This window comes from Bilifractor porci, assembly GCF_009696005.1.
GTDB lineage: Bacteria > Bacillota > Clostridia > Lachnospirales > Lachnospiraceae > Bilifractor > Bilifractor porci.
In genome coordinates this window covers 1-230,686 of the sequence record NZ_VUMV01000004.1, presented here as the reverse complement: position 1 = coordinate 230,686, position 230,686 = coordinate 1, and the positions used below count along the sequence as shown (strand labels likewise).

General features: G+C 53.2%; 207 protein-coding genes, 3 tRNA genes, 1 pseudogene and 1 riboswitch (1 of these 212 cut by a window edge). Of the genes and pseudogenes, 190 read left to right on the top strand and 21 right to left on the bottom strand.

What is annotated here, in order from left to right:
• The 12 genes from priA to FYJ60_RS07495 all read left to right on the top strand — a co-directional run.
• A protein-coding gene (gene priA / locus FYJ60_RS07550) for a replication restart helicase PriA (RefSeq protein ID WP_154458054.1) crosses the window boundary here: on the top strand, window positions 1-418 show its final stretch. The gene continues 1,847 nt to the left of window position 1, outside the view; the window shows 418 of its 2,265 coding nt (coding positions 1,848-2,265); its start codon lies off the left edge, out of view; its stop codon occupies window positions 416-418.
• Window positions 419-534: 116 nt separating this feature from the next.
• Window positions 535-1,044, top strand: a complete 510-nt coding sequence (gene def, locus FYJ60_RS07545; protein ID WP_154458053.1) for a peptide deformylase — start codon at window positions 535-537, stop codon at window positions 1,042-1,044.
• A 1-nt stretch (window position 1,045) separates the two neighbouring features.
• Window positions 1,046-1,987, top strand: coding sequence for a methionyl-tRNA formyltransferase (gene fmt, locus FYJ60_RS07540; protein WP_154458052.1), 942 nt, complete (start codon window positions 1,046-1,048; stop codon window positions 1,985-1,987).
• 33 nt (window positions 1,988-2,020) lie between these two features.
• The gene (locus FYJ60_RS07535; protein ID WP_154458051.1) at window positions 2,021-2,728 is read left to right on the top strand and encodes a zinc metallopeptidase; all 708 of its coding nucleotides are present in this window, start codon (window positions 2,021-2,023) and stop codon (window positions 2,726-2,728) included.
• On the top strand, window positions 2,721-4,052 hold the full coding sequence (gene rsmB / locus FYJ60_RS07530; RefSeq protein ID WP_154458050.1) for a 16S rRNA (cytosine(967)-C(5))-methyltransferase RsmB: 1,332 nt from the start codon (window positions 2,721-2,723) through the stop codon (window positions 4,050-4,052). Before FYJ60_RS07535 ends, rsmB begins: the two co-directional genes overlap by 8 nt.
• Window positions 4,053-4,185: 133 nt before the next feature.
• Entirely contained in the window at window positions 4,186-5,223 is a 1,038-nt protein-coding gene (gene rlmN, locus FYJ60_RS07525) for a 23S rRNA (adenine(2503)-C(2))-methyltransferase RlmN (protein WP_154458049.1), read from the top strand.
• Between the two features lie 9 nt (window positions 5,224-5,232).
• Window positions 5,233-5,955, top strand: a complete 723-nt coding sequence (locus FYJ60_RS07520) for a Stp1/IreP family PP2C-type Ser/Thr phosphatase (protein WP_154458048.1) — start codon at window positions 5,233-5,235, stop codon at window positions 5,953-5,955.
• A gap of 17 nt (window positions 5,956-5,972) precedes the next feature.
• A complete protein-coding gene (gene pknB / locus FYJ60_RS07515) occupies window positions 5,973-8,036 on the top strand; it encodes a Stk1 family PASTA domain-containing Ser/Thr kinase (protein WP_154458047.1) in 2,064 nt (687 codons plus the stop codon).
• A gap of 66 nt (window positions 8,037-8,102) precedes the next feature.
• Window positions 8,103-9,149, top strand: coding sequence for a ribosome small subunit-dependent GTPase A (gene rsgA / locus FYJ60_RS07510; RefSeq protein WP_154458046.1), 1,047 nt, complete (start codon window positions 8,103-8,105; stop codon window positions 9,147-9,149).
• Between the two features lie 78 nt (window positions 9,150-9,227).
• Window positions 9,228-9,899, top strand: coding sequence for a ribulose-phosphate 3-epimerase (rpe, locus tag FYJ60_RS07505; RefSeq protein ID WP_154458045.1), 672 nt, complete (start codon window positions 9,228-9,230; stop codon window positions 9,897-9,899).
• Entirely contained in the window at window positions 9,896-10,555 is a 660-nt protein-coding gene (locus FYJ60_RS07500) for a thiamine diphosphokinase (protein WP_154458044.1), read from the top strand. Before rpe ends, FYJ60_RS07500 begins: the two co-directional genes overlap by 4 nt.
• Window positions 10,556-10,649: 94 nt before the next feature.
• Window positions 10,650-12,242, top strand: coding sequence for an AAA family ATPase (locus tag FYJ60_RS07495; RefSeq protein WP_235903360.1), 1,593 nt, complete (start codon window positions 10,650-10,652; stop codon window positions 12,240-12,242).
• A gap of 74 nt (window positions 12,243-12,316) precedes the next feature.
• On the opposite strand, the gene FYJ60_RS07490 is transcribed toward FYJ60_RS07495, so the two are convergent.
• From FYJ60_RS07490 to FYJ60_RS07480, 3 genes are all read right to left on the bottom strand, one after another.
• Window positions 12,317-12,511: a ribbon-helix-helix domain-containing protein gene (locus tag FYJ60_RS07490; protein WP_154458043.1), complete on the bottom strand. Its 195-nt coding sequence runs from the start codon at window positions 12,509-12,511 to the stop codon at window positions 12,317-12,319.
• Window positions 12,511-13,533 (bottom strand): SPFH domain-containing protein, encoded by a 1,023-nt coding sequence (locus FYJ60_RS07485; protein WP_154458042.1) that lies wholly within the window; start codon window positions 13,531-13,533, stop codon window positions 12,511-12,513. Before FYJ60_RS07485 ends, FYJ60_RS07490 begins: the two co-directional genes overlap by 1 nt.
• A 68-nt stretch (window positions 13,534-13,601) precedes the next feature.
• Window positions 13,602-14,348, bottom strand: a complete 747-nt coding sequence (locus tag FYJ60_RS07480; RefSeq protein WP_154458041.1) for a YdcF family protein — start codon at window positions 14,346-14,348, stop codon at window positions 13,602-13,604.
• Window positions 14,349-14,701: 353 nt separating this feature from the next.
• Here FYJ60_RS07480 and FYJ60_RS07475 point away from each other — a divergent pair, with 353 nt between their 5' ends.
• Together FYJ60_RS07475 and FYJ60_RS07470 are read left to right on the top strand one after the other, a co-directional pair.
• Window positions 14,702-15,691, top strand: a complete 990-nt coding sequence (locus tag FYJ60_RS07475; protein WP_154458040.1) for a uroporphyrinogen decarboxylase family protein — start codon at window positions 14,702-14,704, stop codon at window positions 15,689-15,691.
• Between the two features lie 94 nt (window positions 15,692-15,785).
• Window positions 15,786-16,796, top strand: a complete 1,011-nt coding sequence (locus FYJ60_RS07470) for a uroporphyrinogen decarboxylase family protein (protein WP_154458039.1) — start codon at window positions 15,786-15,788, stop codon at window positions 16,794-16,796.
• A gap of 25 nt (window positions 16,797-16,821) precedes the next feature.
• On the opposite strand, the gene FYJ60_RS07465 is transcribed toward FYJ60_RS07470, so the two are convergent.
• Window positions 16,822-17,628, bottom strand: a complete 807-nt coding sequence (locus FYJ60_RS07465) for an arylamine N-acetyltransferase family protein (RefSeq protein WP_154458038.1) — start codon at window positions 17,626-17,628, stop codon at window positions 16,822-16,824.
• Between the two features lie 25 nt (window positions 17,629-17,653).
• On the bottom strand, window positions 17,654-18,688 hold the full coding sequence (locus tag FYJ60_RS07460; RefSeq protein WP_154458037.1) for a DUF308 domain-containing protein: 1,035 nt from the start codon (window positions 18,686-18,688) through the stop codon (window positions 17,654-17,656).
• A gap of 319 nt (window positions 18,689-19,007) precedes the next feature.
• Here FYJ60_RS07460 and FYJ60_RS07455 point away from each other — a divergent pair, with 319 nt between their 5' ends.
• From FYJ60_RS07455 to FYJ60_RS07440, 4 genes are all read left to right on the top strand, one after another.
• Window positions 19,008-20,417, top strand: a complete 1,410-nt coding sequence (locus tag FYJ60_RS07455; RefSeq protein ID WP_154458036.1) for an MFS transporter — start codon at window positions 19,008-19,010, stop codon at window positions 20,415-20,417.
• A 225-nt stretch (window positions 20,418-20,642) separates the two neighbouring features.
• Entirely contained in the window at window positions 20,643-22,277 is a 1,635-nt protein-coding gene (locus tag FYJ60_RS07450; RefSeq protein WP_154458035.1) for a PucR family transcriptional regulator, read from the top strand.
• A gap of 270 nt (window positions 22,278-22,547) precedes the next feature.
• The gene (locus FYJ60_RS07445) at window positions 22,548-23,615 is read left to right on the top strand and encodes a uroporphyrinogen decarboxylase family protein (RefSeq protein WP_154458034.1); all 1,068 of its coding nucleotides are present in this window, start codon (window positions 22,548-22,550) and stop codon (window positions 23,613-23,615) included.
• A gap of 38 nt (window positions 23,616-23,653) precedes the next feature.
• Window positions 23,654-25,102 (top strand): SLC13 family permease, encoded by a 1,449-nt coding sequence (locus FYJ60_RS07440; protein ID WP_154458033.1) that lies wholly within the window; start codon window positions 23,654-23,656, stop codon window positions 25,100-25,102.
• Here FYJ60_RS07440 and FYJ60_RS07435 read toward each other — a convergent pair.
• Together FYJ60_RS07435 and FYJ60_RS07430 are read right to left on the bottom strand one after the other, a co-directional pair.
• Window positions 25,020-25,340 (bottom strand): glycerate kinase, encoded by a 321-nt coding sequence (locus tag FYJ60_RS07435; RefSeq protein ID WP_154458032.1) that lies wholly within the window; start codon window positions 25,338-25,340, stop codon window positions 25,020-25,022. The genes FYJ60_RS07440 and FYJ60_RS07435 overlap by 83 nt on opposite strands.
• A 317-nt stretch (window positions 25,341-25,657) precedes the next feature.
• Window positions 25,658-26,911: a uroporphyrinogen decarboxylase family protein gene (locus FYJ60_RS07430; RefSeq protein ID WP_154458031.1), complete on the bottom strand. Its 1,254-nt coding sequence runs from the start codon at window positions 26,909-26,911 to the stop codon at window positions 25,658-25,660.
• Between the two features lie 191 nt (window positions 26,912-27,102).
• On the opposite strand from FYJ60_RS07430, the gene FYJ60_RS07425 reads away from it, so the two are divergent.
• The 24 genes from FYJ60_RS07425 (at window position 27,103) to FYJ60_RS07315 (ending at window position 58,102) form a co-directional block, all read left to right on the top strand.
• Window positions 27,103-28,749, top strand: coding sequence for a PucR family transcriptional regulator (locus tag FYJ60_RS07425; RefSeq protein ID WP_154458030.1), 1,647 nt, complete (start codon window positions 27,103-27,105; stop codon window positions 28,747-28,749).
• A gap of 25 nt (window positions 28,750-28,774) precedes the next feature.
• Window positions 28,775-29,737 (top strand): AEC family transporter, encoded by a 963-nt coding sequence (locus tag FYJ60_RS07420; RefSeq protein WP_154458029.1) that lies wholly within the window; start codon window positions 28,775-28,777, stop codon window positions 29,735-29,737.
• A gap of 242 nt (window positions 29,738-29,979) precedes the next feature.
• A complete protein-coding gene (locus FYJ60_RS07415; protein ID WP_154458028.1) occupies window positions 29,980-30,540 on the top strand; it encodes a TetR/AcrR family transcriptional regulator in 561 nt (186 codons plus the stop codon).
• 34 nt (window positions 30,541-30,574) lie between these two features.
• Window positions 30,575-31,915 (top strand): citrate/2-methylcitrate synthase, encoded by a 1,341-nt coding sequence (locus FYJ60_RS07410; RefSeq protein ID WP_154458100.1) that lies wholly within the window; start codon window positions 30,575-30,577, stop codon window positions 31,913-31,915.
• A 55-nt stretch (window positions 31,916-31,970) separates the two neighbouring features.
• Window positions 31,971-32,106, top strand: a riboswitch (FMN riboswitch).
• A gap of 104 nt (window positions 32,107-32,210) precedes the next feature.
• Window positions 32,211-32,849 (top strand): ECF transporter S component, encoded by a 639-nt coding sequence (locus FYJ60_RS07405; protein ID WP_154458027.1) that lies wholly within the window; start codon window positions 32,211-32,213, stop codon window positions 32,847-32,849.
• A gap of 29 nt (window positions 32,850-32,878) precedes the next feature.
• Window positions 32,879-33,493: an NUDIX hydrolase gene (locus FYJ60_RS07400; RefSeq protein WP_154458026.1), complete on the top strand. Its 615-nt coding sequence runs from the start codon at window positions 32,879-32,881 to the stop codon at window positions 33,491-33,493.
• Window positions 33,494-33,573: 80 nt separating this feature from the next.
• Window positions 33,574-33,717, top strand: a complete 144-nt coding sequence (gene scfA / locus FYJ60_RS07395) for a six-cysteine ranthipeptide SCIFF (RefSeq protein WP_154458025.1) — start codon at window positions 33,574-33,576, stop codon at window positions 33,715-33,717.
• A gap of 196 nt (window positions 33,718-33,913) precedes the next feature.
• Window positions 33,914-35,320, top strand: a complete 1,407-nt coding sequence (scfB, locus tag FYJ60_RS07390) for a thioether cross-link-forming SCIFF peptide maturase (protein ID WP_154458024.1) — start codon at window positions 33,914-33,916, stop codon at window positions 35,318-35,320.
• 110 nt (window positions 35,321-35,430) lie between these two features.
• Window positions 35,431-37,743, top strand: coding sequence for a protein translocase subunit SecD (secD, locus tag FYJ60_RS07385; protein WP_154458099.1), 2,313 nt, complete (start codon window positions 35,431-35,433; stop codon window positions 37,741-37,743).
• A 155-nt stretch (window positions 37,744-37,898) separates the two neighbouring features.
• Entirely contained in the window at window positions 37,899-39,620 is a 1,722-nt protein-coding gene (gene recJ, locus FYJ60_RS07380; RefSeq protein WP_154458023.1) for a single-stranded-DNA-specific exonuclease RecJ, read from the top strand.
• Window positions 39,621-39,741: 121 nt separating this feature from the next.
• The gene (locus FYJ60_RS07375; RefSeq protein WP_154458022.1) at window positions 39,742-40,266 is read left to right on the top strand and encodes an adenine phosphoribosyltransferase; all 525 of its coding nucleotides are present in this window, start codon (window positions 39,742-39,744) and stop codon (window positions 40,264-40,266) included.
• A 20-nt stretch (window positions 40,267-40,286) separates the two neighbouring features.
• Window positions 40,287-42,614 carry a RelA/SpoT family protein gene (locus FYJ60_RS07370; protein WP_154458021.1) on the top strand — a complete coding sequence of 776 codons (2,328 nt, stop codon included), beginning with the start codon at window positions 40,287-40,289 and terminating at the stop codon, window positions 42,612-42,614.
• Between the two features lie 6 nt (window positions 42,615-42,620).
• A complete protein-coding gene (locus FYJ60_RS07365; protein ID WP_154458020.1) occupies window positions 42,621-43,250 on the top strand; it encodes an MBL fold metallo-hydrolase in 630 nt (209 codons plus the stop codon).
• Complete coding sequence (gene hemZ, locus FYJ60_RS07360) at window positions 43,240-44,763, top strand: coproporphyrinogen dehydrogenase HemZ (RefSeq protein ID WP_330579144.1); 1,524 nt, start codon at window positions 43,240-43,242, stop codon at window positions 44,761-44,763. Before FYJ60_RS07365 ends, hemZ begins: the two co-directional genes overlap by 11 nt.
• The gene (locus tag FYJ60_RS07355) at window positions 44,760-45,464 is read left to right on the top strand and encodes an HD-GYP domain-containing protein (protein WP_154458018.1); all 705 of its coding nucleotides are present in this window, start codon (window positions 44,760-44,762) and stop codon (window positions 45,462-45,464) included. Before hemZ ends, FYJ60_RS07355 begins: the two co-directional genes overlap by 4 nt.
• Window positions 45,461-46,711, top strand: a complete 1,251-nt coding sequence (gene hisS, locus FYJ60_RS07350; protein ID WP_154458017.1) for a histidine--tRNA ligase — start codon at window positions 45,461-45,463, stop codon at window positions 46,709-46,711. Before FYJ60_RS07355 ends, hisS begins: the two co-directional genes overlap by 4 nt.
• Window positions 46,712-46,778: 67 nt before the next feature.
• Window positions 46,779-48,569 carry an aspartate--tRNA ligase gene (gene aspS / locus FYJ60_RS07345; RefSeq protein ID WP_154458016.1) on the top strand — a complete coding sequence of 597 codons (1,791 nt, stop codon included), beginning with the start codon at window positions 46,779-46,781 and terminating at the stop codon, window positions 48,567-48,569.
• 300 nt (window positions 48,570-48,869) lie between these two features.
• Window positions 48,870-49,265 carry a GntR family transcriptional regulator gene (locus FYJ60_RS07340; RefSeq protein WP_330579143.1) on the top strand — a complete coding sequence of 132 codons (396 nt, stop codon included), beginning with the start codon at window positions 48,870-48,872 and terminating at the stop codon, window positions 49,263-49,265.
• On the top strand, window positions 49,262-50,164 hold the full coding sequence (locus FYJ60_RS07335; RefSeq protein ID WP_154458015.1) for an ABC transporter ATP-binding protein: 903 nt from the start codon (window positions 49,262-49,264) through the stop codon (window positions 50,162-50,164). The genes FYJ60_RS07340 and FYJ60_RS07335 overlap by 4 nt, the downstream gene beginning before the upstream one ends.
• Window positions 50,139-52,253 carry a DUF6449 domain-containing protein gene (locus FYJ60_RS12480; RefSeq protein WP_205839021.1) on the top strand — a complete coding sequence of 705 codons (2,115 nt, stop codon included), beginning with the start codon at window positions 50,139-50,141 and terminating at the stop codon, window positions 52,251-52,253. The genes FYJ60_RS07335 and FYJ60_RS12480 overlap by 26 nt, the downstream gene beginning before the upstream one ends.
• Complete coding sequence (locus FYJ60_RS07330) at window positions 52,240-53,652, top strand: efflux RND transporter periplasmic adaptor subunit (RefSeq protein WP_205839019.1); 1,413 nt, start codon at window positions 52,240-52,242, stop codon at window positions 53,650-53,652. Before FYJ60_RS12480 ends, FYJ60_RS07330 begins: the two co-directional genes overlap by 14 nt.
• A gap of 13 nt (window positions 53,653-53,665) precedes the next feature.
• A complete protein-coding gene (locus FYJ60_RS07325) occupies window positions 53,666-54,385 on the top strand; it encodes an ABC transporter ATP-binding protein (protein WP_154458013.1) in 720 nt (239 codons plus the stop codon).
• A complete protein-coding gene (locus FYJ60_RS07320) occupies window positions 54,369-56,735 on the top strand; it encodes an efflux RND transporter periplasmic adaptor subunit (protein WP_205839017.1) in 2,367 nt (788 codons plus the stop codon). The genes FYJ60_RS07325 and FYJ60_RS07320 overlap by 17 nt, the downstream gene beginning before the upstream one ends.
• 14 nt (window positions 56,736-56,749) lie before the next feature.
• A complete protein-coding gene (locus tag FYJ60_RS07315; RefSeq protein ID WP_154458011.1) occupies window positions 56,750-58,102 on the top strand; it encodes an ABC transporter permease in 1,353 nt (450 codons plus the stop codon).
• Window positions 58,103-58,262: 160 nt separating this feature from the next.
• Here the strand turns inward: FYJ60_RS07315 and FYJ60_RS07310 are convergent, their stop codons facing one another.
• Window positions 58,263-58,895 carry a lactate utilization protein gene (locus FYJ60_RS07310; protein WP_154458010.1) on the bottom strand — a complete coding sequence of 211 codons (633 nt, stop codon included), beginning with the start codon at window positions 58,893-58,895 and terminating at the stop codon, window positions 58,263-58,265.
• Between the two features lie 104 nt (window positions 58,896-58,999).
• On the opposite strand from FYJ60_RS07310, the gene FYJ60_RS07305 reads away from it, so the two are divergent.
• From FYJ60_RS07305 to guaA, 30 genes are all read left to right on the top strand, one after another.
• Window positions 59,000-59,431 carry a CBS domain-containing protein gene (locus tag FYJ60_RS07305; RefSeq protein WP_154458009.1) on the top strand — a complete coding sequence of 144 codons (432 nt, stop codon included), beginning with the start codon at window positions 59,000-59,002 and terminating at the stop codon, window positions 59,429-59,431.
• Window positions 59,428-61,194 (top strand): arginine--tRNA ligase, encoded by a 1,767-nt coding sequence (argS, locus tag FYJ60_RS07300; protein ID WP_154458008.1) that lies wholly within the window; start codon window positions 59,428-59,430, stop codon window positions 61,192-61,194. The genes FYJ60_RS07305 and argS overlap by 4 nt, the downstream gene beginning before the upstream one ends.
• A 34-nt stretch (window positions 61,195-61,228) precedes the next feature.
• Entirely contained in the window at window positions 61,229-61,894 is a 666-nt protein-coding gene (locus FYJ60_RS07295; RefSeq protein ID WP_154458007.1) for an HAD hydrolase-like protein, read from the top strand.
• Window positions 61,884-62,558, top strand: coding sequence for a CPBP family intramembrane glutamic endopeptidase (locus FYJ60_RS07290; RefSeq protein ID WP_205839015.1), 675 nt, complete (start codon window positions 61,884-61,886; stop codon window positions 62,556-62,558). The genes FYJ60_RS07295 and FYJ60_RS07290 overlap by 11 nt, the downstream gene beginning before the upstream one ends.
• Window positions 62,559-62,736: 178 nt before the next feature.
• A tRNA-Gln gene (locus FYJ60_RS07285) sits at window positions 62,737-62,808 on the top strand.
• Window positions 62,809-62,884: 76 nt separating this feature from the next.
• Window positions 62,885-63,604 (top strand): acyl-[acyl-carrier-protein] thioesterase, encoded by a 720-nt coding sequence (locus FYJ60_RS07280; protein WP_154458005.1) that lies wholly within the window; start codon window positions 62,885-62,887, stop codon window positions 63,602-63,604.
• Window positions 63,605-63,711: 107 nt separating this feature from the next.
• Entirely contained in the window at window positions 63,712-64,563 is an 852-nt protein-coding gene (locus tag FYJ60_RS07275; RefSeq protein WP_154458004.1) for a CvfB family protein, read from the top strand.
• Between the two features lie 91 nt (window positions 64,564-64,654).
• Window positions 64,655-68,104, top strand: coding sequence for a DNA polymerase III subunit alpha (locus FYJ60_RS07270; RefSeq protein WP_154458003.1), 3,450 nt, complete (start codon window positions 64,655-64,657; stop codon window positions 68,102-68,104).
• A 75-nt stretch (window positions 68,105-68,179) separates the two neighbouring features.
• Window positions 68,180-69,178 (top strand): 6-phosphofructokinase, encoded by a 999-nt coding sequence (gene pfkA, locus FYJ60_RS07265; protein ID WP_154458002.1) that lies wholly within the window; start codon window positions 68,180-68,182, stop codon window positions 69,176-69,178.
• Between the two features lie 273 nt (window positions 69,179-69,451).
• Window positions 69,452-70,249 carry a TrmH family RNA methyltransferase gene (locus FYJ60_RS07260; protein ID WP_330579142.1) on the top strand — a complete coding sequence of 266 codons (798 nt, stop codon included), beginning with the start codon at window positions 69,452-69,454 and terminating at the stop codon, window positions 70,247-70,249.
• 205 nt (window positions 70,250-70,454) lie between these two features.
• Window positions 70,455-71,447, top strand: a complete 993-nt coding sequence (gene argF / locus FYJ60_RS07255; protein WP_154458001.1) for an ornithine carbamoyltransferase — start codon at window positions 70,455-70,457, stop codon at window positions 71,445-71,447.
• Window positions 71,447-72,250, top strand: a complete 804-nt coding sequence (locus FYJ60_RS07250) for a biotin--[acetyl-CoA-carboxylase] ligase (RefSeq protein ID WP_154458000.1) — start codon at window positions 71,447-71,449, stop codon at window positions 72,248-72,250. The genes argF and FYJ60_RS07250 overlap by 1 nt, the downstream gene beginning before the upstream one ends.
• A gap of 298 nt (window positions 72,251-72,548) precedes the next feature.
• Window positions 72,549-72,884: a DUF6145 family protein gene (locus FYJ60_RS07245; RefSeq protein ID WP_154457999.1), complete on the top strand. Its 336-nt coding sequence runs from the start codon at window positions 72,549-72,551 to the stop codon at window positions 72,882-72,884.
• Between the two features lie 119 nt (window positions 72,885-73,003).
• On the top strand, window positions 73,004-73,990 hold the full coding sequence (gene dusB / locus FYJ60_RS07240; RefSeq protein ID WP_154457998.1) for a tRNA dihydrouridine synthase DusB: 987 nt from the start codon (window positions 73,004-73,006) through the stop codon (window positions 73,988-73,990).
• An 81-nt stretch (window positions 73,991-74,071) separates the two neighbouring features.
• Window positions 74,072-75,220 (top strand): exonuclease SbcCD subunit D, encoded by a 1,149-nt coding sequence (locus FYJ60_RS07235; RefSeq protein WP_154457997.1) that lies wholly within the window; start codon window positions 74,072-74,074, stop codon window positions 75,218-75,220.
• Window positions 75,221-78,427: an AAA family ATPase gene (locus tag FYJ60_RS07230; RefSeq protein ID WP_154457996.1), complete on the top strand. Its 3,207-nt coding sequence runs from the start codon at window positions 75,221-75,223 to the stop codon at window positions 78,425-78,427. It begins immediately after the preceding gene.
• A 120-nt stretch (window positions 78,428-78,547) separates the two neighbouring features.
• Window positions 78,548-79,975 carry a pyruvate kinase gene (pyk, locus tag FYJ60_RS07225; protein WP_154457995.1) on the top strand — a complete coding sequence of 476 codons (1,428 nt, stop codon included), beginning with the start codon at window positions 78,548-78,550 and terminating at the stop codon, window positions 79,973-79,975.
• A 113-nt stretch (window positions 79,976-80,088) separates the two neighbouring features.
• Window positions 80,089-80,553 carry an RrF2 family transcriptional regulator gene (locus tag FYJ60_RS07220; RefSeq protein ID WP_154457994.1) on the top strand — a complete coding sequence of 155 codons (465 nt, stop codon included), beginning with the start codon at window positions 80,089-80,091 and terminating at the stop codon, window positions 80,551-80,553.
• Window positions 80,554-80,608: 55 nt separating this feature from the next.
• A complete protein-coding gene (locus tag FYJ60_RS07215; RefSeq protein ID WP_154457993.1) occupies window positions 80,609-81,406 on the top strand; it encodes a histidinol-phosphatase HisJ family protein in 798 nt (265 codons plus the stop codon).
• A gap of 143 nt (window positions 81,407-81,549) precedes the next feature.
• Window positions 81,550-82,569 carry a type I glyceraldehyde-3-phosphate dehydrogenase gene (gene gap / locus FYJ60_RS07210; protein ID WP_154457992.1) on the top strand — a complete coding sequence of 340 codons (1,020 nt, stop codon included), beginning with the start codon at window positions 81,550-81,552 and terminating at the stop codon, window positions 82,567-82,569.
• Between the two features lie 100 nt (window positions 82,570-82,669).
• Window positions 82,670-83,884 (top strand): phosphoglycerate kinase, encoded by a 1,215-nt coding sequence (locus FYJ60_RS07205; protein WP_154457991.1) that lies wholly within the window; start codon window positions 82,670-82,672, stop codon window positions 83,882-83,884.
• Between the two features lie 132 nt (window positions 83,885-84,016).
• A complete protein-coding gene (tpiA, locus tag FYJ60_RS07200; protein ID WP_154457990.1) occupies window positions 84,017-84,769 on the top strand; it encodes a triose-phosphate isomerase in 753 nt (250 codons plus the stop codon).
• Between the two features lie 214 nt (window positions 84,770-84,983).
• A complete protein-coding gene (ppdK, locus tag FYJ60_RS07195; RefSeq protein WP_154457989.1) occupies window positions 84,984-87,620 on the top strand; it encodes a pyruvate, phosphate dikinase in 2,637 nt (878 codons plus the stop codon).
• 569 nt (window positions 87,621-88,189) lie between these two features.
• The gene (locus FYJ60_RS07190) at window positions 88,190-88,822 is read left to right on the top strand and encodes a YkoF family thiamine/hydroxymethylpyrimidine-binding protein (RefSeq protein WP_154457988.1); all 633 of its coding nucleotides are present in this window, start codon (window positions 88,190-88,192) and stop codon (window positions 88,820-88,822) included.
• 244 nt (window positions 88,823-89,066) lie between these two features.
• Window positions 89,067-89,780, top strand: a complete 714-nt coding sequence (locus FYJ60_RS07185) for an ECF transporter S component (protein WP_235903359.1) — start codon at window positions 89,067-89,069, stop codon at window positions 89,778-89,780.
• A complete protein-coding gene (locus tag FYJ60_RS07180) occupies window positions 89,746-91,479 on the top strand; it encodes an ABC transporter ATP-binding protein (RefSeq protein WP_205839012.1) in 1,734 nt (577 codons plus the stop codon). The genes FYJ60_RS07185 and FYJ60_RS07180 overlap by 35 nt, the downstream gene beginning before the upstream one ends.
• Window positions 91,479-92,228, top strand: a complete 750-nt coding sequence (locus FYJ60_RS07175) for an energy-coupling factor transporter transmembrane component T family protein (RefSeq protein ID WP_154457986.1) — start codon at window positions 91,479-91,481, stop codon at window positions 92,226-92,228. Before FYJ60_RS07180 ends, FYJ60_RS07175 begins: the two co-directional genes overlap by 1 nt.
• Window positions 92,229-92,566: 338 nt before the next feature.
• On the top strand, window positions 92,567-93,457 hold the full coding sequence (locus tag FYJ60_RS07170) for an ABC transporter ATP-binding protein (RefSeq protein ID WP_154457985.1): 891 nt from the start codon (window positions 92,567-92,569) through the stop codon (window positions 93,455-93,457).
• 12 nt (window positions 93,458-93,469) lie between these two features.
• The gene (locus FYJ60_RS07165) at window positions 93,470-94,702 is read left to right on the top strand and encodes an ABC transporter permease (protein ID WP_154457984.1); all 1,233 of its coding nucleotides are present in this window, start codon (window positions 93,470-93,472) and stop codon (window positions 94,700-94,702) included.
• A gap of 138 nt (window positions 94,703-94,840) precedes the next feature.
• A complete protein-coding gene (gene guaA, locus FYJ60_RS07160; protein ID WP_154457983.1) occupies window positions 94,841-96,397 on the top strand; it encodes a glutamine-hydrolyzing GMP synthase in 1,557 nt (518 codons plus the stop codon).
• A gap of 88 nt (window positions 96,398-96,485) precedes the next feature.
• Here the strand turns inward: guaA and FYJ60_RS07155 are convergent, their stop codons facing one another.
• The gene (locus FYJ60_RS07155) at window positions 96,486-97,127 is read right to left on the bottom strand and encodes a helix-turn-helix domain-containing protein (protein ID WP_154457982.1); all 642 of its coding nucleotides are present in this window, start codon (window positions 97,125-97,127) and stop codon (window positions 96,486-96,488) included.
• Window positions 97,128-97,329: 202 nt separating this feature from the next.
• On the opposite strand from FYJ60_RS07155, the gene FYJ60_RS07150 reads away from it, so the two are divergent.
• From FYJ60_RS07150 to FYJ60_RS12925, 17 genes and pseudogenes are all read left to right on the top strand, one after another.
• Entirely contained in the window at window positions 97,330-97,524 is a 195-nt protein-coding gene (locus FYJ60_RS07150; protein WP_154457981.1) for an ICEBs1 excisionase, read from the top strand.
• A complete protein-coding gene (locus FYJ60_RS07145) occupies window positions 97,524-98,588 on the top strand; it encodes a site-specific integrase (protein WP_154457980.1) in 1,065 nt (354 codons plus the stop codon). Before FYJ60_RS07150 ends, FYJ60_RS07145 begins: the two co-directional genes overlap by 1 nt.
• 2 nt (window positions 98,589-98,590) lie before the next feature.
• A complete protein-coding gene (locus FYJ60_RS07140; protein ID WP_154457979.1) occupies window positions 98,591-98,932 on the top strand; it encodes a plasmid mobilization protein in 342 nt (113 codons plus the stop codon).
• The gene (locus tag FYJ60_RS07135; protein WP_154457978.1) at window positions 98,919-99,653 is read left to right on the top strand and encodes a CHC2 zinc finger domain-containing protein; all 735 of its coding nucleotides are present in this window, start codon (window positions 98,919-98,921) and stop codon (window positions 99,651-99,653) included. Before FYJ60_RS07140 ends, FYJ60_RS07135 begins: the two co-directional genes overlap by 14 nt.
• Window positions 99,654-99,660: 7 nt before the next feature.
• On the top strand, window positions 99,661-100,962 hold the full coding sequence (locus FYJ60_RS07130) for a virulence-associated E family protein (RefSeq protein WP_334296180.1): 1,302 nt from the start codon (window positions 99,661-99,663) through the stop codon (window positions 100,960-100,962).
• A 369-nt stretch (window positions 100,963-101,331) separates the two neighbouring features.
• Entirely contained in the window at window positions 101,332-102,858 is a 1,527-nt protein-coding gene (locus FYJ60_RS07125) for a MobA/MobL family protein (RefSeq protein WP_154457977.1), read from the top strand.
• A 387-nt stretch (window positions 102,859-103,245) separates the two neighbouring features.
• Window positions 103,246-104,007, top strand: coding sequence for a nuclear transport factor 2 family protein (locus tag FYJ60_RS07120; RefSeq protein WP_154457976.1), 762 nt, complete (start codon window positions 103,246-103,248; stop codon window positions 104,005-104,007).
• Between the two features lie 38 nt (window positions 104,008-104,045).
• Window positions 104,046-104,705 carry a 4Fe-4S binding protein gene (locus tag FYJ60_RS07115; protein ID WP_154457975.1) on the top strand — a complete coding sequence of 220 codons (660 nt, stop codon included), beginning with the start codon at window positions 104,046-104,048 and terminating at the stop codon, window positions 104,703-104,705.
• A gap of 1 nt (window position 104,706) precedes the next feature.
• Entirely contained in the window at window positions 104,707-106,245 is a 1,539-nt protein-coding gene (locus FYJ60_RS07110; RefSeq protein ID WP_154457974.1) for an ABC transporter permease/substrate-binding protein, read from the top strand.
• Window positions 106,242-107,057, top strand: coding sequence for an ABC transporter ATP-binding protein (locus FYJ60_RS07105; protein ID WP_154457973.1), 816 nt, complete (start codon window positions 106,242-106,244; stop codon window positions 107,055-107,057). Before FYJ60_RS07110 ends, FYJ60_RS07105 begins: the two co-directional genes overlap by 4 nt.
• A gap of 20 nt (window positions 107,058-107,077) precedes the next feature.
• A pseudogene (locus FYJ60_RS12835) lies at window positions 107,078-107,215 on the top strand (MATE family efflux transporter); the annotation flags it as partial.
• Window positions 107,215-108,159, top strand: coding sequence for an SIR2 family NAD-dependent protein deacylase (locus FYJ60_RS07100; protein WP_205839011.1), 945 nt, complete (start codon window positions 107,215-107,217; stop codon window positions 108,157-108,159). The pseudogene FYJ60_RS12835 and the gene FYJ60_RS07100, both read left to right, overlap by 1 nt.
• A 125-nt stretch (window positions 108,160-108,284) precedes the next feature.
• Window positions 108,285-109,097, top strand: a complete 813-nt coding sequence (locus tag FYJ60_RS07095) for a protein-ADP-ribose hydrolase (RefSeq protein ID WP_154457972.1) — start codon at window positions 108,285-108,287, stop codon at window positions 109,095-109,097.
• A gap of 184 nt (window positions 109,098-109,281) precedes the next feature.
• Complete coding sequence (locus FYJ60_RS07090; protein WP_154457971.1) at window positions 109,282-109,914, top strand: NAD(P)-dependent oxidoreductase; 633 nt, start codon at window positions 109,282-109,284, stop codon at window positions 109,912-109,914.
• Window positions 109,915-110,000: 86 nt separating this feature from the next.
• Entirely contained in the window at window positions 110,001-110,657 is a 657-nt protein-coding gene (locus FYJ60_RS07085; protein WP_154457970.1) for a 4Fe-4S binding protein, read from the top strand.
• 2 nt (window positions 110,658-110,659) lie between these two features.
• Window positions 110,660-111,097, top strand: coding sequence for an Rrf2 family transcriptional regulator (locus FYJ60_RS07080; RefSeq protein WP_154457969.1), 438 nt, complete (start codon window positions 110,660-110,662; stop codon window positions 111,095-111,097).
• Between the two features lie 165 nt (window positions 111,098-111,262).
• On the top strand, window positions 111,263-111,430 hold the full coding sequence (locus tag FYJ60_RS12925; protein WP_408609144.1) for a winged helix-turn-helix transcriptional regulator: 168 nt from the start codon (window positions 111,263-111,265) through the stop codon (window positions 111,428-111,430).
• A 562-nt stretch (window positions 111,431-111,992) separates the two neighbouring features.
• Here FYJ60_RS12925 and FYJ60_RS07070 read toward each other — a convergent pair.
• Together FYJ60_RS07070 and FYJ60_RS07065 are read right to left on the bottom strand one after the other, a co-directional pair.
• On the bottom strand, window positions 111,993-112,202 hold the full coding sequence (locus tag FYJ60_RS07070) for a helix-turn-helix transcriptional regulator (protein ID WP_330579139.1): 210 nt from the start codon (window positions 112,200-112,202) through the stop codon (window positions 111,993-111,995).
• Between the two features lies 1 nt (window position 112,203).
• Complete coding sequence (locus tag FYJ60_RS07065; RefSeq protein ID WP_154457968.1) at window positions 112,204-112,617, bottom strand: hypothetical protein; 414 nt, start codon at window positions 112,615-112,617, stop codon at window positions 112,204-112,206.
• Window positions 112,618-112,955: 338 nt separating this feature from the next.
• Here FYJ60_RS07065 and FYJ60_RS07060 point away from each other — a divergent pair, with 338 nt between their 5' ends.
• The 8 genes from FYJ60_RS07060 (at window position 112,956) to FYJ60_RS07025 (ending at window position 122,227) form a co-directional block, all read left to right on the top strand.
• Window positions 112,956-114,281, top strand: coding sequence for an MATE family efflux transporter (locus FYJ60_RS07060; RefSeq protein ID WP_154457967.1), 1,326 nt, complete (start codon window positions 112,956-112,958; stop codon window positions 114,279-114,281).
• A 12-nt stretch (window positions 114,282-114,293) separates the two neighbouring features.
• Window positions 114,294-115,304, top strand: coding sequence for a LacI family DNA-binding transcriptional regulator (locus FYJ60_RS07055; RefSeq protein ID WP_205839010.1), 1,011 nt, complete (start codon window positions 114,294-114,296; stop codon window positions 115,302-115,304).
• A 647-nt stretch (window positions 115,305-115,951) separates the two neighbouring features.
• A complete protein-coding gene (locus FYJ60_RS07050; RefSeq protein WP_154457965.1) occupies window positions 115,952-116,212 on the top strand; it encodes a type II toxin-antitoxin system Phd/YefM family antitoxin in 261 nt (86 codons plus the stop codon).
• A complete protein-coding gene (locus FYJ60_RS07045) occupies window positions 116,202-116,513 on the top strand; it encodes a type II toxin-antitoxin system RelE/ParE family toxin (protein WP_154457964.1) in 312 nt (103 codons plus the stop codon). Before FYJ60_RS07050 ends, FYJ60_RS07045 begins: the two co-directional genes overlap by 11 nt.
• A gap of 435 nt (window positions 116,514-116,948) precedes the next feature.
• Complete coding sequence (locus FYJ60_RS07040; RefSeq protein WP_154457963.1) at window positions 116,949-119,456, top strand: excinuclease ABC subunit UvrA; 2,508 nt, start codon at window positions 116,949-116,951, stop codon at window positions 119,454-119,456.
• Between the two features lie 143 nt (window positions 119,457-119,599).
• Window positions 119,600-120,025 carry a winged helix-turn-helix transcriptional regulator gene (locus FYJ60_RS07035; protein WP_235903358.1) on the top strand — a complete coding sequence of 142 codons (426 nt, stop codon included), beginning with the start codon at window positions 119,600-119,602 and terminating at the stop codon, window positions 120,023-120,025.
• Complete coding sequence (locus tag FYJ60_RS07030; protein WP_154457962.1) at window positions 120,026-121,405, top strand: replication-associated recombination protein A; 1,380 nt, start codon at window positions 120,026-120,028, stop codon at window positions 121,403-121,405.
• Window positions 121,406-121,444: 39 nt separating this feature from the next.
• Window positions 121,445-122,227 carry an MmcQ/YjbR family DNA-binding protein gene (locus tag FYJ60_RS07025; protein WP_154457961.1) on the top strand — a complete coding sequence of 261 codons (783 nt, stop codon included), beginning with the start codon at window positions 121,445-121,447 and terminating at the stop codon, window positions 122,225-122,227.
• Window positions 122,228-122,383: 156 nt separating this feature from the next.
• On the opposite strand, the gene FYJ60_RS07020 is transcribed toward FYJ60_RS07025, so the two are convergent.
• Together FYJ60_RS07020 and FYJ60_RS07015 are read right to left on the bottom strand one after the other, a co-directional pair.
• Complete coding sequence (locus FYJ60_RS07020; RefSeq protein ID WP_408609143.1) at window positions 122,384-123,634, bottom strand: MATE family efflux transporter; 1,251 nt, start codon at window positions 123,632-123,634, stop codon at window positions 122,384-122,386.
• A 307-nt stretch (window positions 123,635-123,941) separates the two neighbouring features.
• The gene (locus FYJ60_RS07015; RefSeq protein WP_154457959.1) at window positions 123,942-124,799 is read right to left on the bottom strand and encodes an EamA family transporter; all 858 of its coding nucleotides are present in this window, start codon (window positions 124,797-124,799) and stop codon (window positions 123,942-123,944) included.
• Between the two features lie 606 nt (window positions 124,800-125,405).
• On the opposite strand from FYJ60_RS07015, the gene FYJ60_RS12830 reads away from it, so the two are divergent.
• The 5 genes from FYJ60_RS12830 (at window position 125,406) to FYJ60_RS06990 (ending at window position 129,746) form a co-directional block, all read left to right on the top strand.
• The gene (locus FYJ60_RS12830) at window positions 125,406-125,546 is read left to right on the top strand and encodes a class I SAM-dependent methyltransferase (RefSeq protein WP_205839009.1); all 141 of its coding nucleotides are present in this window, start codon (window positions 125,406-125,408) and stop codon (window positions 125,544-125,546) included.
• A 265-nt stretch (window positions 125,547-125,811) separates the two neighbouring features.
• Entirely contained in the window at window positions 125,812-126,435 is a 624-nt protein-coding gene (locus FYJ60_RS07005) for a class I SAM-dependent DNA methyltransferase (protein ID WP_154457958.1), read from the top strand.
• Between the two features lie 331 nt (window positions 126,436-126,766).
• Entirely contained in the window at window positions 126,767-127,495 is a 729-nt protein-coding gene (locus FYJ60_RS07000; RefSeq protein WP_154458092.1) for a NifB/NifX family molybdenum-iron cluster-binding protein, read from the top strand.
• A gap of 121 nt (window positions 127,496-127,616) precedes the next feature.
• A complete protein-coding gene (locus FYJ60_RS06995; RefSeq protein WP_154457957.1) occupies window positions 127,617-128,213 on the top strand; it encodes a uracil-DNA glycosylase family protein in 597 nt (198 codons plus the stop codon).
• 282 nt (window positions 128,214-128,495) lie between these two features.
• Window positions 128,496-129,746 carry a glycosyltransferase family 2 protein gene (locus FYJ60_RS06990; protein WP_205839007.1) on the top strand — a complete coding sequence of 417 codons (1,251 nt, stop codon included), beginning with the start codon at window positions 128,496-128,498 and terminating at the stop codon, window positions 129,744-129,746.
• A gap of 39 nt (window positions 129,747-129,785) precedes the next feature.
• Here FYJ60_RS06990 and FYJ60_RS06985 read toward each other — a convergent pair whose 3' ends face one another.
• Window positions 129,786-132,113, bottom strand: coding sequence for a glycosyltransferase family protein (locus FYJ60_RS06985; protein WP_154457955.1), 2,328 nt, complete (start codon window positions 132,111-132,113; stop codon window positions 129,786-129,788).
• 884 nt (window positions 132,114-132,997) lie between these two features.
• Between FYJ60_RS06985 and ychF the strand changes: the two genes are divergently transcribed.
• From ychF to ftsZ, 15 genes are all read left to right on the top strand, one after another.
• Complete coding sequence (ychF, locus tag FYJ60_RS06980) at window positions 132,998-134,110, top strand: redox-regulated ATPase YchF (RefSeq protein WP_154457954.1); 1,113 nt, start codon at window positions 132,998-133,000, stop codon at window positions 134,108-134,110.
• 218 nt (window positions 134,111-134,328) lie between these two features.
• Window positions 134,329-138,840, top strand: a complete 4,512-nt coding sequence (gene gltB, locus FYJ60_RS06975) for a glutamate synthase large subunit (RefSeq protein ID WP_154457953.1) — start codon at window positions 134,329-134,331, stop codon at window positions 138,838-138,840.
• Between the two features lie 116 nt (window positions 138,841-138,956).
• Entirely contained in the window at window positions 138,957-140,519 is a 1,563-nt protein-coding gene (locus FYJ60_RS06970) for a glutamate synthase subunit beta (protein ID WP_154457952.1), read from the top strand.
• A gap of 194 nt (window positions 140,520-140,713) precedes the next feature.
• Window positions 140,714-141,229: a CYTH domain-containing protein gene (locus tag FYJ60_RS06965; protein WP_154457951.1), complete on the top strand. Its 516-nt coding sequence runs from the start codon at window positions 140,714-140,716 to the stop codon at window positions 141,227-141,229.
• A 14-nt stretch (window positions 141,230-141,243) separates the two neighbouring features.
• Complete coding sequence (locus FYJ60_RS06960; RefSeq protein WP_154457950.1) at window positions 141,244-142,620, top strand: MurT ligase domain-containing protein; 1,377 nt, start codon at window positions 141,244-141,246, stop codon at window positions 142,618-142,620.
• A 5-nt stretch (window positions 142,621-142,625) separates the two neighbouring features.
• Window positions 142,626-143,381, top strand: coding sequence for a type 1 glutamine amidotransferase (locus FYJ60_RS06955; RefSeq protein ID WP_205839028.1), 756 nt, complete (start codon window positions 142,626-142,628; stop codon window positions 143,379-143,381).
• Window positions 143,382-143,526: 145 nt separating this feature from the next.
• Window positions 143,527-144,960: a C39 family peptidase gene (locus FYJ60_RS06950; protein ID WP_205839005.1), complete on the top strand. Its 1,434-nt coding sequence runs from the start codon at window positions 143,527-143,529 to the stop codon at window positions 144,958-144,960.
• Between the two features lie 173 nt (window positions 144,961-145,133).
• Entirely contained in the window at window positions 145,134-145,565 is a 432-nt protein-coding gene (mraZ, locus tag FYJ60_RS06945; RefSeq protein ID WP_154458091.1) for a division/cell wall cluster transcriptional repressor MraZ, read from the top strand.
• A 29-nt stretch (window positions 145,566-145,594) separates the two neighbouring features.
• Window positions 145,595-146,539: a 16S rRNA (cytosine(1402)-N(4))-methyltransferase RsmH gene (rsmH, locus tag FYJ60_RS06940; protein WP_154457947.1), complete on the top strand. Its 945-nt coding sequence runs from the start codon at window positions 145,595-145,597 to the stop codon at window positions 146,537-146,539.
• 177 nt (window positions 146,540-146,716) lie between these two features.
• Window positions 146,717-147,175, top strand: coding sequence for a hypothetical protein (locus FYJ60_RS06935; RefSeq protein ID WP_154457946.1), 459 nt, complete (start codon window positions 146,717-146,719; stop codon window positions 147,173-147,175).
• Between the two features lie 104 nt (window positions 147,176-147,279).
• Window positions 147,280-149,598, top strand: a complete 2,319-nt coding sequence (locus FYJ60_RS06930) for a peptidoglycan D,D-transpeptidase FtsI family protein (protein ID WP_235903357.1) — start codon at window positions 147,280-147,282, stop codon at window positions 149,596-149,598.
• A gap of 5 nt (window positions 149,599-149,603) precedes the next feature.
• The gene (mraY, locus tag FYJ60_RS06925) at window positions 149,604-150,560 is read left to right on the top strand and encodes a phospho-N-acetylmuramoyl-pentapeptide-transferase (RefSeq protein WP_154457945.1); all 957 of its coding nucleotides are present in this window, start codon (window positions 149,604-149,606) and stop codon (window positions 150,558-150,560) included.
• Window positions 150,561-150,634: 74 nt separating this feature from the next.
• Entirely contained in the window at window positions 150,635-152,074 is a 1,440-nt protein-coding gene (gene murD, locus FYJ60_RS06920) for a UDP-N-acetylmuramoyl-L-alanine--D-glutamate ligase (protein WP_154457944.1), read from the top strand.
• Window positions 152,075-152,144: 70 nt separating this feature from the next.
• Complete coding sequence (locus FYJ60_RS06915; protein WP_154457943.1) at window positions 152,145-153,368, top strand: cell division protein FtsQ/DivIB; 1,224 nt, start codon at window positions 152,145-152,147, stop codon at window positions 153,366-153,368.
• Between the two features lie 334 nt (window positions 153,369-153,702).
• Window positions 153,703-154,827: a cell division protein FtsZ gene (ftsZ, locus tag FYJ60_RS06910; RefSeq protein ID WP_154458089.1), complete on the top strand. Its 1,125-nt coding sequence runs from the start codon at window positions 153,703-153,705 to the stop codon at window positions 154,825-154,827.
• Window positions 154,828-155,007: 180 nt separating this feature from the next.
• Here the strand turns inward: ftsZ and aroE are convergent, their stop codons facing one another.
• Complete coding sequence (gene aroE, locus FYJ60_RS06905; protein ID WP_154457942.1) at window positions 155,008-155,874, bottom strand: shikimate dehydrogenase; 867 nt, start codon at window positions 155,872-155,874, stop codon at window positions 155,008-155,010.
• 197 nt (window positions 155,875-156,071) lie between these two features.
• Between aroE and aroD the strand changes: the two genes are divergently transcribed.
• The 4 genes from aroD to FYJ60_RS06885 are packed head-to-tail and all read left to right on the top strand — an operon-like array spanning window position 156,072 to window position 160,420.
• A complete protein-coding gene (gene aroD, locus FYJ60_RS06900; protein WP_154457941.1) occupies window positions 156,072-157,553 on the top strand; it encodes a type I 3-dehydroquinate dehydratase in 1,482 nt (493 codons plus the stop codon).
• 35 nt (window positions 157,554-157,588) lie between these two features.
• Window positions 157,589-158,410, top strand: coding sequence for an FHA domain-containing protein (locus tag FYJ60_RS12775; RefSeq protein WP_154457940.1), 822 nt, complete (start codon window positions 157,589-157,591; stop codon window positions 158,408-158,410).
• Between the two features lie 25 nt (window positions 158,411-158,435).
• Window positions 158,436-159,470 (top strand): AAA family ATPase, encoded by a 1,035-nt coding sequence (locus tag FYJ60_RS06890; RefSeq protein ID WP_154457939.1) that lies wholly within the window; start codon window positions 158,436-158,438, stop codon window positions 159,468-159,470.
• An 11-nt stretch (window positions 159,471-159,481) separates the two neighbouring features.
• Window positions 159,482-160,420 carry a cation transporter gene (locus FYJ60_RS06885; protein WP_205839004.1) on the top strand — a complete coding sequence of 313 codons (939 nt, stop codon included), beginning with the start codon at window positions 159,482-159,484 and terminating at the stop codon, window positions 160,418-160,420.
• Between the two features lie 208 nt (window positions 160,421-160,628).
• On the opposite strand, the gene FYJ60_RS06880 is transcribed toward FYJ60_RS06885, so the two are convergent.
• Window positions 160,629-160,702: transfer RNA gene (locus FYJ60_RS06880), tRNA-Arg, on the bottom strand.
• 252 nt (window positions 160,703-160,954) lie between these two features.
• Between FYJ60_RS06880 and FYJ60_RS06875 the strand changes: the two genes are divergently transcribed.
• The 11 genes from FYJ60_RS06875 (at window position 160,955) to FYJ60_RS12730 (ending at window position 172,724) form a co-directional block, all read left to right on the top strand.
• Window positions 160,955-161,872 (top strand): AAA family ATPase, encoded by a 918-nt coding sequence (locus FYJ60_RS06875; protein WP_154457937.1) that lies wholly within the window; start codon window positions 160,955-160,957, stop codon window positions 161,870-161,872.
• Window positions 161,873-161,938: 66 nt separating this feature from the next.
• Entirely contained in the window at window positions 161,939-163,732 is a 1,794-nt protein-coding gene (locus FYJ60_RS06870; protein ID WP_154457936.1) for a cobaltochelatase CobT-related protein, read from the top strand.
• Window positions 163,733-163,859: 127 nt separating this feature from the next.
• Window positions 163,860-164,078: a cation transporter gene (locus FYJ60_RS06865; protein ID WP_154457935.1), complete on the top strand. Its 219-nt coding sequence runs from the start codon at window positions 163,860-163,862 to the stop codon at window positions 164,076-164,078.
• 36 nt (window positions 164,079-164,114) lie between these two features.
• Entirely contained in the window at window positions 164,115-166,028 is a 1,914-nt protein-coding gene (locus FYJ60_RS06860) for a heavy metal translocating P-type ATPase (RefSeq protein WP_154457934.1), read from the top strand.
• A gap of 317 nt (window positions 166,029-166,345) precedes the next feature.
• Complete coding sequence (locus FYJ60_RS06855) at window positions 166,346-167,968, top strand: ABC transporter substrate-binding protein (RefSeq protein WP_154457933.1); 1,623 nt, start codon at window positions 166,346-166,348, stop codon at window positions 167,966-167,968.
• Between the two features lie 30 nt (window positions 167,969-167,998).
• Window positions 167,999-168,943 (top strand): nickel ABC transporter permease, encoded by a 945-nt coding sequence (gene nikB / locus FYJ60_RS06850; protein ID WP_154457932.1) that lies wholly within the window; start codon window positions 167,999-168,001, stop codon window positions 168,941-168,943.
• Window positions 168,940-169,767 carry a nickel transporter permease gene (nikC, locus tag FYJ60_RS06845; protein WP_154457931.1) on the top strand — a complete coding sequence of 276 codons (828 nt, stop codon included), beginning with the start codon at window positions 168,940-168,942 and terminating at the stop codon, window positions 169,765-169,767. Before nikB ends, nikC begins: the two co-directional genes overlap by 4 nt.
• Window position 169,768: 1 nt before the next feature.
• Window positions 169,769-170,554 (top strand): ABC transporter ATP-binding protein, encoded by a 786-nt coding sequence (locus tag FYJ60_RS06840; protein WP_154457930.1) that lies wholly within the window; start codon window positions 169,769-169,771, stop codon window positions 170,552-170,554.
• Entirely contained in the window at window positions 170,547-171,509 is a 963-nt protein-coding gene (locus tag FYJ60_RS06835; protein WP_154457929.1) for an oligopeptide/dipeptide ABC transporter ATP-binding protein, read from the top strand. Before FYJ60_RS06840 ends, FYJ60_RS06835 begins: the two co-directional genes overlap by 8 nt.
• Window positions 171,510-171,706: 197 nt before the next feature.
• Complete coding sequence (locus tag FYJ60_RS06830) at window positions 171,707-172,537, top strand: glycerophosphodiester phosphodiesterase family protein (protein ID WP_154457928.1); 831 nt, start codon at window positions 171,707-171,709, stop codon at window positions 172,535-172,537.
• Window positions 172,538-172,595: 58 nt separating this feature from the next.
• Entirely contained in the window at window positions 172,596-172,724 is a 129-nt protein-coding gene (locus FYJ60_RS12730) for a hypothetical protein (RefSeq protein WP_272818878.1), read from the top strand.
• A gap of 279 nt (window positions 172,725-173,003) precedes the next feature.
• On the opposite strand, the gene FYJ60_RS06825 is transcribed toward FYJ60_RS12730, so the two are convergent.
• Window positions 173,004-173,777, bottom strand: a complete 774-nt coding sequence (locus tag FYJ60_RS06825) for a lysophospholipid acyltransferase family protein (protein WP_154457927.1) — start codon at window positions 173,775-173,777, stop codon at window positions 173,004-173,006.
• 167 nt (window positions 173,778-173,944) lie between these two features.
• Between FYJ60_RS06825 and ispE the strand changes: the two genes are divergently transcribed.
• The 3 genes from ispE (at window position 173,945) to FYJ60_RS06810 (ending at window position 175,711) form a co-directional block, all read left to right on the top strand.
• On the top strand, window positions 173,945-174,826 hold the full coding sequence (gene ispE, locus FYJ60_RS06820) for a 4-(cytidine 5'-diphospho)-2-C-methyl-D-erythritol kinase (RefSeq protein WP_154457926.1): 882 nt from the start codon (window positions 173,945-173,947) through the stop codon (window positions 174,824-174,826).
• Window positions 174,823-175,503, top strand: a complete 681-nt coding sequence (locus FYJ60_RS06815; protein WP_154457925.1) for a GntR family transcriptional regulator — start codon at window positions 174,823-174,825, stop codon at window positions 175,501-175,503. Before ispE ends, FYJ60_RS06815 begins: the two co-directional genes overlap by 4 nt.
• A gap of 135 nt (window positions 175,504-175,638) precedes the next feature.
• A tRNA-Ala gene (locus tag FYJ60_RS06810) sits at window positions 175,639-175,711 on the top strand.
• On the opposite strand, the gene FYJ60_RS06805 is transcribed toward FYJ60_RS06810, so the two are convergent.
• The 3 genes from FYJ60_RS06805 to FYJ60_RS06795 all read right to left on the bottom strand — a co-directional run bounded on the left by FYJ60_RS06805 (window position 175,700) and on the right by FYJ60_RS06795 (window position 177,858).
• Entirely contained in the window at window positions 175,700-177,169 is a 1,470-nt protein-coding gene (locus FYJ60_RS06805; RefSeq protein WP_154457924.1) for a recombinase family protein, read from the bottom strand. The two genes, FYJ60_RS06810 and FYJ60_RS06805, sit on opposite strands and share 12 nt — an antisense overlap.
• Before the next feature lie 13 nt (window positions 177,170-177,182).
• A complete protein-coding gene (locus tag FYJ60_RS06800; protein WP_154457923.1) occupies window positions 177,183-177,449 on the bottom strand; it encodes a hypothetical protein in 267 nt (88 codons plus the stop codon).
• Between the two features lie 61 nt (window positions 177,450-177,510).
• A complete protein-coding gene (locus tag FYJ60_RS06795; protein WP_154457922.1) occupies window positions 177,511-177,858 on the bottom strand; it encodes a helix-turn-helix transcriptional regulator in 348 nt (115 codons plus the stop codon).
• Between the two features lie 203 nt (window positions 177,859-178,061).
• Here FYJ60_RS06795 and FYJ60_RS06790 point away from each other — a divergent pair, with 203 nt between their 5' ends.
• The 55 genes from FYJ60_RS06790 (at window position 178,062) to FYJ60_RS06510 (ending at window position 230,138) form a co-directional block, all read left to right on the top strand.
• On the top strand, window positions 178,062-178,349 hold the full coding sequence (locus FYJ60_RS06790) for a helix-turn-helix domain-containing protein (protein WP_154457921.1): 288 nt from the start codon (window positions 178,062-178,064) through the stop codon (window positions 178,347-178,349).
• Window positions 178,350-178,632: 283 nt separating this feature from the next.
• A complete protein-coding gene (locus FYJ60_RS06780; protein ID WP_154457919.1) occupies window positions 178,633-179,214 on the top strand; it encodes a hypothetical protein in 582 nt (193 codons plus the stop codon).
• Window positions 179,207-180,415, top strand: a complete 1,209-nt coding sequence (locus FYJ60_RS06775; protein WP_154457918.1) for a DUF2800 domain-containing protein — start codon at window positions 179,207-179,209, stop codon at window positions 180,413-180,415. The genes FYJ60_RS06780 and FYJ60_RS06775 overlap by 8 nt, the downstream gene beginning before the upstream one ends.
• 23 nt (window positions 180,416-180,438) lie before the next feature.
• Complete coding sequence (locus tag FYJ60_RS06770; RefSeq protein WP_154457917.1) at window positions 180,439-180,999, top strand: DUF2815 family protein; 561 nt, start codon at window positions 180,439-180,441, stop codon at window positions 180,997-180,999.
• Window positions 180,974-183,133, top strand: coding sequence for a DNA polymerase (locus FYJ60_RS06765; protein ID WP_154457916.1), 2,160 nt, complete (start codon window positions 180,974-180,976; stop codon window positions 183,131-183,133). The genes FYJ60_RS06770 and FYJ60_RS06765 overlap by 26 nt, the downstream gene beginning before the upstream one ends.
• Window positions 183,134-183,143: 10 nt before the next feature.
• Window positions 183,144-183,686, top strand: coding sequence for a hypothetical protein (locus tag FYJ60_RS06760; protein WP_154457915.1), 543 nt, complete (start codon window positions 183,144-183,146; stop codon window positions 183,684-183,686).
• 37 nt (window positions 183,687-183,723) lie between these two features.
• Window positions 183,724-184,059 carry a DUF4406 domain-containing protein gene (locus FYJ60_RS06755; protein WP_154457914.1) on the top strand — a complete coding sequence of 112 codons (336 nt, stop codon included), beginning with the start codon at window positions 183,724-183,726 and terminating at the stop codon, window positions 184,057-184,059.
• Between the two features lie 13 nt (window positions 184,060-184,072).
• Window positions 184,073-186,541 (top strand): virulence-associated E family protein, encoded by a 2,469-nt coding sequence (locus tag FYJ60_RS06750; RefSeq protein WP_205839003.1) that lies wholly within the window; start codon window positions 184,073-184,075, stop codon window positions 186,539-186,541.
• A 10-nt stretch (window positions 186,542-186,551) separates the two neighbouring features.
• Window positions 186,552-186,908: a hypothetical protein gene (locus tag FYJ60_RS06745; protein ID WP_154457912.1), complete on the top strand. Its 357-nt coding sequence runs from the start codon at window positions 186,552-186,554 to the stop codon at window positions 186,906-186,908.
• Window positions 186,909-186,920: 12 nt separating this feature from the next.
• Window positions 186,921-187,544: a hypothetical protein gene (locus tag FYJ60_RS12630; protein WP_235903356.1), complete on the top strand. Its 624-nt coding sequence runs from the start codon at window positions 186,921-186,923 to the stop codon at window positions 187,542-187,544.
• A 134-nt stretch (window positions 187,545-187,678) separates the two neighbouring features.
• Complete coding sequence (locus FYJ60_RS06735; RefSeq protein ID WP_154457911.1) at window positions 187,679-187,993, top strand: hypothetical protein; 315 nt, start codon at window positions 187,679-187,681, stop codon at window positions 187,991-187,993.
• A 292-nt stretch (window positions 187,994-188,285) separates the two neighbouring features.
• Window positions 188,286-188,618, top strand: coding sequence for a VRR-NUC domain-containing protein (locus FYJ60_RS06730; protein ID WP_330579134.1), 333 nt, complete (start codon window positions 188,286-188,288; stop codon window positions 188,616-188,618).
• Entirely contained in the window at window positions 188,615-189,979 is a 1,365-nt protein-coding gene (locus tag FYJ60_RS06725; RefSeq protein ID WP_154457910.1) for an SNF2-related protein, read from the top strand. Before FYJ60_RS06730 ends, FYJ60_RS06725 begins: the two co-directional genes overlap by 4 nt.
• The gene (locus FYJ60_RS06720; RefSeq protein ID WP_154457909.1) at window positions 189,976-190,521 is read left to right on the top strand and encodes a hypothetical protein; all 546 of its coding nucleotides are present in this window, start codon (window positions 189,976-189,978) and stop codon (window positions 190,519-190,521) included. Before FYJ60_RS06725 ends, FYJ60_RS06720 begins: the two co-directional genes overlap by 4 nt.
• An 88-nt stretch (window positions 190,522-190,609) precedes the next feature.
• The gene (locus tag FYJ60_RS06715; protein WP_154457908.1) at window positions 190,610-190,963 is read left to right on the top strand and encodes an HNH endonuclease; all 354 of its coding nucleotides are present in this window, start codon (window positions 190,610-190,612) and stop codon (window positions 190,961-190,963) included.
• Between the two features lie 144 nt (window positions 190,964-191,107).
• On the top strand, window positions 191,108-192,373 hold the full coding sequence (locus FYJ60_RS06710) for a ParB N-terminal domain-containing protein (protein ID WP_154457907.1): 1,266 nt from the start codon (window positions 191,108-191,110) through the stop codon (window positions 192,371-192,373).
• The gene (locus FYJ60_RS06705) at window positions 192,336-192,707 is read left to right on the top strand and encodes a hypothetical protein (protein WP_154457906.1); all 372 of its coding nucleotides are present in this window, start codon (window positions 192,336-192,338) and stop codon (window positions 192,705-192,707) included. The genes FYJ60_RS06710 and FYJ60_RS06705 overlap by 38 nt, the downstream gene beginning before the upstream one ends.
• Window positions 192,685-194,379 carry a terminase TerL endonuclease subunit gene (locus tag FYJ60_RS06700; protein ID WP_154457905.1) on the top strand — a complete coding sequence of 565 codons (1,695 nt, stop codon included), beginning with the start codon at window positions 192,685-192,687 and terminating at the stop codon, window positions 194,377-194,379. Before FYJ60_RS06705 ends, FYJ60_RS06700 begins: the two co-directional genes overlap by 23 nt.
• Window positions 194,380-194,391: 12 nt before the next feature.
• The gene (locus FYJ60_RS06695) at window positions 194,392-195,711 is read left to right on the top strand and encodes a phage portal protein (RefSeq protein ID WP_154457904.1); all 1,320 of its coding nucleotides are present in this window, start codon (window positions 194,392-194,394) and stop codon (window positions 195,709-195,711) included.
• Window positions 195,674-196,684, top strand: a complete 1,011-nt coding sequence (locus FYJ60_RS06690; protein WP_154457903.1) for a head maturation protease, ClpP-related — start codon at window positions 195,674-195,676, stop codon at window positions 196,682-196,684. The genes FYJ60_RS06695 and FYJ60_RS06690 overlap by 38 nt, the downstream gene beginning before the upstream one ends.
• A 6-nt stretch (window positions 196,685-196,690) precedes the next feature.
• Entirely contained in the window at window positions 196,691-197,941 is a 1,251-nt protein-coding gene (locus FYJ60_RS06685) for a phage major capsid protein (protein ID WP_154457902.1), read from the top strand.
• Between the two features lie 22 nt (window positions 197,942-197,963).
• On the top strand, window positions 197,964-198,290 hold the full coding sequence (locus tag FYJ60_RS06680) for a hypothetical protein (protein ID WP_154457901.1): 327 nt from the start codon (window positions 197,964-197,966) through the stop codon (window positions 198,288-198,290).
• Window positions 198,271-198,606: a hypothetical protein gene (locus FYJ60_RS06675; RefSeq protein WP_154457900.1), complete on the top strand. Its 336-nt coding sequence runs from the start codon at window positions 198,271-198,273 to the stop codon at window positions 198,604-198,606. Before FYJ60_RS06680 ends, FYJ60_RS06675 begins: the two co-directional genes overlap by 20 nt.
• Complete coding sequence (locus FYJ60_RS06670) at window positions 198,603-198,770, top strand: hypothetical protein (RefSeq protein ID WP_154457899.1); 168 nt, start codon at window positions 198,603-198,605, stop codon at window positions 198,768-198,770. The genes FYJ60_RS06675 and FYJ60_RS06670 overlap by 4 nt, the downstream gene beginning before the upstream one ends.
• A complete protein-coding gene (locus FYJ60_RS06665) occupies window positions 198,767-199,162 on the top strand; it encodes an HK97 gp10 family phage protein (protein ID WP_154457898.1) in 396 nt (131 codons plus the stop codon). Before FYJ60_RS06670 ends, FYJ60_RS06665 begins: the two co-directional genes overlap by 4 nt.
• On the top strand, window positions 199,143-199,487 hold the full coding sequence (locus FYJ60_RS06660) for a hypothetical protein (RefSeq protein ID WP_154457897.1): 345 nt from the start codon (window positions 199,143-199,145) through the stop codon (window positions 199,485-199,487). The genes FYJ60_RS06665 and FYJ60_RS06660 overlap by 20 nt, the downstream gene beginning before the upstream one ends.
• Window positions 199,488-199,501: 14 nt before the next feature.
• On the top strand, window positions 199,502-200,092 hold the full coding sequence (locus FYJ60_RS06655; RefSeq protein WP_154457896.1) for a major tail protein: 591 nt from the start codon (window positions 199,502-199,504) through the stop codon (window positions 200,090-200,092).
• A gap of 82 nt (window positions 200,093-200,174) precedes the next feature.
• Window positions 200,175-200,582: a hypothetical protein gene (locus tag FYJ60_RS06650; protein ID WP_154457895.1), complete on the top strand. Its 408-nt coding sequence runs from the start codon at window positions 200,175-200,177 to the stop codon at window positions 200,580-200,582.
• 62 nt (window positions 200,583-200,644) lie between these two features.
• Entirely contained in the window at window positions 200,645-200,800 is a 156-nt protein-coding gene (locus FYJ60_RS06645) for a hypothetical protein (protein WP_154457894.1), read from the top strand.
• 17 nt (window positions 200,801-200,817) lie between these two features.
• Window positions 200,818-203,784 (top strand): phage tail tape measure protein, encoded by a 2,967-nt coding sequence (locus FYJ60_RS06640; protein WP_154457893.1) that lies wholly within the window; start codon window positions 200,818-200,820, stop codon window positions 203,782-203,784.
• Window positions 203,781-204,668 carry a phage tail family protein gene (locus tag FYJ60_RS06635; RefSeq protein ID WP_154457892.1) on the top strand — a complete coding sequence of 296 codons (888 nt, stop codon included), beginning with the start codon at window positions 203,781-203,783 and terminating at the stop codon, window positions 204,666-204,668. The genes FYJ60_RS06640 and FYJ60_RS06635 overlap by 4 nt, the downstream gene beginning before the upstream one ends.
• Window positions 204,669-204,672: 4 nt before the next feature.
• On the top strand, window positions 204,673-205,830 hold the full coding sequence (locus FYJ60_RS06630; protein WP_154457891.1) for a siphovirus ReqiPepy6 Gp37-like family protein: 1,158 nt from the start codon (window positions 204,673-204,675) through the stop codon (window positions 205,828-205,830).
• Window positions 205,831-205,833: 3 nt separating this feature from the next.
• A complete protein-coding gene (locus FYJ60_RS06625) occupies window positions 205,834-206,733 on the top strand; it encodes a hypothetical protein (RefSeq protein ID WP_154457890.1) in 900 nt (299 codons plus the stop codon).
• Between the two features lie 74 nt (window positions 206,734-206,807).
• On the top strand, window positions 206,808-207,770 hold the full coding sequence (locus FYJ60_RS06620; protein ID WP_154457889.1) for a hypothetical protein: 963 nt from the start codon (window positions 206,808-206,810) through the stop codon (window positions 207,768-207,770).
• A gap of 33 nt (window positions 207,771-207,803) precedes the next feature.
• A complete protein-coding gene (locus tag FYJ60_RS06615; protein ID WP_154457888.1) occupies window positions 207,804-208,328 on the top strand; it encodes a hypothetical protein in 525 nt (174 codons plus the stop codon).
• Window positions 208,329-208,580: 252 nt separating this feature from the next.
• On the top strand, window positions 208,581-209,831 hold the full coding sequence (locus FYJ60_RS06610) for a reverse transcriptase family protein (RefSeq protein ID WP_154457887.1): 1,251 nt from the start codon (window positions 208,581-208,583) through the stop codon (window positions 209,829-209,831).
• Window positions 209,750-210,085, top strand: coding sequence for a hypothetical protein (locus FYJ60_RS06605; RefSeq protein WP_154457886.1), 336 nt, complete (start codon window positions 209,750-209,752; stop codon window positions 210,083-210,085). The genes FYJ60_RS06610 and FYJ60_RS06605 overlap by 82 nt, the downstream gene beginning before the upstream one ends.
• A 142-nt stretch (window positions 210,086-210,227) precedes the next feature.
• A complete protein-coding gene (locus FYJ60_RS06600; RefSeq protein WP_154457885.1) occupies window positions 210,228-210,410 on the top strand; it encodes a hypothetical protein in 183 nt (60 codons plus the stop codon).
• Complete coding sequence (locus FYJ60_RS06595; RefSeq protein WP_154457884.1) at window positions 210,407-210,790, top strand: hypothetical protein; 384 nt, start codon at window positions 210,407-210,409, stop codon at window positions 210,788-210,790. Before FYJ60_RS06600 ends, FYJ60_RS06595 begins: the two co-directional genes overlap by 4 nt.
• Entirely contained in the window at window positions 210,787-210,993 is a 207-nt protein-coding gene (locus tag FYJ60_RS06590) for a phage holin (RefSeq protein WP_154457883.1), read from the top strand. The genes FYJ60_RS06595 and FYJ60_RS06590 overlap by 4 nt, the downstream gene beginning before the upstream one ends.
• Window position 210,994: 1 nt before the next feature.
• Window positions 210,995-212,032 carry a GH25 family lysozyme gene (locus FYJ60_RS12625; protein WP_235903355.1) on the top strand — a complete coding sequence of 346 codons (1,038 nt, stop codon included), beginning with the start codon at window positions 210,995-210,997 and terminating at the stop codon, window positions 212,030-212,032.
• A 668-nt stretch (window positions 212,033-212,700) separates the two neighbouring features.
• Window positions 212,701-214,080 carry a uracil-xanthine permease family protein gene (locus FYJ60_RS06575; protein WP_154457882.1) on the top strand — a complete coding sequence of 460 codons (1,380 nt, stop codon included), beginning with the start codon at window positions 212,701-212,703 and terminating at the stop codon, window positions 214,078-214,080.
• Window positions 214,081-214,384: 304 nt separating this feature from the next.
• Window positions 214,385-215,779 carry an aminopeptidase gene (locus FYJ60_RS06570; protein WP_154457881.1) on the top strand — a complete coding sequence of 465 codons (1,395 nt, stop codon included), beginning with the start codon at window positions 214,385-214,387 and terminating at the stop codon, window positions 215,777-215,779.
• A 157-nt stretch (window positions 215,780-215,936) separates the two neighbouring features.
• On the top strand, window positions 215,937-216,437 hold the full coding sequence (locus FYJ60_RS06565; protein WP_154457880.1) for a GreA/GreB family elongation factor: 501 nt from the start codon (window positions 215,937-215,939) through the stop codon (window positions 216,435-216,437).
• 89 nt (window positions 216,438-216,526) lie between these two features.
• The gene (ftsH, locus tag FYJ60_RS06560) at window positions 216,527-218,449 is read left to right on the top strand and encodes an ATP-dependent zinc metalloprotease FtsH (RefSeq protein WP_154457879.1); all 1,923 of its coding nucleotides are present in this window, start codon (window positions 216,527-216,529) and stop codon (window positions 218,447-218,449) included.
• A gap of 160 nt (window positions 218,450-218,609) precedes the next feature.
• Entirely contained in the window at window positions 218,610-220,829 is a 2,220-nt protein-coding gene (glgB, locus tag FYJ60_RS06555; protein ID WP_205839002.1) for a 1,4-alpha-glucan branching protein GlgB, read from the top strand.
• A gap of 248 nt (window positions 220,830-221,077) precedes the next feature.
• Window positions 221,078-221,545 (top strand): ribosome maturation factor RimP, encoded by a 468-nt coding sequence (locus FYJ60_RS06550; protein ID WP_154457877.1) that lies wholly within the window; start codon window positions 221,078-221,080, stop codon window positions 221,543-221,545.
• Between the two features lie 68 nt (window positions 221,546-221,613).
• Entirely contained in the window at window positions 221,614-222,918 is a 1,305-nt protein-coding gene (nusA, locus tag FYJ60_RS06545; protein ID WP_154457876.1) for a transcription termination factor NusA, read from the top strand.
• A gap of 15 nt (window positions 222,919-222,933) precedes the next feature.
• A complete protein-coding gene (rnpM, locus tag FYJ60_RS06540) occupies window positions 222,934-223,206 on the top strand; it encodes an RNase P modulator RnpM (RefSeq protein ID WP_154457875.1) in 273 nt (90 codons plus the stop codon).
• Window positions 223,199-223,516 (top strand): L7Ae/L30e/S12e/Gadd45 family ribosomal protein, encoded by a 318-nt coding sequence (locus tag FYJ60_RS06535; protein WP_205839000.1) that lies wholly within the window; start codon window positions 223,199-223,201, stop codon window positions 223,514-223,516. The genes rnpM and FYJ60_RS06535 overlap by 8 nt, the downstream gene beginning before the upstream one ends.
• Before the next feature lie 19 nt (window positions 223,517-223,535).
• A complete protein-coding gene (infB, locus tag FYJ60_RS06530) occupies window positions 223,536-226,634 on the top strand; it encodes a translation initiation factor IF-2 (protein WP_154457874.1) in 3,099 nt (1,032 codons plus the stop codon).
• 45 nt (window positions 226,635-226,679) lie between these two features.
• Window positions 226,680-227,069: a 30S ribosome-binding factor RbfA gene (gene rbfA / locus FYJ60_RS06525; protein WP_154457873.1), complete on the top strand. Its 390-nt coding sequence runs from the start codon at window positions 226,680-226,682 to the stop codon at window positions 227,067-227,069.
• A gap of 4 nt (window positions 227,070-227,073) precedes the next feature.
• Complete coding sequence (locus FYJ60_RS06520) at window positions 227,074-228,042, top strand: DHH family phosphoesterase (protein WP_154457872.1); 969 nt, start codon at window positions 227,074-227,076, stop codon at window positions 228,040-228,042.
• A gap of 17 nt (window positions 228,043-228,059) precedes the next feature.
• On the top strand, window positions 228,060-229,190 hold the full coding sequence (gene truB, locus FYJ60_RS12725) for a tRNA pseudouridine(55) synthase TruB (RefSeq protein ID WP_330579133.1): 1,131 nt from the start codon (window positions 228,060-228,062) through the stop codon (window positions 229,188-229,190).
• A gap of 3 nt (window positions 229,191-229,193) precedes the next feature.
• A complete protein-coding gene (locus FYJ60_RS06510) occupies window positions 229,194-230,138 on the top strand; it encodes a bifunctional riboflavin kinase/FAD synthetase (RefSeq protein ID WP_154457871.1) in 945 nt (314 codons plus the stop codon).
• Here the strand turns inward: FYJ60_RS06510 and FYJ60_RS06505 are convergent.
• Window positions 230,099-230,392: a YerC/YecD family TrpR-related protein gene (locus FYJ60_RS06505; protein ID WP_154457870.1), complete on the bottom strand. Its 294-nt coding sequence runs from the start codon at window positions 230,390-230,392 to the stop codon at window positions 230,099-230,101. The two genes, FYJ60_RS06510 and FYJ60_RS06505, sit on opposite strands and share 40 nt — an antisense overlap.
• Window positions 230,393-230,686 lie beyond the last annotated feature (294 nt).

Here is a 230,686-nt window from a genome sequence, read left to right as displayed (position 1 = left end):
GCCCGGTCTTGCCGTCATTCAGACCTATCAGCCGGATCACTACAGCATACGTGCCGCGGCCAGCCAGGATTACGACGCTTTTTACTCCGAAGAAATTGCCGGGAGAGAGTTCCTGAATTATCCTCCGGTCTGGCAGATGCTTGCCGTGAGGGGAAGCTGTACGGACGGGCAGAGACTGCAGCGGGCGTTTCTGGCGCTCCGCGAGTTCCTCCGGAAATATCGGAGGTCCGAACAGACGGTCCTGCTGGGGCCGACGCCGGAGACGGTGGCCAGGATTAAGGATAACTGGCGGGAGGTGCTGTACGTTCGGGAGCCGGACCGGCAGGAGATTATCCGCCTGCGCAGCATGGCGGAGCGCTACATTGAAATTAATTCCGGATTCCGGGATATTTATTTTACGTTTGAACTGAATTCCTAGAGTCAGGGGAAAACGGAACGGCAGCCCGTATCCGTTTTCCCGCGAGGGAGTTTCAGAAAAATTTCTGCGGCGCGCAAAGAGAGCGCCCGCATCTTTGAAAGAAAGAGGGAATAGAGATGGCACTGCGTACAATTCGTCTGGAGGGAGACAAGGTTCTGGAAAAGGTCTGCAGGCCGGTCACAAAAATGACGCCCAGGATTAAGACCCTGATCGAGGATATGTTTGAAACCATGTATGACGCCTACGGCGTGGGTCTGGCCGCGCCGCAGGTGGGAATCCTGAAAAGGATCTGCGTGATTGATGTGGACGGGGAACATCCCTTTGTTTTTATCAATCCGGAAATTGTGGAAAAGGATGGGGAACAGACCGGGGAGGAAGGCTGCCTCTCCATTCCCGGCATGGTCGGGCTGGTGACAAGGCCGGAGCATATCATCGTAAAGGCTTTTGATGAGAACATGGAGCCCTTCGAGCTGGAAGCGGATGGGCTGCTGGCCAGAGCCTGCTGCCATGAATTTGACCATCTGGACGGGCATCTGTACCGGAAGCTGGCAAAAGGGCCTCTCCACCGGGCGGGAGAGACAGAGGAGCAGGAGAGCCCGGAAGAGGAAGAAACAGAGGAGCTTTGAGATGAGAATCGTGTTTATGGGAACCCCCGACTTTGCGGTCGGGACACTGGAAGCGCTCGCTGCCTCCGGACAAGAGGTGGAGGCCGTTTTCACCCAGCCGGACAAGCCGGTCGGAAGGAAGCAGGAGCTTCGGCCGACGGCCGTAAAAGCGGCTGCGGAGAAGCTCGGACTGCCGGTTTACCAGCCTGCGCGTATCCGGGAACCGGAGAATCTGGAAATCCTGAAGAAGCTGAACCCGGAGGTGATTGTTGTCGTCGCCTACGGACAGATAGTCCCCCAGAGTATTCTGAAGCTTCCGGAATACGGATGCCTGAATGTCCACGCGTCGCTCCTTCCGGCCTACCGGGGGGCCGCCCCGATTCAGTGGGCGGTGCTGAACGGCGAAAAAACATCCGGCGTGACTATCATGCAGATGGACGAAGGCCTGGACACCGGAGATATGCTCGCCCAGACGGAAATCACACTGGATCCGCAGGAGACAGGAGGATCCCTGTTTGAGCGCCTGAGCCGCGCCGGGGCTGATCTTCTGGCGGAGACTCTTCCTAAGCTCCAGGCCGGAGAAATTCATCCCCGGAAACAGCCCGGGGAGAGCACAACGGCTTATGCCAGGATGATTGAAAAAAAGGACGGCATCATTGACTGGGGCAGGACGGCGCACCAGATTGACTGCCAGATCCGGGGACTGAACCCCTGGCCGTCCGCCTATACCGGCCTGGAGGGCAGGCAGCTGAAGATATGGAAGGCCTCTGTATCCGGAGAATCGGACAGCCGGAAGCCCTGCGGCACGGTGCTGGGGGCGGAAGCCGGGGGAATCCGGGTGCAGACCGGGGAGGGAATCCTGATCCTGGAGGAACTCCAGCTGGAGGGAAGAAAACGGATGACTGCCGCAGATTTCCTGCGGGGACGCCGGTTTGCCGCCGGAGAGACGCGGCTGGGCTTCTAAAAGGAAACAGGACAGACAGGAGGCTGATCGGTTATGTACGGAAATTATTATTATTACGGCATTGACTGGACGTATCTGTTAATTCTGGCGGCATTTGTGTTTACACTGATTGTGCAGAGCGTCATGCGGGGAACGTTCCGGAAATACAGCAGAATCCGGAGCGGAAGCGGCATGACCGGGGCGCAGGTGGCGCAGCAGATTCTTGCCAGCGAAGGGCTGTACGGCGTCCAGGTCCTGCAGGTATCCGGCGATCTGACGGATCACTATGATCCCCGGAATAAAACAGTTTCCCTTTCGCAGACGGTGTACGGAAGCTCCTCCCTGGCGGCACAGGGAGTGGCGGCACACGAGTGCGGGCATGCCATTCAGGACGCGAAGGGCTACGCGCCCCTGGGAATCCGGTCGGCGCTTGTCCCGGTGGCTAATTTCGGCTCCTCTGCCGCCTGGCCGCTGTTCTTTATCGGATTGCTCTTCCAGCTGCCGGTGATCATGAAAATCGGTATTTTTCTTTTCCTTTTTGCCCTTCTCTTTCAGCTTGTGACCCTCCCGGTTGAATTTAACGCCTCTCACCGGGCCATGAAGAAGCTGAAAGGCATGAACCTGATGAGCAGGGAAGAACTCGGCGGGGCCAGAAGCGTGCTTTCCGCGGCGGCCATGACTTATGTCGCGGCGGCGGCGACTTCGCTGATGTATCTTCTTCGTATGCTGATTCTCTCCGGAGCGGGAAGAAGAGATGACTGAGCAGGACCGGAAGAAAAAATCCGTGCGGGCGCTTGCCCTGGAGCTGCTTCTGGAGGCGCAGAAGGAGAACCGGCAGAGTCACCTGGTGCTGCGGGACGCGCTGGAAAAAAGGGCGTGGCTGACTGCGCAGGACCGCGCATTTCTGGTGCGTCTGTTTGAAGGGACGATCGAGTATCGAATCCAGATGGATTATATCCTGAACCAGTATGCCAGGATTCCGACCGGGCGGATGCGCCCGGCCATCCGCGAAATCCTGCGGATGAGCGTCTACCAGATCCGCTATATGGACAGTGTGCCGGATTCCGCGGCTGTCAACGAAGCGGTGCGGCTGGCGTCAGCGAAGGGCTTCGGGAATCTCCGGGGATTTGTCAACGGGATTCTGCGGAGCATTATCCGGGAGCCGGACCGGCTCCGCTGGCCGTCTGAACAGGACGACAACCCGTGTTTCCGGATCCAGATCCTGTATTCCATGCCGGAGTTCCTTGTGCGGAAGTGGATGGATGCCTACGGACCGGAGACGGCGGAGAAAATCTGCCGGAGCTTTTTGGAAGAGAGGCCTCTGACGGTCCGGGTAAGAGGACAGGCAGCCGGGGAAGACAATTTCCAGAGCCGTCTTCCGCAGGGCTGCACAGCGGAAAAGAGCAGCCTGGTTCCGGATGCCTGGTACCTGAAGGGAGTGAACCATCTGGCGTCCCTTCCGGATTTTCAGAGCGGGACCCTGTATGCCCAGGATGTCAGTTCCATGCTGGCCGTCAGGGCCGCGGGAATCCGTCCAGGCAGCCGTGTCCTGGATATGTGCGCCGCCCCCGGCGGAAAGAGCATCCTTGCCGCAGACCTGATGCGGGAAGCGGACCCCGGAGGGAAGAGGGCGGGTGTTGTGATCTCCAGGGATGTGACCGGGCGGAAGCTCGCGCTGCTGCGTGAAAACCGCGAGAGATGCCAGGTTCCGGAAATGCAGCCCTGTCTGTGGGACGCCACGCAGTTCCGCCCGGAGGATCGTGAGGCTTTTGATGTGGTGATCGCGGATGTTCCCTGCTCCGGCTACGGAGTCATCGGCAGAAAGCCGGATATCCGCTATCACGCTTCCGCGGAAAAGGAAGCCTCTCTGGCAGAACTGCAGAAAAAAATTCTTGCCAACGCGGTCCGCTGTGTCCGTCCGGGGGGAACGCTACTGTTCTCCACCTGCACCGTCAACCGGGCGGAAAATGAAGACAACACCGCATGGCTCCTGGAACATTTTCCACTGGTAAAGAAAGAAGAAAGACAGCTCCTTCCGGGCAGCTATCCGGGAGACGGCTTCTACTACGCTGTGTTCCGTGTGTAAGCCCGGTTCCGGGCTTATCCCTTCTTAACACCCCTTGTGAGGGGAAAGGATCAAATTATTTCTACGGCGGGGATTCCGCAGCGCAACGAACACCACACCCCATGCGTCGGGGATGAAAAGAGGTCGGGAAAGTATGGCGGCAGATATCAAATCAATGGATCTTCCGGAGCTGCAGGAGCTCTGCGTTTCTCTGGGAGAGAAGGCTTTCCGGGGAAAACAGCTGTTTTCCTGGCTGCACCGGCAGCGTGTCGAGAGCTACGCGGAGATGACTAATCTTCCGGGAGAGCTGCGGGAAAAGCTGGAGGCGGAGTATCCGATTGTCAGGCTGCAGGCTGTCCGGGAGCAGGTCTCAAAGATTGACGGGACCAGAAAATATCTGTTCGCCCTGCCGGACGGGAATGTGATCGAGAGCGTCCGCATGGAATATCACCACGGCGCTTCTGTCTGCCTGTCCTCCCAGGTCGGCTGCCGGATGGGCTGCCGGTTCTGCGCCTCGACGCTGGACGGAAAGGTGAGGGATCTGACCGCCTCGGAGATGCTGGAGCAGGTATATCAGATTCAGAGGATGACCGGGGAGAGGGTCTCCAGCCTGGTTGTCATGGGAAGCGGAGAGCCTTTCGACAATTACGATAATCTGGTCCGTTTTCTCCGTCTTGCGTCCGATAAGGACGGGCTGAATCTCAGCCAGCGCGCAGTCACGGTGTCTACCTGCGGAATCGTGCCGAAAATCCGGGCATTTGCGGAAGAACACCTGCAGACAGGCCTGGCGATTTCCCTGCACGCGTCCAATGACGAAAAGAGAAAAAAACTGATGCCGGTGGCCAATGCCTACAGCATCCGGGAGATTCTGGATGCCTGCCGGTATTATTTTGACCAGACAGGACGGAGGGTCACCTTTGAGTACGCGCTTGCGGCCGGCGAAAATGATTCGGAGACCGACGCGGCGGAGCTGGCCGACCTTTTAAGGGGGCTGAACTGCCATGTCAACTTGATCCCCATCAATCCGGTGAGGGAGAGGAAATACAGGCGCTCCGGGCATGAGGCGGTTCTGCGCTTCCAAAATAAACTTGAAAATTACGGAATAAATGTTACTATTAGAAGGGAAATGGGCTCTGATATCGACGGAGCCTGTGGACAGCTCCGCAAGAGCTATATTGAAACCCGGGGGTAATTGGTACATATGAAGGTATTTTCTGCCACTGATATCGGTCAGAAAAGAAAAATGAATCAGGACTATATCTTCACATCCCAAGAACCGATTGGAAATCTGCCGAACCTTTTTATTGTGGCAGATGGCATGGGCGGGCACAATGCAGGAGATTTCGCATCCCGGTACGGGGTATCCGTGATGGTGGAAACCGTGCGCAGGGATAAGAATTTTAATCCGGTCAAGATCATGCGGAATGCCATGGAAGCTGCGAACCGCGAGGTTCTGGAGCAGTCCCGTGAGGATCCTGCCATGGCGGGAATGGGGACGACCATGGTTGCGTGTACGCTGGTCGGAGGTTACGCCTACGTGGCAAATGTAGGAGATTCCAGGCTATATCTTGCCAATGATACCATGACTCAAATTTCACAGGATCATTCGCTGATCGCGGAAATGGTCCGCCTGGGAGAGCTTACGCCGGAAGAGGGGAGAAATCATCCGGATAAGAACATTATAACCAGGGCAATCGGCACGGCGGATACGGTTCAGGTGGATTTTTTCGATTTCCGTCTGAATCAGGATGATCAGATTTTAATGTGTTCGGACGGCCTCAGCAATATGGTGGAAGACGCCAGGATGTTTGAAATCCTGAAGGACGACAGCATTGAGGACAAGTCAGAGGCACTGATTCAGGAGGCAAATGCCAACGGCGGTAAGGATAATATCGCTGTTATTGTCATTCGTCCGTATGCCTGACAGGAGAGAAAGAAAGTATGCTGAAAGAGGGAGTAATCTTAAGCGAGCGGTATGAGATCATCGCAAGGATCGGATCCGGCGGTATGGCGGATGTGTATAAGGCACAGGATCACAAGCTGAACCGTCTGGTAGCGGTCAAGGTGATGAAGGCGGAGTTCCGCGAGGATACCGGTTTCGTTCAGAGATTCCAGAAAGAGGCCCAGGCGGCGGCCAAGCTGTCCCATCCGAATGTGGTCAATGTCTATGATGTCGGAGAGGACCGCGGGCTCTACTATATCGTCATGGAGCTGGTCGAGGGAATCACTCTTAAAAATTATATACAGAAGAAGGGGAAATTAAGCGTCAAGGAAGCTACCAGCATTGCCATCCAGGTTTCGCTCGGGCTGGAGGCGGCTCATAACAGGGGAATTATCCACCGGGATGTCAAGCCGCAGAATATCATGATCTCCACCGACGGAAAGGTAAAGCTTTCGGATTTCGGCATTGCCAAGGCAATGAATTCCAATACGATCACGGCAAACGTCATGGGATCGGTTCATTACAGCTCGCCGGAGCAGGTGCGTGGCGGGATTTCCGATGCCAAGAGCGATATTTATTCGCTGGGAATAACCATGTACGAGATGGTTACTGGCAGAGTTCCTTTTGACGGGGATTCTACGGTTTCCATCGCGATCAAGCATCTGCAGGAGGAGATGGTGTCCCCGTCACGGTACACGCCGGATCTTCCTTACTCACTGGAACAGATTATTCTGAAATGTACGCAGAAAAATCCGGAGCGGCGCTATCACAACGTCGGGGAGCTGATCGAGGATCTGAAGCATTCCCTGATCGACCCGCAGGGAAATTTTGTTCAGATCGCGCCCCGCGCGGGAGCGGCGGCAGCCGCCGTCCGGACACCGCAGAACCAGCAGGCTCCGCGCAGACTCTCAAGGGAAGAGGAGGAGCGCAGGGAGCGGGCCAGAAGGCGCCGGGAAGAAGAGTATGACGATGATGACGACGAGGATGATGACGATGACGACGACGGGAAAACCGGTCTGGAAAAGGCCATCACCATCGGCGGATTCCTGGTGGGGGCGGTCATTGTTATTATCCTGATCGTGGTGATCGGAAACATGACCGGGCTGTTTCATTTTGGGAAGTCCGCGTCCTCTTCGTCCGCGGCAAGCACCAGCACCTCGGCAGAGGCGACGCCGACAGCCGAGGCGTCCAGCAGCTCGGAGCAGGTAGCGGTTCCGAACCTTCTGGGCATGACAGTTGACGAGGCGACCGCCGCCTGCAATAAGCTGGGCATCGGCGTCAGACAGACAAGCACCGCGGCTTCCGAGGATTATGACAGCGGCCAGATTATCAATCAGACCATTTCGGAGGGCACCATGGTGGACAAGGGAACCACCATTGATGTAATCGTGTCAAGCGGAAAGGCGGATGTCACAGTGCCGACAGGCCTCACAGGATCCACCCAGGCGGACGCGGAGGCGGCGCTGGAGAGCGCGGGCCTGGTTCCGGATATCCAGCTGCAGTATGATGACACGGTGGATGTCGGAAATGTTATTTCAACAAGTCCGGCAGAGGGAACCTCGGTACCGTCGGGGGCAACTGTCACGCTTTATGTCAGCAAGGGACGGGATACCTCCAATGATGTAAAGGTTCCGGACATAGTGGGACAGAGTAAGGACAGTGCGCTGGCGACGCTGGATACCATGGGAATCAAGTACACCACCCAGACGGGATCGGATTCCTCGCAGTCCAACGGGGTAGTCCTTTCGGTATCCCCGGATGTAGGGGAAACCGTCGACAAGACCACCGATACGGTTACGGTTACCATTAACAAGACGGCCACAAAATATGTGTTCAACACACCGCTGTCGGAGCCGGACGGCTACAACGGGGGCACGGTAAAGCTGGAACTCGTGCAGGGAGACAAGACGACAACGATATACGAGGGAGAGGATCCCTGGACAGACGGGCCGTTTACCACGAAGGTGGAGAGCGATTCCGGCGAAACGGCAGTCATCAATATCTACGAGGACGGTACCCTGATTGCAAGATATCCCAATGTAACCTTTACCGAGGAAAGCTGATTGTACAGGCACCTGACTGAATCTTCTGCGGAAGAAGGCCAGGTGCTTTTTCCGTTGTGAGGCATTATGAGCAAAGAAAGGGAACAAAATTTAAGCAGCGGCGGGTCTGGACAGAAGAAAAAAGAGTGGGCCGAGGGAACCATTATAAAGGGAATCTCCGGATTTTATTATGTCGCGGTGGAGGAGGCGTCGGATGCCGCGCCGCGGATCGGACTGCCTGCCAATCTCGTTCCCAGGGAGGGAATGCGGATTTACCAGTGCAGGGCCAGGGGGATCTTCCGAAAAGAGAAAAAGAAGCCGCTGGTGGGCGACCGGGTCAGGATAGAGATTCTGGATGAGGAAAAGGCAGAGGCGAATCTGACGGAAATTCTTCCGAGGAAGAATGAGCTGATCCGTCCGGCTGCGGCGAATGTCGACCAGGCGGTTGTGTTTTTTGCCCTGAAGGAGCCGGATCCGGACGCGGCACTTCTGGATCGTTTTCTGATCCTGATGCACAGGCAGGAGGTACCGGTTATTATCTGCCTGAATAAAAAGGATCTGGCGGATTCCGCAGAATCGCAGCGCTGGAAAACGATCTATGAGAGCTGCGGTTACCGGGTTCTCCTGACCAGCGCGGGAATCTGGGAAAAAGAAAAAAAGAGTTCTCCGGAAACGAGAGAGGATCCGGAGCTGGAAGAGCTCCGCGGTATTCTGGCGGGAAAAACCACGGTCATCGCGGGGCCATCGGGAGTCGGCAAATCGACCCTCACCAATGTGCTCCAGGACACGGTGATCATGGAGACCGGAGAAATCAGCAGAAAACTGCACAAGGGGAAGAACACAACCCGCCACGCGGAGCTGGTTCCGCTGGGGAGCGGCACGTATTTCTGCGATACACCGGGGTTTGCCTCCCTGGATCTTCCGGACATGGAAAAGGAAGAGCTGCAGGCCTGTTTTCCGGAATTCGGTTCTTTTGAGGAATTGTGCAGATTTCAGGGCTGCTCCCATGTGACGGAGCCGGACTGCGGCGTCCGGGAGGCGGTCCGGACGGGAAAAATCGCTCCGGAGAGGTATGAGAACTACTGCCGGTTTTACCGGGAACTGCAGGACAGGGAAAAACACAAATACTCCTGAAGCAACGCGGAATATCCGCGCTGTGCGGAGGCACTGCAGACCGCGGGATTTTGGGGATTTTAAGGGAGGACAGGAAAGATGCATACAGAGGAAAGAGAGATTATTCTGAATCCGTCTATTCTTTCAGCGGATTTTACGGTTCTGGGGGAGCAGCTGAAGGCGCTGGAGGCGTGCGGATGCAGATGGGTTCATATCGATGTCATGGACGGCACGTTTGTTCCCCCGGTTTCCTTTGGAGAGCCGGTCATTACGTCGATCCGGAAAAAAAGCGGACTCTTTTTCGACGTTCATATGATGACGGAACACCCGGACACGCACATTGACGCGCTGAAGAAAGCCGGGGCGGACCTGGTCTGCGTACATGCCGAGGCCTGCACACACTTGGACCGGGTGCTGGGAGCCATCCGCGAGGCGGGAATGCGCACGGGAGTGGCATTAAATCCGGCCACGCCGCTTTCTGTTCTGGACTATGTGCTGGATAAGACGGATATGGTGCTGGTCATGACTGTGAATCCGGGCTTCGGGGGACAGAGCTATCTTCCTGCCATGACGGGAAAAATACGCGCTCTCCGGAACATGCTGGAGAAGGCAGGACATCCGGATATCAGGATAGAGGTGGACGGAGGCATCAATGCCGGTACCCTGCAGACGGTTCTGGATGCCGGGGCGGACGTCCTTGTCATGGGGTCAGCTGTCTTTCAGGGGGATCCGGCGGAAAATTTCCGGAAGATGCAGGCGCTGGTAAGATGAATGCCGTCATTTTTACAGGGGGAACGATCGACCGGGAGGCGGTCAGGGAATATTTCCGAAAGGAACCCCCGGATCTTGTTGTAGCTGCGGACAGGGGACTTGAGTTCTGCTTCCATTCCGGCATTCATCCGGATTACATCGTCGGAGATTTTGACAGCATCCGTCCGGAGATTATCGCGTACTACAGGGGACAAAAGGAGATCCCGATTGATACCTACCGCCCGGAAAAGGACATGACGGACACAGATATTGCGCTGGAAAAAGCGGTTCAGCTGGGAGCAGACAGCATTGTTTTTTTCGGGGCGACCGGAACAAGGCTGGATCATACGCTGAGCAATATCTTTAATCTTGTCCTGCTGAAAGAAAGAGGCATCCGCGCCTGGATTCTGGATGCCCACAACCGCATCTGTCTTCCGCCGGGCCACGAGCTGATCCTTCGGAGAGAGGACATGTACGGGAAGTATCTCTCTCTCTTCCCCGTCCGGGGAGAGGTCAGGGGACTGACGATCGAGGGCTTCTGCTATCCGCTGGAGGACCGGACGCTGATCCAGGGTGACGGGGGGCTGTGCGTCAGCAACCAGCTTTCCCCGGAGGCAGACGAGGGAAGAATCCGCTGGGAAAGCGGCGACCTGCTGGTCATGGAAACGCGGGACTGAAGAGCCTGCGTTTCCCGGGCAGAACAGTGGAAGTAAAAAACGGTGGCGGCAGCTCCGGAAAAATAAGAAACAGCAGAATACGAACAGGAGATGCATGGAAAAGCTGAGAGAAGCATTGGAGAAATTCGGGATGCAGTTTGGTTCCGATGTAACAGAATCCCAGAAAAAAGAGCTGGAGGACTTCTGGAATTCCACCTTTGAAAAAGAGGGGGATGCCGTCGGGGATGCCGAAAAACAGGCGGTTTTAAGCGGATTCCGGAATTTTAATTTTGTGATTGACAAGCCGGATATTCCGCGGTTCAAGCCTGTTTACGGCGAGCCGGTCTTTACCCTGTCCGACGGGCGGGAGAGAAATCATGTATTTATCGGAAAGTTTACCAATCCGGACGGGAGACTGATGTTTGAGTGCCGGACAGGGGAGAAACCGGAGCTGTGCCCGGTTTATAAGGTGGACGTCCGTTTTCAGAAACTCCTTCTGTCGCTGATGGAGGAGCACGCGTTTCTGCGTCTGGACGGCTATTACCAGGGGGAGACTTTTGCGGTGACAGGAATCCACAGGCAGAAAGAGCCGGAGGACCGGGAGGAGCCGGACGACAGCTTTCTGCAGACGCTGATCCACCGTCTCCAGAGCTCCCAGGTATTTCCGCAGGAGGAGGCACCGGAAGAGGAGCGGTTTGAGACGCTGGAAGGCATTAAAAGCTTTGTAAAGATCGGCGGTATTACGCTTCCCGGCCAGATCCGCCACTGGGCAGAGCGGACGCTGAAGGAACTGGAAGACCCGTCGGTCAGCGCGGAAGAGAAAAACCATGCCAAGCGCGCCCTGATGCTCATGCTGAATGTGCGGTGGGAGAGTACGGATTTTCCGCCGATTGATCCCTGGGAGGCGCGGAAAATACTGGATGAGGAGCTCTACGGGCTGGAAAATGTCAAACAGAGAGTCATAGAGACCATCATACAGATCAACCGGACACATACGCTTCCGGCCTACGGGCTTCTGCTGATCGGCCCTCCCGGCACGGGAAAATCCAGGATTGCGTATGCGGTCGGAAAAATATTGAAACTTCCCTGCACCGTGCTGGATATGAGTACCATCCGTGATCCGGAAGCGCTGACCGGCAGCCCCCGCGTCTATGTGAACGCGAAGCCGGGGAAGATTATGGAGGCTTTTTCCAGGGCAGGAACCTCCAACATTGTTTTTGTCATCAACGAGCTGGATAAGGCGGACGGGGAGCATACCAACGGAAACCCGGGAGACGTCCTGCTGACGCTTCTGGATAACCTGGGCTTTACCGACGTCTACATGGAGTGCGCCATCCCCACCGGGGGCGTTTATCCGATCGGGACAGCCAATGACAAAAGCAAAATCAGCGGACCGCTTCTTTCCCGCTTTTCGGTGATCGAGATCCCGGATTACACACCGGAGGAAAAGAAAATCATCTTTACCCAGTATGCCCTTCCCAGGGTGCTGAAAAAGGTAGGTATGAGCAAAAAGGAGTGCGTGCTCACCGAAGGGGCAGTGGACTGCGTAATCAGACGCTTCCAGGGATATACGGGCTGCCGGGAGCTGGAACAGGCGGCGGAGCATATCGCGGGAAACGCGCTGTACAGGATCGAGACAGAGCGGGTAGCGCAGGTCATCTACGACGAGAAGGCGGTGGAACGGCTGCTGACCGGGAAGAACACATAAATAAATGCTCCGTTCTTCACGGAGCATGATTAGGCTGTTGCAGTTAGAAAAGAACAGGGATTGCAAACAAACGGTCAGGAAATGTCAAGATCAGGCGGTTCGTCCAGGTGGTCTGAAACATAACCGCCGTTTTTTTTGCGCTGTCGGACGCATTCAGTAAGAAGGTATTCGATCTGTCCGTTTACAGAACGGAAATCATCCTCTGCCCAGGCTGCGATTTCATTGTACAGCTTTTCGCTGAGCCGCAGAGGGATCTGCTTTTTGGCCATCAGTAGAGACTTCCGGAATTGATGACCGGCTGCGGGTCATGGTTTCCGCACAGGACAACCATCAGGTTGGAGACCATGGTAGCCTTTCTCTCTTCGTCCAGATCGACAACACCGTTTTTATTCAGCCTTTCCAGGGCCATTTCCACCATGCCGACAGCACCCTCTACAATCATCTTCCTGGCCTCTACCACAGCGGAAGCCTGCTGGCGCTGCAGCATGACAGCGGCGATTTCCGGCGCGTAGGCCAGATAGGTAATCCTCGCCTCCAGAATTTCCAGACCGGAGTTTTCCACCTTGGACTGGATCATCTGCCTGATCCGTTCCGCCACAACTGTTGTGGAACCGCGGAGACTGCCGTCATCTGCCTTTCCGTCTCCTGTTGTATCTATATTCGGCGCCACATCGTAGGGGTAGATTTTAACAATATCCCGGACCGCCGTATCCGCCTGCAGGGAGAGGTACTCCTTGTAATTGTCCACATTGAATACGGCCTTTGCCGTATCGGTCACCCGCCAGATGACGGCTACGCCGATCTCCACAGGATTCCCGAGAACATCATTGACCTTCTGCTTGGCGTTGCTTAAGGTCATGACCTTCAGGGAAATCTTTTTGGTTGCCGTCTCTGCCGTATTGTTGGAGGAAGAGGCAATCAGAATCTTCCGCCCTGCCGCTCCATCATCCACGTCCCCGCTCTGGCCAAGCCGTGTTTTATTCGCCGGATTGACCGAGACGCAGCAGGGATTTACATAGTAGAAGCCCGCTCCCTTCAGAGTCCCGATGTACTGTCCGAATAAGGTAAGAACCAGAGCCTCCTGAGGCTTCAGAACCTTCAGTCCGAGAAACGGAAACCAGCCGATAAACAGCCAGATCAGCCCCGGCAGAAAGACGGGAAGCCAGGGATCCTCTTCCGTTCCCATGGAGATTCCCATTACCATCAGCAGGACAGCCGCGGCGTATAAAACAATCAGCAGAAGCATGACGGCCATTCCGTTTTTCTTCCCGGCAATCACTTTTTCTTCCATAACATCACCTTTCTGCACAGAAGTGCGAGTAAAAAGAAATGAATCTGATATCAAAATAATATCATATTTTAGACACGTGTCAAGAAGGAATGAATCAGTGCCAGAATCTCCCGCAGCATGTTATTGGGAAGGTACAGGGGCAGAGAGGGGGCGGCGATGCCGCAGATATGGCTTCCGCCCAGCCTCTTTGCGAGGAGGAGGGAACGGTACAGATGAAAATTGCTGGTGACAATCCCGATGCGGTCAGCAGACGGACGGCAGAGGCGGAAGCTGTTCCGGAGATTTTCCTCCGTCGTGGAGGAGAGAGATTCCTGCCGGATGCGTCCGCCGTCAATGCCGCAGGACTCCAGATAGGCTGCCATAGTTTCCGCTTCGGCACAGGGCTCGTTGCTGCCCTGTCCGCCGGAGACGATCACAGCCGTGTCGGGATTTTTCTTCAGATAGGCGGCTGCTGTGTCCAGGCGGCTGCGGAGCGACCGGGACGGCTCCCCGTCGGGGCGCACCTGGCATCCCAGGACGATCACACAGTCCAGTCCCTCCTCACCCCGGTTCGGAAAGGCCGTCAGAATCAGAATGCTGCAAAGAGCCAGGACTGCGGCGCCGGCTCCCACAGCCAGCAGGAAACACAGGCGGAAGACGCCCGGTGTGTGGCTCCATCTGTGTTGGGAAGAGAGAAAGGAACAGAGAACAAAAAAGCCGGAAATCAGAAACCATACCAAATAGAAGGAAGATCCGCTTCCTGCGCTGAAAATAAGAAGCCCGTACAGGAGGGAAAGGATGGCCGAAAGCAGCCAGATGACAGTCAGAATATTCATTCATTCTCCTTCGGGGCGGAGAATGACCCGCCCCGTTAAAAAGTCTGCGGTACGGGATTATTGTAGCATATGGCGCGGAGATTCTTCCACAGGCACTTCCTCTGCAGGCCGGGTGCCGCCTCTGCGCCGCCCTCCGGTTTCTTTGCTGTAACGGAAACGATAGGACGGCTGCGCTTTCTGCACCGTATCGGGTAGAAGATTCCCGCATGGCAGCATATCCGCAATACTGCGGATTGCCGCGGATTGTTTTCAAACGTTGTGCGAATTGAATAGATTTTTCCGGGATGCTATGTTTTTTACAGGTAAAATACACAGAATAGCAGGGCGTATGCCCGGATAAGGAGGAAAGCGGAATGCTTACAAAAAGAGAAAACCTGCTGGAGACAATACACGGAGGCCATCCGGACCGTTTTGTCAATCAGTTTGAATTTCTTGCCATTATTATGAACGATCCGATCCGCGCCACTTACAAGGCACCGAAATACGGGGAGCTGAATGTCACGAATGACTGGGGAGTTACCAGATCCTGGCCGGTCGGCACACCGGGTCCGTTCCCGGTTCACGATGACGCGCACCGTCTGCTGAAGGACATCACACAATGGAGGGATATCGTTCATGCCCCGTCTCCCAAAATGCCGGAGGCGGCATGGGAGCCTGCCATCGCGGCGGCAGAGGCGGTAGACCGCAGGGATCGTTTTGTCGCTAATTTTCAGGCACCCGGACTGTTTGAGTCCCTGCATTACTTCATGGGCATGGAAGATACCATGATGAATTTTTACGAAGAGCCGGAAGAGATGCACGACCTGATCAAGTATCTGACAGAGTGGGAGCTGGAATCCGCAAGGGAAACCTGTGACCATCTGCATATAGATGCCGTTTTTCACCATGATGACTGGGGAAGCCAGAGATCAACCTTTATGTCTCCGGCGATGTTCGAGGAGTTTTTCGTACCGGCCTACAAGGAGATTTACGGCTACTACAGGGAGCGTGGCGTTCAGCTGATTGTTCATCATTCCGACTCCTATGCCGCCACACTGATACCGGATATGATTGATATGGGAATTGACATCTGGCAGGGAATTATGACCGGCAATGATGTCAGGAAATGCATTGACACCTATGGAGGAAGGATATCCTTTATGGGTGGTATTGATTCCGCTGCCGTGGATCATCCGGACTGGACCAGGCAGGAGGTTGCCGACCAGGTCCGCAGGGCATGCACGGAGTACGGAAAACTGTACTATATCCCAAGCGCTTCCCAGGGCGGGCCGATGAGTACCTTTGAGGGTGTCTATCAGGCTCTGACCGAGGAAATTGATAAAATGAGCAAAGAGCTATTTTAAGCTGCATTTCTTATTCGGATTCTGCATCTATCACACAGAGAGGTCGGGCGGCAGGGCGGAAAATGCCGCCTGAACCGGAAAAGGAGGAACTGCCATGCTGACACCAAAAGAAAATTTGCTGGAATCCCTGAAATTCAAACAGGGAAAACCAGTCTGTCTGAACAACAGCTTCACGATGTTTCGTGGGATTGCCGGGGATCCGGTTTTCCGCCTTGTCAGGGGAAACCGGATCCGGGGCACGGAATCCTACGACCAGTGGGGAACCAAAATTCTCTTCCCGGAGGATGCCCCGGCGGCAGTACCTCTGGTAACTCCGGAGAACCAGGTAATCAAAGATATCACCGAGTGGAGAAAATACGTGAAGGTTCCCGATCTGGCCGGCAAGTGTTCGGAGGGATGGGAGACGGCCATAGAAAACGAGAAGGCGATCGACCACGAAAAATACCTGACGATGGTGGTGATGGGAACCGGTATTTTCGAGCAGCTGCATATGCTGATGACCTTTGAGGATACGCTGATGAATATGCTGCTGGAACCGGAAGCAATGAAGGAGTTGATTGATGTCATCTGCGATTACCGTCTGACCTATATGAAGCTGATTGTCGAGCATCTGCATCCGGACTGCATTGTGTCGCACGATGACTGGGGATCCAGAACCAGCCTGTTTTTCTCGGTGGATACCTGGCGAGAATTGTTCCGGGAGCCTTACAGGAAGCTGTACAGCTATCTGCACTCCCAGAATGTGATCGTCATGCACCACGGAGATTCCTACATGGAGCCTCTGGTACACGATATGGCGGAGATCGGGGTGGATATCTGGCAGGGAGTCCTGAATACCAACAACATCCCGAAGATCTGCGAAGAGGTTGGAGACAGAATGCTCCTGATGGGAGGCGTGGATTCCGTCATTGACCGCGCGGACGCGACGGAAGAAGAAATCCGGAAGGAAACCAGGCGCGCCTGTGTGGAGTACGGGGATCTGCCCGGATTCTGGCCGGGCATTACCTACGGTGGGCCGGGAACCATCTATCCGGAAGTGGAGAAGATCGTCATTGACGAAATACGCAGGTACAATATCGAGAAGTACGGGGTGTCAGTCGTCTGACTGAAGGAAAAACTGCCGCGGGTGTTCAGGCGTCCTGCCCTCCGCCCGCGGCAATACCGAATTCTTCCTGCAGGATTCTGCGGAATTCCCGAACGGATGGAAGAACTGCCGAACGCACCTCTCCGCCGCAGTGCTCGGTAAAGGTGCCGTCGGTGATATTTTTAGATCCGTTTTCTGTGCGGAGGCTGACCAGCCTTGTCCGGACAAAAAGAGAGTCCGGATGTGTGGAACAGTAGAAGCAGACAGGGATAAATTCCGCCGGATTCTGCGGATGAAGGGTGAACTGCAGAATTTTTTCCCAACGTCCGTTTTTGTCCGCGCGGGACAGCGTCCACCAGTCCGCATCTGCCGGATCTGTCCGAAAAAGTTCCCCGGCGTACCGGGCAGCGGCTCCGCCGCCGACAGGAACCGGACCCGCAGGCTGGGGACCTCCGAAACCCACATCACAGTAATAGGAATTTCCGTTCAGGATGACAATGACGCCGCGGTGCGTGCAGGGAGGAACAAAATCCCTGCCGCGAATAATCCGGCAGAATACGGAATAACAATCATATCCGAGATCCTTCAGGAAACGTTCCAAAAAGCCGTTCAGCTCAAAACAGAAGCCGCCCCGCTTCCGGACAATCAGCTTTTCATACAGGGTGGGGATGTCCAGGCGAAGCGGCTGCTTCAGCCAGGAGCTGTCCAGATCCTCAAAAGGAATATGGGTCTGGAAGGCGTAAATCAGTTTTTCCAGATGTGCCAGATCCGGAGGAAAGGCTGTCTCATCAAACTGAATGCGGGAGAGAACTGCCTGTATATCCGGGACGGGTGTGTTATAATCTTCGTACATTTTTATATCTCCGGTCGTGGTGTTTTCAGTCTTGGTTTGTCTGCGTTCCGGTTTCTTCCCGGATGACAACGTTTTTCCTGTCTGTGTACTGTTTCCGGATCAGGATATCAGAAAATTCCCGGTTCCGGATCTCACAGCTCTCATATTTCTTTTCCGGCGGAGGCGCCGGTTTTTTCATTTTTTCGTACCGGTCGGATACGACATGATTGGCGGCTATGAGGCCGGCAAATAAGCCGATCAGGAGAAAGGTATTGTTGACAAATGCGGAAACCGGCATCTGTGCGAAAAAGAACAGGAGACGGAGGATGCCCCAGACGGCGGCTGCGCCCCCGACAAAAAGTCCCATGAACAGCGCTGTCAGATGCGGGTAGCTTATAGGCAGATCTCCGTATACTTTTCCAGTCTGTCCGTTCATGCCGAAATGAAAATACCGGTTCCCGTATTTTGTGGTCAGGAGGTAGACAGGGAAAAGAACACACTGCTCTTTCTCATTCTGATAGTCAGCGCTGATCCGCTCTTCCTTCACATAGCTGTGATGGACGGAGCCCTTCAGGATTCCGGACATGATCTCGGAAACCCGCTTCTGTTCGGCTTCCGGATCCTTTTGAATGTCGATAGTCAGAAAATCCTGTATATGCTCTTTTTCCGGAGAATCCTCCGCCGGAATCAGCTCCTTCAGGCGGAACGGCTCCAGATTTTTCATAAAGGATTCCGGTATCTGCCCGGACGCGTTGACCGGGAGGTGGTAGTAATCGACAGTGGCTTTGCGGACAGCCTGGTATTCGGACACGATTTTGCGGATTTTTCCGGGACCCTCTGCGGGAGAGGTGTCCTGCGCCTCATAGACGGCATCAACGTCAGCCGTACCGCTGATCAGAAAATAGGGGACATAGCCTCCCTGCATTTCCTGAATGTGGGATTCTTTCAGGAAAATCCCCGGAAGAAGAGGACGGCCGCGGTAAAATTCCTGATAGGCCTGAACGGCATCTTCCTGTGTCTTATGGAAAGGAAGAACTTTCATTCCGCCCGGGTTTTCCATTTTATCTTTTCCCTTTTCCATAAAGTTCGCTGCTCCTTATGATAGTTCCCGGCTGCTTTGCCGCCGGGTCTATACAGTAGTGTAGCAGATGACGTGAAGAAGTGGCAGTAAAAATACTGTACAAAAAAGCGGAAAGCTGTAAGGTATCGTTCACATTTGTGCGGATTTACCTAAAAATTAAATTATTCTATACTTTATGCTATAAAATTACACAAGAGTTTACGGCTACAGTGTCAAAATCCTGACGCCACGCATGCCTGCATGCAGGTGGTGGAGAGACTGATTGATGGCAAAAGCGTAAATTCTGCGCTGTAAAAAGAAAAAATGAGGAGGAATAGAAATGAGTGAAGCAAGTAAAACTGCCGAAAACCAGGGCGGCAAGCCTCTCAGCAAAGCGCTGAAGGTGTTCTATGGCGTCGGTGACTGCGGATTTTCGCTCATGACGAATGTTGAAAGCTACTATTTCAACTTCTTTCTGACGAATCTGGCAGCCTTCAGCCTTCCGATGGTAACGCTGATCACCACGATTGCCAGTACCGTGGACGCATGCCTTTCGTGGATTTATGGGGCGATCCTGAACAGTATCAAACCGAAGAAATGGGGACGATACCGTTCCTGGCTGATTCTCCTGCCGTGGCTGGTCCCGTTCCTTTACGCCTTCCAGTTTATCAAGATCGGCAGTACGGCGGTATCTGCAGTCATTATTATCGTGGCCACCATTGTAAGCCACGTGGCATGGAATTTTCCGTATGTTGCCAACGTTTCCATGATTGCGGTCGCCGGAAAAACGCCTGAGGATCGCGCCCAGTTGGCATCCACCAGGGCGGCATGGGCAAACCTGTCCAAAGTCCTGTTCTCCTATGTAGGACCGCCTCTCGCAGCTTTCTTTGCCGCTCATTTGAGCGAGGTAAACCAGTACGGGGCAACGGCGTTCACTCTCGGTATTTTTATGGCAGTCCTGTATTTTGCCCATTTTAAGATGTTTGAGGGCTATGAGGAAGTAGAAACCTCACAGACTGCTGCAAAGAAAGACACAACCAGGACAAGCGGCGGGGACCTGCTGAAGTCTCTGGTCCAGAATCCTCCGCTCCTTGTGCTTCTGCTTGCGGATCTGGCCAAGTGGATGTTCAATTTTGTGTGCATGGGCGCGGCGATCTACTACTTTACCTATGTCGCGCAGAACAAGGGCTTGATGGCCACCTATATTCTTGTGGCAAATATCTTGTGCGTGATCGGATCCTACCTGTCCAAATTTGTGGCCAACAAGCTCACAACAAGGACCACTACAATCATCACCTTCTTTGCCATGGCGGTGGTGATGTTTGTCGCGAACGCCGCTTACAGCAATGTTATGCTGGTTATCATTCTGATGTCCGTCGCGCAGTTCGGGTACGGCATCGGATATGCCTGTACACCGGCGCTCTATGCGGATACCATTATTTATTCCGAGTGGAAAACCGGGAAAAACGCGACCGGATGGATCAGCGGCCTGCAGAACGTCCCGCTGAAGGTTTCCATTATGACCCGCGGCATTATTATTAATGCCTGCCTGGCAGCGGCAAACTTCAGCACAAAAATTGATCCCGCATCTGCGACAGAGGAACTGAAAAAGGGAATCTGCGTTGCGTTTATTGTGGTTCCGGCCATTGCCCTGATCATTGCAGGCGTCCTTCTTCTGGCCGGTTTCCATCTCACAAAGGACAAAGTCGTTCAGTACCAGAATGAAATAGCGGCCAGAAAAGCGGCCTGATTGGAAAAACGCTTTTGTTGCAGCTGATGTTAACGTATACTGATGGGAAGGGGTGCCGCGCACCCCTTCTTACTGTATTAGTCCGGCTTCAAAGCAGAGGCTTGTGACCCGTTTGTAAACCGGGAAGTATTCGGTTCGGAAACGGCAACAGGTATCAGCGCGTGCCTTGTAAAACTTGCCATCCGCCTGCGAACCGGCAGAACAGTCAGCCCGAGGGGGTAGAGAATGAAGAAAAAGGTGTTTCAGCCCGGATTTCGTCTGAACCTCCGCATCATTGCGGATGCCCTGGATCAGTACGGGAAGAAAATAGAGTATTACGGGAGCGGAGACAGCCAGATCCTGACGGGCGTAAGGCTCTATGCGCTTGGCATTATGCTGAAGCCGGAATATGTGTATTTTATTTCCGCAGGCGATCTGGTAAGCCGGGCGCAGATGTTCCGGGGGATCCCGATGGTGGTTTCGGGGAAAGTCAACCCGGATGTATTGCCGGAGAATACGCCGGCCATTGTCGTGCTGGATACGAATAATCCCCTGGAAATCTTCAGCATGGTGCAGGACGTGTTTGACCGGTTGCGCCGGTGGGATATCAGGCTTCAGGCCTCTCTCAGCCAGCGCCGTCCTCTGCAGGAAATTCTGGACGCAAGCAGGGATATTTTTAACAATCCCCTGTTTATTCATAATAAGGAGTTCGTTATTCTGGCGGAAACCGGCTACCGTGCGGGCATGGCGCAGAGAGACCGGGATAAAAGAACCGGACAGACGATGGTGGCGCTGTCTACAATCAATGATTTTAAGACGGATATTGTTTATCAGAATGGGCTGCGGGAAAAGCGGGCGGATATGTTTCCGTCGGAGCAGACAGGCTATCGGATTTTGTTCCGCAATCTCTGGAATGAGGATATTTATCTGGGAAGAATCCTGGTGAATGAAATAGACAGCAGTATCATTCCCGGTGATTACCTGGCGCTGGATTATCTGGGAGACCTGCTGGAATACTATCTGCAGGGCGGACTTTTGGAGCAGTTCAGTATAGATAATGACACGGATCACCTTCTGATCTCCATGTGCAATGGGGAACAGGTGGATGAACGGCAGATTATGGATCACCTACAGTTTCAGAGATGGAACAGGACAGATCGCTATATCTGCATGCGGATTGTGACGGAACAAAAGGATTTCAACCTCATTTCCTCCTATGCGGTCCTGAACCAGATCGAATATCAGATCTCAACCGGGCACGCTTTTTTCCATGAAAACGGGATTACCGTAGTGGTGAATCTTTCCTATAACCATGACAAACCTGCGGATGCCGTGAGCCGGATTGCCGTCCTGATGAGGGAGGGGCTGCTGAAAATCGGCGTCAGCTCGGAAATCCGGGATTTTTATCAGATTTCCAAGGCCTATAAAATGGCAAAAATAGCGCTGGAATTCGGGCGCATCAGCAGCAGTATGTACTGGTATTACTATTTTGATGACTTTATGCTGGACTATATGGCGGAATGTGCCGGCCGGGACATTCCCGGGGACTTGCTCTGTTCCTCGGCGCTGCGGAAGCTCCGTGAATATGATCAGAAAAATAATTCTGAGCTGTACGAAACCCTTCTTGTCTATCTGGAGCATGAAAGAAACGTGCTCCGCACGGCGAATGAATTGTTTATTCACAGAAGTACGCTCACTTACCGGCTGGAACGGATTCAGAAGCTGATCGGGGTGGATCTGAATAAACCGGAGGAGAGGCTGAAGCTGCTGGTGTCCTATTATATTGTGGAACCAAAGGCAAGGAGGAGGGAGCAGCTGGCTGTAAGTAAAAAAACGGGGACAGAGGATCAGACATCTCCATCCTGCCAACAGAAAAAGTAAAACGGAAGAAGCAAAGCAGAGAAAGCAAAACAGAATAAGCATCCGATTCGCGGTGTCTGAGGGAGAAACCTCAGACACCGTTTCTTCGGCAGGAAAAGCGGAAAATCCGGTGGCTTTTCCCTGAAAAATGCGGATTATCATCAGGAAATTCAGATTATATACTGGCTGTATCAATTTTATCAATGCGATGCAGTCCTTGATGTGCGGAGGGGAGAAACAGGAACCGGTTTTCCTGCAAAGGTGCGGCATCGGGAAGACAGGAGGAGAAAAATGACGGACAAATATGATGAGATGATCGATCAGGAACTGAAACAGGTGGGAGAATATACGGTCATGAGTATTTACGGCTCTCCGGAAGGAAAGGCACCAAAGTACAATTATCCGATCACCCCGAAGGAAAATATGCTCCGTATGCTGCGCGGAGAGAAACACCTGTGGGTTCCCAATCAGCAGATTGAAAATAACCAGATTCAGCCAGTCGTGATGCCGGACGCCAGGGCAAGAAATTTCGGCGGGACGGACTGGTTCGGGATTCAGTGGACCTACGAGCCGCTGTCACACGCGGCGATGGTGACGCCTGGAACCCGTGCGCTGTCGGATATTGAGAACTGGGAAAAGGAAATTCAGTGGCCGGATCTGAATGCGATAGACTGGGCGGCAGACTATGAGAAGAACTATAAGGATAAGGTGACAGAGGACAGGCTGAGCTATTTTATCATCGTCAACGGCTTTTTCGAGAGGACCGCGGATCTGACGAGTTTTGAAGATGCCTTCGTGGCGCTGCTGGAATGCCCGGAGGAGCTGACTGCTTTCTATGACAGGCTTGCCGAGTGGCACATCGAACTGATAAAAATCGCGAAAAAATATTACCACGCGGATATGATCCTGTTCCATGACGATATGGGGACAGAAAAAAGCACCTTCTTTTCACCAAAAATTTTCCGCGAGCTGTTTCTTCCCCAGTATCAGAAGGTCACAAAGGCAGCTCATGACCTGGGGATGTTCATTACACTGCATTCCTGCGGAAACATCGGCACACTGATGCCGCTGATCATAGAAGCCGGATTCGATGCCTGGGAAGGACAGGACAGGGCAAACGACAAGAAAGCGATCATGGAACAGTACGGAAAAAACCTGGCACAATGCACCCTGTATGTAATACCGGAGGATATGAGTGATGAGGAAGCAGTTGCGGATATCCACCGACGCGTGGATGATCTGGCTTTCTCAGGACGCTTTGCCTGCCGCCTGAAAGATATGAAACCGGACCGCAAGGTAAATCTGGCGGAGGAGCTCTACCGGTACAGCCGTAAGAAATATCTGGAGATGAACGGGTAACAGTTGATCGAATAGAAACAGTGACAGGGAGCCGGTCTATGGGAACGGAAGAAGAGAAGTTTGAAATAATCGAAAACGGAAAAGCCGGAAAGCTCCAGATAATAGGAGTTGCGGCGGCCATTGGTATTCTTGCCGGGATATTTCTGGTTCCTGTGGGAGAAAACTTCCCGGTTCCGGCACGGAATACATTAGGCGTCCTGCTGGCGGTCATTGTGCTTCTGGTGACAGAGGCACTTCCGCTGGGCATTGTCTGCCTAATGTCCGCGGCATTCCTTTATTTTTTTCGCTGCACGGATTCTGTACAGGGAGCGTTCAGCGGTTATACAAACCCGACGTTGTTTTTTGTTCTGGCATCCTATGGGATCTCTTCCGCCTTGACAAAGGTGTCTGTGACAAGGAGATTTCTGCTGGCGCTGATGCGGAGGTTCGGGCAGAACACAAGGAGGCTCATGTTTGCCATTATGCTTGTCACCTGCCTTCTTTCTTCTGTCATCTCTAATGTTGCCGCCGCGGCAGTATTTATCCCGATGATCCTTGAATTTCTCGACGCGTACGACAGTCCGGAGGAACGGCACCGGACGGCCAGGGCTTATATGATTTCCCTGCCGGTGGCCAGTATGATCGGAGGGATGATGACCCCGGCCGGGTCGGCTCTTAATGTGCTTGCCGTAAGTCTTCTGGAAAAAAACACGGGACAGACAATTCCCTTTGTGCATTGGATGCTGTTTGGAATCCCTCTTGCCTGTGCGGCGCTGCCGTTTGCATGGGCTGTGTGCGTCAGAATTTTTCAGCCGGCTCCCCTCTCGGAAGAAAAAATTCAGGCGTACATCCGCAGAGAAACCAGACGTATGCCTGAAAAAATGAGCCGGAAGGAGAAGTATGTACTGACGGTTCTGCTAGCAATGATGGTTCTGTGGATTTTAAGTTCCTGGGTGCCGTTCCTACAGATTGCCGCAGTGACGCTGCTGGGACTTTCCCTGTTTTTCCTTCCGGGAAAACTCCGAATCATGAGCTGGAGAGACTACACAAAAAGCATCAGTTTTGAAGCCTTTGTCCTGATGGGCTCCATGATCTCTATTGGTAACTGTATCAGCAGCAGCGGATTAAGCGACTGGATGTCCGGTATTTTATTCCCGTCATCTTTTCCGGCATCGCCCGTACTTGGCATCGGTTTTCTCTGCATCCTGATCTTCCTTATGCTGATTCCGATTCCCGTAGCGCCTGCGCTGATTTCCATGCTGGCGGCTCCGGTCATCGGATTTGCCGCCAGGATCGGCCTGCCTCCGGCGCTGGCAGTGGCCGCCCTGGGACTCTGCGCAAATAACTGCTATCTGCTGCCGCTTGATACCGTACCTCTTATGACATTCACCACCGGGTCTTATAAAATGTTTGATATGCCAAAAGCTACCGTATGGATTCAGCTGCTGATCGTGGCGCTTGCATCCCTGTGGCTTCCGGCAATGGGGAAACTGCTCGGGTATTTTTAACAAGGAATAAAGGTGTGCCGGAAGGTACAGCATTAAAGCATTCACCGGTATGGATCTGCAAGGTACCGCCCATGCCGAGGGTCAGGGCTTCAACGGTGCCTTCGCCGCCGTCGGATACAGGCCGGACGATGATCTGCGCATTGGGATCAGCTTTGCGTACGCCGGCGCGGATGGCGTCGCCGGCTTCGAGGGAAGTAAGGCTTCCCTTCAGAGAAACGATGGCAATAACAACTTTCAAAAAATTATCCTCCTGGTGGTACGCGCATGCGTAAGTAACACTCATGGAACAAGCTTGTTATAGCCATCTCATATCAGGCTGCATGAGAAAGGTACATGTTACAGGCAATGGAAAGTGCTGGATATAAATCGCGAGGAAAACAGGGTATAACCCGCGGAGATTCCGGGACGCGTCGACTCTTTATATGGGGCTGAAGCTGGGCGAGATGCGGGGATCAGATCCGGAATCATGTGAGAACTCCGGAATCAGAAGAGCCGGAGGCATACACGCCCATCCGGCTCCGAAGATGATTCCAGTTGATTGAATAAAATAAATGCTCAGTACTTTCCGTATTTATCCAGCGTTTCGAACATGGCGTCCAGATTTTCCTCCTTAGCGTTTTCCAGACAGCCGTCAAAATCGAAAATATAGCCGCCTCCGGGCATGCAGTCTTCCAGAAGCTGACGGGTCATGCGGATCACGGTTTCTTTTTTGCCAAACTCCAGCTGGGAGATCGGGAGATTGCCGCTGATGCATGCGGTTCCGCCCAGAATACGTTTGGCTTCCTTCATGTCCACGTTTTCAAAATGGTACAGGACCTTCCCCTTCGGAACATCCGTCAGATGTTCCAGACGGGAATTGTATTTGCCTTCACAGTAAATAAAGGGCGTAACATCCATATCAATTAAGGCAAGCATAATCTTTTTCAGCGGTTTCCAGTACAGACGCTCAAACTGTTCATCGTTCATAAAGCCGTCCATTGCCTTGTGTAGCGGGAAAAAGACTCTCTTTACCGGGAGATCCGCATAGCGGAAATACTGCAGCGCCTGAATCTGCTGATCTGCAAACATGTCACAAGCCTGCTCCATGTATTCCTGCATATCCTCGTCAATCAGATCTTCAAATATTCCCATGGTGCCTCGGAAGTAGTCGCCGAGAATGTCATACGGTGCTTCGGATGCACCGGTAAACATGACCGGGAGGCCGATCTCCGCAAGCATAGGGGCAAATTTCGCGGATGCAGCCGCCGCCTCGCCGTCAGCAGCGGCTATTTTTCCCAGAAGCTGATAGGCCTCCAGCGCAGCTGGGCTGTAGAAGGGGGCGAGAATGCTGGTCGAGAGGACAATGGTGGGAATGGCCTGCAGGCCGGACAGCCCCTGCAGCTTAGGAAATGCCCTGGGAATGTATTTCCGGATCATGAAGCCGGTAAAGTCCCCCAGCATTTCCGGGTATTCTTCCTGCGCCATAAATTCCCGCTCAATCACCTGGTGCGAACTGTAATCCGAAACCTTTGTTCCGGGCTTTCCGGGCCAGTCAATCATCTGGGAGTCCGCCAGCTCGTTGGCCTTTCCGCTGGTAAAAGAAATTCCGGTACAGGCATCCAGCATCGGGTGCTTCTGATAAAAGCGGATGGCAGCCTGGCCGGCCTTGTCGAAGTCATAGTACAGATCCCGGTAGCTGGAGCCCTCTGCCCGCTGCGCGTAGGACGAGAAAAAAGGCGCGAGAGGAACCCGGTCGGTAGGCTTCAGAGCGATTGCGCTGTTGATGCGGTCTATCTTTTCCTGATAGGTTTTTCTGATTTGTTCATCCATTTTCTTTACCTCCTTGGGAATGCTACAGGATGACGCGTTCTGAATAAAATGATTTCATGCTTCTCCCACTCAAAATTATTGTATAATCAGTATCATAATCGAAATAGAAAAGGTTTGACAGCCACCTTTGCGTGATAAATAGAGTGCGAATTGCTTCAAAGTGTAGCACGTCGGGGAAAAAGGAGAAAATCTTGAAAATTACCATGGAAATGCTTCTTGCGGCATGGAAAAGGCGGGAAGCGGAAGGAACAGCGGAGACGAAGATACTGCGGGAAAACTGTGCCGTTCCGGGCATGGAAATCCGGCATCTGCGTCTGTTCCGGGCGGAGAATAGGAAAAACGGGCAGCCTTCGCTGCATACCCTGTTTCTGGTCCGGGAAGAGGATCTGCCCTGCTTTTTGGACAAAACGGACGGAAAAGACCATGCATTCTTTATCCTGACCGGAGGACGCGGAGGGGCAGAAAGCGGAAAGGCAGACCCAGAGGAGACAGGTCTGCCAGATGCAGGGCAGAATTACGCGGTGCTTCAGAACTCCCGGGATCTTGCAGGACTCCTGGAGGAAGCGCAGGAGATTTTTATCCAGCTTCTGTCCTGGGACAGAAAAATGGCGGAAGGAATCTACCGGGCGGAAAACGAGACGTCTTTTCTTGCCCTCGGCAGGGAGTTCCTCTTTGAGAATTATGCGATTATTGATTTTGATATGAATGTCATGTACGCGACGGAGGCATACAGCCGGGCACATCCGTTGAAGAACGGCAGGCTGGATACGGAGACCTTTCAGATGCTGATCACGCACAGGAAATTTCATGAGGTGGCTTCTCTTACAGCCCCGTTTTACTATCTGATTGATGAAGTGGATGTCCTTTGTTACTGCGTCAATATCTTTGTGGATCAGCAGTACATCGCCCGGCTGGTCATGGAGCTTCCGGCGGGCATGGAAAAATTGTCTCCGGGTACGGAAGAACTGTTTTCCGCGTACGCCGGCTACGTGCAGGACATGTTCCGGTACGGGAAACTGGTTCCCAGAAAACATCAGAACGACCAGCTGCACAATCTGTGCAGACAGATGCTGCAGGGGGAAGCGCCGGACAGGGATTCGGTGGAAAAAACAATCGCAAAATACGGATGGAAGATGACGGATGAATATCTGGTCGTGGTCATCCGTTTTTTCCCGGAAAAAGGGTGGGATGTGCAGCTGAAAACCACGCTGCCGTACCTCACCGTGCAGCTGGAACAGCAGTGGATCGGCTCCTGTGCGGTCCGCTCCGAATCGGAAATCATGCTGATCCTGAACTGCGGAATCGGTTTGAAAGACGCCGCTGCCGACGGCAGGGACACAGGGGCGGCCTACCGGAGCCTGCTGCAGAGGATGGCTTACTTTGTCCGGGACAATGTCTGCCAGGCAGGGGTCAGTCCTGTTTTCCGCAGCTTTGCGGAGCTGGAGCAGGGAGCGCTTGCCGCGCGCGAGGCGCTTCGTATCGGTATGGTGCAGAGTCCGCAGCTCTGGTATCATCTGTTTGATGAGATCCGGCTTCCCTACTTTCTGCAGCGGATCCAGGGAGGGCTTCCGGAATCCATGCTTGTCCATCCTGCGGTTTGTGCTCTGGAAAAGTATGACAGGGCACATGGAACAGAGTTGTCCGGAACACTTAAAGCTTTTCTGGAAAGCAGTATGAACATGACCAGGGCGGCGGAAAATCTATATATTCACAGGACTACTTTCTGCCGTCGCATGGATCACATCCGGAAACTGACCGGTCTGGAACTGGAAGATCCGGACACGGTTCTCACCCTGCAGCTTTCCTACCGGATCCGGAAAAACGTAAATAGACAATGAACAGAAGATTATTTGGAGGAATATCTTGCAGAATTTTATTTTCAGCCTGAATGCTACACTTCCCATTTTTTTTGTCATGATGCTGGGGTATTTTTTTCGGAGAACCGGGGTGATCAGCGAGTCGCTGGCAGCGGGAATGAATTCCTTTGTATTTAAAATTGCACTTCCGGTTAATCTGTTTGCTGAGCTCTATCCGGTGGACTTTTTTACCGTCTGGGACACATCCTTTGTCCTGTTCTGCTTTTTTGCTACGCTCGCCTGCGTCGGCATTGCGCTTCTTCTTTCCTTCTTCCTCTGTCCCGCTGAGGACAGGGGAGAATTTGTCCAGGCGTCCTACCGGAGCAGTGCGTCCCTGCTGGGTATGGCTTATATTGAAAATATTTACGGAAGCGCGGGCACAGGCGCATCTGCGGCCATGGGATCCCTGATGATGCTGGGAGCTGTCCCGCTCTATAATGTCTGCGCGGTACTGGTTCTGTCTTTATCGGGGGGAGCCCAGGACCGTCTGGATCGGGCACGGCTGAAAAAGGCTCTCATCGGGATCGTTACAAATCCGATCATTCTGGGAATCCTGGCCGGCTTTGTCTGGTCGGTTCTGAAAATTCCGATGCCGGAGATGTTCGGGAAAACCTTCTCCTATATCGGAAGACTTGCCAGCCCCATGGGCCTGCTTGCTATGGGAGCAAGCCTGAATTTTACGGCCTTTTCCGAAAAGGTGCGTCCGGTGCTGTTTGCCACATTCCTCAAGCTGGTCGGCTTTGCCGCTCTGGGTCTTCCGGTGGCTGCCGCGCTGGGATTCCGGCAGGAGAAACTGGTGGCAGTTCTTATTATGCTGGGCTCCGCGTCCACTGTGGCCGGCTATGTGATGGCAAAAAATATGGGGCACAAAGGAGTCGTATCTTCCGGAACAGTCATGCTGACAACGCTTCTTTCTTCTCTTACCCTGACATTCTGGCTCTTTTTGCTGCGAAGCAGGGGACTGATCTGACGCGGATCTCTGTTTTTTCTTGTACAAAGTTCTGGTTTTGAGTAAAAAAATGACTAATAGTCAATTCTGTGGATTGCTATTCGGCTGGATTGTGCAATGATATAGACAACTGATTAAAAAAATGCCATGCAGATGCCGGCTTTTCCGGAACCGGGAAAATTCTTTGCCTGTCAGTGTCCGGCTCCCCGGTTTCATACAATGTCCGTATGGCAGAGAGACAGTCTGTCTAACAGGAGGTGGCGATGTCGGACATTATGAAAATGGACTTGTCGCATGCTCTTATGGAGCTGCTTAAAACCAAACGTCTGGAACAGATAACCATCAAAGAACTGACTCAGACCGCAAACTGCAGCCGTATGAGTTTTTATTATCATTTCAGGTCACTGAATGATCTTGTGGAATACACGTTTCTGAGACTTGGAGATCAGATTATCGCGCAGGGAAATAAGAACGATTCCTACAAGATAAAAATGAAACTGCTTATGACACACGCGCAGGAATATAAAGAAATTATTTTTAATGTTTATGATTCCACGGGGCGGGCGCAGGTGGAAAAATTTCTCTACCAGGTGACGACGCATTACATAGAGGAAATGATCGACAGGCAGGATCAGAGCAAAAACATGGACTCAAAAAAGAAGAAGCAGATAATTGATTTCTACAAGTACAGCTGTGTCGGACCGCTTTTGGATTGGGTAGAGTCCGGCATGCCGGACGATTTTCAGGAGACCATCGACCTGCTGTCCCGCATTATTCTGAAAACACTGCCGGGCGCCTTTGAGGCGGTTGCAGAAATCGGTTAAAAGGCTGTCAGCCGGGAGGATAGATGTGAAAAACATGAATCTGATACAGACAGATATGCAGGGATACTCGGAGATGTGCCGGAAAAATGATTGTATACCGGAGGGGGATTATCAGAAATACGAGGTAAAAAGAGGCCTTCGTGACCTGTCCGGACAAGGTGTGGTTGCCGGACTGACGAATATCTCCAAAATCGTTGCCTTTCGTGACGGGAAGCCCTGCGATGGGGAGCTTTGGTACAGAGGCTATAAAATTGAGGAGCTGGTTCACAGATACGTGAATAATCTTTACGGATACGAGAACCTTACATATTTGCTTTTGTTTGGAGAACTGCCGGAGGAAGCGGAAGCGGGCAAGTTTATTTCGATTCTGGAAGAGGCGAGAGAGCTCCCGACCAATTTTACCAGGGATGTCATCATGAAGGCGCCCACCAGGGATATTATGAACTCCATGACAAGAAGCATTCTTACACTGGCTTCCTATGATGAAAAAAGCCAGAATACAGATCTGGAAAACGTGCTCCGGCAGTGCCTGCAGCTGATTGCCGTCTTTCCCATGCTTGCCATTTACGGTTATCATGCTTATAACCATTATGAAAATCTGCAGAGTATGTATATTCACAGGCCGGATCCAGAGGCATCCACTGCGGGGAACATACTCCGGCTGCTCCGGCCGGATTCCCGGTATACGGAGGTGGAGGCCAAGGCGCTGGATGCCGCACTGATGCTTCATATGGAGCACGGCGGTGGAAACAACTCTACCTTTACCACGCGGGTGGTAACATCCTCCGGTTCAGATACCTATGCGACAATCGCGGCGGCCATGTCCTCCCTCAAGGGTCCGCGGCACGGCGGAGCCAATATTAAAGTCATGGAAATGATGGACGATCTTCGGGAAAAGGTCAGAGATCAACAGGATGATGATGAAATCCGCAGTTATTTGGAGAAAATTCTGGATAAAAAGGAGTTTGACCGCAAAGGACTGATATACGGCATGGGACATGCAGTGTATTCGCTGTCGGATCCCAGAGAACGTCTGTTTAAAAAATATGTTCAGCTGCTGGCAAAGGCGAAGGGGAGGGAGGAAGACCTTGAGCTTTATATGCGGGTGGAGAAGCTGGCACCGGAGGCTATCAGAGACCGCTTTCGGATTTATAAGGGCGTGAGCCCGAATGTGGATTTCTACAGCGGTTTTGTCTACGATATGCTTGGAATTCCGAGAGAGCTTTATACACCTATTTTCGCGGTTGCGAGAGTTGCCGGCTGGAGTGCACACCGGATCGAGGAAATCGTAGGGCAGGGAAAAATCATCCGGCCGGCCTACCGTAGTATCATGGAAGAGCGGCAGGGCTCAGGAGATCAGACCCGGGAAGGCTGATCTGTCTCTTGCAATTCTCTGTGTTTGGGGTTATGATGAGCTGGTAAATTTGATAGGAGATCTTCGTGGGCGGGGTGCGATTCCCCACTGGCGGTAAATCGGTAGACCGATAAGTCCGCGACCTGCCTTATGGCAGCTGAACCGGTGAGAGTCCGGTACCAACAGTAAAGTCTGGATGAAAGAAGATGGCAGCCGTGTTATTTCTGCTGATACCGCCCGGATCACTATGATCCGGGCGTTTTATAATTTCAGGCCGGAAATAATAACTTGAAAAGATCTCCGGAAAGGGAGAAAAATGGAAGCAGTAACAACAAACGAAAGGGTAACAGAAAGAAAAGCATCAAGGACAGGAAGGAACGCCGGGATTCACTACATAGCAGTGACCGGAGTGCTGACGGCAGTGGCGGTCATTCTGCAGCTGCTTGAGATTCCGGTGCCGTTTATGCCGACATTTATCAAATTCGATTTCTCGGATCTTCCGGCCATTCTGGGGGCTTTCTCCATGGGACCGGTCTGCGGAATCCTGATCGAGTTTCTGAAAAATCTGATTCATGTCCTGTTTTCCGGAAGCTTTGGAGTGGGAGAACTCTCCAATTTCATGCTGGGAGCGGTTTTTGCGGGAGTCGCGGGCTTTATTTACAAATTCCGCAAGACAAAAAAGACGGCGATTGCGGCATCTGTCGCCGGTGCAGCCGCCATGGCGCTTATCTCGCTTCCGTCCAATTTCTTTATTGTATATCCGGTGTACTATAATTTTATGCCGGAGGAAACCATTCTGGCGGCTTATCAGGCCATTATCCCTTCTATGAAGAGTGTTCTCCAGAGCCTGATCTGTTTCAATTTGCCATTTACCTTTCTGAAGGGTATGATTGATGTAGTGGTTTGTTTCCTGATTTACAAGCCGCTGTCACCGATCCTGAAAGGCAGAAGATAAAAAGACAGAACATCAAGAGGCAGAAGTAAATGGCAAAAATAGATAAAATCGAACAGCTGACAAAAAATCATTACCTCAGCATGTATCATCTTCACGGAGTCAATTCCAAGGGGCACGAGAGCGACTACATGATCGCTTCCAGATCGCCGGATGCAGACGGGCTGAAAATCCGGACCAGGAAGGACAGCGCGGACGGGGTTGTGATTTACAGCCTCTACGGGGAAAAGCGGGACAGGGTAGTCCTGATCCGCCAGTACCGTTATCCGGTGGACGATTTTGTCTATGAGCTTCCGGCCGGGCTGGTGGAAAACGGAGAGGATTTTCACACTGCGGCCGCGAGGGAGCTGCATGAGGAGACAGGTCTTACCTTTACCCCCATCCATGCGCCGGAGGAATTTGAACACCCGCGCTTTACTTCTGTCGGAATGACGGATGAGGCTTGCGGCACGGTGTACGGTTACGCGGACGGAAAGATCAGTGACCGTTTTATGGAAGAGGCGGAGGAGATACAGGTGGTTCTGGCCGACAGGGCGGAGGTCCGGAGAATCCTGAGAGAAGAGCGGGTGGCACTGATCTGTGCCTATCATATGATGCATTTTCTGTCCGATCCGGATCCGTTTGCCTTTCTGGGCGTTTCGCATTAGTGTATTGCCAAAGGCCGGCTGGTTATGTATAATAGGAACAGTTTCAGAAAACGCGGATCAAACCACAGGAGGGTTTAGAGATGAAACATATTAAGACATTAAACACCAAAAATCTGCAGAATACTCTGAAAAAAGGCGGCTGCGGCGAGTGCCAGACTTCCTGCCAGTCTGCATGCAAGACTTCCTGCACGGTCGGAAACCAGACCTGCGAGCATTCCAAATAAAAGGTCTGTCCCGCGGGCGGGACATTGCTGCAGATAAAGTTTCGGCGGTCAGCTGTCCGTATAAGCATGGTGCGGCTTAAACCGGAACGCGGCAGATAAGCAGATCAAGATAGTAGAAAGAACAGGAGGTGTTCCTGCATCCCGGAAGGGACGTGGGGCACCCCCTTTTGATGTCAGAGGAACATTGGAGAACAGAATGATACATCTTTATAAAAACAACGGATATAATCTCTGCCTGGATGTGAACAGCGGCTCTGTCCATGTGGTGGATGAGCTTGTCTATGACGTACTGCAGGAACTGGCAGACGGAAAGAATGGGGATGCCGCGGCAGCGGCTCTCTCCGGAAAATACGAGGCAGAGGATATCAGGGAGGCGCTGGAGGAGTGCGGAGAACTCCGGGAGCAGGGAATGCTGTTTACGGAGGATATTTACAGGGATTCCATCGACAGATTTAAGGATCGGCCGACGGTCGTAAAGGCGCTCTGCCTGCACATCGCCCATGACTGCAACCTCGCGTGCCGGTACTGCTTTGCCGAAGAAGGGGAGTATCACGGCCGTCGTGCCCTGATGTCCTACGAGGTGGGAAAGCAGGCGCTGGATTTCTTGATTGAAAATTCCGGAAACCGCAGAAATCTGGAGGTGGATTTTTTCGGTGGGGAACCGACGATGAACTGGCAGGTCGTAAAGGACCTGGTCCGGTACGGAAGGGAACAGGAGAAACAATACGGCAAGAATTTCCGCTTTACCTTAACGACGAACGGGGTTCTTCTGAATGATGAGATTATGGAATTCTGCAACCGGGAGATGGGGAATGTCGTCCTCAGCATTGACGGGCGTCCGGAGGTGCACAACCGGATGCGGCCGTTCCGGAACGGAAAGGGCAGCTATGACCTGATTGTTCCCAAATACCAGAAGTTTGCAGAGAGCCGCCATCAGGACAAATATTATGTCCGGGGAACCTTTACGCACTATAATCTGGATTTCGCGAAGGATGTCCTGCATCTGGCTGATCTGGGCTTTAAGCAGATTTCCATCGAACCCGTGGTGGCTCCTCCGACCGAGGACTATGCGATCCGGGAGGAGGATCTTCCGGTAATCTGCGAGCAGTACGATATTCTGGCAAAAGAAATGGTCAAACGGGAGAAAGAGGGGAGAGGCTTTAATTTCTTCCATTTTATGATTGATCTCACCGGAGGCCCCTGTGTATACAAACGCCTCTCCGGGTGCGGGTCGGGAGGGGAATATCTGGCGGTTACTCCCTGGGGCGATCTGTATCCCTGCCATCAGTTTGTCGGAAACGAGAAGTTTCTTCTGGGCAATGTAAAAGACGGCGTTATCCGAAAAGATCTGGTGGAGGAGTTCAAAGAAGTCAATGTGTATTCCAAGCCGGAGTGCTCGCAGTGCTTCGCGAGATTCTACTGCAGCGGCGGCTGCGCGGCAAACTCCTATAATTTCACAGGCAGCGTTAACGATGTGTATCAGATCGGCTGCGTGATGCAGAGAAAGAGGGTGGAGTGCGCGCTGATGATCAAGGCGGCTCTTGCAAAGGAACAGCCGGAATTTACTGCTGAGAGCTGCGAAACCTGTGCGGAGTGTGAATGAATACCGGCGGGCATTCCCATCTGGACGAACAGACGCTGAAATGCTATGATTAAAAATGCGGTTTTGCCGCGGAAAAACTGAAAAAATGTAACGAGGACAAGAGAACGATGATGAAGAAAAAACAGAGCATTGCGGTTCTCCTTATCATGCTCGTGGTGACGGTACTTCTGGGGTACACTGTCGTCGCAGGGTGGGGGAGCAAGCACACGGGTTCCATGAAAAACATCCGGACCGGACTGGATCTTTCCGGAGGTGTCAGCATCACCTACGAGGCCACGGATTCCAATCCCAGCCAGGAGGATATGGACGACACGATCTACAAACTGCAGCAGCGTGTGCAGCAGTACAGTACGGAGGCAAATGTCTATCAGCAGGGGCTGAACCGTATCAACGTAGAAATTCCCGGTGTGACGGACGCCAATGAAATCCTTCAGGATCTGGGAAAGCCCGGTTCTCTTCAATTTGAGGACTCGGACGGAAATGTGGTGCTGGAAGGAACCGACATCGCGGACGCGCAGGGAGTTGCCTACAATGATCAGCAGACCGGCTCTCATAAATATGTGGTAGAGCTGACCATGACTACCGACGGGGCAAAAAAGTTCCAGGAGGCCACGGCAGCTAACGTGGGAAAGGCAATCTCCATAGTCTATGACGGAGAGGTGATCAGCTCTCCGACGGTTCAGCAGGAGATCTCCGGCGGAACCGCGCAGATCACGGGCATGAGCAGCATTGACGAGGCAAAACAGCTGGCCTCCTTCATCCGTATCGGATCTCTGTCCCTGGAACTGAATGAGATTTACTCCAATGTCGTCGGGGCGTCCCTGGGACAAGAAGCGCTTCATACGGCGCTGATCGCGGGAATGATCGGTGTACTGCTCGTCATTCTCTTTATGATCTGTGTGTACCGGATCTCAGGACTTGTCGCCGGGTGGGCGCTGATTCTTTTCACCTTCCTGGATCTGGGCTTCCTGAACGCGTTTGACATCACCCTTACCCTTCCGGGCGTCGCCGGTGTCATTCTTACCATAGGAATGGCGGTAGATGCGAATGTCATTATCTATGCCCGTGTGCGGGAAGAGCTCTCGGCAGGAAAATCCCTGCACAACGCGCTGAAGGGAGGATTCCACAAGGCCTTCTCGGCGATCTTTGACGGCAATATCACGACACTGATTGCGGCCGCTGTCCTCTATGTTCTGGGCACGGGAAGCGTGCGTGGATTTGCGGAGACGCTGGCAATCGGAGTTGTTCTGTCCATGTTCACCTGCCTGGCTGTATCCAGATGGATCAGCTACGCCTTCTATGGAATCGGCGTGCGGAGCCTGAAGCTCTATGGCACAATCAGACAGCGGAAGAACATTAATTTTGTCGGAAAACGCGCGGTAACGCTGACCATCGCGCTGATTATGATTCTTTCTGTTCCCGCGGGGATGCTTTTTTATAAACAGAGCAAAGGCTCTGTCATGAATTTCAGCCTTGACTTTGTGGGCGGAACCGCGACAACGGTAGATTTCGGCGAGGATATGACGCTGGCGGACCTGGACAGTAAGGTTAAGCCGGTCGTCACAGAGGCCACTGGGACTACGGATATCCAATTCCAGAAGATTACAGGTTCGACGCAGGTAGTTATTAAGACCAGCGAGCTGGATCTGGACAAGAGAAATGCGCTGGACAGCGCTCTTGCGGAGAATTTTTCCGGTGTGGAGGAAAGTGCGATAACTGCGGAAAATATTTCGTCCACAATCAGCGGTGAGATGCGTTCCAATGCCATTCTGGCTGTTGTGATCTCTGTTATCTGCATGCTGTTTTATATCTTTGTCCGGTTCCGGGATTTCCGGTTTGCCTCCAGCGCCGTACTTGCCCTGGTGCATGACATCTGTGTGGTGATTGCCTACTATGTATGGTTCCGGGCGTCTGTCGGCAGTACTTTTATTGCGGTTATGCTGACCATTCTGGGATATTCGATCAATGCGACGATTGTCATCTTTGACCGTATCCGGGAGAACCTTCCGATGATGAAGGGGGAGAGCAGCCTGGCGGAGATCGTAAACGCTTCGATTACGCAGACGCTTACCCGAAGCCTGTATTCCAACCTGACGACATTCATCACGATTTTTGTCTTGTATCTCTATGGTGTACCTTCTATCCGGGAATTTGCGCTGCCGATTATGATCGGCCTGGCTGCCGGATGCTTCAGTTCCGTCTTTGTCACGGGTCCGCTCTGGTATCTCATGAAAACCCGGATCGGGAAAAACCGCGTGAAAGATGTTATGGGTCTTTCGGCTTCGGCGGGGAAAACGGAAGGATCCGAACCGGAGGCCTCCGCAGAGAAGCCGGCCGCGCCGGGACAGGGAAAGAACCGGTATGTCAAGAAAGACAGGAGCGAGCTTTCCAGTACAAAGCGGAAGAAAAACAGATATCACTGATCACAGCATGAGGCTGTCACTCGATGTGAAAGGGAACATCCGGTTCCCGCGCGCAGGAGGGTGGCAGCCTCTTCTGGCAGTACAGGCAGGATTCGGGAGAGGAGCTTCCGCAGGCCTGGCTGCCGCGCGGCAGCAAGGAACAGAAAGAGAAAACGATGAATGAAGAACGCTGGATGGTAGCGGCAAAAAAAGCGGATTTCAGGAAAATTGCCGGACAGTTTCACATTGACCAGGTGACGGCGCGGCTGATCCGCAACAGAGATGTGATCGGGGAGGAGGCCGTCGAAAAATATCTCCACGGGGGAAGGGAGGATCTTTACCCGCCGGAAGCGATGAAAAATCTTCCGGAAGCGGCGGCACTGCTGAAGCAGGCTGTGCAGGAGGAAACCCGGATCAGGATTATCGGGGATTATGATATTGACGGCATCATGTCCTCCTGCATCCTGCTGAAAGCCCTGCGCGGCCTGGGAGCCCGCGTGGATGTGAGGATTCCGGAGAGGCTGCGGGACGGCTACGGGCTGAATGAGAACCTTGTCCGGCAGGCGGCGGCGGACGGCATCGAGCTTCTGCTTACCTGCGACAACGGCATAGCGGCGGCGGATCAGATTGCCCTGGCATACCGGCTGGGCATGAGGGCTGTCGTGACCGATCACCACGAAATTCCCTTCCGCGTGGACGGGGACGGAAAACGGGAGTACATCCTTCCGCCGGCGGAGGCAGTCATTGATCCGAAGAGGAAAGATGAAACCTACCCGTTTCCGGGGCTCTGCGGGGCGGCCGTCGCCTGGAAGCTGGTGGACTTCCTGTACCGTCTCTGCGGCAGGGGAGACGCGGCTTTCGGGGAATTTATCGAGTATGTGGCGATTGCCACGGTTGGCGACGTCATGGAGCTGAAGGATGAAAACCGAATCTTGGTCCGGGAAGGACTCCGGGCGCTTCATCGCACACAGAAGCCCGGTCTTCTGGAGCTGATTCTCCAGAACCAGCTGGAACCGGAGAATCTGGACGTCTATCACATCGGCTTTATCCTGGGTCCCTGCCTGAATGCCAGCGGAAGGCTGGATACGGCGGCGCGCGCCCTGCGCCTGATGATGGCCGGAACGCGGCAGGAGGCGGCTCCTCTGGCACAGGAGCTGATCGAGCTGAATGCCAGCCGGAAGGAAATGACGGTGAAGGGAGAAGAAGAGGCCGTCCACATGGTGGAGGAATCCGATCTGGTTCATGACCGGGTTCTTGTGGTATTTATGCCGGACTGCCACGAGAGTCTGGCGGGGATTATAGCCGGCAGGCTGAAGGAGCATTTTTACCGCCCTTCTTTCGTGCTTACCCGGACAGCGGACGGGGTGAAGGGATCCGGGCGCTCCATTGAGGCGTACTCCATGTATGAGGAGCTCTGCCGATGCTCCGACCTGCTGACAAAATTCGGCGGCCATCCGATGGCGGCCGGGATCTCTCTTCCGGAGGAAAATGTGGGACTCCTGCGCGAGAGGCTGAACCGGCTGTGTACGCTGACACAGACCGATCTCACACCGAAGATCGTCGCGGACATGGCCATGCCGTTTTCCTATGTCAGTCCGTCGCTGATCCGGGAGATGGATCTGCTGAAGCCCTTCGGAAACGGTAACCCCAAGCCGCTGTTTGCGCAGCGGGATCTGCGGCCCTGCAGTCCGCGGGTCTTCGGCAAGAACAGGAACGTGGTAAAGCTGCAGATGGCAGACGCGGGGGGACGGAGGTTCGACGCGGTCTATTTCGGGGATGGAGAGGAATTTGTCTCCTACTGCCGGACGCACCCGGCCCTTTCCGTCCTGTACGCTCCCTCCATTGACACTTATATGGGAAGAAATACCTTGCAGATGACCATACGCTCCTATCGTTGATTATGAAAAAAAAAGATGCTATACTCATAAAATCCTGACATTATCCGTACTTGATACGCGATGTTTCAGGCCTTGCACACAGACAGGTGCAGAAATTCCCAGAGACTGAAGGAGATAAGAAATGAAAAAACTGGAGGATTATGTAATCAGTATCCCGGATTTTCCGAAACCGGGCATTATTTTCCGTGATATTACCGGTATTCTTGAGGACGCGGACGGGCTGAAGCTTGCCATAGATTCCCTGCAGAAGGAGCTGGAGGGTCTGGACTTTGACGTCATTGCGGGAACCGAGTCCCGCGGCTTCATTTTCGGAATGCCGCTGGCCTATAATCTTCACAAGCCCTTTGTACCCATCCGTAAAAAGGGAAAACTGCCCAGGGAGGTCGTGCGGCAGAGCTACGACCTGGAGTACGGAAGCGCTACCATAGAGATGCACAAGGACGCGCTGAAGCCGGGGCAGAAGGTTGTCCTGGTAGACGACCTGATTGCCACGGGCGGGACGATCGAGGCCGCGGCAAAGCTGGTCGAGCAGCTTGGCGGTGAGGTAGTCAAGATGCTCTTTGTTATGGAACTTGCCGGACTGAAGGGCCGGGAGAGACTTTCCCGGTATGATATTTCTTCCGCCATCGTATACGAGGGCAAGTAAGACGGACAGACAGGAAGAGGATGTTGCACATGGAAGACGCAGCGAAAAAAAGAGAACTGGAAGATGAAAAACTGAAGAAGGAAATTGCTGAAGTCGATGCCAGTCTGCGTACCATGGATGACTTTGTCGCGCCGGAGGAGCTCTATCAGGAGCTCCTGCGAAGCGTGCGGAAATACCATCCCTCTACCAATCTCGATGTGATCGGAAAAGCATATCAGACTGCCAGAAAGGCTCACGGGGAACAGAAAAGAAAATCCGGAGAGCCTTATATTATACATCCTCTCTGCGTGGCAATCATCCTGGCGGAGCTGGAGCTGGATAAGGAGAGTATCGCCGCCGGCCTCCTGCACGATGTCCTGGAAGATACGGTCATGACTAAGGAGGAGCTGACGGCGGAATTCGGCGCGGAGATCGCGGAAATCGTAGACGGCGTCACCAAGCTGGGACAGCTGAATTACTCCAAGGATAAAATTGAGGAAGAGGCGGAGAATCTCCGGAAGATGTTCCTGGCCATGGCCAAGGATATCCGTGTCATTCTTGTCAAGCTGGCGGACCGGCTTCACAACATGCGGACCCTGAAATATATGCCGGAGAACAAGCAGAAGGAAAAGGCCAGAGAGACCATCGATATTTATTCCCCGATCGCCCAGAGGCTTGGTATCACCAAAATCAAAAACGAGCTGGACGACCTCTCTCTGAAATACCTGAAGCCGGAAGCCTACTACGACCTGGTCCATCAGATCAATCAGAAGAAATCGGAGAGAGAGGCGTTTGTCGGCCGCATTGTCGCGGATGTGAAAAAACACATTGACGACGCGGGGATCGAGGCGCAGATCAGCGGAAGGGCCAAGCACTTTTTCAGCATCTACAAGAAGATGGTCAACCAGGACAAGACGCTGGACCAGATCTACGATCTGTTTGCGGTCCGAATCATCGTGGAGACGGTGAAAGACTGCTACGCGGCGCTGGGCGTGATCCACGAGATGTATACGCCGATACCGGGGCGTTTTAAGGACTATATCGCCATGCCCAAGCCGAATATGTACCAGTCCCTTCACACGACGCTGATCGGTCCGGAGGGGAAGCCGTTTGAAATCCAGATCCGGACTTTCGAGATGCACCGGGTTGCGGAATTCGGTATCGCCGCGCACTGGAAATACAAGGAGGCTTCTGACGGAAAAACACCGGAGACGGAAAAGAAACAGGAAGAGGAAAAGCTGAACTGGCTTCGCGAAATTCTGGAGTGGCAGCAGGACATGTCTGACAACAAGGAGTTTATGAGCCTGCTGAAAAGTGACCTGAACCTGTTCAACGAGAATGTCTACTGTTTTTCTCCCGCCGGAGATGTAAAGACGCTTCCTGCCGGTTCCTGTACCATTGATTTTGCCTACGCGATTCACTCCGCCGTGGGGAATAAAATGGTGGGAGCCAGGGTCAACGGAAAGCTGGTGCCTATTGAGACCGAGCTTCACAACGGGGACCGGGTGGAGATCATCACTTCCCAGAATTCACGGGGTCCCAGCAGGGACTGGCTGAAGGTCGTCAAGAGCACACAGGCCAAAAACCGGATCAACCGCTGGTTCCGCCAGGAGAAAAAGGAAGACAACATCATCAAGGGCAAGGAGATGCTTGCCGGCTATGCCCACATGAAGGGGAAAAATATCGGCGAGCTGACCAGGCCGGAGTACACCTCCAAGGTCATGAACAAATACGGGTTCCAGGACTGGGATTCGGTTCTGGCCGCGATCGGGCACGGAGGCCTGAAGGAAGGCCAGGTGCTGAACAAACTCCTGGAGGTCTGGGAGAAGGATCAGAAGGCCCACCTCACAGACCAGGATGTTCTGGGGAACGCGGAGCAGCGCACCGGAGACACGCAGAAAGCTGCCGAGCACAGAGGAGGAATTACGGTCCGGGGCATTCATGATGTCGCCGTTCGTTTCTCGAAATGCTGCAGCCCGATTCCGGGCGATGAAATTGTGGGATTTGTCACCAGGGGAAGGGGAATAACCATTCACCGCACAGACTGTATCAATATTATCTCCCTCCCGGAGAGTGAGAGGAGCAGGCTGATTGAGGCGGAGTGGGCGCCGGAGCAGGAGGAGGACACTTCTTATCCGGTAACCATCAATATTTACGCAGACAACCGGACCGGGCTGCTGGTGGATATTTCCAAGATTTTTACCGAGAGAAAAATAGACGTGACATCCATGAATGTCCGTACCAGCAGGCAGGGGGCCGCCACGATCGAGATGGGCTTTTCGGTTCACTGCAGGGAAGAGCTGAAGGAGCTGCTGAATAAGATCCGGCAGGTCAGAGATGTCAACGAAGTAGAACGTTCCAAGGGGTAGATGGATATGAAGGCAAAGCTGCAGAGCCTGGTTCTCGGACCGGTGATGACCAATGTATATTTTCTGGAAAATCCGGAGACAAAGGAGCTGATCCTGATTGATCCGGCAGACGCCGCGGACAGGATTTCCCGGAAAATTTCGGACATGGAAGGAAAACCGGTGGCTGTCCTTCTGACACACGGGCATTTTGACCATATTCTTGCCTTGGATGAGGTCAGGAAAAAGTACGCGGTTCCGGTCTATTCGGAAGAAGAGGAGGAGGCTGTCCTGGAAAATCCGGAGTGGAATCTTTCCGGCTGGCAGGGGCTTTCTGTCTCCGCAAAGGCGGACCGGCTCCTGAAGGACGGGGATGTGCTGCGCCTTGCGGGGATGGAGATTCAGGTGCTGCACACGCCGGGACATACCAGGGGGAGCTGCTGCTACTATATTCCGGATCAGAAGATGGCCTTTACCGGGGACACGCTTTTCTGCGAGTCATACGGAAGGACGGATTTTCCCACGTCAAGCTCGGCGGCCATCCAGTCCAGTGTGCGGCGTCTGCTGAAGGAGCTTCCGGCGGATACCGACGTTTTTCCGGGTCATGATTCGTTTACCCGCATCGAAGAGGAAAGGAAGTATAATCCCCTTGCAGTATAAATTCGGTCTGTGTCTGAATGAGCGGAAATTTGAATATGATATCTATTCCTTGCTGAAGGCTTTTTTTCCGGAGGCGGAAATCACAATCTGGTATGAGGATCAGAAAAAACCGGAGGATATGCCGGATGCGGAATTCCATATTTCGTATCAGGGCACGTCCGTCGGTTTTACTTTTGGAAGGACAGCTTCCGGAGCTTGGGACAGCGCTCTCCCTCAGGCGCCATGGTCTGCGGTCGTGCTTCTGGACGACCCGGCGGATCGTATTTCCTGTAAAAATCAGGTGAAGCAGCTGGTTTACAAATCGCTGCGGCAGATGACGGGAAGGGATCTTCCGTGGGGAGATCTGACCGGGATCCGACCCACAAAGATTTTTTCGCGTCTTCTGGAAGAGGGAAAGACGGAAGGAGAAATCCTTGCGCAGACGGAGAAAACGTATTTTATCAGTAAAAAAAAGGCTGCCCTTGCCTTGGAAACCGCTGAACGGGAAAGACGGATTCTGGCGGGCATGGAGGCGGAAAACGGCTACAGCCTGTATGTGGGGATCCCATTTTGTCCCTCGATCTGTCTGTACTGTTCCTTCGGCTCTCACCCGATGAACCGGTTCGGCGGAATGGTTCAGGAATATCTGGAGGCACTTTTTCGAGAATTGCGTTTTATTTCCGGGATGATGAAGGGAAGACGTCTCGATACCGTCTATGTCGGCGGTGGAACGCCGACATCTCTTACGCCGGATCAGTTAAGACAGCTGCTGTCTGTCCTGCAGGAACAGTTTCCGATGGAGACGGTAAGGGAATTTACCGTGGAAGCGGGGCGGCCCGATACCATCACGGAGGAAAAACTGGAGGTTCTCCGGGAATTTCCGGTGAGCAGAATATCCGTGAATCCGCAGACGATGAACCAGAAGACGCTGGATCTGATCGGAAGAAGACATACTGTGGAGGAAACGGAAGAAAAATTCCGTCTTGCACGCAGCATGGGCTTTTCCAATATCAATATGGATCTGATAGTAGGGCTTCCCGGCGAGGGGCAGCCGGAGGTGGAGCGGACACTTTCCCGAATCCGGAGCCTGGAGCCGGACAGCCTTACGGTTCATGCCCTTGCCCTGAAGCGGGCGGCCAGGCTGAATCTTTTCCGGGAGGAATATGTTCCGGTTTCTTTTGAGGCATCGGATGCCATCATGGATCGGACGGCGGACTGCGCAGGAGATATGGGAATGCATCCGTACTACCTGTACAGACAGAAAAATATGGCCGGAAATTTTGAAAACGTGGGCTACGCAAAGGCAGGGAAGGAAGGAATCTACAACATCCTGATTATGGAAGAAAAGCAGACCATCATGGCTGCCGGGAGCGGGGCCTCCACGAAGTTTGTCTTTCATGGGGGCAGGCGTATTGAGCGGGTGGAAAATGTGAAGGATCTCGGAAATTACATCGGCAGGCTGGATGAGATGCTTCAGAGAAAGCGGGAGGAAGCAGAGAAGGTAAGGATGGAAATCCGTCGGGAAAAGCTATGACGAAAAAGAAGAAAACAGAGAGAAAAAAAGACTCCGGAAAAAAGAATGCACACAAAAGGAAAAAGCAGGCAGAACCGGAAGCGGCAGGCAGAAGACAGAAAAGGTACCGGAATAACCGCCACCTTCTGATCTTTTCCGTGGAGGCTCAGCTGGAGCATGGGAAGCAGGTCAGCAACCTTGCCTACGAGGTGGCGAAGGAGCTGAAGCTTCCGGAAGAAAAGTGCGAAAATCTGGCGGTCGCGGGATTTCTGCATGATATCGGAAAGGCGGAGCTGAACCAGGCATTTCAGCAGGAGGATCCGCTTGTTGTGGAGGAGATGAATTCTGTCCGCATGCACCCCATGAAGGGTTATGAGATTTTGAAACGCCACGGGTTTGACGAGGAAATCTGCGAGGATGTGCTGTTTCACCATGAGAATTACGACGGAAGCGGCTACCCGGACAATCTGGCTGGTCCGAACATCCCTGTCGGGGCTTGCATTCTGAGGGTTTGTGATGTATTCTGTGCATTGGTTTCCGACCGGGCCTATCGAAAGGCCTACAGCCCGGAAAAGGCTATGGAGCTGATGACGGAAGATATGAAGGATTTCGACCTCAGAGTTTTTCTGGCTTTTCAGAGGGTGATGCATCAGAGCGAGGACGGGAGCCTGAAGCTTCCGGAGGTGTCGGAAAACGTGAAAGGAGTCTGGAAATCATTATGACATTGACAAAAAAGCCTGTCACAGGCATGAAGGATATCCTGCCCAGGGAAATGCAGATCAGGGAATATGTGCAGCAGCTGATCCGCACCACGTATCAGGGGTTCGGCTTTCTGTCCATGGAAACGCCCTGCGTGGAACATATTGAAAACCTGAACAGCAAGCAGGGGGGAGAAAACGAGAAGCTGATTTTCAAGATTATGAAGCGCGGAGAGAAGCTTAAAATCAACGAAAACAGCACAGAGGCGGATCTGGCCGACAGCGGTCTGCGCTATGACCTGACGCTTCCGCTCTCCCGCTATTACGCTAATAACGCCGCTTCGCTTCCCAGCCCGTTCAAGGCGCTGCAGATGGGGAATGTCTGGCGCGCGGACCGTCCGCAGAGAGGGCGTTTCCGTCAGTTCATGCAGTGTGATATTGATATTCTGGGAGAGGCCTCCAATCTGGCGGAGATCGAGCTGATCCTTGCCACCACCACGCTTCTGGGGAAGCTGGATTTCCATAACTTTACCATACGGATCAACGACCGCCGGATTCTCAAGGCAGTCGCGGCATACTGCGGCTTTCCGGAGGATTCCTGGGACGAGGTCTTCATTGTCTTGGACAAGATGGATAAGATCGGTCTGGACGGTGTGGCAGAGGAACTGGAGAAAGAGGGATTTTCCAAAGAGGCCGTGGAAAAATGCCAAGACCTGTTCCTTACGGTGACGCCGGACACAGACGGCGTGCGCATGGTCAGGGAAAAGCTGGACGGATTTCTGGATCCTGCCTATGCGGACGGGCTGATTACCATTATGAACAGCGTGGATGCCGTGAAGACGGCGGATTTCAAAATCTCCTTTGATCTGACGCTGGTCCGGGGAATGTCCTATTATACGGGGCCTATTTTCGAGATTTCCATGGACGAGTACGGCGGATCTGTCGGCGGCGGCGGCCGCTATGACGGCATGGTAGGCAAATTTACCGGACAGTCCACACCCGCGTGCGGATTTTCCATCGGGTTTGAGCGGATCGTCATGCTCCTTCTGGAAAGAGATTTCCAGATTCCGGACGCGGCGGCGCGGAAAGCCTATCTTCTGGAGAAAAAGCTTCCCGACGAAAAAATCCGCCAGGTCATCGACCAGGCCATGGAAGAGCGCGGCAGAGGGATGATTGTCAATCTTCTGGTCATGAAAAAGAACCGGAAGTTCCAGAAGGAACAGCTGGAGGCCGAGGGCTACACGGAAATTGTTGATGTATTTGCCCGCTGAGTAAGCGCCTGAGACGTCAGAACATCAGTCAGGGCTGTCAGAATAAAAGAAGCAGGAGGAAACAGGCATGGCGGAATCCATGAAAGGTATGAAGCGGTCCCATCGCTGCGGGGAAGTCACGGAGCAGGAGATCGGAAAAGAAGTCACCCTGATGGGCTGGGTGCAGAAGAGCAGGAATAAGGGAGGCATTATCTTTGTGGATCTCCGCGACCGCTCCGGCATCATGCAGCTGATTTTTGAAAACGGCACGATTGATGAGGCCGGATTTGAAAAGGCGGCGAAACTCCGCTCGGAATATGTGATCGCCGTCAGGGGAATCGTGGGACGCCGGGCAGGCGCCGTCAACGAAAAGCTTGCCACCGGCACCATGGAGGTCCGTGTTTCCTACCTGAGAATCCTCGCGGAAGCGGAGACACCGCCGTTCCCGGTAGAGGAAGACAGCAAGACAAGAGACGATGTGCGCCTGAAATACAGGTATCTGGATCTTCGCCGTCCGGATCTGCAGAGAAATATGATCCTGCGGTCAGAGGTCGCCTATCTGACCCGCGAGTTCTTCCACAAAGAGGGATTTCTGGAGCTGGAAACGCCGATGCTGGGGAAAAGCACGCCCGAAGGCGCCAGGGATTATCTGGTTCCCAGCCGTGTCCATCCGGGAAGCTTCTACGCGCTGCCGCAGTCTCCGCAGCTGTTCAAACAGCTCCTGATGTGTTCCGGCTATGACCGGTATATCCAGCTGGCCCGCTGCTTCCGGGACGAGGATCTGCGCGCGGACCGCCAGCCGGAATTTACGCAGATTGACATGGAGCTTTCCTTTGTGGATGTAGAGGATGTGATTGATGTCAATGAGCGTTTCCTGCAGTATCTTTTCAAACATGCTCTGGGTGTGGACATTCCTCTTCCAATTCCCAGAATGACATGGATCGACGCGATGAACCGGTTCGGGTCGGATAAGCCGGATGTCCGGTTCGGCATGGAGCTGGTGGATGTTTCCGATGTCGTAAAGGACAGCGAATTCCCGGTGTTCCGGAATGCCCTTGCGAAAAAAGACGGATCGGTCCGCGGAATCAATGTGAAGGGCCAGGGAGATATGGGCCGGAAACAGATCGACAAGCTGGTCGAGATGGCCAGGGGGAGCGGTGCCGGAGGACTTGCCTGGATTCAGCTGAAGACAGACGGAACCGTAAAAGCTTCTTTCGCTAAGTTTATGACCGAAGAACAGCAGAACGCGCTGATCAAGGCCATGGGAGGCGAGAAGGGCGATTTGCTCCTGTTTGCCGCCGACCGCAATAAAATTGTGTGGAACGTTCTGGGGCAGCTTCGGCTGCATTTCCGTGACGAGCTCGGACTGGTCCGGAAAGACGATTTCCATTTCCTGTGGATTGTGGAATTCCCTCTGCTGGAGTGGTCCGATGAGGAAAACCGGTTCATGGCGATGCACCATCCTTTCACCATGCCCATGGAAGAGGACTGGGATAAAATAGACTCCGATCCGGGCAGCGTCCGGGCAAAGGCCTATGATATAACGCTGAACGGCTTTGAGGTCGGCGGAGGTTCCGTCCGTATCCATCAGGACGATATTCAGGAAAAGATGTTTGAGGTTCTGGGATTCACAAAAGAAAGAGCATGGGAACAGTTCAGCTTCCTGCTGACCGCTTTCAAATACGGCGTTCCGCCGCATGCAGGGCTTGCCTACGGCCTTGACCGTCTCGTCATGCTGATGGCGCAGGCCGATTCCATCCGCGATGTCATCGCGTTCCCGAAGGTAAAGGACGCGTCTGACCTTATGACCGAGGCTCCGGCTCCCGTGGAGGACAAGCAGCTGGAAGAGCTTGGAATCCGGGTTCCGGAAAACGAGTAAGGATCCTTCCCAGGTATCCGTTTCATTCATATAGAAAAAACAGGGCAGTCTCCGGAAAAACGGGGGCTGCCTTTTTCTGCGCCAGGGGGGTCTGTTCTGCTGACAGCGCCTTTCGGCCGTATCCGGCGGGCTGAAGGCGTTAGAAGGCAGAACCGCAGCAATGAAATGGGATTACCTGCGCAGCCTGTCCCGGCAGGCGGAAGCCGGGGATGGGAAGCAGTTTGTCCGCGCTGTGAGAGAAGAGATTGACACCTGCATGTACTACGTGTTATAGTACACTTATAGCAAACGGAAAGCGAGGTGGCTTGCGTGATATCCATTGATTATCAGGACAGACGCCCGATCTACGAACAGATCGTGGCTCGCTATGAAATGCTGATTCTGACCGGCGTCCTGCAGGAAGATGAGCAGCTTCCGTCCGTCAGGCAGATGGCGCAGGAATTGTCCATCAATCCGAATACCATACAGAAGGCCTATTCGATTCTGGAGCATGACGGATACATTTACACGGTCAGGGGCCGCGGTAATTTTGTGTCCGGAAGCAGCGCCCTGATGAAGAACAGGAGAAGGGACTGGGAAGACAGGCTGAAAACTCTGCTGCGGGAAGGGAAGAAACTGGGGATTGACAGGGCGGCCTGTGAAAAAATACTCGAAGGCATCTATGAAAACGGGGGAGAGGAGGAGAGCGCCGTATGATTGAAGTAATACAGGCGTCGAAAGCCTTTGCGGGCGTGGAGGCGGTCAGAGACCTGACGTGCCGGATCCGGGACGGGGAGGTTTTCGGCATGGTCGGGACAAACGGAGCCGGAAAAAGCACGCTTCTGCGGATGCTTGCCGGTGTCCTTCGGCCGGACAGCGGGGAGATCCGGATTGACGGGGAGCCGGTATGGGAGAATGAGTCCGCAAAAAGCAGGATCTGTTTTATCTCAGATACCGGGTATTTTCCGATCAATGCCACGGCGGAGAGCATGACGGAGCTGTACCGGGTTGTTTATCCCGGCTTCGACACGGAGAGGTTTGAAAAACTGATGGGCCGGTTCGGCCTTCCGAAAAATCAGAAAATACGGACTTTTTCCAGGGGGATGAAGAAGCAGCTCTCCGTGCTTCTTGGTATCTGCGCCGGGACAAAGTACCTGTTCTGCGATGAGACCTTTGACGGACTGGATCCGGTGATGCGCCAGGCGGTAAAGAGTATTTTTGCCACAGAGATGCTGGACCGGGAATTTGTTCCCGTGGTGGCCTCCCACAATCTGAGGGAGCTGGAAGATTTCTGCGATCATGTGGGACTTCTGCACCAGGGAGGCATCCTGTTCTCGGAAAATCTGTCTGATTTGAAGATGAACATGCAGAAGGTGCAGTGTGTGATCCGGGATCCGGAAGCGGAGAAGCAGCTTCTCGCGGATCTGGATATTGTGCGCCTGGACAGGAGGGGCTCCATGCTGACGCTGGTGGTCCGGGGAGACAGAGACGTCATTCTGGCAAGGGTGCAGTCCGCGGATCCTGTTTTTGCGGAGGAGCTTCCCCTTACCCTGGAGGAAATATTTATTACAGAGACGGAGGTGGCCGGGTATGACATCAAAAATATCATTGCGTAAAATGATTCGGAATGAGATGCGCCAGAATGCCTGGCTGCCGGCGCTGGTTTCTGCCGCCGCGCTTTTCCTGTATCCGGTCTGTTACCTGCTTCTTCTGCAGGGTACCAGAAGGGATGCTTATAACGGGATGTCGAAATCGGAGATCGCGCGGCAGAACCTGCATACCGTGTCCGCCGTTCTGGGAAGAGGAAACCCTCTGACCATTGCCGCAGTGCTGATTGCCGCGGTCATCGCGGCCGGTGTGATGTTTTCTTTTCTGGACAGCCGGGAGAAGAGTGATTTTTACCAGAGCCTTGCCCTGAAAAGAGAAAAAGCCTTTCTGGCGCATTATCTTGTGGGGTGGCTGGCCGCTGTGGTTCCGTATCTGGCGGCGGTTCTGATTTCTCTGTTCGGGATCGGGGCGGTTTACGGGAATGTCACGGCGGACGCGATGCGAATTGCTTTTTCCTCTGCGGCCATGTATATCCTTGGCTTCTCGGCTGTCTATACCTTCTGCGTGTTGGCTATGGTCCTCGCCGGCAGAATCCTGGTCGGCGTGCTGCTGATGATCTGCTTTCTGCTTTACGGGCCGGCGCTCTGTGCCCTACTGTACGGGATGACAAGCGTATTTTTCCCCAGCATAGGCGGAACAATGACAGGCGCGGGCATGAATATCGGGTTCTGGCTCTCTCCTTTCACCCTGCTGATCCGGGCAGCCGGATTCGCGGACACGGAGGGAACCGCGGGATCTCCTGCTCTTTCCCTGGCAGTTCTGGCTGTTTATCTGGCAGGAGCTTTCCTGGCGGCGTATCTGCTCTACCGCAGACGTCCCTCGGAAGCGGCAGGCAATGCGCTTTCTTTTCCGGGTATGGAGAATATCCTGAAGGCTGCGGTCACGGTTCCCGCCTCTGTCGGGGCAGGGATGATGCTGGGCGTACTGTCGGGCAGCGGAGAAAGCGGTGTGTCCGTTCCCGCGGTGGCTGTCTTTACGCTGCTTCTTGCATTTATCTTCAACGGGATTCTGGAATTCATCATTCATGTGGATCTGAAGAGTATCCGGAAACACTGGCGGTCGCTTACGGCGATCATGGCCGTATGCGCCGGCGTTCTGGTCTTTTTTGCGGCGGATCCCTTCCGTATTGACTGCTGGCTTCCTGCGGAGGATAAGATCGGGGCGATGGCCGTTTATGTTCCCATGTCCATGGATGATTTCGGCTCGTTAATCCAGCAGCCGGACAGCTATGCGCGCGAAGTCCTGCAGGATAGCTTTACCGAAAATTTTGAACCGATATACCGGGAGGTCAGAAACTATACAGAGGGACAGTACAGCTCCGATCCGGAAAACACAACGTCTGTCCAGGTGGCTTTCCGGATGAAAAACGGGAGAATCCATTACCGGTATTACGAAATCCCGGCCTCCGGGGCGGCTGCCATGCTGGACAGCATAGGGGAGGACAAGGCATGGAGAGAGGGCTATTATCCGGCCAACCATCTGGATCCGTCCCTTTACACGGACGTCTCTCTGGAGAGCTGGCTTTCCGGGGACTATGAGCAGAAGGGAGAAAGCCTGTCCGGAAGCGAAAACATCCGGATGCTGGCTGCCTGCATCCGCCGGGACATGAATAAGATGTCTTATCAGGAGCTGCGGGAGGAAACACCGCTGCTTCTGGCGTACTTTGAAAATAATGGAAACGATCCGGACGGAATATACACGGAAAATCAGAGCTTCTATATCTATCCGGAGTTTTCGGAGACGCTGCAGTATCTGAAACAACAGGGAGTGGATGTGGACAAACTGGTCAAAACCGGATTCTCCGCGGATCAGGTGGTAAAGATTGACCTGAGTGTATTCGAGCAGGATGCGGACGGGACCGGTCTTTACAGAAACTATACACTGACAGAGAAAACGCAGATCGCAGAACTGCTTGCCTGCACAAAACCGGCCAAATCATCCGCGTGGCTCGCCGGGACGGATGAAATGCCCGATGCTTCTTTTACCTGTCAGGACGGGGACTACTGGACTAACCTGCAGATCACGGATCAGAAGCAGTACGATGCTCTGCTGCAGTCACTCAAGGAACAGGAGGACGGAAACTATGCCCAGGAATAAAAAGAAAATGGCAGTGATTCTGGCTGTTGTGCTGGCGGCCTGTGCGGCCGCAGGCTTCATCGGGATTCGTCTGAAGAACAGCGGGACCGGCGCTTCCGCAGACGAAGAAAACACGGCCTATGTGGAAAAGGTGTCGGTTCTGGCCGGAAATACGGACGGCACGGGAATGGTGAACCGGTTTGCCGGAGTCGTGGAGTCCCAGGATACCTGGTCTGTCGAGCAGAAGTCAGACAGCACGGTCAAGGAGATCCTGGTCACCGTGGGACAGAAGGTAAAAAAAGGAGATCCCCTTTTTACCTACGACACGGACAAGTATAACGACAGTCTCGCGCAGGCGCAGATTGATCTGGAACGGCTGAATAACGAAAAGGAATCCATCAATGCCACCATCGCGGAGCTGCAGAAGCAGCAGAGAAAAGCGAAGGCGGCAGATCAGGCCAATTACACGATCCAGATACAGGAACAGCAGCTGGCGGAAAAACAGAAAGAACTGGATATCCAGAGCAAACAGGCGGATATCGACAAGCTCAATGACAACATCGCCCACGCCACGGTTACATCGGAGATCGACGGCGTGGTAAAAAGCATCCGGAGCGGAACCTCAAATGCGGACGCCTCCGTATCCGGAATGCAGGATAATTCCTTTCTCACCGTGATGAAATCGGGGGATTACCGGATTAAGGGCAGCATCAACGAACAGAACATCAGCCAGATTGCGGAGGGAAGTCCCATGCTGGTTGTCAGCCGCACCGATTCTTCCGCGACATGGAAAGGAACGGTTTCCAAGATTGATACATCCAACCCGTCATCGGGACAGAACAACGGTATGTCATCCGATATGTCCGCCGGAAGCAGCAGCTATCCGTTTTATGTGGAGCTGGATTCCAGCGACGGGCTGATTATGGGGCAGCATGTATATCTGGAACCGGATGTCGGACAGACAGAGAAGAAGGACGGCCTTTGGATTCCGGAGTATCTGGTCGATGAGACGGATGCGGAGAATCCCTTCGTATGGGCCGATAAGGACGGGAAGCTGGCAAAGCAGGCGGTGACGTTAGGAGATAAGGATGAAAGCCTGGGCACGGTAGAGATTCTGTCCGGGCTCTCGGAGAGTGATTCCATCGCTTTTCCGGATTCCTCGCTGAAGGAAGGAATGCGCACTGCCCCGATGGCAGAAATGCCGGCCGATACGTCTGTGGTTTCCGGCAGCGGTACGGACATGGAAAGTGTATTCTCCTCCAGCGCCGGAGAAGAAGTGTACGGTTCCAGTGTGTATAATGATTACGGAACCAGGGAAGTACGGGGGAACGACACCGGGACGGAAGACGCCGGGGATAACGCCGGGCAGACATCCGGTACCGGGGAAGCGGGTTCCGCCGACACAGAAGCAGTTGGATAAGGGGGCGCGGCCGATGGGTAAAATTCTGGAATGCAGGGAGATCTGCAAGGATTATGTCCAGGGCAGGCTTGTCACGCCTGTACTCAGGAATATCAATTTTTCTATGGAGAGCGGAGAATATGTGGCGGTCATGGGACCCTCCGGTTCCGGAAAATCCACACTGATGAACCTGATCGGCTGTCTGGACAGGCCGACCTCCGGAGAAATCCTGCTGGACGGGGCACTGCTGAAGGACTGTACGGACGACCAGCTGGCGGACATCCGGCTGAACAAAATCGGGTTTGTTTTTCAGAATTTCCAGCTGCTCGCAGACCAGACCGCCCTTCAGAACGTGGAGCTTCCGCTGATTTACGCGAAGGTGGCGGGGAATGAGAGAAGGAAGCGGGCAGCGGAGGCACTGGAGAGGGTCGGGCTGGGAGACAGGCTGAGGCATAAGCCGAACCAGCTTTCCGGAGGGCAGAAACAGAGGGTGGCGATTGCCAGGGCGATGGTCAATCATCCGGAGCTTCTGCTGGCGGATGAGCCGACGGGAGCCCTGGATTCCGCGTCCGGGATGCAGATTATGGACTTGTTTCGTCAGCTGAATCAGGAGGGCGTTACCGTTCTGATGATCACGCATGACGCGCACATCGCGGAACAGGCGGGGCGGATGGTGCTTATCCGCGACGGCAGGCTCTCCGAGGCGGACGGAGAATCCGCGGGGAAGGAGGCAGGGCATGACGGGGAGAAGTAAAAAGGTGGTTTCAGTTATTCTGACAGCGGCTGTTCTTTCGGGGGCTGCCGTGGGCATTTCGGTGGCGGTCAGAAAGACGACATCCTCCTCCGGGACGGCGCTGGTCATCTCCGTGAACGATGTCAGTTATTCCGGTTATATGATGGATATGGCTGCGTCCATGAGCGGATATGTTACGACGGACGCCATGCAGAATGTGTATCTGACAGACGCGGAGACCGTGTCGAAGGTCTGTGTAAAGGAAGGGCAGACGGTACGAAAGGGCGATGTCCTTCTGGAATACGATACGTCAAAGACATCGCTCGGGCTGGAAAAAGAAAAGCTGAACCTCCAGCAGATCCAGCTGAAAATGGAAGTGGCGCGGAAAAACCTGGAGACGCTGAAAACCCTGAAGCCCGTGTCCGATTCCGACGGCGGCGGGGATTACGGCGGGGGATTCGGAGACGAAGGGGAGGAAGAAAACGGAGAGAGCAAATTAAAAACTTACGCGAACCTGACAGGGGACGCGGCTGCGCTGAATGAGACGGATGAGGACGCGGGGACACAGGGAAACCCGCTCCGCTATCTGTGTCTGGAGCAGACGACGATCCAGCCGTCTTTTCTGGAGATGCTTCAGAAAAAAGCTCAGGAGAGAAAGCTGGAGACGGTCTGGTTCTCTCTGGAGGTGCACGCGGAAAACTCGCCGGACAGCCCGATTCTCCGCATGTGGCTGGGAGACAGCCTGAGCCTGGCGGACCAGCTTGCCCGGCAGAATACACTGAAAATCGATCTGGCCGTGTCGGAAGCTTATACCCGGCTGGACGGCAAAGCCGTGGCCTTTAATGAAGACACGGCAGAGGAAAACCTGGGAAGCAGGGAGCATCCCTACCGATATCTTGTCCGGAACGGGGCGGATATTTATCTGGAAGATTCCTTCTTTTCGATGCTGAAGGAAAAAAACGCGGGGAAGGATACCTGTTATTTTCTTCTGGAAGCACATGAAGGCGATAAGGTGACGGGAAAACTTCTGACCTGGAAGGACAGCGGAACAACAGGAGAAAAAACGTGGGGGAGAGATGCCCTGCAGCGGGAGGCAGACGGAGAAATCTGCGTCAGCTTTGCGGGCAACGGAAAACCGGAGATCAAAGAGCAGAAGGATTCCGCGCAGGAAGCAAAGCCGACTGCGGAACCGTCAGTGACGCCGACCGAAACACCGTCTGTCATCCCGTCAGTCACTCCGGAGGTGACACCGACGGAAACACCCGCGTCACCGGCCGCGGAGCCTTCCGGTACACCACCGGCGACAGAGCCTTCCGGTGCCGAAATGCCGGGCGGAAGCGGGGCGGGATCAGATTCGTCTGCGCCTGCCGGAAAGAAAGAAGCGGCGGGTGCACAACAAGCTGCGGCGCAGACCGCTTCCCTGAAATCTGCAGCGGGAATACCGTCCGGTGAACTGGCGTTTGCGGGAAACGTGCGCGTGTCAAACCTTCTGACGGATTCCGCCGATGCCGGGTTAGCTGGGAAAAACAGTGGGGTATCAGACGGGAATTCTTCGGATAATTCTGCCGGACTGTCCGGCGGTTCGGAGCTGATCCCTTCGGACGCTTCTTATACAAAAGAAGAAATTGCGGATTCCAGAAAGGAACAGGAGAAGGCTCTGAGGGATCTGGAGCTGGATGAAAGAGAGAGCCGTCTGAAAATCCAGATGACACAGGAGGCATTGGACAGCGGAAGGGTAACCGCGAAGCTGGACGGAACGGTCACAAAGGCAGGAGATCCCCAGTCTCCCCCGCAGGACGGCAGCGCTTTTGTCCAGGTCAGCGGAAGTGAGGGACTCTATGTAAAGGGCGGACTTCCGGAACTGCTTCTGGGACAGGTCAGAACCGGAGATATTGTTACGGTCACGTCCTGGCAGACAGGCGGCATGTACCAGGCGGAGATCCAGGATATTTCCCCCTATCCGGATACAAGCGGCGTATTTAATTCCGGCTATTCCGATTCGGTCAGCCAGTCCTACTATCCGTTTATCGCCCGGATTGCGGAAAAGGGAGCGGATCTGAAAGAAGGAGAAAGCCTGAACATACAGCTGGCATCTTCCTCCTCTGCGCAGGATTCCTCCGGGACAGGGAATACCATCAGCATTGACCAGGCCTTCGTCCGGGATGACAGCGGAAGAAAGTATGTCATGAAACGCGGCGAAGACGGAAAACTGAAGAAGCAGTATATCGAAACCGGAAAATTAAACGGCGGATCTTATGAGGTGAAATCCGGAATCAGTCCGGATGACTGGATCGCGTTCCCGTACGGGAAAACAGCCGTGGAGGGAGCGAAGACCAGGGAGGCATCCATGGAGGAGCTGGTTACGTCTTAAGGAAGGAGCAGGGAATGAGTGAAAATATCAGACTGGCATTTCAGGGAATCTGGAATCATAAAATGCGTTCCTTCCTGACCATGCTGGGGGTTATTATCGGCATCGCGTCCATTATAGCAATCGTTTCCACGATCAAGGGAACCAACGAGCAGATCCTGAAAAGCCTGATCGGCGCCGGAAATAATAATGTCACGGTCTCCTTGAAGCAGGGCTCCAGCGACTATTACATGGATTACGGGCTTCCCGCCGGCATCTCGCCGGTCTCACAGGACCAGATGGACAGGATCCGTGATTTTCCGGATGTAGAGGACGCGTCTTTTTACCTGGAGAGGTCCTGGGAGGGAAATATCGCAAACGGAAGCAATATGCTTTCGTCCGGTGCGGTGTATGGGATTGACACCCATTACCTGGGCACAAAGGGGTATCAGGTGATTTCCGGACGGCCTTTTCTGGATTCGGATTATCCGGCGTTCCGGAAGGTGGTTCTTCTGGATGAAACGGCGGCGGCCGCTCTGTTTCCGGACGGCGGGGCGGTCGGCGGGACGATAACGGTGCGAAACGAGCCTTTTACCGTAGTGGGGCTTGTAAGGAGCAGCGCAAGCGGTCCGGAAATCAACTCACTGATGGATTATTACAATTACGCGCAGAACACAAACGGCGTGGTAATGATCCCGGATGCCGTTTGGCCTGTCGTTTATCAATATGACGAGCCGCAGAACTGTGTGGCCAGGGCGGTCACCACGAACGATATGAGCAATGTCGGAAAAGAAGTCGCAGAGGTGATGAACGAGTCCGTGGCCGGCTACAGCCCGGCGGAAGCTTCCGCGGGGCAGGATGCGGAGACGGCGGACGCGGACGCGGAGGAAGGCGCAGACGGAGTGGAAACAGGAACAGAGGGTACGGCCTCCGGAAACACAGCCATTACCTACCGCGCGGAGGACATGCTGGAAAAGGCAAAAAACAAGCAGGAGCTGAGTGCCAGCACCAACAACCTGCTGATCTGGATCGCCAGCATTGCCCTGCTGGTGGGAGGAATCGGCGTCATGAATATCATGCTGGTATCCGTGACGGAGCGAACCGCGGAGATCGGACTGAAGAAAGCGCTGGGAGCCAGAAAGAAAACCATTCTGGGACAGTTCCTGACAGAATCTGTCGTGCTGACCAGTACAGGCGGTGTGATTGGTGTGGCTGCCGGTATTATTCTGGCCTATGTGATCTCGCATACGTCCGGAATCCCTGTCGCCATCAGTGTGCCGGCCATCCTGATCGGCGTCGGCTTTTCCATGCTGATCGGCATCGTGTTCGGCCTTCTGCCTTCTGTAAAGGCGGCCAATCTGGATCCGATTCAGGCGCTGCAGAGGGAGTAACGGGGCTCAATAAGAATTTCACAGAACCGGATGATGGCACGGCAGCAGTCCAAAGAGACAGGAAGCCCTGCCGCCGCTTCCGTTCCGCACAGCAGGAAAATCCTGCCGTGCGGAATCCGCATGCAAGTCGATACATCCGGGCCGAAAGGAAGGCATGGAATCAGTAGCCGAGATCCTCGCCGACGAGGATGACGGTGATCCGTCCGTCATGCCGGGAGTGGCGGGTAATGACAAACTGGCAGCAGATCGTGGGGTCGGCGCAGTCCCCGCAGATCCCGGTTGCCGCGCACGGGGTTTTCAGCCCCAGGCGGACGCAGTTGGCGGGGGAGGCCACGTTTCTGGCTCTGCGCACCGCGTCCTCCAGGGTCGGGGCGAATTTGTTCATGCCCGCCAGGACAATGACATGGGACGGACCGTGGATCAGAAGGGAGACGCGGTTCCCGTTTCCGTCTATATTCACCAGTTCTCCGTCCGCGGAGAAGGCGTTGGTGCTCATCAGAAACCAGTCGGACAGAACCTGTCTGGCGTACATCTGTCTTTTTTCTTCCGGTGTTTTTGCCTCGTTCCGGTCAATCATCCGGCATCCCTTGCTTTTCAGAGCCTCCAGGATGCCTGTTTCCTGCAGGGTGACAGACCCTCCCCAGGTAACACTCTCTTCCTTCGGAATCATTTCCAGCACCTTCTTTACAGCCTCTTCTTTGCTGGCGCAGTAACAGGCGTCTATATTTCTCTTCCTGAATTTTTTGATCATCGTCTCGCCTAGATGCCGGTAATTTTCTTCTTTTGCTCCCATACAGAACTCCTTTCCTGAAACCTTGAAACTTTACTATGATTCCATTATACTGAATTCGTTTTCAAAGGGTAAGACCCGGTCGGAAACAATAAGGAGAAACGGGCATGAATATTTTGTTTTTTATCACTCCGAAGGCGGAAACCGCCTATATTCCGGATTCCTGTACGCTGAGGCAGGCGCTGGAAAAAATGGAGTATCATAAATACACGGCGATTCCCATCCTGGACAAAGGCGGCCGTTATGTGGGTACGCTGACAGAAGGGGATCTTCTGCGCGCTATCAAGGATTACTATAATCTGAACATGCACGAGGCAGAGGATATCAATATCATGAAAATCCGCCGCAGGTGGAAAATGGATCCGGTCAATATCAACTGTGATATCGAGGATCTGATGCAGGTGGCCATGCGGCAGAATTTTGTGCCGGTTGTGGATGACAACGGGGTTTTTATCGGGATCATTACACGTAAGGCCATTATTCAGTACTGTATTGAGCACAGTGACCTGGGCAAGAAGAAGGAGAGGAAGAAAAATTGAAAAAATTGGTGGATTTGATTGCGGAAAAAACGGCGGAAGCATTTGAGGGCGCGGGATACAGCAGGTCCTACGCCAGAGTCTCTGTTTCCAACCGTCCGGATCTGTGCGAATATCAGTGCAACGGGGCTCTGGCGGCAAAAAAGGAATATCAGAAAGCGCCCATCCGGATCGCGGAGGACGTAGCTGCCCGGCTGCAGGGAAGCCCTGTCTTTGAGAAGGCGGAGGCTGTTATGCCGGGATTTATCAACCTGACCCTGTCTCCGGCCTTTGTGTCGGGATATCTGCAGAAAATGGCGGAGGATCCGGAACATTCGGTGGAGAAAACCTCAAGTCCGGAGACTATCATTATTGATTACGGCGGGCCGAATGTGGCTAAGCCTCTTCATGTGGGACATCTGCGCTCCGCGATTATCGGCGAGAGCATCAAGCGGATGGGAAGAAGACTGGGAAACACGGTGATCGGGGACGTGCATCTGGGAGACTGGGGGCTCCAGATGGGTCTGATTATCACAGAACTGCAGGAGAGAAAACCGGATCTTCCCTATTTTGACCCGGCAATCACCTCCGGATACCCGCAGGAGCCGCCTTTTACCATGAGTGAGCTGGAGGAAATCTATCCGGCGGCAAGCGCCCGTTCCAAGGAGGACGCGGAATATAAGGAGAGGGCGCTGCAGGCGACCGCCGATCTTCAGGGCGGAAGGCCGGGGTACCGTGCGCTGTGGAGGCATATCCTGGATCTTTCGGTCAGCGATCTGAAGAAAAACTACGCGAAGCTGCACGTGGACTTCGATCTCTGGAAAGGAGAGTCTGATGTGCAGGAGTATATCGGCCCCATGGTGGAGGAGATGAAGGAGAAGGGCTTTGCCTATGAAGACCAGGGTGCCCTGATTGTGGATGTGGCGGAGGAGAAGGACCAGAAGGAGGTTCCGCCCTGCATGATCCTGAAATCCGACGGGGCCGCCCTTTACACCACGACAGACCTGGCGACGATTGTGCAGAGGGAAGAGGACTATCATCCGGATGAGATTCTCTACGTTGTGGACAAGCGTCAGGAGATGCATTTTATCCAGGTGTTCCGCTGCGCCAGGAAAACCGGTCTGGTGCCGGAAAGCACAAAGCTGTCCTTCCTCGGTTTCGGAACCATGAACGGAAAGGACGGGAAGCCTTTCAAGACCAGAGAGGGCGGCGTCATGCGTCTGGAGACGCTGATTGCGGATATTAACCAGGAAATGTACAAAAAAATTGTCGAAAACCGCAGCGTGAAGGACAAAGATGCCTCCCGGACGGCAGAGATGGTGGGGCTGGCCGCCATTAAGTACGGCGATCTCTCCAACCAGGCGTCCAAGGACTATGTCTTTGATGTTGACCGCTTTACTTCCTTCGAGGGGAATACAGGACCGTATATCCTTTATACCATTGTCCGGATCAAATCTATTCTGGAGAAATTCCGGGAAGAGGGCGGAAGCCTTGCGGACGCGAAAATTCTGGAGCCTGCCGGCAAGGGCGAGAAGAACCTGATGCTCCAGACCGCCCGGTACAATGAGGCACTGGAGGGAGCCTACGCGGAAAAGGCGCCGCACCGTCTCTGCGCGTATATTTACGAGCTTGCAAACAATTTCAACAGCTTTTATCACGAGACGAAAATCCTTTCGGAAGAGAACCGGGAGCAGAAAAAATCCTGGCTTCTCCTTCTGGACACGGTTCGGGAAGTTCTGGAGGACGCCATTGATGTGCTCGGCTTTGAAGCGCCGGAGCGCATGTAGGATTCCGGAAAGCATGTGCGCACAGGAGAAGAACATGACAAAGCTCTATCTTTTTGACCTGGACGGGACGATAACCGCCTCCCATCCCGGAATCACCCGGTCCGTGCAGTACGCGCTGCGGAAAATGAATTATCCGGAGGTCCCGCTGGAGGAACTGACGCCTTTTATCGGCCCGCCGCTGATCCCGCAGTTCAAGAAACAGTGCCGCATGAATGAGGAACAGGCGCTGCAGGCTGTTGCTTATTTCCGCGAGCGCTATTCCGCCGTGGGGAAATTTGAGAGCAGTGTCTATCCCGGAATTCCGGAGATGCTTCGCAGACTGCGGGATGCGGGGCAGAAAACCGGGATCGCTTCTTCCAAGGCAGAACAGTTTGTGCGGGAAATCGTGCGGCATTTTCGGATCGATGCCTGCTTTGATTACATTTTCGGGGCGGCCATGGACGGTTCCCGTGTGGAAAAACCGGATATTATCCGGTTTGCGCTGGAACAGTCCGGGTATACCGGCCAGACAGACCGGGTAATTATGGTCGGAGACCGGAAATACGACATCGAGGGGGCGCATGCCTTCGGGATCTGCGCCGCGGGCGTATCCTACGGGTATGGAAGCCGGGAGGAGCTGGAAGCAGCAGGCGCGGACCGCATCTGCGGAACGGTCCGTGAGCTGGAAGATTTTCTGCTGGAGGCAGCGGATGAAAAATAAAATCTGGGATGTTGTTCAGCCGGTGCTGTTCTTTTTTCTCTGCATCATCGCGGTAACAGCCGTGGGGATGAGCATCGCGTCCTTTGCCCTTAATATCAATATCATGAATTACCAGGCGCTGACAGAGAAAGTCAGGGCGCTTCCGCTGTATCTCAGCGCCTCGTACTATGCCCTGGTGATGATTCTGATGCGGAAGGCCTTTCAGGCTGACCAGATGCGCTTTGGATACGGCTCTTGCAGATGGAAGGCGTGGCAGGTCCTGCTGGCAGTCCTGGCTGTTGCGGCGGCCGGTTTTTTATGGAGCAGCGTGCTGACCGGAAGCGGGCTGGAGAATGTTTTCCGCTATTACCGGATCAATGCGGCCGGAGCCTTTGATGGTCAGAAAGCGGTTCCGCTGATCCTGGCGACGGTCATTCTGGGGCCGCCCGCGGAGGAGATGATTTTCCGCGGCATGGTCTACCGGCGCGCCAGGGCTTACTGGGGAACAAAGAAGGCGCTGCTTCTGTCCTCTGTCCTTTTCGGCGTCTATCACGGAAATATGATTCAGTTTCTCTATGCCGTGGTGATCGGTCTGATGCTGGGATGGATCTATGAAAAAAGCGGGAGCCTGAAGGTCAGCATTGCCGCGCATATGTGCGTCAATCTCCTGGCGGTGTTTCTGTAAGCTTACGATCTCAAAGGGCATCTGCCTGTAAATTTGTAAATAGCTGCCCGGTATTTTCCCGGATCGGGCTCTCATGCCGGGAGAGCAAAAAGGGGCAGAAGAGGGGAAAAGCAAAAAAATAAAAAAACGCTTGCATTTTCGTATACCCTCGTTTATAATCATCTTCGTTGCAAAACATTGGGCTATCGCCAAACGGTAAGGCAACGGACTCTGACTCCGTCATTTCCTGGTTCGAATCCAGGTAGCCCAGCGACCAGGCCATCACAGAGTTGTGATGGCTTTTTTCTTTGCCCCAGTGTACAATACTTCTGGAGGAAGACAAAATTATGATTTATTCATTTTCCGGCCATGTGCGGTTCAGCGAGATTGATGAGAACGGAAAGCTGACGCCTTACGGGCTGATCAACTATCTGCAGGACTGCGCGACCTTCCACGGGGAGGCGGCCGGGTGCGGGTTTCAGAAAAACAGGGAAAACCACCGGGCATGGGTCATCGCCTCACTGCAGCTGAAGGTAAAGCGATACCCGGTTTTTAATGAAAAGATTACCGTTTCGACCTGGGTCACGATGATCCGTGGGATGATCGCGACCCGCCAGTTTTCCGTGGAAAACGAAGAAGGGGAGCTGCTGGCTGCCGCCAGTTCGGACTGGGTTTTCATGGATATGCAGGAGATGCGGCCAGCCCGTGTCCCGCAGGAGCAGACCGATGCCTACGGCGTATATCCGGACAGGACTCTCCATGAGGATCTGGGGAAACGGAAAATAAGGTTTCCGGACGGCGGCTGCCTGCAGCGGCCCATCACGGTGCAGGAATACCACCTGGATATCAACGGACACGTCAACAACGGGCAGTATGTCCGGATGGCCCTGAAGCTGGTGCCCTCCGACTGGGAGATCAGGCGGCTCAGGGTAGAATACCGGAAACAGTCCATGCTTGGGGATGTGCTGATTCCCATTGTGCATATTGCGGACAGTCACTGTTTTGTCAGGATGGATTCTCCCGAGGGAGAGGAAGTCTTTCTTGCGGATTTTTCCAGGGAATCCTAGTGCGGAGATCCTGAAGTGGGAATCGTGAGGCGGAAAGCCCGGAGTGGAGATCTTGAAGTGGGAATCCTGAAACGAAAATCCCGGATAGAGACACAGGGAGAGAAAAAATGCTGAAGATCGGATGTATACAGAATCTTGAAATTGTAAAAGTACTGGACTTTGGTGCTTATCTGGCGGAAAACGCGGGGGAGTCCAGGGAGAACACCGTGCTGCTTCCTGCGAAGCAGGTGCCGGAAGGCGCGGAAGCGGGAACCAGGCTGGACGTTTTTCTATACCGGGATTCGGAGGACAGACTGATAGCGACCACCCGGAAGCCATTGATGGAGGTCGGGGGGATTGCGCTTCTGACGGTAAAGGAAACCTCGCGGATCGGCGCGTTTCTGGACTGGGGACTGGAGAAGGATCTGCTCCTGCCTTTCCATGAGCAGACGGCCAGGGTAAAGGCCGGGGATCAGGTGCTGGCGGCCCTGTACGTGGATAAAAGCGGGCGGCTCTGCGCCACCATGAAGCTGTACCCGTATCTGAGAACGGATTCCCCCTATCTGCCGGGCGCCGTTCTGGAAGCCAGGGTCTATGAGATCAGCGAAAATTTCGGGGTTTTTCTCGCCGTCGAGGATAAGTACTCGGCGATGATCCCCCGGCAGGAAGCGCAGGGAAATTACAAGCCCGGCCAGGTCATCCGGGTGCGGGTGACTAAGGTGAGGGAGGATGGAAAGCTGACGGTTTCGGCCAGAGAAAAATCCTACCTTCAGATGGATACAGACGCGGAACAGATCTTCCGGGAGCTGGAACAGGCCGGAGGGGAGTTTCCTTTTGATGACAAGGTGTCGCCGGAACAGATCCGCGAGAAATTCGGAATCTCCAAGGCGGCATTTAAGAGGGCAGTCGGCCATCTGCTGAAGGAAGGGAAAATTGTCCTGCTGGACGGATGTATCCGGAAAGCAGACGGAGATGTTTAAGGAAATAATCCGGAAAGCGGATGGAGATTCATTTGCGGGGACAATCCGGAAAGCAGATGGAGAATGATTTACCGGAACAGGACGGAGTGACATGAATTTTACGCATCTTCACTCACATACAGAGTACAGTCTTCTGGACGGCTCGAATAAAATAAAGGAATATGTAGCCAGGGTAAAAGAACTGGGAATGGACAGCGCGGCCATCACCGATCATGGGGTGATGTACGGCGCTATTGATTTTTACAAGGAGTGCAGGGCGCAGGGAATCCGGCCGATTCTGGGCTGCGAGGTCTACGTGGCGCCGGGCTCCCGTTTTGACAGGGAACCCGGCGCAGGCAGCGACCGGTACTACCATCTGGTCCTGCTGGCGGAAAATAACCGGGGCTACGATAATCTGAAAAAGATCGTTTCACATGGATTTCTGGAGGGTTTTTACTATCGCCCGCGCGTGGATCTGGAGCTTCTGGAAAAATTTCACGAGGGAATTATTGCTTCTTCCGCCTGTCTTGCCGGAGAAGTCGCGGTCCATCTGACCCGGAACCAGTATGAAGAGGCGAAGGAAGCGGCGCTGCGCTATGATAAAATTTTCGGGCACGGCAATTTCTTCCTGGAGCTTCAGGATCACGGAATACCGGAGCAGCGGATGATCAATCCCCAACTGGTACGTCTGAGCCGGGAGACGGGCATCCCGCTGATCTGCACCAATGACTGTCACTATACCCGTGCGGAGGACGCGGAGGCGCATGATATCCTCCTCTGCATCCAGACGGGGAAAAAGCTTTCGGACGAGAACCGGATGCGTTACGAGGGCGGACAGTACTATGTAAAGTCCCCGGAGGAGATGGCAGAGCTGTTTCCTTACGCGCCGGAGGCGCTGGAGAATACCTGCAGAATTGCGGAGCGCTGCCATGTGGAAATCAGGTTTCACGAGCTGAAGCTGCCGAAATTCGATGTTCCGGAAGGGTATACCTCCTGGACATATCTGCAGGAGCTATGCCGGAAGGGATTGGAAGAGCGCTACCATCCGGTAACGAAGGAGATCCGGGACCGCCTTGACTATGAGCTGGAAGTCATACGGAAGATGGGGTATGTGGACTATTTCCTTATCGTCTGGGATTACGTCCATTTTGCCAAGATCCATGATATCATGGTCGGGCCGGGCCGTGGAAGCGCGGCAGGCAGCCTGGTCTCCTACACACTGGATATCACCGAGCTGGATCCGCTGAAATACAACCTTCTGTTCGAGCGCTTCCTAAACCCGGAGCGTGTTTCCATGCCGGATATTGATGTGGACTTCTGTTTCGAACGGAGGCAGGAGGTTATTGACTATGTGGTGCGGAAGTACGGGAAGGACCGGGTTGTCCAGATCGTTACCTTCGGAACGATGGCCGCGCGCGGCGTCATCCGCGATGTCGGAAGGGTGATGGATCTGCCGTATTCCCGCTGCGACACGATCGCCAAGATGATTCCCAATGAGCTGAATATTACGATTGACAAGGCGCTCGGCATGAATCAGGAGCTGAAGAAGCTCTATGAGGGCGACGAGGAAGTCCACAGGCTGATTGATATGGCACGGCGGCTGGAGGGCCTGCCCAGGCATACATCCATGCATGCCGCCGGCGTGGTCATTTCCTCCCGGCCGGTGGAGGAGTTCGTCCCGCTCTCCCGTGCCGCGGACGGCACGATTACAACCCAGTTTACCATGACGACACTGGAAGAGCTGGGGCTTCTGAAGATGGATTTTCTGGGCCTCCGCACGCTGACAGTTATCCAGGACGCACAGAAGCTGGCGGAGGAAAAGGAAGGAAAAAAGATCAGCCTCCGGGATATTGATTATAACGACCCGAACGTCATGGGGATGATCAGCGCGGGGAAATGCGAGGGCGTGTTCCAGTTGGAATCCGGCGGGATGAAGAGCTTTATGAAGGAGCTGAAGCCGTCCACGCTGGAGGACATTATCGCGGGAGTCGCCCTCTACCGTCCGGGTCCGATGGATTTCATTCCGCAGTACATCAACGGAAAGAGCCATCCGGAGTTGATACGCTATGACTGCCCGCAGCTGGAACCGATTCTCAAGCCGACCTACGGCTGCATCGTCTACCAGGAGCAGGTGATGCAGATCGTGCGTGACCTGGCGGGTTATACCTATGGGGGCAGCGATGTCCTGCGACGCGCGATGTCCAAAAAAAAGATCAAGGTGATGCAGGAGGAAAGGCAGAACTTTGTCTACGGAAACGAGGAGAAGAACATTCCGGGCTGCATCCGGAACGGAATCAGCGAGTCCGTGGCCAATAAAATATACGACGACATGATTGACTTCGCCAAGTATGCCTTTAATAAATCCCATGCCGCCGCCTACGCAATTGTTTCCTTCCAGACTGCCTGGCTGAAATACTACTATCCGGTAGAATTTATGGCCGCGCTGATGACTTCGGTGATCGACAATCCCGGCAAATGTGCGGAATATATTCTTCACTGCAGGCAGATGAAAATTGATATTCTGCCTCCGGACATCAACAGGAGCCGGGGAACCTTTTCCGTGGAGAACGGGAAAATACGCTATGCGCTGACAGCGGTGAAGGGGATCGGGAAACCGGTGATGGAAGCGGTGGAGCAGGAAAGGGAGAGAGGAGGCCCCTTCCGGAGCCTCCAGGATTTCTGCCAGCGCCTTTCCGGCAAGGAGGTCAACAAACGCACACTGGAAAATTTCATCAAGTCCGGGGCGTTTGACAGCCTGGGAGGAACCAGGAAACAGTATCTGCAGGTTTACAGCCTTGTGATGGATCAGGCCGCGGAAGAAAAGAAAAGCAGCATGACCGGGCAGATGAGCCTCTTTGATTTTATGACAGAGAAGGATCGGAAGAGCCTGGAGATCCGGCTGCCCGACGTGGGAGAATTCGACCGGGAGGAGAAGCTGGCATTTGAAAAGGAAGTGACCGGCATCTATATTACCGGACACCCGCTTCAGGAATACGAGGCCAGATGGAAGAAGCACATTACTGCGGTAACCACGGATTTCCAGCAGGACGAGGAGACCGGGCAGCCCCGCCTGGAGGACGGCGCCCACGTCACGGTCGGCGGCATGATTCTGGAAAAAACCATCAAATACACGAAAACAAATCAGACGATGGCTTTTTTAATTCTGGAGGACCTTCTCGGTACGGTAGAGGTGATCGTGTTTCCCAAAAGTTATGAGAAATACAGCCCTCTGCTGCAGGAGGATGCCAAGGTGTTTCTGTCCGGCCGGGTGTCCGGCGAAGAGGACAAGGCCAGCAAGCTGATACTGGAAAAGCTGGTTCCGTTTTCGGAAGTCTCTTCCGAGGTATGGCTGCAGTTTGCGGATAAGGAGGCGTACCGGCGGGAAGAACAGAACATTCAGACCCTTGCCGCCGGCAATCCGGGGAAGGACAGGCTGGTGATTTATCTGAAAAAAGAACGTGCGGTCAAGCGGCTTTCCGTGGGCATAGACGCAGATAACGGGAACGGAGCCCTAGGTGATTTTTACAGAATTCTGGGACCGGACAATGTTAAAGTCGTGTAAATGAACATTGAAAAGCACAGATAAATGCATTAAAATGCTATTCGAATGGGATCAAACGTGTATGGAGGATAAATCATGGCAGCGAAAAATGAGATCAAGACCATCGGTGTTCTGACTAGCGGCGGGGACGCTCCGGGCATGAATGCGGCCATTCGTGCAGTGGTCCGCAGGGCGGTCGGAAAAGGTCTGACAGCCAAGGGGATCCTGAAGGGCTATGAGGGATTGATAAACGAAGAGATCGTGGATATGGGTGCCAGAGACGTCTCCGATATTATCGGAAAGGGCGGTACGATTCTTCTCTCAGCCCGCTGCGCGGAAATGAGAACCGAGGAAGGTCTTCAGCAGGCAGCAGCCACCTGTAAAAAGCATGGCATCCAGGGACTGGTCGTGATCGGCGGCGACGGCTCTTTTGCCGGAGCACAGAAGCTGGCTAACCTGGGAATCAATACCATCGGCATTCCGGGAACCATCGACCTGGATATTGCCTGCACAGAATATACCATCGGATTCGATACAGCAGTAAATACCGCCATGGAGGCGATTGACAAGGTAAGAGATACCTCTACTTCCCATGAGCGGGTAAGTATTATTGAGGTTATGGGACGGAATGCCGGATATATCGCACTGTGGTGCGGTATCGCCTCCGGCGCAGAGGATGTGCTGCTCCCGGAAAAATATGATTATGACGAGCAGCAGATTATTAATCATATTATTGAGACAAGGAAAAAAGGAAAGAAGCACCACATTATCATAAATGCGGAGGGAATCGGTCATTCTCAGGCTATGGCAAAACGTATTGAGGCCGCTACGGGAATCGGGACCAGGGCGACCATCCTGGGTCACATGCAGCGGGGAGGGAGCCCTACCTGCAAGGATCGTATGTACGCGACCATTATGGGCGCCTACGCGGTAGACCTTCTGCTTCAGGGAAAGACAAAAAGGGTTGTCGCCTACAAAAACGGAGAGTTCGTAGACTTTGATATCAACGAAGCTCTTTCCATGAAGAAGTCACTGTCCGAATACGAAGTGGAGCTGGCCAAATCTCTGTCCTACAATTATGTGATGCGAGACTGAACAGGAATGGCAGAGACCTGCAGGAAACATGCGGTCTGTTGTACCGGGCAGGAGAAGAATCAGAACAGTATAAGTGCCGCCGGCAAGCAGGCTGCACGGGCTGCAATGCCGGTGCCTGTTTGCCGGCGGTTTTGCTGTCGGCGGAGATTCAGTGGGTGGCTGTGGCGGAACGCTTGAGATGCCGGGCTTGCGGAAGTGTTGCAGGTCATCAGAGTTCAGAAGACAGTTGCGGCGGAACGGCATGGCACAGCCGCAGAATATCCGGGAGTATTTATGGAAATGATTACATCTGCATCCAATGTACAGGTAAAAAAAATACGGGCGCTGAATTCCAAAGCAAAAATCCGCAGGGAAGAAGGTCTCTTTGTCGCGGAGGGAACCCGTCTGTTTCGGGAGATTCCCCCAATGCTTCGGGAGCATGTCTATGTTTCCGAGTCCTTTTACAGGGAACATGCGGACATTCTGAATGGGATCTGTTATGATGTTCTGGAAGAAAATCTGTTCCGCAGGGTCTGTGACACCAAAACGCCGCAGGGAATCCTTACTGTTGCAAAGATACCGGAATGGTCCAGGAACGACCTGCTGGACGCAGGCGGAAACGCCCCGCTGATACTGGTTCTGGAGGATTTGCAGGATCCCGGAAATGTAGGAACCATGATTCGGACGGCAGAGGCTGCCGGAGTGACGGGGGTCGTCGTCAGCACCGGAACTGCGGATCTGTATCAGCCAAAGGTGATTCGCTCCACCATGGGATCGATCTTCCGCGTTCCGCTCCGCCGGGAGGAAAACCTGGAGGAGACGGTACACTGGCTGAAGGAAAAGAAAATCCGTGTTTTCGGCGCCCATCTGAAAGGCAGCCAGAGCTATGCGGATCAGGATTACACGGAAGGCACGGCATTCTGCATCGGGAACGAGGGAAACGGACTGTCTGAAAAGCTGACCGGAATGCTGGACAGTAGAATCAGGATACCTATGGAGGGACAGGTGGAATCGCTCAATGCCGCGATATCCGCCGCTGTTCTGCTTTACACTGCCCACGCGCAGAGGACGGCGGGATATTCAAACCATTGACGGGCCGGGCGTTATGGACACTGCCTGCGTACAGCGGGCGGCGGGGATCCACACCATTGACGGATTGGACGGTATGGATACTGTCTGCACACAGAGAACAGCGGAATTTCCGGGAAACAGAGGAAACAGGAAGGGCTGACAAAAGCCGTCCGGAAGGAGATTTATCTCCGGAGCCGGAGGAAGCATCAGGAGGAGGAAAATACAGATGGATTTAACAGGACGCAGCTTTCTGACACTGAAAGACTATACACCGGAGGAAATTACTTATCTTCTGGATCTCTCCGCTCTTTTGAAGGAGAAAAAGAAAAAGGGAATCCGGGTCGATACCCTCCGGGGAAGAAATGTCGCTCTGATTTTTGAGAAAACAAGCACAAGGACACGCTGCTCCTTTGAAGTGGCCGCCCATGATCTTGGGATGGGAACAACGTATCTGGATCCGTCCGGATCACAGATCGGGAAAAAAGAGAGCATCGCCGATACAGCGCGTGTTCTCGGCCGCATGTACGAGGGAATCGAGTACCGGGGATTCGGACAGGAAATCGTGGAAGAGCTGGCAAAATATGCAGGGGTGCCGGTGTGGAACGGCCTGACCAATGAGTATCATCCCACACAGATGCTGGCGGATATGCTGACCATCCGGGAGCATTTCGGACAGCTGAAAGGAATCCGCCTGGTTTATCTGGGCGATGCCCGGTACAATATGGGAAATTCCTATATGGTCGCCTGCTCCAAACTGGGGCTGCATTATACTGCCTGCGCGCCGTCCAAGTACTTCCCGGATCAGAAGCTGGTGGACCAGTGCGAGGAATACGCGGAGGAGAGCGGGGGCAGCATTACACTTACGGAAAATGTGACAGCGGCTACCCGCGGGGCAGATGTGATATGCACCGACGTCTGGGTTTCCATGGGAGAGCCGGACAGCGTCTGGGAGGAGCGGATACAGGATCTGAGTCCCTATAAGGTGACAGCCGATGTGATGAAAAACGCGGGGAGCCAGGCTGTATTTCTGCACTGCCTGCCCTCTTTCCACGACCTGAATACCGGAATCGGGAAGAAAATTCACGAAAAATACGGTTTGAATGATATGGAAGTAACAGACGAGGTCTTTGAGTCTAAGCAGTCCCTGGTCTTTGATGAGGCGGAGAACCGCATGCACACCATCAAGGCCGTCATGGCCGCGACACTGGGAGCTTTCTGATGGGCGCACGGCTGAAGACGGAAGAGCTGGCGGCCTTTCTGTCCGGGACAGCGGGGAGCTGGGAGATTCATTATCTTGAGACCGTGGATTCCACCAACAGTTGGGCCAGGCAGGAAGCCAGGCAGGGTGCGCGGGACGGCGGCATTTATCTGACCGATTATCAGAGCGCCGGAAGGGGAAGACGGGGAAGATCCTGGGAGGTTCCCGCCGGTACCTCTGTGATGTTCAGCATTCTTCTGAGGCCGGATTTGGCGCCGGAGAATCTTTCTATGCTGACACTTGTCATGGGGCTCTCCGTGGCAGAGGGGATTCGAGCCGGGACAGGGCTGGATGCAGGGATCAAATGGCCCAATGATGTAGTTGTTAATGGAAAAAAAATCTGCGGAATCCTGACCGAGCTGGATACTGTTTCCCACAGTGTGATTATCGGCACCGGCATCAATGTCAATATGACTTCTTTTTCGGAAGAACTCCGGGAAAAAGCCACTTCGATTGCCGCGGAAACAGGCCGCAGCTGGAGCAGGGAGCAGACAGCCGGCCGGGTCATTGCATCTTTCGCGGAAAACTACCGGGTATTCGCCGGAACCGGCGATATGACAGGACTGAAGGAAGCCTATCAGAAGATTCTGGTCAACAGGGGAAAACAGGTGCGTGTACTGGATCCGCGCGCGCCGTTTACCGGGACGGCGCTGGGGATAGACGACAGGGGAGAACTTCTGGTAAAAAGGGCGGATAACGGCCGGGTGGAGACGGTTTTCTCCGGCGAGGTTTCGGTCAGGGGAATTTACGGATACGCGGTCTGAAATCCTGTTTTTTACACGGACGTCTCTGCACCGCTGCAAAGAATATGGATCTTGCGTGGACTTCCATGTTTTGATGCAGAAGATATAGAGCCTGCACGGGCTTCCATGTTTTGATGCAGAAGATATAGAGCCTGCACGGGCTTCCATGTTTTGATGCAGAAGATATAGAGCCTGCACGGGCTTCCATGTTTTGATGCAGAAGATATAGAGCCTGCACGGACTTTCATGTATCACTGCAGAAAAGACGGATTCCGCATGGGACAGAAAAACCGGGGGAAACTTCGGGACAGGAGAAAAAATGGATGATTATGTAGTGCTCTGCGGAGCCAATGCCTATACACAGAAATTTTATTTCAATCCGGCGTTTGACGTTCTTCCTCAGAGAGTAAAAGATGAGCTGAAGGTTGCCTGCGTCCTCTTCACGTCGGAAGTAGGGGGAATTCTCACCGTCGAATACGATAATGAGGGAAATCTCCGGCTCCGCACGGAGGCGGACGAGGTGGACGGAACCTACGATGATATCAACGCGAAGCTGAAAATTAAGGAGATGCAGGAGAAAAACAGGGAGCTGTTTGAGTCGCTGGAGCTGTTCTACCGTGTTTTTAATGGTATTGATCCGGAGAGTAAAAAGTGATTACAGTGCCAAAACCCGAAAACAAAATCACTGAGAGAAGCTTTTTATCAAAGCGTATTCTGCAGCATTCAGAGCAGCCGCAATTTCAATACAACAAAGTACAGCGGGAAAGGAAACAAATGAAAGGAATTCAGCTGGGGAAGGTTTTTATCGAATATCCTCTGGCTCTGGGGCCGATGGCAGGTGTGACAGACCTGCCTTTTCGTTTATTATGCAGGGAACAGGGGGCAGGCCTGGTGTATACCGAGATGGTCAGCGCAAAGGCAATCCTTTACAGGAATAAAAATACCGAAGAGCTGATGCGGTTACATCCGGCGGAACGGCCGGCTGCCCTGCAGCTGTTTGGAAGTGAGCCGGAATCCGTCGCGGAGGCAGCGGCAAGAATCGAGGACAAGCCGTTTGATATCCTGGATTTTAATATGGGATGTCCGGTTCCCAAGGTGGTAAATAACGGAGAAGGGTCCGCGCTGATGAAAAACCCGGAGCTGGCTGCGGATATTATCCGCGCGGTCGTCCGGAAAATACACAAACCGGTCTCTGTGAAAATCCGCAGAGGATTTGATCTGGAACACTGCAACGCGGTGGAAGTCGCGAAGAGGCTGGAGGACGCGGGAGCCTCTATGATTGCCGTTCATGGCAGGACAAGATCCCAGTTCTACTCTGGACGGGCGGACTGGGACTGCATCCGCAGGGTAAAAGAAGCGGTTTCGATCCCTGTCCTTGGAAACGGAGATGTGGATTCACCGGCTGCTGCGGAAAGAATGCTGGAGGAAACCGGAGCAGACGGAATAATGATCGCGCGGGCGGCGGAGGGAAATCCGTGGATTTTCAGGGATGTACGGACCTTTCTGGAAACCGGGGAAATCCCCGCACCGCCGTCTTTAACGGAGAAATACAGCCTGATCCTGCGCCATCTTTCACTGATGGAGGAATATAAGGGAGAGTATACAGCGGTTCATGAAATGCGGAAACATGCTGCATGGTACACATCCGGCATGCCGAATTCCGCCTCTTTCCGCAGGCAGGTCAATCAGTGTGAAAGCGCGGAAGAATTGCGCGGCCTGCTTCGTACTATTTTTCTGCAGCCGTCCGGACAGCAGCTTTAACGAACAGAGTGTCCGATTGAAGGCAGAGAAAAACGCGTATGGCGGGAACAGGGACTGTAAAGTCCGGAAAGGAGGGCGGCATTGCGCTTTTTCCATATTTCCGATCTTCATATCGGCCTGAAACTGATGAACAGGGATATGCAGGAGGATCAGGCTTATATTTTGAAAGAAATCGTCCGGCTGGCGGAAGAAAAAAAGCCTGACGCCGTGGTGGTGGCGGGGGATATCTATGACAGGGCGGTGCCCTCGGCGGAGGCTGTGGAAATTTTCAGCGGATTCACGGCGGATCTCATGCGGGCGGTCCCGGAAGCCGCCATTATGATGATCAGCGGCAACCATGACAGCGCGCAGAGAATCGACTGCTTCCGGAGTGTTTTGTCCCGTCAGAATCTTTATATGATCGGGACGCCGCCGCAGACACCGGAAGAATCTATTCAGAAGGTGACGCTTTGCGACAGTTATGGATCTGTCTGCTTTTATCTTCTTCCGTATGTCAGGCCGTCCATGGTAAAGGAGATTACCGGGACAGATCAGAACGGGAAACTTCTCACCTATCAGGAAACGATAAAGAGACTTCTGGCGCGAGAAAATTTAGATCCCTCTGTCCGCAATGTCCTGGTCAGCCATCAGTTTTACCTTCCGGCGGGAAAAACGGCAGACGAGGTGGAGCGGATGGATTCGGAAATCCGGACCGTGGGAAATATTGACCAGGTTTCGGCAGAGGTTCTGAAGCCGTTTGATTACGCGGCCCTGGGGCATATCCACAAACCGATGAAGGTCGGAAGCGAATATTACCGTTACTGCGGGACGCCGCTGGCCTGCTCGGTCAGTGAGGCAGGACAGCAGAAAGGAGTTATCCAGGTGGATATGGGGGAAAAAGGCAGGACGAAAACAGCCGTTCTTCCGCTGGTGCCGCTGCATCCGGTCCGTGTGATACGGGGGACGCTGGAAGAGGTTCTCGGACAGGGCTGCACGGATTATGTAACGGCAATCCTGACAGACCGGGTTGATCTGGATATTCTGGACATGCAGGACAGACTCCGGCTTGCCTTTCCCAATCTTCTGGAGATACGGCGGGAACGGAGAAGAAGTGTGGATTACCGCGCGTCCGTCTCGCGGGAAGCGGTCAAAAATCCCTATGAGCTCTGCTGCAGTTTTCTAAAAGACACAGACAGCGAGGAGAGGAAAATTCTCAGAGACGTTATCCGTACGGTACAGGAGGTGGTATAAATGCGCCCGGTCAGACTGATTATGCAGGCGTTTGCCTCCTACGGGAAAAAAACGGAGATTGATTTTACGCAGACCGGGCAGAACCTGTTTCTGATTACAGGGGATACCGGCGCCGGTAAAAGCACTATCTTTGATGCCATTGTCTTTGCCCTTTACGGGGAAGCCGGTTCGGCGGTGAACAGAAAAAACGGGCCGGAGCTGCAGAGCCAGTACGTCTCTCCTGCTGCCGAGCCGTTTGTCGAGCTCGCTTTTTCACAGAAATACGGGGAAAAAGAGGAAGTTTACACGGTTAGAAGAGTGCCGAGGCATATCCGTCCGCTGCGCAGGGGAACCGGATGGACAGAGGAGAGCGAATCGGTATCGCTTATTCTTCCGGATGGGAAAGAGTATCCCCGGAAGGAGACGGACGCTAAGCTGGTTGACATCATCGGGCTGACAAAAGAGCAGTTTATGCAGGTGGCCATGATCGCGCAGGGGGAGTTCATGGAGCTTCTGCGCGCGAAATCGGATGAGAAAAAGGTGATTTTCCGGAAGCTTTTTCACACGGAAATTTACAGCCGGATCACGGAGGAACTGAACAGGCGGAAGAAGGAGAAGGAGAAGGAAATTGCTGTTATCCGTACCGTTTGCCAGACGGAGGCGGCCCGCCTGGTCCTGCCGGAGACTTCGGATTCCGCGCCGGAAAACACAGAAAATTTGTCCGAAGAGCTGAGAGCGCTTCAGAAAAACATCGCGGAAGGAAAAGTCACTGTTCTGGAAGAATTCGTGGAGAAGCTGTCTGTGCTGACGGAACGGATGCGGGAGGAGGCGGAAAAGGCCTCTCAGGAGGCGGAGAGTGCGCAGACAGAGAGAGATGCCGCCAGAGACGCGCTGACAGAGGGAGAGAATCTTCGGAAGATTTTTGAGCAGAAAAGACAGGCGTCGGAAAGGCGGAAGGAGCTGTCGGGGCACAGGCAAAAGACAGAACAGGAAGAACAGCTGGCCGGAAGGATCATGGATGCCAGAGAGATCGCCGGAATCTGGAAGCGGCTGGAGGACAGTGTACAGGCGGACAGACAGACAAAGCAGAAGCTGGAGGAGGAGAGACAGAGGCTCCCGAAGCTTGCGGAGCAGGCAGGGCAGGCCGCGCGGAAGCAGGCGGCAGCAAAGGAAAGCATGGATGCGGCGCTTACGAATTACAGCCGGACCATGGAGCGTGTCAGAAAATCACTGGACGCTATCAGCCGGGAGGAAAAGGCACAGAAGCTTCTGGATGGAAAACGGGAAGAACTGAACCGGTCCAGGCAGATGGAACAGGCACATCGGGCGCAGCTTGAAAAACTGGGCGAGGAAGGGAATAAGAGAAGACAGGAACTCTCCCGTCTTGCGGGGGCGGAGGACCGGGCGGCGGAATGCAGGATCCGCATGGACGACAGGAAGCTTCTTCTGGCGGAATACCAGGAGTATCAGAAGGCAGAAAAAGAAGCCGGAGACCAGAAAAGAAAAGCAGAGGAATGCAGGGCGGCGTATGCCGGAATCCGCGAACAGTATGAGCAGAAAAATCAGGAATACGAGGCCATGCGAAGGAGCTTCCTGGATGAGCAGGCAGGTTTTCTTGCGCGGGCATTGGTGCCGGGAATGCCCTGCCCGGTCTGCGGTTCCAGGGAGCATCCGCATCCGCGGGAACTTTCGGGGCAGCACCGCAACATCACCAGAGAGACCCTGGACAGGGAAAACCGGATTCTCGGCGGGCTGCGGGAAGAGCAGGAAAAGGCAGCGGCCCGTGCCAGGGCTGCCGCCGGTGTTCTGGAGGAAAAGCAGCGTCAGTGTCTGCTGACAAGAAATAAGGTGAATGACCACCTGCAAAAAAACGGCGTTCTGCGGCAGGCCGAAAAACTTTCTCCGGAGCAGCTGCACGATCTGCTGCGGGAGGAACACAGCAGGCTGCTTGCGTTTCGGGACCGCTGTTTGCAGGAACTGCAGGAGCTGAAAAAACAGAAAGCGCAGGAGGCGGAAGCGGAAGAAAAAACAAAAACGCTCCGGGATTCCCTGGATCAGCTGGAGGGGAAAATCCGCAAATTGACCGGAGAGGTGTCTGCGGCGGAGGCGTTGGCGGACGGCCTGCGCGGAGGAAGAGACTTCGCTTCCAGAAAAGAGGCGGCAGAGGCGGGAAAGCAGGCGGAGGAAGAAAAGCGGAAGAAAGAAGTAAGCTGGAAACGCGCGGCAGAGGAGGCGGAGACAGACGCTGCCGCGAGAACCTCCTGCGAGGCGGGGATTCTCCAGCTGGAGCAGCGCATTCCTGCAGAAGAGGAGGAAATAAGAAAGCGCTCGGAAAGCTATCGGGAGATCTGCGGCAGGAAAAATCTGCCGGAGCCCCGGTGGAAAGAACTGGCGGGGCGGTACAGCGCAGAGGATGCTGAAGCGATGCGGAGGCAGGCGGAGCAATGGAGGCAGGAATATGCGGGAGCCTGCCAGCTGGAAGGAGAGGCGGAAAAGCAGATTGGCGGCAGGAAGATGCCGGATATGAAGAACCTTCGCGTGCGGGCGGCGCAGGCGCAGAACCGGTGCGACGCCGCGCGGCAGAGGGAAAAGACAGCAGCCGGCCTGTATGCGGGGAACCGGCAGGCCCTCCAGGCACTGCAGTCCGGAAAGGAAAAGAGGGAGGCCGTTATTCAGGAACACATCCGGCTGGATACGCTTTACCGGCTGGTTTCCGGAAATGTGTCCGGATCCCGCATGGATCTGGAAACCTTTGCGCAGCGCTATTACCTGGAGCGGATCCTTGCTGCGGCAAACCGGCGCTTCCAGGAAATGTCGGGCGGACAGTATGAGCTCCGGATGCTCGATGCGGAAAAGGCCGGCGTCGGAAAGAACAGAGGGCTGGACCTGATGGTGTACTCCACCGTCACGGGAAGAGAACGAGAGGTCCGCACGCTCTCCGGCGGGGAATCCTTTATGGCGGCGCTGTCCCTGGCTCTCGGCATGGCGGATCAGATTCAGGAGAACTCGGCGTCCATCCACCTGGATATGATGTTTATCGATGAAGGCTTCGGATCGCTGGATGACCGATCCAGGGACCAGGCCGTGCGGGTGCTGAAAGAAATGGCGGGCGGAAACCGGCTGATCGGCATCATTTCCCATGTCACGGAGCTGAAACAGGAGATCGACGACCAGCTGGTTGTCGTCAAGAAGGAGGACGGCAGCCATGTCCGCTGGCAGCTCAGCTGAAAAAAATCAGTGTATATGATGATATGGATTGTGCTATGATGGGGAATGTCCGGGCAGACATGAAAAACGCGGAATGCCGCCCGGCGATTACGGGATAATCATTTTTCAGAAAGGACTCCTATGCGAAAAACAAAAATTATCTGTACAATCGGACCTGCTTCGGATTCAGAAAAAATACTTACGCAGATGTGCAGGGCGGGTATGAATGTTGCCAGACTGAATTTTTCTCACGGCACACATGAGGAACATCTGGAAAAAATCAAGCGGATCAAAAAAGTCCGGGAACAGCTGAACCAGCCGGTGGCGATAATGCTGGATACCAAGGGGCCGGAATACCGGATCGGGGTTTTTAAGGATCACCGAGTGACGCTGCAGGAAGGACAGGAGTTCATCTTTACCACAGATGACATCGTCGGCGACGAGTCCCGCGTTTCGGTCAGCTACAAGGGGTTTGCGGATGATCTCACAGCGGGAGATACTATTCTGGTCAACAACGGGCTGGTGGTCTGCCAGGTGGAAAAGGTTGAGGGCTCCAATGTCATCACCAGAGTGACGGCGGGAGGCGTTCTTTCTGATAAAAAGAGCATGAACTTTCCGGGGAAGCTTTTGAAGAATGACTTCCTCAGCGAGCAGGACAAGAGCGACCTGCTGTTCGGCATCGAACAGGACGTGGATTATGTAGCCGCTTCTTTTGTTTCCACCAGGGAGGACGCGCAGGCAATGCGTGATTTCCTGGATGCCAACGGAGGCAAAGAAATTGATATTATCGCAAAAATCGAGAACCGTGCCGGTGTAGAAAACGTGGAGAAGATCTCAGAGGTCGTGGACGGCATTATGGTGGCCAGAGGAGACCTGGGAGTGGAGATCCCGTTTATGGAGGTGCCGAGCGTCCAGAAGGAGATCGTGTCAAAATGCCGTATGCTCGGAAAACGTGTCATTATCGCCACAGAAATGCTGGAATCCATGATCAGCAATGTGCGGCCGACCAGGGCGGAGATTTCCGATGTGGCGAACGCGGTTTATGACGGCGCTTCCGCGATCATGCTCTCCGGAGAGTCTGCCGCAGGCAAATACCCGGTGGAGGCGGTGAAAACCATGTCGGAGGTGGCGCGGTTCACTGAGGAACATATTGATTACACCAGCTGGTTCCGCCACACCGAGTTCGTGACAAGAGACAACCTGGATGCGATTTCCCACGCTACCTGCAACATGGCGATTGATGTCAAAGCCAAGTGCATTGTCGTAAACTCCAGAAGCGGACTGACCGCCCGCATGGTCAGCCGGTTCCGCTGTCCGGTGCAGATTATCGGAATGACGACGTCGCGGAAGGCATTCAACAAGCTTGCACTGAGCTGGGGCGTGCTGCCGCTGCTCTGCGAGGAATTTGAGTCCCTGGATGTGCTTCTGTATCACGCGCTGCAGCAGGCCAAGAAGGTGTTGAGCCTGAAGATGGGAGACAACGTGGTCCTGACCGGCGGCTCCATGGGAGGAAGACCCGGAACGACCAACATGATTAAGGTAGAAACAGTTCACAAAATCAGAAATTGAGCCCGCCTTGACAGCCGGACGCCCCGATGGTAGACTGAACCTGCATTAAGTGCAGTAAAATAGTAGGATTAAACGGCGGTTCTGCCCCGGTTTGTCTGTTGAGGTGAGGAAAAATGAAACTTAGCACTCGTGGAAGATATGGGCTTCGCGCGTTAATTGACCTGGCGGTTCATGAAACGGACGGCGCTGTCTCCGCGCAGAGCATTGCGCAGAGACAGAATATTTCGGAAAGCTATCTGGAACAGCTCATCCGGAAGCTGAAACAGGACGGTCTGGTGGACAGCGTCAGAGGCGCCGGCGGCGGGTATCGTCTGGCAAAGCCTGCGGAGGAAATCTCCGTCGGCAGCGTACTCCGGTCGCTGGAGGGGAACCTGGATGCCGTGGAATGTCCCGCTATCGAGGGAAATCCCTGTGACGGAGCGGATGCCTGCGTGACAAAATTTGTGTGGAAAAGGATCAACGATGCCATTTCGCAGGCAGTGGACGGCATCATGATTTCCGAGCTGGCGGAAGAGAGCCGCGCCCTGCTGGAAAAGCAGCAGGACAGGCAGGAGCCCGCAGAAAAGAGAACCTGCTGAAGCAGCTGCATAGAGAATTTCAGAAAGAATTCAGAAAGAACAGAGGTGGATCGGTATGCTGAATGACTGGCACGTTCACACCAGGTTTTCATCCGACAGCGAGGCAGATCCGGATGCCGTAATCCGGAAAGCGGTCTCGCTTGGCATGAGCAGAATCTGTATTACGGATCACTACGACATGGATTATCCGGGTGGAGAATTCCGCCTGGACACAGAGGAATATCTGAAAATGCTGGAGAATCTCCGGACAAAGTACGCGGACAGGATAGAGATCTGCCTTGGCGTGGAAATGGGCCTGCAGCCGGAGCTGAGCATCGGGGAGAGGGTTTACCGCTATATCAGCAGCTATCCCTTTGATTTTGCCATCGGGTCCGTCCATCTGGTGGACGGCAGGGATCCGTACGACAGGAAGGAAATCGATCTGACAGATGAGCAGCTTTACCGGCGGTATTTTGAGCTGGTGCTGGAAAATGTCAGAAAACCGCGGGGATATCAGGCGCTGGGACATCTGGATTATGTGGTTCGTTACGGGTATTCCAAGGCGGAACACTATTCCTATGAAAAATACGAGGATCTGATCGATTCCATCCTGATGGAAATCATCAACCGCCAGATTGCGCTGGAGGTCAACACGGCGGGGCTGCGCAGCGGGCTCGGATTCCCTAATCCGCATCCGGATATTATCCGCCGGTACCACAATCTCGGCGGCGATCTGATTACCGTTGGGTCAGATGCCCACCGGCCCGAGGATGTGGGATACGGTATGGATCAGGTCCGTGAGCTCCTTCTGGATCTCGGCATTCACTACGTCACAGAATACCGGCAGAAAAAGCCTGTCATGGTGCATCTTTAACCGGATGGGCGGTCCGGAACTTTTTTGCCGCCCCATCTGAGCAAAGGACTTGCATTTTGCCTTCCGGTTCGGTATTATATGAACGGAGTTGTTAAAGTTTAGACACAATAATGATTTAATTATGTGTAGGAGGAAATTTAATTATGGCAGTAAGAGTTGCGATTAATGGTTTTGGCCGTATCGGACGTCTGGCTTTCCGTCAGATGTTCAAAGCAGAGGGATTTGAGATTGTTGCGATCAACGATCTGACAAGCCCGGAGATGCTTGCGTACCTCCTGAAATATGATTCTTCTCAGGGCAAATACGCGAAGGCAGATACCGTTAGCTTCTCCGATCACTCTATCACTGTAGACGGACAGGAGATCGAGATCTACAAAGAGGCAGATGCTCATAATCTTCCCTGGAAGAAGCTGGACATCGACGTAGTTCTGGAGTGCACCGGATTCTACACATCAAAGGCTAAGGCACAGGCTCATATTGACGCCGGCGCTAAGAAGGTTGTTATTTCCGCTCCTGCCGGAAACGATCTGCCGACCATCGTTTACAATACAAACCATGAGACACTGACTGCAGAGGATGACATCATCTCCGCGGCTTCCTGTACAACCAACTGCCTGGCTCCTATGGCAAAGGCTCTGAACGAGCTGTGCCCGATCGAGTCCGGTATCATGGTTACCATTCACGCTTACACCGGCGACCAGATGATTCTGGACGGACCGCAGAGAAAGGGTAATTTCCGCCGCAGCCGCGCAGCCGCAGAGAACATTGTTCCCAACAGCACCGGCGCCGCAAAGGCAATCGGTCTTGTTGTTCCGGAGCTGAACGGCAAGCTGATCGGTTCCGCACAGCGTGTTCCGGTTCCGACAGGTTCCACCACCATCCTTACCGCTGTTGTTAACGGCAAGGTTACCGTAGACGAGATCAACGCGAAAATGAAAGCTTCCCAGACAGAGTCCTTCGGATATAACGAGGATCAGATCGTATCCAAGGATATCGTCGGAATGACCTATGGTTCTCTGTTCGACGCGACACAGACCATGGTTCTGCCCTGCGGCGAGGACAAGACAGAGGTTCAGGTAGTTTCCTGGTATGACAACGAGAACTCCTTCACCTCCAATATGTGCAGGACGATCAAATACTTCGCAAAATTCCTGAATAAGTAATTTTTCGATCGAAGACCTTGCGAGGGTCCGGCCCGTGGGACCGGGCCCTCGTTTCGGTTATGAAAAAATTGGTATTACAGGCAGTAAAGGAGTGAAAGTCATGGGATTAAACAAAAAATCTGTAGATGACATTAATGTAAAGGGACAGCGTGTGCTGGTCCGCTGTGATTTCAACGTTCCGCTCAAGGATGGAAAGATTACCGACGAGAACCGTCTGGTAGCCGCTCTTCCTACCATTAAAAAGCTGGTTGCCGACGGCGGTAAGATTATTCTCTGCTCCCATCTGGGAAAGGTGAAAACCGAAGAGGATAAAAAGACAAAGACGCTTGCGCCGGTGGCAGTCCGTCTCTCCGAGCTTCTCGGACAGGAAGTGAAGTTCGTACCCAGTCCCGTTGTTGTGGATGACAATGTCCGCGCGGCAGTGGACCAGATGAAGGATGGAGATATTATCCTTCTGGAGAACACACGTTTCCGCAAAGAAGAGACAAAGAACGAAGACGCTTTCTCCAAGGATCTGGCATCCCTGGCAGATGTCTTTGTCAATGACGCGTTCGGAACCGCCCACCGCGCGCACTGCTCCAACGTCGGCGTAACCAAATACATCAAGACCTGCGTCGTCGGATATCTGATGCAGAAGGAGATCAACTTCCTCGGAAATGCCGTAGAGAATCCGGTTCGCCCGTTTGTCGCCATTCTCGGCGGGGCAAAGGTTGCCGATAAGCTGAATGTTATCAACAACCTCCTGGAGAAATGCGATACGCTGATTATCGGAGGCGGCATGGCCTATACCTTCCTGAAGGCAAAGGGCTACGAAGTCGGAAAATCCCTTCTGGATGAGAGCAAGGTTGATTACTGCAGGGAAATGATTGAAAAAGCGGAGAAGCTGGGCAAGAAGCTGCTTCTTCCGGTTGATACCGTCTGCATTCCGGAGTTCCCGGACCCGATTGACGCCCCGGTCAAGACTGTTGTTGTGGATGCGGATAAGATTCCGGCGGATCAGGAAGGTGCGGATATCGGACCCAAGACCATTGCCCTGTACGCGGACGCTGTCAAGACCGCAAAGACCGTTGTCTGGAACGGACCGATGGGCGTATTCGAGAACCCGACTCTCGCTGCAGGAACCAAGGCTGTGGCAGCCGCTCTTGCGGAGACCGATGCGACCACAATTATCGGCGGCGGAGATTCCGCGGCTGCGGTTAACCAGCTCGGCTACGGTGACAAGATGAGCCATATCTCCACCGGCGGCGGAGCTTCCCTGGAATTCCTGGAGGGCAAGGAGCTTCCGGGAGTTGCGGCGGCGAACGACAAGGACTGAGTTCCGTCCGGCAGTTTACATAAAACTTAGTTTACTGCAAAGTTCTATACACGTAGGAAAAACGAAAGACTGTAAGCGTGGAACAGGCACCCGCCTGTTCCGGGCAAGTGGGTTATAGAAGGAGGCCATATCATGGCAAGACGTAAAATTATTGCCGGCAACTGGAAAATGAACAAGACACCGAGCGAGGCAAAGGAGCTGGTGGAGCTTCTGAAGCCGCTCGTAAACAATCCGGATGTGGATGTTGTGTACTGCGTTCCCGCTGTTGATATTACCACCGTTGTAGAAGCGGTAAAGGGAACAAACGTAGCGGTAGGCGCGGAGAACATTTCCGATCAGGACAAGGGCGCGTACACGGGAGAAATCTCTGGAGACATGCTGGTGGACGCCGGAGTGAAATATGTTATCATCGGACACTCCGAGAGACGCGGATATTACAGTGAGGATGACGCTTTCCTGAACAGAAAAGTGAAAAAAGCCTTTGAGAAGGGCCTTACCCCGATTCTCTGCTGCGGCGAGTCTCTGGAGCAGCGGGAGACCGGTGTGACCATGGACTGGATCCGCCTTCAGATTAAGTCCGATCTGCAGGGAGTTACCGCGGAGCAGGCAAAGACCATGGTGATTGCCTACGAGCCGATCTGGGCGATCGGCACCGGAAAAACCGCGACTGCTGATCAGGCCGAGGAGGTCTGCAAGGGCATCCGCGATACCATCGCAGAGATCTATGATACCGATACCGCAGAGAAAATCCGCATCCAGTACGGCGGTTCCATGAACGCGGGAAACTGCAAAGAGCTTCTGGCTAAGCCGGATATCGACGGCGGACTGATCGGCGGCGCTTCCCTGAAAGCCGATTTCGGCCAGATTGTTAATTACAACAAGTAAGCCGGTCTCACGTCCGGGTTGCACAGAACTCCGGAAAACCGGGACTATGCATCTCACCGGTCTCCGGAGGAAAATAAATGAAAAACAGGAATGTCTTTCGCTTTGTGCCTTGACGTTCCTGCTTTTCATGTTAAAATAATTCTGCATGCATACTTAATATTTATCACGTAATACCTATTATTTATTACACAACAGTTTAGGAGGAATTTGTAGAATGGCTAGAAAATGGGTCTATCTGTTCACAGAGGGCAACAAGGATATGCGCGAGCTGCTCGGCGGCAAGGGCGCAAACCTTGCGGAGATGACCAACCTGGGTCTTCCCGTTCCGCAGGGCTTCACCATTACCACTGAGGCCTGCACACAGTACTATGAGGATGGAAGGCAGATCAACGATGAGATCAGAGGCCAGATTGCAGAGTACATCGGCAAAATGGAAGAGATCACCGGCAAGAAATTTGCTTCCAAGGAGAATCCGCTTCTGGTTTCTGTCCGTTCCGGCGCACGTGCTTCTATGCCTGGCATGATGGATACCATTCTGAACCTCGGACTGAACGAAGAGGTAGTGGAAACTCTGGCGGCAAAATCCAACAATCCGCGCTGGGCATGGGACTGCTACAGAAGATTCATCCAGATGTTCTCCGATGTCGTTATGGAAGTTTCCAAGAGCGAATTTGAGAAGCTGATTGACGCAAAGAAAGCAGAAAAAGGCGTTCAGAACGACGTAGATCTGGATGCGGAGGATCTGAAGGATCTGGCAAACCAGTTCAAGGCAAAATATAAAGACGCGATCGGAAAGGACTTCCCGGACGATCCGAAGGTACAGCTGATCGAGGCTGTAAAGGCTGTATTCCGCAGCTGGGATAATCCGCGCGCAAACGTTTATCGCCGCGACAATGATATCCCGTATTCCTGGGGAACTGCCGTTAACGTACAGATGATGGCATTCGGTAATATGGGACCGACATCCGGATCCGGTGTTGCGTTTACCCGTGATCCTGCAACCGGAGAGAACAAGTTCTACGCAGAGGTTCTGATGAACGCACAGGGCGAGGACGTCGTTTCCGGTGTCCGCACACCTATGAAGATCGAGGAGATCAAGAAGACTCTTCCGGAGATCTACGATGAGCTGATCGACATCGCCAACAAGCTGGAAGATCACTACAGAGATATGCAGGACATGGAGTTCACCATCGAGGATGGAAAACTCTATATGCTGCAGTGCCGTAATGGCAAGAGAACTGCAAAGGCAGCTCTGAAGATCGCTCACGACATGGTAAATGAGGGAATGATCGACAAGAAGCAGGCTGTTCTCTCCGTAGAGCCCAGAAACCTGGATACACTGCTTCACGGATCCTTCTCCAAGGATACTGTTAAGAAGGCAACCCAGGTCGGCAAGGGACTTCCGGCTGCTCCGGGCGCCGCATGCGGAAAAATTGTATTTACGGCAGAAGAGGCAAAGAAGCAGGCGCAGAACGGCGAGAAGGTAGTGCTTGTCCGCCGTGAGACCTCTCCGGAAGATATTGAGGGAATGAAGGCTGCCCAGGGTATCCTGACCGCCCGCGGCGGTATGACCAGCCACGCGGCTGTTGTTGCCCGTGGAATGGGCGCATGCTGCGTAGCAGGCTGCTCCGACATCGTATTTGCAGAGGATGAGAAATCCTTTACTCTTGGCGGAAAGACCTACAAAGAGGGAGATGTCATTTCCTTCGACGGGTCTACCGGAAACATCTATGACGGAGCTCTTCCGGTTCAGGAAGGTGCTGTAGAGGATGACGATTTCGCTGCCATCATGGAGTGGGCAGATGAGATCCGCACCATGCAGGTCCGCACCAACGCGGATACACCGACAGACGCAAAGAAAGCAAGAGAGCTTGGCGCACAGGGAATCGGCCTTTGCCGTACCGAGCATATGTTCTTCTCCGGAAACAGAATTGACGCTTTCCGCGAGATGATCGTTTCCGATACCAAGGAAGAGAGAGAGGCAGCTCTGGATAAGATCCTTCCGCTGCAGCAGGGAGACTTCGAGCAGCTGTTCGAGGCAATGGAAGGAGATCCGGTAACCATCCGTTTCCTGGATCCGCCGCTTCATGAGTTCGTTCCGAAGGATGAGGAAGATATCGAGAAGCTTGCCAAGGCAAAGGGCAAGACAGTAGAACAGGTTAAGGGAATTATCGCCGGCCTGAAGGAAGCAAACCCGATGATGGGTCATCGTGGATGCCGTCTGCCGATTACCTATCCGGAAATCGCAGTTATGCAGACCAAGGCTGTCATCCGTGCGGCTCTGAACGTACAGAAGAAGCATCCGGACTGGACCATTGTTCCGGAGCTGGAGGTTCCGCTGGTTGGAATCGACAAAGAGATGGCATTCGTTAAGAACATCATCGTGGAGACCGCGGACGCAGAGCTGAAAGCTGCCGGTTCCGATATGAAGTATAAGGTCGGAACCATGATCGAGATTCCGAGAGCTGCCATCACAGCAGATGAGATCGCGAAGGAGGCAGAGTTCTTCTGCTTCGGAACCAACGATCTGACCCAGATGACATTCGGATTCTCCCGTGACGACGCAGGAAAATTCCTGGATGCTTACTACGATAAGAAGATTCTTGAGAACGATCCGTTTGCAAAGCTGGATCAGGATGGAGTCGGCAAGCTGATGAAGCTGGCTGTTAAGCTGGGACATGAGACACGTCCGGACATCTCCATCGGAATCTGCGGAGAGCACGGCGGAGATCCGTCCTCGGTAGAGTTCTGCAACAGCATCGGGCTTGACTATGTATCCTGCTCGCCGTATCGTGTGCCGATCGCACGCCTTGCCGCGGCTCAGGCTGCTATCAAACAAAGTAGGAAATAAATTTGTCCAACGGGTCGCTGTATTTTTGCGGTTCGGATCCGGAAAAAATCCGCCGGACTGAGAACACGGTGTCCGGAAGGAAGCTTGCTGGTGAGCAATAACTGAATATTTTTATACCTGCTGGGGGAGCTGCTGCTGAGAGTGCAGTTTCTGATGCCTGTCTGTATCTATTCTCTGTCCCGGAAAACGGAAGGAACCGCATCTGACTGCGGCGCCGGTTTCCGGAAGAAGAGAGACAGAAGAAGGAAACTGCTGACCCTTAATACCTGATCTGGATAATTCCAGCGAAGGGAAGTAACTGTATTTTGTGTGCGAAAATCCTCCTGTAACCCAGGAGGATTTTTACTGTATAAGTCCAGTCGCAATGTTCTTGCCCCATGGGGAGCTTGCTCACCAATGGGCAAGAACATTAGCGACGACAACAGGTATGAGCATGGAGTGACGTGTAAGCGGCACGGAAATGCGAATACCTGTTAGCGATGCGAGAACTGCTGAAAGCAGCGGAGCAGCGCGGAGGACTTATATAGTACCTGGCGATGCAAAAGAGCTGCGAAAAGAAGAGGTTTAGGATGAATAGTAAGAAACATGTGGATTACGGGGAAAAGCTGACCTGCTCAATCTCTGCCGATCACACACTGACAGGATGCCGTTTCAGCCTTGCGCCTATGAGTGACCGGTTTATTGACATTATTCTGGGAGCTGTTAAGAAAACGGATACTTCCAAGGTCTGGTCGGATACGGATGAACTGTCAACCATTTATCGGGGCAGAAGAATACATGTGTGGGACGCGCTGAAGGCCTGTTTTATCAACGCTTACACAGAAGGCGTCCATATGACAATGGAGGCGACGGTGTCAAAGGGCTGCCCGGGCGATACGCTGGCGGATTCCTACATGGCGCTGGATGACAATCTGGTAAACGAATCCTTTATTGCCGACATACACTTTCCGACGGTGGTAAAATTCGCCCTCTACCCGATGGGGATTCCGGATTATATGAGATACATTGCGGATGTGGTAAATCGTTCCATTGATCTGGGAATCTACGACAGGACCGCGCACTACGTAACGGTCCTGAAGGGAGATGTACAGGATATTTTCTCATTCCTGGAGGAAGCATCCGCATACTGCGAGGACGCTGTCAGCCATTATATTATGGAGATTACATTTGCGGTAAATCTGTCGGAGGAGCAGGCACTGTAATTGCCTTATCGATGGGTGTCATAGGCGTCTGTCACCACCCATTTATAATAACGCGTGGTTTCGGAGCTTTGCAGTCCCACCACGCGGCTCTATCCGGCATTTTCGTAACGCTTACGCACCACAAAAGCGCCTCATTTAGGACATGTAAATGTCTCCTTTACCACCTGCATGCAGACATGCGTGGTGCCGGACTTTTGACACGGTAGGGATTAAAGACAGAAAACAGAGATTGGAGAGGGAGAAAATGGAGAAAAACGAAAAAATGGCTGCTGCCGGAAGCGCGGCGGCGGATGAGGTGGAAACGCCGGTTAAGAATGGAAATGCAGATGTGAAGAAGAAAGAGGGATGGAAGCTGAAGGATATCCTGATGGTCGCCATTGTGGGAGTCCTTTTTTCCTTTGTATATCTGGGCATGGATTATCTGGGACTTTTTCTGACTACAGCGCTCACCCCAAGCGGCTGGGGAGCAATCGGCTATGAGCCCATCTTCGGCGTATGGTATATGGCGGCGGCTTTTGCCGTCTATGTTATTCAGAAACCCGGAGTGGGCATTGTTGCGGAATTGATTGCGTCCGTGCTGGAAGTGCTGATGGGAAACTGGTTTGGTCCCATGGTAATTCTGAGCGGGCTTGTCCAGGGATTCAGCATTGAACTTGGCTTTATGGTTTTCCGGTACAAAAAATATGATCTGAAGAGCCTGCTCCTGGGCGCTACCTTTGCGGCGCTGATCGGCTATGCCTGGAATACCGTGCGTTCCCAGTATTATCTGCTGGCTCCAAATATAATCATTACCATGATTGTGATCCGCTGGATCAGCGCGCTGATCTTTTCCGGCTTTATCACAAAGCTTCTGGCGGACGGACTGGCAAAAGCAGGCGTACTGAATGCCTACGCGCTGGGACAGACAAACAGACAGGATATGGATGAGGAAGTGGAAATTGGACGCGCTGACCGCTGATCATGTATCCTTCCGGTATTTCCCCCAGAATAAGAGGAATATCCTGGATCATGTGAATTTTCATCTGGAAGCCGGAAAAATTACGATCCTGACGGGAAGAAGCGGATGCGGAAAAAGTACGCTGGCGGCAGTGCTTGCCGGCCTGTATCCGGAAAACGGCGGAGTTCTGGAAGAAGGCCAGATCCGCCTGATGGGCAGAGAACTTCGTGAGCTGTCTTTTCCGCAGAGGGCACGTCAGATGACCATGATGTTCCAGAACCCGGACCTGCAGTTCTGCATGGATACTCTGCGCAGGGAGATGGCTTTCTGTCTGGAGAATATATCCTGCCCCAGAGAAGAAATGGACGGGCGGATTTTCTCGGCAGCCGAAAAACTTCATATGACAGAGTATCTGGATCGTGAACTCCATACCCTGTCCGGGGGAGAAAAGCAGAAGGCACAGCTGGCATGCATACTCCTTCTGGGAAGCCGCATTCTGATCCTGGATGAACCCTTTGCAAATATCGACCCGGAGTGGACAGGCCGGATTCTTGCCATCCTGAAGGGATGGAATGAGAAATACGGAACGACCATCCTTGCGGTAGAACATGACCTGGAACCCTGGCTGAGCTGTCTGGACCAGGTTGTGATCATGGAGAGCGGGGGCAGAATGCATGAAGGAATTACCGCAGACAATCTGAAGGACTATCATGCCCTGTTTGAACAGGAAGGCCTGAAGTGGCCGTTTTCGGATAGAAAGCCGAAGGATGCGCAGAAACCGGGGCAGGCGGTAATCCGCTTAAATCACACGAATATTTTTGCCGGAAATAAACCGGCGCTTCTCCGGAAGAGAGAAGGACAGCAAGATCTGATCAGAGATGCGGCCTGCGAGATCTACGGCGGAAGAATGACAGCGCTGCTGGGCGCATCGGGAAGCGGAAAAACAACACTTTTCCGCACCCTGCTCCGGCAGCAGGCATACGAGGGCTCTATCCTCCTGCGCGGCAGGGAACTGAAAACAGTAAAGGAAAAGGAACTATTCTCACAGATGGGCATTGTCTTTCAGAATCCATCCAACCAGTTTGTGACAAATAATGTTCTGGATGAGATCAAGGCGGGGCTGCAGGAACAGCAGAAGAGAGCCGGAGAAAACAATCGGAAGTCGGAAGAAAGAATCCGGAAGGAAACAAAATCGGATAAGTGGAAAAACAGTCCGGAATCCTCTCGGCAGAACGAAGCATTGGAAAGAGAAGCCAGACGCCTGCTGGCAGAATTCCATCTGGAGAAGTATGTGAAGTATTCCCCGTATATGCTCAGTCAGGGACAGCAGAGGAGGCTGGCCGTACTGGCCGTGCTGGCCGGGGACCAGAAGATTCTGCTGCTTGACGAGCCGACCTATGGGCAGGACTACGCCATGACACAGGAAATCATGGGGCTGCTTCGGAAGAAGGTAAAAGAAGAAGGCCTTACTGTTATCTTCTCCAGCCATGACATCAGCGTGGTACGGGAATGGGCAGATCATATCCTGAGGATCGAAAACGGCAGACTGGTGAGCGTGGAAACAGACAGCAGCGCGGGAGATTGCGCTAGCGCCTCCGTGCGTCTGTCGGCGTTCGCCTCTACGATAGAAAATGCGCCGGGGACTCCTGGCGCGGATTCGGAACTTTCCGGCTGCAGGGCAGGGGAACAAAAAGAAAAAAGCACGGAGGATCAGGAATAATGAACAGATGGAATCCATTCTATAAGGCGCTGGCAATCTTAATTGCCGGAGTTCTCCTGTCTTTCAGTTATTCTGTCCTCCTGAATCTCCTCTTGTTTGCCGTATGCATGGCACTGATCCTGTCCTTTCCTCAAAAAAGCAGGAAACAGCTTGCCTGGATCATGATACCGGTGTCTATTGCCGCAGTTTCTTTATTTATGACCGGATTCCTGCATCCGGCCTCCGGGACCGGTACAGAAGAAGCAGCAAAGGCTGCCGGAACCACCTTCAGCAGCTATAATTTCTCTGCGATGACTGCCGCCGCCGGCTCGTTATACAATGCCCTGCAGCTTGCCAGCAGGGTACTTGGCTTTGCCGGCCTCGGCCTTCTGTTTGCGTTTACCACGGACGGGGAAGAATTTATCCTCAGCCTGATGCAGCAGGGTCATGTAAAACCCAAATTCGCCTATGGGATTCTGGCAGCCTTTCATCTGATGCCCGATATCAAACGGGAGTACAGTGCCGCAAAACTGGCGTACAGGGTCAGGGGGATCCGTCTGCCTGTTTTTTCGCTGAAACCCCTATTCGCCTCTATGGTCAACTGTATCCATTGGTCGGAAAATCTGGCCATGGCCATGGAATCAAAGGGCTTCGACGGGGATGGAGGACGAACCGCTTATCGTGAAATTCAGTCCGGCAGAGGAGACCTCCTGCGCGCGGTGATTCTAATTGGGGGCGTCGCCGCCGGGATGGTGCTTTTCCCCTTCTGATGGTTCCGGGAAAGGTGCGGACGGTTAAAACCATGATACACCTATAAAAAGGGTCTGCCTGAATTCTTCATGCGGGAGAATCACAACAAAGCTGAGGGAAGCTGTATGGGGTTGAACTTGTATTCTTCATGCGGGGGAAAAAAGTCCTGAAGATATATCAGGAAGTCGGATTTAAAGCTGTATTCTGTATGCAGGAGAATAAAGAAAATCTGTGCTGCTCAGGTAAACACCAGGTTAAGTCTTCGGAAAACAGAAGGATGGCTGGTGACAGGGAAAGAACACCTGTGATATGCTGAATCTGTAGGATACAGGAAAATACAGAAGGGCAGGGAACGCGGATGAAACTGGAACTGAGGGAGCTGTGCAAGAACTTCGGAACACATCAGGTGCTGAAGGGAGTCAGCCTGAAGGCGGAAAGCGGCACTGCGGTCGGGCTGCTGGGAAGAAATGGTGCCGGAAAGACAACAACACTTCGTATTCTGATGAATGTGTTTCCGGCAGACAGCGGAGAGATCCTGCTGGATGGAAAGCCGATCGACTATCAAAAGACAGGCATCGGCTATCTGCCGGAGGAGCGCGGTCTGTACCCGAAAAAGATCATCCGTGACCAGCTGATATATTTCGCGGAATTAAAAGGAATGAGCCGCTCCGATGCCGCGGCGGCCGTTGACCGGTGGCTGGAACGTCTGGATATGAAGGAATACAGCGGGAAAAAACTGGATTCTCTATCCAAGGGAAATCAGCAGAAAATCCAGCTGATTACCGCAGTAGCCCACGATCCGGATATTGTGATCCTGGACGAGCCGTTTTCCGGCCTGGATCCGGTGAGCGCAGAGCTGCTTAAAGAAGTTGTGCGGGAGGAAATGCGGCTGGGAAAAATTATTCTGTTTTCCAGTCATCAGATGAATTACATTGAGGAATTCTGCAATGAGATTGCCATTCTCAATGGAGGAAACATAGTCCTGGAAGGAAACCTCCGGGAAATCAGACATCGTCATGCGGGAAATGCCCTCGTGGTGCGCTCGCCTGAGCAGGAAGAAATCTGCCGGTATTATAACGGGAGAGCCAGCCTGGCAGAAGACGGTTCCTTGCGGATCACACTTGCCGATCCCCGGGACAGGTATCGGGAGATGCGCCTGGTGACGGAAAAATGGGCGGTTGATGAGATACGGGTGTTCGAGCCGTCCCTGAATGATATTTTTGTGCAGTACACAAAGAATCAGATCTGACGGAGGTGGGCCATGAAACAGTTCAGGACAATTTTCAGCTTTGAACTCAGAAATTATTTCAAAAATAAATTTTTTGTGGGCACCACGGTATTTCTGATGATTTTGATTGCCGTTATAATGTTTTTTCCGAAAATATCCGGGCTTCTGAAAAGCGGGACGTCGGAGCAGAAGGATGCGCAGCAGATACTCCTTTATGCGGAGGATCCGGAAATGGAAAAGACTGCGGAAACTGCCTTTGCGCAGGCGTTTCCGGATTATCACGTCAGCCTGGCAGAAGGAGAAGAGGAGATTATCAGCCGGGTAAAGAGCGGCGCTGCCGACTGCGGCTTCTGGATTAAAAGCGACAGTGAGTATGTCTATTATGTAAACAATCGTACCATGTATGATTACAATACAGAGATCGCCGATGAGGTTCTGCGCGGCATAGCGCAGATGAGGGCGCTTACCGGCAGCGGGATGAGCATTGAGCAGGCAGGAAGCATTCTCTCTGTCCCGGTGAATCACACGGTGAAAACAATCGGAAAAGATCAGTCGCAGAATTTTTTCTATACCTATATTATGATTTTCGCCCTGTATATGGTTATTCTCCTTTACGGGCAGATGGTCAGCACCAGTGTTGCGACAGAAAAAAGCTCCCGTGCCATGGAACTTCTGATTACCAGCGCGGATCCGGTCAGCATGATGTTCGGAAAGGTAATTGCGGCCTGCCTGGCGGGGCTGATCCAGCTTCTCTGCATCTTCGGAACAGCATTTCTGCTCTTTAATATCACCAGGACGGATTGGCAGGACAATCGTATTGTTACCTCCATCTTTGACATGCCGCTTCATCTTCTGCTGTTTATGCTCCTGTTTTTCGCCCTCGGCTTTTTCATCTATGCGTTTTTATACGGCGCGGTGGGATCAACGGTCTCACGGCTGGAGGATATCAATACGGCAATCATGCCTATCACCTTTCTCTTTATCATCGCGTTTATTGTGGTTATGACGGCGATGGGAAGTGGGCAGGTGGATACGGTTCCCATGCTGGTCTGCTCCTTTATTCCGTTTACTTCACCGATGGCCATGTTTACACGCATAGCCATGAGTACCGTTCCGGCCTGGCAGGTCGCCGTTTCTGTGGGACTGCTGGGGATTTCTGTGATCGGAATCGGCGTACTTGCAGCCAGAATCTACCGCGTCGGCGTACTGCTGTACGGGACAGCGCCTAAACCGGCCGAGCTTCTGCGCATGATCAGAAAGGGCTGAAATCAGCGAGGCAGAGGAAAATCTGAAAAAGGGTGACACATTTTTTCGGATGGGTTATAATGGCGTGGAGCTTATAGAATGCCGGCGCTTCTCTGCGCCCGGCAAATCAATCATTGTAATCACCGAAAGGAATCGTACATGGATCAGAGCAATCAGGAAAAAGTCCTGGTCATAGACTTTGGCGGACAGTATAATCAGCTGGTCGCAAGGCGTGTCCGGGAATGCAATGTTTATTGTGAAATCTATTCCTATCGGACCTCCCTGGATGAAATCAGAAAAATGAATCCCAAAGGAATTATTCTGACCGGAGGGCCGAACAGTGTATACGAAAAAGGGGCGGCTTCTGCGCCCGCGGAGCTGTTTCACATGGGAATTCCGGTGCTGGGACTCTGCTACGGGGCGCAGCTGATGATGCATGTTCTCGGAGGAAAAGTGGAAAAAGCACCGGAACGGGAATATGGAAAGACAGAATTGATTCTTGACCGTCCGGATTCGGCGCTCTATCAGGGCATACCGGAGAAAAGTATTGTCTGGATGAGCCATAATGATTATATCACCAGTCTGGCAGATGGCTTTGAGGTTATCGCGCACACGGCAAACTGTCCCTACGCTGCTGTTCAGAATGTTGAGGCCGGGCTGTATGCGTTTCAGTATCATCCAGAAGTGCTCCATTCCCAGTACGGAACGGAGATGCTCAGGAACTTTGTTCTGCATGTCTGCGGGTGCAAGGGCACTTGGCGAATGGAGGATTTTGCAGAACAGACCATTTCGGAGCTCCGGGAAAAAATCGGTGACGGAAAAGTGCTCTGTGCGCTGTCCGGAGGAGTGGATTCCTCTGTAGCGGCAGTGCTTCTGTCTAAAGCCGTAGGGAAAAATCTGACTTGTGTATTTGTAGACCACGGCCTTCTGCGGAAGGACGAGGGTGATATGGTGTCCGCCGTATTCGGACCCGACGGACCCTACGACCTGAATTTTGTCCGCGTTGACGCTTCGGATTTGTTCTTCTCGAAATTGAAGGGAATTACGGAGCCGGAGCAGAAACGGAAAATCATCGGAGAAGAATTTATCCGCGTTTTTGAACAGGAAGCAAAGAAAATCGGAAAAGTGGATTATCTTGTGCAGGGAACCATCTATCCGGATGTCGTAGAAAGCGGTCTCGGAGGGGAATCCGCCAAGATCAAATCCCATCATAATGTAGGCGGCCTTCCGGACTATGTGGATTTTAAGGAAATCGTTGAGCCGCTCCGCTATCTGTTCAAGGATGAAGTGCGGAAGGTCGGCCTGCATCTTGGAATTCCGGAAAAGCTAGTCATGAGGCAGCCCTTCCCCGGTCCCGGACTGGGAATCCGCATTATCGGAGAAGTCACCCCGGAGAAGGTGAAAATCGTGCAGGAAGCAGATGCCATCTATCGGGAAGAGATGGACAAGGCCGGCATGAATAAAACTGTCGGTCAGTATTTTGCCGCACTGACAAATATGCGTTCCGTAGGTGTTATGGGTGACGAGAGAACCTATGACTATGCAATAGCGCTGCGTGCGGTAAACACCATTGACTTTATGACCGCGGATGCCGCAGAAATTCCGTATCCGGTGCTGAAAACCGTGACAAACCGGATTGTAAACGAAGTAAACCATGTCAACCGGGTGTTCTATGATATCACATCAAAACCCCCGGGGACGATAGAATTCGAATAAATGTTAAAAGTCCGGAAACCAGCATAAACACTGGGCTTCCGGGCTTTTTCTATGTCTCGTGAGTACATTTTGAGTACACTTTTCAAAATTATTCCGTTTCAGAGTCGGCATCATCGCCGTGATCACAGGTCTTATCCAGTTTCTTCTGAGACGCCTGCAGGTCAAGCTCGATCTGCTCCAGCATCTCTTGAAAATCATCAGCGACATAATTTTTATCTTCAGAAGAATTTCCTTTTGTCAGCAGTTCCTGATCCTTCAGATATCCTTCACGGTATAAACCTTCCCAACGAATAAAATCAGACAGGACAGATGAATCTGTCACTTTTAGTGCTGGCAGCATATTCCTATTCTCATCTTCCTGACCCACCACAGCAAAATACTGCGAGAGTACCGGGGTCAGGCGGATGCAGCACTGCTCTTCTTTGAAGGCACCATATCTGTCTTTCGGACCATCAACCTGAATCAGTCCGGCTTTATAGGCAGTCATCAATAATCCCATCAGATCTCCGCGTGTTTCCAGACGGAAAGCGCTCTGATCCATTCCATAGATCGCACTGAAGTTCACGTTCAATGCAGCTGCAATCTTCTCGACCTGAGGAGGGAGCGGCTGCATTTTATTTGTCTCGTATTTCCGGATGGAGACAGGATGGATTCCTGTCAATTCTGCAAGTTCTCCCTGTGTAATACCCCGCTGTTTGCGGAAATATTTTATTTTTTCGCCGATTGTCATCGTATGCAATTCCCTTCTTCTCTTTGTATTCCGTACAGATGCCTGGTCCATATAGGATCGGGAGATATCTATCACTACATAAAACATATCACAAACATAGCGACTTGGCTACAAAATTTCCGCAAAGGCATTGACGTAGCGAGAACGCTACAATATAATAAATGTAGCGATAGGGCTACATAACAACAGAAGGAGGAAACACATGAGATCGGAAATGAATTTTGTGACAGCGGAACAGCTCGCAGAGATGATGGGGGGTTCCAAAGGGCATGCCTACAAGATTATTCACGTGCTGAATGAGGAACTGCAGACCAAAGGATTCCTGACAGTATCCGGAAGAGTGCCCCGCAAGTATCTGGAAAAACGATGCTATGGAGTCGAGGAGGTGACCGCCTGATGAGACCTGAAAAAGACAAGAAGACAGGAAAATGGCTGATTCAATATCGCTATCGTGACTGGACGGGAAAACTCAGAAAGAGCATGAAGCGGGGATTTAACACGAGAAGGGAAGCCGAGGAATGGCTTCGGAATTTCCTGCTGAAGCAGCAGAGCGATTTCGATATGAGGTTTAAGGACTTCGTGGATCTGTACTTCAAGGATATGGAAGCGCGGCTCAGGGAGCACACCATGATTAATAAGCACTACATCATGGATGACAAGGTGCTTCCGTATTTCGGAGAAAAGAAAATGAATGAGATAACCCCGGCTGATATTCGCAAATGGCAGACGGAACTCATCAACAAGGGATATTCCAAGACGTATCTGAAGACCATCAATAATCAGCTCAGCGCAATTTTCAATTTCGCGGTTCGCTATTACGGACTGAAGAACAATCCGTGCAGGACCGCGGGCAGTATGGGAAAAAGCAAAGCTGATGAGATGAGCTTCTGGACCAAAGAGGAATTCAATGTATTTGCCGACTGCGTTATCGATAAGCGGGAATCCTGGCTGGCATTTCAGATCCTGTTCTGGACCGGGATGCGGATCGGGGAACTGCTGGCGCTGGAAATCAATGACGTGAACCTGCAGGCCAGAGTGATCTCTGTTACAAAATCCTATCAGTGTCTGAGAGGGAAAGACATTATTACGCCGCCCAAGACACCGAAAAGCATCCGTGACATCACGATTCCGGAATTTCTGACAGAGGATATCCGTGACTATCTGGAAGATCGTTATGAACCGGAACCGGATGAACCACTGATTCCTGTTACCAAGACCTTTCTGGAGAAGGAGCTGCAGCGCGGGATCAAGGCCAGCGGAGTCAAGAAGATCCGGATTCATGATTTGCGGCACAGCCACGCAAGTCTTCTGATTGAACTTGGTTTCTCACCAAAGGAGATTGCGGACCGTCTCGGACATGAAAAGATCGAAACAACACTGAATACATATTCCCATCTGTATCCCAACAAACAGGCAAAAATCGCGGAACGGCTTGATCGATTCGGCAGGGAGGACATATAAAAATGAGCTGCGAAAATAAGGACAGAAAAAGAAATCGGATTCTCAATTTTCGGGTTTCGGAAGAGGAACTTCGCCTGATTGATGCAAAGGTTGCAGTCAGCGGACTGGCCAAGGGTGATTACTTCATCAGGATGCTCTATGGAGAGACGGTTGTGATCCGCGCAGGCAAGTATCAGAGTGACCGTCTGGCTGTGGAACTGAAAAAACTCCGGACAACACTGGAGAAGGTATCGGATCTGGAAGAAATACGTGACGCAGTTGAAAGGTGCAGTGCTCTTGTGGAAGAAATGATCCGCATCAGTACCAAAACACCGGACAAGGATAATTCGCATGGGAAATCCTGAAAAAGCAAAAAGAACTGCCCCGAAATCAGCTGGTGGCACAGCTGAGGGGCGGTTCCTATCAATAATTGACAGTCACAGTATAGCGAACAGAAGAAGCGGCGACAATATTTTTCAGACAATAAAGAGCAAAGTAACCACAAGAGAGGCGGCAGAATTCTACGGGCTGAAGGTTGGAAGAAACGGGATGGCGTGCTGCCCGTTTCATCCGGATCGTAATCCAAGTCTAAAGGTGGATGAACGGTTTCACTGTTTCGGATGCGGAGCAGATGGCGATGTGATTGACTACGCGGCAAAGCTGTTTCATCTGACCAATATTGAGGCAGCCAGAAAACTTGCAGGGGATTTTGAAATTCACATATCAGAAAAAGCATTTCGGCCAATACGATCCCCGGCGGCAAAGCAAGGACAGACAGATTGCAGAGTCAATGAAAAATTCGAAAGGTGGCGGTCCTGGGCGATCAGTGTCATGAAGATGTATGTGAACAGTATGCAAGGTTGGAAGGAACGATTTGCCCCGAAATCCGAAGCGGAGGAGTGGAATCCGCTGTTCATGGAATCCCTCAGCAATCTCGACGCATATAACTATTTTCTGGACGTTCTCTGTTACGGATCCGAAGCGGAACAGAGAGCATTCTTTCTTGAAATGAAGGAGGTCATTAGAAATCTTGACAGACGAGAACAAAAATGGAACAGAGAATCTGCAGCTCGAAGACCTGCTTGATCAGGAGTTGCAGAATGCAGGGAAACTATCCGTGGAAGATGTCGTAAAGGAACTGGAACAGACCGAAAAGGGACAGACGAGACAGTCCATTCAGAACTGTGTGACGGTGCTTCAGAAGGATCCGGTCCTTGCTGGCAGTATCCGCCGGAACGAGCTGACCGACAAGACAGAGATCGTAAAGGATGTCGGCTGGAAACGCCGGGGAGAAGCAATCACAGATACAGATGTCAATCAGATCCGGCTTTATATGGAAAATCATTACGGACTGACGAGAGAAAAGCAGATACGTGCTGCACTGGACATTGTCAGCAGTGAGAATTCCTTTCATCCGATCCGGGACTATCTGAACACGCTGGTGTGGGATGGTGTGGAACGAATCCGCCATCTGCTTCCGAAGTATCTCGGTGCAGAGGAAAGCGATTACGTCTATGAAATGACAAAGCTGATGATGCTCGGAGCGATCAGCAGAGCATTTCGTCCCGGCTGTAAATTTGAAATCATGTTGTGTCTCGTCGGCGGACAGGGAGCTGGCAAATCAACGCTTCTTAGATTCCTGGCGATCCGTGACGAATGGTTCACCGATGATCTTCGGAGACTGGATGATGACAATGTCTATCGGAAAATGCAGGGCCACTGGTTCATCGAGATGGCGGAAATGCTGGCGACAACCAGTGCCAAGAGCATTGAACTCATTAAATCATTCCTGAGCCGCACAAAAGAAACGTACAAGATTCCGTATGAGGTTCATCCGGAAGACCGGCCGCGGCAGTGTGTCTTTCTTGGGACATCCAACAACGTGAATTTCCTGCCGTACGACAAGACAGGGAATCGGCGATTTGCCCCGGTGCAGATTGATGCGAGTCGTGCAGAACATCATCCGCTCGAAAATGAGCAGGAATGCCGTCAGTATATTATCGACTGCTGGGCAGAGGCAATGTTCATCTATCGAAGTGGGAATTTCAAGCTGACGTTCCCGAAAGAGATGGAGGAAACAGTCAGGGCAATGCAGACCGAATATATGCCGGACGATTCCACATTCGGTGTGATTCAGCATTTTCTTGACACATTCAGCGGAAACGAAGTGTGTGCCATTCAGATCTATGAAGAGGCATTTGGCCAGACGTATGATCCGAGAAACCGTAGCGTTCTGCAGCCAATTTCCAATACGATGAATGCAGGTATGCCGGGCTGGAGCACGAAAACAAAATCCCACAGATTTGCGAGCTATGGGACACAGAGAGCATGGATCAGACTGACAGATGAAGAAGGATTCATGCAGGTGCCGGATAATGCAGACATCCCTTTCTGAGAGACGATGAAATTGTAAACGGGTAAACGTAAACGAGATAAAAAAGATGTTGTATATCTCGTTTACAGTTTACGTTTACAAATCTGATTGAAGAAGCAGACGAACGGGTGCAAAGAAAAAAGCAGTGCCGGAAACGGCAATCAGAAATCAAAATTCACGCCATATACGGCGATAACCCGGCGACAGCCGAAAGAAAAATCATGCAAGCTCAGATCAGAAACATTTCAAAACTCATTCAGGAAACAAATCAGAAGAGCCCTCGGCGACTGAGAGCGAAATACTCCCTTTGCACAAACCTGCGGTTTATGCAAAGGATTTCGTCCTTCGGAGGCCCTCCGGGGGCTCGCAACAGCGAGAGGGGAGAATTTCATGGCAAGACATTCCTTCATCAGGATGACAAAGCTGACTGACGTGCGGGGACGCGTGGACTATATCAGCAATCCGAAAAGACAGGAACATCTGTATGCAGTCTACAGCACAGTAAAGCCGGAGTTCTGGCAGTATCTGTCGGAACAGGCGCAGCACGACTTCTGGAAGAGCAATCAAAAGACGGGCAAGTGTATTGAGGGGCGGGAACTGATCATTGCCCTCCCGGAAAGCCTGCAGGAAAAGGATCCGGAGCTTCTGCTCCAGCTGTTTACAGAAACGTTCCGGCAGAAATACGGCGTGCAGTGCACAGCGGCACTTCACCACAATAAGGCAATGACCAACTATCACATCCACCTGGTCTTTGCGGACCGGGAAACGCTGGAGAAGACAGACGTGAAGCGGGCTGGAAGGAATATGTTTTTCGATGAAGCCGGCCGTCATGTGAGAACGAAGAAGGAAATCCTGGATGCGGAGGGCAATGTCAGGCCGGGGTGCCGGATCCTGGCAAAGGGCGAGATCTATGACATCAAGTGGTTCTCCGGAAGAAAGGACGTGTTCAAGAACCGGAACTTTCTCGATGATGTAAAGGTGATGTACACGGATCTGATCAACAAGGCCGTGGACCGAGAGGAAGATAAGCTCCGGCTCTTCGATGCATCCGGCCCCTATCTTGCCACAAAGAAGATCGGAAAAAACAATCCGAAAGAGGAGGAAATCCGCAGCGACAATCAGCTCCGGCAGGAATGGAATCAGACTGTAGATCAGGTTCTGATTGCTGGCGGCAGCCAGGAGGAAGTGACGGAGTTCAAGCAGGAGGAAGTCGTCCAGAAGGTATCGGAATCTGTGAAGACGCATGGTGTGCAGCCGGGGCTTCTGGCGGAGATTTTAAGGAGAGCCATCACAATACTAAAGGAATTTCTGGATCTTCTGATGCAGCCCGTAGGGAAAGAAGCAGATGCTTGCGGGATGAGGGAAAGCTCTGACACAACGGAATCTGTACTGCCGGGGAAACGGAAAGCTGAACGCCCGGATTCCCGTGAAGCGGAGTTTCGGTTCATGCGGATCGAATTGGTTCACCGGCAGCTCAATAAGACCAACCGCAAGCTCTATGCACTGCAGAAACAAAAAGAAACGGTCCAGCTGACGCTGGATCATACGCCGACATCCATCTTCCATCACAGAGAACGGAAGGATCTGCAGGAGCGGATCGATGGACTGGAGCGTCAGATCAGGTTATGTAGGAATCAGCTGTTTCTGATTGCGGATGCCAATGGATACAGGAGCGTTAAGGAAGCGGAGCAGGAATATCGGCTGGCAAAGAGGACGTTGGAGCAGGTTCGCAGGGCACAGGCGGAATGGGATGGAATCACAACGTCAGGAAAGAAAGAATGGGGGCTGCAGGAGCAGCGGAAGCAGGAGCAGAAACCGAGTATACTGAAGCAGCTTGCGGCAATGAAAACAGAAGTTTCGGGATGCGGCATGAACTATGCGGATAAGAAATCATCCAGAAAAGAGGTGAGCCTGTAGGCTAAACTGTCTGTGATAAGACGGTGCTCGTGGAAAGCGTATTCTAGCCGTGGGAAAAGCAAAGGAATAAGCAGCAATGACGCGCATAAACTGATTTATAGAAAGGGATAGGACGAGGAAAAAAGGATAGCGAGACAAATATTGATACCGCATCATCCAGTGCGGGATACATAGCAGTCAGACGTGACCTGTGAAGACGTCTGGCTGCTTGTTTTGCTTTCGGGATCTTGCGGCTTGAAATAAAGCAGAATTGAATGGAACCTGCATGAAGCTCGATTCTAACCAGAATCATTGCAAAAATGATAGATAAGGGTTGACAAAATAGATGTAATAAATTATATTACATAAAAGAAACGGGAATGACTTCAGAAAGAGGGAGCGTATGGGATGCTGAAAAACTTAGAAAATGCAAAGAATCTGTATCTGAGAGGGATCCGCGATGGTGAAGTGCAGGAGGTGCTTGACAACTATATGGGTGACACCTATACGCAGCACAGCACCGGTGTGAAGGACGGCAAGGAAGGGTTCCGGGAATTCTTTGAAGATTTTTTCAAGAGGAATCCCAAACGGGATATCCGGATCGTACGCTGCCTTTCAGATGGTCCCTATGTATTCCTGCACGTGCATCAGAACCTGAATGACGGCGCTGCACAGTGGGTGACCACGGATCTCTTCCGTTCCGATGAAAATGGACGGATTGTCGAGCACTGGGATGTGATCGATGCGTATCAGAAAAATGAGAACGGCCCGGATCCGATCTTTGGTGAATTTGAAATTCAGGATATAGAAAAGACAGAAGCAAATAAAAACACGGTGCGGCTTTTCCTGACGGAAGTGCTGCAGAATCATTCCATGAACCGGTTCGATCACTATGTCTCGGATTCCCTGATCCAGCATGATCGTCAGCTTGGAAAAACAGCGGATGACTGGAAATCCTTCATTACAGATCATGCAGTTGCCTATGATTTTGTATTTAAAACCGCAGGACAGGGAGATCATGTTGTGACCTATTCGAATGTCCTGACGGATGGCACTGCCTATGCGCAGTTTGATATTTTCCGCCTGCAGGATGGAAAGATTGCGGAGCACTGGAGCAACAGGGAACCGGTACCTGCCCGTCAGGAACTGGTAAATTCCGGAAAATTTTAACCAGCATATTTCTCAAAACACATGAGGAGGAAAAAAGTATGGACGCACAGAATTGTCTGAAGATCCTGCGGGAGATCAAGGACGTGGCCTTTGCCACGGTGAATGACGAGGGGAAACTGGAGGTCCGGATCATCGATGTGATGATCGTGGAGGAGGATAAACTGTATTTCTGCACCGGGCGCGGAAAGGATTTTTACCGTCAGCTCATGAAACATCCGGACGTTGCCGTCACAGGACTCAATAAGGAATTCCAGATGGTCCGGCTTTCCGGAAAGGCAGAGAAACTCACGGATCAGAAGCACTGGATTGACCGGATCTTTGAGGAAAATCCGGTGATGAACGGCGTGTACCCTGGGGAGAGCCGCTATATTCTGGAGCCTTTCTGCATTGAAAGCGGTGAGCTGGAATTCTTTGACCTTGGAAAAAGCCCGATTTACCGGGAAAGCTTCACATTTGGACATGCTGAGGCTCCAGATGAACAAGAGATACATAAAGAAAAAGACGGCAGCTGTGCACTGCGTGAAAAAGGCTTCCGGATCACGAATGGCTGTATCGGCTGCGGGAAGTGTATGCGGAATTGTCCACAGCAGTGCATCACGAAAGGCAAGCCTTTTGTAATCCATCAGGAGCACTGCCTGCACTGCGGACTCTGCTTTGAGAACTGCCCGGTTCAGGCGATTGTGAGGAGAGGAGCATAAGATGCTAAAAGATGTATGGATTTTACTGACCACCAAATGGGACTTTTTCGGGAAACTGCTCCTCGAGCACATCGAGATTTCACTCGCGGCGATTCTGATCGCCATCGTATTCGGCGGACTGGTCGGTATCCTGATCAGTGAATACCAGAAAAGCGCAAAGCCGACGCTCGGTGTCATTAACTTTCTCTATACAATTCCATCCATCTCCATGCTTGGCTTTCTGATCCCCTTCTCCGGAATCGGCAATGCGACCGCGGTAATCGCATTGACAATCTATGCCCTGCTTCCAATGGTGCGCAATACCTACACGGGCATGACCAATGTGGATCCTGCGATTCTGGAAGCGGCGAAGGGAATGGGCAGCACCAAGAGGCAGATCCTGTTCCGCGTGCAGCTGCCTCTCGCCATGCCTGTAATCCTTTCCGGCATCCGGAACATGGTCACGATGACAATTGCCCTTGCCGGTATCGCATCATTCATCGGTGCGGGCGGGCTTGGTGTCGCGATCTACCGTGGCATCACAACAAATAACGCGGCAATGACGATTGCGGGCAGCCTTCTGATCGCTGTTCTGGCCCTTGTTGTGGATTTTCTTCTTGGCTTTGTGGAAAAGAGAATGAATCTGCATGGAAAGAAGGCAAAAAAACAGAACCGGGTCATGGCCGTGACAGCTCTCGTTCTGATTGCCTGCCTGATTGCCGGCGTTGCGATTCCCCGCCGGAGCAACAGGGTGATTCATCTGGCTACGAAGCCGATGACCGAGCAGTATATTCTCGGAGAAATGCTGAAAACCGTGATCGAACAGGATACGGATCTGACTGTAGATCTGACGCAGGGTGTCGGTGGCGGTACATCCAATATTGAACCGGCTATGGAAAGCGGAGAATTTGACCTTTATCCGGAATACACCGGAACCGGCTGGAACATGGTTCTGAAACGCGACAGCCTGTACTCGGAGGATCAGTTTGATCAGCTGCAGGAAGAGTATCAGGACAAGCTTGGGCTTACCTGGGATGTGATGCTTGGCTTTAATGACACCTATGGCATTGCGGTCCGGAAGGAGATTGCAGACCAGTATGGGCTTAAGACATATTCCGACCTGCAGAAAGTGAACGGACAGCTGGTTTTCGGTGCGGAGTATGACTTCTTTGAGCGGCAGGACGGCTATGACAAGCTCTGCAGTACCTATGGCCTTACTTTCAAATCGACCAGTGACATGGATATGGGGCTGAAATATCAGGCGATAAACAGCGGCAAGATTGATATCATGCCGGTCAATACGACAGACGGGCAGCTTTCACAGGCGGATGTTACAGTACTTGAGGATGACAAACAAATGTATCCGTCCTATCAGTGCGGTATTGTTGTTCGACAGGATATTCTCGACAAGTATCCGGAGCTTGACACGGCACTTCAGAAACTTGACAAAATTCTGACGGAATCCGACATGCAGGAAATGAATTACGAAGTGGAAACGGAGAAGAAAGAGCCCGCCGAAGTGGCGAATGCCTTCCTTGCCGGGAAAGGACTGCTGAAATGAGTGAAACAAATACGGTTATTGGGTTCCGGCATATTCGGAAATCCTATGGAGATACTGTTGTTATTCCGGATCTGAATCTCTCGATTGCCAAAGGAGAATTTGTCACCATCATTGGTTCTTCAGGATGCGGAAAGACGACGGCGCTGAAAATGATCAACGGTCTGATTCCGCCAACCAGCGGTGACATACTGGTCGATGGAGAAAATATCCGGAATAAGGATATGATTGCTCTCCGCCGCGGGATCGGATACGCGATTCAGGGCAGCGTGCTTTTTCCGAATATGACCGTGGAGCAGAATATTTCCTATGTTCCGAGCCTGTTGAATAAAAAGGACAAGGAGAAAACAGCGAAGGCGGTTGACAAATGGATGCAGATCATCGGGCTGGATCCGTCTATGAAGGAGCGCTATCCGTCGGAACTTTCCGGCGGACAGCAGCAGAGAGTCGGCATCGCGAGAGCGCTTGCTGCCTCTCCGAATATCCTGCTCATGGATGAGCCGTTCGGCGCAGTGGACGCGATCACAAGGGAACAGCTCCAGAATGAGCTGAAAGAGATTCATAAGAAGACCGGTATCACGATTCTGTTTGTAACACATGATATCGAGGAGGCGTTGAAGCTCGGTACGAAGGTACTGGTGATGGATCACGGAGAGATTCAGCAGTTCGGGACGCCGAAGGAACTGCTTACGGATCCGGCGACAGACTTTGTGAAGAAGCTCGTGGAGAAGCAGCGTAGGATGTGCTTCCTTCCGGAAGAGAAGCTCAATGACTGTGAATACTGCGGTGCAGCATGCGGAGAGGTCGCGGGATAATACGGATCTCAGATATCGCAAATCTTCGGACAGACGGTGTTTTTATGGCGGAACCGGTCTCCAATGTGGTTGGGGGAATTACCTGCTTTTGCGCAATGCTTCTGACCATATGGCCGGAGTTAAACAGAATGGCCTCAGAGAAAGAGAGGAGAAACTGATGTATTTTTTCAATCCCAATACAATCATGACGTGCGGCCCTGAAATAAGTTTTGGAGATAAGATTACTGTTTTAAAGGACAGGCTGGAAAATGCCGATGCCATTGTCATCGGAGCCGGCAGCGGACTTTCCACTGCGGCTGGATATACATATACAGGAAAACGTTTTGAGGAATATTTCGCTGACTTCGAGAGAAAATATGGCTTTCGGGATATGTATTCCGGGGGCTTTTATCCGTACAGAACCATGGAAGAATTCTGGGGATACTGGTGCCGGTATATCTGGATCAATCGGTATGCGCCGATCCCGTCAGATCTCTACGAGAAGCTTCGTACACTCGTAAAGGACAAGGATTATTTTGTCCTGACAACGAACGTTGATCATTGCTTTCAGCGAAGCGGATTTGACAGGAAACGTCTGTATTACACGCAGGGCGATTACGGGCTTTTTCAAAGCAGTGACCCGCAAGAGGCGTCGCGGGATAAAACGTATGATAACTACGATTGTATACGAGGGATGCTCCTGGCGGAAGGCTGGCAAATCGGACAAGAAGGTGAGCTGTTCCTTCCGGAAAGCGGCAATGTCAGCATGACGATCCCTTCCAATCGGATCCCTGTCTGTCCGGATGACGGGAAGCTGATGACTACAAACCTTCGTGTAGACGACAGTTTTGTGCAGGACGAGGGCTGGTATCAGGCGGCGGAGCGGTATCAGGAATTCCTGCGGCGGCATGAGGGGCTGCACGTTCTATATCTGGAACTTGGAGTTGGGATGAACACGCCCGGGATCATAAAATTTAACTTCTGGCAGTATACGAAAGAGAATCCAAAGGCCTTCTATGCCTGCATCAACAAGGGCGAGGCAGGCTGCGCAAGAGATATTACAAAGCGGAGCGTTTGCATGGATACGGGAATACGAGAGGTTCTGGAAGCCCTTGAAGCTTAAGAATACTTGTTGTTTCAGAGACATAGATACAAAGGTATGAAAAAACAAGGATCATTCAGGCTGAATTTGCTGATTCTGGGAGCGGACGGATTTCCAGGTGCCGGAGAGTTAAAGGAGAAAACGATATGAAGAACAGTGAGCTGATGATAAAACTTCATTTTCTCATCAAGTGTCTGGAGGCAGAGATGCCGGAGTATGCGGAATATGCCCTGCCTGAGAATCCGAAACAGGCATTTGATTTATACCGTGCGCTTTGCAATGTGCGGATGCCGTCTGGGGATACCGGGCACACACTGCCGGATGCCTTCTATATCGTGCAGGCGGAAGTTTTGAAGAGCATTACAGAGAAAAAGGGTATTACAGACATATCAGATCTCCCGTCTGCTGAACTTGACCCGCGTCTTGTGCTGTGGCAGGGGGACATCACGACACTTCGCACAGATGCCATCGTCAATGCTGCCAATTCACAGATGCTGGGGTGCTTCTCGCCGCTTCATGGCTGTATTGACAATATCATCCACACAATGGCCGGTGTGGAACTTCGGGAAAAGTGCTATCAGATCATGAAAGCGCAGGGGCATGAAGAGCCGACCGGAGGGGCAAAGATCACACCGGGATACAATCTTCCGGCGCGATATGTCATCCATACCGTCGGACCGATTGTGTCCGGATGGCTTACCGGAAAGGACAAGGAGCAGTTGGCCTCCTGCTACCGTTCGGTTCTTTCCCTGGCTTCTGATCATCAGCTGGAATCCGTCGCGTTCTGCTGCGTCTCTACCGGAGTATTTCATTTTCCGCAGGACAAAGCGGCGGAAATCGCGGTGCATACGACAAGTTGCTGGCTCGATGCTCATCCTAAGACTACCGTGCGTCGTGTCATCTTCAATGTGTTTAAAGACAGCGACCGAGATATTTACCGGAAGATATTACTCGGCTAGACATTTGCGGAAGCGTGTTTCTCATTTGTCAAGGTAATTACTCGGAAAAAGACAGCACAAATTAATTGTAATAAAGTATTTGACAACACGAAGCGGCAGTGTTATCTTATAACCAAGAGATGAAATAAATAATATTTCATCTAAAGTACAATTTACATAGCCTTAGAACAAGGAGAGAATCAAAATGAAGAAAATCGCAGTTGTTGCAGCAAACGGAAGAGTAGCAAACAAGGTTATCACAGAGGCCGTGAGCCGCGGCTTTGATGTGACGGGCTTCGGACGCAAGGAAAATAACACAAAGGCACAGCACTATGTACAGAAAGATCTGTTTGACCTGACCTCAGAGGATCTTAAGGGCTTTGACGCAGTTGTGGATGCTTTTGGCGCATGGACAGAAGAGACACTTCCGCAGCACAGCACATCGCTTAAGCACCTCTGCGACATCCTGAGCGGAACAGATACGAGACTTCTGATCGTCGGAGGGGCGGGCAGCCTTTATGTCAACAAGGAGCACACGGCAACCGTCATGGAAGGACCGGATTTCCCGGATGCCTTTAAGCCGCTGGCTTCCGCTATGGGAAAGGCGCTTGGTGAACTCCGGGAGCGGAAGGATGTCAAGTGGACCTACATTTCTCCGGCCGGTGATTTCCAGGCAGACGGGGAGAGAACCGGAAAGTATCTTCTCGGCGGCGAGGAATTAACACTGAATGACAGGGGAGAGAGCGTGATCTCCTATGCCGATTATGCCATTGCAATGGTTGACGAAATTGAGAAAGGAAATCACATTCAGCAGAGAATATCCGTTGTAAGAGCCTGACCGATAGCAGGAGACGGCGTTACAGGACAGGCTTACAGGCTTCCGGCAGCGGCCGGGAGCCTTTTGCCGGTGATGGGAAGGGGAAAATGTCAGGTACACAGGATTACTTAAAAATACTGGTTGAGGACATCCATTCCACAGTAGTGGCAACCATTGACCGGATTGGACATCCGGTGACCCGCTGCATTGACATGATGCTGTATGATAAAAATGGCGTGTACTTTCTTACTGCAAAGGGTAAGGAATTCTATGCGCAGCTGATGGAACAGCACTACATCAGTCTCTCCGCCGTCTCGGGCAAGCGGTGCATTTCGCTGGCAGGCAAGGTGGAAAATGTTGGCAGTGAGAAGCTCGATGAGATTTTTGAAAAGAATACCTATATGCAGGACATCTATCCGGGTGATACGCGCTCTGCGCTGGAGGTATTCCGGATCTGTGAGGCGGATGGAAATTTCTTTGACATCAGCGATCCGGCGCATGTGACGAGAGGAACATTTGCCATTGGGAAAGTTTCCTTAAAAGCCGGCGGGTATCAGATCAGCAGAAGCTGTACCGGATGCGGGAAATGCCTTTCTGTGTGTCCGCAGCGCTGCATTGATCTCTCACGAATACCGGGCGTGATTGATCAGAACCGGTGTCTGCACTGCGGAAACTGTATGAATGTTTGTCCCGCCGGAGCGGTCATTAAAGCGGCTGGATCTCAGAAGTACGAAAAGAACTCTTTTATAGAGGAGAGAACATAATTATGCAGATTTCAACTAAATTTACGATAGCGATACACATATTGGCGGCTGTGGAGTATTTTGGAAAAGAGGAGAAAGTGACCAGCGAGTTCCTTGCATCCAGCATTGGAAGCAACCCTGTGATCATCCGGAACCTCATGTCCGATCTTAAGAATGCCGGATTAATTGAAATCAAGAGAGGCCCGGGCGGCATTGCGATCACCAGACCGCTGGATGAAATCACATTTTATGACGTGTATGAGGCTGTGGAGAAGAGCAAGGACGACCTGTTTCATTTCCATGAGAACACAAATCCACAGTGCCCGGTCGGAAGGAATATTCATTCCGCACTCTACGACAAACTGCAGGAAGTACAGAAAGATTTTGAGGAAAGTCTGAAAAAGCATAAGCTCAGTGATGTGATTGCGGATCTTTACAAAGAAATTGCAAAAGCAGGCTGAAGTATATGAGAGGCACTGAATGTTACACTGCGGATCGAGTTTGCCCCCAAGAAATAAAAGGGTGACTATTTGACATCTACAGCCCGGGAAACAGGCGTGAGTGCCAATGTCCCTCACGGTGGCACTCACGACGAAGAAAAAATATGAGAATCCTATGAATCCAGCATTCTCTCAATAGTGAAGTCAAATAACAGAATTACCCGGAAAGAAATGGCGGAAAAGTTATCAATCAGTCTCCGTTCTTTTCAAAGGATAATTAACGAAATGGATGAATTACATTACGTTGGAAGTGGAAATCGCGGACATTGGGAGATCAAGAATGATCAATATTGACTTCGCGCAAGGTGACTGATGGGGCGACTGATTCAGACAAAGAAGCCAGTAGGTACAAGTGGATACACCAGCCGCGAAGTAGTTTGAACTAAGAACAGCTGTGAGTACATTTTGAGTACACTTTGAATGCGATATAAATTAAGGTGATCCAAATGCGTGATAAAACCGAGAAAAAGTAGCGGAGCAGCTACATTAATTACGCAAATTTCTTTATGGAGCCTCGAGCTCGAATAATGAAAATTGAGCGAAGAATGGCGTAAATACGCCATTTCTGGGGCATAAAAAAGTGATTTGATAACAAATTGATAACAGCAGTTCGTATACCCTGTAGAAATGGGATAACTGAAATCAATCTGAATCAAATCATATCAAGAAACAAAACTCGAATAGGTTAGAATCTATATTTCGTTTTCGAGTTCGAATAAATATTGAAAGTCCGAAACCCGGCATAAACACTGGGTTTTCGGACTTTTTCTATGCCTCGTGAGTATATTTTGAGTACACTTTTCAAAAAATAGAATTATCGTTTATCGCCTCAACTTTTGTCTGAAACCAGAGCTTCCTATTTACCTTGGTCTGTGAATGTAAATAATTCCTCGACAGTAACATCAAAAACTCTTGCGATATCCATTGCCAGCTTTAATGAGGGATTATATTTGCCGTTTTCCAGATGAACAATTGTCTCCCTCCGGGCACCAACTTTCTCCGCAAGATCCGCCTGCGTTAATCCTGCTTTTTCACGGAATTCTTTTATTTTTGTAACAAGTGCCACCTCATACTCCCTTCTGATCCATTACCTTGAAAATGATAATTCGCAGTATGGAAATGATGATCAGCGAAATCATAATAAGCCAGCCCATGAAAGATGCAGTATTAGCTACATGCCCCAATGTGCCGCCAATAAATGCAGTCAAAACCATTACTGTTGCAAATATTTTCAGACAGATGGAGTCAGATCTTTTTAAATTTGCTCTTGCAAGTTCATCGACAGGCTCTTTGCGAAATTTCCGGATTCTGTATGATATCAGGCAAATAAAGCAGATGATCCCTCCTGCGACAGCGTTTTGAATATACGTGTAGGATTCTTTCCAATCCGTTCTTACCCAGCACCAATAGTAGAATGTCAAACCAATGGTAAGAACTGCAGTTTCTGTCATCAATTCTGTAATACTGACTTTTTTATTCATAATGCCTCCTGTGTGATATATTTGTCACTTGATGTTATAAATATATCACATCAAAATTACTTGTCAACAATAAATGTGATAAATAATTCACTTTGTATATTCAGATATACCGTTTCCAGACCGTGATTGACAGCTATGAGGACTCGATGAGTGTGTCTGATTCTGAAAGAATTGTTGAATTGCTAAGAAGTGAGGTCTTAAACCGTTAAAAGGATTACAGGAAGTTGCAAATTATAAGAGCGCAAAAAGACATTATTATATGCGGGTTACGCGATTAACCTATTGTGGAATGAGCTTTTTTTAAATACTATGGAACAAAAGCGTAAAGGAGAAACCCCATGTCAGATAAAAGATTTTTACAAGATGTGCTGCGCATCTCCATACCGGTGGCATTACAATCCATGCTGCAGTCTTCCTTTTCCATGGTCGATCAGATCATGGTCGGTCAGCTTGGAGATAAAAGTGTTGCTGCGGTTGAAATTGCCGGAAAGCCCAGTTTTATTTATGCGTTCGTCATTGGAGCAATCAGTACGATCACAGGAATCATGATCTCGCAGTACATTGGCAACCACAACAGAGAAGCGGAGGAAAAGAGCATCTGTATCAATTTTCTGGTGATGATATTAACCGGGCTTACCTTTCTATCTGTTTTCAGCCTTTTCCAGAATCCGTTCGTGGGAATGTTTACGGAAGAAGAGCAGGTAATCGCTGAGGGCAGCACATATCTCGGGATTATCTCATGGACATTCATTCCACTGGGAATCTGTAATATTTTGGGGACGGCTCTTCGATGCCGGGATAAATCAACCTGGCCGCTTTATATCGGCATTTTTTCCGCTCTGCTCAATACAGGTTTAAACTACTGTCTTATTTTTGGAAATTTTGGCGCGCCGCGTTTTGGAATAGCAGGCGCCGCATATGCGAGTGTCATATCCCAGGCAGCGGGAGCACTGATTTCCATCCTGTGTTTCTACAGGTTATATGGTCGGATTCGTATTTCGTTAAGCCTTAGAAAGGCAGGATATTCGCAGTACTTTATGATGCTGCTGCCGATTGTTTTGAATGAGTTTTTCTGGTCCGTGGGACAAAGTGTTTACACATACGTTTATGGGCACATGGGGACCAATGAACTGGCAGGGATGTCATTGACGGGCGCTGTTCAGGGTCTGACCATGGGAGCATTAAGCGGCCTGTCTCAGGCAGCCGGGATTCTGATCGGCAAAAGGCTGGGCAGCAGGGAATATGATGCTGCTTATGAGGATTCCAAAAAGCTATGCGGTCTTGGAGTGGCCGGATCACTGGTCTTCACGCTTTTATTGATTTTGATCAGAAATCCGTATGTTCAGCTGTTCAATGTTTCAGGAGATGTTCGCGGAATCGGCGCGGATATTCTGGCAGCATTTGCCATCCTGATGCCTGTGAAGGTACAGAATATGATACTGGGAGGCGGAATCATCCGAAGCGGCGGAAAAACAAAGTATGTCATGATGATTGACATGATGGGAACCTGGCTGATCGGCGTACCTCTGGCACTGCTTACAGGACTGTATTTAAAGATGCCGGTTATCTGGGTCTACTTTGTTTTATCGCAGGAAGAACTGATCCGTCTGATCGTATCTGTTTTTATGTTCAGAAGCAGAAAATGGATGCATACACTACAATAATTGGAGATGAGTATGTGGGATGAAAAGAAAATCCGGATTATTGATATTGCAGATGAATTAGGCGTCAGTACAGCGACTGTTTCCAATGTCATCCATGGCAAAACAAAAAAGATATCCGATGCAACTGTCAGACGTGTGCAGGAAAAACTCGTTGAAAGAGGATATATTCCGAATATGGCCGCGACGCTCCTTTCGCAGAACAATTCGAGGATTGTCGGAGTGGTCGTAAATAATCATCCGAAATATGAAGGACATGTTCTGGAAGACCCGTTCGTCAGCAGCGCGGTCAATGCGTTATCGGACACACTGGAAAGCCATGGGTATTTTTTAATGCTGAAGAAGACAAACAATATTATGGATATTGTCCCCTTCGCATCCATGTGGAATATGGATGGAATGGTAATCATGGGTTTCTGCGAAGATGAGTATCAGAAACTTCGTGACCGCATCAGAATACCGTTTGTTGTATATGACGGCTTTTTTCAGAATAACAGAAACATCTGCAATCTGATGCTGGATGATTATGACGGAGGAAGGCAGGTCGGCGCGTTCTTCAGGGAAAACGGCAGAGAGAAAATATTATTTATAGCGGATAACCGGCTGAAACCGGATTTTGACAGATATGAGGGGCTTTGCTCCGGTTATGGAAGAAAAGTTGATTTTCTGGAAGTACCTATGAGTAAAAAAGAAAGACAGGCATATTATCGGGATATCTTACCGCTATTTCAGGATTATGATTCGGTGTTTGCTGCATCGGATTATTATGCGGTTGAAATCATGTACTTTCTGATTCACGCAGGGATACGTGTCCCGGAAGATATCTGGGTTGTGGGCTTTGACGACATGGAGTTATGCAGAAATGTCATGCCGCAGTTATCATCTGTCCGGCAGGATGTGTTTTTGCGCGCGGGAAAAGCAGTGGAGTATTTGGATCGGATGAAAACAGACAGAAGTTATTCGGTAACGGATAAAATTCCGGTACAGTTCGTTCCGCGGATGAGCTGTGGGAGAAGATCGTATTAAAAAGAATAAAGTCGGATGCAAAGTGCAATATCGTGGAGACGATTACGGATTTACGGTAAGATTCCACCGGTACTGTGGAGAAGGCTTGGGAGCAGGTGTGAGTGCCAGTGTCTCTCAAGTTGTCCTTTATTATAAAAAATATGCGTCGGCGTGTAAAAATGAATGATGACGGAATTCACCGTGTGGAGATACCGGAAGTACCAGCTGAGGCGATTCGTGAGGCGGTAATTAATAGCTTTGCTCACGCACGGTATGACACCGGTACAGCATGAAATCGGATTGATGCACCTGTTAATGCCGTAAGCCTATGAATGACTCTAAAATTTGACATCTGGCGAGCATGACATTTTGGGGGCTTAAGGCAGGGACCGACAATGGCTGAGAGACTGAAACTGCTCCGCAGCATGGCAGTCCGCCAAATGAAGATGATATCAGAGATTTCGCTTGAAGAACTTCCGGGACTGGAAGAAAAGAAAGAAGAATAATGTGATAAGCTAAATAATAACAGATGAGGGGATCAAGGGTGACGTCTGATGCCTTTTGCTTTATGCCAATTTGTAGTTAAGCAGTGTTGCAGATAGCGTTGCGAAAAGCCCATAATTATGGTATAAATAAGACATAGTTAGTGAGAAACGAGAGGTGATTACATGCCGCAGATCATTCCTATTAAAGATTTAAAAGATACAGCAAAAGTTTCCGAAATGTGCCATAAGAGTTCTGATCCTATTTTTGTAACAAAGAATGGATATGGCGATATGGTGCTGATGAGTATGGAGGCCTTCGAGGAGATGCATCATAGGGAGCAGCTCTACCGTGAGCTGGAGATATCCGAAAATGATATTAGAGGCGGAAAAACCAGATCGGCTCGAGAAGCATTGTCTGATGTGAGGGAGAATTATGGCTTATAAGCTCGCTATTCCGGAACATACAGAGCGTCAGATCGATAAATGCATCAGCTACATTGTCAATACTTTGAGAAATCCTACTGCAGCGGAAGCAGTTTTGGATGACATCGAGCACGCGTATGACCTGCTTGAAAAAATGGCAGAGTCTTTTGCTTTCTGCGAAGATCCTTATCTGCAATCAAAAGGATACCGGAAACTGACATTGGAGAAACATGATTATGTGTTTATCTACAGAGTAGATGGAGAAACAGTATATCTGGCAGGATTCTTTCATATGCTGGAAAATTACCGTAATAAGCTGTAATCTAAACAAACCGTGGCAACACTTTGGCAACAGGAAATCAGATAGTTGATAGAAATAGTCTAATACGAATACCGGAAATACGACAGCTTACGAAACTTAGCATTAAAGTTTAGTTTTATATCTGGCAGGATCGAATTGGAATCGTTATCACGCCTGCGGGCATTAGGGAATACTCCTGATGTTTGCAGGCTTTTTCTGTGTAGAGACTCTGACAGGAAATGTACAGACAAAGCAGGATGAGAATCTAGAATAAAAAGGAAAGGTTAAAATCTCTGACATTGCCGACGACTTTTGTGATGGTATCACAAAAGATACTATATTAGAAAAAACTGCGTACTTGATATAAAATTGGAATACACTACGATATAGATACCAGGAACAAAACAACTATCAAGAATAAAAATAAGGAGCAAGAAAGGCAAAGAGGTCATTGTTATGTCCAGTGAGAGCAGACAAAGGAAGATGTTGCCAAAGAATATCGAGGTACGCGGCGCGAAGGTTCATAACCTGAAAAATATCAATGTGGATGTCCCGCTTAATGAGATTGTAGCGATCGCCGGGGTCTCCGGTTCGGGAAAATCATCGCTTGCGCTTGGCGCGCTGTATGCGGAGGGATCCCGCAGATACCTGGAATCCCTCTCTACTTACACGCGCCGGAGAATGACGCAGGCGGAACGGGCGGATGTGGATGATGTCCGGTATGTACCGGCGGCGCTTGCGCTGCGCCAGCGGCCGGGAGTTCCCGGCATCCGCAGCACGTTCGGTACACTTTCGGAATTGCTCAATAGTCTGCGGCTTATGTTTTCCCGTCTTGCAAGCCACCGCTGCCCCAACGGGCACTACTGCCCGCCGTCTCTATCTGTCGCTGCCATGCAGGAAATCACGTGCCCTGTCTGCGGCGCGAAATTCTATGGCCCAGGAGCCGAGGAACTTGCCTTCAACAGTACAGGTGCTTGCCCGACCTGCGGCGGAACGGGAGTCGTCCAGACTGTGAATGAGGCAGCGCTGGTGCCGGATGATTCCAAGACAATTGACGAAGGTGCGGTCGTCGTCTGGGGGACGCTCATGTGGTCACTGATGAAGGATATTGTGCGGACGATGGGCGTGCGGACTGATGTGCCGTTCCGCGACCTCTCGCCGGAGGAAAAGGAAATTGTCTATCACGGCGAACTGAAGAAGCATCATATTCACTACGTCAATCCGAATACGCTGGAACCGGCGGAGATGGATTTCAATTATTACAGCGCGGTTAATTCCGTGAAAAATTCTCTGGCTAAGGTTAAGGACGAGAAGGGAATGAAGCGGCTTGTAAAATATCTGGAAGAGGATGTCTGTCCGGATTGTCACGGGACAAGGCTTTCGGAAGCCGCCCGCGCGCCCAGGCTTCGGGGGATAGGGCTGGATGAGGCCGCGGCTATGACTCTCTCAGAACTGATTCCCTGGGTGCAGGGCGTTCCGGCTTCTTTGCCGGAAGAGATGCGTCCCATGGCAGAAAACATCTGCGAATCCTTCATGGATGTCTCAAAGCGGCTGATGGATCTGGGGCTTGGCTATCTCTCTCTTGACAGAGCGGCCTCGACACTTTCCACGGGTGAGAGGCAGCGTGTGCAGCTCGCGAGGGCAGTCCGCAACCGTACGACCGGCGTACTCTATGTTCTTGATGAGCCGTCGATCGGCCTGCACCCCTATAATCTCAAAGGGCTGACCGGCGTGATGGACGATCTTCGGGCGGACGGGAACTCCGTCATCATTGTCGATCATGACACGCAGGTGTTGAAGCACGCCGACTGGATGATCGAGATGGGAAAAGGAGCCGGAGCGGACGGAGGAACGGTTATTGCGGAGGGAAGCATCGAGGATGTCTCAAAAAATCCGGAATCGGTCATTGGATCATATCTCTCCGATCAGTATGAAGCAAGAATCCGCCCGGTTACAAAGGCGTCTGCCATGTTTGAGAAAGGCGTCATTCATTTGGATACAGGAACTATTCACACTGTACATCCACTGGATGTGCGGATCCCGATGGGGAGACTCACGGTGGTGACGGGCGTCTCCGGATCTGGAAAGACGACAATGGTGCTTGAAAGTCTGATTCCGGCGCTCAGGGCAAAAATCAGCGGGCAGAAGCTTCCTGGACATGTAAAAAACATCGAGGCAGAGGGAATCACACAAGTCAAGCTGATCGATGCGACACCGATTGGCATCAATGTGCGCTCGACCGTGGCGACGTACGCGAATGTCCATGACGAGCTCAGAAAAGTTTACGCAAAAACAAAAGACGCGAAGGAACACTGCTTCAAGGCCGGAGATTTCTCTTATAATACGGGAAAACTCCGCTGCCCGACCTGTGACGGAACAGGGGAGATTTCGCTGGATGTTCAGTTTTTGCCCGACGTGAAGATTCCCTGCCCGGACTGCCGGGGCTCCCGGTACAGCAGAAATGCTTTTGATATCCGCAGAAAAGCAAAGGACGGGAACGAATACAGTCTGCCGGAACTCATGAATATGAATGTGGATCAGGTGCTGCACGCCCTCGGCGGACTTAAACTCCTGCAGCAGCGCCTGCAGGTACTGCATGACTTAGGCCTCGGATATCTGACTCTTGGAGAGGAAACACCTGGGCTTTCCGGCGGCGAAGCGCAGCGGCTGAAGCTTGCCAGCGAGATGGGAAAGGGTCAGAGCGACTCTGTGTTTGTTTTTGATGAACCGACGATTGGCCTGCATCCGCAGGATGTGAAGACGCTGCTGCTTGTTTTTCAGACACTGATTGATCATGGAGCAACTGTCGTTGTCATTGAGCATGATCTGGATGTCATTAAGAATGCCGATTACATTATCGACATGGGACCGGGCGGCGGAAAGGAAGGCGGCAGGATCGTTGCGAGTGGCACCCCTGATGAAATCAAACGGTTTAATGAAAGCATTACCGGGCAGTATATATAAAAGGTAAAAAATCTTTCGTAATATCTGACACAATGTTAGAAAAAATGTATTTGATTGCCTATCTGGATATAGTATCATTTATATACAATTAAGTCGGAAGAAGATTTAAAGACGTGAGCTAAACATTGCTGAGAGGAAAAATTATGGCAGCGAAAATAGAAGAAAAACCTGCAGAGTATATGACCTATCCAGAGTACCTGAAGAATATCAAGAACGGAATTGTAACGGAGAATGGGCACTGTCCTGTCACTCCGCTTCTCGTAATGCTGCAGGGCAGATGGAAGTCACAGCTTATGTATGAGATGTGCATTTATGACACAGTCCGGTTTGGACAGCTGAAGAAAGATCTTCCGGGTATTACGAACACAATGCTGACCAAGGGACTCCGTGAACTTGAAGACGACGAACTGATCACAAGGAAGCAGTTTAATGAGATTCCACCTCATGTGGAGTATTCCCTGACCGAAATGGGAAGAGACCTGCTTCCGGTATTCTATGCGATTATGAACTGGGGCTTTAAGTACGATAAAAAGCTGTACGGTGATTCGGAAGACAAGGTGGGACAGTAAATGGATCTTTTTGAATATGCGGCTGAGAGCCGGAAAGAAAAGGAGGCTCCCCTTGCTGCCAGGATGCGTCCGCAGACTTTGGAGGAGGTAGTTGGCCAGGAGGATATTATCGGGAAGGATAAGCTTCTTTACCGTGCAATTAAAGCGGACCGGATCAGTTCGGTTATCTTTTACGGACCGCCCGGCGTGGGAAAAACAACCCTCGCACGTGTGATTGCTGGTACTACATCCGCTGATTTCCATCAGGTGAACGCTACGATTGCAGGAAAGAAAGATCTTGAGGAGGTTGTCGCAAGAGCTAAAGAGAATTTGGGCGGTTACGGAAGAAAAACGATTCTTTTTATTGATGAGATCCACCGGTTCAATAAGGCGCAGCAGGACTATCTGCTGCCATATGTGGAAGACGGCACGGTGATTTTGATCGGCGCGACGACAGAGAATCCATATTTTGAAGTGAATGGAGCACTTCTTTCGAGATCAAGAATCTTCGAACTGAAGCCGCTGTCGAAGGAGAATATTCTGACTTTGATCCACCGGGCTTTTGAGTCAGAAAGGGGAGTAAAATCGTACAACGCTGTTATCACGGAGGAGGCGGCAGATTTCCTTGCGGATATTGCGGATGGCGATGCCCGCGCCGCGCTAAATGCCATAGAACTTGCTGTGCTTACAACAGATCCGGGCAGTGATGGAAAGATACATGTCACACTGGAGGTAGCAGAGGAATGCATACAGAAGAAAGCAATCCGCTACGATAAGACCGGGGACAATCACTACGATACGATCGCTGCTTTTATTGAGTCCATGTGCGGATCGGATCCGGATGCTGCCCTTTATTATCTGGCCCGGATGCTGGAAGCGGGCGAGGATGTGAAGTATATTGCACGCAGAATGCTGGTAGCTGCATCGGAAGAAGTTGGTAATGCCGACCCGATGGCCATCTGTGTTGCAGCATCGGCGGCAATCGGTGTAGAGCGCGTTGGCATGCCGGAAGGTAGAATCATTTTGGCGCAGGCGGCCGCCTATATTGCTTCCGCTCCAAAATCCAATTCCGCTTATCTCGGTATTGAAAAAGCATTGTCGCTAGTCCGGAAGACGGGGAATCTGCCGATTCCATCCTACCTGCAGGACTCCAGCTATAAGGGGGCAAAAAAGCTTGGCCGGGGTGTCGGTTACAAGTATGCGCATAACTATCCGAATCACTGGGTGGAGCAGCAGTATCTTCCCGATGAGATTCGTAAAGAACAAATCTATGAGCCGAATGATATCGGACACGAGAAAGACATCAAAGCATATTTCAGAAAAATCGGGAAAGAACCAAATAGGTACGCTTATGTTGACCCGTCGCTTTCAGGAAAGCCCGAGAAACCATGGGAAAATTGAACATAGAGAGGTAAGGCAGTCTGCAAAGGCAAAGAAGCAATGATTGAGCGCGATGAGATATTCAAATATGTGAAAAAGAAATATGACGTTGTGGAGGATTATCCTTTGCCGACTGCTCCGACCTTTCCGGTCATGCGGCATTCGGACAACCGTAAGTGGTTTGCGATTATCATGGATGTTCCGAAGGATAAGCTGGGACTGACCGGACAACAGAGGGTGGATATTATCAATGTAAAACTAAGTGATCCGCTGCTCGTGGACGTAGTAACGCAACAAGATGGATATTTTAAAGGATATCATTTCACCCGTGGAAGTTGGATCTCCATCCTTCTTGATGGAACGGTTCCTTTCGAAGATATCTGCAGATGGATTGATGAAAGCTTTCTCGTAACTGCCTCCAAACAAAAAAAGCAGGCGTATCGTCCGCCAAAAGAATGGATTATCCCAGCAAATCCGAAGTATTACGATATAGAGCACGCGTTTGATGATAAAAGTGAAATAAACTGGAAGCAGGGAATGGGAATTAAAGCGGGTGATATCGTATTTATGTACGTAGCTTACCCGGTATCGGCTATTCTCTATCAATGCAAAGTTACGCAGACGAATATCCCTTACAATTATACGGATGATCACCTTACGATCAGAGCAATCATGAAGATCGAACTTCTTGAGCGGTTTAAGCCGGACAGGTTCACATTTCATGTTTTGAAAAATGAATATGGCATTTATGCTGTCAGGGGGCCGAGAGGTGTGCCGTATTCTTTAAGTGAAGCGCTGCATGGAGAGGTGGCCAAAGGTGATGGAACAAGCGCTGTCTTATGACTGTCGGGTACATTTCTACGGAGCGGGCAAATTGATCCGGATTTCGTTTGAAATCGCTTCGCTTGCCGGCATGTGCGGCAGCGATTGTTCTTCAGCTGATTCTGATCCCTGTCTGCATTCTTTCACTGCTAAAGCTGTCAGATCGGAGGAAAACGGTTATTTTGCTGCTTTCCACATTTTTTTTACATGTAACAGCCAGAGCAGACCAAGAGCCGTCTGAAGAAGCGAGGAGGCAGGCGTAGCCAGACCAATGTGAAACAGGGAGACTGGCCGCTGAAGACTCATCAGATAGGAGACCGGGACTCTGACGCAGAAGGCGCCCAAAATTCCCTGGATCATGACGAACCGGGTCTGTCCGATTCCGTTGAAAAATCCCACAAAGCAAAAGAAGATCGCGGTCAGAAGGCAGTCCAGAGAGTAAGCTTTCAGATACTCCCACGCATTGGCAATGATCTGGCTGTCATGGGAGAAAATGCCTGCCAGCAGATTGCCATGAAAAAAGGTAACTGCAAACATAGCCAGGCCGATGCAAAACGAAATCATGATGCCGATGCCCAGAGATTTCAGAGCCCTTTTGTACCTGCCTGCGCCATAGTTCTGGGCGACAAAAGCAGCCATGGACTGCATAAAGGAAGACGGAACCAGCATGATAAAGGCGCAGACCTTTTCAGCCACCCCGACTCCGGCGGATACAAGAACTCCCAGAGAATTTACAATAGAGAGAATAATCAGGAATGAAATTCCCACCAGAAAATCCTGCACAGCAATCGGAAGACCAAGGGAAGACGTCTTTCCAATCAGATCCCTGCTCCAACGGATATCCTTCACGGTCATCTGGAACGGAAGATGTTTTTTGCGGATGATCAGTGCCGAAATCACTACACTGATCAGCTGAGCCGCAACGGTAGCCGCAGCGGCTCCGGCACAGCCCATATGAAATGCGCCGACCAGAAGAAGATCTCCAAGTATATTACACACACAGGCGATTCCGACGGTAAGCAGAGGCGTGCGGGAGTCACCCAGACCCCGGAAAATGCAGCTGATCAGATTGTATGCGGTAAGGATCAGGGTGCCACCGCCACAGATGCGGACATACGTAACCGTCTGTGAAAAAGCCTCTTCCGGAGCCTGCATGACAGAAGCTGCCTGTGGGGCGAAGAGAAGAAGAACGACAGTCAGAACGGCCGCGATTATTCCGAAAAACAGAACAGAAGAACCGATGATCTTTCCGCATTCTCTGGAACGACCCTGGCCGATGCGCTGACCGAGTAAAATGGTTGTTCCCATGGCAAAACTGGCCAGCACGTTTGTAATGGTTTGCATAATCTGGGAGCCGGTTGATACACCTGAAATATCCGCTGCACCGCAGAACCTTCCGACTACCAGCAGATCCACTGCCCCGTACATCGCCTGAAGAAACATGGCCAGCAGAACCGGAAACGCAAACAGCAGCAAAGGCTTCAGTATTCTTCCTTCAGTAAAAGTTCCTGTAGCTTTTTTTGGTATGTTCATACTTCCTCCTATGAAAGATTGAATCCAGGTAGCCGCATCCGAAGGCTGCGAAAACTTCGGCGCAAAAAAAGCCGGACAAGGAAAACAAGCATCTCAGCCTGTAACCTTATCCGGCTCGCCATTTCTGAAAATATCGAATGGATTGCCCTCCGATCGGTTTGATTATAGTAAAAACGGTCTGCAATGTCAATCTGGTTTACAATTAAAGCAGCATCAGCAATGTGCCGGCTACGATTCCTGCGAGACCCAGCGCGGACTTTTTTGTCAACCTCTCGTGGAACACAAGATAGGAGAACAGCACCGTCACCAGAATGCTCAGCTTGTCAATGGGAACAACCACGCTGGCGGGACCGTCTTGCAGAGCTTTGTAGTAGCACAGCCAGCTGCCGCCGGTAGCAAGACCGGACACGCAGATGAAGCCCAGCTCGTTTTTGGGAATGAGCTTCAGTTCTCCCTGTTTTCCAGTGACAAACACCATCGCCCACGACATGAGCAATACCACCGCTGTGCGAATGGCCGTCCCCAGATTGGATTCCACCCCGGAGATCCCTATCTTGCCCAAGATGGCCGTCAGGCTGGCAAACACTGCCGAGCCCAGCGCATACCACAGCCATGCGGCACTTTTGGTTTCGCCGCTGCTCTGCTTTTTTTCAATCATAAGGAAGGTACCGATGGCGATCAGCACTACGCCTACGCCCCTGGTCAGGCTGACGCTCTCGTTCAGACAGATAGCTGCCATCAGAATAGTCAGCACCGTACTGGATTTGTCGATGGGCACAACTTTGTTCACATCACCAAGCTGGAGCGCCTTGAAATAGCACAGCCAGCTTGCGCCGGTGGCAAGGCCGGACAGCACCAGAAACAGAAGCGTCTTCCCCGTAATCTCGGAGATCGTTCCCTGAGATCCCACCACAAACACCATCAGCCACGAGAACAGCAGCACTACAATGGTACGAATGGCAGTAGCTACGGTCGAGTCCGTTTTCTTGATGCCGCACTTGGCAAGAATGGATGTCAGACCTGCAAAGAGAGCTGAACCGAATGCAAACAGAATCCACATGATTTACCCATCTCCTTTATTCAGCCGGTTCCCTGCGCCCCAAACGGTTTGCAACAGCGTTGTATGCGAGGGGAATCCTTGGTTTTTTTCTAAGGCGATTGCAGATACAACGACATGGAAATGTTGTCGCCCATGGACTTAAGTCCCCGGATCAGCTCGTAAATTTGCTTCCGGCTGGAAATCTGCCTCGGATGACACATAAGAAAGGACAACGGCTTATACTCTTTGAATATACAAAAATTACAGGGATTTTTCAATCATGTATCCGGCAGGATTCGCTATGTGTGAGCATATTTAGAATGTGCCCCGTAACCCTCAAAAAAATGAACGGCTCCGCTTCGCAGGTGGGCGTGGGATTGGTCACGCCCGAGAGAATTCCTCTGCTGTTCTATGTAGATAGAAAGTTCCTCAATGTGACATTGAAAGCAGAACTATTCCTTGGGGCGGGTTCAACCCCGCCCATTATATTTTTGGCAGACAATTTCTAACTTGGGATTATTATATGAAATTAAATTTGCGAAAAATATTATACGCCATCAGTTTGATTTTTATATGACGGCATGGTATAGTTAGACAAGACTTACTTGACTTGCAGTGACCGTTCCTATGGTCATATTCGTGCAGGGAGATGCGGCATCACTGGATTTTCTGGTTGAAAGCTTTGATGCAGTTATAAGTAATTATGTCTATCACAATATTCCATCCGGAAAAGACAGAAGATTTTGTTGGAGACACTTCGCCTGTTAAAGAAAGGCGGTACCCTTGCCATTCACGATTTTTTTCGGCGGCAAGATATGGTGATATGCATGCCTTCATCCAAGAACTTAAGAAAGTCGGTTTCCGAGAGACCCGCCTGATACCCGCAACCGAGGGACTGTTCATGAGTCACATAGAGTCGGTTTGGATGAGACTTGGAGGCCCGGCGTTTTTCGGTGGGAGAAAGTGAGCATGGGGATGTGAGTGTTTTATACCGCGAAAAAATGCAGGACATATACGCAGGGAGGAATACATTTTGGGACTTTTAAAGAATTATTTCAATCAGACACGAAAGCCGGAAGGAAAACTGGGCAAATTGATGATCTCTGGGATGAATTCCGGACATGCGAAGCTTACTGACTGGGGCTTTGCACAGCTGCCTGAACTTCCGGTGAATAAGGCCGTTGACCTCGGCTGCGGTGGAGGACGCAGCATTTCCCGGCTTCTTGAAAAGTTCCCGGAAAGCCATGTAACAGGCGTTGACTATTCTCCTCTTTCTGTGGAAAAAGCCAGGGAATATAACCGGGATAAAATAGATGAGGGACGCTGCACGGTCTTGAAGGGAGATGTATCGTCCCTTGATTCGCAGAAAGAAACCTTTGATCTTGCCGTGGCTTTTGAAACAATCTATTTCTGGCCAGGACTTGACCGGTGTTTTGCACAGGTGGCAGGTATTCTGAAACAGGGAGGATATTTTATGATCTGCAATGAATCCGACGGGGCAGATGCCTCTTCCCTCAAATATGAAAAGGTCATTGACGGGATGAAAGTATATACAGTACCGGAAATCGAGGCAGCTTTAAAAAAGGCTGGATTTTCAGAAATCAGGGTTAATCACCACTATTCAAGGCCGTGGATTGCGATTCTTGCAAAGAAGTAAAAGGTGTAACTCACGGGTCTGTTATCATATATCCAAAACCTGACTCAATGCCTGCTGCTCCTGGGAAAGGAACGGGCATGGCAAAGAATACAAAAGACAGAATTTCGGAAGCCTTTGTCGATCATTTTGAAGCAGAATATGCAATACACGATAAAAAAGCAGTAGGGATTCTTGAGGGTTGGTGAAGTGCACATGACAGGCATTCGGAAAGATGTGCCGATTCGTGACCTGATGCCAAAGGACAGCCATAACAGTGCAAATATATTGACATATGTCAGAAATATGGTATATTAATTCTGACATATGTCAATTTTGGCGTTTGGAGGATACTATGCCAAGGAATACGAAGTGCAGAAAAATATTCTGCTTTCCGGACTATTACGGCTTTGTTCCGGAAGAAGTTAATGCGGATCGTATCGAAACAATAATGATGTCTCTGGATGAGTATGAAGTTCTCAGGCTTCTGGATTACGAGGACCTCAATCAGCAAGAATGTGCTTTGAGGATGGACGTGGCAAGAACTACAGTTACAGCCATGTACGAGAACGCCAGAAAAAAACTGGTGCGTGCCATTGTTGAAGGAAAGAGACTTCGGATAGCCGGCGGAAATGTCAAAATTGACAGAGAAAGAATGAAGGTTCCTATAAATCTAAAGAGTAAAGGAGGTAAAGCCATGAGAGCAGCTGTGACTTACGATAACGGGAATGTATTTGGCCATTTTGGAAAGACTGAGAAATTCAAGCTTTATGATATCGAAAACGGGAAGATTGTTAATTCTCAAATTCTGGACACCAATGGCGAGGGATGCGGAGCACTGGCGGGCATTCTGAATATCGCCAATGTTGATGTCCTGATCTGTGGTGGTATTGGCGGAGGAGCGGTTCATGCAATACAAGAAGCCGGTATTAAGCTCTATGCAGGAGCAAATGGAAGCGCTGATGCAGCTGTCGAGGCTCTGCTTGCCGGCACTCTTGAAGCAAAAGGAGAGGCAAATTGCGATCATCATGACCATGATCATAGCGAAGGACATTCCTGCAGACACGGAAACTGCCATAAATAAGGAATTGAGATCCCCACAGCTCTGGAGATCTCATGGGGGTACAAATGATTGGCAGGAGGGAAACTATTGCTCCGGAATCTTTCGGCAGACGGTGCGGATAGTTAAGCGGGAGGAATGAAAAATGACTTTGCAGGAAATGGAAAAGCAGATAAAATCAGATCCGCGTAATGCGGAGTATACAGCAAGAGGAATCCCGCCGATTTTTCAGATCAACCCGGAGGCGGAGATCCTGATTGTCGGCCAGGCACCGGGTAAAAAAGTGGAGGAATCCGGAATTCTCTTCCATGATAAATCTGGTGAAAAATTGAGAGACTGGATGGGGATTGACGGAAAACTGTTTTATTCCAAACGGATTGCCATCATGCCTATGGATTTTTATTATCCGGGGAAGGGAAAAACCGGGGATTTGCCGCCGCGCAGGTTCATTGCAGAAGAATACCACCCGGTGATTCTGGAGATGATGCCGGAAATCCGACTGACGATCCTGATCGGAAAATACAGCATAGATTATTATCTGAAGAAGAGGGCAAAGAGAAATCTGACAGAAACCGTGCGCTGTTACCAGGAGTATCTTCCGGAATATTTCCCGATTGTACATCCGAGTCCATTAAATTTCCGGTGGCAGGCAAAGAATCCGTGGTTCGAGACTGAAGTGGTGCCGGAGCTCAGAAAAAGGGTGGCGGATATATTAGAAGGCAGCCGGATTCACAGACTATAAACAGTGAATTCCGTGCCCATTTTCAGTAGATATAGACGGCCTTTTTTGGTATAGTAGAAATCAGCATTACAAGGGTGATTTGTTGCATAAGAATTTGAACTGTGGAGCATGGACCTTTTGGCCTGTGGCTCCATTTTTTTGCGAAAGATAAAAGAATGATGACAGGGGCAAATGGGGATAAACCGGTCGTGCCTGCATGAATCGGGGCATGCCCCGGGATCTGCCCGAATATCAGCAATTCGTGGCATCGCCATAAGCGGTCTGAATAGGAAGAAATTCTATATGAGTCTGGATGATGTGTTTAATATAACATTGGTTCTCACAATTGTGCAGATGATTCCGATGCTGGTTATGGTCTGGATTGGAATTATTGCGGCTGGAGGGCTGTTGAAGAAGAAACATTCCAACCCGGTTCTGCTAAGGCAGAGATGTACAGATTTCGGGATTATTGTGTGCGCGCATAATGAAGAAAACGCTATAGGAAATCTTTTTCAGAGTATTGCGGCTCTGGATTATGATCAAAAGAAAATACATGTTTTTCTGCTCGCAGACCGCTGTACGGACGATACGGTCTGTGTTGGGAAAAAATATCCCTTCGTGACGGTTTTTAAAAGGCAGGACGGAGAAAACAGGGGAAAAGGAGCAGTACTCCACTGGGGGCTGGGACAAATTCTAAAAACAGAAGCAGGGAAAAACGCGGATGCTTTTGCTGTAATAGATGCGGATAATGTGCTGAAAGCAGACTTCCTATCCAAAATGGACAGAAAGCTTAGAGAAGGGAATCCGATTGTTCAGGGAAACCGCCTGGGAGGTCAGCCGTACCGTTCCATTGTAACAAAATGGTACACGATGTACTGGGCGTGCTACACTGTTTTCTTTTCCTATGCCAGGGAAAAACTGGGACTTTCAGCCTTTCTTACGGGAACCGGATTCGCGGTGGATGCGGATATCCTGCGGAGGGAGGGATGGAATACGGGGACAATTACAGAGGATGTGGAGTTCAGCATTTACAATATCCTCAAAGGAAGGCGCGTTGCGTTCTGCGTGGATGCGGTGCTTTATGATGAACAGCCGTACCAGTTCCGGGTGATGTTCAATCAGATCGGCAGATGGTGTACTGGTGGTTATCAGGTTCTGAGGAAGTATGGAAAGAGCCTTCTGTCATGTAAAAAATCTGAGGCTCGTCCTATTCAGAAGTTTGATACACTAATGCTGCTTCTTATGGGTCCGTGTTCCTGGATTGTGGAGATCCTTTCTGTTTTGAACCGGACTGTTATGATCTTTAAATTGTCTCTGTATTTTTTTGTGCCGTTTGCGTTTGCCGGCCTCTTAGGGATGATCGGCGTCTATGTCGGTGTGCTTGGTACACTTCGTTATAATTGTATCAGCCGCCGTAAAATCGGAATCCCTGCTATTGTCACCTTTCCGGTATTTATGTGGGTCTATATGCTCTGTTCCATCAAGACATGTTTCTTCCCCACCAGAAAATGGACAAAAATCGAGCATAAATCCATTAACACAGAGCAGACCTGATTTTATTAAAAAGTGAGAGACGGATAAAGCGCTAAGGCTTTATCCGTCTCTTTGGCTTACCCGGATCAGAAGATCGCCGGGATGCCTTCTGCCGTTCAGAACGCAGTCTCCCTTATATTCATCCATGACGTAACAGAGTCTTGTTCCGAAGCGGACAGAGGACTGCAAACCGTCTACGCGTTTTCCTTCCGCAGAGAGATTGGTAATAAGAATACGGAAGGCTTCTTTTTTTTCGGGATATACGGCCGGGAACGCTGCGGTCAGAGCCCCGTCTTTGATTTGTCCGGATTCTATTGTTTTATCGAACACGATATCTTCGGGGCGGTAAGAGGCAGGATTTCCGTTATCCCCGGAAGCGCCGGAAACCACAAGTATTCGATACAGATCTCCTGTTTTATCCTTATTCACAGATTTTACGCGGATTCGGATCGTATTAAAAACCCCGGAAGGATAAAAGCCTTGTGTCAGAGTATGTCCTTCCGGAATACTGACCCAGGAAGGGAGAGCAGTGCTGTCACACACAATAGATGGAACGTCATAAACTCCGGCTCTTTCTGTCATGATATATTTTTGCACCATTCCGATACCGGTAACGGAGAGCAGAATGACGGTCAGAATGCTTCGAGCCCTGCAGAAAGAATATGGAACATTTTGTCTGCTCTCCTCGTATAGCCTGCAGATTTTTTCCCATGCCGGAAATCCCACCAGTATCAGGTAAGGGAGAAAGGGATAGCTGTAAACCGGTTTCCCTTCCCAGAAAGTGTAGAATACAAATCCGCCAAGAAGAGTGATAACACAAACCTGAAAAATAAATCCCGCACCCCTCCCCGAAGGCTTTTTTCGGAGAATACCGGAGCCGGAGACAGTGTGACGGGTATGTTTCATGGTCGAAAACAGCTGCAGCAGAACTCCGAAAAGCGCCATAAAAAGCAGAAGAATACGATATGCCTGACACCAGAGGAGCAGGATTCCTTCTCCCGGTCCGTTCAGAAGCCGATACAGCCAGGGAAGGCTGTTCTCCGATTCTTCCGTTCGATTCGTGTACTCTGCCGTTCCGTCCGACCATGTCAGTCCTGTCTTTTCCAGGTAATGTTTCAGATTACCTGCCGTGCCTCGCTCTTTCAGAACCTTCTGGATCGTTTCCAGATCCGCATCTTTCTTTTCCTCCATTGTATCCATCCGCTGGGTATAGTGCATTTCCTCTCCTGTAAACCGCCCTGTTTCGGATGCCCCAAGCATAAGCCAGTACATTTTCGGAAATTTTGTCTCGGTTATCGGATCCAGACGCAGAGAGGCATTTCGGATCGCTGCCGATGTACCTGCCATCAGAAGAACCGCACAGGCAATTAGAAGCAGCTTTCCGGCTGGAATTCCCGACTTCCGGAGAATTCTCCGCGGAGAGGGAGAAGAGGCTTTCGTTGAGCGAGTATGGTCTGCGGCAAAAAACTTTCTCTGCGGTGCCCGGACGGAACTGCCGGACCGGCAGAAGGCATAGCGAATGCCTGCACAGACGACGCTCAGAATCAGAGCAATCACCGGAAAAACTGCGGTGGGACGAAAGTAATAGGCAGCAACAGCAGTAATGCCAATCAGAAGACATTCCGCAAAACGAATGCCTGCGCTGTTTTTTTTATTCAGAAGTACGGCTGTAATCCAAGGGCTTAACATCATCAACGGCATGCTCAGGGTACAGGTGTAGGGCCAGCATAACAGAACTATATTAAGAGGATTGAGGATGCTCAGCAGAAAAACGGTAAGAGAAGCCCTGGAACCCTTCAGCAGAAAGATCGTCCGGCAAGTCATGAAAATTCCAAGATCCACAGCGATCAGATTCAAAAGCTCAAATATGGCATGATATGCATGGATATGAAAGAGCAGGCAAAATCGGAAAACCTGAACACAGAAAATCAAATACAGATCGTTGTTCCCGTACTTTTTGAAATAGGAAGACTTTGTGTAATCCACGGTTTTATGGATGCCCTTTGCGATAGCAAGAGCCTGGTCCTGTACCTCGAAGGCATCGGTATTCTGAATCGTATGGAGGCCAAAGACGATAAACAACTGCAGTACCAGGAAAACTATGGCCAGCAGAAGAAGGGCTCTCTGTCTAGCTCTGGAACCGGCGTGGTTTATTCGGATAAATGCCAGGGTGAGGAGTGCGGCAGATATAAGAATCAGGGCAAGAAGAAATATCCGGATTTCCAGTGGAGACCATGTGTCCGGAAAACGCAGACAAAGCCCCGGAACATCTACATCCGAAAGACCATTTCCAAAACCGATAACGAGTGAAAAGATGAACGCAATTCCCAGCATGCATGAGGTGATTAGCAAAAATATGGAAGAAAACACACGACTTGGTAATTTCATTGAAAGTTCCTCCCTTCAGCCTTCCGTATTATAGCGCCTGCCTCGGATGGTTACCAGTGAAATGTTCAGAAGCGACAAGGAAAAGAAGTAGAGGAAGCTGTTTATATCACTACGATGAAAAAATATTATCATCTATCGACCTGTAAACAATGAAAAGAGCATGATATATTATATAAAAGAGGTGAGCGTAATGAAGAAAGCCTTTATTGTTTATTTCAGGATATTAAAAAAACTACCCATAACAATATCAGTTACTACGTTGTTGATCGTCCGTTGCTTCGTATACATGAATTTCTATGGTATGATATTTCTACTACTATTAATCCCAGGATTAGTGTTTGCTGATTTCGTGATAAAGTTTCCTTTCATCGCTCACAGAGACATAAAGCACACAGCCAAATGGTATGGATGTGCAGATACACCATTCAGACAGGCATTAAAAGATATTTTTAAATAAAAAGACGGAATCCCGTTTGCGAGATCAAGCGGGTTTTTGGGCCTTCCTGCTGCTTAAAAAGTTTTATTGAGAAAATAACACCCATCTGCTATAATGCGTTGTTGTATTGGACTCTTTTCGGTTAGGGGGAAGGAGTTCAATCTTTATGTGCGAAGCTTTTGCGTAAAGATCAGAATATCAGCGGATGCGGCTTCTAATGTAAAAATGGTATAAGTATCCGGGGCGGATCAACTTGAGATAAAGGTATCTATTCAGCACCCCGGACTCGGAATGCTTTGCGTTCCTCGCTGTGTGCGGTCAGAGAGGCTTCGCCGCTTGTCCGCCCCTCAGAAAACTTCTGGAACCGTCCGGCGAGCAAGCTCTCCGTCTGGATTTCATCAGTTTTCAGGGCGCTGAATAATTACAAATAAAGGAGATATAGAATCATATGAAATTAGGAATCGTCGGGCTCCCGAATGTCGGGAAAAGTACATTGTTTAATTCTCTGACCAAGGCAGGCGCGGAGATGGCGAATTATCCGTTCTGTACCATCGACCCGAATGTCGGTGTGGTTCCGGTTCCGGATTTCCGGCTGAAACTTCTGGGGGATTTCTATCATTCTAAAAAGGTAACGCCTGCCGTGGTGGAGTTTGTGGATATCGCGGGGCTTGTAAAGGGTGCCTCTAAGGGAGAAGGTCTGGGCAACCAGTTCCTTGCCAACATCCGGGAGTGTGACGCCATTGTTCATGTGGTTCGCTGCTTTGAGGATCCGAATGTGATCCATGTGGATGGTTCGGTAGATCCGAAGAGGGATATTGATACCATAGATCTGGAGCTTATTTTTGCGGATCTGGAGGTTCTGGAACGCCGGATCTCCAAGACGACAAAAGCGGCCCGCGTAGGAGATAAAGACGCGAAGCGGGAGCTGGAAATGCTCACAGAGTTGAAGGCACATCTGGAAGCAGGAAAAGACGCCATTGTCTTTGATATGGAAAAATACAAAGATGAAGAAGGAATTGTCTCCGCGTTCCGGGAGCTGAACCTTCTTACGGCAAAGCCGGTGATCTATGCGGCAAATGTCGCGGAGGATGACCTTGCGGATGACGGGGCTTCCAATCCGCATGTGGCGGCCGTCCGGGAGCTGGCGAAAGAAAAAAACAGCGAGGTGTTTGTGATCTCCGCCGAGATAGAGGCGGAGATGTCCGAGATGAGCGATGAAGACCGGGAGATGTTTCTGGAGGATCTGGGAGTCAAGTCCTCCGGTCTGGACAAGCTGATCCAGGCCAGCTACCGGACGCTGGGGCTGATGAGCTTCCTTACGGCGGGCGAGGATGAGACACGCGCGTGGACCATTAAAATCGGAACTAAGGCTCCGCAGGCGGCAGGGAAAATCCATACAGATTTTGAGCGGGGCTTTATCAAAGCGGAGGTTGTTAATTACAAGAACCTGCTGGATGCGGGATCTTACGCCGCCGCAAGGGAGAAGGGGCTTGTGCGCATGGAAGGAAAGGACTACGTGGTTCAGGACGGAGATGTGATCCTCTTCCGCTTTAATGTCTGATTCTGTATCAGACAGAAGCTGCGCCGGAGGAGACCGGCTGCCGGACAGTATGGCTCTTCAGAAATTTTCCGTCAGAGGGCTTGTATACTTGACAATAACTACTTAATTGTGATAGGGTACGAACAAGGCAAAGGGGCTGCGATTTTTCGCAATCTTTTTGCCTTTTTTTACTATATAAAGCATTCTTTCATCCCGGAATGATCAGAGGAGAAATGAAGATGAGTAATAATCCGACCGAAAACTGGAAGCTTGACCACGATGCCTGCGGAATCGGCACCGTAGTCAATATTGACGGACATGTGGAGTACCGTGTCCTGGATGACGCTCTTCACATTGTGGAGAAGCTGGAGCACCGCGCCGGAAAAGATGCCACGGGAAAGGTGGGGGACGGTGTCGGGATTCTTCTGCAGATCTCGCACCGCTTTTTCAAAAAAGCGGCAGCAGACTGCGGGATTACCCTTGGGGAAGCCAGAGATTACGGCGTCGGTATGTTTTTTCTTCCGCAGGAGCAGAGAAAACGCATTTTTTCCATGCGCATGTTCGAGGTGATTGCCAAGAAAAACGATCTGAATTTCCTCGGCTGGAGAAAGGTGCCTGTGCATCCGGAAATCCTCGGGGAAGTGGCGGTAGCCTGTATGCCGGAGATTTATCAGTGCTTTATCGAGCGCCCGAAAAATGTTCCGAAGGGAATTGCCTTTGACCGTCGGCTGTATGTGGCCAGAAGAGAGTTTGAGCAGAGTTCCGAGGACACTTACATTGCGTCGCTTTCCTCCCGGACCATCGTGTACAAGGGAATGTTCCTTGTCTCGCAGCTTCGCAAATTTTACGAGGATCTGCAGAGTACGGATTATGAGACGGCGATTGCAGTCGTGCATTCCCGTTTCTCCACCAACACCACGCCAAGCTGGCTTCGCGCGCATCCCTACCGGATGATCGCCCACAACGGGGAAATTAACACGATCCGGGGCAATGTGGACCGTATGCTTGCCCGTGAGGAAACCATGTCCTCCGAGCTGATGGATAACGATATGGATAAAATTCTGCCGGTTATCAACAGCAACGGATCAGACTCTGCCATGCTGGACAATACGCTGGAATTTCTTTATATGAACGGCATGCCGCTGCCGCTGGCGGTCATGGCGATGATTCCGGAGCCGTGGAGACACGAGCGCAATATGCCGGAGGCGAAGAGGGATTTCTACCATTATTATGCGACCATGATGGAGCCCTGGGACGGTCCTGCTGCCATCTTGTTTACAGACGGAGATCTGGTCGGCGCGACGCTGGACCGGAACGGACTCCGGCCGAGCCGCTATTATATCACGGATGATAACCGCCTGATTCTTGCTTCGGAGGTCGGGGTTCTGGACATTGCTCCGGAACATATCATAAAAAAGTCCCGTCTGCAGCCGGGCCGCATTTTGCTGGTCGATACGGTGCAGAAGAGAATTATTTCCGATGAGGAGTGCAAGGAATATTATTCCGGTCGGCGTCCTTACGGGGAGTGGCTCGATCAGCACCTGCTCTATCTGAAGGATCTGAAGATTCCCAATCAGAAGATCCCGGAGCATACACAGCAGATGCGGGATAAGCTGTACAAAGTGTTCGGATACACCAACGAGGACGTGCGGGATGAAATCCTGCCCATGGCAAAGGACGGAGTGGAGCCCACCGGCTCGATGGGGCATGATATTCCGCTGGCGGTCCTGTCCGAAAAGCATCAGTCGCTGTTTCATTATTTCAAGCAGCTGTTTGCGCAGGTGACAAATCCGCCGATCGACTCCCTGCGGGAAGAAATCGTCACAGATACGACCGTGTACCTGGGCTCCGACGGTAATCTTCTTCAGGAAAAATCGGACAACTGTACCGTCCTGGAGATTGCGAACCCGATTCTGACCGGCGTGGATCTGCTGAAAATAAAGGCTCTGGATCAGCCGGGCTTCAAGAGCCAGGTGATCTCGCTTTTGTATTACAAAAATACATCGCTGGAAAAAGCACTGGAAAAGCTGAATCTCTCATGCGACAGGGCATACGGGAAAGGAGCTAATATCCTGATTCTTTCCGACCGCGGGGTGGACGAGAATCATGTGGCGATTCCGTCGCTGCTGGCCGTTTCTGCCGTGGAACAGCACCTGGTGCGCACGAAGAAGAGAACGCAGGTATCTCTGGTCCTGGAGAGCGGGGAGCCCAGAGATGTCCATCAGTTTGCCACAATCCTGGGTTTTGGCGCGCGTGCCATCAACCCGTATCTGGCACACGAGTGCATCTCGGAGATGATTGACCGGGGCATTCTGGACAAGGATTACCACACCGCGATCGCGGATTACAACAAGGCAATTCTGAACGGCATTGTGAAGATTGCCGCGAAGATGGGAATCTCTACCCTGCAGTCTTATCAGTCAGCCAAGATTTTTGAGGCCATCGGACTTTCCAAAGAGGTGGTTGACCGCTATTTTACCGGAGTAGTGAGCCGGGTAGAGGGAATCGGGCTGCAGGAAATCGAGGAAGGCGTCACCTACCGGCATGACCATGCCTTCGATCCGCTGGGGCTGGGCGTGGATACAACACTGGATTCCATCGGCTTCCATAAGCTCCGCAGCGGGGATGACAAGGAGAACCATCTCTATAATCCGGCCACGATCATCGCCTTGCAGCAGGCGACGCAGAACGGGGATTACAGCCGCTTTAAGGAGTACACCGCCATGGTGGATGACAATCTGCCGCACACGCTGCGCGGGCTCCTGGAATTTGCGCCGCAGCAGCCGGCGGTTCCCATTGAAGAGGTAGAGCCGGCGGAGGAAATTGTAAAACGCTTTAAGACCGGGGCTATGTCTTACGGCTCGCTGTCGCAGGAGGCGCATGAATGCATGGCCATTGCCATGAACCGGCTGGGCGGGGAATCCAATACCGGAGAGGGCGGGGAAAGCCCTGACCGGTTCGGGACAGAAAGAAACAGCGCCATCAAGCAGGTGGCTTCCGGCCGTTTTGGCGTGACAAGCGCGTATCTGAACAGCGCGAAGGAGATACAGATCAAAATGGCGCAGGGGGCCAAGCCCGGAGAAGGCGGGCACCTTCCGGGGAAAAAGGTTTACCCGTGGGTGGCGAAAACAAGATTTTCCACGCCCGGTGTCTCCCTGATCTCACCGCCGCCGCACCATGATATTTACTCCATCGAGGATCTGGCCCAGCTGATTTATGACCTGAAGAACGCGAACCGGAACGCGAGAATCAATGTCAAACTGGTCTCGGAGAACGGTGTCGGAACGATTGCCTCCGGTGTCGCCAAGGCCGGCGCGCAGGTGATCCTGATTTCCGGATATGACGGAGGCACCGGGGCCGCCCCGCTTTCCTCGATCCACGGGGCGGGACTTCCCTGGGAGCTGGGACTGACGGAGGCGCACCAGAGCCTGATGGAAAACGGGCTTCGCAACCGGGTGATCCTGGAGACAGACGGAAAACTGATGAGCGGCAGAGATGTGGTCATCGCCTGCCTTCTGGGAGCGGAAGAATTCGGCTTCGCAACGGCTCCGCTGGTATCCATGGGATGTATGATGATGCGTGTCTGCAACAAGGATACCTGCCCGGCCGGAATCGCGACGCAGAATGTGGAGCTGCGCAAAAGGTTCCGGGGCAAGCCCGAATATGTGATGAATTTCATGCTGTTTATCGCGCAGGAGATGCGGGAGATCATGGCAAAGCTGGGGTTTCGGACCATTGATGAGATGGTGGGACGCTGCGACTGTCTGAAGATGAAGGAGAAACAAATCACAGACCGTGCCGACAAGGTAGATCTTTCCGAGATTCTGAAGCCGGAGCTGGCAAAGCGTCCGGACCGGCATTTCGACCCGAAAGCCCAGTATGATTTCCATCTGGAGCAGACGGAGGATATGGCGGTTCTCCTTCCGAAATTTTCAGAGGCGATGGCAAAGGGAGTGCACCATGAGGAGACCATTCAGGTATCCAGCACAAACCGGACGCTGGGAACGATTTTCGGATCGGAGATTACCGCGCGTTTCGGGGACAGTCTGGAGGAAGATACCTTTGTGGTCAACTGCCAGGGCGGCGGCGGACAGTCGTTCGGCGCTTTTGCCCCGAAGGGACTGACGCTCCGTCTGTCGGGAGACGCCAATGACTACCTGGGAAAAGGACTGTCCGGCGGAAAGATTGTCGTTGTTCCTCCTGCGAACAGCAGGTTTAAGGCCTCGGAAAACATCATCATCGGAAATGTGGCCTTGTACGGGGCGACAGGCGGAAAAGCATACATCTGCGGAATTGCCGGAGAAAGGTTCTGTGTCCGCAATTCCGGAGCCACGGCAGTCGTGGAGGGCTGCGGGGATCACGGGCTGGAGTATATGACCGGAGGCCGCGCTGTTGTTCTCGGAAAAACCGGGAAGAATTTTGCGGCAGGCATGAGCGGCGGTTTTGCCTATGTACTGGATCTCGAACACACGCTTTACAAGAAGCTGAATGAAGAGATGGTTTCCATGCGGGAAGTGACGGAGAAATTTGATATCGCGGAGCTTCACGATATTCTGACCGACTATGTAAAGGAGACAGGTTCCGAGCTGGGCGTAAGAATCCTGAAGGACTTCGAGGACTATCTTCCGCACTTTAAGAAGATTGTTCCCAATGATTACCAGAGAGTACTTTCGGAGATCAGCAAATTCGAGGAACAGGGCGTCTCGCATGACAGCGCGGAGCTGGAAGCGTTTTATGAGCTCGCGAAATAAAGAGGCTTTACAGATCTCGGATCTGTCGGAAACAGGAAACAAGGCAGGAACGTGGCCGATGCGGTACCGGGTATGCGCGGCGGTTCACAGAATCAAACAGGAAAGGGGCGTCCGGAATGGGTAAGCCTACAGGATTTCTGGAATATCAGAGAGAAGATAATACAACAACCGGGGTCAGGGAGCGGATTCAGAATTTCAATGAGTTCCATGGACCGCTGGATACAGAGGAGAGAAGGAAGCAGGGCGCGCGGTGCATGAACTGCGGGGTGCCGCTGTGTCAGTCTGCTTTAAAACTGAAGGGGATGGTGACAGGATGTCCGCTGCACAACCTGATTCCGGAGTGGAACGATGAAATATATCAGAACCATCCGGTTTATGCGCTGTCACGGCTGCTGAAGACGAGCAGCTTTCCGGAATTTACCGCGCGGGTCTGCCCCGCGCTCTGCGAAAAGGCCTGTATCTGCGGGATGAACGACAGCCCTGTCACCATCCATGACAATGAGCTGTATATCATCGAGACAGGGTTTGCCGCAGGGAAGATGAAGCCGCAGATTCCAGCTGTACGCAGTGGGAAAAAGGTCGCGGTCATCGGGAGCGGTCCGGCCGGCCTGGCGGTTGCCGACCGTCTGAACAAAAGAGGCCACCTGGTAACGGTTTTTGAGAGGGATGACCGGATCGGCGGGCTGCTTATGTACGGCATACCGAATATGAAGCTGGATAAAAGCATTGTTTTCCGCCGTCAGAAGCTGATGGAGGCCGAGGGCGTCAGGTTTGTGACAGGGGTCGATATCGGCGCGGAGACCCCGAAAGAAATTTCCGCGGCATCCGGGAAAAGAATGGACGGAAAAGAGCAGGAAGCGGCCGGGGCGGAGTACTCGGTGCAGAATCTTCTGAAGGAATATGACGCCATTGCGCTCTGCTGCGGCGCCAAAAATCCCAGAGCCCTGAATGTGCCGGACTTTAACAGCGCAAGGGGAGTCCATTTTGCCGTGGATTTCCTGAAGTCCACCACCCATGCGCTTCTGGAGAATGACGGGAAGCTTCCGGAAAAAAATTACGGGGACAGATGCTATATCAGCGCCAGAAACAAGCATGTCGTCATTGTCGGAGGCGGCGACACCGGCAACGACTGTGTCGGGACATGCATCAGACAAGGCTGCAAATCTGTTACGCAGCTGGAGATGATGCCGGAGCCCCCGGCAGTCCGAGCGGACTCCAATCCCTGGCCGGAGTGGCCGAAAATCCTGAAAACGGACTATGGGCAGGAGGAGGCCATCGAGCTGTTCGGGCATGACCCGCGGATCTACGAGACAACAGTAAAGGAGCTGGTCCGGAAGAACGGGAAGCTTACTGCCATCCGGACGGTCCGGGTAAAGTTTCATCAGGGCAGGCTGGAGGAAGTGCCCGGAACGGAAAAGACAATGCCCTGCGAGCTTCTGCTGATTGCGGCGGGATTTCTCGGCTGCCAGCCCTATGTGGCCGATGCGTTCGGTGTGGAGCTCTCCCCGCGCAGCACCGTCAGGACAGAGGAAGGCCACTATCGGACCAATGCGGAAAAGGTCTTTACAGCGGGCGATATGCATAGAGGCCAGTCACTCGTCGTGTGGGCGATTGCCGAGGGACGGCAGTGCGCAAAGGAGATCGACGAATATCTTATGGGATATACAAACATGGAATGATGCAGAGTCAAAAGACCTTTCGGCTCTATTGACTTAAGCATCACAGAATGACCGCAGCGTCAGAAGTACGATTGCCGGAACAGACCGCATCGGCTTCTGGCGCATTTGTTTTCCTGTGCTTTACTTTCTTCCGGGGTATGTTATGATGGAACGGATGCCGGTGCCGGAAGAATTGCGCAGAGAGGGGTTCGGATATGGAAATCGAACGCAAATGGATGGTAAAGGGATGGCCGGAAAAGAAGCTTCCCCTGCTGTTTGAACACGCTATGAGACAGGGCTATCTCTGCGTGGACCCGACAGTACGGATCCGGGAGGAAGCCCGGAAGGACGGGGAGACAGAATATATCCTCTGCTTCAAATCCGGAAGAGGGCTTGTGCGCAAGGAGATTGAGATGCCGCTCTCCAGAGAGCAGTTTTTGCAGCTGGAGGATCTGACCGGGTATCCGCTGATCCCGAAGATCCGCAGGACCTATCAGCTGCAGGACGGACTCCGTCTGGAAGTCAATCACGTAGATCAGGGGCTTCCTACAGAATTCTGGTACGCAGAGGTAGAGTACGGCACGGTGGAGCAGGCGCAGGGCTGGAGCCCGGAGGCGGACGGCCTTGGAGAATATCTCAGCAGAGAGGTTACGGGGCAGCCGGGCCAGAGCATGGGCGCGTACTGGGTACAGACCAGGCTTTCCGGCGGCTGCGCGGAAAAGAGCAGATAGAGGCAGGTGCAGATATGGCAGGAAATATTCGTACGGTTCTCGGGGTAGCAGCCTGTAAGGCGGCCCGCTGGGGACTGCGTGTGATGAAACGGGGCGGCACGACTCTGCCGGGGCGCGCGGCCATGGCGTTTGACAAAAATATTCTGGAAACCGTTTCCAGGGGCATGGAAGTGATTGTGGTTACCGGTACAAACGGGAAGACTACTACCTGCCGGATGCTGGAGCATGCCATGACGGCATCCGGGAGGGACACCCTGGCCAATAAATCCGGGGCAAATCTGCTTCCGGGTGTGACCGCGGAATTCGCCGCAAACGCCACGGCGGGTGGAAGGCCGGTAAAAAAATACGCGGTTATCGAGTGCGACGAGGGGGCGCTGAAGCAGGTGGTACCCCTGGTTCATCCGAAGGTAATTGTGGTGACCAATCTGTTCCGGGATCAGCTTGACCGCTACGGGGAGGTGATGCATACGCTGGAGCAGATCCGGACGGGTATCCGTCTGGTTCCGGAGAGTATCCTGTGCCTGAACGCAGACTGCTCCCTGACATCAAGTCTCGCGCAGGATGTGCCGAACCAGGTCATTTACTACGGCATTGATGTTCCGGTGGGAGAACAGAAGAATGTGGAGATATCGGACGCCCGCTATTGTGTGAACTGTGGAACCGAATATCAGTATACATTCCATACCTATGCGCATCTGGGCGGCTTTGTCTGTCCGAAATGCGGATATCACCGCGCAGATCCTTCCGTGGCCGTCACTTCTATTGACAGCATGACAGCAAGGGACAGCCGGGTTCATATGAAAATCAACGGTATTTCTTCCGCGGTTACTGTCGGCATTCCGGCTGTTTACAATATCTATAATGCGGTGGCCGCAGTCTGTGCCTACACGGCGGCCGGGTTTCCGCCGGAAGAAATGATTCGTTCTCTGGCGGATGTGCACAGCAGCTTCGGCCGGATGGAAAATTTCCGCCTGGGCCAGACAAATGTGCAGATGATTCTTGTGAAGAATCCTGCGGGATGCAATCAGGCGCTGGCTTATCTGAAAAGCCTTGGGGAGCCGTACAACGCGGTGTTCTGCCTGAACGACAGAACGGCGGACGGGCACGATATTTCCTGGATCTGGGACGCGGATTTTGAGCAGGTCTGCAAGGACCCGCAGCTGCATCATATTTATGTATGGGGAGATCGGGCGGAGGACATGCAGCTGCGGCTGAAGTACGCGGACGCGCCGGAGGACAGGATTACCTGCGTCCGGACATCGGAGGAGCTGCTGCAGAAAATGCAGGAGAGTCAGCTCCCGGTATTTGTACTTCCGAACTATACATCCATGCTGGAGCTGCGCCGGGTACTGGGCGGGGCGACAGGAAAACAGGAATTCTGGAAGGGGTGAAGGGTGTGAGTGAATTAAAAATTTGCCACCTCTATCCGGAGGTGCTGAATTTATACGGGGACAGGGGAAATATACTCTGCATGACAAAAAGACTGCAGTGGCGGGGAATCCGTGCGGAGGTTGCGCGGGTCGGCATCGGTGACAGAGCTTCTCTCGCGGATTTTGACCTGTTCTTTATCGGAGGAGGGCAGGACTTTGAGCAGGAGGTCCTGCTGGAAGATCTGAAAGCGGGAAAGGGAGAAGAAATCCGAGCGGCGGTGAGGGACGGGAAAACCTTCCTGACCATCTGCGGCGGCTATCAGATGATGGGACATTATTACCAGACGCATGACGGGGTGAAATGTGAGTTCCTTGGAGCCGCGGACTTTTATACGGTCGGCGGCGATAAGAGAATGATCGGGAACTACGCGTTTGCGCTGGGAGAGGATTCCGGGGGCAGCACCGTAGTAGGCTTTGAAAACCACAGCGGCAGGACGTATCTGGGTGACGGTGTGAAGCCCCTGGGGAAGGTGATCCGGGGATTCGGAAATAACGGGGAGGACGGCACAGAGGGAATACACGACAGAAACCTGTTCGGCTCTTACAGCCACGGCCCGATTCTTCCCAAAAACCCGGAATTCTGCGATTTTCTTCTGGAGACAGCACTCTGCCGTAAGTACGGAGCTTTTCAGCTGGAGCCGCTGCAGGACGGCTTTGAAAAAGCGGCCCACGACAGTGTCCTGGAGAAAGTGGAGAACGGAACGGCCGGCAGGGATGACTGAGGCCGGAGAGAGCCTGATCAGGCTGCCCGGGCATTGCGGCTGCCCTGACGTCCCGGAGGAGGGACGGACAGGCTGGCCGGAAGACAGTTGAGGGAGATCCCGCAGACAGTCCGGCAGTGCGGGTTTGACAGTGGAGGACGCAAAATTGAAATCTACCGGAAATAAGAAAAGGCCGCTTCGTGCCCGGCTACACAGGTGGAGAAGAAATATTCATGGCATTCCGCATGAAAAGCTGATTTTTTCTTCCGCAGGCATACTTCTGACCGGCGCAGTGGCAATTTCGGTCTGCACGGCGGGAGGCGTATTTTCAGAGAAAACCGGCGCTGCCGGAAATAACAGTACAGAGGTTCGGGCGGAAGCGTCAGCGGAACAGACAGCCGAAACGGTTTCGTTGTCGGAGCCGGCGCACACGGAAGCGGCGGAGGAGACTGCCGCGGCTGAGAATACAGAGAATACTGCCGCAGATGAGACTGCGGAAAATACGGCCGAAGCGGAGAATACGGCAGACACGGCGGACAGCGTCAGTTTCTTCAGCGGACTGAAGACAAAGGTGGAGGCGAACAGCTTTTTTAAGAGTCTGACCGGAGAAGAAAATTCAGACGAGGAGAATCCGGTTGTTTCTGCCGAGTCGGAGAACACGGGAGAGACAGGGACTTCCGCCTCTTCACAGGCGCAGGAAGACGACAGTGGCCAGGCAGCCTCCTCAGAGGCCCAGGAAGCCAGCAGCCAGACAGCCTCCTCAGAGGCGCAGGAAGACAGCGGCCAGGCAGCTTCTGCACAGACGCAGGGAGAAAACAGCAAGGCAGCTTCCTCAGAGGCGCAGGAAGACGACAGCAGCAAGGCGGTCTCCTCGCAGACGCAGGATAACGGCAGTCTGTCTGAATCTTCACAGGAAACCGCGAAAACGGATAAAAGTGTGCAGAGTTCCTCTGACCCGGCAGAAGCGGAAGAGACGGATGCAGGGAAAACAGAGGACGGGAAGCTGGATTTCCGCACCCGTTCGTATCTCCGGGTGGAACTGGAGGTAGAGAATGTAAAGCAGAATCCGGAGCTTCCCACCGGCTGCGAGTCGGTTGCGGCTACGATTGCGCTGAAGAGCATCGGGTACACCGATCTGGAGAAATGCACCATTGCGGATGAGTATCTGGCAAAAGGAACGAATTATGCGGTCAGCTACGTGGGGAATCCGCATACGAGTTCCGGGGCCGGCTGTTTTCCTCCGGCCATCGTCAGCGCCGTCAATAAATATCTGCGGGAGCAGGGGAGTTCCCTCCGGGCGTCCGACCTGACGGGAACGGATCTGAATGATCTGCTTGCCCTTGTGGACAGCGGTTATCCGGTGATCATCTGGAACACGCAGGGAAACGTATCCGCCCGGACAGGAGGCGCATCCGTCACCTATAACGGCACGGTTTACCAGTGGTATTACCCGGAACACTGTATGGTACTGTACGGCTATGACAGAGAGAAGGACGCCGTGCTGATTTCCGATCCGATCGACGGAAAGGTGGAGCGAAGTTACCAGCAGTTCAAAAAAAATTACGACGCCACAGGACAATATGCTGTGGTTATTCAATGAAAAGATACAAGATATGCCGGTTCCATCTGGAACCGGTTTTTTTTGTGCATTTTTCCTCCGGAAATCCGGTTGAAAAAAAGAACATTGTAGTCTAAAATGTGGTCATAAGTGGAGAAAAGTGGTGGATGGTGGTAAAAAATGGGGAGACCGCCGCCGCCGTGAGGGGCAGACTTATGTTCATGGGAGAGTTCAATCATAATATAGATGCCAAGGGCAGATTGATCATTCCATCCAGGTTCAGGGAGGAGTTAGGGGAGAACTCTGTACTGACAAGGGGAATGGACGGCTGTCTTTCCATCTATCCCCAGGAAGCATGGAAGGCTTTTGAAGAGAAACTGGCCTCTCTTCCACTTACAAGCAAAGATGCAAGAACCTTCACCCGATTTTTTGTCAGCGGGGCAACTCCATGTGAGCTGGACCGGCAGGGGAGAATTCTCGTACCGTCAACACTGCGGGAATATGCCGGGCTGGAGAAGGATGTGATTCTGGCCGGGAACCTGGACCGCATCGAGATCTGGAGCAAGAGCCGCTGGGAGAAGAGCAACAATTATGAGGATATGGATGCCATTGCGAAAGGACTGCAGGAGATCGGAGTCACCATCTGACAGGCATCTGGTTTCTAAGGCAGGAGCACATGGAATTCAGTCATCAGCCGGTATTATTACAGGAGACAATTAAAAATCTGAAGATAAAACCGGAGGGGATCTACGTGGACGGCACAATAGGGGGTGCCGGTCATGCAGCGGAGGTTTGTAAAAGGTTATCCGGCAGCGGCAGACTGATCGGCATCGATCAGGATGCAGATGCGATAGAGGCAGCGCGGAATCGTCTTATTCAGTATAAGGATCGTGTAACGATTCTGCGCGGAAACTATTGCAATCTGACGGAAATGCTGAAACAGGAGGGGGTTCAGTCGGTGGACGGAATCCTGCTGGATCTCGGCGTTTCCTCACATCAGCTGGATGACGCGGAGCGTGGCTTTACGTACAGGGAGGACGTGCCCCTGGACATGCGGATGGACAGAAGGCAGGCACTTTCCGCCAGGGAGGTCGTAAATGACTACGACGAAGGGGAACTGTACAGAATTATCCGGGATTACGGCGAAGAGCGCTTTGCCCAGAGTATTGCCAGGCATATCTGCCGGGCAAGACAGGAGCAGCCGATCGTCACAACCGGACAGCTGACGGAAATCATCCGGGCATCGATACCGGCAAAAGCCAGGGCAGGAGGCGGACATCCCGCAAAACGGACGTTCCAGGCAATCCGGATCGAAGTAAACCGTGAGCTGGAGGTACTGCAGGATTCGCTGGAGGGCATGATTGACTTTCTGAATGACGGCGGAAGGATTTGTGTTATCACATTTCATTCACTGGAAGACCGGATCGTCAAAAACATATTCCGAAAGGCGGAAAATCCCTGCACCTGTCCTCCGGACTTTCCGGTTTGCGTCTGCGGGAAAAAGCCAAAGGGAATCGTTGTTACCAGAAAGCCGATTGTTCCGTCGGAAGAAGAAATGGAAACCAATACGCGGTCAAAGAGTTCGAAGCTTCGTGTGTTTGAACGTAGGTTGGGGAACTGAAAATCAAACATCTGGCAGAGGTTCTGTGGGGAAGGACTTCTGCACACAGCCAGGGAGAGTGATAGAAGTATGGCGGGAAGCAGAAGAACGCGGAGCCGTGTCAGTACAGTTGCCGCAGGAAGGGTAAATTCAGGGAGATCGGAAGAAAGAAGAAGCACACGCAGGGGGAGTATGCGGGTGCGGTACGAAGAAGACGGAAACGCGGTACGGAAGATTGAAGAGCCGTGGCCGGAGGAGAGACCGGAAAAACGGAAGCGTGCACCGCGGGAGGTCAGCGAGAGGACAAAACGAAACCGCATCCGGGCAGAAAGCATGAGCGCGGGGTATGTGCTTTTTCTGTCACTGGTATGCGCCGCGACGGTTTTCCTCTGCATTCATTATCTTCAGCTTCGGGAAACACTGACCAATCAGGAGGAGAAGATAGCGTCCATGCGCACCAGCCTGTCCAATCTGCAGGCGGACAACGACGCGTCCTACAGACAGGTAATTGCCGGAATTGACGTCAACGACATCAAGGCGACAGCCATCAATAAGCTGGGGATGCACTACGCGACGGAATCCCAGATAAAATACTATGACGCCGCGGATGAAAGCTATGTGCGGCAGTATGTAAGCGTGCCGGGCACCGACAGCTGACACCGGTTTTGCAGAAAAGTGTCTTCAGAGAAAGGGGGTGGAGTGTTTCCGCCCCCTGTGCTATAATCGGAAAAGCTGAAAACAAGCCGGAGAGGTCAGAAAGATTGAGTAATGGTTCAGATAGAAAACGCGAGCGGCGGCAGAACCGTCTGCCTCGCAGAATAAGCAGTAAGACGAGTAAAAAGCTGGTAGGGCTGTTTCTGGCAGTCATACTGGCTTTAGTCGGTTTAGCGGTAAGAATTACCAGCATTAATGCCACAGAGGGCCAGCAGTACAAACGGATTGTCATGACGCAGGCGCAGCAGCAGTATGATACGCGCACGATTCCTGCCCAGAGAGGGGATATCACGGACAGGAACGGCACGGTTCTGGCCACCAGCGAGAAGGTTTACAATGTCATACTCGACTGCAAGGTGGTGAATTCTGATGTAGAGGATTCCGAGGGGAATACGTCTCAGGCCTATCTGGAGCCCACGGTTAAGGCGCTTGTCAGCGTGCTGGGGATGAATGAGGCGGACATCCGGGAAAAGCTGACTGCGGATGACACGAAGAACAGCCAGTATGTCATTCTCGAAAAGAATGTTTCCATTACGAAGAAAAAGGCATTTGAGGATTACTGTGACACAGGGAGCGATGAGAACAAGGATCTGACAGAGGAAGAGGTGCAGGAGAGAGAAAACATCAAGGGTGTGTGGTTCGAGGAGAACTATGTCCGTACCTATCCGATGGATTCCCAGGCCTGCGACCTGATCGGGTTTACCTATGACGGAACCACGGCAGACTGGGGAATCGAGGGGTATTATTCAGATATCCTGAACGGGACCAGCGGCCGGGAGTACGGGTACTACAACATGGACGCGGATGTGGAGCAGACTATTATTCCCTCCACACAGGGAAGAAATGTGGTCTCCACCATCGACATTAACATCCAGCAGATTATCCGGAGCGCCATAGAGAATTTTAATAACGAAATGGCCACGGATAAGAACAAGACAAACGGGGCGCAGAATATCGGCGTGATTGTTATGGATCCCGACACCGGGGAAATTCTTGGAATGGATTCTAATTATTGGTACGACCTGAACAATCCCAGGGATCTGTCGGATTACTATACGTCCAGCCAGCTAAAGGGCATGACAAACGATGAGATGATGGACGCGCTGAATAAAATGTGGGGCAATTTCTGCATCTCAGACGCCTTCGAGCCGGGTTCCGTCTTCAAGCCGCTGACCATGGCGGCAGGGCTGGAGACGGCCGCCTTTGATACCGATGCAAAATTCACCTGTGACGGCGGCGAGCAGGTATATGACAAGTACATCCAGTGCGAAGGGGTTCATGGAACCCAGACGCTGAATGAGGTCATGAAAAACTCCTGCAACGATGCCCTGATGCAGATGGGGGAGAAGATCGGCGTAACGGATTTCAGCAAATACGAGGACATTTTCAACCTGGGAAGCCGGACAGGTATCGATCTTCCGGGGGAAGAGGCCGGTCTGATTTACACCGATGAGACCATGGGACCGGTAGAACTGGCCTGCGCGGCATTCGGCCAGGGCTTCACACTGACCATGATCCAGGAGGCGGCCGCCATATCCTCTGTAATCAACGGGGGATATTACTATAAGCCGCATGTCGTCAAGGAGATTACCGATTCCAGCGGAGCCGTCTACCAGTCCGTCAATCCCATCCTGGAGCGGCGCACGGTCTCGGAGGATGTCAGCGCGGACGTCCGGGAAGCAATGGCGGCGGTTATGGAACAGGGAGGAACCGGATATGTGGCGAAAATTCCGGGCTACTCCATGGGTGGAAAGACAGGAACGGCGGAAAAGCTTCCCCGAGGGGAAGGCAATTATCTGCTGGATTTTGTGGGATTCGCGCCGCTGGACGATCCGCAGGTCCTGGTCTATGTGGTTGTGGACGAGCCAAATACAGAGGCGCAGGAAACCTCCGTGTACGCGGAGAGTATCGCGAGAAACATTTTTATCCAGCTTCTTCCTTATATGAATATCTTCCCGGACGAGGAAGGCTACACACAGGATAACGTGACGACAGTCACCTGTACCAACAATGACCTGCTCAATCACAACTATCAGAGCTACGACAACGGAATCGAGGTTAATGACTACGGTCAGACCTATGGAACGGACAGCAGCACAGAGAGCAGCATGGCGCAGGCCGGGACCTATGACGAAAACGGAAACTATATTTCCAACGGGCAGACCCACTCGGTGGAACAGGAGATAACCGACCAGACGGTGGGAGAAACCGGCATCAGCGACACCAATCTTGCGGATACGCCGCAGGATACCGGCACGGATCAGACGCAGACGGACAATTCCTATTACAGCGACGGGATTACCAATGAGGACGCCCAGTACTATCAGGATACCGGTTATCAGGACACTGTCTACAATGGAGGATAAGAGACATGAATATTCAGGATTTACTGCCGGTTTTACTCAGCTTTGGCATTACGGCTGTGGCAACCCCCCTGCTGATTCCGGTCCTGAAGCGGCTGAAGGCGGGACAGACAGAGAGGAAGGAAGGGGTTAAGGCCCATCTGGCAAAGGCGGGGACGCCGACCATGGGAGGCATCGCCATTATTCTGGGAATTCTGATTCCGGGGCTGATTTATCTTCCCGGTCATCCCTCCATCCTTCCGGTACTGATTCTTTCCGTCGGCTTCGGCCTGATCGGTTTTCTGGATGATTTTCTGAAGGTTGTCCTGCGGCGCTCCGACGGGCTTTTTCCGAAGCAGAAGCTTGCCCTCCAGTTTCTGGTAACGGCGGTTTTTCTTGCGGTCCTGACAAAAGTGACGGGTATCTCCCTGGAACTCAGGATTCCGTTCTCGCGGAATTTTATCCACATGGGATGGTTTTCGATAGTCTTTGCCTTTATCGTCATTCTTGCCACGGTTAACGGGGTGAACTTCACAGACGGGCTGGACGGCCTTGCCTCCAGCGTGTCGGCGGTTGTGGCTCTGTTTTTTACCATGGCATCCGGCATTCTGGGCGGTCAGGTGGAGCCGGTTACGCTTGCGGTGTTCGGCAGCCTTCTGGGATTTCTTCTCTGGAATTCTTATCCGGCAAAAATCTTTATGGGAGACACGGGTTCCCTGGCGCTGGGAGGATTCGTCGCGGCTGCGGCGTATGTCCTTCAGATTCCTCTTTACATTCCCATTGTCGGCTTTATCTATGCGTTTGAGCTGGTGTCCGTTGTCCTTCAGGTTTCGTACTTCAAGGCGACGCACGGGAAGAGGATTTTCAAAATGACGCCGATACACCATCATTTCGAGCTCTGCGGATGGTCCGAGACAAGAATCGTCGCAACGTTTACCATCACAACAGCCCTGCTCTGCCTGTTCGGACTCTGCGGACTTTCCTGACGGCAGAAAAAGGATAGGCGCAGAGATACTTTTGTATGCCGTGCCGCCTGCATACGGCCGGCGGGGAGGAAAAAATGGACTTCAGAAAGAAAAAGGTACTGGTATTCGGATCCGGAAAAAGCGGGATTGGAGCAGCGTCCCTGCTGCTTCAGACAGGAGCGGATCCGGTTATTTATGACGGCAATGAAAAGGCAGACGCCGGCGCCATTCATCAAAAGCTGCGGGAAGCCCTGCAGACTGCGGCGCAGTCCGGCTCCCCTGCGGCATCCGGGGCGGAAAAAGGGCTGCTTCGCGCAGATTCGGTGCCGGTCATCCTGGGAAAGCTTCCGGAGGATGAAATCGGGAGCCTGGATCTGGTTGTCATGAGTCCGGGAGTTCCCTGTGATATTCCGGAGGTAGAGGCCTTTCGGGCGCACGGCATTCCTGTATGGGGAGAAGTGGAGCTGGCGTATCGCTGCGGAAAGGGAAAAATCCTGGCGGTCACCGGGACGAACGGAAAAACAACCACGACGACACTGCTGGGGGAAATCATGAAGAGCTTCTATCCGGAGGTCTATGTTGTGGGAAATATCGGGGCTCCCTATACGGACGCTGCCCTGCGGCAGTCGGACAGCGCATGGACCGTTGCGGAGATCAGCAGCTTCCAGCTGGAGACCATCGAACAGTTTCATCCGGCGGCAAGCGCCATTACGAATATTACAGAAGATCACCTGAACCGTCATCACACCATGGAGGAATATATCCGTGTGAAGGAGCGGATTGCGGAGAACCAGACAGAAGAGGATCTGTGTGTCCTGAATTATGAGGATCCGGTCCTGCGGGAGTTTGGAGAAAAAACCAGGGTGCCGGTTTTGTATTTTTCCAGCAGAAGAGTTCTTGAAAAGGGAATCTATCTGGAGGGAGACACCATCCGGATTTCTGACGGAAAAACGGTGCGGGATATCGCGAAAACCGGAGACCTGCAGCTTCTCGGGCTGCACAATTATGAAAATATCATGGTGGCTGCCGCCATGGCCCTGCATGCAGGCGTCCCGATGGAAAAGGTGGCGGAAACGATCTGCGCGTTCCGCGGGGTCGCGCATCGGATTGAATATGTGACAGAAATCAACGGTGTGCGGTATTACAATGATTCCAAGGGAACCAATCCGGACGCCGCGATTAAGGGAATTGAGGCAATGAACCGTCCCACCCTTCTGATCGGGGGCGGGTTTGACAAGGAATCCTCGTATGAGGACTGGATTGGCCATTTTAACGGGAAAGTTAAATTTTTTGCCCTGATCGGCCAGACACGGGAGAAAATCGCGAAGGCAGCGGTTTCCTGCGGGTTTCCAAAGGACCGGATTGCGTTTTACGAGAATCTGGAGCAGGCGGTTTATGCCTGCGCGGAACATGCGGCACCGGGCGATGCGGTACTGCTTTCTCCCGCCTGCGCAAGCTGGGGGCAGTTTGATAATTATGAGCAGCGCGGCGACATGTTTAAGGAATATGTACACACCCTGGAGAGAAACTCCTGAAGTGGTTTTTGCGGATATAGATCTGTTCCGCCGCGAAAATCCGGGTAAGAGTAAGTAACGGAGGAATCCCATGCGGAAAAAAACAAAACGAAGATTAAAAATCGCGGGGATGATTCTGGGGGTTCTGGCAGCGGTGTTTCTTTGCTTTGCAGGATTTTTTTATGTTTCCGATATTCATGTGACGGTTGTCGGTTCCACCAGGTACACCGATCAGGAGATCCGCGAGATGGTTTTCCAGAATTTTGCGGATCGGAACTCGCTTTATCTTGCTTTTGTAAAAAAAAGCCTGGATCCCGGTCAGGCGTTTATCAAGTCCATCACGGTGGAATATGAGAGCCATAACAGCCTGCGGCTGCATGTGAACGAGGACGCCCCGGTAGGCTTTATCAGGCAGGATACGTTTGACTATTATTTTGATTCGGAAGGAGTCGTCCTGGAGGCGCTTCCGTCCGGAACGCAGAGCGGGGGAACCGGAACAGAGAGTACGGAATCGGTCGGAACAGCGGCCTCCTCTGCCTCCGGCGCAGATACGTCGGGAGCCCTTCAGGCCGTGACAGAGCGGGGGGCGGACACACAGTTCCGTCCTGCCCTTGCGGATGTGGTCGAGGTAACCGGACTCACCGAGGACGCGCTGAAGGTGGGACAGACGATTTCCGTAACGGATTCCGGAATTTTCAGCACGCTTCAGGCGGTCACAAGGCTGTTTAATAAATTTGATATCAAGCCGGACAGTATCTCCGTGGATTCGGATAACAGCATTACACTTCACTACGGCACGGTAGACGTCTGCCTGGGAAAAGATACTCTCCTGGAGGAAAAGATGGCCCGCGTGGACGCCATCCTCCCGCAGCTGGACGGCCTGTCCGGAACCCTGCATCTGGAGAATTATTCCGAGGATACCGTCAATATCATTTTTGACCAGGCAGGGGCGGACAGCAGTTCTTCCACGGGGGAGAGCGGGACGGACAGCAGCTCCGGCAGTACCTCCGATACAGGAACCGGTACTGCTTCGGGAGCAGACGCAGGAAGCGAAGGCGCATCGGATACCGGTACGCAGGACACGTATTCGTCCGGCACAGATACCTCCGGCACGTATTCGCAGGGAGCCGACACCTCCGGCACCGGGACAGACCGGTATGGAACCGATACCGGCGGAGACGGGACAGATACTTACGGGACAGACACCTATGGGGCAGACACTTATGGAACGGACACCAACGGAACCGATACCTACGGGGATGGTACCTACGGAACGGATACCTACGGATATGATTCCGGGACGTATGGGTACTGAGGTGCCGGAAATGGGTGACACGGGTTGGACATGGGTCGGAAAATGCGGTTTTAATATGAAAACCAGGGTTGATAAATTCGGGGAAGAATTATATTATTAGGTGTGTGCAGTCTTCTCCGGGACTTTACAGGAGTCTTGCGGTTTTTTGCGGACTGTGAGTCAGCATCCGGGGCGCCGGGGCACAGGAAATTACAGGCATGCAATTCCTGCCGTGCTTCAGGCCGTCGTATTTTCGGAACAGACAAGAAGGCGCAGCCGGGCTGCGGCATGTGAGTCATCAGAATGGGAAATCAGGCGCAGAGCGCATAAAGGAGGAAGTGTTTTGTTAGAAATCATGTCAAACGAAGCGGAATCTTCGGCAAGAATCGTTGTGATCGGTGTCGGCGGCGCCGGCAACAACGCGGTCAACCGCATGGTAGATGAAGGTATCGGCGGTGTGGAATTTGTCGGAATTAATACGGATAAACAGGCACTTGCTCTCTGCAAGGCGCCTACGGTTCTCCAGATCGGTGAAAAGGTAACCAAGGGTCTCGGCGCGGGAGCCAAGCCGGAGGTCGGCGAAAAAGCCGCGGAAGAGAGCGTGGAGGAAATTAAGAAGCTGTTTGAAGGCGCGGATATGGTGTTCGTGACCTGCGGAATGGGAGGCGGAACCGGTACAGGCGCTGCTCCTGTTGTAGCCGGTCTTGCCAAGGAGATGGGCTGCCTGACCGTAGGCGTTGTCACCAAACCATTCCGGTTTGAGGCGCGCACCCGTATGACAAACGCGCTGAACGGCATTGAAAAGCTGAAAAAGAACGTTGATACGCTGATTGTCATTCCGAACGACAAGCTTCTGGAAATAGTAGACCGCAGGACGACCATGCCGGAGGCGCTTGCCAAGGCAGATGAGGTCCTTCAGGAGGCAGTACAGGGAATTACAGACCTGATTAACCAGCCTGCCCTGATTAACCTTGACTTTGCGGATGTCCAGACAGTCATGAAGGACAAGGGCGTGGCGCACATCGGTATCGGAGAGGCCAAGGGCGACGACAAGGCCATGGAAGCGGTTCAGAAGGCCGTTCAGAGTCCGCTGCTGGAGACCACAATCGATGGCGCAAGCCATGTTATCATCAATATTTCCGGAGACATCAGCCTGATGGACGCGAACGATGCCGCAAGCTATGTACAGCAGCTGGCCGGGGAGGACGCAAATATTATCTTCGGCGCGATGTACGACGATTCCCAGCCGGATACCGCGAAGATCACAGTGATCGCCACCGGACTGGACGACGCGACGACCAAAGAGGCAAGCGTGGCAGGGAAGAAGAAAGAGGAGGAAGAGACCAAAAAGAATTCTTTTGCGTCCGCGGGCTACAAGATGCCTTCCTTCAATCTTCCCAAGAACCCGGTAACACCGAAGGTGCCGACTACGCCGAAGAAGGATATCCAGATTCCGGATTTCCTGCAGAAGAAATATTAATGTATCAGGAGTTGTCAGGCTGCAGCCGGAGTATGCAGCCTGACCGGTTATAGAAAAGATAGAAAAGGCTGCCCTTTACCTGTGTAAAGCGGCAGCCTTTGTCGTGGTGCGCCCGGCGGCGCGCCCCACGTGTCTGACTTGGTTTCCTCCGCTCCGATTTCCGTGACGGGCGTGCGGCGGTTACTGCAGAAGAGGAAGAACCTGGTCGGTCGGCATATCCTCTCCCGTCCAGATCCGGAAGGCTTCTGCACCCTGGTACAGAAGCATGCGCAGACCGTTAAAGGTGCGGAAACCGGAATCCTCCGCGAGCTTCAGGAAAGCAGTCTGCCTCGGATGATAGATCAGGTCTGCCACCAGGGCGCCTTTTTTTAAGCTGGAAAAATCATCCAGGATGGTCTGCCCCTCGGAGGGATGCATTCCGACAGGGGTGGCCTGTACCAGTAGGTCGCAGGAGGAAAGGTTTTGCTCCAGCTCTTTTTTGTCACGGATGTCCGTCAGTTCCGTCCGGCATCCGGTGTTCCGGGAAATGGACTCCAGCAGGGACACGGTCCGGTCATGAAAACGGCTGCCCGGCCTTGCCGCGATGGTAAGACGGCTGATCCCGTCCAGAGCAGCCTGTACGGCAATGGCGGTGGCGGCGCCGCCGGCACCAAGAATGGTGACAGCCTTTCCGTCCGGAGTAAAACCGTTTTCGGATGCCGCCCGCATAAAGCCGATGCCGTCTGTGTTATATCCGGTCAGGATTCCATCCTCATTCAGAACCGTGTTCACGGCACCGATCATTTCTGCCGCCCTGGAACAGCTGTCGGTCAGATCGAGCATTCTGCTTTTATCCGGCATGGTGCAGTTGAATCCGCGGATCCCGCAGATTTTCAGCCCCTCAACGGCCGTTCTCAGGTCTTTCTCCCCCACGTCGAAGCAGAGATATACATAATCCAGGCCGAGATACTGGAAAGCGCGGTTGTGCATGGCCGGCGACAGGCTGTGGGAAACAGGGCTTCCCAGAAGGCCGGTCAGACGGGTTTTACCGGTAATTCTGACTTCCATGTTGCTGACTCCTTTCTGATACGGCAGATTCTGTTCCGGATTTGTTCCGGATTCTGCACCGAAGTATAGCATGGTTCTCGCCAGCGTTGCAAAAAAAAAGAAATACACTTATAATAGAATCCCTGACAGCATCGTGTGACGCGGGAAACTTGTATGAAAAGCGGCGCTGGCATAAGAATTTAAGAGGAAAAAGTAAAATGTGGTTATTTGGCAGAAAGCGTAATAAAAAAGCAGCGGTTCCTGCAGAGGAAGTAAGCCGGGAAGGTTCCGATACAGAATACACGCCAGAGACAGAGAAAGGCACGGCAGGAGAAACAGCCGGGACAGCACTGGAACAGGCATCCGCGGAAGCGGTGTCTTCGCCTGCTCAGGATTCCGGGGGAAAGACGGAATCCGGAGCTGCAGAATCTTCCGAAGAACAGGCCTGCCCGGACGTGCAGAAGGCAGCGGATGTTCCCGGAGAAGAGAGCCCGGCAGAGGTGTCGGCCGGAACAGCGGAAAAGATCTGGGAGGAAGAGAAGGCTTCGCAGGAAGAGTCGTTTTCTCTGCAGAAGACGGAGAGAGAAGCGCCTTTCCCGCAGGCGGCAGAAACTGCACATACGGAAGAGCTTCCGGAGGAGAACGCAGATGAGGAAACTGTTCCGCACGGAAAAAAGGAAGTTCCCCCGGAAGAAACCGTAAGAAAGGTGATTCCGGAAGAGCAGCTGCCCCGGAAAGAGGAGGCTGCCGCTGCCCCGGAAACCGATGGGGAAACATTGACGGAAACAGCAGCCCCGAAAACAAAAACAGTCTCGCTCTATGAGTGGGGAAGAAAGAATAAAAAAGGTAAAAAGGGGAAAAAGAAGAAAAAGGCAGTGCCCAAAAAAACAGTACGTCTGGGACAGGGAGAACGGTCGGTAGTTCTCGGGGAGGGCATGCCTAAAATCTGTGTTCCGATCACCGGCCGTACCTTGGAAGAAATTGTCGATCAGGCAGCCAATGTCGCCTCTGTATTTCCGGATTTTGTCGAGTGGAGGGTGGATTGTTTTGAGGAGATTCACCCGCTGGAGGCGTGTCCGGAAAGCGGGGAACTCCCGGTCAATACGGTAAGTTCTGTTTTCCCTGCGGTTGACCGGGCACTGAAAAAGATGGCGGATGTGCTGGACGGCCTTCCGATCCTGTTTACCATCCGCACGGCCACAGAGGGCGGGCGGATAGCCCTCTACCCCGAGGATTACATCGGCCTGCTGCTTCATGCGGCGGAGAGGCCGGAGGTGTCAGCCATTGATGTAGAGGAGCTCCGCACCGATTCCGACATGGAGATTCTGACCAGGGAAATACAGGCAAGACAGAAGCCGGTCATCGGCTCGGCGCATTTCTTCGGGAGGATGCCGAAGAAACCGGAACAGATGGAGCTTATGAACCGGATCAGCAGAACCGGGGCAGATGTCCTGAAACTGGCGGCCATGCCGTCAGACAGCAGGGATGTCCTGAAAATGATGGAAATGGCAGAGGAAGAAAACCGTCTGACGGATAAGCCGGTGATCGCGATTGCTATGGGAAAAATCGGCATGGTTTCACGGGTCAGCGGGGCTCTGACAGGCTCCTGTGTGACATTCGGGACCGTTGACGCCGAATCCGCGCCGGGACAGATTCCCGTATCGACACTGCGGACGATTCTGGAGGCTCTGCAGGGATAAGTGCCTGACAACGGCACGCGGAGGCAGCGAGGAAAGTGAGAGATTTTTTACTGGAATCAGAAGAACAGCTGGACCAGGAGGCGTTTGCCTATCTGAAGGAGGAAGGATTATCTGCCGGGCTTCTTCCCTGCAGCTACGCGCATTATAATGACAGGATCAAGCTCGGCTTTTTTCCGGACGGCCTGGAGGAATTTTCAAAAGCTTCGGCCGATATGAGTGTGGAAGAAGTATGCGCTGTCGCCAGGGCGGTTCTGGACCGGATTCAGAATCTGGAAAAAAACGGGGTGATTTCGCCGGAGAATGTTGTCTGGGATGTGGACAGCATCTATCTGGATCCGCAGCGGAGGGTGTTTCTGATCGCTCTTCCCGCCGTTCTGCCTCCGGATCAGCAGAACAGCCGGATCTACCAGAGACGCGTCTATGCGCTGATGGAAGATATTTTCTCCAGGACAGAAGGCGGGGAGGCCGTTAACCGGCAGATCAGCTATCAGAAGGAAAAAAATTTCGGCAGCTGGGACTCCCTGAAGGAAGCCATTGAGCGGAGAATGCCGGAGGAGGACGAGATGCTCTGCCTGAAGAGCGTCAATACCCCGAAGGAGCTGCTTTTCCGCGTGGATCATGAAGCGTTTCTGATCGGTTCAGACCCGGTGGAAGCAAACGGGCTGATTGAGGGCTCGGAGAGTGTCAGTCCGGTTCACGCAAAAATCGGATGGAATGAGATAAATTTTTATGTGTGCGATCTTGGGAGCGACCTGGGAACCTATGTCAATGATCAGAAGATCACGCCAAACACAGAGGTGCCGATCGGAAGCGGTACGGTGCTCCGGTTCGGAGACTGCACCTTCACGGTAGAGTGAGTAAAGAAAAGGACATGTATCAGTAATGGATGAAAAATGGAATCTGGTCGTTATTGATACCGATCATGAATATCTGAAACAGTATGAAGAGGAGCTTTTCCGGCGGTATTCTCCTTTTATGAGAGTACAGTTCATAACGGATTCTGCTTATGTAGAAAAGTTCTTTACTGACAGAAAGCAGATAGACCTTCTTGTTGTGGATCAGAGATCCTACGGGGAATATCTGCAGATGCATGAAATCGGCAATATTTTTCTGATGACGCCGGAGGTCGAGGTAGGGAGAATCTATCCGGAAAATGTCAAGGTACTAATGAAATATGTTCCGGAGGAAGAGGTATTCCGTACTATTGACCAGAAACTCTGCAGTATGGGGCTTCTGAATGACCGTCCCGGAAGTGAAAAAAAATCCGCTCGCATGATTGCCGTCTATTCTCCCATCGGGGGATGCGGCAAGAGCCTGGCCGCGCTGGCCATTGCCCGCAAGCTGAAAAAGCTGGATCAGAAGGTTCTTCTGGTCAGCTGCGACGCCATGCAGAGCACAGCGGCGTTTTATCCCTTCACGGATACCGCGGATGAGGATCTGGCCCGGAAGCTGCAGCAGCCCACGGAAGACACCTACTGGACCATTCTGAACAATACCAAGACGGATGGAATTTCCTATCTGAAGCCGTTTCAGAAATATCTTCCGGCCCTGCATGTAGGCATGAGAGAGTGGCTGAATCTGCTGGATATTCTGAAAAACAAAGAGGATTTTGACTACATTGTTATGGATATCGGAACCGTGCTCGGCCCGGACGGGGCGGAACTGCTGGGAATGGCCAGCCTTCTGGTGATGGTGACGGAAAACAACGAGATCTCCAACAGAAAGATGCAGAAGCTTCTGCAGAATCCGGATCTCCTGCCACGGTGCGAGTGTGTCCTCCTTTCCAATGAATACCATTCGGACGGTCTTCGCTTTTCTCCGGAAAGTATTTTCGGTTCCCTGGTTCCCTATTCTACCTGGCAGGAGGCACTGGATGATCCGGTGTTTTACCGAATCGCGTTAAAAATTACCGAGTAGGGAGTGAATTTGTGAGTACCACGGAAAAATCAATGCAGGATAAAAAAAGGGCGGAGGAGAGAATTCTCCGGTTTTCTTTTGTGGGAAGCCTTCTGTTCACTATTACCGAGGTGATCATGGCTGCGGTACTTCATTCCTACACGGTGCTGATGGACGGCGTTTTTGACGTGGCGGATCTGATTCTGCTCGGACCTTTTCTGGTTCTGATCCCGCTTCTGTATAAGCCGGTCACAGAAAAGCACCCATACGGGTACGCCCAGGTGGAATCCGTTTTTCTGATCATCAAGTACGGGATTCTCCTGGCTGTTATCTGTGTGATGATCTATGAAAATGTGCGTGTGATTCTCCAGGGCGGCCATACGGTGGATGTAAGCGGAGTCGCCGTATACGAGATGGTGATCGGATTTCTGTGCCTGGCTGCCTGGATCATCCTGCACCGTCTGAGTAAGAAATACACCACTCCGACCATACAGTCGGAGGTGTTTCTGTGGAAGCAGGATGTCGTCAACAGCATGGGAATCTCGGTGGCATTCTTCGCCCAGAGCGCCTTGAAAAACACCCCGCTGTCATCTCTGGCCCCGTACATGGATTCCGTCCTGGCCATCGTGATGGCGATATTCCTTTTGAGGGAGCCGGTGGCATCGCTGATCAGCGGTTTCCGCAAACTGATGCTGTTTGCCCCGGACGAGGAGACCATGCAGATGATCCGGGCATCGGTGGAGACAAGCCTGGAGAACTATCCCTATACCTGTTCTTTTCTCGATGTCATTCAGACCGGGCGCAAGGTATGGATTGAAGTCTATCTGACACAGAAGCCGGACAGCAGCCTGATTGACATCAGTCACTGGTCGCTGATCCGCCGGAATATCCGGAAAAGCCTGGCCAGAAAATTTGATCAGATTTATGTGGAGCTTATTCCGGATATCAAGGATTCCGCCGAAACCGTCTGAGGGCGGAAGCCCTGCCGTGGGACCGTCAGAGAGTGGTCCGAGCGGCTCTTTTTTTGTGCCGGAGCCAAGAGGGAGCCTTTGCCGCCTGCATCAAAAGAATGTTGGGATCAGAAGGCCTTTTGCCCCGGCATCTTCATACGATGTGGAAGAAAAACGTGACAGCAAAAAAAGAAGCTTCCGGGAATCCCGGAAGCTTCTGCTTCTGCAGCGTGCAATAGAGGATTCGAACCCCCGGCCTTTTGGTCCGTAGCCAAACGCTCTATCCAGCTGAGCTAATTGCACACGCGCTGAAATCAATCAGCAAATAGTATAATAGCGCAGCTCCCCACGGTTGTCAATAGATTTTTTTCGCCGCAGGAAGGGGGCAGCAGGGGTGCGTTTTTTTGCGTGGACAGGAATGAGCAGGATTGCCGTTGCGGCATGCGGAGCCGGATGATAGAATAAGAACGCTGTCGAACCCGCGGGAAGCGCGCGGCGCCTTTGCGGGTGCTCGATCCGGCAGCGTCATGGATGGGAATAACAAGGAGTGAAACGATGCTTTCTGATTATCATTATCTGCGGGAACAGGGCGTAAATGAAAAGCTGATTCAGGATCTGGAGCGGTACGCCGCGGCATATCCGGTGGAGGAAGAAGTGAAAAACCGGGTAAACAGGCCGGAGATTCCTTTTTACGGGAAAGAAATACTGGAAATGTCTGTGGCGGCTCTTCTGCAGGGGGAAAACCTTCTTCTGACAGGCGCCAAGGCAACAGGAAAGAATGTCCTGGCGGAGAATCTTGCGTGGCTGTTCGGTAGGCCGGTATACAACATCTCTTTTCACGTCAATACCGGAAGCGAGGAGCTGATCGGAACCGATACGTTCCGGAACAACGAGGTGCAGCTGCGCAGGGGAAGCATCAGCCGGTGTGCCCAGTATGGCGGCTTTGGGATTCTTGATGAAATCAATATGGCGAAAAATGATGCTATTTCCGTTCTGCACGCGGCGCTGGATTACCGCAGAAGCATCGATGTACCCGGCTATGAAAAGATAGACCTTCATCCGGCCACACGCTTTATCGGGACCATGAATTACGGCTACGCGGGGACCAGGGAACTGAATGAGGCGCTGGTGTCAAGATTTCTTGTGATTGACATGCCGGCACATACGGAAGAGACGCTGACCTACGTGCTGAAACAAATGTTCCCGGATATGAAGGAAAAAGCGTGCAGGCAGCTGGTAGGGCTGTTTCTGGATCTGCAGCTGAAGGCGGAAAACGGAGAAATTTCCACGAAATGTCTGGATCTCCGCGGCCTGGCGGAGGCCGTCCGCACCATGAAGAGGGGGCTGTCCCCGTTTCTGGCGCTCCGGATGGGAATCGTAAACAAGAGCTTTGATCTGTTTGAAAAAGAAATTATCCAGGATGTGGTGTCCACGCGCATTCCGGATACCTGGACAAGTGATGATATTTTCTGATGGTTTTTTCGTCAAAGGCGGTCACAGATTCGTACAGAAGCTGACGCAGCAGAAAGGCGGTTAGAGATGACGGATCAGGAACCTACTTACAAGGATGCGGAAGAGCGGAATTATGAACTGGAGAACCGGATCCGGAATCTGGTCTGGACGGTCAGCGGCGATTACACGCTGGATATCCGGCCGGATACGGCATTGTTTCGGAAATCTGCCCATATCGCGGTCTATGACGGGGTAAAACAGGGCGGGCTGGCGAAATATTTTGATCAGGACGCGGTGTCCATGTATCTCCTGAAAAAAGTTTACTGCCATGCCGATCAGGCGGAGCTGCTGAATACGGCGCAGATCTGCACGGAAGAAGCCGTGGGCTGGAGGCTGGACGCGGAGAGAGAGGGTATCCGCCGGCTGCGGGAGATGGCGTACAACGATGTCCTGGATCAAGACTTCAAGAAGCTGAGCGGGTACCCTCTCGGGAGACTCCGGCTGGCCCTTCTGAGGGAAAAGCTGGACGGCTCCTGGAAGGGTACCAGAGAGATTCAGGAGCAGCTGGAAAGCGTACACGCGCTCAGAAAAGTACAGACGACGGAGGAACTGATCCGGGGGATTGATGATCTGTATAACCGGATGGTGGATCCTCATTTTTCCAAAAGCCTGGATGATGTGCTGGCCGTCACGGCGGAAGAACTGACAGAATTTTCCTGGAAGGATCTGCTGAACGAGGATGCGGAGAACGCTTCGGTGGAAACCGTTCTTCAGAAGCTGACCGATTCCATGACCAGCCTGGAGGCGGAGGAAGAACAGGATCTTCAGGAAAAGGAGAGCGGCCGGGAGGAACGTGCGGAAAAGAAAAAAATCATCGTGGCCGGCCCGGAAGAGATGTCCCGCATGTACTCCTTTGTGGAGCGGAATTTCGGACGGAGCTATCTTGCCCCGGCGGAGCAGAACAGAAGAAATTATCAGATGTGCCGCGGCATACACGCGGGGTGCCGTCTCTATTATACGGATGGAATCCTGGACAGTCCCGTGATAAAAAACAACCAGTATGTGCTGGCGGAAAAAATCTGCAGAGACAACCGGAAAAAATACAAAGAACAGTATACGCTGGTGAACCGGAATATCCGGGTTCTTGCCGATATGCTGCGGAAGGCGCTGGTTCTGCGGGACGAGGATCAGTTTGTGCGTGCGGACCACGGAAAAATTGTCCCTTCCCAGCTTTGGAAACCGGGCAGGTCGGAAGATTCCCGGCTGTTTATCCGGAAGATGAAGAGCGATTCCTGCGATTTCGCCGTTGATCTCCTCCTGGATGCCAGCGGCTCACAGAGAAAGCGGCAGTCAGATGTGGCCCTGCAGGCGTTTATGATAAGCGAAGCGCTCTCCGAGCTGGATATCCCCGTCCGTGTCATGAGCTTCTGTACGTTCTGGAACTACACGGTTCTCCGGCGTTTCCGGGAATACGATGAGGACCGGGCGGCCAACCAGAACATCTTCAGTTTTACGACAAGCTCCGGCAACCGGGACGGACTGGCGGTCCGCGCCATCGGAAACGATCTTCTGCAGAGGGAGGAAAAGAATAAAATACTGATTGTTCTGAGCGACGGGAAGCCGAATGACACACTGCTTAACCGCCCGGGGGCGGAAAATCCGGAGCCTTACCGGGGCAGAAGGGCGATCCTGGACACAGGGACAGAGATTCGCAGCCTGCGTCGGAACCATGTCGCCGTTCTCGGGGTCTTTGTGGGAGACGAAACAGAACTTCAGGCGGAAAAAAAGATTTTCGGCAAAGATTTCGCCTATATCCGCTCCATCCGCGGGTTCAGCAACACCGTGGGAAGGTATCTTCTCCGTCAGATTGAGGACGAGTAAAGAAAAGAGGATTTCCCGGTTGACAGGCGAGAAAGAGATGCTATAATGAATTTAACATTTGAACAAACAATCAAATGAAATGCTTCATGACAGCATATGACAGAAAGGAAAATTCCGGGAGGGTAAAATGAAGAAAAGCTATAAAATTGATGTGGACTGCGCCAACTGCGCAAACCTGATGGAAGAGGCAGCCAGAAAAACAGACGGGGTTAAGGACGCCAGCGTCAGCTTCATGACCCTGAAAATGAAGGTGGAATTCGAGGAGGGGGCAGATCCCGCGGAGGTTATGCCCAGAGTCCGTGAGAACTGCAGAAAGATGGAAGACGACTGCGAAGTCTATATCTGACGGCAGCGGCAGAGTATCGGAAGGGAGAAATTCTCTATGAATCCAAAGCAAAAGAAACTTCTCATACGAATTCTTGTGGCGGCTGTCCTGTATGTGCCGCTGCTCCTGATCTCAGAGGGCGTGATAAAGGCGGACCTTCCGCCAGTTCTTCTGTTTCTTCTGTTTCTGGTGCCATACCTGATTACAGGATATGACGTCCTGTGGAAGGCGATCAGGGGAATCATGAAGAGACAGCCCTTTGATGAACACTTTCTGATGGCGATTGCGACGGTCGGCGCGATTATTCTGGGAGAGTATCCGGAAAGCGTTGCGGTTATGCTGCTCTACCAGGTCGGAGAGTTTTTCCAGAGCTACGCGGTGGGGAAGAGCCGGCGGAGTATTTCGGAGCTTATGGACATCCGCCCGGATTATGCAAATATCGAAGGGGACGACGGCCAGATGGAGAGGGTGGATCCGGATGAGGTGGAGACCGGAAGTATCATCGTTGTCCAGCCCGGTGAAAAGGTTCCTATTGACGGGGTTGTTGTGGAAGGAAATTCTTCCATGAATACGGCGGCGCTGACCGGGGAGAGCATGCCGCGGGAAGTCGGGCCGGACAGTACGGTTCTCAGCGGGATGATCAACATGAGCGGTGTTCTGAAAATCCGGACGACTGCCGAATTTGAGGAATCCACGGCGTCGAAGATTCTGGAGCTGGTTGAGAATGCGGCGTCCAGAAAAGCAAATGCAGAGAATTTTATCTCGAAATTCGCCAGAGTCTACACGCCGATTGTTGTCTATGCCGCCATGGCACTGGGAATCGCGGCTCCTGTCATCTGTATGATCACCGGGCTGGGAAATTATGCATCCACAGCGGACATCTGGAAGGACTGGCTGCTGCGGGCCTGCACTTTCCTCGTTATCAGCTGTCCCTGTGCTTTTGTTATCAGTATCCCGCTCAGCTTTTTTGCGGGGCTTGGCGGTGCCGGAAGCCAGGGAATCCTGATCAAAGGTTCCAATTATCTGGAGGTTCTGGCACAGGTCAAGACAATCGCCTTCGATAAAACCGGAACCATCACAAAGGGCAATTTTGCCGTGGCAGGCGTGCATCACAGTCCGGTGGAGGCGGACAGAATTCTGGAATACGCGGCGCTTGCAGAGTGCCATTCCTCCCATCCGATCAGCGCGAGTCTGCAGAAGGCTTACGGTAAGGCTGTGGATCAGACGCGTGTGACGGACGTGCAGGAAATCAGCGGACACGGGGTAGAGGCTGTCATTGACGGCAGGGTGCATGTGGCGGTCGGAAACGACAGGCTCATGCGGAAGATCGGCGTAGAGCCGATTGCCTGCCATCACATCGGTACCGTTATTCATGTGGCGGTAGACGGCCGCTATGCCGGACACATCCTGATCATCGACGAGCTGAAGGAACATGCCAGAGAGGCCATGTCCGAGCTGAAAAAGGCAGGCGTGGAAAAGGAAGTCATGCTGACCGGAGACATCGAAAAGGCGGCGGCTTCTGTCGCGCAGGAAGTCGGACTGACCGATTACCGGGCCGGGCTGCTGCCTGCGGATAAGGTCACGGTTGTGGAAGAACTGCTGAAGGAGAGAGAAGGAACCGGGAAAAAGGTCGCTTTTGTGGGAGACGGCATCAATGACGCCCCGGTTCTGGCACGGGCGGATATCGGAATCGCCATGGGGGCGCTTGGATCGGATGCGGCCATCGAGGCGGCGGACGTTGTTCTGATGAATGATGATCCGCTGAAAATTTCCAAGGCGATCCGCATCTCCAAAAAATGCCTGCGCATTGTGCGTCAGAATATCTTCTTTACCCTGACGGTAAAAATTGTGTGCCTGGTACTGGGTGCACTGGGAATCGCAAATATGTGGGTCGCCATCCTGGCGGACGTGGGCGTGATGATTCTTGCCGTGCTGAACGCGATCCGCTGCCTGTTCGTAAAAAATCTCTGAACCGCCGCCGGCAGCTTGGTAAGGCGGACAACGCTCCTGCAGATGGGAGGTCTTTCTCTTCTGCAGGGGCGTTTTTCTGCCTGTTGTGAGGAGATGGCAGGATGCTTCCGGGGTCAGCAGGGGCAGAAGGCCATAAACGGATCATGTGCATGAACCGGGGTATGACCCTGGGACTTGCCCGGATATGAAATTTGTGACATTATGAAAAACATTCCAGCGTGGAAAAAAGGAAAGAATCCCCTCCCGGGGCTTCAGGAAAGAGGACAGGACGATTATAATAGCCGCAGACGGACTGCAGCAAAAAGAAGGAGAAGGCCATGAGAAGAAGAAAAGTACAAGGAACAGGAACTGTAATTCTTGCGGCTGTGACGGCTGTCTGCCTTCTGGCAGGCTGCGGGGACGGTTCGGGCGCAGGGACTGCCGCATCGGCAAACAGCGTTTCGGAAGCGTCCGGGGACTCCGGCAGTGCGGGAGAAAAGGTTTTAACGGTCGGAAGCGGCCAGGCAACCTCCTCCGGACTGGATCCGGTGGTGGACTATGACGGCTGGTATGTGCTCCGCTACGGCATCGCTCAGACTCTGACCCGCATGAATGATGATATGTCTGTATCCGGCTGGCTGGTCAGTGACGACTATTCCAGCAACGAGGATCATACGGAGTGGACCTTTACCATCCGGGACGATGTTACTTTTTCCAACGGGACGAAGCTGACAGCCGAACTCGCAAAAGCTTCCATTGAAAATGTATTTGCAAACGGCCAAAGAGGACCGGAATATTTTACTCCCACGGAGATTGCCGCGGAGGGACAGACACTTACCATCAAGACGGAAAATCCGGAACCGATTTTGCCGAACAAGCTGTCCGATCCGCTTTTTGCCATCATAGACACCACGGCTGGCACCTCCGATCCTGCCGCAGAGGGTCCGGTAGGTACCGGTCCGTTTACGCTGGATTCCTATGATCCGACGACAAAAGAATGCGTTGTCGTGAAAAACAGGAATTACTGGGGAGGCGACGTCGCCCTGGACAAGATTGATTTTGTCTACACAGAGGATCAGTCTGCTCTTACCATGGCACTGCAGTCAGGGGAATTTGACGCTGTGTACAATCTCAGCATGAACGACGTGGGTTCTTTTGAAAACAGTTCAGATTACACCGTGGAAAAGGGAACCGGCGGGAGGACGACCATTGGCTTTATGAATGAAAACGGGCCGCTGGGAGACATGGTTCTCCGGGAGGCAATTCTGCGCTCTCTGGATAAGGAGACCTACTGCAGCAGCCTTCTGATGGGACAGTATACGCCGGGCATCACCCTTCTTACTTCCGCCGCGGATTACGGCTACGGAGAGCTGAAGGATCCTAACGCATATGATCCGGAGAGCGCCGCGCAGCTTCTTGACCAGGCGGGGTATCAGGACAGGGACGGGGACGGCTTCCGGGAGGATCCGGACGGAAATACCATTGACCTGGATTACGTGTATTATACAGGAAGGCCGGAGCAGCAGATCATGGTAGAGGCGACACAGGCGGCGCTTGCGGAGATCGGGATCAAAATTACGCCGGATGTGCAGGACACTTCCGTGGTCATGAACAGGCAGAAATCCGGGGACTACGACCTGCTGTGCATGAGTATCAACATGATGAACTGTGGAGATCCGGAAAACCAGATGAAAACCTTTTTCTGCGAAGGCGGAACCTACAATGCGACGGGGTATGACAGCAAGGAATTCAATGACCTGATGGACCAGGTGTCCGTTACCGCGGATCCGGAGCAGAGAAAGGAACTGGTCAAGCAGGCGGAGCAGGTGCTTCTGGATGACGCGGCTGCCATTTATTACTGCTATCCCAACATCAATTTTGTGATGAAGAAAAACGTCACGAACATCTACGCGACGCCGGCGGACTTTTACTGGGTGAATGAAAAGACGGACATTTCATAAAAAAGCGGCGGGAAGGGGAGAACCATTATCTTGACGGCGAAGCAGGTTGGAAAAAGAATTCTTCAGATCGTGGTTGTGCTGTTCGGCATCAGCTTTCTTACGTTCAGTCTGATGTATCTGGCGCCGGGCGATCCGGTCAGGGCGATGTACGCCTCTGCCGGCAGTGTTCCGGATGACGCGGTCATCGAACAGACCAGAAAAGAACTCGGCCTTGACCGTCCGTTTCTGGCGCAGTACGGAAGCTGGCTGGCCGGGGTGTTCCGCGGGGATATGGGCACCTCCCTTGCGCTGAAAAAGCCTGTGGCGGCGGTCATGTCCGCGCGTCTCTGGCCGACACTGAAGCTGGCCCTTTTTTCGCTTTTTCTGGTTGTTGTTTTTTCCTTTCCTCTCGGTATGCTTACGGCCGTACATCACAATAAAGCGGCAGATTATATTGTCCGGTTTCTTACGTTTATCGGAAACGCGCTTCCCGGCTTCTGGGTTGCCCTGATACTTATGTATTTCTTCGCGCTGAAGCTGGGCTGGCTTCCGGTCATGTCCACGGGAACCGGCTTTAGTGACCTGGTTCTGCCTTCAGTTACACTGGCGGTGTCCATGACGGCGGTCTATACCAGACAGGTGAGGGCCGCGGTTCTGGAAGAGCTGCACCGCGGATACGTGTGGGGCGGAAGGCTGCGGGGACTGAAAAAAAACAATATCCTGTGGAGACATGTGCTGAAAAACGCGATGCTCCCGCTGGTTACCCTTCTGGGACTTTCCTTCGGTTCGCTCCTGGGAGGCACAGCCGTGGTTGAGGTGATTTTTTCCTATCCGGGACTCGGCAGCATGGCGGTGCAGGCTGTCGCAAACCGGGACTATCCGCTGATACAGGGATATGTTCTCTGGATTGCGCTGATCTATATGGTGATTAACCTGCTTGTGGATATCTCCTATGAATATCTGAATCCCGGAACAAAGGAGCGGCTGCGCGGATGAAAAGAGTAAGCAGATTCATCAGGAATCACAAGGCATTTACGGTATTTTTCTGCCTGGCGCTGCTGCTTGTGGCAGTGGCGTGCTTCCCGTCCCTGTTCGCCTCGCAGGATCCGTTAAAAGCGGTCATGACAGATGCGGCGCAGGCTCCGTCCCAACAGCACTGGTTCGGCACCGATAAACTGGGAAGAGACCTTTATTCCAGGGTCATTTACGGCACAAGGATTTCCCTGCTTACGTCCTTTGCCCTGGTCGGAATCGTATCTGTCCTGGGAACAGCCCTCGGAATTCTGGCGGGATATTCCGGCAGGGCTGCGGCTGCGGTCATTATGCGCCTGTCGGACATGATGATGGCCTTTCCGGGACTCGTTCTGGCTATTGCGATCGCGGGCATTATGGGAGCAGGCACGGCAAACGCGGTGTTCGCGGTTGCGGCTGTTACCTGGCCGAAGTATGCCAGGCTCTCCAGAAGTCTTGTCCTGAAAATCAAAGACAGAGATTTTGTGGCTGCGGCCAGACTGGATGGGTCCGGTACACTCTATATTCTCCGGAAGTACATGCTGCAGCTCTCCCTGCCGTCCATTCTGGTTACGGCCGCGGCGGATATCGGAAAAATGATGCTGGAGATGGCTGCGCTTTCTTTCCTCGGCTTTGGGGCGCAGCCTCCGGCTCCGGAGTGGGGACTGATGATGAATGAAGCGAGAACCTACCTTCAGACAGCGCCGTGGATGATGATTTTTCCGGGAGCGGCCATGTTTCTTACGGTTGCCGTATTTAATATGCTGGGAGACTGCCTGAGAGATCTGATCACGCCGGAGGAGGAATAGCATGCTGGAATTCCGGAACGTTACGATACAGTACGGGGATGAACCCCCGGTGCTGGAACATTTTTCTCTTTCCCTGGAAAAAGGGGAGATTATCAGCCTGGTCGGGGAAAGCGGAAGCGGGAAATCCACGGTACTGAATGCCGCCATGGGACTTCTTCCGGGACGGGGCAGGATTACGGATGGGGATATTCTTCTGGATGGGAATTCCGTTCTGGCTCTGGACGAAAAAGAGTGGCAGCGGATCAGAGGAAGAAAGGCGGCGGCCGTGCCGCAGGATGCGGGTGCCGCCCTGGATCCGATTATGACGGTGGGAAAACAGTTTGTGGAGTATCTGCGCACCCATGGGGCGGCAGATAAAAAGACGGCCGGAAATCTGGCCGTAAAAATGCTGAAAGACGTGGGACTTCCGGACGCGGAAAACGTGATGGACAATTATCCCTTCCAGCTTTCGGGCGGCATGCGCCAGAGAGTCGGAATCGCCATGGCAATAGCCCTGCATCCGGATTATCTGCTGGCGGACGAGCCCACCAGCGCACTGGATGTCACAACACAGGCTCAGATTGTTCTCCGGATCCGGGAACTCCGCAGGCGCTATGAGGCGGGAATTCTGCTGATTACGCATAATCTGGCGCTGGCGGCGTATCTGTCCGATCATATCTATGTACTGAAGGAGGGCAGGCTGGTGGACAGCGGAACCAGAGAGGAAATCCTGAATCATCCCCGCAGCCGGTACACCGAAGCACTGATCCGGTCTGTTCCATGTATCGGAGGTGACCGCTATGTGTGAGGCGGGAAAGAAAACGCCTGTTCTGGAGGCAAAACAGGTGACAAAAAGATTTCCGGCGGCACACGGACAGACGCTGACGGCGTGTGAGAATGTCACCCTCTCCCTGTATGCCGGACAGACACTGGGCATCGTGGGAGAAAGCGGGGGCGGAAAAAGCACGTTCCTGCGTCTGCTTGTCGGGCTGGAACAGCCGGATTCCGGCGAAGTCCTCTATCAAGGCACAAAAATCAGCGGCCTGAAGGGGAAGGCGCTCCGTGACGCGAGAAGACATATCCAGATGGTCTTCCAGGATCCGTCGGAAGCGTTTCATCCGAGGATGAAGGTTCGGGACATCATCTGCGAGCCTCTGCTGAATTATCACATCATACGCCGGCAGGAGGTGCCCGAGAAAGCGGTGGAACTGCTGCGGATGGTAGAGCTTCCGGAGGAATTCGCGGGGCGCTATCCGAAAGACCTCAGCGGCGGACAGAGACAGCGGGTGGGAATTGCGCGGGCACTGGCGCTGGAGCCGGATGTCCTGCTCTGTGATGAGGCGACGTCCGCTCTGGATGTGGCGGTGCAGAAATCCATCATAGAGCTTCTGGTGCGTCTGCAGAGAGAAAAAAACATTGCCATTGCATTCGTGTGCCATGACCTGGCACTGGTCCGGCAGCTCTCCCACCGGACGGCCGTCATGTATCTCGGCCATGTGGTAGAGCTGATGGACGGGCGCGATGTGGCAGCCCGCTCCTTGCATCCGTATACCAGGGCCATGCTGGGGTCTGTGTTTGACCTGAATATGGATTTTACAAAGGAGATACCTGTGCTGAAAGGGGAGACGCCCGGCCCTCTGCATGTTCCGGAAGGGTGCCCGTTCCGTGACAGGTGCGGATTCGTAAGAAAGGAGTGCGCCGGGCACATGCCTCCGCTTGAGGAGAAGGAGAAAAACCACTTCTGCGCCTGCTTTGCCGTCTGATCCATGAACCTCGCATACCGGAAGAGCGGGAAAAATCCGGCGGCAAGAAAAAACGGAAAATGTAAAAGAGAAAGCCGGCTTTGGAAGAGAAGTTGAAGGTAGACGGGTGCGGGAAAAGTAGGTTATAATAGGCTGTGTCTGAAGCAGACAGAGTGTTTGCCTGACAGAATATCTGATATTCAAAGGAGGCTTTGTATATGGGAAAACACGCAAAAAAAGTGATCGGGGCTGTCATTGGCACCGCCGCGGCGTGGGCGTTCGCGGTCAAGCCGAGAATCTTCAATAAACCGGATCTCAGTGAAATCCGGAAGTATGATTATGCGAACGGAGGCTTCTCCAGTCCGGAAAAAGGAATTCCGGAAAACTCCATCCCGGCATTTCGGGATGCGATTGCACACGGTTACGGAATCCGTTTGGATGTCCGGCTGACAAGAGACGGAGTGCCGGTAGTCTTCTCGGACAGCCTGGTCGCAAGAATGTGCGCGGCGAATGGCTCCGTGGAAAACAGCACACTGGAGGAGCTGAAGGAGCTGCGCCTGGAAGGAACCGAGGAGACCATTCCCACGCTCCGGGAGGCACTGAAATTTATTGACGGGCAGGTACCGGTTATCCTGAACATTCTGGTAGAGGATCAGGATTACAATGCCATCAGCGACCAGGTCTGTGATGTGGCGGACGAATATGAGGGTGTGTTTGCCATAGAATCCCTGGATCCCAGGGTTCTGCGCTGGTTCCGGAAGCAGAGAAGAGAATTTGTGCGCGGACAGGTGATTGATTACAGGCACAGTACAGGGGGCGCTCTCAAAAATCTTCTCTGGGATTTTCTGTGTGCCAGCCTGCTGATGAATTTCCTGACCGAGCCGGACTATATTTCCAGCCGTCCCGACCAGCGGTATAATCCCAGCCTGTGGATCTGCCGCTGCCTGTACAGGGTTCAGCGGATGAACTGGACAATCCGCTCCATGGAAGCCTACGAGGAGGCAAAAACAGACGGGGCGGTTGTGGTATTCGAGGAAATCGAGCCATAAAGAACGAATCAATTTTCATAGTAGCTGCACAGACGGGGCTGCCGCCAAGATGCATGAAATGAATATTCTGGAAGAATATTCATTTCATGCACAAGCGGCAGCCCCTGTTTCTGAAAAACGCATCCTGGCGGCAACATTTTTTCTGCCGGTCGTATGCATCCTGGCAGAGCGTTCACTATTTGCCTAGACCAATTAATACACTGAAGGTAACCTTATCTGGCATCACATGGCGAAAAAATTGGCCTGCTTATTTCCTTAACGATCTACTGGCAGGAGACTTTCAGGTTTCATCCACTTTCGGCACAAAGCTGTAAATATCTGTTCTATATGGCATGAAAGCTTTGAATACTCATATTTGACGCAAATGCTGCAGAGCAGTGCAGCGGTGTCCACGATATTCTGCTGCGTCATGAAAGCCGCAAGGCGAGATTACAATATCAGTTAGGATGCAGAAATGCAGCGGTAATTATAATTCGTTTGATTCAGGAGCAGGTTCGGGATCGGGTACAACACCCTGCGCGAGCAGGGCTTCTGTTATTTTTTCGCGTGTAACAGCTCCGAGGCGTTTCTGCTCGCGGCGGTCGTAGTTTTTCGGATCAATAGGCGGGCAGAAGGTGATCGTCACCTGGGAGGGACGGATCCGGGGCTTGTGCTCCTCAAAAATGTGAATGGTTCCGGTGAAGGCCACGGGAACAATGACGCGTCCGCTTTTTACCGCCATGCGGAAGCTTCCCTCGTGAAACTCGCCCAGCGGCAGGTCGTTTCCGGTCTTTTTCCGGGTTCCTTCCGGATAGATAAAGACAGACGTGCCTTTCTTCAGCAGTTCGGTTCCGTCCAGGATCATGCGCATGGCCTGCTTCATGTCGGAACGGTCAAAGTAAAGAGATTGGATAAAATCCATCCATATGCCGAGAAGGGGGATTTTGTGGATGGAGACCTTGGATACGAAGCTGACTGGTTCGTGGATGTAGGGATATACGGTGATAATGTCAAAAATGCTCCGGTGATTTCCGATAAACAGTGCCGGTTCGTCTTTCGGGATGTTTTCGAGGCCACGGACAGTCACGGTGCTCCCGGTCGCGCGGGTCAGAAGGCGGAATACCCACTGGACCATTTTCCGTGCGGTCCGCTCGCTTTTTTCCGGATTCTTTCTGCTGATGACGGCCAGGACGGCCATGACCGGAAGGGTGATAATCAGGTAGAGTACAGCAATGATGATCAGCAATAAGGTACGAAGCATGAGGTTCCTCCGATGTTCCACAAATGCCCGGCACGTTTGTTGTTTTTTTGCGCCGTATGCATTATAGTGATGATAACGCCGGAAGCGATACAAGCTCTGGCGCTTCCATCATTATAGAAAAAAACAGCAGTACCTGCAAGTACAGAGCGGAGAGACGGAAACGGCTTATGCAGAAAATTGTTTTGAAGGCCAGAGCAAAAATAAATCTGGGGCTGGATGTCACGGGAAAAAGAGAGGACGGCTATCATCTTGTCCGCATGGTCATGCAGTCCCTGAAGCTTTATGACCGGCTGGAGATGTGTGTCATTCCGGAACCGGAAATCCGGATCCGGGCCAATCTTCCGTTTATTCCCACGGATCAGACCAATCTGATTTGGAGGGCGGCAGACCTGCTCCGCAGGGAGTTTCGGATAGAGGAAGGCATTTCCGTGGATCTGAACAAGAGAATCCCGGTTGCCGCGGGTCTTGCCGGCGGCAGCGCGGATGCTGCGGCCGCTCTTGTCGGGATGAACCGGCTTTTTCATCTGCGGCTGTCCGGGGAGGAGCTGATGAACCGGGGAGTGAAAATCGGCGCGGATGTTCCTTACTGCATCATGCGCGGGACGGCGCTCTCGGAGGGCATCGGCGAGAAGCTGACGGAGCTGCCCCCGCTGCCGCACTGTTGGATTCTGGTGGCCAAACCGGGAATCAGCGTGTCCACAAAAGGCGTCTACATCCGTCTGGATGAACAGAAAGGATGGGAACACCCGGATATAGACGGAATGGTCCGCGCGTTGGAAGAAGGCTCTCTGGAAGGCGTGACAGAGAGGCTGGGAAATGTGCTGGAGCTGGTTACTGTTCCGGAATATCCGGTCATTGCAAAGATCAAGCAGACGATGATGGAAAAGGGGGCCGAAGGCGCTCTTATGAGCGGCAGCGGGCCGACGGTGTACGGAATTTTTCGAGAAGAAGCTCAGGCGAGGATTGCATGCAGCGCAGTTAGGAAAAGTGGAGCGGCAAGGCAGATCTATGTAACAGAGCCGTTTCAGAACAGGAGGACAGATGCATGACCGAAGATGAACTTAGCAGAGAGATGACGGAGTTTCAGGGAATGCCTCTCCGGGATGTCGTGTTTCATACTCTCCGGAAGGGAATCCTGCGCGGAGACCTGAAACCGGGAGAACGCCTGATGGAAATAAAGCTTGCCAACCGCCTGGGTGTCAGCCGGACTCCCATCCGGGAAGCCATCCGGATGCTGGAGCTGGAAGGGCTGGTGGTAAATACGCCACGGCGCGGGGCACAGGTTGCCAAAATTACAGAAAAGGATCTGCGGGATGTTCTGGAGGTTCGTGAGGGTCTGGAAGAGATGGCGATGAAGCTGGCAAGCGAGCGGATCACGCAGGAAGAACTGGACAGGCTGAATGCGGCGTCCAGAGAATTTGCGCGGCTGATAGACAGCAGGGATGATGATCTTTCTGACCTGGCGGAAGCGGATGAGACCTTTCACGATATCATCTATCAGTCCACCGGGAATCCCCGGCTGGTGCAGCTGATTAATAACATGCGGGAGCAGATGTACCGCTACCGTGTGGAGTACCTGAAGGATACAGATAACAGGGATACCCTGATTGAGGAACACGACCGGCTGGTGGAGAGCCTGCGTGCCCACGACGCGGAAGCGGCGACGGCCTACATCAAGCGGCATATCGAGCGGCAGATGGTAAATATCCGCGAGATGATACGGTGAACCGGCAGATTCCCCGCCCCGCGAGGAAGAATCGTTTTATAAAAGTCCGGCAGGGCGTTCTGCCGGACTGCAAGGCTTTTGCGAAGAATTACCGTTGACAAGAAGCCGCAATCAGAGTAAATTATCTATTTGTACGGGGCATTAGCGCAGTTGGGAGCGCGCCACATTCGCATTGTGGAGGTCGTGAGTTCGAATCTCATATGCTCCACGTTACGGGTCGTATCCGAACCCCGGATGCGGCCTTATTTTTCGGCTTTTTTTCGGTGATATTGTAATAAATAACCGCTTTGTCATTATAGACATCGACCCGGGCGACGAACGTCTCGATGAGACGTTTCCGAAACTCCGGGTCTTTTTTGTCGCCGTTTTTGAAGGACCGGAGCCACCCCTCAATGACATCCCGCGGGATCGTCGGCCGCTCATACTCCGCCTGGCGGATCTTTTGCTCGAGCTCTGCCGCCTCGTCGGTGAGCTCCTGGAGCCTTGAGACAAGAATGTCCGGAGCGTTTCCGAGTTCGATCGCACGGACAAGGTTCGCCTGTTTTTTCTTGTTTCCGTCGAGAGCTGCCCTCAGCGGCACGGCCGGCGACTCTTTAGCGCCCTCGGTCTGAATATCCATGACCTCATCGGTGAGCGCTTTGATCGTTTCGTCGGTGAGCATATCCTCGACGGTCGCAGAAACAACGAGATCCTCCAGAACGTCGCGCGGAATCGGCTTGAGCTCGCACGGATCTCCGCCGCGCTTATGTTTCGGGCAAGCGTAGTACCGGTAAACTTTGCCCATCTTGCCTGTTCCGCAATCGGCGACGATCATCGTCCGGCAATACCCGCAAAAACACCGGCACGAGAGCAAATAGGCCTCTTTTGCCTTGCCCGAGGCATTTATGTTTCGGTTTCTCGATGTCTTGTGCATTTTCTGAGCCTCCTCGAAGGTTTGCGGGTCAATGATCGGATCGAATCGGAGCTCGACGCCGCACTCGTCAAAGATCCCGAGGTATCGCCTGTTCCGGAGCATTCTGCCGACGACGCCCGTACTCATTTTGGCGCCCCTTGCGCCGGTTACATGATGATCGTTCAGATAGGCGACGCAAGACTTGAGCCCGTCGCCGGCGGCATACTTGCGGAAAACCTCCCGGACAAGCGGAGCCTTTTCCTCGTCAATGATGACATGCCGGTTTTCGTCGCGTTTGTACCCGATCGGGAGGACCTCGCCCGCAAGGATCCCCTTTTTCAGAGTCTCACGGCGTCCCCGGATGACCTTTTGCCTCAGATCCTCGCTATAATACTCGGCGATCCCCTCGAGAACGCTCTCGAGAATAATGCCCTCCGGACCCTCGGGCACGGACTCGGCAGCGTAAAAGAGCTTCACGCCGGCGCGCTTGAGCTTGAGCTTATATAGTGCGATGTCCTCCCGGTTTCGCCCGAATCGGTCGATTTTCCAGACGACAACGCACTCAAACCGCCCCGCCTGGGCGTCCTCAATGAGTCTCTGGAACTCAGGCCGCGTCGCTGCGCTCTTGCCCGAGATATGCCGATCCGCATACACGCCGAGGATCTCGATACCATTCCGCGCCGCGTATGCTTTACAGTCGGCCACCTGGCCTTCAATGCTTTGATCGGTCTGATGAGGGCCCTCGCTATATCTTGCATAAATAACCCCGGTCATTTCTAAACACCTCTTATTTCTTTGCAATCTTGTCAAGTTCTCGAATAATAATAAAATTCTGTTCAACAATCGCCCGGAGGAGCGTCAGCTTTGCGACGTCCTGGGCAGATCCGGAGAGTGCAGTGCCGAGCTCGATCATACTCGAGCCGGTGAGTCCACTGACCGCCTTTTTCACCGCGTCGGCATATTCCGGCGACACGTCCTCCAGACCATACCGGGCCATGAGTTCTTGCTCTTTTCTTGCCTGTTTTTCCTCTTTTGTTTCTTTGTTTCCGAACATTTTCAACACCTCCATGTAAAAAACGGCCAAAACGGCCGGGGTTATCTGAAATCTACATAGATCACATTGCGGCCGAATCGTCGTCGGTTGCCGTCGTCTTTTCCTTTACGTTCAGGACGCGCCGGACCGCCTCGCGGATCCCCGGATCGGCGTGACGGTATGCCTCGATTAAAAGCCTCTCCTCATCATTGACGACGAGCTCGGTCCGAGTCGACCGCCCGGTCAGGAAATCCGTGCTCACATTGAAAAGGTCCGCGATCGCCTGGAGCGTGTCGCGTTTCGGGTATCTCGTCCCCGCCTCATAATGGGAAATTGTTGCCTTTTGTACTCCAATCTGCCGGGCGAGATCATCCTGAGTCATCTCGTGCTCGGCCCTGAGTTCTCTTAATATGTCTTTTAATTCTCTCATCGCTCGGGCCTCCTCGCCCGGTTCCTATTATACGCTCTGTAAAATAAAAATTATACACTTTGTAAAAAATTGATTGACAAAAGTTTACGGAACGTATAACGTATTAGTCGAGGTATACAGAACGTAAACCTCAAGTACAGAAAAAGCCGCGCCGGCAAGCGCGCACCGAGACCGCGGCATATATCACAAAATGGAGGCACTAAATGAAGCTAAACATGATGAGCATCGAGGAGCGGAAAAAGCTCGGGCAAAAGCTCAGACAGCTCAGACTCGACGCGGGTGAGACCCAGACACAGACCGCCGACGCGATCGGCGTGACCGTGGGTGCCGTTTCTCTCTACGAGGCCGGCGAACGAGTCCCCGCGGATCCTGTTAAGTCTGCAATTTCCCGACATTTCAACGTCCCGATCGATATTTTTTTTTGCTTAATAGGTATACGAAACGTATACACGGAGGCACTCAATGACAAAAATCTCAAGATACAGACATAAAAAGCGGGAGGCATGGGAAACCCGGGCAGGCCTTTTCTTAATGGCCGCGCTCGTTTTCGCGACGTTCATCGACAGCGACGGCATCGTCGGCACGGTCACTATGGCTGGTGCCGTTGTCTCCGCATTGCTCGCGGGTGGCTGCGAGCTCCTCGCCTCGAGGTGGTCCTGATGGATCGACATCCCGAGTTGAGACACCTCGCCGAGGCACTGATTGAGGCGGTCTACGCCGATCAGAAACGACAGGCGACGGCGGAAAACGCTAACAAGCCAAAGGAGGCACAACATGAAAATCACACTTGAGTTCAGCAACGCAGAGAGGTTTATGAAAGAGCTCCCTCAGTTCGCAAAGGTCATCGGTTTCGCTGCGAATTTCGTGACATTCAGCCATATCGACAAGGACGGCCGAGACATCGAGATCCAGGCGGACGTCCCGGAGGTCATCGACACCCCGGACGGTAAGAAGATCAAGAAATCCGACGAGGATCGTATTCTCGAGGCCGCAAAAAAGGTCGGAGCCTTTAAGGAAGTAGCCCCGGCAGAGAGCTCAGAGAGCCCTCAGGACGCCCCGAAAGAATCAGACGGTAAATCGCCCACCGAGACCACAAAGGCCCCGGAAAAGAAGAAAACGGAGGCCTCAGCTAAGCCTGAGGACGTCATGCCGAAACCGGTCGACCCGCCTAAGGGAACGCCCGACATTGCCGCCGTCCGCAAGGTTCTCCACACGGCTATCAAGGGCGGACACAAAGACGAAATGAAAGCGCTTCTCGGCAAGCTCGGCGCCCAGAGCGTCAGCACGCTCGACCCGTCTAAGTTTACCGAGTTCATCACTGAGGCGAACAAGATCGGAGGCGGGGACAATGCCTAAACACGCAAAGCTCTCGGCGAGCGGTGCCGAGCTCTGGACAAATTGCCCGGGATCGGTGCACATGGCCGAGTTATTTCCGGAGACCACGTCGCCGGCTGCCGAGGAGGGAACCCTCGCGCACGCTCTGGCTCAGACCATGATCGAAAATGCCCGCGCCGGATCGATCTCTCCTCAGATCTCCGCCGAGTATATGGTCGAACGCGATAACGTCAACGCATTCTACTCAGTACACAAAGAGCTCGCAGGATCGTTCGATGACATGAAGAAAACCCTCGAGCCCTATGTCGACTACGTCATAGAGGAGTATGAAGCGATCCGCAAAAAAGACGCGGCCGCCGAGCTCATGACTGAGCAGCATGTCGACTTTTCCGACATCGTTCCAGGTGGTTTCGGGACGTCGGACGTCGTTATCATCGGCGACGACACCTGTGAGGTCATTGATTTGAAATACGGCAAAGGCGTTCCAATCAGTGCGATCGCGAACCCTCAGATCCGTCTCTACACCTACGGCACAATGTCCGCCTTTGATCTCTCCTACGATTTCAGCCGAGTCAAGATGGTCATCTATCAGCCCCGCCTCGACTCGGTGACATCTGAGGAGCTCACGGCTGACGATCTCCGCTCCTGGGGCAAGGCCGTCATCGTGCCCGCTGCAAAGAGAGCACTCAGCAAAAGCCCGAAATACACCCCCGGGCCGTGGTGCAAGTCTCATTTTTGTCCGGCCGCCGGGTCCTGTAAAGCCCGTGCCGCGAAAATGCACGAGTTCGAGGACATGATCGAGCGCCGGCGCAAGGACAACGCCGTTCTCTCTGGAGACGATATGGGCAGGGCACTCAGCGCCGCCCGAGAGTACACGGCGTGGGCTAAGGATCTCGAAAACGAGGCCCTCGAGCTCGCTCAGAGCGGCGAGGCCGTGACCGGGTGGAAAGTCGTAGAGTCCGTGGCAAAGCGAAAGTACAAGAGCGAGGAAATCGTCGCGGCGACACTCGTCAAGGCCGGCTACGATCCCGCCCTCATCTACGAGAAAAAGCTCCTCGGCGTGACCAAGATGACACAGCTCATGGGAAAAAAGGAATTTCACGAGGTGCTTGAGGAGCCCGGGCTTGTATTTAAGCCTGAGGGAGCGCCGACACTGGCACCTGAAAGCGATAAACGTCCCGCAATCGTGACGAATGTCACAGCGGATGATTTCAATGATTGATTTTGATTAAGGAGGACAAAGCAATGGCAGACAAGAAGTACACAGCAAAGATCAAGAAAGACGGCAGCGTTATCACAGGACTTGTGAGACTCTCCTACCCGCATCTGTTCGAGAAGGATGAGGCGAGCGACAAGTACAGCGCCTCGCTCATCGTTCCTGGAGACGACACTGAAAGCCTCAAAGTTCTCGAGGCGGCGGTCGAGCTCGCAAAAGAGGACGGCAAGAGCAAGAAATGGGGCGGAAAGATCCCGGGAAAGCTGACCGAGCCGATCCACGACGGCAGCGAGTCGACCGACACCTCCGGAGCCTATGACGGAAACTACTATTTCAGCGCGAGAAGCTCAAGCCGTCCGAAACTTTTCGACGAGGACGGCGTCGAGATCATCGACCCGGAGGAACTCTATCCCGGCTGCTATGTCCGCGCGATCGTTGCGTTCTATCCGTATAACATGAGTCAGAATGGCGTCGGCGTCATCCTCAAGGGAATAAAAAAGATCAAGGACGGCGATCAGCTCGGCGGCAGCAACAATGTGACTGCGGACGATTTCGAGGAGGACGATGACATTGACACCGATCTCGATTGAGATGGGCGTCGACGTTGAGACCTTTTCAGGAACCGACATCAAGAACGGCGCGTACGCCTACGCGGACGCGCCTGATTTTGAAATTATACTCGTCGCGTACAAGATCGGGGACGGCCCCGTCAAACAGTTTATGCCGCGACGCTTTGCTGAGCGGCCCGGAGTCCTGGGCGTCGATCTATCTGCACAAGGCGAACAGATGGAACTGTTCGGCAAGACGGATCTGCTCAAAGAACTCTGCGCAGACGGGGAGATCCTCGACGGAAACGAGGACGAGTTCCTCCAGGCTCTCAACGATCCGACGATCATCAAAACGGCCTACAATGCAAACTTTGAACGCACAACCCTAAAGAGCTACTACGGCGCGGAGTGCAATCCCGACGAATGGAGATGCACCGCCGTTCTGGCCTCAACGCTCGGCCTCCCGCGATCTCTGAAAGACGCGGGCGAGGCTCTCGGGCTCCCGGAGGATCAGAAAAAGCTCAAAACAGGCAAGGCGCTCATCCAGTATTTCTGCAAGTACGTCACGCCGACCAAGAGCAACGGCGGACGGCGCCGAAATATGCCAAAAGACGACCCCGACCGGTGGCACTTGTTCTGCGTATACAACAAGCAAGACGTCACAACGGAACAGGCGATCCTCAGCCGGCTCAAAAGGTTCCGGCCGATCCCGAGAGAGCAAAGGCTCTGGTCCGTCGATCAGAATATCGGCGACCGCGGGATCCGGATTGACGTGCCGTTCGTCCAGGGGATCGTCGACTATGACAAGATCCGGGTCGATCGTTGCATGACTGAGGCGCGAGAGCTCACCGGGCTCCAGAATCCGAACAGTGTCGCACAGCTCAAGGGGTGGTTCTCTGCTAACGGTGCGCCCGGACTCTCGACCGATATGTCTAAGGCTGCCGTCGCCGAGGCCTTAAAGCCCGGACACGAGAGCCTCTACTCCCCGAAAGTGCGGAGAATGCTCAGACTCAGACAAGCCCTCGGCAAGAGCAGCACAAAAAAATATCAGACCATGCTCGACTCGGTCTGCCGGGACGGCAGAGTCCGCGGAATGCTCCAGTTCTACGGCGCAAACCGGACCGGACGATGGGCCGGCCGGATCGTTCAGCTCCAGAACCTACCGCAAAACCACATCCCGGACCTCGATCTCGCGCGGCAGACCGTCGCGGAAAAAGACTTCGAGGCTCTGGAAATGATGTACGGAGAGCCGGCGCAAGTGTTCAGCGAGCTCGTGCGGACGGCGTTCATACCGTCGGACGGGTGTCACTTTATCGTGACGGATTTCAGCGCGATCGAGGCCCGGGTCATTGCATGGCTCGGCGGGGAGCAATGGCGCCTTGACACATTCCGAAACGGCGGAGACATCTATTGCGCCTCTGCCTCTCAGATGTTCTGCGTTCCCGTCGTAAAGCACGGTGTCAACGGACACCTGAGACAGCGCGGCAAAGTCGCTGAGCTTGCCCTGGGCTACGGCGGCGGCGTCGGCGCTATGAAAGCTATGGACACAACTCATACGATCCCGGAGGAGGACATGCCGGACATCGTGAGCAAGTGGCGCGAGAGATCGCCGAGGATCACCCGGCTCTGGAAACTGTTCGAGCGGTGCGCTCAGACAACGATTGAGACCGGCCGCAGATCCTTTGCCTACATTGAGGCGATCGGAGACGACGGACGGTATCACAAGCGAACGGTCAACGGCAAGCCGATCGCGATCGGGTTCTCGATGGACGAGATCGACGGCCGGCGGTTCATGTTCGGCAAGCTGCCGAGCGGGCGGTCGATCGCCTACCCGTGGCCGGCGCTCCAGGACGGGAACTACGGCAAAGAAATCGAATACTGGGGGACTGATACGGCGCACACCTGGGCGCCGATCCGGACCTATGGCGGCAAGCTGACCGAGAACATCGTCCAGGCGACCGCGAGGGACTGCCTCGCCGAAAAGATGGTCAAGGTTGAAGAAATGGGCTACCACGTCGTTGCCCACGTCCACGACGAAATGATAATCGACGTACCGCGAGCCGACGAGGCCGCGTTCGACCGGATCGACGGCCTCATGGCCGAGCCAATCGACTGGGCACCGGGTCTCCCGCTCAAAGGCGGAACCTATGCTTGCGACTACTACCAAAAAGACTAGGAGGACACTCATGAAAATCGAAAGAATGACAGAAATCGAAACACCCGACATCCAGATCGGCGACCGGCTCCGCGTCGGACGATATACGGCAACATGTCAAAAAGTCACCGAAAAAGGTGCAACTTTCCTGCTCGATCAGTACCTCGACCGGCCCATGCCGATGAACAAAAAGAACACGAACCACGGCGGCTACGACAATAGCGATCTCAGGAAATATCTCCAGAGCGACACCGTCCTGAGCGATTTCGAGGAGATCCGCCCCTACATGAAGCCATGGAACAACGGCGATTTGCTCCGGATCCCGTTCGCGGGCGAAATGTTCGGCGATAATCTCCCGAGTTGGGTAAAGCCGGATGGCCACGAGCAATGGCCGCTCATGACAGACGCGCACAACCGCACGGCGTCAAGGTGCGGAGATCCCGAATGGGGATGGCTCGCGAACACATTCCGCGATACCTCGACGATTTTCTGCCTTGTCAACACCGGCGGCCATGCGGACGCCTGGGACGCCTCGAACGTCCTCGGGGTCCGGCCGGCTTTCCTAATCGCATAATCGGGCGGGCTCGTCCCGCCCCGTGGAGGGTGAAAACATGAAAAGAAATAAAAAAATCTATATCTCCGGGCCTATAACCGGGGTCCCTGGAGCAATCTCCGCGGCGCATTTCGCGAGAGCTGAGCAAGATCTCCGCGAGCTCGGGTTCTGCAATATCATCAACCCTCGATTCATGTTCGAGGGCACCGGGCTCGGCTACAACGACATCATGAAGCACTGCCTCGATCTCGTCTGCTCAGCGGACGCCGTCATCCTCTTGCCTGGGTGGAAACACTCCCGCGGGGCTCAGATGGAGCTCGGCGCGGCCTATGCGCTCAGGCTGCCGGTCTATGAATACGACGCGGGATGGTCTCGCGATCATATCGAGGCCTAAGGGAGGGACATCAATGCAGCAACAAGCCGAAAAAAATATCCTCGAGTTTCCGCCGGCGCCTCATATCGACCACGATCGCCGGCTATGGATCTCGACAGGAAAAAACCGGTACGACAAGCACTGGAAAAACAAGCAGTTCATGTGGTCGGCGCTGCTTGCCCGACTCGCAAGGCCGACGGCGACGCCAGAAACCTTTGCCGAGTACATGAAAATGAGCAAGGCCGAACAGGACAACGCGAAAGACGTCGGCGGTTTCGTGGGCGGTGCCCTGAGTGAGGGCCGCCGATCCGCGAAAACCGTCAAGTCGCGCTCGATCATCTCGTTCGATCTGGACTTTGCCCCGGTGGATTTTTACTCCGGGATGAAGCTCGACGGGACCTACGCCTCGGCGTGCTATTCAACTCACAAATATCAGCCGGAAAAGCCGAGGCTCCGGCTCCTCATTCCTCTCTCGCGAGACGTAAGCGCCGACGAGTATGAGGCGGTCGCCAGAATGCTTGCGACAGACATCGGCATGGACTACATGGACCCGTCGACATTTCAGCCGTCTCGGCTCATGTACTGGCCAAGCCACGCGGAGGACGCGCCGTACTTTTTCGATTATGTCGACGCTCCGCTACTGGACCCCGATGACGTGCTGAGACGATACCCAGAGGGCGAATGGCATGACGCCTCCCTCTGGCCGACGTCAAAGCTCGAGGCGGACTCACACCGCAAGGTCGCGGACAAGCAAGCCGATCCGACAACCAAGCCGGGCATCGTGGGCGCGTTCTGCCGTGCCTACACCGTGCCCGAGGCGATTGACAAGTTCCTCGGCGACGTCTACGCGCCGACGGATCACGAGGATCGTTACACTTATATCCCCGGATCGACGACGGCCGGCCTTGTCATCTATGACGGCGGCAAGTTCGCGTTCTCAAATCATGGGACGGATCCGGCCGGCGGTCTCGAGTGCAATGCCTGGGACCTTGTCCGGATCCACAAGTTCGGCGGCGAGGACGACAAGATCCACGGAGACGTCGCACCGAATAAGCGCCCGAGTTTTAAGGCGATGGAGGACTTTGCTCTCAAAGACGAGCCGACGCTCCGGATCTATGACGCGGAGCATCACAGCGTCGAGGCCTCAGACTTTGACGATGGAGAGCAGACAGAGCTCACGCCCGCCGACGTCCGCCTCAAGCTCGACCGCTCGGGCAAAGGCGTCATCGAGAAATCGGTCGTCAATGCCGGCCGTGTTTTCGAGCTCGATCCGGCGCTCCAGGGGCTCACATATGACCTCCTCGCCGGTGACATCAAGATCGACCCGGAACACCCGGTTCCCTGGAAACGCCGGCCGGGGTCATGGACCGACGCGGACGACGCTCAGCTCTACACCTACGTCGCAAGCAATTATGCCGAGTTCCCGAGGCAGTACGTCCTCGATCAGAAAATCATAAGAGCCCAGGGGCGATCGTTTCACCCCGTCAAGCAATACCTTGAGGGGCTCGAGTGGGACGGAAACGCGCGCGCGGCGACGCTCCTCATCGACTATCTGGGCGCCGAGGACAATGTTTACACCCGAGAGGCGACTGAAAAGACGCTTCTCGCCGCGATCCGGAGGATCTACGAGCCCGGGTGCAAGTTCGACAATATGCTGATTCTCTCCGGACCGCCCGGGACCGGCAAGTCGACGCTCGTCGCTAAGCTCGCGGGGCGATGGTTCTCTGACAATCTCACGTTCGAGGACATGAAGGACAAAACGGCAGCGGAAAAGCTGCAGGGCTATTGGATCATTGAGATCGGCGAGCTAAAGGGCATGCGCAAGATGGACGTCGAATCGATCAAGGCTTTCGTCTCCAGACAGGAGGACATCTACCGCGCCGCCTATGGCCGCAACGTGGAAAAGCATCCGAGACAGTGCGTTATTTTCGGAACTGTAAACAACGCCGGCGGCTACCTCAAGGACATCACCGGAAACCGCCGGTTCTGGCCGATCGAGATCACAGGACAAACCGAACAGAAACCATGGAACCTCACCGACGCCGATCGGGATCAGATCTGGGCCGAGATGTTTTTCCGCTACAAGGAACTCGGCGAGACGTCGCTCCTACTCTCCAAGGACGCGGCGGCGATCGCGCTCGAAAAACAGACCGAGGCGCTCGAAAGCGATGAGCGCGAGGGCCTCGTCGAGGCGTTCCTTGCCCGCAAGCTCCCGAAGGACTGGAAAACAATGAGCCGAGACGCGCGGATCGCGTTTCTCGACGGAGACGCCGACTCGATCCTGCCGATCCCGCGCGCCGAGGAGGCAACCGAAGACCGCGAGATCGTCGCCGTCGTCGAAATCTGGTGCGAATGTTTCCGGAATCCGCTCGCGCGGATCACCCGGAAGGATTCCTACGACATAGCCTCGATGCTTATGAGGCTCGGGTGGGTCCGCACCGATCAGCGGCAGTACATCGCCGACTATGGCCGGCAGAGGGTTTTCGTTAAACAAACAAGATAGGAGGCACGACATGATTGAATACATCGGAAAAGCGGCAAGGCTCGAGCAGCTCGCCGAGGAGGCGGCCGAGCTCGCCCAGGCGGCGCTCAAGTGTGCGAGGATCGAGCGCGGAGAGAATCCGACGCCGGTCACGGAAAGGGAGGCCAAGGCTCACCTCATCGAGGAGTTCACGGACGTCGAGACTTGCGCGAAAGAGCTCAAGCTCTCCGCGAATCGAGACATCGAAGTTATGAAGATAAGGCGATTTTATGACCGCCTGAAAGAGATCGACGAAGATCCGGACGACGATCACATCGACGAGGACATCCAGGCGGCCGAAATGGCTGCTGAGGATATGCCCGACAATGAAGATATCCCGTTTTGTTGAGGAGGTGCATACATGATGATGGCAGAGGAAACCCGAAAATTATTAGAAGCAGAAAAAGCCTTCGAAAGGCGAGGTCACAAGGCGACGCTCGTCCAGAACACCGACCGCTACACGGTCATCGACTGGAGGAAAGCCGACGGCAGCGGCGACTACTATGTGAACTATATCATTGACAAGAAGCGCGGATCACTCATTATCTCCGGAGATCTCGGGGATTGCATTGCGACATGGTACAACCCGAATAGCGTGCACAATATCACCGAGTATACCCGGAGCATCTACTACTTTATCGGAAAATTTCAGTGCTCCTCCGATCGGTTCAACTGGGACGAGGACGACATCATTGACGACATCGAGGAGGAACTCAAAGACAGCGGCGTGGATTTCGATGACGACGATTTCAAGGATGACTGGGAGGAGTTCCAGGACGAGCTCCCGAACTACGTCAACGCGCACGGCTTTTTCCCGAACGGCGAGGTCGCCGAGTTCCTGGACAAGTATCTCGGCGACGACTGGTGGGAGGGCTCCAGCTCCTGGGGCCGAACCGTCGACCCGAGGGTCTATCTCTGGGTTGCGGGTCTCAATATGGCCGTCGATCAGCTCGACGAGGCCGGGCTTTTATCAGAGGAGGACTAAGGCTATGAGGATTTTAATCGACATTCTGGCCGTCATCGGCGCGATCACCGTAAGCTCGGTGGTGATTCTTGTTATTGCGCTCATCTTTGATACTTGCGATCAGGACGACTTTGACGACTGAGGAGGCAGCATGAATGAACAGGCAGCAGCGACGCGCGGCCGGTGTTTCGGGGAACCGGGACCCGGCTCGCATGATGAGGCAAAGCGACATCGACCGGATCCGGCAGCAGGCGGAGCTCGACGCCTCCGCTGAGGCGGTAGCCATGCTCTTGTCCCTTGTCATTAAGGTCATGCACGAGAAATACGGATGGGGTTTTAAGCGTCTCGGCGATCTGAGCGAGGCGATCGTTGACGAATGGAACGAGGTCGACAATAGCGAGATGACACTCAAAGGCTACCAAGAATACGTCTATCAAATGACCGGCGTGAAGTTCAAAACGACCGATTAAATCATGGGACAAGCTCCCGAAAATGACGGGACAAGCTATGGGACAAGCGGGACAAGCTCCGGAGCTTGTCCCATAGGTCAGCGCCGAGGCATGGGACAACGGGACAAGCTCAAAGACGCTTGTCCCATAGCTTGTCCCATCCGAAAACGTTGATTGTATAGGCTTTTTAGCCATTTATGGGACAAGGGACAAGAAAATAAAGCAAAACAATTCCACAGAAAAAACTATCTGCTACCAAGAAAAAAGCAGAAATAAGTGTAAAAAATGAATGCTCTAATACGCGCGTGGGAGATTGTCCCACGAAAAGACGGGAGGCTATGAAATGGAGAAATCTATAAGACGGGAGGCAAACCTCGAGCGGTCCTTTTGCAACCGGCTCAGAAAAGCGGGATGCCTTGTCTATAAGTTTGTAAGCCCTGGCAATGACGGAGTGCCGGATCGGATCGTCGTCACGTCTGGTGGTCGGGTCATCTTTGTCGAGCTCAAGACGGAGCGCGGCGAGCTCAGTGACATCCAGAACTATCAGATCGGGAGGATCCGCGATCACGGACAGGATGTCCGGGTGCTCTATGGCAAGGACGACGTCGATCGGTTTGTATCCGATGTCCAGGAGGGACGGCTATGAAGTTTGTGCCCTACGACTATCAACGTCGAGCGATCGAGAAGATCATCTCACAGCCCTCGGTCGGGCTATTCCTCGAGATGGGTTTAGGCAAGAGCGTCATCACACTCACAGCGATCAAGCAGCTCATCTATGACGAGCTCGACGTGACACGGGTGCTTGTCATCGCTCCGCTCATGGTCGCAAAAGACACCTGGAGCCGGGAGTGCGACAAGTGGGATCACCTCAAAGATCTCCGGGTCGCGAAGATCCTCGGCTCCGCTGCAAAGCGCAAGGCCGCGATCGCGGAGGACGCGGACATCTACGTTATCAACCGCGAGAATGTGGTCTGGCTTGTGGATAACTACCGCGGAATGTGGAAATGGGACATGCTTGTTGTGGACGAGTTGACAAGTTTCAAGAATCCGGCGGCTGCAAGGTTCCGGGCCTTGAAAAAGGTCCGGCCAAAGTTTCGTCGGATCGTCGGGCTCACCGGCTCACCGGATCCGAACGGGCTCATGGATCTCTGGGCCGAGATCTTTGTCCTCGACGGCGGTGAACGTCTCGAGCGGACTGTCACGAGATTCCGGCAGCTATACTTTCGTCCGGGTCGAACGAACGGGCACGTCGTTTACGACTGGACACCGGTCGAGGGAGCTGAGGCGGCGATCACGCACAAGATCAGCGACATCACGATCTCAATGCTCTCGGCGGACTACCTCGAGCTGCCGGATCGGATCGACCGGGACGTCCGGGTCACGCTCACCGACGATGAACGGGCGGTCTACAAAAAGCTCGAGCGTGAACACCTCCTCGAGCTGAGCGAGGACACCGCGATCTCGGCAGCAAATGCCGCGGCCGTCATGGGAAAGCTCCTACAACTCTCAGGCGGCGCGGTCTATGACGACAACGGCGGAGCGGTTGAGTTTCATCGCGAGAAGCTCGATACACTCGCGGAGATCATCGAGGCAAGCTCTGAGCCGGTGCTCATTTTCTACGGCTATCGACACGAGCGGGCACGGATCCTCAAGGCGTTCAGCAAGTACGAGCCGAGGGAACTCAAGACAGAGACAGACATCAAGGACTGGAATGACGGACGGATCCGGGTGCTCATCGCGCATCCGGCGTCCGTCGGATATGGTCTCAATCTCCAGGACGGCGGGCACATTATCGTCTGGTACTCTCTGCCGTGGAGTCTCGATCAATATCAACAGGCGAACGCGAGGCTATACCGGCAAGGCCAAAAGCGGCCGGTTATCATTCACCGGCTCATCGCGACGGGAACCGTCGACGAGAGGGTGGCCGATAGTCTCGATAGAAAAGACACAAGTCAGGCTGCGCTCATGACAGCGCTTAAGGACTTGCGAGAGGAGGTGAATCAATGAGCTACAAGAACAGCGAGGGCTACGACGATCCGACAGCCGGCGAGGCGTTCCGTGCGATCAGGGATCTCGAGAAGCGGCAAGCGCGGGAACGCCTGAGGGATCTGACGTGGGACGACTACGAGATCAGCCGCGAGAGATACCAAGAGCTGAGACATTTCTGTCTCCAGTACAAAGCCAAGCGGGCAGAGGCAGACAGCTTGACAGACGCGAGCGCGCCGGCGATCCGCTACGACAAGATCGGCAGCGGCGGAGGTTTCGGCGGGAGTCCGACCGAGACGGCAGCGATCAGGCACGCGATGAGAACCGAGAAGGCGAGGCATGATTGTCGGATCATCGAGGAGTCCGCAATGTGGGCTGCGAATGCTGCGGGCTATCGCCACATCTGGAGGGCACTGCTCGTCTCTGTCTCCGAAGGGTTGAGCTATACGCAGACGATGAGGCGATGCGGTCTTCCGATCGGCTCGACGGATTTCTACGGGATAAGGCGGGCGTTCTTCTACCGGCTCGACGTTCTCCAGATCGAGAATGAAAAAGTGGGTTAAACTAGAAAATGGTTTCGGGGTATAATCAATACCGTGAAGTAGTGAGGGCAAGGCCGACAAGGTCTTGCCCTTTTGCGTGGGCGAAACAATGACAGAGTCAGAGATAGCATACGCGTGGTGGTGCGTGCAGAATAATCCGCACCGGTTTTATCAGTGGAGCAAGTGGCTAAGCAAAAGGGCCGAGGTCCTAGCGCTCGATCGGTACGAGTGTCAGAGATGTCGGGAGGTCTATCACAGATACCGCAAGGCGGACACGGTTCATCATGTCAATCACTTAAAAGATCGGCCGGACCTTGCGCTTGAGATCTGGTACAAAGATCCGGTGACACATACAAAGCGGAGGAATCTCGTGAGCCTCTGCTCCTCTTGCCACGACGAGGAGCATCCGGAGAAGCTGAGAAGAAAAATTTCGGAACCGATCACCGAGGAACGGTGGGATTAAAAAATTTTCTTGCGTGAGGATTTTAGAATCATACCCCCCGGGTCAAAAATAAAAATTTTTCTCATTTCCCTCGGTACCGGGGCTGGCCTCGACAATTCCAAAAAAGCCGGTCGCGCGCGAAGTTTTGGGAATCGCTAGGGAAATATGCCAAATAATCGGAAAAAGGTCGGAATTGTATACAAAAAATTATCGGAGCTCAAGCCATACGCCCGGAACCCTCGACGCAATGACGCCGCGGTCCCGGCTCTGGAGGAGTCGATCAAGCGCTATGGGTTCAAGAACCCGATCATCGTTGACGGCTCGGGCGTAATTATCTCCGGACACACGAGATTCAAGGCCGCGAAAAAGCTCGGGCTTAAAGAAGTCCCTGTCATCGTGGCCGACGATCTGACCGAGCGGGAGGCCCGGGAGTTCCGGATCGCGGACAACAAGGTCTCCGAGCTTGCGACATGGGATGCTCAGCTCCTCGACGAGGAGCTCATTGAGCTCAAGGGCTCAGATATGGGCGTGTTCGAGCTCGACGACCCTGAGCTCCTGGATCCGGATGTCGACGAGGACGAGAAGATCGCCGAGGCCGTCGACAATGCAAAGGCAAACGGCGAGCGGGATGAACAGTACGACGAGTTTGAGGACAAATTCAAGCCAAAGCTCACAACCGACGACTGTTACACCCCGCCCGCTATTTATAACGCGGTGAAAGACTGGGCCGTTGAGGAATACGGGTGGCAAGATCGCAAGATCGTCCGTCCGTTTTATCCGGGCGGCGATTATCAGCGAGAGAATTATCCCGACGGGTGCGTCGTCATCGACAACCCGCCGTTTTCGATCCTGTCTCAGATCCTCGCATGGTATGAGGATCATAAAATCGACTATTTCCTGTTCGCTCCGGCGCTGACTCTGCTCGGGTTACGCCCGGCGACGTCGCACATCGCGGCGAGTGTCTCGATCACATACGACAACGGCGCGGAGGTCCGGACCTCGTTCGTCTGCTCTCGGGGCGATCTCATACGCACCGCCCCGAATCTCACTGCAAAGGTCAAAGCCGTCAACGACGAGATCAACGCGGAGAACAAGAACCATCCGGACAAGTACGAATATCCGGACGGCGTTGTCACGTCGGTCATGCTCGGCAAGTGGTCCGGCTACGGCGTCGACTACCGCGAGAACCGCGCCGAGTTCGTCCGCGAACTGGAATCGCAAAAGGACTCTGGTCGCGGCATCTACGGCAGCGGCTACCTCGTTCCGCGTGCGGCGATGATCGAAGCCCGAAACAAAGCGGAGCGAAACAAAGCGGAGCAAGAAACGAACGCGATCAAGTGGTCTCTCTCTCCGCGGGAACTGAAGATTATCGAAACGTTAGAAGGTGCAGACAATGGCCACAACGAAAAAACAAACCGCAAAAAAGAATAACCTCAACGCGGTCGCAAAGCAGCTCATCGAAATGGCCGAGCGCGGAGGCGTCGAACAAAATTTCTTTTTTGTGACAACATTCAGCCGATACAAGACACAGCTAAACACGTTGACTCGCCTCCAGAAGGAGATCGACGAGAGCGATGTCCTCATCGAGAAGGAGTACGTCCGAGGGCGTCCGAACATCGTCGCGAACCCCGCGATCGGCGAGTACAACAAGACGAGCACCGCGGCGAATCAGACCGTCGCGACGCTCCTCAAGATTATCACGACCTTTGCGGACGGGCCGGTGCTAGGAGCAGCGACAGACGATGGCGGAGACATCGACCTCTAAGCTATGCCCGCATGTTCAGAACTTTATTGACCTCGTTAAGTCCGGAAAGCTCCGCACCGACAAAGAGGTCAAGGCCCTCGTCGATCATGTCCTCTATTGTTTCGAGAATGAGGACATCTATATCGACACCGATCAGGCCGACCATTATCTCGGCCTGGCCAAGTATTTCCCGTTCGAGCAGCTGTTCCCCTGGCAGGAGTTCGTCATCGTCCTCCATGACTGCACCTACTGGAGGGACAGCAAGCTCCCACGGTGGACAGACCTGTTTTGCATGATCGGTCGAGGCGCGGGCAAGGACGGAACGATCGCCCTCGAGTCCGTCGCCTTGATCTCGCCTTACAACGGGATCCCGGGCTATGACGTCGACGTCTGCGCGAACAACGAGGAACAGGCCCTTCGCCCGGTCCTCGACATCGTGGACGCCTTTGACCATAGCGAGTACCAAAAGAAACTAAAGCGCTATTTTTCCTGGAAAACGGAAAGCGTCAAGGATCTCCGCGGCGGCGGTCAGATCAAGGGCCGCACGAACAACCCGAAAGGAAAAGACGGAATGCGGTCGGGGATCGTCGTGTTCAATGAGATCCATCAATACGAGGACTACAGAAACATCAATGTTTTCACGACCGGCCTCGGCAAGCATCCGCATCCGCGCCGGTCTTACTATACGACAAACGGCGACGTCCGCGAGGGACCGCTCGACGATCTCCTCGAAACGTCTGAGGGCATTCTGTTCGGCGGGGATCCGGACAATGGTTTGCTCCCGTTCATCTGTCGACTCGACTCCAAAGAGGAGGTCGACGACGAGGCGAACTGGGAAAAGGCGAACCCGTCGCTCCCCTATCTCCCGTCGCTGAGATCTGAGACAGAAAAAGAGTACCGGGAATGGAAAGCGAACCCGCACCGGCTCCCGGCATTCATGACAAAGCGAATGAACCTGCCGGATCAGGCGAATGACATCAAGGTGACAGACTACGAGAACATCAAGGCGACGAACCGCCCGCTCCCGGATCTGACCGGGTGGAGCTGCGTCGCCGGCATCGACTTTTCAAAGATCACTGACTGGGTGAGTGTCGACCTCCATTTCAAACAGGGCGACAACCGTTACGACATCACGCACTCGTGGGTCTGCTCCCGGTCGAAAGATCTGCCGAGGATCAAAGCACCCTGGCGGAAATGGGCCGACGACGGTCGGCTCACGGTCGTCGATGACGTCGAGATCCATCCGGATCTTATAACCTCGTACCTCGTGGAAATGAGAAAAAAGTATTCAATCCGGGCGGTCGCGATCGACGATTTCCGCTTTGCGCTGCTAGCCCGGCAGCTCGCCGGCATCGGCTACGATCCGAAGGACCTCAAGAACCTCAAGCTCGTCCGGCCGAGCGACATCATGAAGATCGCGCCGGTCATCGACTCATGCTTTGCGAATCAGTGGTTCACCTGGGACGACGCCCCGGAGTTGAGATGGGCAACGAATAACACGAAGCTCATCCGCTACGGCAGACGGCCCGGACAAGAAAACGATCAGGATCTCGGGAATTACGTCTACGGCAAGATCGAGGCAAAGAGCCGCAAGACGGACCCGTTCATGGCCCTCGTGGCCGCGATGACGATTGAGGACCGGATCATCGAACGACGCGCCGGACACCGCAAGCTCGACGTCATCAGCTTTTAAGGAGGGCGACACATGGCCTTTAATTTACTTAAATGGATTTTACGAAAAACAGGCAGCGACTCAGAGACCGCGACCGGGGATTTCCTCGAAGCCTCGACAGACTACGACGCCGACGCGCTGGCCGGACTTGCCTCATATCTGCAAAATATGGCGTTCTGGAGCTGCGTGCGTCGGATCGGTTCGACCGTCTCTCTCGTTGAGTGGGACACATACCGACGCGGCCGCCGTGTCCAGGCCGGTGAGGCCTGGGCGTGGAACTATGCACCGAATCCGAACGAAACCCGTGCCGAATTTTTCCGACATCTCGTATCTCAGCTTTATCTCGCCCAGGAGGCGATCGTTGTCGAGTACGCGGGCGGCCGATATGTCGCCGACGGTTTCACCGTTGAACGCCGGCTCACCGGTAACATCTACCGAGACATAACAAGCGACGGGCAATCGATCCCCGGCGTTTTTGGGGCCTCTGCCGTCTTGCATTTCACGATCGAGGGGAGTTCGATCCAGACAAGCGTCAACGCGATCGCGGCCACCGAGGGCGATCTGCTCAAGGCAACGACCAAAAAGATCGTAAGAGACGCGGGCGGTCATGGCGTGCTCAGAGTTCACGAGATCGCCGAACAGGATCCGGATTTCGAGAGCACCTACACGGATCTCGTCACGGACAAGATGAAAAAGTATTTCACGTCAGACAATGCCGTGCTGCCGGTGTTCGACGGCTACGAGTTTCAGGACACCTCCGGAACCTCAGCGGGGTCGACGAGAGACGTCCGTGCAATGATGGACGACATCATGGAGCTCACAGCCGAGGCGCTCGGCGTTCCGCCTAGCATCGCGACAGGAAAGGGAGTCACCGATCAGGATTTCACGCATTTCATGAACACGACGATCAAACCGCTCGCGGGCATGATCGTCCAGGAACTCAACCGCAAGCTCTACGGTCAGTCGAGAGTTTTCGCCGGCTCTTACATCGTGCCGAACTACTCGAACGTCCGCTACCGCGATCTGTTCGACATCGCCGATCCGATCGACAAGCTCATCGGGTCCGGCACGTTCTGTATTAACGAGATCAGGGCAAGGCTCGGCGAGGCCGTGATTGACGAGTCGTGGGCATGGCAGCATTGGATGACAAAGAACTACGCGCCGGCGGCGGATCAGCTCGACGGCGTCGTGGACGGTCAGCCACGCGCGGATCCGATGACGGATCCGACTCGAACCGGGCCCGATCAGGACACCCAAGACACAGAACAGGAACCGGACGACGAGCCGGATCCGGAACAAGAGGAGGTAAACAACAATGTCAACGAACAACAAGACACCGGCGACGATCAATAAAGAGCCGGCGCCGTATTTCTACATCGAGGAGGACGATGAGGCAAAGGTCGCCGATGTCTACATTTTCGGCAACATCGCGCCCGAGGCTCACGGTCTCGGGAGACTTTTCCGCGATCCGTCGGAGCGCTCCGCGTATGGCCTCGTCCAGGAGCTCAACGGGATCCCGGCAGACACCGCGATCACGGTCCACATCAACTCCAACGGCGGCGATCTCAAAGAGGGCCTCGGCATCTATAACACCCTCAAGGATCGCGAGAACGTGACGACGATCTGCGAAGGTTTCGCGGCGTCTGCCGGGAGCATCATCTTTGCTGCCGGATCCCGCCGAGTCATGCAGCCGGCGTCTCTGCTATTTATCCACCAGGCCGCCTATACATCGGTCGACGGCAACGCCGACGACCTGGAGAAATATGCCGACACGCTCAGGACCGTCACGGACGCGGCCGTCAACGCCTACCTCGAGAGCGGCGTCAATGTCTCCCGCGAGGAGCTCGATGACATGCTCAGGGCTGAGACGTGGATCAAGCCCGAGGACGCGGTCCGCATGGGTTTTGCGACTGAGGTCTCCAACGTGGAATCCGAGCCCGAGGAGGGCGGCGACGTCGCCGCGATCAGCAACGACGCAATGCGCTCGATCATGGCCGCGGTCTCCAGGCCACACGATAGGAGTTTCGGGACGATCGACGTCGACGTGTCCGGGCTCAAGGATATCGAGGACCTGGCCGGAAAGCTCAACGACACGCTCGCACCGTTTGCGACACTCGCGAACACTATCGATACTTGCCCTCAGCTCGTCGCTCTGGCTGCAAGAGTCGAGGCAGCACTGGCCGCCGATCCCGGTCTCGCCGATCGGGCTGCGGCGGTCGTCAACAAATTTTTAGGCAATCCCGCGCCGAAATCTCCGGCACGCGATGAGCATAAAGGATTTTTCAATTTCACAAAGCCGGAGGATCCGGCACACAGAAGGAGGTAACAAGATATGCCTACACTCAGAAACAAAGATGAGATGAACGAGACCCAGACGGCGATCGCTCAGCGAATCGCAAACGCGGCCCGCGAGGGCAATACCGAGGATTTTGAACTCGGTCTGCAGGATCTTTTCCAGAATATCAACGATCAGATCCTCGCATCCGCTCAGAGCGTCGGAGCAAATGCCGATGCTGCCGTTCTGGCACGCCGCGGTGTGAGACAGCTCACAAACGAGGAGAGCAAGTTCTACAACACCTTTATCGAGGCCGCCCGCTCTAACAAGGGCAACCCGATGATGGCTCTGACCGGCGCGGACAAGACTTTCCCGACTACGATCATTGAACAGGTCATGGAGGATATGCAGCAGTCTCATCCTCTGCTCGCCGCCGTTGACGCTGTCAACACAACCGGCCTGACCCGTTTCATTATCAACAAGGACGGCGTGCCGACCATCGCCTACTCTGTAAAGGGCACCGACGGCGCAACCGTAAACGATGATGTCACAATCACCGGTGCCGCAACCTGGGGCGATGTCACCGCGGCCGTCGAGGCTGAGCTGACAAGCGGTTTCGAGACGATCGACCTCGGACAGTTCAAGCTCTCCGCGTTCATGCCGATCGAGGAGGCCATGCTCGACCTCGGCCCCGCATGGATCGACTCTTATATCCGCACTTGCCTCTCCGAGGCTCTTTCCATCGGCTATGAGATCGGCATCGTCACCGGATCCGGTCACAATATGCCGATCGGCATGGACCGTTCCGTCGCCGACGATGTCACTGTCACTGCGGGCGTTTATCCTCGCAAGGACAAGATCGCGATCACCGATCTCAACTCTGACACCTACGGCAATCTGATTGCTCAGCTTGCCAAGACTCAGACCGGAAAGCCGAGAGCGGTCAGCAACCTCGTCATGGTTGTCAATCCGTTCGATTATTTCAAGCTCATCATGCCTGGTACTACCGTCCTCAATGCAAACGGCACCTATGTCAACGACGTTCTGCCGTATCCGACTCAGGTCATTCAGTCGATCGCCGTACCTCAGGGCGAGGCCGAGCTCGGTATGGCTAAGCGCTATTTCCTCGGCGTCGGTGGCAGCAAGGGCATCCAGTTCTCCGACGATTACAAGTTCCTCGACGACAAGAGATACTACAAGATCGTCGCCTATGCGAACGGCCGCCCGAAGGATAACAACGCATTCCTCCGCCTCGACATTTCCGGCCTCAAGCCTAAGTATCTCAAGGTTCAGAACGTCACAGCTTAATAGAACCGGGAGGAGGTAGACGATGAGCGCAATCGAAGTCTCGGACGAGCTGCTCAGCGAGGCGAAAAACTACCTCGACATCACCTGGGCAGACGACACGACCGACAACAAGCTCAAGGGCTCGATCCGGCGCGGCATCGCCTTTATAGTCAGAAAGACCGGCGTCGAAACGTCGGCCTTTTCTGGCGATTCTGCCGACCCTAGCGCTCAGGAGCTCTTGTTTGCTTATCTGCTCTACGATCGAGCGGGTGCGGTCGATCAGTTCAAAACGAATTACCTCTCAGACATTAACAGCCTGAGGGACGCGAAAGCGGTGACAGACTATGCGAATGCCAAGACAACAGGTTGAGGTCTTTAATGACGGGGCGGTCAAGATCTACGCGGCAAAGGACCGCCGCCTCGGCGACCTCAAGATCTCGCTCCGCTATCAGGAGCAATCGGTCGGCGTGGTCCGTTACTATTCCGCGGAGAACAGCGCGGACGGCAATCGCATCGACCGCGTGATTAAAGTGCCGCACACCGACAAAGTAAACCGGATGGACATCGCCGTCGATCAAAAAGACGGCCGGCAGTATAGGATCACCCGCATCCAGGCAAAACCCGAGAGCGGCGTCGATCTTTATGATCTCGAGTCCGTTACGGTGCAGATTAAGGAGGCAACATGAAGATAAAAGCAAAAAAGAGGTTCATCTCCGGGCGCTTTGAAGCGAGCCCCGGGCAGATCCTCGACGTTGAAAACGCTCGCGGCGCCTTGCTCGTGTCCGATGGGCTCGCGACTGAGGTCAAGGACAAAACCGAGACCGAGGCGGCTGAGCCGAAAAAGAAATGAGTAACTCGTCGACGATTGATGTCGGCGACCTCAGCGCAACCGTCAACAAGATCCTCGACAAGTACGGCGACAACGTCCGGAAAGCGACCGGGGAGCTCATAAAGAAGGTGGCCAAAGAGGCAAAGGACGACGTCAAGAACGGCGCACCCGTGAGGACGGGCCGCTATAAAAAGAGTTGGTCTGTGAAGATCGAGGAAGGGAGCGCCGGGCTCTATACCATAGCGACGGTGCATAGCCGCGATCGTTATCAGATCGCCCACCTCCTCGAAAAAGGACACGCAAAACGAGGAGGCGGCCGAGTTCCTGGGCGGGCGCACATCAAGCCGGCAGAGGAGGCAGCGGTCGAGAAGGTTCAGGAAGGGGTGGAAGAAATTGCACAAAAAGGAGACTGAGATCAAGACGATCCTCCAGGCAATGAAAGACGCCGGCATCATTGCGGGCTACGTCTACGACCATTTCACCCAGGACGACCCGATCTCGACACCGTTTGCCGTCTATCGGCGCATTGCGGTTCCCGGTTTCAAGGCCGACGATAAGGTCTACGCTCGGGACGATAGCGAGGACGTCGAGTTTTATGCCGACGATCCGGACACAATGGACACGATCATGGAGGTCTTTGAGTCTCAGGCCGACGCGGCTGAGCTCGTCTATGAGAGAACGGCGGACACCGTTTACATCGAGGATGAGGACTTCTACGAATCGCTTTATGAATTTTAGAGGAGGTAAAGGAAATGTCTGATAAGACAACTAACAAAGTCACGTTTGGCCTGTCTAACGTGCACATCTGGCCGATCACCTCGACCGATGACACCGGCAAGCCGACCTATGGCACGGTTTTCGCTCAGCCCGGCGCGACAGAAATGAGTTTCGACGCTGAGGGCTCCAGTGATCCGTTTTATGCCGATGACGGCATTTATTACAGACCGGTCAGCAATACCGGCTACTCCGGAAAGCTGACCGTCGCGGATCTGGTTTCCGCATTCCGGACTCAGATCCTCAAGGAAATCGTCGACAAGAACGGCGCGATCTTTGAGAACGCCGACGTTCAGCCGTCCGAGTTTGCTATTGCGTTCGAGATCAAGGGCGACGTTAAGAAGCGCCGGTTCCTGTTCTACCGCTGCCTGGCAACTCGCCCGGGTATTTCGTCCTCTACCAAAGAGGACAAGATCGACCCGAACAAGTCGGAGCTCGATTTCTCCGCAAGCCCTCGTATTGATAACGGATACGTCAAGGTGACAGCGGAGGAAGGGGACGCGGCCTATTCCGACTGGTACGGCACGGCCCCTTATGAATATGTCGATCCTAACGCGGCCACATCATAAACGGCCGCACGTTTGAAAAGGGTAAGCGGCTCGGCTTGCTATGCCTGAGCCGCTTATTTTTTGTGTTTTTCGGAGGTAAACAATGCTGAAAACTCTCCAGTTCGGCGATAAGTCGGTCACGTTTTCGACCTCGTTCGCCTGGACACTAATCTATAAATCACAGTTCGGCCGCGACGCGCTGCCGATCCTCATTCCGATCATCCGCGAGACAGCAAATACAAAGAAAAAGCCCGACGAGAGCGAGCTTGCGATGACTTTCCTCGAGCGCCTGGGTTTCTCTGGCGTCGTCGAGATCGCATGGTCCGCGGCTCGTCTTGTGGACTTCAACATCCCGGACCCTCTGACATGGGTCGCATCGTTCGGCGACGACTTTGAGCCGCTCGACGTCATTTCTGACCTTTTCCCGGATCTGATTTTGTCATGCTTTGCCTCAAAAAAATCGAAAGCCCCGATTCCGACGGCCAAGAAGGCGACGACGACCAAGAAGTAACAACGGATCGGATCCTCGCGGCGGGACTCATGCGCGGGCTCACACGAGCCGACGCCGACGTCATGACGATCGGCGGGTGGATCGACTACATCATCGAGTGGAATCAGATGACCGAGGAAGCCCGAAAAGCGGAAAGCTCGCCCGAATCTGGAAACGGGGCGAAAATCCGGACAAGGAAAGCAACACAGGCCGACATTGATCGGTTCGCCGCATTTTAAGGGAGGAGGAAAGAGACATGGCCGGTGGAAATATTAAAGGCATAACGATCGAGATCGGCGGCGACACTACCAAGCTCTCGTCCGCCCTATCGCAAGCCGACAAGGCCTTAAAGAACACACAGAAACAGCTCAGCGAGGTCGAGCGGTCTCTGAAATTTGACCCGGGCAATACGGATCTGTTAAAGGACAAGCAAGTCCTCCTCGCTGACAAGATCAACGAGACAAAGAACAAACTCGAGGCGCTGCAAAAGGCTCAGAAAGAGCTCGACGCCGAGGGTGTCGACAAGAACTCGGAGGAATACAAAGAACTCCAGGTCCAGATCGACACGACAAAGAGCAAGCTCGACGGACTCAATGACGAGATGAAAGAGTTCGGCAGCGCGGGCGCTCAGGCGCTCCAGGTTGCCGGCAGCAAGATCAGCGAGACCGGCGACAAGATCAGCGGCGTCGGCGAGAAATTAACGGCCGGCGTCACCGGACCGATCGTGGCCGCGGGAGCGGCTGCCGGCGCCGCATGGACTGAGGTCGACTCGGCGATGGATACCATCGTCACTAAAACCGGTGCAAGCGGAGCCGCCCTGGACGATATGCAGCAACGAGCCCAGAACATCGCGACGACGATCCCGACGAGTTTCCAGTCGGCCGGCGACGCGGTCGGTGAGGTGAACACGAGGTTCGGCGCTACCGGCGATCAGCTCGAGCAGCTGAGCACCCAGTTCATCGAGTTCGCAACAATCAACAATCAGGACGTCTCCGGTTCTATTGACACCGTCCAGGCGGCGATGGCTGCCTATGGTCTGAGCGCCGATCAGGCCGGGCTCATGCTCGACACCTTGAACAAGGCCGGACAGGACACCGGCGTCGATGTCTTAAAGCTCGCGAGCGACATGACAACGAACAGCGAGGCCTTGCAAGAAATGGGCTTCAATGCCTCAGACTCTGCAATGTTCCTGGCTAACCTGGACAAGTCCGGCGTCGACTCAAGCGTTGCGCTCACCGGTCTCAAGGCCGCCCTTAAAAATGCCACGGCCGACGGTAAGACGACCGGCGAGGCAATGCAAGAGCTCAGCGACAAAATTAAGGGCTCAAAGGATAAGACCGAGGCAATGCAGGCCGCTGTCGAGGTTTTCGGTGCTAAGGCCGGCCCGGTTCTCGGTGCTGCAATCTATGACGGAAAGATCAACCTCGACGCCCTCGGGACGTCGATGAGCGATTTCAGCGGAAACACGGCCGACGCATTCAACGCGACCCTCGACCCCGCCGATCAGTTCACGACCGCGCTCAATAATCTCAAGGCGATCGGCGCTCAGCTTTTCACGACGATTCAGACCATGATCGCACCGGTTCTCGACAAGGTCGTCCAGAAGCTCAAGGACTTAAATGCCCGGTTCCAGGAAATGACCCCGGAACAGCAACAGATGATCATAAAAATTGCGGCGATTGCTGCCGCGATCGGCCCGGTTCTTGTCCTAGTCGGCAAGGCGGTCTCCACGATCGGAGCGATCACGGCGGGGATCGGTAAGCTCTCCGGGGCTCTTTCTGCGGCCTCCGGCGCGACTGGAGCGCTCAGCGGATCCATGTTAGCCGCTGCCGCGCCGATCCTTGCGATCGTTGCCGTCGTTGCGGTTCTCGTGGCCGCATTCAAGCACCTATGGGACACAAACGAGGTTTTCCGGAATGCGATGACCGCGATCTGGACACAGATCAAGGGCATTTTTACCGGTTTCGTCGATGAAGTGAAGGAGCGGTTCGCCTCTCTCGGGATCAGCATGACCGACATCACGAACACGCTGAGTGCGATCTGGAACGGTTTCTGCAATCTCCTCGCGCCGGTTTTTGAGGGCGTGTTCCAGCAGATCGCGAACGTATTCCAAGCCGTGACCGATGTCATCGTCGGGATCCTCGACATCTTTATCGGCATCTTTACCGGAAACTGGGATCAGGCATGGCAAGGCGTCCAGGAGGTTTTCGGCGCGATCTGGGATTTCATCAAGAACACGTTCCAGAACGTGCTCAACATCATGGAGGGCATCCTCAACACGGTCTGCGGGTGGTTCGGCACTACATGGAGCGAGACCTGGAATAATATCAAGAACGTCATCGTCACCGTCCTAACGGCGATTCAAAGCTTTTTTGTCACGATCTGGAATGCGATCGTCGCCGTTGTCACTACGGTCTGGAATACGATCAAGAACGCGATCACAGTGACAATCAACGCGATCGCGACGGTCATCACAACCGTCTGGAATACGATCAAGACAGTGACCTCGACCGTCTGGAATGCGATCGTCGCGGTCATCACTACGGTCTGGAATGGTATCAAGAACGCGGTCACGACCGCGATCAATGCTGTCAATCTCGTTGTCACAACGGTCTGGAATGGTATCAAGACAGTGACCTCGACCGTCTGGAATGGGATCAAGACAGCCGTGTCGACCGTTGTCAACAGTATCCGGGACACCGTGTCCTCGGTATTTAATGCCGTAAAGAATACGGTCACAACGGTCTGGAATGGCATCAAGTCGGCGATCATTACGCCGATCGAGACGGCACGAGACGCGGTCAAGAACGCAATCGACAAAATGAAAGGATTTTTTAATTTCGAGTGGAAACTCCCTGACATCAAGCTCCCGCATTTTTCGATCGAGGGCAAGTTCTCGCTCAATCCGCCGAGTGTTCCGCACTTTGCGGTCGACTGGTATGACCGCGGCGGCATTTTCTCATCTCCGACCGTCATCGGTGTCGGCGAGAAAAGGCCTGAGTTTGTCGGTGCGCTTGACGATCTCCGCGCAATCGTTCGGGAAGAGTCTGCCGGCGCAAGCTCGGCGGCTCTGAATCAGATCGTCGAATTGCTTACCCAGATCGCGGGCAACCCGCACGGCATAACCGTCAATCAGACGATCAACGCCGAGGACACGAGCTACGTCGGGCAGCAGAAACAGGCCGCTAAGGAACTCGGCCGGATTGCGAGGGCGCTGACATGAAAACACAGGAAATATTAACCTACACAAACACAAAGGGCGAGTCGATCACGTTCGGGGTCGGCTCCAGATATCACGTCAATGTCTCGAAGGACGTGACGGGGCTCAGCGACCTCGACGACACGATTTACTCGACGTCCTCGATGGGACAGCACGGCGACACCTACACGGGCGTCCGGATCGAGCCGAGGCCGATCAAGATCAAGGGCAAGATCACTGAGCGCGATAAATCAGCACAGATCGATCTGAGACAGAACGCGCTCAAGATCTTAAACCCGGAGCTTGCGGGGACTCTCCGCTACTACTACGGCAGCTTTGCCCGTAAGATCGGGGCGATCGTCGACGGGACGCCGACGTTCACGCGGGATCTCTCTCAGGCGTTTGAGGTCGATTTCAAGTGCCTCGATCCGTTCTGGCAAGAAGAAACCGAGCACCGCGAGGACATCGCGACGTGGGAAGCCGCCTGGGAATTTCCGACAGAGATCGACAGGGACGACGCAACGGACATGATTTTCGGCAGCCGTTCGGACAGCGTCATCGTCGACGTTTACAACGGCGGACACGTCTCGATCGGTATGAGGATCGTATTCCGGGCAATCGGTGAGCTCACAAACCCGATGCTCCTAAACGTCAACACCCGGGAGTTCATAAAACTCAACTATACGATGGTCGCCGGCGACGTTGTCGAGATCAACACGTCCTACGGATCCAAGAGGGCAAGGCTCACCCGTCAGGGCGTCGTGTCCAATGTTTACCGCTATCTCGATGTCGACTCGACCTTTATGCAGCTCGATGTCGGCGACAACGTTTTCCGATACAACGCGGACACGGGGCTCGACAATCTCGAGTGCTCGATCTATTTCAGCCCGAAAATTCTAGGAGTATAAGCCAATGGATCTGAGAATTTTTGACAAACAGCTCAACGCCCTCGGCGTCATCGACGAGGCGGCGAGCGTCATCTGGACCGTCCGCTATTTCGACGTCGGCGAGTTCAAGATCCTCGCGCCGATCACTGACAATAACAGGGAGCTCCTCGTCCGGGATCGCGTCGTCGTAAAGCACGACAAGTACACCGACTACACGGACGCCGACGGCGCGATCTGGAGGCGCGGCGCGGTCATTAAGTACGTGCACTACACGAAAGACGAGACCGGTCAGGAGCAGATCGAGGCGACCGGCTACGGTCTGAGCAAGTGGCTCAGTCAGCGAGTCATCGCCCCGACATTCTCAACGACCGGCACAAAACAGGCAATTGTCAACGAGCTCGTCACCCGGAACATCGGCAGCAAAGCGGACACCGCGCGGCAGTTTCCTCAGTTCATCACGATCACGCAGAGCGATTTCGGCGGGGTGAGCATCGACTACTCTCCGGAGTATCTCAAGGACCTCGGCGACGAGGTCAAGGCACAATGCCAAGACGGAAAGCTCGGCTATGACATTCTCGTAAACGAGCGGACGAAACAGTTCGGATTTTATCTCTATGAGGGCCGAAACCTCACCGACGGAAACACCGACGGCAATCCGCCGTGCATTTTTTCGCGTGATTTCGATAATGTCACGGAACAGGAGTACGAGAACAGTGTCGAAAACTATAAAAATTTCGCCTACGTCCGCGGGTCCTCAGACAGCAACAACGTCCAGATGATCGCGACCTTCGACGGAGCCGGTGCTTCAGGTCTTGACCGGTGCGAGGTCCTCGTCGACGCGACGGATATGTCGCGGAGTGTCGAGGGTGACAGCGGCACGAGCACCGACATCCCGGACGCGACCTACAAGACCATGCTCGAGAACCGCGGTGCGACAGAGCTTGCGACCATGATCGAGACCTACACGTTCAAGAGTACGATCCGCGCCGACTCGAATCTTGCCTACAAGGACGATTTTGACCTCGGCGACCGCGTGACGTGCATCGAAAAGAGGTGGGGCATCAAGATCAACTCAAGGATTACAGAGGTTTCTCAGACCTGGGAAAAAGGCAAGACAACGCTCGAGGCCACGTTCGGCGAATCGACTCCGACGCTTCTCGAGGCGATTAAAAAGAGGAGGTAAATCATGAACTACATGCCTTTTAACAGCGTGGACCATGACCGCGTTTATAAGGCCGAGGACTGGGCCTGGTATTTCTCGACGTTCATCTCGAACGGCGTATTCCCCGCCCCGTCGGACGGTCTGCAAGTCGTCGCCGGCGACGGTATGACGATCGGCGTCCGGCCCGGCTACGGTTTCATCAATGGCTACGCATTCCGCAATCAGGAGCTCTACAATCTCACGATCAGCAACGCCGACGGCTCACTCGACAGAATCGACCGCGTCGTTCTGAGGTGGGACTTGACTCAGCGACTCATGGAGCTCGCGGTCCTCACCGGATCGCCGTCAAAGTCTCCAACAGCGCCGGCGCTTACTCAGGGCGCCGACGTCTGGGAGATCGCTCTCGCGGACGTCTCCGTCACTAAGGGCCTCACGACCGTCACTCAGGCACAGATCACCGACGACCGATACAACTCGAGCCTCTGCGGGATCTGCGCCGGTGTCATTACTCAGATCGACGCGAGTACACTGACTGCTCAGTTCGACAGCTTTTTCGAGCAGTACACCGCGAAGATCACCGAGAGCTACGGCAATTACACGACAAGCATCGAGGCCTATGAGGCCGCATGGAAAGCCGCCCTCGATGACTGGAAAGCGTCCGAACAGTCAGAGCAGGACACCTGGCAGACAGCTCAGTGGCAAGCGTTCTCCGAATGGCTCAGCAAGTGCGAGGCCGCGATCAGCGACAGCACCGCCGCGACGCTGACCGCTGAGGTCGTCGAGCATGACGAGAGGCTCGACGTTCTGGAGCACATGACGATCCAGAACGACTTTTTCGCTCCGCTCCTCGACGACGACAACTGCCCGATCCTGGACGACGACGGGTTCGCGATCCTGAGGGACTGGAAATATAAATACGCCTAAACGGTAACATCGACCGCCTCGGATTCTCCCGGGCGGTCGTTTGATTAAGTACAAGCCAAAAAAGGAGGCAAATTATGGCAATCACTATTGACGTGTCAAACGGCCGGAAGTTTACCGACGAGCCGACGCTCGACGCGCTGACCGACGGCTCTGAGACTTTGCTCGTCCATAACGACAACGGGGTCAAGTCGATCAAAGCAAGCGCCCTCAGTAAGTTCGTGACAGGCGACCTCTCCGGGCTCAAAACGACCGACAAGACCGGGCTCATCGCCGCGATCAATGAAGTCCTGGGCGTGACCGGGGACAATGCCTCGGCGATCACCGCACTCCAGACCTTGACGAAAATGCTCAGTGCGACCGGAGCATCCCGCGCGAACTCTTTCATCTATGAGTACAACCTCGGGGCATCGTTCACCAACGAGCAGAGTGCCGACATCGTCGCCGGCACTTTTGACAAGGTCCGCCCCGGCGGCTACTGGACGATCAACGGCCACAAATACTGGGCCGGACACGCGGACTATCGTCTCCATTGCGGAGACACTGAGCTCACGAAACACCACATGCTCGTTTTCCCGGACAAGTCTTTTTATAACCACGTCATGAACTCGACAAACGTAACGACCGGGGCCTACTACGGCTCGAACATGGTCTCGGACGGACTGACTCAGGCCCTCTCAACAGTAAAGGCCGATTTCGGCGAGTCCCACGTCCTCACCTACCGCAATCTGCTCGCGAACGCGGTCAGCAACGGAGCAAGCTCCGGGTGGTCCTGGTACGACAGACAGATCGACCTCATGAATCAGGCCATGGTCTACGGCCATGTCGCATGGGCCGGCAATGGCTACGACGTCGGATGCGACAAGTCTCAGATCGCGCTTTTCCAGGCGCGCCCGGATCTCATTGTAAACCGCGAAAACTGGTGGCTGAGGGACGTGCGGTCCTCGGCGCATTTCTGCTTTGTCCACAACTTCGGCGGTGCGGACACCTGGGCCGCCTCGGGCGTCCTCGGGGTCCGGCCGGCTTTCCTAATCGCATAATCGGGCGGGCTTGTCCCGCCCCGTGGAGGAATTATGTCAGACATACCAAAAAGCAAACGCGCCTGGTCTAAGCTCGAGGCCCTCGACAAGGCGATCACGATCCGCGGAGAACTGAGCCGGGAGCTCCTCATAAGTTTCGGGCTCAGTGAAAAGCATATCGACGCGGCCGTGAAGAAAGCGACGAAAGGGCTCCAGGGCGAGGAGAAGGATATCCTCGCGTCAAAGATCCGGGAAATGTACGCCGGGTTCATTCCGTGGTTTATTGAACGGCATCGGAACCGCGTCGACGATCTCGCCGGCGACATTGAAGCACATATCCGCGGCGCGAATAAGATCTGGCCGGTTTGGAAATTTGAATACGACGACCGCCGTCAGGAATGGAACGAAGCACTCAAGGCTTGCGATCGACTCCAAGGCGAGCTCCAGTTCATCGCGGAGCAGCTCCCGGCCGACAAAAATCGGTACAAGAGCATCGTCCTCGAGATCGACGACCTCGACAAAATGATTAAAAAGATCCGGCAGTCGGACAACCGGTTCCTCCCGCACTTAAAAGCGTAACTAATGCGGGTGCTCTTTGTACGTGCAGTCCTCGACGAATTTCTGCAATGTCAACAACAACGGCAATGCGAACAACTGGAACGCCTCGAACGTCATCGGGGTCCGGCCGGATTTCACAGCCCCGCACCTGGGCAAGTTTCCACGCGGGGAAATGGGAAAGGAAAGAGCATCCGTTCGCCTGGAGATCTCCAGACGATAAACCTCAATCATGACGCCGCCGGTTACGACCGCCGCGGCTCTCAGCATGGTTTTATGATTGTATTTTTTGACATGAATGCCCTCTATGAGGGCGGCACAAAGGCGATGCGCGGGAGCAAGTTCAAGCAGACGACTCAGCGCTACCGCTGCAATCAATTACTGGAAACAGCACGACTCGCGGACGACCTTGAGAAAGGAACCTACGAGCCACAAACCGGGCACAAGTTCCTCATCAGTGAACGAGGCCATGCCCGGTACATATCGAGCAACGTAATGAGGGACAAAAGTCTCTACCACGTTTTATGCGATGACGTCCTAACGCCCGCGGCTGCTAAGTTTCTCATCTTTGACAACTCGGCAAGCCAAAAGGGCAAGGGCGTCGACTTTGAACGCCGACGCCTCGTCGAGCATCTCCGCCGCTATTATGCGACGCACGGAACGAACGGCGGGTGGATCGAGCTCTTTGATTTCTCGGGCTATTACGCGAACATCCGGCATTCGGTGTGCCTCGCTGACACAGGCACGCTGCTCATTAAGGCCGATGTCGATCCGGAGACCGTGGCCTACACGATCCGGCTCTTGCGGAAAATATTCAAGACCTACGAGGTCGACGTCTCCCGGTTCACCGAGGACGAGATCCGGAGGTTCATGACCGATAAGGTCGACCCGCTCATCAATGCGAACGTGCCCGGCGCCGAGCTCACCGGCCGGCGCTATCTACCAAAGGGCGTCGACATCGGAGCGCAACCGTCTCAGAACGTCGGGATCTCGTTCCCGATCCCTTGGGACAACTACGCGAAGATCGTCCAGGGCGAAAAGCTCTACGCCCGGTACACCGACGACTCCTACGCGATCAACGAGGACCGGGACGACCTGGAGGAGCTGCGTGCGGGTCTCTCAGACACCGCCGCCCGGCAAGGGCTCATCGTAAACGTGAAAAAGACAAGGATCACAAAAATCAGCAAACCGTTCCGACACCTCCAGGTGTCGTACCGACTGACCGAGACCGGGAGGATCGAGCGCCGGATCAATCCGAAAGCGATCACCCGGGAGCGGAGAAAACTCAAGGCATATAAGAGACTCCTCGAGGCGGGTCGTCTTGAGTACCCCGCGATAGAAAACGCCTTCAAGTCGTGGCTCGGTGGGCACTATAAGTATATGACCCACGGGCAGATCTATCAGCTCGCGAGCCTGTTTTATGAATTGTTCGGAAGGAGGCCAACATGGCGAAAAGGACATTCACGATTGTTTTGGATGATGACACACAGATTAAGAGCCTCGAGCTCAACGGGAACAGCTTTATAAGCAAAACCGAGCTCAAGGCGGCCGACATCGAGGGCAAGCTCTCCAAGGTGACGCTCAAAGGATCCGACGGATCCATCGAAGAGCACGGACAGATGACCCTCGTTCAGATTACTCAGGACGGCGGCAAGTGGTGGCTCTGCCTCCGCGATCTGACCGACGCGGAGATCCAGGCCGCCGCGCTCAAGTCTCAGCTCACCGACGCAAACAACGCGATCGCCGAGCTCACCGAGCTCATCGCGTCGATCTCACAGTAAAAGGAAGGGAGGTAGCATAACATGATTACATTCACACAGAATAGCGGCCTCGTTCGTATCTGGGGCCGTCGAGTCATCGCCGGGACGTGCACTCTGGAGGACGTCCCTAAGCTCAGCAATCTCCAGGAGGCCGTCAAAGAATATGTCAATGCAAACACCGACAAGGATTAACCTCACCGAGCTCGCGATGATACAGCAAGAAACGATCACAAAGCAGTCGCGGATCATTGCGCGGCTGCTTAATGAGGTCGCTATGTTTCGGGAGCTCACTCAGGCCGAGGAAGAATACGCGGCGGCGTTTCACACGGAGGAGGGAGAAACATGACTCCATTTTGGCAAAATATCACGATCGCGATCGTCTCGGCACTGGGCTCGGGCGGCTTTGTCTCGCTCGTTCAGTTTTTCGTAACTCGACACGACAAGGCAAAGGAAAAAGAGGACGAGGAGCAAAGCGAAACAAGCAAGATGATCCTCGCTCTCGGACACGATAAGATCGCATACCTCACGCGCAAGTTCATCCGCCGCGGAGGGATCACACAAACAGAGATGGCAAACCTCGCCGGCTTATATGCTCCATACCGTGCAATGGGCGGAAATGGAGACGGGAAGGCCGGCTATGAGGCTTGCGAAAAGCTGCCGATCATCGCCGACGACGAGGCGGATCGGCGCGACATTGAGATCAAGCGAAAGGAGTATGAGCTATGACCATGAAAAATGAAACCTATGACAAACTGAAATGGATCGCTCAGATCGCGCTGCCGGCAGCGGCTACACTTTACGCCGCTCTCGCCGGGATCTGGGGTCTCCCGCACGGCACCGAGATCACCGGAACGATCTCAGCGGTCGACGTGTTCCTGGGCGCTCTGCTCGGAATTTCGACCAAGAACTACAACAAGGGAGGCGAATAATATGATTATTGACGTATCTGAACACAACGGGGTGCTGAACTGGGAAAGTCTGAAAACACAGATCGAGGGCGCAATCATCCGGTGCGGATATGGCTCGAACATAACAGCCCAGGACGATAAGTACTGGGCCCGCAATGTTTCTGAATGTGAACGCCTCGGGATCCCTTACGGTGTATATCTCTATTCCTACGCGGCGACCGAAGCGGCAGCACGTTCCGAAGCTGAGCACGTTCTCCGCCTAATCAGCGGACACAACCCTGAGCTCCCGATCTTCTACGATCTCGAGGAGGCAAAGTACGGAACGGCGGCGCGTGCCAATTACTATGCCTTTGAGCATGAAATTAAGGCCGCCGGTTTCCGCTGCGGACTGTATACCGGGGAGTATTACTATAATCAGTACATGCACGGAACGGCGGCGGACTACCGATGGATCGCAAAGTACGGAACAAATAACGGGCAGCCTCAGAAAAAGCCGACACTGTCAGACGGTGCGAATTATCAGCTCTGGCAGTTCACGTCGAAATGGATGAATCAGAACATGGACGCCTCCGAGATCATCGACCGAAGCGTGTTTGCTACTACGACAGCGGCAGCGGTCAAGAAATCCGTCGATGAGATCGCGGCCGAGGTCATTGCGGGCAAGTGGGGCAACGGAACGGACCGCAAAAACCGCCTCCAGGCGGCCGGCTATGACTACAACGCCGTCCAAGCTTGCGTTGACTCTAAACTTTCCGCAAGCGTGAAAAAGAAGTCCGTCGACGAGGTCGCCCGTGAAGTCATCGCGGGCAAGTGGGGCTCCGGTGTCGACCGTCGCAATCGTCTCGCCGCGGCCGGCTATGACTACAACGCCGTCCAGAGCCGCGTAAACGCATTGCTCTCAGGCGGATCCAAAGCACCGAGCAAGTCCGTCACAGAGATCGCCCGCGAGGTCATCGCCGGCAAGTGGGGCAACGGATCAGAACGCCGCAGACGTATTCAGGCGGCCGGCTATGACTACAACGCCGTGCAATCTGAGGTCAATCGTCTGTTAAAGAGATGAGTGCGGTCATTACGGCCGCGGCGATCGTTGCCGGTCTCGGCGTTATCTCGTGGATCGGCGCGGCGGTCATCGCTCAGGCGCTCAATAATACGCTCGAATGACATGAAGAAAACGCCGACGCAACCGCGCCGACGTTTTAGCGGCGGCAAGGCTCCCGGGAGCCGACCCGCCGCCTTTTTTATGCCGCGTGACTAAATGGGACAATAAGTATATAATATTTTCCATACACGAACGGTTTGCCGGGGGTTCGGATACCATTCCGACTGCTCCATCTGATAAGCCCGGAGCTTTCCTTTATTTAGAAAGGGTTCCGGGCTTCTTCTATGCACTCATCCGGCAAATATCCGGCATATCTGGCATTTCCGGGCATTTCAGGCCTTGTTACGTTTTTCATGCGGTCTTTGGACTTTTCTTTTGTTTTTTTATGCCTTCTGTCCGGTTTTTCTGTTGGCGCGCTTTTGACGCGCGAATTCTTGTACCGCATTGTTGGAGCGCTCTTTTAGGTGAATGAATACGGAAAGGAAAAAGCCGTAGAAATGAGCATTGCATTATAACCGGTATCTTTGTAAAATATGGGACTGGGACAGCCGGGACAGATGTGTAGGAACCTCCGCTGTCCGGTATGTCGCATCTGAAGGTAAGCATGAAAAAGAGGAGGAGAAAACAACATGAAACTAGCTTATTCCGTTGAGGAGAAGCCGCCGTTTAAGAAAAACCTGGTGTATGCGTTCCAGCAGCTTCTTGCCATTATTGCGGCTACGCTTCTGGTGCCTGCGCTGGTCAATCTGGGAACTGCCGGCGGGACAGAGGTGACCATGAGCCAGCCCGCGGCGCTGTTTGGGGCAGGGGCGGGAACCCTTTTATATGTGTTCTGTACAAAAAAACGCAGCCCGATTTTTCTGGGAAGCTCCTTTGCCTTTATTTCTCCCCTGATCGGTGCCTGTTCTTTCGGCTATTTCGGAATTTTTCTGGGAGCCGTCTTTGCCGGCGCGGTTTATGTCATTCTTGCCGTAATTATCGCATTTGTCGGGACAAAGTGGGTGGACAGGCTGATGCCTCCCGTTATCATCGGCCCTACGGTTGCCCTGATCGGACTGAGTCTCTGTACCTCCGCAGTCAGCAACCTGAACAATACGTCCAGCGGTGACTACAACCTGATCGCGATTCTCTGCGGCCTGATTGCCTTTCTGGTTACGGTTGCGGCTTCCGTCTACGGGGGCAGCCATATCCGGATGATCCCGTTTATCATTGGTATTCTTGCGGGGTATCTGGTGGCGTCTGTCTTTACCGTGATCGGCAGGGCGGCCGGGATTCCTTATCTGCAGATTGTCAATTATACGCCGCTGGCAGATAATTTCCGGAATCTTTCCGCCGCAAGCTTCTTCAGCGTACCGCAGTTCACATTCCTCGGAATGCTGGAAAACGGCACAAAGTCGCTGGGCGGTGCTGTCGGTGTCGCCAATGTCCTTCTTCTGTTCGCCCCGGTGGCGCTGGTCGTTTTTGCGGAGCACATTGCCGACCACGAGAACCTCAGCACGGTAATCGGGCGCAACCTGATCAAAGATCCGGGACTTCACAGAACGCTTCTGGGAGATGGGCTCGGCTCTATTCTGGGTTCTTTCTTCGGCGGATGTCCGAACACCTCTTACGGGGAAGCAATCGGCTGCGTGGCGATTACAGGTGACGCGTCCATCTACACGATCATCCTGACCGCAGTCCTCTGCCTTCTCTGCTCGTTCTTCACGCCGTTTGTGGCATTTGTCAATACCATTCCTGTCTGTGTCATCGGCGGAATCTGCATTGCCCTGTACGGATTCATTGCCGTCAGCGGACTGAAAATGATCCAGAAGGTGGATCTGGATGATAACCGCAACCTGTTTGTGGTCAGCACCATTCTGGTGCTCGGCATTGGCGGTCTGACGCTGGATTTTGTCCGTATCCAGATCACCAGTATCGCCACCGCGCTGCTGATGGGAATTCTGGTTAATCTTGTTCTGCACCGCGGGGATAAAAAAGAAAATACAGCGAAATCAGAAAAGCAGGAATAACGGCTTTCTTCTGTTTCCGTCAGGCTGCCGCATGAAAAGACGACCCGTCATGCGGCGGTCTTTTTTTAATCTTTTTTTCACACTTTTGGGCTGGTGTTTAATCGCAAACGGAGGTATACTGGGGAACGTACAGCGTGTTAGCCAACCATGCGGTTGGTTGCTAACCGCTTCGCGGAACGGGCGGCAGCCTCTGCTGGAAAACGGGGCGGATTCGGTGTACAATCATTAAATAATGTGATACCAGGGGCAAAAATTTGGGGTCAAAATACCTTTTGACCCCAACATCATGAAAAGAGGACTACTTATGGGCGATACAGAAAAAAAAGATAAGAAAAAGGAAAAAACAATCTGGGATAAGTCGGATGAAAAGAAGCTGGAGGAATTCTGTGAGGATTACCGGGTCTTTCTTTCTTCCCATAAGACAGAACGGGAAAATGTATCCGGAATGGAGGAAGGGCTGAAAACGGCCGGTGCCAGAAGCCTTCCGGAAGCCATCCGGGAAGGCAGAAGCCTTTCGGCAGGAGAACTGGTCTACGCGGATATGATGGGCAAGTCCCTGATGATCGTCCGGATCGGGAAAAAACCGATTGCGGAGGGTATCCGCCTTCTGGGAGCCCACATTGACTCCCCGAGACTGGATCTGAAGCAGCATCCGCTCTACGAGGACACAGATCTGGCCATGCTGGATACGCATTATTACGGCGGAATCAAAAAATATCAATGGGTCACGCTTCCTATGGCGCTCCACGGAGTGATTGTGAAGAAGGACGGAACGGCGGTGCAGGTCTGCATCGGCGAAGATCCGGACGATCCGGTATTCGGATGCAGCGACCTGCTGATTCACCTGGCGGGACGCCAGATGTCCAAAAAGCTTTCGGAAGGAGTGGAAGGTGAAAAACTGAATGTACTGGTCGGCAGCCGTCCGCTGAAGGATTCCGACGAGGAAAACGCGGTAAAGGCCAATGTTCTCCATATTCTGAAGAAAAAATACGATGTGAAGGAAGAGGATCTTGTTTCCGCGGAGATCGAGGTGGTTCCGGCAGGACCGGCCAGAGACTACGGACTGGACCGCAGCATGATTATGGGCTACGGACAGGATGACAAGGTATGCGCGTATCCCTCCTACCGCGCCATTCTGGATCAGAAGGATCCGGAGTACACAAGCATCTGCCTTCTGACAGACAAGGAAGAGATCGGAAGCGTCGGGGCGACGGGAATGCATTCCCGCTTTTTCGAGAATACACTGGCGGAGGTCATGAACCTGCAGGGATGCTACAGTGAGCTGGAGCTGCGCCGCGTGCTCTGCAAAACAAGAGTGCTGTCCTCCGATGTGAGCGCAGGATTCGACCCGAACTATCCGGACGTGATGGAAAAGAATAACTGCGCGTATCTGGGCAGGGGGCCTGTGTTCAATAAATACACCGGAGCGAGAGGAAAGAGCGGGTCCAACGACGCCAACGCGGAATACATCGCGTTTCTCCGCAGCCTTCTGGACAAGGAGGACATCATCTATCAGACTTCCGAGCTGGGCAAGGTGGATGAAGGCGGCGGCGGAACGATCGCCTACATCCTGGCGAACCTCGGCATGGAGGTGATTGATTTCGGCGTAGCGGTCCTGAATATGCACGCCCCGTGGGAAATTACCAGCAAGGCGGATATTTACGAGACCTACCGCGCGTACCGGGCGTTTCTGAAATGAAACACCCATGCCCTGCAGGCGGGAACCGGAAAGGATAGATTAAGAAGTATCATCCGGGCATGCACCGCAGGCAGGCGCTCAAGAAGCGCAAGTCCGTGCGTCCGGATTTTTGGAGGGGCGGACGGACACGGAATGATTTTCAGGAGAGTACAGGAACATGCATGACAGACTGACAAAGCAGGATATCGAAAAAATGCAGGAGGAGATTGACCACCGCAAGACGGTAGTCCGTCCCCAGATTCTGAAAGAAGTGCAGGAGGCCCGCGCGCAGGGCGACCTGAGCGAGAACTTTGAATACCATGCCGCCAGAAAGGCCAAGGGAGAGAATGACAGCAGGATCCGCTATCTGGAGAATATGATCAAGACGGCCGTTCTGGTTACGGACAATTCCGAGGATGACCAGGTCGGCATGGATAAACAGGTGACCGTCTATTTTCCCGATGACGACGAGACCGATGTGTTTAAGATTGTCACGACCGTCCGCGGCAATTCGCTGAAAGGCTACATTACCCCGGAATCTCCGCTTGGCAGAGCGGTCATGGGACACAGAGCCGGAGAGACGGTTCATGTACAGGTGAATGACAGCGTGGGATACGATGTGGAGATTAAAAAGGTTGAGGCGGGAACCGAGGACGGGGATTCCATCCGGAGTTTCTGACGTACGCGTCAGTCATTCCGCACAGCATCTGCTCCATTCTGGGAATGAAGACCCGAAATAAAAAGAATAATTTTAGAAAGGATTTTTGAATGAAAGAAGTTAAGAACAATAAAAGACCTCTGATTTTCTACTATGTTCTGGCCATGATTGTCCTTCTTCTTCTGAATCTGCTCCTGGTTCCCAAGATCAACAGCGCGCAGATCGAGGACTCCACTTACGGAAACTTTCTCGAAATGCTGGATAAAGGAGAGGTGAAGGAGGTTCAGGTAGACAGCCAGGACAGCGTGATCTACTTCACAGACGGCTCCGGACAGAAATATCAGACCGGCCTGATGAATGACTATAAGCTGGTGGACCGGCTGTATGACGCGGGCATCACCGATTTTGAGACACCGATCGTGCAGCAGATGTCGCCGGTACTCAGCTTTATTCTGAGCTGGATTCTTCCGATTGTCGTCATCTATTTCCTCGGCATGCTGCTTATGCGGTCTGTTCAGACAAGAATGGGCGGCGGCATGGGTGATGCCATGAGCTTCGGAAAGAGCAATGCGAAGGTCTATATCAAGTCGGAGACAGGAATCAAATTTAAGGATGTCGCCGGAGAGGATGAGGCCAAGGAGCTTCTGCAGGAGATTGTGGATTTCCTGCACAATCCTGCCAAATATACAGAGATCGGAGCGAAAATGCCGAAGGGCGCCCTGCTGGTAGGGCCTCCCGGAACAGGCAAAACCCTGCTGGCCAAGGCTGTCGCCGGAGAGGCAGAAGTTCCGTTCTTCTCCATTTCCGGTTCGGAATTTGTGGAGATGTTTGTCGGCATGGGCGCCGCGAAGGTCCGTGACCTGTTCAAGCAGGCGAACGAGAAGGCACCCTGTATCGTATTTATTGATGAGATCGATACCATCGGCAAAAAGCGTGACGGCTCCGGTTTTGCCGGAAATGACGAGCGGGAGCAGACCCTGAACCAGCTGCTGGCAGAGATGGACGGATTTGATGCCAGAAAAGGTGTTGTTATCCTGGCAGCCACAAACCGTCCGGATTCTCTGGATCCGGCGCTCCTGCGTCCGGGCCGTTTTGACCGGAGGATTCCGGTTGAGCTTCCGGATCTGAAGGGAAGAGAGGAGATCCTGCGTCTGCACGCCAAGAAGATCAAGATCTCCGATAACGTAGATTTTAATGCCGTAGCCCGCACGGCCTCCGGCGCCAGCGGCGCAGAGCTGGCCAACATGATCAACGAGGCTGCGCTGCGCGCGGTCCGTGACGGAAGAAAATTTGTCACACAGAATGACCTGCTGGAGAGCGTAGAAGTTGTCATTGCCGGATACCAGAAGAAGAACAAGGTCCTTTCCAATAAGGAGAAGCTGATCGTAGCCTATCATGAGACAGGACATGCCCTGGTGGCGGCGATGCAGACACACTCGGCTCCGGTTACCAAGATTACCATCATCCCAAGAACATCCGGGGCGCTCGGCTACACCATGCAGGTGGACGAGGGCGAGCACAACCTGATGAGCAAGGAGGAGCTGGAGAACCGTATCGCCACCTTCACGGGCGGCCGTGTGGCAGAGGATCTGGTGTTCCATTCCATCACCACAGGAGCTTCCAACGATATCGAACAGGCCACAAAAATGGCGCGGGCAATGATTACCCGGTTCGGTATGAGCGAAGATTTCGGAATGGTTGCCATGGAAACCGTCAGCAACAAGTATCTGGGCGGAGATACCTCCCTTTCCTGTTCCGAACAGACGGCGGGAAAGATCGACCAGATGGTTGTCGCCCTGGTGCAGAAGGAATACAGCAAGGCGGAAAAGATTCTTTCCGAAAATATGGGCAAGCTGCATGAGCTTGCGAAAGATCTGTATGAGAAGGAGACCATTACCGGCGAAGAGTTTATGGACATCCTGAACCGGGAGCCGGAGGCGCTTCCGGAGGTAAAATACGTAGATAAAAAAGAAAACGGCGCGGCAGAGGAAGGAACTGCGGACGAAGCCGGTTCTGCGCCGGATCAGAACTGACAGATTTCGCGCGAAAGAACTATATCGAACGGAATTGCGATAATTCTCCGGGAATTTACCCTGTTTTTCAAAACAAAGGTGTAAGTTCCCGGAGTTTTGCGTTATACTTTGGGGTATGGAAAGGAAAAATGAAAAAGAGGCAGGAAGGCAGGAAGAGAAAATGAAAAGCATGGCGGACGTGGTCTATGATTATATGGACTGGGCGGAAATCGAAGCGGTGACCTACTCGGAAGAATCAGCTCCACGCGGCATTCTGGGTCCGAGACCGGTGAAAGAGGGCATTCTGGTTCAGGCCTTCTTTCCGGGGCGGAGCAGGGCGGATATCCGCACGCCGGACGGCAGACTGACTCCCATGTATCTGGAAGACGAGTCCGGCTTTTTTGCGGGCATTATCCCGGCCGGGAAAAGCGGGAGAATTCCCCGGTACCGGTTTGTGCTCTATGATGCGGAGGGCAGGGAGGACAGGGAATTTGCGGATGCCTACGCGTTCCCCTGCCAGATTACCGAGAAGGAAGAGAAGAAGTTCCAGGAGGGAACCTGGTACGATGCCGCAGAGACCCTGGGCGCCCATATCCGGACAGTCCGCGGGGTTAAGGGCACGTACTTCGCGGTGTGGGCGCCGAATGCCCTCCGCGTATCCGTGGCAGGAGACTTTAATCATTGGGACGGACGGTATTTGCAGATGAACCGAACCGCCTCCGGCATCTTCGAGCTTTTTGTGCCGGGAGTGGGAGAAGGTGCCCTGTATAAATATGAACAGAAGCTGAAAACAGGCCTGGTTTATCTGAAGGCGGATCCCTTTGCGGCGCAGTCGCAGAAAGCGCCGGAAAACGCGTCGGTGGTCCGGGAACCGGCGCATGCCTGGCAGGACGACGCCTGGATGGAAAAAAGAAAAAAGAACGGCAGCGGCACAGCGGCGCCTATGGCTGTCTACGAGGCGCACCTGGGATCCTGGCAGAAAAAAGCGGACGGGACGCCCTTAGGGTACAGGGAGCTGGCGCAGGAACTTCCCGCGTATGTCGGGAAAATGGGCTTTACGCACGTGGAGTTTACACCCGTCATGGAGTATCCGGACGATGCCTCCCTCGGCTATGCCACGAGCGGTTATTTTGCTCCTACCAGCAGATACGGCTCGTCGGAGGATTTCATGTCGCTGGTGGACGCCTTCCATCAGGCGGGCATCGGTGTGATTCTCGACTGGGTTCCCGCGTTTTTTGCCAGAGGGAATGAGGGACTGTCGTCTTTCGACGGGACCTGCCTCTATGAGCATCTGGACCCCCGGCAGGGCGTTCATCCGAAGTACGATACGCTCATCTTTAATTACGGGCGGAAGGAAGTGGTCAGCTTTTTGCTGTCCAGCGCCCTGTTCTGGCTGAAAAAATATCACGCGGACGGACTTCGGATTAACGATGTTTCTTCCATGCTGTATCTGGACTACGGCCGTCCTGCGGGAGGATGGGTGGCAAACAGATACGGCGGAAATGAGAACCTGGAGGCGGAGGAATTCCTGCAGAAACTGAATACCGTGATCGCGAAGGAATGCCCCGGTACCGTCACTGTGGCGGAGGAAAACACCGGATGGCCGCTGGTCACCGGACCCGTCAGGGAGCAGGGGCTCGGATTCACTTATAAGTGGAATAACGGCTGTCTGGACGATTACATGAATTATATCCAGCTGGATCCGCTGTTCCGGGGGCAGCATCAGGACAGCCTGACCTTCAGCATGGCCTACATGTACAGCGAGAGGTTTATGCTCAGCCTGGATCATTCCAGAATACAGGAGGAGGGCGCTTACCTGAAGCTGATGCCGGGCTACAGGGAGAGCCTGAAAATGGCAAACCTGCGCCTGACACTTTCCTATATGCTGGTTCATCCGGGAAAGAAACTGCTGTTCATGGGAACAGAATTCGGTCAGTCCGGCAGATGGAATCCGGAGGAACAGCTGGACTGGAAGGAGTGCGCGGAGCCGCTGCACGCGGCCATGCAGGACTGCACACGGACCCTGCTCCGGCTGTACCGCAGCCAGCCGGCTCTCTATGAAGAGGACTTTTCCGCGGACGGCTTTGAGTGGATTGACAATCTGGACTGGCAGAGAAACCTGCTTATCTTCCTCCGGAGGAGCAGGGACGGGAAAAACACGCTGCTGGCAGTGTGCAATTTCTCCAATGTAGAGTACGATGATTTCCGCGTGGGAGTCCCGAAGGCGGGAAAATACAAGGAAATCTTTAATAGTGATGCGGTAGCCTTCGGCGGCAGCGGGGCGGTCAATCCGCGGGTAAAAGCAAGTCGGCCGATCGAGGCGCATGAGCGGGAAAACTCCATCAAGGTAAAAATTCCCCCTCTCGGAGTCTCTGTCTTTGCCCTCCGGGAAAACGGATGAAGGGCAGCGGCGCGGAAACGGAAAAAAGCAGAGTTTTCCTGCGATTTTCCTGCGGTTTACGCAGAAAAAACTTGCATTTACAGGCACGGTATGATAGAGTTGTCAAGATGAATAGTTGATTACTGTAAGAGTGGGTGTCTACCCACTCTTCTTTGTTGTTTTCTGCTGTCTGACTGGAACCGGATACCAGAAGGGGTTTGCGGATACGCGGATACGGAAAGACCGGTTCCGGAGAACGAGGTGAGTGTATGGCAAAATCCGAAAATATCGAGAGGCGCACGGAAGAGCTGGTGACGCCGATTCTGGAGGAACTTCACATGGAGCTGGTCGATGTGGAGTACGTAAAGGAGGCAGGCACCTGGTATCTGCGGGTCTACTGCGACAAAGAGGGCGGCATCACGGTGGATGACTGTGAAACCATCAGCCGCGCCCTGGAGAAAAAACTGGACCAGGAGGATTTTATTCCGGATGCCTACATCCTGGAGGTGAGCTCTCCCGGACTGGGACGCCCGCTGAAAAAAGAAAAGGATTTTGCCCGTGCCGTCGGAAAAGAAGTGGAGATCCATACCTTCCGGCCGGTAGAGCATGAAAAAGAGTTTATCGGATACCTGAAGGCTTATGGTCCTGATACGGTGACCATTGCAGATGATGACGGAAACGAGCTGGTGCTGGAGAAAACCAATCTGGCGCTGATCCGGATGGCTGTCCGGTTCTGAAACCTAAAACGGGACGGCAGTAAAAAACGGAATAATAAGATTGTTCAACAGGAGGACAGGAAAAAAACATGAATACAGAGTTACTTGAAGCATTGAATATTCTGGAGAGAGAAAAGAATATCAGCAAGGATACTCTTCTGGAGGCAATTCAGCAGTCTCTGCTTTCTGCCTGCAAGAAAAACTTCGGGACAGCTGACAATGTGACGGTTTCCATTGATCCGGATACCTGCGATTACCACATTGTCGCAAAAAAAGAAGTAGTTGAAAACGTGGATGACGCGGTAGAGCAGATCAGCCTGGAAGACGCGCAGAAGATTGACAGCTCCCTCCAGGTCGGCGATATCGCTTCCGTTGAAATCCAGTCCAAAGACTTCAAGAGAATTGCGACGCACGACGCCAAGAACGTCATCCTCCAGAAAATCCGCGAGGAGGAGCGCAGGTCGCTCTACAATCAGTATTTTGAAAAAGAACATGATGTGGTTACCGGTGTGGTGCAGCGCTATATCGGAAGAAACGTCAGCATCAACCTGGGAAAAATCGACGCTCTTCTTACCGAGAATGAGATGGTCCGCGGCGAGACATTAAAGCAGAACGAGCGGGTAAAGGTTTATGTCCTGGAGGTCCGGGACACACCAAAGGGTCCCAAGGTCCTGGTTTCCCGCACGCATCCGGAGCTTGTCAAGCGGCTGTTTGAGGAAGAGGTCGCGGAAGTCCGCGAAGGCATCATCGAGATCAAGGCCATTGCCCGCGAGGCCGGTTCCCGTACAAAAATCGCCGTGTGGAGCAACGATCCGGACGTGGACGCGGTTGGAGCCTGCGTCGGTGTCAACGGTTCCCGTGTCAACACGATTGTAAGCGAGCTGAACGGAGAAAAGGTAGATGTGATCAACTGGGATGAGAACCAGGCATATCTGATTGAAAATGCCCTCTCTCCGGCTAAGGTAATCTCCGTCATGGTGGATCCGGATGAAAAAGCCGCCCTTGTCATTGTGCCGGATTATCAGCTTTCCCTGGCCATCGGGCGGGAGGGGCAGAATGCCCGTCTGGCCGCTCATCTGACACAGTATAAAATTGACATCAAGAGCGAGACCCAGGCAAGAGAAGAAGGAATCTTCGAGGAACTGGAGCAGAATTACGAAGAGGATGAATACGGCGAGCTGAAAGAAAAAGACAGCTTTGAAGAGGAAGAGGACTTCCAGGGAGATACAGGGCTGCCGGAAGAGAATCCGGAGGACGTTCCGGAAGAACCGGATGACGGGGAGCAGAATGCAGAAGACACGGATGGCGAAGGGCAGGATGCAGAAGACCCGGATGCCGAAGCGGAAGAATCATCCGGAGAACCGGCCGCGGCAGAGGAAGACGCCGAACAGTAAAAGGAGTGGTATAGATTGGGTACTGTCCGAAAAGAGCCCCTGCGTACCTGCGTAGGCTGCAGGCAGAGCAGGACCAAAAAGGAATTGATTCGTGTTGTCAGGACTCCGGAAGGAGAACTGGTTCTGGACGCCACCGGAAGAAAAAACGGCAGGGGCGCCTATCTGTGCAGAAACACGGAATGCCTGCAGAAAGCAAAAAAGAACAGAGGGCTTTCGCGCTCGTTGAACACGGATATTCCGGAAGAGATTTACGATGAACTGGAAAAGGAGCTGAGGAATTTTGAATAAGGAAAAAGCGGCATCGCTGCTGGGACTGGCCATGAAGGCCGGCCAGGTGGTATCCGGAGAATTTTCCGCGGAAAAAACCATCCGCTCCGGGAAGGCTCATCTGGTGATTCTTTCCGAGGACGCTTCGGAGAATACCCGGAAGAAATTTACGAATATGGCTGTCTGGTATAAGGTTCCCGTCACAGAATTTCTGCCGAAAGCGGATCTGGGAAGAAGAATCGGAAAAGGTGAGAGGTCCGTTGCGGCAGTCACCGATAAAAACCTGGCAGAAGCAATAAAGAAACAGCTGGGAATCCAGACAGAGGCATAAGAAAGGTCGGTGTTGGAATTTGGCGAAAATCAGAGTATTTGAGCTGGCAAAGGAACTAAATGTTGACGGGAAAGAAATCCTGGAATTTTTACAGAAAAAGGATAGGGAGGTAAAAAGTCAGTTGAGTTCTCTCGAAGAGGACAGCGCAAGGATTGTCCGGGAAAAATTCGGAAAAAAGACAGAAACCGGTTCGGCGGAAAAGGCAGGCGCCCCGGAGGCGCAAAAGAGCAGTGCTCCGTCCGACGCGGAAGGAAAGGGCAGGGCACAGGCGAAGGCCGGTGCGGAGACAGAGGCAGAGCCGAGGAAGAAAAAAAAGCTGATTGCCGTGTTCCACCCGCAGAACGCGACCAGTAAGGAAGGCAAGGCGCTGCATCGTCTGAACGCGGGAAGAAGCGGGCAGACGCAGGCAGGCAGGGAGCGCCGTCCGGGGAAACCCCAGAATAACCCGGCGCGCGGACAGAGGGACGGCTCCGCGGGAGCCGGGAACAGAACCGGTGAGCGTAAGCCGCCGCTTGTAAAAGTTCCCCGTCCGCAGCCGATGTTCCGGAACACAGAGCCGCCCAAGGCATTTTCCAAGCCGGTGAAGCACAGCAGACCCCAGGCGGAAGAGGAAAATACCGCTCCCAAGACAGGAATTACAAGTGCGGCAGAAGAAGCGGAAGCCGCCCCGAAGGATATCCGCGCAGAGGCAGGAATCCCGGCAGCAAGACAGGCAGCCGCTGTGCAGGAGACAAATGCTGCTGCAAAGGCACCGGAGACAAAGCCGGCAGCAGATGCCGCCAGAGCGGAGAATACCGTGGAATCCGGAGGAAAGACGGCGGAAAACCGTCCCCAGCGTGCCGAGCGTCCGCGCGGCGACCAGGGCAGAGGACGCTCTTACGGAAACCGCGACGGGCAGAAGTCCTTCAGCCGCGATGGCAGGCCTTCCTCCGGCGGGCGTGACGGCAGACCTTCTTACGGAAACCGCGACGGGCAGAAGTCTTTCAGCCGCGACGGAAGCCGTTCCTTCGGTAACCGCGACGGCAGGCCTTCCTCCGGCGGGCGCGACGGAAAGCCCTCTTACGGAAACCGCGACGGACAGAAGCCGTTTAACCGTGACGGAAGCCGCTCCTTCGGCAGCAGGGACGCCAGACCCGGACAGGGCAGAGGCGGGAGACCTGCGGCTGCGGCAGAGGCACCGGCAGATCTTTCGACCAAGAGAAGAGACGGCGGGCATAATAAGGATAAGGATAAAAACAAGGCGGAGCAGAGGGAAAACAAGTTCACCAGCGACCGGAAGAACGGGCGGAGCCAGAAGCAGCTGATCCCGAAGGCCCTGCAGAAGCCTGTCCACAAGCAGAAGGAAGAGAAAAAGGAAGAGGTAACGGAGATTAAACTTCCGGAGAAAATGACGATCCGCGAACTGGCGGAGAAGATGAAGATGCAGCCTTCAGAGATTGTCAAGAATCTCTTTATGAAGGGCGAAATGTACACGGTAAACCAGGAGATCGACTATGAAAAGGCCGAGGAAATTGCCCTGGAGTACGATATTATCGCCGAGCCGGAGGAGAAGGTCGATGTGATCGCCGAGCTTCTGAAGGAAGACGAGGAGGATGAGAAGGATCTCGTTCCGCGTCCTCCGGTTGTCTGCGTCATGGGTCATGTCGATCATGGTAAAACCTCTCTTCTGGACTACATCCGTAATACGCACGTGACCGACCGCGAGGCGGGAGGCATCACGCAGAATATCGGTGCCTACAGCGTCAAGGTGAGAGACCGGAAGGTAACGTTCCTGGATACGCCGGGACACGAGGCATTTACGGCCATGCGTATGCGCGGCGCGAAATCCACGGATATCGCGGTTCTTGTTGTGGCTGCCGATGACGGCGTGATGCCCCAGACCATCGAGGCGATTAACCATGCCAAGGCGGCGGGCATTGAGATTATTGTAGCGGTAAACAAAATTGATAAGCCGGGTGCGAATGTGGACCGCGTCAAGCAGGAACTGACCGAATACGGCCTGGTTGCGGAAGACTGGGGCGGCAGCACAATCTTTGTTCCGGTATCCGCAAAAACCGGAGAGGGTATCGATAACCTGCTGGATATGATTCTTCTTACCGCGGATATTCTGGAGCTGAAAGCAAATCCGAACCGCAAGGCAAGAGGACTTGTTCTGGAGGCAAAGCTGGATAAGGGCAAAGGCCCGGTGGCAAACGTCCTGATCCAGAAGGGAACCCTTCATGTGGGAGACTACATCGCCTGCGGTTCCGCTTCCGGAAAGGTTCGTGCCATGATGGATGAGAATTCCCGCCGTGTAAAGACTGCCGGTCCGTCTACTCCTGTGGAGGTGCTGGGACTGAATGATGTGCCGAATGCCGGAGAGGTTCTGGTGGCAACAGACACAGACAAGGACGCAAAGAACTTTGCGGCGACATTTATCTCGGAGAGCAAGAGCAAGCTTCTGGAAGACACCAAGTCCAGAATGTCTCTGGATGCCCTGTTCAGCCAGATTCAGGAAGGAAGCCTGAAGGAGCTGGATTTGATCGTCAAGGCGGATGTACAAGGCTCGGTAGAAGCGCTGAAGCAGTCGCTGCTTAAGCTCTCTAACGATGAGGTGGTCGTCAAGATCATTCACGGAGGTGTCGGTTCTATTACCGAGACAGACGTCACTCTGGCAGCGGCGTCCAATGCGATTGTAATCGGATTTAATGTCCGTCCGGATGCCACGGCTAAATCCATGGCAGACCAAGAGGGCGTGGATATTCGTCTGTACAAGGTCATCTATCAGGCGATTGATGATATCGAGGCAGCCATGAAGGGTATGCTGGAGCCGATTTACGAGGAGAAGGTAACCGGACATGCAGAGGTTCGCCAGCTGTTCAAGGCTTCCGGCGTGGGAACCATTGCCGGATCCTATGTCCTGGACGGCGTGATCCAGAGAGGCTGCAAGGTCAGAATCAGCAGGGACGACAAGCAGATTTTCGAGGGCGGCCTTGCCTCGCTGAAGCGGTTTAAGGACGATGTGAAGGAAGTAAAGGCCGGATATGAATGCGGCCTGGTATTTGACGGATTTAATGATCTGCAGGAAAATGACCAGGTAGAGGCCTATGTAATGGTAGAAGTTCCCCGCAGCAAATAAGCGGGGCAGGGTTCTGTTCCGGCATCTGCAGAGGAGGTTTTAGCTATGCGGAAAAACAGTGTAAAAAATGCGCGGATCAATGAAGCTGTCCGGGAAGAACTGAGCAGCATCATCCGGAATCTGAAAGACCCCAGGATTGCGCCGATGACATCGGTGACAAGCGCGGTTGTCGCAACAGACCTGAAGACCTGCAAGGTCAGCGTCAGTGTTTTGGGCACAGAGGAAGAAAAAGCCGATACCATGAAGGGGCTGGAAAGCTCCCGGGGATTTATCCGTCATGAGCTGGCCCGGATTCTGAATCTAAGGAATACGCCGGAGCTCAGCTTCGCCCTGGACGAGTCCATTGAGTACGGGGTGCGCATGTCAAAGCTGATTGATGATGTAATCAGCAAAGACGAGGAGGCAGAATCAGGGCGCGAAAAGGAAGAGGGCTGATCATATGAAGCAAAAAAACATCGGGGAATTCCTGAAGGGTGTCCGGATTGCAGCGGTTGCCGGCCATGTAAATCCGGACGGGGACTGTGTGGGAGCCTGTCTCGGCGTTTACAACTATATCAGGGATAATTTTCCGGAAACGGATGTGGACGTCTATCTGCAGAAGCCGCGGCAGGTGTTTCAATTCATGAACGGGTTTAATTCCATTCATACCGAGCTGATTCCCGGAAAACAGTACGACCTGCTGATCCTGCTCGACATCAGCAGCAGGGACCGGATCGGGGTGGCGGAGCCCCTGGTGGACGCGGCGGAGAAAACCCTCTGTTTCGACCACCATGTGACGAACAGAGGCTCCTACAGCTGGTTGTTTAATGTCCCGGAAATCAGTTCCACCTGCGAACTTGTTTTTTCCTTTATGGATGAGACAAAAGTCAGCAGGAACTGTGCGGAATGTATTTATACCGGCATCGTTCATGACACCGGGGTGTTCCAGTATTCCTCCACTAGTCCGGACACCTTGCGGGCGGCGGCGAAACTGATGGAAAAGGGAGTCCCGTTTTCCGAGATTATCGAGCGCACGTTTTTTGAAAAAACATATGTGCAGAACCAGCTTCTGGGTCGGTCGCTCATGGAGAGCATTCTGCTGTTCAACGGCAGGCTGATTATCAGCTACATGAGACAGCGGGACATGCGTTTTTACGGGGTCACCTCCGCGGACATGGAAGGTATCGTCTCGCAGCTGCGGAACACAGCCGGTGTGGAGGTTGCCGTCTTTATGTACGAGACGGATTCGGAGGTTTACAAGGTAAGCCTGCGCTCCCGTGAGACCGTGGATGTCAGTGAGATCGCCCAGCACTTTGGCGGCGGCGGGCACATACGGGCGGCGGGAGCGACCATGCAGGGCACCCCGCACGACGTAATTAACAACCTGACCTACTATATCGAAAAAGCCCTGTACCCGGAAAAAGAATAACGAGGGAGGAAAAAGACGTGTACGACGGTATTATCATTATCTGCAAGGAGCCGGGGTACACGTCTTTTGACGTTGTGGCGAAGCTCCGCGGCATCCTGAGACAGAAAAAGATCGGACACACCGGCACACTGGATCCTTCCGCGGAAGGAGTGCTCCCGGTCTGCCTGGGAACGGCGGCTAAAATGTGCGAGTTCCTTGCCGGAGAAACCAAAACCTACGAGGCAGTGCTGCTTCTGGGAAGAACCACGGATACGCAGGACACAGACGGAAAGATTCTTTCGGAGAAGCCGGTATCCTGCTCCGCGGAGGAAATCCGAAGGGCGGCGCTTTCCTTTCAGGGAGAGCAGCTGCAGGTTCCGCCCATGTATTCCGCCCTGAAAAAGAACGGTAAAAAACTGTACGAGCTCGCCAGAGCCGGCATCGAGGTGGAGAGGGAGCCCCGGAAGGTCGTCTTCTATGAAATAGAAGTCCTTTCCATAGACATCCCCAGGGTCCGGCTCCGTGTCACCTGCTCCCGCGGTACCTATATCCGGACCCTCTGCAGCGATCTGGGGGACAGGCTCGGCTGTGGAGGCTGCATGGAACATCTGGTCCGAACCAGGGTCGGAGAATTCTGCCTGGAGGACGCCAGAAAACTGGCGGATATACAGAAATTATCGGAAGAGGGAAAAACAGCCTCTGTCATTCTCCCGACCGATTACATGTTCCGCAATCTCCCGTCTGCTGTCTGCAGTCCGGAGGCGGACAGGCTGGTGCACAATGGAAACGCTGTTCCCGCGGACCTGCTTCAGATCAGGTCTCCGGAGGAAAGCTGCTGCAGCAGTCCGGAAGAGGAACATTTTTCGGACGGCGGCGGCCTGAGCCGGGCAGACGGATGCTTCTCTCACAGAAGCCCGGATGCGGGTCATTTTATAGACATGGACAGGGAAGATATCAGGGTCTACGATTCAGAGGGACAGTTTATCGGAATTTACCGGGAGTCCGGGGATCGGGTTTCAGAAGAAAAGAAGGACGTGGAATCCGTGGAGGTCTGTCAGAAATCCGGAGACAGGCCGGATCGGATTCCGGAGGAAAAGAGGGACGGAGAGTCCGGAGGACAGGATAAAATTTACCGGGTCCGCAGGATGTTCTACCGGCCGCAGGGATAAATTATGGAATTTGTAAAGAATTTAGCGGAGTATCAGTCAGAGCGCCCATGCGTGGTTACCCTGGGTAAATTTGACGGTGTTCACCGCGGACACAGGAAGCTGCTGAAAGAGGTGCGCAGGATTGCCCTGGAAAACCACTGGAAAGCGGGAGTGTTTACCTTTACGGTTTCCCCGCAGGTCCAGATGGGGCGCCGGGAAGCAAAAATGCTGATGACAAATGAAGAGAGGGAGAATCTTCTCCGGGATCTGGGCGTGGATCTTCTGGTGGAATGCCCGTTTACGGAAGAAATCAGGAGCATGGAGCCGGATCAGTTTATTCGTGAAGTACTCTTAAAAAGACTTCATGCCTCGGCCGTGGTAGCAGGAACCGACTTTCGTTTCGGGAAAGACCGGAAAGGGGATGCGGACTATCTTCTTGAGGCGGGAAAGAGCATGGGCTTTCATGTCTCTGTCATGCAGAAGGAGATGGACGGAGAGAGAGAAATCAGCAGCACCTACATCCGGGAAGAACTGGAAAAAGGCCATATGGAGAAGGTGCAGGAACTGATGGGAGGCCCGTATTTCATCACCGGCCCCATCATCCACGGACGCCATCTGGGACATTCTCTGGGATTCCCCACCATCAATCAGCGGCCCGCGCCGGAAAAAATGCTTCCGCCCCGCGGCGTCTATTTTTCCAGGACCTATGTCGGGGGTAAAGTTTATCAGGGAATATCGAGCCTCGGAGTAAAGCCGACAGTAAACAGCGGAAATGAAGAAGGGAACGAGACGTACCTGTTTGACTGTTCCCTGGACCTGTATGGCCAGGAGGCAAAAGTGGAATTCCTTTCCTTCCGGCGTCCGGAGGAGAAATTTGACTCCCTGGACGCGCTGAAGAATCAGATGAGTCTGGACATAGAATCGGCGGATCAGTTTTTTTCGTCCAGCCGTTTCAGCACCAGTTCATAGCCGTCATTTCCATATGTCAGAGACCGGTTCACGCGGCTGATCGTAGCCGTGGATGCGCCGGTCTGTTTGGAGATTTCCAGATAAGTTTTCTTTTCGCGGAGCATTCCCGCCACTTCAAAGCGCTGTGAGATGGAAAGAAGCTCATTAATCGTGCAGGCGTCCTCAAAAAAAGTATAGCATTCTTCCACATTTTTCAGAGTCAGAATCGCCCGGAACAGCTGGTCTACCGCCGGGTTATGAATATCCTTGCTCATGATCTGTATCTGTCCGCCTTTCTTCAGGTTCTCCGGCCCGGGTAAAATACCCCGGAAACTGTCCTGTGCCGGATTGGAATCATCGGTTTACTATTCAGAAGTTTAGCACACTAAAGCGAAAAAAACAATAGAAAGAGCGCTGTGTTACTCCGATGCGGATAACACAGCCGGGTTTTCAACAGTTGTAACTGAATAATACGTAACACCAAATGCCTTCCAAGCCGCAGAAATGCGACTTTTTTTGTGCTTAAAACTTGTCAAGCATTGAAAAAAAATGTTGTATATGTTGTGTCG

Coding starts and splice junctions, on each gene's coding strand:
- def (WP_154458053.1), top strand. CDS start 535: ATGGCACTGCGTACAATTCGTCTGGAGGGAGACAAGGTTCTGGAAAAG.
- fmt (WP_154458052.1), top strand. CDS start 1,046: ATGAGAATCGTGTTTATGGGAACCCCCGACTTTGCGGTCGGGACACTG.
- FYJ60_RS07535 (WP_154458051.1), top strand. CDS start 2,021: ATGTACGGAAATTATTATTATTACGGCATTGACTGGACGTATCTGTTA.
- rsmB (WP_154458050.1), top strand. CDS start 2,721: ATGACTGAGCAGGACCGGAAGAAAAAATCCGTGCGGGCGCTTGCCCTG.
- rlmN (WP_154458049.1), top strand. CDS start 4,186: ATGGCGGCAGATATCAAATCAATGGATCTTCCGGAGCTGCAGGAGCTC.
- FYJ60_RS07520 (WP_154458048.1), top strand. CDS start 5,233: ATGAAGGTATTTTCTGCCACTGATATCGGTCAGAAAAGAAAAATGAAT.
- pknB (WP_154458047.1), top strand. CDS start 5,973: ATGCTGAAAGAGGGAGTAATCTTAAGCGAGCGGTATGAGATCATCGCA.
- rsgA (WP_154458046.1), top strand. CDS start 8,103: ATGAGCAAAGAAAGGGAACAAAATTTAAGCAGCGGCGGGTCTGGACAG.
- rpe (WP_154458045.1), top strand. CDS start 9,228: ATGCATACAGAGGAAAGAGAGATTATTCTGAATCCGTCTATTCTTTCA.
- FYJ60_RS07500 (WP_154458044.1), top strand. CDS start 9,896: ATGAATGCCGTCATTTTTACAGGGGGAACGATCGACCGGGAGGCGGTC.
- FYJ60_RS07495 (WP_235903360.1), top strand. CDS start 10,650: ATGGAAAAGCTGAGAGAAGCATTGGAGAAATTCGGGATGCAGTTTGGT.
- FYJ60_RS07490 (WP_154458043.1), bottom strand. CDS start 12,511: ATGGCCAAAAAGCAGATCCCTCTGCGGCTCAGCGAAAAGCTGTACAAT.
- FYJ60_RS07485 (WP_154458042.1), bottom strand. CDS start 13,533: ATGGAAGAAAAAGTGATTGCCGGGAAGAAAAACGGAATGGCCGTCATG.
- FYJ60_RS07480 (WP_154458041.1), bottom strand. CDS start 14,348: ATGAATATTCTGACTGTCATCTGGCTGCTTTCGGCCATCCTTTCCCTC.
- FYJ60_RS07475 (WP_154458040.1), top strand. CDS start 14,702: ATGCTTACAAAAAGAGAAAACCTGCTGGAGACAATACACGGAGGCCAT.
- FYJ60_RS07470 (WP_154458039.1), top strand. CDS start 15,786: ATGCTGACACCAAAAGAAAATTTGCTGGAATCCCTGAAATTCAAACAG.
- FYJ60_RS07465 (WP_154458038.1), bottom strand. CDS start 17,628: ATGTACGAAGATTATAACACACCCGTCCCGGATATACAGGCAGTTCTC.
- FYJ60_RS07460 (WP_154458037.1), bottom strand. CDS start 18,688: ATGGAAAAGGGAAAAGATAAAATGGAAAACCCGGGCGGAATGAAAGTT.
- FYJ60_RS07455 (WP_154458036.1), top strand. CDS start 19,008: ATGAGTGAAGCAAGTAAAACTGCCGAAAACCAGGGCGGCAAGCCTCTC.
- FYJ60_RS07450 (WP_154458035.1), top strand. CDS start 20,643: ATGAAGAAAAAGGTGTTTCAGCCCGGATTTCGTCTGAACCTCCGCATC.
- FYJ60_RS07445 (WP_154458034.1), top strand. CDS start 22,548: ATGACGGACAAATATGATGAGATGATCGATCAGGAACTGAAACAGGTG.
- FYJ60_RS07440 (WP_154458033.1), top strand. CDS start 23,654: ATGGGAACGGAAGAAGAGAAGTTTGAAATAATCGAAAACGGAAAAGCC.
- FYJ60_RS07430 (WP_154458031.1), bottom strand. CDS start 26,911: ATGGATGAACAAATCAGAAAAACCTATCAGGAAAAGATAGACCGCATC.
- FYJ60_RS07415 (WP_154458028.1), top strand. CDS start 29,980: ATGTCGGACATTATGAAAATGGACTTGTCGCATGCTCTTATGGAGCTG.
- FYJ60_RS07410 (WP_154458100.1), top strand. CDS start 30,575: ATGAATCTGATACAGACAGATATGCAGGGATACTCGGAGATGTGCCGG.
- FYJ60_RS07405 (WP_154458027.1), top strand. CDS start 32,211: ATGGAAGCAGTAACAACAAACGAAAGGGTAACAGAAAGAAAAGCATCA.
- FYJ60_RS07400 (WP_154458026.1), top strand. CDS start 32,879: ATGGCAAAAATAGATAAAATCGAACAGCTGACAAAAAATCATTACCTC.
- scfA (WP_154458025.1), top strand. CDS start 33,574: ATGAAACATATTAAGACATTAAACACCAAAAATCTGCAGAATACTCTG.
- scfB (WP_154458024.1), top strand. CDS start 33,914: ATGATACATCTTTATAAAAACAACGGATATAATCTCTGCCTGGATGTG.
- secD (WP_154458099.1), top strand. CDS start 35,431: ATGAAGAAAAAACAGAGCATTGCGGTTCTCCTTATCATGCTCGTGGTG.
- recJ (WP_154458023.1), top strand. CDS start 37,899: ATGAATGAAGAACGCTGGATGGTAGCGGCAAAAAAAGCGGATTTCAGG.
- FYJ60_RS07375 (WP_154458022.1), top strand. CDS start 39,742: ATGAAAAAACTGGAGGATTATGTAATCAGTATCCCGGATTTTCCGAAA.
- FYJ60_RS07370 (WP_154458021.1), top strand. CDS start 40,287: ATGTTGCACATGGAAGACGCAGCGAAAAAAAGAGAACTGGAAGATGAA.
- FYJ60_RS07365 (WP_154458020.1), top strand. CDS start 42,621: ATGAAGGCAAAGCTGCAGAGCCTGGTTCTCGGACCGGTGATGACCAAT.
- FYJ60_RS07355 (WP_154458018.1), top strand. CDS start 44,760: ATGACGAAAAAGAAGAAAACAGAGAGAAAAAAAGACTCCGGAAAAAAG.
- hisS (WP_154458017.1), top strand. CDS start 45,461: ATGACATTGACAAAAAAGCCTGTCACAGGCATGAAGGATATCCTGCCC.
- aspS (WP_154458016.1), top strand. CDS start 46,779: ATGGCGGAATCCATGAAAGGTATGAAGCGGTCCCATCGCTGCGGGGAA.
- FYJ60_RS07335 (WP_154458015.1), top strand. CDS start 49,262: ATGATTGAAGTAATACAGGCGTCGAAAGCCTTTGCGGGCGTGGAGGCG.
- FYJ60_RS12480 (WP_205839021.1), top strand. CDS start 50,139: ATGACATCAAAAATATCATTGCGTAAAATGATTCGGAATGAGATGCGC.
- FYJ60_RS07330 (WP_205839019.1), top strand. CDS start 52,240: ATGCCCAGGAATAAAAAGAAAATGGCAGTGATTCTGGCTGTTGTGCTG.
- FYJ60_RS07325 (WP_154458013.1), top strand. CDS start 53,666: ATGGGTAAAATTCTGGAATGCAGGGAGATCTGCAAGGATTATGTCCAG.
- FYJ60_RS07320 (WP_205839017.1), top strand. CDS start 54,369: ATGACGGGGAGAAGTAAAAAGGTGGTTTCAGTTATTCTGACAGCGGCT.
- FYJ60_RS07315 (WP_154458011.1), top strand. CDS start 56,750: ATGAGTGAAAATATCAGACTGGCATTTCAGGGAATCTGGAATCATAAA.
- FYJ60_RS07310 (WP_154458010.1), bottom strand. CDS start 58,895: ATGGGAGCAAAAGAAGAAAATTACCGGCATCTAGGCGAGACGATGATC.
- FYJ60_RS07305 (WP_154458009.1), top strand. CDS start 59,000: ATGAATATTTTGTTTTTTATCACTCCGAAGGCGGAAACCGCCTATATT.
- FYJ60_RS07295 (WP_154458007.1), top strand. CDS start 61,229: ATGACAAAGCTCTATCTTTTTGACCTGGACGGGACGATAACCGCCTCC.
- FYJ60_RS07290 (WP_205839015.1), top strand. CDS start 61,884: ATGAAAAATAAAATCTGGGATGTTGTTCAGCCGGTGCTGTTCTTTTTT.
- FYJ60_RS07280 (WP_154458005.1), top strand. CDS start 62,885: ATGATTTATTCATTTTCCGGCCATGTGCGGTTCAGCGAGATTGATGAG.
- FYJ60_RS07275 (WP_154458004.1), top strand. CDS start 63,712: ATGCTGAAGATCGGATGTATACAGAATCTTGAAATTGTAAAAGTACTG.
- FYJ60_RS07270 (WP_154458003.1), top strand. CDS start 64,655: ATGAATTTTACGCATCTTCACTCACATACAGAGTACAGTCTTCTGGAC.
- pfkA (WP_154458002.1), top strand. CDS start 68,180: ATGGCAGCGAAAAATGAGATCAAGACCATCGGTGTTCTGACTAGCGGC.
- FYJ60_RS07260 (WP_330579142.1), top strand. CDS start 69,452: ATGGAAATGATTACATCTGCATCCAATGTACAGGTAAAAAAAATACGG.
- argF (WP_154458001.1), top strand. CDS start 70,455: ATGGATTTAACAGGACGCAGCTTTCTGACACTGAAAGACTATACACCG.
- FYJ60_RS07250 (WP_154458000.1), top strand. CDS start 71,447: ATGGGCGCACGGCTGAAGACGGAAGAGCTGGCGGCCTTTCTGTCCGGG.
- FYJ60_RS07245 (WP_154457999.1), top strand. CDS start 72,549: ATGGATGATTATGTAGTGCTCTGCGGAGCCAATGCCTATACACAGAAA.
- dusB (WP_154457998.1), top strand. CDS start 73,004: ATGAAAGGAATTCAGCTGGGGAAGGTTTTTATCGAATATCCTCTGGCT.
- FYJ60_RS07230 (WP_154457996.1), top strand. CDS start 75,221: ATGCGCCCGGTCAGACTGATTATGCAGGCGTTTGCCTCCTACGGGAAA.
- pyk (WP_154457995.1), top strand. CDS start 78,548: ATGCGAAAAACAAAAATTATCTGTACAATCGGACCTGCTTCGGATTCA.
- FYJ60_RS07220 (WP_154457994.1), top strand. CDS start 80,089: ATGAAACTTAGCACTCGTGGAAGATATGGGCTTCGCGCGTTAATTGAC.
- FYJ60_RS07215 (WP_154457993.1), top strand. CDS start 80,609: ATGCTGAATGACTGGCACGTTCACACCAGGTTTTCATCCGACAGCGAG.
- gap (WP_154457992.1), top strand. CDS start 81,550: ATGGCAGTAAGAGTTGCGATTAATGGTTTTGGCCGTATCGGACGTCTG.
- FYJ60_RS07205 (WP_154457991.1), top strand. CDS start 82,670: ATGGGATTAAACAAAAAATCTGTAGATGACATTAATGTAAAGGGACAG.
- tpiA (WP_154457990.1), top strand. CDS start 84,017: ATGGCAAGACGTAAAATTATTGCCGGCAACTGGAAAATGAACAAGACA.
- ppdK (WP_154457989.1), top strand. CDS start 84,984: ATGGCTAGAAAATGGGTCTATCTGTTCACAGAGGGCAACAAGGATATG.
- FYJ60_RS07190 (WP_154457988.1), top strand. CDS start 88,190: ATGAATAGTAAGAAACATGTGGATTACGGGGAAAAGCTGACCTGCTCA.
- FYJ60_RS07185 (WP_235903359.1), top strand. CDS start 89,067: ATGGAGAAAAACGAAAAAATGGCTGCTGCCGGAAGCGCGGCGGCGGAT.
- FYJ60_RS07180 (WP_205839012.1), top strand. CDS start 89,746: ATGAGGAAGTGGAAATTGGACGCGCTGACCGCTGATCATGTATCCTTC.
- FYJ60_RS07175 (WP_154457986.1), top strand. CDS start 91,479: ATGAACAGATGGAATCCATTCTATAAGGCGCTGGCAATCTTAATTGCC.
- FYJ60_RS07170 (WP_154457985.1), top strand. CDS start 92,567: ATGAAACTGGAACTGAGGGAGCTGTGCAAGAACTTCGGAACACATCAG.
- FYJ60_RS07165 (WP_154457984.1), top strand. CDS start 93,470: ATGAAACAGTTCAGGACAATTTTCAGCTTTGAACTCAGAAATTATTTC.
- guaA (WP_154457983.1), top strand. CDS start 94,841: ATGGATCAGAGCAATCAGGAAAAAGTCCTGGTCATAGACTTTGGCGGA.
- FYJ60_RS07155 (WP_154457982.1), bottom strand. CDS start 97,127: ATGACAATCGGCGAAAAAATAAAATATTTCCGCAAACAGCGGGGTATT.
- FYJ60_RS07150 (WP_154457981.1), top strand. CDS start 97,330: ATGAGATCGGAAATGAATTTTGTGACAGCGGAACAGCTCGCAGAGATG.
- FYJ60_RS07145 (WP_154457980.1), top strand. CDS start 97,524: ATGAGACCTGAAAAAGACAAGAAGACAGGAAAATGGCTGATTCAATAT.
- FYJ60_RS07140 (WP_154457979.1), top strand. CDS start 98,591: ATGAGCTGCGAAAATAAGGACAGAAAAAGAAATCGGATTCTCAATTTT.
- FYJ60_RS07135 (WP_154457978.1), top strand. CDS start 98,919: ATGGGAAATCCTGAAAAAGCAAAAAGAACTGCCCCGAAATCAGCTGGT.
- FYJ60_RS07125 (WP_154457977.1), top strand. CDS start 101,332: ATGGCAAGACATTCCTTCATCAGGATGACAAAGCTGACTGACGTGCGG.
- FYJ60_RS07120 (WP_154457976.1), top strand. CDS start 103,246: ATGCTGAAAAACTTAGAAAATGCAAAGAATCTGTATCTGAGAGGGATC.
- FYJ60_RS07115 (WP_154457975.1), top strand. CDS start 104,046: ATGGACGCACAGAATTGTCTGAAGATCCTGCGGGAGATCAAGGACGTG.
- FYJ60_RS07110 (WP_154457974.1), top strand. CDS start 104,707: ATGCTAAAAGATGTATGGATTTTACTGACCACCAAATGGGACTTTTTC.
- FYJ60_RS07105 (WP_154457973.1), top strand. CDS start 106,242: ATGAGTGAAACAAATACGGTTATTGGGTTCCGGCATATTCGGAAATCC.
- FYJ60_RS07100 (WP_205839011.1), top strand. CDS start 107,215: ATGTATTTTTTCAATCCCAATACAATCATGACGTGCGGCCCTGAAATA.
- FYJ60_RS07095 (WP_154457972.1), top strand. CDS start 108,285: ATGAAGAACAGTGAGCTGATGATAAAACTTCATTTTCTCATCAAGTGT.
- FYJ60_RS07090 (WP_154457971.1), top strand. CDS start 109,282: ATGAAGAAAATCGCAGTTGTTGCAGCAAACGGAAGAGTAGCAAACAAG.
- FYJ60_RS07085 (WP_154457970.1), top strand. CDS start 110,001: ATGTCAGGTACACAGGATTACTTAAAAATACTGGTTGAGGACATCCAT.
- FYJ60_RS07080 (WP_154457969.1), top strand. CDS start 110,660: ATGCAGATTTCAACTAAATTTACGATAGCGATACACATATTGGCGGCT.
- FYJ60_RS07065 (WP_154457968.1), bottom strand. CDS start 112,617: ATGAATAAAAAAGTCAGTATTACAGAATTGATGACAGAAACTGCAGTT.
- FYJ60_RS07060 (WP_154457967.1), top strand. CDS start 112,956: ATGTCAGATAAAAGATTTTTACAAGATGTGCTGCGCATCTCCATACCG.
- FYJ60_RS07055 (WP_205839010.1), top strand. CDS start 114,294: ATGTGGGATGAAAAGAAAATCCGGATTATTGATATTGCAGATGAATTA.
- FYJ60_RS07050 (WP_154457965.1), top strand. CDS start 115,952: ATGCCGCAGATCATTCCTATTAAAGATTTAAAAGATACAGCAAAAGTT.
- FYJ60_RS07045 (WP_154457964.1), top strand. CDS start 116,202: ATGGCTTATAAGCTCGCTATTCCGGAACATACAGAGCGTCAGATCGAT.
- FYJ60_RS07040 (WP_154457963.1), top strand. CDS start 116,949: ATGTCCAGTGAGAGCAGACAAAGGAAGATGTTGCCAAAGAATATCGAG.
- FYJ60_RS07035 (WP_235903358.1), top strand. CDS start 119,600: ATGGCAGCGAAAATAGAAGAAAAACCTGCAGAGTATATGACCTATCCA.
- FYJ60_RS07030 (WP_154457962.1), top strand. CDS start 120,026: ATGGATCTTTTTGAATATGCGGCTGAGAGCCGGAAAGAAAAGGAGGCT.
- FYJ60_RS07025 (WP_154457961.1), top strand. CDS start 121,445: ATGATTGAGCGCGATGAGATATTCAAATATGTGAAAAAGAAATATGAC.
- FYJ60_RS07020 (WP_408609143.1), bottom strand. CDS start 123,634: ATGTACGGGGCAGTGGATCTGCTGGTAGTCGGAAGGTTCTGCGGTGCA.
- FYJ60_RS07015 (WP_154457959.1), bottom strand. CDS start 124,799: ATGTGGATTCTGTTTGCATTCGGTTCAGCTCTCTTTGCAGGTCTGACA.
- FYJ60_RS12830 (WP_205839009.1), top strand. CDS start 125,406: ATGGTCATATTCGTGCAGGGAGATGCGGCATCACTGGATTTTCTGGTT.
- FYJ60_RS07000 (WP_154458092.1), top strand. CDS start 126,767: ATGCCAAGGAATACGAAGTGCAGAAAAATATTCTGCTTTCCGGACTAT.
- FYJ60_RS06995 (WP_154457957.1), top strand. CDS start 127,617: ATGACTTTGCAGGAAATGGAAAAGCAGATAAAATCAGATCCGCGTAAT.
- FYJ60_RS06990 (WP_205839007.1), top strand. CDS start 128,496: ATGAGTCTGGATGATGTGTTTAATATAACATTGGTTCTCACAATTGTG.
- FYJ60_RS06985 (WP_154457955.1), bottom strand. CDS start 132,113: ATGAAATTACCAAGTCGTGTGTTTTCTTCCATATTTTTGCTAATCACC.
- ychF (WP_154457954.1), top strand. CDS start 132,998: ATGAAATTAGGAATCGTCGGGCTCCCGAATGTCGGGAAAAGTACATTG.
- gltB (WP_154457953.1), top strand. CDS start 134,329: ATGAGTAATAATCCGACCGAAAACTGGAAGCTTGACCACGATGCCTGC.
- FYJ60_RS06970 (WP_154457952.1), top strand. CDS start 138,957: ATGGGTAAGCCTACAGGATTTCTGGAATATCAGAGAGAAGATAATACA.
- FYJ60_RS06965 (WP_154457951.1), top strand. CDS start 140,714: ATGGAAATCGAACGCAAATGGATGGTAAAGGGATGGCCGGAAAAGAAG.
- FYJ60_RS06960 (WP_154457950.1), top strand. CDS start 141,244: ATGGCAGGAAATATTCGTACGGTTCTCGGGGTAGCAGCCTGTAAGGCG.
- mraZ (WP_154458091.1), top strand. CDS start 145,134: ATGTTCATGGGAGAGTTCAATCATAATATAGATGCCAAGGGCAGATTG.
- rsmH (WP_154457947.1), top strand. CDS start 145,595: ATGGAATTCAGTCATCAGCCGGTATTATTACAGGAGACAATTAAAAAT.
- mraY (WP_154457945.1), top strand. CDS start 149,604: ATGAATATTCAGGATTTACTGCCGGTTTTACTCAGCTTTGGCATTACG.
- murD (WP_154457944.1), top strand. CDS start 150,635: ATGGACTTCAGAAAGAAAAAGGTACTGGTATTCGGATCCGGAAAAAGC.
- FYJ60_RS06915 (WP_154457943.1), top strand. CDS start 152,145: ATGCGGAAAAAAACAAAACGAAGATTAAAAATCGCGGGGATGATTCTG.
- ftsZ (WP_154458089.1), top strand. CDS start 153,703: ATGTCAAACGAAGCGGAATCTTCGGCAAGAATCGTTGTGATCGGTGTC.
- aroE (WP_154457942.1), bottom strand. CDS start 155,874: ATGGAAGTCAGAATTACCGGTAAAACCCGTCTGACCGGCCTTCTGGGA.
- aroD (WP_154457941.1), top strand. CDS start 156,072: ATGTGGTTATTTGGCAGAAAGCGTAATAAAAAAGCAGCGGTTCCTGCA.
- FYJ60_RS06890 (WP_154457939.1), top strand. CDS start 158,436: ATGGATGAAAAATGGAATCTGGTCGTTATTGATACCGATCATGAATAT.
- FYJ60_RS06875 (WP_154457937.1), top strand. CDS start 160,955: ATGCTTTCTGATTATCATTATCTGCGGGAACAGGGCGTAAATGAAAAG.
- FYJ60_RS06870 (WP_154457936.1), top strand. CDS start 161,939: ATGACGGATCAGGAACCTACTTACAAGGATGCGGAAGAGCGGAATTAT.
- FYJ60_RS06865 (WP_154457935.1), top strand. CDS start 163,860: ATGAAGAAAAGCTATAAAATTGATGTGGACTGCGCCAACTGCGCAAAC.
- FYJ60_RS06860 (WP_154457934.1), top strand. CDS start 164,115: ATGAATCCAAAGCAAAAGAAACTTCTCATACGAATTCTTGTGGCGGCT.
- FYJ60_RS06855 (WP_154457933.1), top strand. CDS start 166,346: ATGAGAAGAAGAAAAGTACAAGGAACAGGAACTGTAATTCTTGCGGCT.
- nikC (WP_154457931.1), top strand. CDS start 168,940: ATGAAAAGAGTAAGCAGATTCATCAGGAATCACAAGGCATTTACGGTA.
- FYJ60_RS06840 (WP_154457930.1), top strand. CDS start 169,769: ATGCTGGAATTCCGGAACGTTACGATACAGTACGGGGATGAACCCCCG.
- FYJ60_RS06835 (WP_154457929.1), top strand. CDS start 170,547: ATGTGTGAGGCGGGAAAGAAAACGCCTGTTCTGGAGGCAAAACAGGTG.
- FYJ60_RS06830 (WP_154457928.1), top strand. CDS start 171,707: ATGGGAAAACACGCAAAAAAAGTGATCGGGGCTGTCATTGGCACCGCC.
- FYJ60_RS12730 (WP_272818878.1), top strand. CDS start 172,596: ATGAATATTCTGGAAGAATATTCATTTCATGCACAAGCGGCAGCCCCT.
- FYJ60_RS06825 (WP_154457927.1), bottom strand. CDS start 173,777: ATGCTTCGTACCTTATTGCTGATCATCATTGCTGTACTCTACCTGATT.
- ispE (WP_154457926.1), top strand. CDS start 173,945: ATGCAGAAAATTGTTTTGAAGGCCAGAGCAAAAATAAATCTGGGGCTG.
- FYJ60_RS06815 (WP_154457925.1), top strand. CDS start 174,823: ATGACCGAAGATGAACTTAGCAGAGAGATGACGGAGTTTCAGGGAATG.
- FYJ60_RS06805 (WP_154457924.1), bottom strand. CDS start 177,169: ATGACCGGGGTTATTTATGCAAGATATAGCGAGGGCCCTCATCAGACC.
- FYJ60_RS06800 (WP_154457923.1), bottom strand. CDS start 177,449: ATGTTCGGAAACAAAGAAACAAAAGAGGAAAAACAGGCAAGAAAAGAG.
- FYJ60_RS06795 (WP_154457922.1), bottom strand. CDS start 177,858: ATGAGAGAATTAAAAGACATATTAAGAGAACTCAGGGCCGAGCACGAG.
- FYJ60_RS06790 (WP_154457921.1), top strand. CDS start 178,062: ATGAAGCTAAACATGATGAGCATCGAGGAGCGGAAAAAGCTCGGGCAA.
- FYJ60_RS06780 (WP_154457919.1), top strand. CDS start 178,633: ATGAAAATCACACTTGAGTTCAGCAACGCAGAGAGGTTTATGAAAGAG.
- FYJ60_RS06775 (WP_154457918.1), top strand. CDS start 179,207: ATGCCTAAACACGCAAAGCTCTCGGCGAGCGGTGCCGAGCTCTGGACA.
- FYJ60_RS06770 (WP_154457917.1), top strand. CDS start 180,439: ATGGCAGACAAGAAGTACACAGCAAAGATCAAGAAAGACGGCAGCGTT.
- FYJ60_RS06765 (WP_154457916.1), top strand. CDS start 180,974: ATGACATTGACACCGATCTCGATTGAGATGGGCGTCGACGTTGAGACC.
- FYJ60_RS06760 (WP_154457915.1), top strand. CDS start 183,144: ATGAAAATCGAAAGAATGACAGAAATCGAAACACCCGACATCCAGATC.
- FYJ60_RS06755 (WP_154457914.1), top strand. CDS start 183,724: ATGAAAAGAAATAAAAAAATCTATATCTCCGGGCCTATAACCGGGGTC.
- FYJ60_RS06750 (WP_205839003.1), top strand. CDS start 184,073: ATGCAGCAACAAGCCGAAAAAAATATCCTCGAGTTTCCGCCGGCGCCT.
- FYJ60_RS06745 (WP_154457912.1), top strand. CDS start 186,552: ATGATTGAATACATCGGAAAAGCGGCAAGGCTCGAGCAGCTCGCCGAG.
- FYJ60_RS12630 (WP_235903356.1), top strand. CDS start 186,921: ATGATGATGGCAGAGGAAACCCGAAAATTATTAGAAGCAGAAAAAGCC.
- FYJ60_RS06735 (WP_154457911.1), top strand. CDS start 187,679: ATGAACAGGCAGCAGCGACGCGCGGCCGGTGTTTCGGGGAACCGGGAC.
- FYJ60_RS06725 (WP_154457910.1), top strand. CDS start 188,615: ATGAAGTTTGTGCCCTACGACTATCAACGTCGAGCGATCGAGAAGATC.
- FYJ60_RS06720 (WP_154457909.1), top strand. CDS start 189,976: ATGAGCTACAAGAACAGCGAGGGCTACGACGATCCGACAGCCGGCGAG.
- FYJ60_RS06715 (WP_154457908.1), top strand. CDS start 190,610: ATGACAGAGTCAGAGATAGCATACGCGTGGTGGTGCGTGCAGAATAAT.
- FYJ60_RS06710 (WP_154457907.1), top strand. CDS start 191,108: ATGCCAAATAATCGGAAAAAGGTCGGAATTGTATACAAAAAATTATCG.
- FYJ60_RS06705 (WP_154457906.1), top strand. CDS start 192,336: ATGGCCACAACGAAAAAACAAACCGCAAAAAAGAATAACCTCAACGCG.
- FYJ60_RS06700 (WP_154457905.1), top strand. CDS start 192,685: ATGGCGGAGACATCGACCTCTAAGCTATGCCCGCATGTTCAGAACTTT.
- FYJ60_RS06695 (WP_154457904.1), top strand. CDS start 194,392: ATGGCCTTTAATTTACTTAAATGGATTTTACGAAAAACAGGCAGCGAC.
- FYJ60_RS06690 (WP_154457903.1), top strand. CDS start 195,674: ATGTCAACGAACAACAAGACACCGGCGACGATCAATAAAGAGCCGGCG.
- FYJ60_RS06685 (WP_154457902.1), top strand. CDS start 196,691: ATGCCTACACTCAGAAACAAAGATGAGATGAACGAGACCCAGACGGCG.
- FYJ60_RS06680 (WP_154457901.1), top strand. CDS start 197,964: ATGAGCGCAATCGAAGTCTCGGACGAGCTGCTCAGCGAGGCGAAAAAC.
- FYJ60_RS06675 (WP_154457900.1), top strand. CDS start 198,271: ATGCCAAGACAACAGGTTGAGGTCTTTAATGACGGGGCGGTCAAGATC.
- FYJ60_RS06670 (WP_154457899.1), top strand. CDS start 198,603: ATGAAGATAAAAGCAAAAAAGAGGTTCATCTCCGGGCGCTTTGAAGCG.
- FYJ60_RS06665 (WP_154457898.1), top strand. CDS start 198,767: ATGAGTAACTCGTCGACGATTGATGTCGGCGACCTCAGCGCAACCGTC.
- FYJ60_RS06655 (WP_154457896.1), top strand. CDS start 199,502: ATGTCTGATAAGACAACTAACAAAGTCACGTTTGGCCTGTCTAACGTG.
- FYJ60_RS06650 (WP_154457895.1), top strand. CDS start 200,175: ATGCTGAAAACTCTCCAGTTCGGCGATAAGTCGGTCACGTTTTCGACC.
- FYJ60_RS06645 (WP_154457894.1), top strand. CDS start 200,645: ATGACGATCGGCGGGTGGATCGACTACATCATCGAGTGGAATCAGATG.
- FYJ60_RS06640 (WP_154457893.1), top strand. CDS start 200,818: ATGGCCGGTGGAAATATTAAAGGCATAACGATCGAGATCGGCGGCGAC.
- FYJ60_RS06635 (WP_154457892.1), top strand. CDS start 203,781: ATGAAAACACAGGAAATATTAACCTACACAAACACAAAGGGCGAGTCG.
- FYJ60_RS06630 (WP_154457891.1), top strand. CDS start 204,673: ATGGATCTGAGAATTTTTGACAAACAGCTCAACGCCCTCGGCGTCATC.
- FYJ60_RS06625 (WP_154457890.1), top strand. CDS start 205,834: ATGAACTACATGCCTTTTAACAGCGTGGACCATGACCGCGTTTATAAG.
- FYJ60_RS06620 (WP_154457889.1), top strand. CDS start 206,808: ATGGCAATCACTATTGACGTGTCAAACGGCCGGAAGTTTACCGACGAG.
- FYJ60_RS06615 (WP_154457888.1), top strand. CDS start 207,804: ATGTCAGACATACCAAAAAGCAAACGCGCCTGGTCTAAGCTCGAGGCC.
- FYJ60_RS06610 (WP_154457887.1), top strand. CDS start 208,581: ATGATTGTATTTTTTGACATGAATGCCCTCTATGAGGGCGGCACAAAG.
- FYJ60_RS06605 (WP_154457886.1), top strand. CDS start 209,750: ATGGCGAAAAGGACATTCACGATTGTTTTGGATGATGACACACAGATT.
- FYJ60_RS06600 (WP_154457885.1), top strand. CDS start 210,228: ATGTCAATGCAAACACCGACAAGGATTAACCTCACCGAGCTCGCGATG.
- FYJ60_RS06595 (WP_154457884.1), top strand. CDS start 210,407: ATGACTCCATTTTGGCAAAATATCACGATCGCGATCGTCTCGGCACTG.
- FYJ60_RS06590 (WP_154457883.1), top strand. CDS start 210,787: ATGACCATGAAAAATGAAACCTATGACAAACTGAAATGGATCGCTCAG.
- FYJ60_RS12625 (WP_235903355.1), top strand. CDS start 210,995: ATGATTATTGACGTATCTGAACACAACGGGGTGCTGAACTGGGAAAGT.
- FYJ60_RS06575 (WP_154457882.1), top strand. CDS start 212,701: ATGAAACTAGCTTATTCCGTTGAGGAGAAGCCGCCGTTTAAGAAAAAC.
- FYJ60_RS06570 (WP_154457881.1), top strand. CDS start 214,385: ATGGGCGATACAGAAAAAAAAGATAAGAAAAAGGAAAAAACAATCTGG.
- FYJ60_RS06565 (WP_154457880.1), top strand. CDS start 215,937: ATGCATGACAGACTGACAAAGCAGGATATCGAAAAAATGCAGGAGGAG.
- ftsH (WP_154457879.1), top strand. CDS start 216,527: ATGAAAGAAGTTAAGAACAATAAAAGACCTCTGATTTTCTACTATGTT.
- glgB (WP_205839002.1), top strand. CDS start 218,610: ATGAAAAGCATGGCGGACGTGGTCTATGATTATATGGACTGGGCGGAA.
- FYJ60_RS06550 (WP_154457877.1), top strand. CDS start 221,078: ATGGCAAAATCCGAAAATATCGAGAGGCGCACGGAAGAGCTGGTGACG.
- nusA (WP_154457876.1), top strand. CDS start 221,614: ATGAATACAGAGTTACTTGAAGCATTGAATATTCTGGAGAGAGAAAAG.
- rbfA (WP_154457873.1), top strand. CDS start 226,680: ATGCGGAAAAACAGTGTAAAAAATGCGCGGATCAATGAAGCTGTCCGG.
- FYJ60_RS06520 (WP_154457872.1), top strand. CDS start 227,074: ATGAAGCAAAAAAACATCGGGGAATTCCTGAAGGGTGTCCGGATTGCA.
- FYJ60_RS06510 (WP_154457871.1), top strand. CDS start 229,194: ATGGAATTTGTAAAGAATTTAGCGGAGTATCAGTCAGAGCGCCCATGC.
- FYJ60_RS06505 (WP_154457870.1), bottom strand. CDS start 230,392: ATGAGCAAGGATATTCATAACCCGGCGGTAGACCAGCTGTTCCGGGCG.